Origin of the sequence: Lysobacter sp., assembly GCA_013141175.1 — a bacterium.
In the GTDB taxonomy this organism is placed as follows: Bacteria; Pseudomonadota; Gammaproteobacteria; order Xanthomonadales; family Xanthomonadaceae; genus Lysobacter_I.
Genome location: JABFRN010000001.1, coordinates 1,369,174 through 1,599,859 on the forward strand (window position 1 = coordinate 1,369,174; position 230,686 = coordinate 1,599,859).

Consider the following 230,686-nt stretch of genomic DNA (forward strand, 5'->3'; position numbering starts at 1 on the left):
CCAGCAGCACGCTGCCGCTAAACAGCGCGGCATTGGCCTTGAACCGGGCCGTACGGCCGATCGCGACCAAACCAATCGCATAAGCGGTAGCGTCGGAGAGCATGTCCAAGGCGTCGGCCAGCAGACCTGTAGACTGGGCGATCCAACCGGCAACGCCACCAATCACCGCCATGGCCGCATTAAGTGCCAGCGCAATCCTGAGTATGCGACGCTCGTTCGCGTTCTTGGCTTCGTGATGGCAACCGCATTCGCTCATGGCAATATCCTCATGACTTGGCCGGGATCGAGGCTCGCCCGGATCGGGTGTTGACGACGAATCCAATCAACGCCACGGTCGCCACCACCAACTGCGCCAGCAGCGATTGCCAGGAAGGGTAGACGCCAAGCCATTCAATCCTTGGTGCTTGAACGAGCGCTTGGGGTATCCAGCCCGCCTCTTGCAAAGCGGCCACGCCTTTGCCCACCAGGACCACCGCCAGAATCGCAATCAGGATCGAACTGATCGAGAAGAACTGTCCGATCGGCAAACGTCGGCTCATCCGCAGCATCCAGTACGCTACGACGGCGAGCACCACGCTACCGGCCACAAGGCCGGCGACGATGGCGCCGGAGGCCTGTTCGCTCCACATCGCGATGTAGAACAAAATCGTCTCGAACACTTCGCGGTAAACCGCCACAAAGGCCAGCGTGAACAGAAAAATTGCCGAACGCCGCGTCAGCGCCGCCGACATCTTGGCGTGCAGGTACTGTTGCCAACGGCCGGCCAGGCTCTTCTGATGCATCCAGATGCCTACGCTCAACAGCACGGCCGCGGCGAACAACGCCGAGATGCCTTCAGTCACTTCGCGATTGGCGCCACTGATGTCGACCAGGTAGGTCGCCGCGGCCCATGTCAAAGCGCCCGCCAGCAGCGCACCCGCCCAGCCGGCGTGTACGTAAGGCAGCATGTCCCGACGCTCGGCCTTACGCAGAAAGGCGATCATGCCAATCACGATCAACAGGGCTTCCAAGCCCTCGCGCAGCAAGATGGTGAAGCTACCGAGGAAAGCGGTGGTCGTGTCCGTGTGCTTGTCCAGCAGCACCGTCTCGGCGCGACCGAATAATGCATCGACCTGCGCCGCTTGCGCGGTGAGTTCGGCGAGCGTTGCGCGGCTGCCCAACAGTGTGCGAAACCGTGCCATGGCGGTTTCGATCTCGCGCAGCAGCGCCACGTTACGCGTGGCCAGCGTGGGTTCGACCGGCTCCACGCCATCCAGGTAGGCCGACAGGGCCAGCGACGTGGCTCGCGTGATATCGCCGGCGGCGTAGGCACGTTGGCTGTCGGCCAGTCGCTGCCTCGCCAGCGTGAATGGCCCGCTACTCGACAGAGGCTCGTTCACCGCCTGAGGGCGGGAACGCAGATAGGCAACGATCGCCGCGGCCTGCGCCGGGGATAGCGTGCTTGTGAGATCACTTTCGCGGGTGTGGGTCAGGGCTTCCAGGGTGGGAATGCGCCCGCGCAATTCGGCATTCCCGCGCCACAACGCTTCACCGTCGGCGCGTGTTTGTGGCGAATACGCCAGGCTGCCTACGTAGAATGCCAGCGCCCAGCGGTCGGCATCGGGCAGTGCGGCGAAACTGGCCATTCCGGTTCCGGGTACACCCTGCGAAATCACCTCATACAGTGCGAAGGGTGTGCGCTGGGCGGCGCGGGCGGCATCGCTGAAGGCGATCGGCGGCGGATCCAAGCTGGCAGCGGCCGGGCCATCACCGCGACCGTTCGGGCCGTGGCAGGCGGCGCATTGCTGGGTATAAAGTGCTGCGGCTTGGGCCGGCTCCGGCGGCGATATCGGTACTGCGCCAATAGGGTAGCTGACTAGCAGTTCGTCGGCCAAGCCGCGGGCGAGTGCGGCGACCTGCATGGGCTCAGCCTTGGCTGCCACCGCAGCCACCAGCCGGTCGGCCTGGGCCATCAGCACGGGTTGCTGATCTGTGGCCGACATCGCTGCCAGTTGCGTTTGCACCGCGGCGGCGAACTCCCGCATCTCTTCATATTCGCCGACATCGGCGACCCGGCCAGCCTGTACGGCGCCGGCATAGTCGACCGCGATGTAATCCAGCATTTGCCATGTCTGGCGCGGGTTGACCTGATTCGTTTCGGCCGCGATTGCACAGGCGGGCACCACCGCCATCCACATCATGGCGAGGAGGCTCAGACGGATCAAATGGGCGAACCGGGGCATGGGCGATATGCAATCCAAGGCCAGCTGGCACCGGCGGAAAGGCCAGAGTAAAGTCTGTAGTGACTACAGAGTCAAGAGATGCGAATGAAAATCAGTAACGCCGCAGCCGCCAGCGGCTGCCACTTGGAAACCATCCGCTACTACGAGCGTGTCGGCTTAGTGCGGCCGCCAGCGCGGACGGCCAGCGGCTACCGTGTTTACAGCACCGTCGAGGTCGAGCGCCTGCGTTTCATTATCCGCGGACGCGAATTAGGTTTCAGCCTGGAAGAGATCCGCAGCTTACTTAGGCTGAACGACGACCCCCTCATGTCGTGCGGGAATGTCGATACCCTCGCTCGGGGGCACTTGGCGGCTATCCAGCACCGAGTGGAGCAACTGCAGCGCATGGCCGCCGAATTGGAGCAGGTCATCATTCAATGCTCGGGTGGTGAACGCGGTGCGTGTACGATCTTGGGCGCTCTTAAGCAAACTGGGGGTGCTACTGAATGCATGAATCCTCAGTGCCGCACATGATGGCCGAGCGCACTTCGGGATTGTTTCTCTACCGACGGAATGCGAATGCTCAGATGTTGCGCGGAGCGAATGCGATGACCGCCATGCCGGCGAGCGCCAGAGCACCGCCAAGGAGGTCCCAACGGTCGGGACGGATTCCATCGACGGCCCACAGCCACAGTAGGGCCGTAGCAACATAGATGCAGCCGTAGGCGGCATAGGTCCGGCCGGCGGCGGATGGGTGCAGGCTCAACAGCCAGACAAAGGCCACCAGCGATAGCGCTGCCGGGAATAGCACCCACATGCCAGCGCGTCCATTCAGCCAAAGATAAGGCAGGTAGCAGCCGACGATCTCGGCCACAGCGGTGGCGCCGAACAGTAAGACGGTTCTCATCACGGTCTCCATGTTGTCGCCATTCTGTAAGAGCGGAATCAACACCATATCGCAACGAGGCGATGCGGACGGTTTACTCCGAATGTGATCGGACCTCGCCTTGAGGCGCTCTGTAAGCCAGCAGCCTCAACGCATTAGCGACCACCAGCAGCGTCGAACCCTCATGGAACAACACCGCGATGCCCATCTTGAGGCCGAACATCGTTGCCGGGATGAGGATGACGACCATGCCCAGGCTCGCCCACAGATTCTGGCGAATGATCCGACGGGTCTGCCGACTCAAACCGATCACGAATGGCAGTTTCGACAGGTCGTCACCCATCAGCGCGACATCGGCGGTTTCAAGGGCGACGTCAGAACCTGCGGCCCCCATCGCGATGCCCACCGATGCCACAGCCAAGGCCGGTGCGTCGTTGACGCCGTCGCCGATCATCGCGACATCGCCGGCTGCCTGCAGTTCGCGGATGGTCGTCACTTTGTCCTCGGGCATGAGATTGCCGAGGGCGCGGTCGATGCCGACGCTCTTCGCCACAGCATCCGCGACCTGCTGGTTGTCGCCCGACAGCATGACCATCTCGCGAATGCCCAGCTCTCGTAGTTGCGCGATCACGGCCGTCGCGGCAGCACGCGGCGTATCCATCAATCCGATCGCACCGAGGTAGCGCTCGCCGTGTTTGACGGCGAAGGTGGTGCGTCCTTCGGACTCGAGGCGGAGCATGCGCGCATCGAGATCCGGCGGCAGGCCAGCGGTGTCGATCTCGGCGAACAGCGCTCGCTTGCCGATATACACAACTTGACCATCGACCTCCGCGCGCAACCCTTTGCCGGTCAGGCTTTGCAGATTGGTGGCGACCGGTAGTGCCACACCGGCGAGGCGTTCACTGCCATCACGGACGACGGCCGCAGCCAAAGGATGATCGCTCAGACGTTCGACCGCGACCGCGACGCTGAGCAGTGTTTCCTCATTGATATTTTCAGCAGTCAGCACATCGGTTACGCGCGGCTGGCCTTCGGTCAAGGTGCCGGTTTTGTCGAACGCCAACGCATGCAACACCCCGAGCCGTTCCAGCGGTGCGCCACCTTTGATCAGTACCCCTGACCTCGCCGCCCTCGCCACGCCGCTGAGCACCGCGCTGGGCGTCGAGATCGCCAGCGCGCACGGGCTGGCGGCTACCAGCACGGCCATTGCTCGATAGAACGACGCGCTGAATGGCTCGTCGATCACTACCCAGGCGAACAGCAGCACGAAGGCCAGGGCCAGCACCGCCGGGACGAAGTAACGTTGGAACCGGTCGGTGAACAGTTGGGTGGGCGATTTCTGGTTCTCGGCCGATCTCACCATCTCGACGACGCGCGACAGCGTACTCTGATCAGCACGGCGGCTGACTTCGATTTCAACGAGTTGCGCACGGTTGAGGGTACCGGCGAATACGCGATGCTCGGCACTCACCGCATCCGGGTTTTCGCGCGCTGTCGCGGTATCGGCGACCGGCCGTTTGTCGACCGGCACGCTTTCGCCGGTGATCGCGGATTGGTCAATGCTGGTCTCACCGACAACGACGAAGCCGTCCGCTGCGATCCGCTCGTCCGGTTTGACCACTACGATGTCGCCCACCTGCAGCGCTTCGACCTTGGTTTCGACCAGTTCCTGGCCGCGCCGCACCAATGCGGTCTCAGGTCGCAACTGCGCCAAGGCTTCGATCGCACGACGGGCACGGCCCATTGCATAGTTTTCGAGCGAATGTCCCAGACTGAACAGGAACAGCAGCAAACCCGCTTCCCCCCAGTGTCCCAGCGCGATCGCGCCGGCCGCGGCGACGAGCATCAGCGTGTCGATCTGCAAACGCCGTTTGCGGAGATTTTCGATAGCCTCCCGCACAGTGAACCAGGCACCTGCCAAGCAGGCTGCGGCGTACAGTCCACGCACGATGATCACGTCCTCGCCCATCGTGCGGCTGACAATCCAACCGATGAGCAACAGCACGCCGCTGAGTAGCGCGAAGCCCAGCTCCAAGTTTCCGCTACCGTGTTCGTGACTGCCGTGACTGCCGTGGCTGTCATCTTCATGGGTGTCGTGTGGCGACTCTTCGTGCGATGCATGCTTGTTTATGGACATGGCGCTTTTCCTCATGGTCGGTTGAGCTGCAGCAGTTTGTGCATATTTGCGATCAGCACCTCGCTGACCTGACGGCAAAGCACCGCGTGCAGGGTCTAGATCTGATATGCGCCGTAACGCCGGATCTGTCCTGCCTTCTGTTGCATCCAGTGAGCTGTATTCACTGATCAGGAGGGCAAGGCCTTACGAATGGTCCATGCCTGATCGACAGGATGAACGAACACCACACCGGAAGGAAGGTTGCCGACATGTCCAGTTTCGCGAATCAGTGCCACCACAGACTCGGCGCGATCATCCTCACAGTAGGCCTCGATTCTGGTTTCCGGGCTGCCGACAGATCCCATGTCCGGCCGTACGATCGGTTCATCCGGATGCACCACACCATGCACTCGCGTCAGCGAGAGCTGATAGAGACCTGCACGCTCGAGCGCATGCACAATGCGGTCGGCATGCGAGGGGTGTACGTAAGCGAGGATCAATTTCACGGCTGTCTTCTCCAGATTGATCATTACGACACATCGTTGATAGGAATCGACTGTTCTACTGAACTGACGTAGATCCACCCTGAGTCGGCATGCCCGGTTCGCCCCACACGGCGAAAGACTTCGATGGCCCGAGCAACCTCGATGTCCTCACAGAAGACCTCGATCTGGACTTCGCTGATCACCTTCTCGCCCAACTCGACCGAATACTCCTGCTCACGCGCACTGAGTGCGCGCAGCAGTCCCTTGACATCGAACAGGCTGACCCGCTGGAAACCCGCTGCATCCAAAGCGTGGATCAGATCTCCTACACGATTGCGGTGTACGAATGCCTTGATCTGTTTCATGGTAAGGCCTCTCTCGTTTTACGTTCGGCACGTAGTTCCAGCCATTCATAGAGCACGGGCAACAACACAAGAGTCAGTAGCGTCGAGCTGATCAAGCCGCCCACCACCACAGTCGCCAGTGGCCGTTGGGTTTCCGCGCCTACACCACTGGAAATCAGCATCGGAACCAAGCCAAGCACCGCGACGCTGGCAGTCATCAGCACTGGTCGGAGGCGCAAGGCCGTGCCTTGGATCACCGCTTCGCGGACTGATAGCCCCTTGTCGCGTAGTTCATTGAGAAAACTGACCAATACGATGCCGTTGAGCATCGCTACACCGAACACGGCGATAAAGCCGATAGCGGATGGAACGGACAGATACTGCCCGGTGACGAACAATGCGAGCAGACCGCCGATGGTGGCGAATGGCACGTTGGCGAGGATGAGCGCTGCATACTTGATGGAGTTGAACGCGGTGTACAGCAGAACGAAAATGAAGAAGATCGTAATCGGTACGATCAGAGCCAGCTTCGCCAAAGCGCGCTGCTGGTTCTCGAATGCCCCACCCCATTCGATCCAATAACCTGCAGGCAACTTCACCTGTTGTTTGATCGCCGCCTCGGCTTCTTTCACGAAACTATCCACATCGCGACCGCGCACGTCCATCTGGATGACCGCGTAACGCTGCAACTGTTCGCGGCGGACGAAGGAATATCCCTCTGCGACGCTAACATCAGCGACTTCGGACAATGGCACCACAGCACCATTGGCGGTACGCAACGGAATCTGGCGCAACGACTCCACTGACGCCCGCGTCGCCTCGCTCAACCGCACGGCAATATCAAAGCGCTTCACGCCATCCAGCAATACGCTGACCGGCTCGCCACCAAGCCCATTACGGACGATCGTCAGCACTTCCTCGGCGTTCATGCCGTGACGGGCCAACTCGTCGCGATCGACTTCGATGCGGATCTGCGGCTTGCCGACATTCGCTTCCAGCGACAGATCGGCCACGCCTCGAACTTTGCCGAGTGCCGTCTTGAGTTGCGCACTGATACGATCAAGCTCTTCCAAGTCCTCGCCATAAAGTTTCAATGCGAGTGTCGCGCGTACGCCGGAGATCAGCTCTTCCACGCGCATCTGGATCGGTTGCGTGTAGCCGGGCACGACATTGGGCACTACCTTTTCCAAGGTCTCTTGCATGGCTTCTTCGAGCTGTTTGATATTACGCCCGGTTTTCCACTCGTCCTCCGGCTTGAGGGCAGTGTAGATTTCCATATAGTTGACATCTGCGGTCTCACCTTTTTCGGCGCGCCCAATCATGGCCAAGGTGGTATCTACCTCGGGAAACTGCTCGAAGGCCTTTGCGATTGTGTTGCTGGTCTTGATCGATTCGTTGAGCGACGTGGACGGGATACCTGTGACACGCCACATGATCGAACCTTCCTGCAACTGTGGCATGAACTCCTTGCCCAGAAACGGAAACAGCGCCAGGCTCGCGACCAGAGCAACCACTGCGCTGATCACTACCACTTTCTTGCGCTCCAGCGCTTTCGCCAGCAGCGGTCGATAGACCCGTTTAATCCGCGCGACCAGCCACGTATCACGCTCGGGCTTGGGCTTCAGGATCATCGAAGCCAATACCGGGATCAGGGTCAAGCTCAACACCATAGACCCAGCCATCGCGAAGGCAATATTGAACGCCATCGGCTTGAACATCTTGCCTTCGAGGCCTTCCAGTGAGAACAACGGCAGGAACACGACGATGATGATGGTGATGGCGAACGCAATCGGATTGGCGACTTCTTTCGCTGCGGTCAGAACTGCAGACGTTCTATCGACTTTTTCACCATGTTCGAGGCGTTCGGCCATGATCCGAAAGGCATTTTCGACCATCACCACAGCGCCATCGACCATCATGCCGATACCGATCGCCAAACCTGCAAGCGACATCAGATTTGCCGAAAGCCCCGCCTGTCCCATGCCGATGAATGCGATCAACATCGCTAATGGCAAAGTCACGATCACCACCAATGCCGAGCGTAATTCACCGAGAAAGAGGAACAAAATGATCGCAACCAGAAGTGAACCCTCGATCAACGCCCGCACAGCCGTGCCGACCGCCTTGTTGACCAAATCAGTGCGCTCATAGACGGGCTTAAGAACGATGCCCTCCGGTAACGCATCGCGCACGACATCGAGCTTACCCTTGACCGCTTCGACCACGTCCTTGGCATTCTCTCCGATGCGTGCCAAGGCCATGCCGAGCACGACTTCCTCGCCATCGCGTGTCACCGCACCAAATCGCGGTGCAGGGGCTTCAACCACACGCGCGACATCACGCAGATACACCGGCACGCCGTCTTCGGCCTTGAGCACGATCTCGCCGATATCCTCGGTTGACTTCAGCAAGCCCAAGCCGCGCACCAGAAACTGCTCGCGGCCGACATCCATGACGTTGCCGCCGACCTGGCCATTGTTGGCCGGCAACGCAGCAATCACGTCACCGAATCCCAAGCCACGAGCGTACAGACGCTGAGGGTCAATCTGTACCTGGAACTCGCGCTCGCCGCCGCCCCAAGAGGTAACGTCGTCGACACCAGGCGCGGTGCGCAGGACCAGGCGCACCGTCCATTCCTGCCAAGTGCGCAGGTCCATATCGGTAACTTGTTCCTTGCTGACACCCGGTGCGCGTTCGACGGTGTACCAGAACACTTGCCCCAGACCAGAGGTGTTCGGTCCCATGCTGGGTTTGCCGTAGCCCTCCGGCAACCGGTCGCCGATTTCCTGCAGGCGCTCGTTAACGAGTTGGCGAGCGAAGTAGATGTCCATGTCGTCTTCAAAATAGACCGCGACATACGACAGGCCGAATAAACTCACCGAACGGATTTCCTGCACTTTCGGTAGGCCGGCCAATGCAGATTCCACAGGTGTGGTAAGCAGCAGTTCGATATCTTCGGCCGCCAGCCCCGGAGATTCGGTATAGATGTTGACTTGAGCGGGCGTCACGTCGGGAAACGCATCGATAGGCACGTTGCGTACCGCATTCATGCCAAGGAACGCCACGACCGCGAAGATGATGATCACGAGGAATTTGTAACGCAGGGAGAGTTCGACGAGGCGATTCAGCACGTCGCACCTCCATCCGGTTTCAGGGCGAGGTCAATGCGCATGACCTTCTCCCAGTTGCGCCTTGAGCATCTGCGACTTCACCGCAAAGGCACCGGCCACGACGACCGTATCGCCCGCTTTCAAGCCCTCGCGAATCACGGTGCGGTCTCCAACGACCTCGCCGGCACGTACAGCAACGGGTTCGAGCGCACCGTCCGCGCTACGGCGGAAGACCACCGTGTCGCCTTCGAGCTGTACAAGGGCATCGGTCGGCACCGAGAGTTGGGTTGCGGACTTGTCGACGGCGTTGGCGGCAGCTGTTGCCTCGAAATACACTTCGACGAAATCGCCGCCATGCAAACTATCTTCCTTGTTCGCGACCTCCAGTCTTATCGTCGCACTGCGAGTCGCATCCGAGGTCCGGTGCGCACTGCGCAACACTTTTGCCGCGATGCGCTCGCCACCAATCACCACGGTGGCAGCGCTTCCCGCCTCGATCCGCGAAACGGTACCGGGCGGCAATTTCGCATCGACCCATACGATCGATTCATCGACCAGACGGAATAGAGCCTTGCCTGGCTCGATCCGCTCGCCAACAACGAAATCATCCTCGGTGATGCGGCCAGCATGCGGTGCAGTCAGAGTGAACTGGCCGTTGACTGTGCCGCTGGAGGCGCCGGGGAGACCGTAAGCCTGGGCTTTGGCACGAGCACGATCGACGGCGACTTTGGCTTCGGTGATGCGACGCCCTGCGACCGCTTCCCGGCCGAGTGCGGACACACGGCGCCATTCCTGTTCGGCAATACGCAGTTCTGCCTGGGCATCGGAAACCTCGACGCTCGCCAGTGTCGCCAGCGGCACTCCCGCGCGGACCTCATCGCCGAGCTTGACATGCCGCCTCACTACCAATGCCGCGACGCGCGGCGTGATCAGCGTCGTTCCATAGGCGCTGTCGACCACTTCGCCCGGAGCTCTCAACTCCTCGCTAAGTGAGGACGGCTGCAATGTCTGCAGCGTGATACCGGCGGCTTTGAGCGCGGCCTCATTCATTTTCACCGGGGCAGTAGCTTCGCTTTCCTCGGCGTGCTCGCCTTCCTCGGCATGCCCGCTCTCTTCGTCGTGCTCAGCCTCGCCCTCCGCGTGGGCTTCTTCCGTCTTGTCAGCCGATGTGGCTTCCACAGATGCTGCGGCTTTGGGGTTTTCGGAACAGGCACTTAGCGCGAACAACAGTGCTGCGGCCAGCGGTAGCAGGGTCAGTCGGTGATTCAGCATATTGGTGGCTCTCATGGGGTGCGCTCCAGATCGGCCCAGTCTTCAAGACGGCCGGTGGCAGCGAGGTAGTCGGTGTAGGTGCGCCACAGGCGCGCTTGCAGTTCGGCGCCGGCCAGTTGTGTGTCCAGCGTCTGCTTGAGCTGCAGCAGATAGTCCGCGGTCGACAATTCGCCCTCGCGCCACAGGCGTTCGAGCAGATCTGCACGGCGTTCGACGTCGGTCCCACGGCTGCGCTTCCAGCCATTCCAAGCCGCGTATGTCGCGGCGTAGCTGTCGGTGACGCGACGGCGGTCGGCGTCCAGCGCCAACCTCACGCGCTCCAACTCAGCTTGGGCGGCATGGACATCAGCTTGGGCTGCTACCACTTCGGCTCGGTAGCTGTTGCGGACGAACAGCGGGACGGTGACCGTAACTCCGAAAACGTTGTCTCGGGGACCGCCAACGTCGTATTCCTTGCGTCCACCGTATGCACCGATGGTCGGATCGGCGACACGGCTGCGTCGGGCCACCATGACATCCCGTTCTGCGGCCTTGGCGGCGGCATCAGCCACCAGCCATTCCGGTAAGGCCTGCAGATCGTTAGTCATCGGTTCTGGCGCCGGCAAATCGTCGGTCGATAGTGGCGCTGCCAAAATCGCCTCGACGTTGCCGCCGACACTGCGGAACCGCGCCTCCGCATCGGCTTGATCAGCTAACAGCTGCGATTGCTCCGCCTGGGCCTCATCGCGGGCCAACTGTGCCAGATCGCGCTCCAGCCCTGAAATATCATCGGCTGCGAACTGCTTTGCGGCCAACTCGGCAAAGCGTGTCACCAGTGCCAGCCGGCGCTCCCCGGTACGAACGCGCTGCTGCGAGGCGTGTAGATCCGCCAAACCGGTTAGCCATTGTCGAGCGAAATCGCGTCGGCGTATTCGTGCTTCGGCAGTGGCCAGATCGACGCGGGCGCTGGCGGCATCGCTTCGGGCGCGGCGTTTGCCGCTCACATCCAGCGTGAGATTTATCCCTGCACTAGTAGTGCGCTCGCCTCCCTCATCGTCGCCGGAGAACTCCAGCTCAGGGTTATACAGCGGCTGTCCCGCAGCATCGAGACGAGCGCGAGCCGCCGCCAGTTGGGCTTCGGTGGCGCGATAACTGGGATGTTGCTGCCATGCAGCTCGCAGCGCCTGACGAACAGGCGCGGTGGTGATGCCGGGTTCTGTGGCATTTGCCACGCTCAGACAAACGCTGCCGGCCAATACGGCCATGGCAGCGCGCGCGACAACACGTCGCGCCAAGTAAGAAAAGGGCATAGAAAGATCCTCTGAGTCGACAATGACCTTCAGTGACACGGCACTGAAAGCGTTTGTATTCGACTCAGATGATCGGAGGACGGAGCTGGGCTTGCAGAGGAGGTTCTGGCGGCCGAGAACCAGCACCGGACGCGGGCATATGCCCTGTCATGAAAACAAAACAAGCAGGCACTACAGCGACATCCGCCACCTGATGGCAGGCACCGTGAGAACAACTGCTGGCGTGTGCCGATGGTGTTGGAACCGGATCGTCACCCGTACCCGTTGACGGTGGTGCCTTCAGATTGGCGGCATACTCACCGGCCTCCTGACCAAAGCCCAGGTCAGCCATGTCATGACCGACGCAAGCCGCAGCTGCACCAATCTTCAACCCGAATAGAAGCAACACAAAGACTGCCAAGCGCGTCGAAGTGCGCAGCCGGTTGAGAAGTCGGGCGTTGGCTGGGGGGGCAAACATCCTAGATAGGCTACAGGCAGATCCGTGCGTTACACAATACACAATTTCGTCGGAAGTAAGGCGTGTCCCGTCCGCAGACGGGTCGCAAGGCCGGGACCGCCCTTTCCAAGCAGCGCACTGTTACGCTACGCTGCGATCCGGCGTGAGAGAGCGTTTGGATTTCACGTGCTCTGGCTGCGCCAATTTCTTTCGTCGAATCTCTCTCGGACGGTATTTCCGCTGTCGCAGATCAACGCACAGGCTCGGGTGCCGCAGAGGTTTCTTCCGGCACGTTGCCCGCCAACGCGCGCACCAGTTGGTCTGCGCGGATGTACTTCCGCCAGGCGGCGTTGACGTCCTCGAGACTCAACTCGGTGATCCGTTGTTCGAGGGGCGCGTTGATTGCCCGCGCGCCGGTCCGCAGCGTCTGTAGCTGGCGGCCCAGCAGCAGGCCCGGCTGGGCGGCGAGGCGTCGTTGCTCCTGCAGATATCCGGTCTTGGCCAGCGCCAGTTCGTCAGCGCCAAACCCGTTGCGCTCGACCATCTCCAACTCATCGGCCAACGCGCTCTCTACGCGCTGGCGATCGCTCACCGCGAAGCTCGCGGAGGCGCGCCACGACGAGCTGGGCGCGGTGGCGTTCCAGTCGAGCTGGGACCACGCCCCGTAGCTCAGGCCTTCGCGCTCGCGCAGCCGGCGCCAGAGCCGGCCGCTGCCCTGCTGACCGAACATGCGATTCGCCAGCGCGAGCGCCAGCGCATCCCGCTCCCCCTCGCGCAGCGGCAGGAAGGCGGCCCAGCTCAGGAACGCATTGTCGGTGCCCGAACTCCGCCAGATCAGCGTTTTGGGCGCAGGCGCCTGCCGCTGTTCGTCGTCGACGAGTGCCGGCGCCCCAGCGCGATCGGCGGCCAACAACGGCTTCAGGTGGCGCTCCATCGCTTTCGCCACTGCCGCCGCGTCCATGTCACCGACAACGGCCATCCGCACTTCCCGCAGCGGCAGCAGCGCTGCCCTGGCCTGTTCGATGTCGGCCAGCCCGACGCGCTGCAGCGAGGCCATTTCCTCCTCGATCGTCGGTGCGTAGCGCACGTCGTTTTCCGCGTACGGTTTGCCGTGCCGCGACAGGAGTTCGTCGAGGCGTGCCGAGGGGTCCTGCGAGGCACGATCGAGCCTGCCCCGCCATTTCCGCTTCTCGCCCTCAAGCGCCGCCTCTTCGAAGCGGCCGGCCTCGAGCAGCGCACGCACCCGGGCCATCGCAGCATCGAACTGGCCGGTGCTGGTCTGGATGTCGATCAGCAGCTCCTGGCGGAAAAAGCCCACCGTCAATCCGGTCTCGATGCGGTCGAGTTCGAACTGGAACGCGGGTGCGCCGCCGGGCGTCGCGCGGTACGTACCGAGCATCGCGGCCATCAGGCCTGCGGCGCGCGTCTGCTCCTGCGATGACGTGGCCGCCAGCATCGGGATCGCCAGCCGGGCGAGCACCGCACCGCCGCGCTGCGGACGTCGCGTGACGGACAGCGCCAGGCGCCGGTCCGCGAGCATCCTGGTCTGGGGCCGGACTTCGGCCGCGGCATCGAAGGGCGCCGCCAACGTCTTGGCCGGGCGGGTCGCCCCGTTCGCTCCCGCTGGTTGCTCCGGCAATGCCACCGCACCGGTCGATGCCCGTGCCACCGGTGCGGCCGGGGCGCCGGTGGGAAGCAATGTCACCACCAGCGGCGTGCGGAGCCAGTCCGCTGCGACCCGACCCAAGTCCTCACGGGCGAGCGCCCGCATGCGCGCATAGTCGGCCAGATGCAGACGCCAGTCGCCGCGACCGGCCGCCTCGGACAGGTCTTCGGCCAGCCGCTCGGGGTCGTTGAATCGCCGCCGCCATTCCGCCATCCAGCCGTAGCGTGCCTGTTCGACCTGCTCCGGCGTCAGCGCAGCGGCATCGGCCAACGCCACGCGCAAGGCCTCGGCCACCGCTGCGGGCGCTTGCCCGGCCGCCGGCTGGGCGGCGAACAGCAGGGTGCCGCCGTCGGCCTGCTCACGTGCCTGTCCCAGCACCCTGGCGGCGATGCCGGCATCGACCAACCGCCGGTTCAGCAGCCCCGACGGCTCGCGCGTCAGGGCGTAAGCCAGCAGCCGCGCGGCGGCGGCGTCTCCGTCGCGCGCTCCTGGCCCCGGCGTTGCCGCCATGACGATGGGCCCCACGCCCGGCCGCGCCAGCGACAGCGACTGGGCGGTCGCGACCTCGTGCGACGGCCCCGGGCGGGTCTCTCCAGCGGGCTGCCCGGGTCCCTGCGGCAGGGCGCCGAAGTCCCGCGCGATGGTCCGCAAGGTCTCTTCGGTCTCGAACGCGCCTGTAACGACCAGCGTCGCCTTGTCCGGCCGATAGTGCTGGGCCCGCAACGCTGCCAGGCGAGGCGCGTCGAGCGATTCGATTTCGATCAGGCGTCCGATCGGCGCCCTTCCATACCCCTGGCCGGCATAGAGGGTCCACATCGATGCCTCGATCGCCACGCCCAGCGCCGAGCCCTGCGCACCTTGCATCTCGTTGCGGATCGCCCCGAGTTCGCCCGCCACCTGCCCGGGCTCGATCGCGCCGTCCGCGAGCGCTCCCGCCAGCCATTCGAGGTACCAGCGCTGCACTGCCGCATCCGCGGCGAAGCTGGCCATGAAGGTGGTCCGGTCATGCGACGTCGTCGCATTGGCGCGGATCCCGCGCTGCGCGATGGCGGCGGATGCACGCCCCTGGCCCAGGCGCGGCCTGAACATCAGGTGCTCGAGCACATGCATGGCCCCGCTCGCGCCCGCCGGGTCTTGCAGCGCGCCGGCCCGCACGGTGAGTTGCACCGCGACGACCGGCTTCGACGCATCGGGCACCAGCAGTACCTGCAGCCCGTTGGGCAGCCGGTATTCGCTGATACCTTCGAGCGTCCGCACCGGAACCGGCTGCACGACAGCCGCTCCATCCCCTGCGGGAGCGGATGGGGTGACGGCCGACACCGGCAGCGAGGCCAACAGGCCGGCGGCGAGCAGGGCGGCAGCGCCCAGTCCAACCGTCCACCCGTGGGATCGGGCGCGCGCCCATGGGCGCGACGGCACGGCAAGGTTCAGGCGCATGTGAGCTCCGGGTCGGTCAGGTGAATATGGGTTTCTTCCGCAACGCCTTCATCGATGAAGGCGGCGATCGCTTCGCGCAGCGCCGGCAGATCCGCAGCGCTGGGATACCGGCCATCCAGGCGCACGTAGCACTCGTCCTTGAGCCGTTCGCGGTCGAGCCGTATCCGTGGCCTGGTCCAGCGCGCCCGGATCGCCCGGCGTGCCGCGACCGACGCATCCGATGCGTCCGGCATCACGGCCCCTGCCTCGCTGGCAATGCGCATCAGGTCGGCCTCCAGCCTGTCCAGCGCCGTCGCGCCGGGCATTGCGTGTGCCTGCCACGGCGTGCCCTCGAAGATCGACCACGCCTTGTGCCGCAATGGACGCAGCCAGAGGTCGAGTTCGCGCGCGAGGGGCGGGCCGGCCGGGCCCTTCAGCAAGGCTTGCGCATCGACGTCCGCGAATCCCAACAAGCGCAGCAAGGTCGCGTACATGCCTTCGCCGTAGGCCCGGAGCACCTGGTCGCACGTGCGCGCCCGCCATATCCGGGCGGGTTCGCCATGGCCTGCGGTGAAGCGGAACCCGCATGCGACGCCATTGACGGTGTCGACGATGTCGCGAAACTCCTCGCCGCTGGGATGGTGTCCGGATGCCACCCAATAGCGCGCCAGTGACGGCACCGCGGCGGTCGCGCCGAAGTCCAGCAGCCGGCCGTCGAGGGCGACATTGGAGGAGCTGACGCCCCCGTGCGGCAGACACAGCAGGTAGGTCGCTGCCAACTGCCGCGACCAACGCGCGAAGCCCGCCGTCAGTTGGTCCTGCAGCGGATCGGTTCCGCCGGCATGCCGTTCGAGCGCGGCGATCGTGCAACGCACGCGATGCGCATCCGCCAGTCCCGGCAACGCTTCGGTGCCTCGATAGAACGGTGCGCGCTCGAGATGCGCCGGCCGCAGGAACGCGCGACGCACCAGCAGACAGCAGCGTTCCGGCTTGGGTCCCTGATCGGTCTGCCACACCTGGACCGTGCCGGTCGCAATGATCGCCAGCGTGCGCACCGCGCCGTATGGCAATTCGCGATGCAGGATCTCGGCCAGCAACGATTCGCGGACGCACTCCTCGAGATACGCGCCGCCCGACGCATGCCCCACATCGACGTCGCGGCCGATCAAGGGCGTCCGCCCCACGCCCTTCACGCAGTACGGGCCGATGATCGCAGCGCGACCGCTGCCGCCGTTGGTGCCGATGCCGCCGCCGCCATAGCGGTCGGCAGTGCCGGTCCGGTCGGGCGTCTCGCCATCCGCGCTGACCTTGTACGCGCAGGCCGCGAGCAGGTATGCGGTGTAGGCGGCGCGGTCGCCGTTCAACCGCGTCCAGGCCGGATCGGCTTCGGCTTCCTCGGTGTTCAACCAGAGCAGCGTTGCGCCCTGCAGCCTCGTCAGCGGCACCGGCACATGACCATTCACCGGATCGAGCACATCCACCGCGACTTCGGCGTGTTGGCCAGCATCGAACAGGTTCATCGGGCGCGTCGACTCCAGGAGTTTCAGGGGCTCGGGGATTTCAGGGGAGATGCGTAAAGGGATAGCCACGGATCAAAGGGCGTCCAGCGCCGCCACGCCGGTCCCCGTCAGCACCCGACGCAGTCCGGTATGCAGCGCAGCGGCTTGCGCCGCGAGCGCCGACTGCGCGCCAGGAGCGGACGCCGCGCCTGCACAGGTCGCCGCCAGCACGTCGCCTTCGGAGTAGCAGGCCGGGCACAGCGCGGCGGCGCCGTGCTGCTGGAGCCGTGCCAGACCGTCGTCGGTGAGCAAGCCGTACGTCAGGAACGCCTCGGCGGCGCCATCGGGCGCGCGCACTTCCACGTATTGGCCCAGCCGCAGCGGCGTCACGAGCGCGTCGAGCAGTTCGGCGGGCTTCCGGTCCGCATGGACCGGATTGGCGCTCGCGAGCAGCAGCCAGTCGCCAAGCCGCCGGGCCTGGTCGAGCATTTCCAGGGCCTCGCCGCGCAGCTGCCCTCCACCGCCGTGCGCCAGGAAACCGCTGGCGGATGCCGAAGGCACTGGCGCAGCGCTCAGGCGGAACGGCACCCGCAGCCGCTTGGCGGACCGCCAGCCCCGGTGCATCCGCGCATAGGCGATTTCGGCGACTGGCGACAGCGGCCCGCCGACAGCGGCACGCCGCAGCAACGCCCGCAGACCGACTTTGTGCAGGGCGAAATGCGCAATCCATGGCTCACCGCTCGCCGCGCCCGCCAGCTCGGCGGCATCGGCGCCGGCCAGCAGCGCTGCTTCGCCGGCCTCATCCAGTCGCTTCCACAGCAACGCGCCGGCCGGCCGGCCGTAGGTGTCGAAGTAGACCTCCACGCGCCCCTCGGCAAACGCATCGCAGAGTTGCCCGACATGCCAGCCGACACCGTGCGCGCCGGGCGGATTCTGCCCGGCCAGGCGCGGCAGCATCAGCCCGAGCAGCTGGCGCAGGCAGGCCGCCTTGTCCGAGGGGGCATCCAACGCGCGGCAGAGTTCCTCGAGTGTGTAGATGGTCATGCAGTCCTCGGCGCATCGAGACGGCCCGCGATCGCTGGAGGTGGCGCAGCCGGACCGACGGCCGACACCGGGCATCGTCCGCGCGGGCTGCCGGATGCATGGCGGGCATGGTCGGTGGACATTGGCGAAGTCTTCATTCGCGCGACAGGGCCTCCACCGGGCTCAGCGCCGCTGCGCGTTTGGCCGGCCAGGTTCCGGACAGGATTCCGACCAGCGCGGAGACGGTGAATGCGGCCACGAGGGCCGCCAGATCGACTTCCAGCCGCATCCGCGATTGGGCTGCGTTGGCGATCAGTGCGGCAACCGCGCACAGGACCAGGCTGATGACGCCACCGGCGCCGCACAGCAATACCGACTCGACCAGGAATTGGCTCCGGATGTCGGACTGCCTCGCGCCAATGGCCATGCGGATTCCGATCTCGCGGGTGCGCTCGGTGACCGACACCAGCATGATGTTCATGATCCCGATGCCGCCCACCAGCAGCGCGATCGCCGCCACCAGGCCGAGCACCAGCGCCAGCACCCCCATCACTTCGCGCAGCGCATTGATGTCGCTGGCGGCGTTCCAGGTCTCGAAATCCTCCGCGCCGTGCAGTGACTTGAGCCGTTCGGTGATGCGCCGCCGGAGGTTCTCCGCCTGTTCGGGATCGGTGATGACAACGGTGAACTCGCGGGTCTCGAAGCGCGTGTCGAGCTTGGCCGCAAAGGCGGAGTGCGGAATCAGGAGTTCGCCGGTCGACTCGCGCCCGAAATTGCTGCCCGAGGCCGGCTCGAACAGCCCGATCACGGTGAACGGCAGCAGGGCGGGCGAGGGTGGCGCCGGGTCGCTTGCGATACCGGACATGCCGGCTTCCGCCGTGGGCGAAGACTCCACGGTCTCCGCCGACAGGAAAATGGTGCGACCGATCACCCGCTCGCCTGGCCGGAACAGCGCTTCGCGGATCTTGTGGTCGATCACCACCACCTGCGCACCGTTGTCGAGTTCCACCGGCACGAACGTCCTGCCCTGCACGATGCTCAACCGGTTCACCTGCAGCGTCGACGACTGCGCGCCATGGACTTTGACGCGCGCGTCCTTCGCGCCCTGGCGCGCAGCCATGTCGCTTTTCATCTGGATCTGGACCGTCTTCACGCCATCCAGGCCGCGTACCGCATCGAGGTCCGAAGCGCTGAATGGCTGCGGCTGGCTACCGGGCGGCAGACGCGGGTTTCCGGTCCAGACCTTGATGCTGCTGTCGAAGAGCGCGCCCACTTCGTTGTCGATCGAGTGCTGCACCGCACCGCTGAGGGTCACCACGACCACCACGGCCGTGATCCCGATGCAAACCCCGATCAGCGACAGCACCGAGCGCAGCCTGTGCCCGAAGATCGCCTGAATCGCGGAGCGCAGCGCCTCGCGCGCGCGGCCGACCGCCTGTCGCCAGGCCGGGAGCAACCGCGTGACCCTCGCGGCGGAGGCGGCATCGTCCCAGGCGAACAAGGGTTCCGCGTCGGCGGCGGACACCGGCGCGATGGCGGCGTCCGGCGAACTCGATACCGCCTCATTGCGGCGATCGGCGACGATGCGGCCGTCGGAGATCTCGACGATGCGTTGCGCGCTCGCGGCAAGCCCTCGCGCATCGTGGGTGACGACGATGACGGTATGTCCCTGCCGGTTCAGCGCTTGCAGGATCCGCAGCATCTCCGCGCCCGACTGCGAGTCGAGCGCACCCGTCGGCTCGTCGGCGAGCAGCACCTGGCCACCATTCATCAGCGCGCGGGCGATGGACACCCGCTGTTGCTGGCCGCCGGACAGCTCGGTCGGCTTGTGCCGCAGGCGGTCCCCGAGTCCGAGCCGCTCCAGAAGCGTTCCCGCCCGCCTCGCGCGCTCGTCGGCCGGGACGCCCGCATAGATGGCGGGCAGCGCCACGTTCTCGATGGCGTCCTGGTGCGGCAGCAGGTTGTAGCGCTGGAAAATGAAGCCGAACGTCTCGCGCCGGATCCGGGCGAGCTCATCGGCATCGAGGCCGGCGGTGTCGTTGCCATCCAGCAGGTAGTGGCCGGCGCTGGGGCGGTCCAGGCAGCCCAGCAGGTTCATCAGCGTGCTCTTGCCGGAGCCCGAGGCACCGACGATGGCGACGAACTCCCCGCGTTCGATCGTCAGGTCCACGTCGACGAGCGCGCGCACTCTCTGCGTGCCGACGGCGTATTCGCGCGACACGCCGCGCAGCGCGATCAGCGGCGTGCTCATCCCGCCTCCGGTACCGCCTCGTCGCCCGGCGCCGCAGGTGTGTCGCGCGTCTGCTGGGCGCCGTCCGCAGGCGAAAGCAGCACCCGCTCGCCGGCCCGCAGTCCTTCCAGCACCTGGGTGCGGGTCGCATCCTGCAGACCGATGCGCACCGAGCGGCGCTTGGTGCCGCCCTCGGCGGTCCAGGTGAACACCTCGTAGCGGCCATCGTCGCGGCGGTCGCCCAACGCGATCGACGGGATCGTCGGCGTGGCATCGATGGCGCCGCTCTCGATGAGCACACGCACCGTCATCTGCGGCAACAGGACCCGGCCCGGGTTCTCGACCTCGAACAGCACGTTGTAGAACGACGCGTTGCCGCTCTTCTCCGGCACCGGCTGGATCACACGCACGTGGCCCCGCAGCGGCTGGCCCAGGCCGGACAGCGTGGTGAAGGAGGCCGCTTGGCCGACCTTGACCTTGAGCACGTCGGCCTCGGCCACCTTGGTGCGCACGGTCATGCGATCGATGTCGGCCAGCGTCAGCAGCACCGGGGTGGTCTGGCTGGCGTTGACGGTCTGTCCCTGCGCCACCACGATGTTGACGACAACGCCATCCATGGGCGCGGTGATCGCCGTACGCGACAACGCCAACCGGCGCTTGGCCAGCTCGGCATTGAGTCGGTCGAGCGTGGCGAACCGCCCCTTGTAGTCGGCGCTCAGGCTGCGCAGCTCGGCTTCCGCGTCATCCAGCGCAGCCTGCGACACCAGGCGGCCCTCGAACAGCTGGCGGTAGCGGCGGGCGTTGGCCTCGGCACGCTGGCGCAGTGCGTTGGTGGATTCCATGGCGCTGCGCTGCTCGGCGACGGCGGCTTCGGCCACCTGTACATCGCTCTGGGCGGTATCGGGATCGATGCTGACCAGCAGCTGGCCCGCGCGCACGGTCTGGCCGAGCTCGATGTGGATCGCCCTCACCTGGCCGCTGACCTGGGCGCCGACATCGACCTCGGTGCTTGGCGTCAGCACGCCGGCGGCCTGCACCATCTGCCGCACGCCGGCGGTGGTGACCTCCGCGGTCTCTGGCGGCTCCGCGGAATCCGAATCGAGCAGCGACATCGCAGCCGCGATGGCCGCGGTCGCAGCGACAGCGACCCAGAAGAGTCGGCGCGGCCGGAGCCAGGCGCGCCAGCGGGAGGGGCGTGGGTCGGAGGTCATCATGCGGTCGAAAGCTCGGCGAGTGCGGCGGTGCCGCCTTCAAGGGGGGACAGGGTGCCACCATCCAGCCGCAGCACGCGATGGGCATCGCGGATGGTCGCGGGGCGGTGGGCGACGACGATCCTCGTCAGCGCCATGGCGCTGAGTTCGCGGCTGACGATCTGCTCGGCGACCAGGTCGAGGTGGCTGGTGGCCTCATCGAGCACCAGCACACGCGGCTGGCGATAGATCGCGCGGGCCAGGATGATCCGCTGCCGCTGGCCACCGGACAGGCTGCTGCCGAGGTCGCCGACCTCGGTGTCGAAGCCCAGCGGCAGCTGTATCACGTCATTGAGGATGCAGGCCTTGCGCGCGGCGTCCTCCATGCGGGCGGTGTCCGGTTCGGCCTCGAAGAAGCAGATGTTCTGCGCGACCGAGCCCGACAGCAGCAGATCGTCCTGCATCACCGCCGCCACCGCCCTGCGGTACGCAGCGATCCCCGAGGCCTCGATGGGCTTGCCTTGGTACAGCACTGCGCCGCGCGTGGGCGGCATCAGCCCGAGCAGCACTTTGAGCAGTGTCGACTTGCCGGAGCCGCTCGGACCGACGATCGCCAGCATTTCGCCCGCGTCGACGCGCAGCTGCACGCCGCGGAGAATCCACGGTTCGGTGTCGGCGTAGCGGAACCAGACATCGCGCAGCTCCAAGGTCGGCGAACCGCCAGCATCGCAGTCGCCCGACGCATGCGCAGGCACCGTTCCGGGCGTCGACGCGGCCTCGTCCGGCACCTCGGCATCGACGCACTCGGGCGTTTCATCGGCGATATCGGCCAGACGCTCGAAGTGAAGCGTGAGCATGCGGAAGTCGCTGGCGTGATCGATGAAACGGCTCATCCTGGCGGTGAACTGGGCCTTGTAGGCCACGAAGGCGACCAGCATGCCGACCGTCATCCCCGCGCCCGGCGCGATCACCATCGCGGCGCCGAAGTAGAACACGGCGACAGTCTCGAGGCCGAAGATCAACGTGCTCAGGGCACCGAGCGTGCTGGTGAGCGTCGCGACGCGCGTGCGCCGCTCGCGCACCTCGCCGGCCAGCACCGCCCAGCGCGCGCCGCGTTCGCGCTCGACACCGAACAGCTTTAGCGGGGTGATCGCGCGCAGCGTCTCGACCAGGTGCGCTTGCTCCTTGCCGCTGAAGGCGAAGCCCTCCTCCGACGCCTGCAGCATCGGTTGCCAGGTCACCCAGCGCACTGCGGCGTAAGCGCCCACCGCCAGCACCACGATACCCGCGAGCAGCGGCGAGTAATGCAGCATGATGGCCAGCGCCGCCAGGCCGAACAGTGCGTCCAGCACCGCCTCCAGCGCAGTGGACGTGAGCGTGCGGCGGATATCCTCGGTGGCGTTGAACCGGCTGATCACGTCGCCCAGGTGGCGATGCGCGAAAAAACGCACCGGCAGCCGGATCAGATGATCGAAGATGCGGCGCTTCCATTCGAACGAAAGCGTTTCGCCGAAGCGCACGGCGAGACGGCCGCGAGCCCAGCCGAGCATGGACTGGAGCGCGAAGAACGCAGCGAACGTCAGCGCAAGCACGTTCAACAGCTCCACCTGCTTCTGCCCGATGACGCGGTCCACCACCCATTGGCCGAGCAACGGCGCCGTGAGCGCCGCCACCTCCAGCCCGAGCGAGATCAGCAGCAACAGCCCGACCGAGCGGCCGAAGCCCGGAGTCGCCGCAACGTAGCGCCGCAGGGTCAGGCTGGGCGGTATGCGGGTCAGCGTCGGCTCGCCATCGGGCCACAGCTCCATGGCATAGCCGGTGAAACCGCGCGCAAGCTGCGCCGGGGTCAGCACCCGGCGACCCACGGCGGGATCGAGCACGACCACATCGCCCCGACGGCCGACCGACTGCAGCACGACGAAGTGGCGGTGCTCCCAGTGCAGGATGGCCGGCAAGCGCAGCTCGCCGAGGTCGGCCGGTGCCACCTCCACCGCTTGCGCGGCGAGCCCCAACGCGCCCGCGTCCTGCAACAGTCGCGCGAACGAGGTGCCCCGACTCGCCGATGGCAGCTGCCGGCGCAGGTCTCGAAGCGTGAATCGACGGCCATGGGCGGACGCCACCATGGCCAGTGCGGCCAAGCCGCATTCGCCGGACTCGGCCTGCCTGACAAGCCGTACGCGCGTCACCGCGATGGTTCCTGCCCGGCAAGCGCACTCGGCGACGGGGCTTCGGCCGGCAGCAGTTCATCGAGGCTGAAGTGGAACGCCTCGCGGCCATGCAGCAGACGATCCAGCAACAGGGCGACGCCCGCAGTGCCATCGATGTAGGTCGCGGAGACGGTACCGCCCAGCCGGGCGGGCATTGCCGCGCCGCCGTGGGCGGCGACGCGGAAGTGACGCAGCGCCCCGGCGGTGCGCCAGGCCAGATCGGCATAGTCGGGACGCGCAAGGAAGGTCGCCGCGTCGAGCAGGCAGTGGGTCAGGCCCGCCAGCCCGGGGCCCAGTCCGGCACAGACGGTGTAACGCTGCGCCACGGTCGGCAGCGCTTCATGGATGAACTGCTCGAGCGCGGCGTCGCCGGTGAGACGGTGCAGCCGCAGCGCGACGCTGACGATGCCGGCCGTGCCCACTTCCAGATAGGGGTAGATGATGCTTGCATCGCCGCCCGTGGCCTGCTTCGGGAATCCGATCGAAACGCCGACCTTTCGGGAAAAGCCCAGATCGTGGCGCAGCCCGGCGAGCGCGGTGTCGAGCAGAACGGGGTCGCCCAGCGCGCAGTACGCGTAGGCCAGGAACAAGGCGATCCCGGTCGCGCCGTCGTGCAGACCGATCCGCAACGGCTCGCCGCTCGATTCCGTGGCCCCGGGCCAAGCCACGGTGGCGCCCTTCCATCGGGCGTCCTCGACCAGCACCGCGCAGATCTCGCGAACGCGGCGCAATGCGAGCTCGTCGCCGGTGCGCCGCCAGAGGCGCAACGACACCAGCCCGATCCCCGCCAATCCGTAGCCGAGCGAGCAGTCCGCGTACAGCAGCGGATGGTCGTCGCAGGCGGCCAGCAGCGTGGTGGCGGCCAGGTCGTCGCCCGCCTCCATGCAGGTCCAGGCACCGCCCACCAGCCCGTTCAACAAGCCGGGGGTCTCGGCTCCGGCCAGCAATCGTCGGTACACATGTCGGGCAAGGTCCCGGCCTGTGGGCATCCCCAACCTGCACTGCACGAAGGCGATACCGGCGAGGCCGTGGTCGAAGGCGAGCAGTTTGTCCTCGTGGCCGGGATCCATCCCGAACAGCGGCTCCGCACGCGACAGGTCGACGTGCTCGCGCAGGAAGCCCGAGAGGTCGGCGAACAACGCCTGCAATTCCGCGCGCTCCGAATGTCGCGGCGCATCTTCCATCGCATGCGCGCGCGTCGCGTCGCTTCCGCGCAACAGCGCAAGCGCGTCCTGCAGGCTTTCGGCATCACCGGAAAGCAACCGCTTCGACGCGGCACCGTACGCGGGATCCAGACCGTAGTCCCGCTCGAGCGATCCGAACACCAGGTCGGCAAAGCCGTCCACAAGCGGCAGGTTGCAGGCGCTGGGGCAGAGCATCGCCAGCAGCACCGCGCCGATGCCGATCACGTCGTCGCGCAGTTCCGCGACGGGACGGTTGAGGCGTTCGTTGAATGCGTAGCCGGGAGTGAACGCGTTGTGGCCCCGGTCGATGGCCGGGCGGAACGCGGTCTCGAAGTCGATCAGCACGAAGCGGCCGGTCGACTCGTGTTCGATGATGTTGTTCGTTGAAACGTCGCCATACACGACGCCGCGCGCGTGCATCGCCTGGACCTTGCCGATCAGATCGATGGCGACGCGATGCGCCAGTCCGAACCATGCGCCCAGGTCGGCTGCGGTCGACTGCGAATGCAGCGTCGCGCATTTGCCGACGATGATCTGGCGCAGGCTGCGCCCCGGCACATGGCTGATGACCAGGAACGAATGGCGCCATTCCTCGAAGAAATCGATGGCGCGCGGCGCAAGGTCCAGCCCGTCGAGCGTGCGAAGGACTTCGTATTCGCGCCGCCGCCGTACGACGGCATCCTGGCCATGGAGGTCGGGATCGGTGAACGGACGCGCCTCGCGCAGCACGAGCTGCTCGCCGCTCTCGCGGTCCCGCGCCAGATACACACCGCCGATGTTGCTCTGCTTCAGCACGCCGAGCACTTCGTAGCGACCGTTCAGCAGGACCGGACCTGCGACATCTTCCGACGGATCTTCCGTCCCGCTTGCCGGCGGGCCGTCGGCCGTCTCCGTGGACGCGTCCGCATCGAGGACGCAGGACGGCGTGCGCGCGAACGGCGGCACGACGAAGTTGGGCAGCCGCTGATCCTCGACGAAGCGGTAGTTGCCGTCCAGGACCAGGCTCTTGCGCTCGTGGAAGACGTTGACTTCGGAGAAGTTGTGGAAGCCCCCGTAACGGTAGGACAGCACCGACGAGTCCTTGTACGGGCTGTCCGAAAGGACGTAGGGGCCGCGCAGATCGCCGCAGGCGGCGTGCAGCGTCTCCAGCAGTTCGCCGAACAACTCGTCCGACGAAGGATAGATGGTGATGAACTTCCCGCCGGTTTGACGCGGGACGTTCTTGGACAGCAGGCGCAGATGGCGCGCAGGGTCCGCGGCGAACTTGAATTCCGTCTGTCGCGCAGGCGCGATGGCGGTGACGATCTCGAGCGCGCGGACGGCATCCTCGAGCGTTGCGGAGAGATGGATCTTCCAGCCCTGGGTGAGACGACTGGGGATCGGGCTGACCACCTGGGTCCACATGTGGCCGGTCAGGAGACGCCAACGCCGCGGCAGGCGCGGCAGCACTACCGATCGGTAGTCTGCTTCCGGTTGATAGGCGGTATCGGGTTGATGGAAGAGCTGAACGGGGTGCGACATGCGGTACGACTCGGCGGCACAGTCATCGATAGGCCACGACATGAATGTCGTGGACGCGGCATATCCGGTCGGTGGACGTCAGGAAAGCCATTGGCGGCGCCGCCAATGGCCCTCTTTTGAATCAGCGGCAGCTCTGGCTGGAGGTGCTCCATTCGCTGCTGCCGACGCCACCGCAACCGCTGCTCCAGGTGCTCCAATCCATCGGCGATGCATCCATGCCGAAGGCTTCACCACCGCGGATGTCATTCAGTTTCTGCAGGGCGAGAACCTTCACCTTCTGGGCCTGTTGCGAGACTTCATTCTTCATGGAATTGCTCCTTGGTATATGAGGCGTTGAGAAAACGAATGGAGCGAAAGCTCCATCGGTTGGCATGGACGCGCCAACGCGGGGCAGCAGATCGACGGTGTCGGTCCGCTGGCATCAGGTCAGGAGAGAATCAACTCGGGAGGACTTCAATTCGTTGCGACAGTCGACCTTCGCAAGCCAGCGTGCTTGGCGGTGAAACGGGTCGACTCAAGACGGTAATTCATCGCATTCATCCCTAAATGTTCTAGAGCAACGCAGCTCTTGGGCAGTAGCACCCATCCTTCTTCGGAGGACCGGCCCGATCATGCTCGGAGCCGGCCCTGCGGAATTCTTGCAGCCCGAGCATAGGAAATTTGAACAGCCGCTACAAGGGCTGTGGGCCGAAAGCTTGACGGGGCCCGTCCGGGGCGATCCGCCCGGGGCGAATCGCCCGCACGCATCAGCGGGATCTTCGGGCCGTACATCACGGCAACCACGGGTGCATGCGAACGCCGACAGACCGGGTCCGCAGACTGCGTCCGTGCCCTGGCGCCAGACGGATATCTTCCTCGCGATGGAGGCCCGATCGTCCAACCAGCGCCTCGCCGGCCTGATCGGATCCGATCGCATCCACACCACACCGTCCTTGCGGCGTTCGAGCACGACGCGAGCCATGGGGCGACTGCACTCGTCTCCCGCAAGCGGGACGCGACGGTACCGGCTCCTCCCCGCGACTTGAAACCGCCCGAATCGCGCCCATCCTTGCGCCATCGCCAGACACGCATTCACACGCAAGGACACCCTACGGATGAGCACCGACACCCCCGCCGCGACCCCCACGGTCGAAACCCATGCCTTCCAGGCCGATGTGCAGCAGGTGCTGCAACTGGTCATCCATTCGCTGTACTCGAACAAGGACATCTTCCTGCGCGAGCTGGTATCCAACGCTTCCGACGCCTGCGAGAAGCTGCGCTTCGAGGCCATCGCAGCGCCTGAGCTGCTGGGTGACGGTGGCGATCTGGCGATCGACCTGGCGGTCGACGCCGACGCGCAGACGCTGATCCTGCGCGACAACGGCATCGGCATGTCGCACGACGAGCTGGTGCAGAACCTCGGCACGGTCGCGCATTCCGGCACGCGCCGGTTCCTCGACAGCATCGCTGCCGGGCAGAAGGTGGACGCGCAGCTGATCGGCCAGTTCGGCGTCGGCTTCTACTCGGCCTTCATCGTCGCCGACAGCATCGCCGTCACCAGCCGCCGCGCCGGCCACGACGACGCCTGGACCTGGCGTTCGACCGGCGACGGCCAGTTCAGCATCGAGCCCGCACCCGCCGACACCCCGCGCGGCACCACCCTGCAACTGCATATCCGCGAAGACGCCGGCGATTACCTGCAGCCGTGGAAGCTGCGCTCGCTGGTGCGCACGTATTCCGATCACGTCGGTTTCCCGATCCGCATGGCGAAGCCGGCGGCGAACGAAGACGGCGAGGCTGAAGCCGCGACCGAGCTTGAAGTCGTCAATCAGGCCTCGGCGCTGTGGACCCGGCCGAAGAACGAATTGTCGGACGACGATTACAAGGCTTTCTACAAACACGTGTCGCACGATTTCGCCGACCCGCTGGCGTGGACCCACAACCGGGTCGAAGGCAACCAGAACTTCACCTCGCTGCTGTTCCTGCCCGAGCACGCGCCGTTCGATTTCCAGTACAGCCGCGACGAGCGCAAGGGCCTGAAGCTCTACATCAAGCGGATCTTCATCATGGACGCCGCCGAGCAGATGCTGCCGGCGTATCTGCGCTTCGCGAGCGGCGTGATCGATTCCGACGATCTGCCGCTGAACGTCAGCCGCGAGCTGCTGCAGGAAAGCAAGCAGGTCGAACGCATCAAGGGCGCGCTGACCAAGCGCGTGCTGGACATGATCGAGAAGATCGCGCGCGACGAGCCCGAAAAGTACATCGGCTTCTGGAACGCCTTCGGCGCGACGCTGAAGGAAGGCGTGGCCGAGGACGCGACCAATCGCGAGCGCGTGCTCAAACTGCTGCGCTTCCCGACCACGCGCAGCGAGGCCGCCGACCAGCGCGTGTCGCTGGACGACTACATCGGGCGCATGGCCGGGCTGCAGGAAGACATCTACTACATCACCGCCGAGAGCTGGAACGCGGCGCGCAACCATCCGAAGCTCGAAGCGCTGAAGGCGCGCGGCATCGAAGTGCTGCTGATGCACGAACGCATCGACGACTGGATGTCCGGCTACCTGCACGAATACGCCGGCAAGAAACTGCGCAACGTCGCCAAGGGCGAGATCGATCTGGACCAGCTCGGCGACGCGCAGGACAAGGCCAGGCAGGAGGAAACCGCCAAGGCCGCCGCGCCACTGGTCGAACGCATCAAGGCCGCGTTGGGCGACAAGGTGAAGGATGTGCGCGTGTCCAACCGCCTGGTCGATTCCGCCGCGTGTCTGGTCGTGGACGAATACGACATGTCGCTGCAGATGCAGCGGCTGTTCCAGGCCGCCGGTCAGGCCGCGCCGCCGTCGCAACCGATCCTGGAGATCAACCCGGAACACGCCCTGCTGCAGCGTCTGCATGCCGCGCCGGACGACGATGCGCGCACCGCCGATTACGCCACGCTGCTGTTCGAACAGGCGATGCTCGCCGAAGGCGGCCATCTGGACGACCCGGCCGCGTTCATCGCGCGGATGAACCGGTTGCTGGTGGGCTGAGCGAACGGATCAATCCTCGCCGTCTCGCTCTGCGGCGGCGAGGTCGGCCTCCGGGATGGCATACCATTCCGGAGGCGCGCGCAGTATCTGATGCGCTTTACTGCGCGCGTGCCGTCGTTGCGACCATCGGCTGGAGGTTGTTGTTCGGCGAAATCAGCGCTTGCTGGCGCTGCTCTTCCAAAGCCGCGTCCGCTTTCTTGGTCGATTCCTCGACCGACGTGGTCACCGCCACCTCGAGCGGCACGCTCACACGTTTGCTCGACGGATCTGTCGGGTTGCCTTCGATCGCGATCAGCGTATCGTTCCGATTGTTCAGCACCACCGTGTTGATGTTGTTGAGCGGGGGAGGCCCCTCCATGGCGGCGGCGGTCACGGCGGCGGCGGCGCGACTGCGGTCGTTCTCGCTCATGCTGCCCCATGGAATATTCGTTCTCGCCGGGTCCGCCATGGCATTCCACACTTCGCTGTAGGTCGGAAAAGCAGGATGTGTGGATGCGGACATCGGCAATGTGCCCACCACACGGTCGTTAGGCACCAACTCAGGCGGATACATGCCAATCGGCGTACCGTAGGCATCCGCAGCAAGCACTTTCTCGGTTTGCAGCGGCGGTTGGGGCTCGGTCTTCTCCACCGGGGGAAACGAACCGGATTCGCACGTCACTTGGCGTACCGTGGAGATTCCTTGGTGCATGCTTCCGCTAGGGACGCTTTCCGGCGACGAGACTTCGACCGGTGAGAGATTGAACGTGCACCCTTTTTCCTGCTCTTGCTTCGGATCGTACAGGTTGCCGGCGATCGCCCACGAATCGGCAACCGGAGCCGGTTCGGGGCTCGCCGTGCGATAGCGGGTGTTTTCGGCAAGGTCCTCGTCCTTCGGCCGGTAGTAGCCCAGTGACGGCGGATCTGAAAAGCGATCGCCGCGCTCCCTGAATTCATCGTTGTCGTACAGATACGGTCCCGGGAAGTGCATATGCGAATCGTGGATGACATTGGTGCTGCCCAGGCCAAGATTCGTGTCCTCCGGCTTCAAGGACAGCAGCGGTTTCTCGAAGTCCACCAGATCATTGATGTAGTTCTTCGCCATGTTGGTGTAACGGACACCCAGACCGTTCGCGTAATACGCGTCTCCGAGATCGCCGTGCGCACCGGGAACCTCGAGATTCGCTCGCGTTTTGTCGGCGCTGAGACCTTCCTCGATATGTTCCGTGCCCTCGAACGCCCGCCTGGTCTCATCCCGGGCCGAGAGCTGTAAACCCCCGACCACGGTAGGCGCCAAGCCATAGGGTTGACCTCCGCCGATCCACCCGCCGTCTTTGAGGTCGCCTTCGGACACAGGGTCGATGCCGATGTACGCTTGCTTCACGTCATCGCCCTTGGCGATGCCTGGTTCTTCTTTGTTGAACTTGATGCTCCCAGCTTTTACAAGGCCATCGTCCAGGGTCTCATAAGTAAAGTCGTCAGGATCATGAATCCCGCGCTCATGCACGAGATGGCCGAGCAGTGCCGCTTCTTCCGCGCCGCGGCTGAAGCCCATGGAGGCAAGACTGATTTCCGCTTCCGGGTACTTATCCTTCCATGCGGCGGCTTGTTTGCAGAACTCCACGTACATGGTTTCGGCCCGATCATCGGCCGAATAGCCTTCCGCGCCATCAGCCATGTTGTCGTAAGTTCTGGTCTGGGTGCCCGTGACGTACGCGGCGGCGATATGGGGGTCGCCGTAACCGGCTTTGATTTGGCGGTCGAGCTCTTCGTAGATCTGCGCTACGCCCGTGGGCGCGAAATTCTGGTCGTGCCTGTCGTTGCCCGTTCCGTCGAGGAAAGCGAAGAACACGAAGGCGTTGGGGTCGTCCTTGCCGGCCAGGACCGGGACTTGCATCTCGGCTTGCAGGCGCTTTCTGTCTTCGATCAGCGCAACATCGTTCGCTTTGATCCCTGCGTAAGGGCTGCCGTCCAAGGTCGCCTTGGCCCCCGTTTCGGGGTCGATCACATACGGATGCCCATGGACGAGGTCCGCCTCCGGTACCTTCCCGAGTTTCTCTTCTTCCGTCGCCATCCGATAATCCTCTCGCCAGCCGTTCAGCCATCAAAACGCGCGTCCAGAATCTACCCGAATCCATCTCGTTTCGCACATGTGCTCTTGAGCGCTTGCTTTGCCGCAGCGAACCCTCGCCGCTGTTCGAACAGGCGATGCTCGCCGAAGGCGGGCATCTGGACGACCCGGCCGCGTTCATCGCGCGGATGAACCGGTTGTTGGTGGGGTGAGTTGAGGGCTGCGGTATCCGCTTTTTTCCAGCATTTCAAGAAAACGTCGTCATCCCCGCGAACGCGGGGATCCAGTGACTTCCAGCTTCCGCGCAGCGCAAAGACACTGGGTTCCGCGTTCGCGGGAACGACGGGTAAAAGTACGATTCGCGCCAATCACAACGCTCCGGTTGATTGTCTAGGGGAATAAAGTGGGGATACCTCGGGCCGGGGGTCATGCCGCCTCGCGGCGGATGACCAACGACACGGGAACCCCGGCCGCGATGCGCGCAGACTGCAGCGCATATCTCCCATCCGGGTTCCCGCCGTCGCCACGATGAAGATCTTCCGCAAGGGCATGTTCTACGGCGACGTCGCGCGGCGGCGGCGCGTCGGTGCGATCGAACTCGCCGAAATGCAGCCGACCGTGCCCGAGCACGAGATGGAAGCGCACAGTCACGACGATGCGCATTTCGTGCTGGTGCTGGCCGGAAAGTACGTCAGCAGCGCGCACGGCATGCCGGCGGTCTGCGCGTCGCCGGCGCTGGTCTACAACCCGCCGGGCACGACGCATCGCGACTGTTTCCGTGGACTGCAAGGTCGCTTCTTCACCGTCTCGATACCGGCCGCCGCCATCGCCGGCCGCGCATTGCCCACGCGCGCGCTCCGTTCCGACGCCTTCTCCGTACGCCACGCCCATGCGCTGCGCGATGCGCTGCATATCGACGACGACGCGTCCGCGCTGCAGATCGAGACCGGACTCGAAACCCTGCTCGACAGTCTGCAGCAGCGTCAGCGGATCGAACGCAACGATGGCCCCGCGTGGCTGGCGCGCGCCCGCGACCGGCTGCGCGACGACTGTACGCAATCGCCGCGCATCGACGAACTGGCACGGTTGGCCGGCGTGCATCCGGTGGCGTTCGCACGCACGTTCCGCCGCCGCTACGGCCGTTCTCCGGGCGAATACCTGCGCGAATGCCGGCTGGAACGCGCCGCCGCGCTGCTGCACGACCGCAAGCGCCCGCTGCTCGATATCGCCGCGACGGCCGGCTTCAGCGACCAGAGCCACTTCAGCCGCGCGTTCCGGCAACGCTTCGGCTGCACGCCTACGGACTACCGGCGCCTGCGTTGAAATCCAGTCGCAATGGTTCGATCCGTACAAATCGCGCACGCGCTTTGCTGCTAGTGTGGTGTCTCGAAAAAATTGAACTTGCGTGCGACTTGCGTGAAGCGGCTTCCGAGAACTTCCGAAACAACACCGAAGACGTTGGCGATGGTGCGCCTACTCTGTCGCGCAAATCCCTGTGCCTTTGTGGGAGGGGCTTCAGCCCCGACAGATCTTCAGCAGCAGAAGCGTCGGGCCTGAAGGCCCTCCCACAGTGACGCTATCCGTTGTATCCAAGTCACTATTTTTGAAACACCACATCAGCGTATCGACATGTTTCAAGCAGCATGTTTCGAACAACGCGTTTCCCGCCATACGGAGTTCACCGATGCACCGCTTTCTGATCGCACTGTCCTGTGTCCTCGCCGCCGCGCCCGCGTTCGCACAAAGCTCCGCCTTTGATGAGGTCACCCGCTCCGTCTCCGCAGGCGATTTCAAGCAGATCACCAGCGTGATCGTCGCCCGCGACGGCAAGCTGCTGTACGAACATTATTTCGACGACGGCGGCGCCGAAGCGCGGCGCAACACCCGCTCCGCGACCAAGACCGTCGCCGGCATGCTGCTGGGCATCGCGATCGCCGAAGGCAGGATCCCGAACGCGCAGGCGCCGATGCTGCCCTACCTGCACTATCGCGGCGTCATCGAGAACCAGGACAAGCGCAAGGCCAGGATCAGCTTCGAGGATCTGGCGACGATGTCGTCGCTGCTGGAATGCCACGACGAGAACCAGTATTCGCGCGGCAACGAAGAACGCATGTATCTGGTCGAGGACTGGGTGAAGTTCTACGTCGATCTGCCGATCCAGGGTTTCCCGGCATGGATGCCGAAGCCGGCGGACTCGCCCTACGGCCGCAACTTCCGCTACTGCACCGCAGGCGTGACCACGCTCGGCGCCGCGATCCAGGGCGCGGTCGGCGAACGCCTCGACACCTACGCGCAGCGCACGCTGTTCGCGCCGTTGGGCATCGACAAACCCGAGTGGCAATTCTCGCCGCTGGGCTTGCCGCAGGCCGGCGGCGGTCTCGGCCTGCGCAGCCGCGACCTGCTCGCGCTGGGCCAGCTGTATCTCGACGGCGGTCGCCACGCCGGCCAACAGATCGTGCCGGCCGATTGGGTGAAGACCTCGGTCGCGCCGCACGCGCGCGTCGACGACGGCGTCGAATACGGCTACCTGTGGTGGCGCATGCAGTTCCCGGTCGCGGGCAAGGTATGGTCGTCGTACGCGATGAACGGCAGCGGCGGCAACAGCGTGCAGGTGTTTCCCGAACAGCGCGTCGTGGTGGTGATCACCACCACCAACTACGACGTGCAGCAGCCGCACCGGATCACCGCGAAATTGCTGATGGAGAAAATCCTGCCGGCGCTGTAAGCCCACGCGCACGATCCGCGCTCCGCAAATCATTCTCACTCCGCACGATCGATATCGAGGATGGCCGGATTACGGACCCGATGTCGTTGTTGGACTTTGGTGAACATAGCCGTTCATCAAAACAAGGCGTCAAGTCTCGTGGCCCTTCCGACATGCCCGTTGGTCGGGATTCGATGACAAGTTGCATTGCGGGTGGGATGCGAGCCGCTGGGGTGCGGGGCTTTGGGGTGAAGTCGTTCGATGGCGGCCATGGGTCTGCATGGCGATATGGCGTTCAAAGATCGCGGCCGGGTCCGATCCCGGCGCGCGACGGTGATCAGAATATGAGCGATACCGACTCAATCGCCTCGCTGATGGACACGCTCCAGGAAGACACCCGGGCGTATACGGGCACCATCGTTCCGGTCAACGACCGGAACTTCGATGGCGCAGGCATCGAGGATGCCGAGGCAGGCATGTCGCGGATGGCCACGCCCATGGACCTGCAAAGCGTGGCGGGAATCGCTCCGCCCTCTTCCTGGGAACAATTCGGCACCATCCTCATCCAGGATCTTCTGCCGCGCATCACTGCGGAAGATGTGCTCAAGCGTGTTGCCGGCTCGCTGATACCGGGCGGACCGCTGCTGTTCGAACCGATCTATGCGCGTGCGGGAACGACCATCGTCGGCAACCTTTCCGTGTTCGGGACGAGCGCCGGTCTGGCTTATTCCGACTACATCGAAGAGTCGGCCACGGGGATCATCGATCTCGTGAAGAATGTCGCCAAATTCGCGCTCGACCAACAGGCGTTCACGGTGTCTCTCGGGATGCTGACGCTGACGCTGCCGGCGCGCGCACTCCTGCAGACTGTTTTCGATCCACAGGCAAGTCTTGCGCAAGCCGTGATGAACGCGGATGCCGAAGCGCTGCTGGCGGAGATCGCGATGGCGATCTCCGCACTGCCCGGAGCCGACGCCAACCTTTCGATACTGCTCGCGATCGTGGACACCCTGCGCGGACTGCGCACCGCTTTTTTCGAATTCGTCAGCAAACCGCCTGGGGAACTTTTCGATCTGCTCGGTGAGCTCCCCCTTTTCGTCGCCGAGATGATGCGCGATCGCGTGCTGCAGAAACAGCTGGAAGCGGTGGCGGACGATGCGGCGAAATTGGGTGAAGTGTTCGGCACGCTCGTCGGCTTCGTGATCTGGGAGGTCATCGAGGAAGTCGCGACACTGGGCATGGGCAAGCCGCTCAAGCTACTCAAGATCGCGACTTGAGGGACGGACCGAAGCATGCCCAGAGCGCTCACCGCCGCCGAATACCGCGCTTTCGTGAGTGCGATGAGAACCTACATCCGCAAAGTGAAGATACGTCGGGCGCTGCTCTATCCGAAAATGGTCGCGAAGCAGATGTCGCCGGCGTTGGCGCGCGTGGCAAGGCAGGTGTCGACCTTCCACATCACGATCGCACAGGCGATGATCGGCCGGTACAGGAAGCTGCACATGCAGATGGGTACGCATGGCGGCATGACGGCGCTGGCGAAAGCCGAGAAGCTCGAACTCACCAAACTCTTCAAGCTTTCGCGCACGATGGGCGGAGAGGACGAATTGATGCGGGCGCTCGAGCTGCTGGCGCTCGACAGTCACCATATCGTTCCCGCTGCATCGTTCAGCCGTTTTCGCGCGATGCGCAAATTGTTCACCGATACCGATGCGATGCCGGCCGTGCTCATCACCGTGCTTGAACATCGGGCCGGCATCAAACGACTGGAGGAGCTCGTGCCGGCCGGTGGGCTCGGGGTGATCATTTCGCAGAAATCGATCACCTCCGAACTCACCGACGTCGTGTTGGCGCGCGAGCAGAAATTGATCACTGCGCTTGCCGGTGCAACCGGCACCGCTGCAGTCGCGATCGAAAAAACGCATGCGGAGGGCCTGATCGACGATCTGATCGGTTTCTACACCACCAAAACGCCGGACCTTCTGGGCAGCGGTGCCGGCAGCGTGCATGCCGAGCTGCTGAGCGTGCGCGCCCGGATCACCGCGTTGGCGAACCTGACGCCATGAGGCCTGCATGAGCGGATCCCGTTTCGAAGCGGTGCTGCTGGACGAGCTGCAGGCGCTGATCGCTCCGATCGCGGTGGACGATCTTTCCAAAGTCACGGACGCGTTCGCTTTCGTGGGTTGGGATGTCAACGAGCTGGCGGGTCTGGACGTCCCGGCGCTGATCGAAGTGTGTCGGACGATCGCCGAAGTGATCGAAGGCGCCGCCTCCGACACCGTGTCCTTGCCCGACATCGCGATCCGGTTGCTGGATCTGCGCGGGTCGCTGGAATCGCTCGGACGATCGCTGTCGCAATGGTCGCCGCCCACGGGGCTTCCGGCGGACGCGGCGCTGCTGTTGGCCGAGGACGTGGTGCATGCGCTGATCGACGCCTATCTGGCAACGCGGTTGCCGGCGCTGCGTGCGGGTCTGGTGCTGGCGGGCGTGTTGATCGTGGAAGAAGACGGCCGGGCGCTGTACGTGGGGACCGGGACGTCGCGGATCGTGCGTCAGGCACGCCGTCGGCCGCGCCTGAAGCCCGAGCGTCTGGGCAGCTTCGTGCAGGACCCGATCGGTACGTTGACGGGGCCGAGCTCCACAGGCCTTGCGGCTTCGGATGCGCTGGCGGACCTGTTGCTGCCGATGCTGGCGGAACTGTTGCGCGAACTCGGGCTGGCGGCCGATTACGGCAGTCTGGTGGCGAAGGCGGGAGTGCCGGCGGACGAGGCGGAACGCGCACGGCATTTATTGCAGATCTCGTTCTGGGCGCCGGGAGAAGACGCAGCCCCAGACGACGCGCTGCTGCTGCAGCGCTTGCTGGTGGGCATCGCACCGGATACCCAGGACGGCGGCCGGCCGATGCTGATGCTGGCCAGCGCCGGTGCCTTCTCGGTGGAAGCCTCACGCCCGGGATTCATCGCAGGCGGTTCGTTGCAGGGACTGCCGAAAACCGTGCGCCTGGGGCGGTCGGGCATCGTCAGCAGCGATCCGAACGCACAACCGTCGTTCCGCGCCTACGTCTCGCGGCCCGGCACGTCCGGAGACCCGGCGCTGCGCATCGGCGAGGACGGCGGTCTGAACTTCACCATGGGTGGCATCAGGCTGGAGGCGGAATTCGCGCCCGGCCCGCCGCCGGATCTATCGATGCGTCTGACCCTGCGCGATCTCGCCTTCGGGCTGGCCGCCGACGGCAGGGACTCGTTTTCGTCGGAACTGTTGCCCGGCGCGTCGGACAGCATGTTGAGCGGCGACCTCTCGCTGGGGCTCTCGCTGCGCAACGGTGTGTCGCTGACGGGTCGAGTCGAACTGGCGCGTTCGTGGAACAGCGTGCTGTCGACGCCGGTCTTCAGCATCGGGCCGGTGCGCGCAGGCGTGCGTTTCGATCAGGACGGCTTCGGGATCCGGGTCGAAGGCACGCTGGACACGACGCTGGGCCCGCTGTCGATCACGGTGCAGGATATCGGCTTGCGCTTCGATCTCGGCGGCAAAGCGCAAAGCGCGCCCGGGTCCGGTCTGATGCCCACCCTGCGCCTGTCCGGGCCCAAGGGCGTGGCCCTCTCCTTCGACCAGGGGCCGGTCAAAGGCGGCGGCTATCTGTTCTTCGATCCCGACCAGGCGATGTACGCCGGTGCGGTGCAGCTGTCGATCAAGGCGCTGTCGCTGAGCGCGGTGGGCGTGGTCACCACGCGGATGCCCGACGGCAGCGACGGTTTCAGCATGCTGGTGCTGATCACTGCCGAATTCCCGCCGATCCAGCTGGGCTTCGGCTTCAGCCTGATCGGCATCGGCGGTCTGCTCGGCATCCATCGCGGCATGGAGCAGGACGTGCTGGCCGACCGGCTGCGCGAAGGCCGGCTGGGCTCGATCCTGTTCCCGCGCGATGTGGTCGCCAACGTGCGCACCATCATCGACGACATCCGCGCGGTGTTCCCGGCGCAGCGCGACCGGTACGTGTTCGGTCCGATGGTGAAGATCGGCTGGGGCGCGAACTCGCTGCTGGAAATCGACGTGGCGGTGCTGCTGTCGGTGCCCGCGCCGATCACGATCGCGATCCTGGGACGGGTGCGCGCGGCGCTGCCGACCAAGGACGATCCGGTGATCGATCTGCGCCTCGAAGTGCTGGGCCTGATCGATCTGGGACGCGGCCGGCTCACGGTGGAAGCGCGGCTGGTCGATTCGCGGATCGCCATGTTCGCCGTCAGCGGCGGCATGGCGCTGCTGATTTCCTGGGGCGCGACCAAGGCGTTCGTGCTGTCGGTGGGCGGGTTCAACCGCCGATTCCTGCCGCCGCCGGATTTCCGCGCGCCGCCGCGACTGGCGATCGCGCTGTCGACCGGGGAAAACCCGACCTTCACGCTGTCGTCGTATTTCGCGATCACCTCCAACGCGATCCAGTTCGGCGCCGCTGCCGATCTGCACGCGCAGGCCGATACCGCGCTGGGCCTGTTCAGCGTGGACGCCTATGCGCAGTTCGATGTGCTGCTGATCTTCGATCCGCCGTTCTTCGCGGCGGATCTGGCCGCCGGTGTCGAGATCAAACGCAATGGCGCGACCCTGTTCCTGGCGCGGCTGGAAGCCTCGCTGACCGGGCCGGAGCCGTGGCGGGTGGCCGGTGTGGTCGAGTTCCAGTGCATCGTGCCGCTGCGGATTCCGTTCGAGGCGATCATCGGCGAGCCCGCACAGCAGGCGCCGGCTGCCGGCCGCGAGTTCGCGCAGCTGGCGGAGCAGCTGGCGGCGGAGGTGGTGCGCGCCGACAACTGGACCGCGCTGCCGAAGGCCGAGGCCGAATCGGTGGTGACCCTGCGCAAGGTGGAGTCGGTGCCGGGAACGGTGCTGGTGCATCCGCTGGGCGGTCTGGGTTTCCGCCAGCGGCTGCTGCCGTTCGAGAAAGTCATCCGCAAATTCGGCACTTCCACGGTGATCGACCCGGCGAAGTTCGTGATCGAGCAGCTGGACGTCGGCGGCGCTGCGGTCGCGAAGCGCGAGGTCGGCGAGGATTTCGCGCCGGGCGAATTCGACGTGCTCACCGACGACGAGAAACTGTCGCGGCCGGCGTTCGAGACCATGACCGCCGGCGTCGAAGCGTCGCCTGCGGGGCTGTGGCTGCCGAACAGCCTGCTGGATCCGGCACCCGCGCGGTTCGACGAGACCGTCATCAACCCGACCGGCCCACTGCCCGGCCCGCGCCCGCAATCGACGCAGCCGGGACTGGGCTTCACCCAGGTCAAGCCCGGCTTGCAAGGCAATGCTGTCGTCCTGCCCGGCGCGATCGCGGTCAAGCCCGAGACCTATGTCTTCGCCGAGCGCGACACGCTGACCACCCACCCGGGCGGCGAAGCCGGGCACGCGGTGCTGGACGACCGTCGGCGCCAGAACGACGGCGGGGGCGCAAATACCGTGCTGGTCCCGGCACATGAAGCCGTGGTGGTGGTGGAAGCATGAGCGTTCGATTCATCCGCTACGCGCGCCCGGCGATCGCCGCCGCCATCGCCCAGCAGCCCGGCCAGACCTCCGCGCGGATCCGCGCGAGCGTGTCCACCCGCCTGCACCTGCGCAACGAGCCGGACAGCGGCAGCGCTTCGACCTGGACGACGCCCGGCGCCGCGCTGTCGGTGCTCGGGCCGGCGGACGTGGTCGGGCTGGCGCAGGACCAGATCCTCGCGCGCAGCCCGGCGCCGGGCGTGGCTGCGGCGGCGCCAGAACTGTTCGCATTCGTGGAGTTCGCGCGCCCGGACCTGCCCTGGCTGTTCACCCCGTACGCACCTTCGCCGGCACCCGCCGACACGCTGACGCCCTGGCTGTGCCTGATCGCCGTGCCGGCGACGCTCGCCAGCGTGGGTGCGGGTCCGCACGGATCGGTGCTGACGCTGACGCCGGCGGCGCTGGCGCACCTGCCGGATCTCGCGCACGCCGCCGAATGGGCGCATGTGCAGGAAGGCGGCGCGCAGGCAGGCACCGATCCCGACCCGGTCCGCGCCGGGGCACAGGCCGAGCCGGCGCGGTTCCGCTCGCGCCTGCTCTGCCCGATGGTGCTGCAGCCATCCACCGATTACCTGGTCTGCCTGGTGCCGACCTTCAAGGGTGGCGTGCTGGCCGGCCTCGGCCTGCCGGTGACCTTGAGCGACCCGGCGCTGCTCGGTCCCGCCTGGACTTCCACGCAGACGACAGCATTGGAATTGCCGGTCTACGACCACTGGACGTTCACCACCGGCGTGCCGGGCAGCTTCGCCGCGCTGGTCGAACGCCTGCAACACTACGAACCGGACGGCGGCGCCAGTCGCCGCCTCGATGCCTCGATGCCGGCAGGCCCGGACGGTCCGGTCTTCGCCGATGCCGTCCTCGGCATCGACGCGGCGATGATGCCGGAACACCACGACCCGCTCGACGATGCGCCGGTCGCGTTGGTGAAACATCTGGCCGCGCGCCTCGCCGACGACACGCCATTGGCGCCGCCGCTCTACGGCCGCTGGCATGCGCGCAGCGCGCCGGACCTGCCGCCGCAAACGCCCGACTGGTTGCGCACTCTGAATCTGCATCCGTCGCGGCGGGTCGCCGCCGGGCTGGGCGCGGAGGTGGTGCGTCGCCATCAGGAAGAGATGATGGCGGCGATATGGGAACAGGCCGGCGAGATCGAACGCGCCAATCAGCTGCTGCGCATCGCGCAGACCGCGAAGGCCGCCGCCGAAGCCCTGTTCGTCCGCCGGGTCGCCCCGGATCTGGGCCGCGCGCGCGACGGCCGGGATCTGGGCGCGCTGCTGTGGCTGGCGCCGATGCTGGACCATCTGCTGCTGCCATCCGGCCGCACCGCGCGCGCCGAGCTCGGGCCGGCGTGCCTGCCGGCGCTGGCGACCAGCGGCGCGTTCCGCAAAGCGGTGCGCGCGAACGGACCGCTGATGCGCCGGCTGCGCCGCGCGCGCGACGGACAGCCCGGCGGGCCGACGCTGCTGCTGCGGCTGGCCGACGGCGGTGGGCGACGGCCAGCCACGCCCGCGCCGGTACAGGCGGCGGTGCTGACGGCGGCCGAACTCACATCATTGGGACACCCACCGGCCCGGCTGTCGCGTTTCGATCCCCTGCGCCCGCTCGACCCCTGCGCCCGTTCCCGGTCCGCGCCTGCCGCCGCAACCCGCTGCGGTGTCAGTCCCGCCGATGCTGGAGGCCGCGCGTGCGCTGGCCGGCCGGCTCGCGAAGCCGCGCCCGCCCGCCGGCTGCCAGCCCTTTGGCCCGGCCGGCAGCGCGCCCCGGGAGACGTTTTTCGAGGGTGTCCTCGCCGCTGCCGATCCCGGCGTCACCATCCCGCGACGGGTGCGTGCGCGGATCGCGGTGACACCCACTGCACCGATGCAGGCCTCGGCAACGGACGACACCCTCGGCCCGATCCTGCTGGCGCCGAAACTGCCGTGGCCGATGATGCGGCCACTGCTGGGTTTCGGCCGGGACTGGCTGGCGCCCGCACTGGAAGCCAAAGATGCGCCGGAGGAGTTCATCGCGGTGATGGTCTCCAATCCGGCCTTCATCGAAGCCTACATGGCCGGGCTCAACGACGAGATCGGCCGCGAAATGCGCTGGAGGGGCTTTCCCACCGACCAGCGTGGCACCGTCTTCGACCGCTTCTGGTCGGATCAGGGCGCGGAGTTTCCCGAACTGCATACCTGGCAGGGCACGCTGGGCAGCCATGCGCTCGGCGGCGGCGCCGCGCGGCTGGTGATCGTGATCCGTGGCGAGCTGTTGCTGCGGTTCGGCACCGCCGGTGTCTTTCTGCAGAAAGCCGCCGCCACCGCGCCGCTGTCGCCGCTGCCCGATCTGGGCGACCCGCAATCGACGCTTTATCCGCTGTTCTCCGGCCATCTGTCCGGCGGCATCGGCTATTTCGGCTTCGATCTGACCGCGGACCAAGCCACCGGCGCCGTCGGCGGTGGGCCCGGCTGGTATGTGGTGTTCCAGGAACCGCCGGTCGATCTGCGATTCGGTGCGCCACGGCAGGGCGCGAGCACCGGCACGTCCGACCTTTTCGCACTCGCCGCGCTGCGCCTGCAGCAGCGCGTGTTCATCCACGCCGCCGCATTGCTTGGGCCGTAGGACAGGATCCCGCCCATGCCGACCCCCACCCAACAAACCCTGCAGGCGCTCGCCGTCCAGACCCGGGCGCGTCTGCGCAGCGCCGAAGCGAAACTCGGCGAACTGCGCGCCGCATATGCGCGCGGCGACCTCGACGCCAAGGCGATGCGCACCCAGGAAACCAAGCTGGTCGCGATCCGCGACGCGGCGGCGACCGCGCTGGACAAGGCCAAGGCCGATCTGCTCCGCGAAAGCGCGCGGCAGAACGACCCGATCGCGGCGACCGCGCTGGCGCGCGGCTGGCCGCTCGGCCTGCTGCCGGTGCGTCTGGAAACCCGCTACCAGCGCGACACGCTGCTGGTGCGGATCTTCCCCGACGAGATCCACGTCGACAGCCACGACCCGGCGGTGACCGACGCCGAACGCAGCGCCTGGGAGCAGTTCCGCAAAGCGCTGGAAACCACCAGCGACACGCCGAAGATGCTCGACCTGTGGCTGCGGTTGGCACGCGATGTCGGCACCTCGCGAGCGCTGTATCTCGCCAGCCAGCGCTCGCTGCAGGGCGTGCCGGCGCGTCCGCCCGGCTATGCGCGCCCGCCGCGCGCGAGCCTGCTGCCGGAGCGTTTCGTCGCCCATGCCTGGGTCGATTCCCTGCAGACATCGCCGATCCGCGCGGAGGCGGCCCATCCGGTCCGCGAGCCGCTGGCGCTGGCCCCCGACCCGGCCAAACCGGGGGTGTCCGGCAGCACGTCGATGGATGCCGACACCGTCTGGATGACCTCGTTCCTGGAAGCCGAGCGCGCCGGCATGGCCCTGCGCATCGCCCTGCCCAATGCCGCGTCGCGGGTGGTGCAGCTGGTCGTGCTGGGGGTGCGCGCCAGCGCCGACCCGGCCACCACCGCCGACGACTGGGACCGCCATCTCGGCGGGCAGGCGGTCGACGCCGGGCTGTCGCTGCCGCCGCCCGGCAGCGCCACCAATGCGCTGCCCGGCCAGCGCCCGCTGTTCTCGACCCGGCCCGATACGACCGCGCTTTACCACCGCGCGCTGGCGTTCAGGGTCCTGACCCCGACCGATCCCCGCGACGACCCGCGCCCGCGCCGCGAGCCGCCAAACGACCTCCGGGCGCCGGCCATGCGGGCCGCCGAAGCGCTGGGGCTCACACCCACGCTGTTCGGCCATCTCGAAGGCGCCGAAGACGACACCCTGCAGGCCGAAGCCGCGATGCGTGGCCTGCTGCGCGGCGCGTTCGAGACCGAACTGCGGGCCGCATTCGGCGACAGCGGCGCGGTGGCGACAGCGCTCGACCTGCTGTCCACGGAAGGCAGCGCGCTGGGTCCGTACCCGACGCTGATGGTGCGCAGCCAGCCCTACGGCGTGGTGCCGCTGGCGCTGGGCAACGATATCTTCGGCAATCCCGACCTGGACCGCATGTGGTCGGTCGCCGATGCGCTGCGCGCCACCGCGTTCGCGCCCGCGAGCGGGCAGGTGCCGCGCATTGCCGGCGAAGTCCCCGCCGACCCGATCGAACGCATGATCACGGTACTGCAGAGCGAGGGCATCGCGGTCGGCGCGGAGCTGCGGCTGGTCCTCGGCGCGTCGATGGCCTCGACCACGCTGGCCGGCGCGACCGCCGCGCTGCGCGACCGGATCGAACAGCAGCACATCGCCGCCCGCGACCTGCACGCCCAACTGGGCGGCGACCCGGGCAACCCGATTCCGATGACCGGACGCGTGCTGCTGGCGGAGGCCGGGCAGGCGCTGCCGCTGGTGATGCCCGCCGACCCCGGCCCGGCCGAAATCCCCGCGCAGTACCTGGGCATGCTGGCGAACACCGCCTCGCTCTGGTACCTGCTCGACTCCGCCCTGAGCGACTTCACCCCGCGCGCGCTGCTGTTCCACCTCGCCCGGGTCGCCCTGCTCGAAGCCGCCGATATCGACTCCCGCGCCGTCCTGCTGGCCGAAGGCCTGGCCGTGGAAGCGGACTTCGAGGTCAAGGGCCAATATCGCGACCTCCGGACCCGGCTGCAGCTGCCCGCCCCGGCGCGTTACATCGCGCCCGGCCAGATCGCCTCCTTCGACGACATCCTCAGCGACCGCAGCAACACCTTCGGCGTTGTGCGCCAGCGCTTCGACGAGCTGCGCCAGCTTGCGGCGCTCGACCCCGCGCGTCTGGAGCTGCTGTTCGGCGCGGTGCTCGGCCTGTTCGCCAACCGCCTGGATGCGCTGTACACCGCGCGCGCGACGAGCCGCCTCCATGCGCTGCGCGACGACAGTCGGTTGGGCCCGAGACCGGACGGCTTCGTGCGCGGCATCCAGCTCGGCGCCTTCGGCTGGCTCGGCGCGATTCCGCGCGCGGCCGGCCTGCGCAATGCCGGCTATGTGCTCGCCCCCAGCGTGCAGCATGCGATCGCCGCCGGCGTGCTGCTGTCGGCCGACCACGCCCGCCGCATCGACAACCCGTCCGGCCCGCGCGCCGACGACTACGCCGTGGAGCTGTCCTCGCAGCGCACCCGCGAGGCGCAGGCGGTGCTCGACGGCCTGCGCGAAAACCAGTCGCTGCCGGCGCTGCTCGGGTATCGCCTGGAGCGGGCGCTGACCCGGGCCGGCGGCACCGTGCCGGCGCTGGTGGCGCGGCTGCGCAAGCTCGCATCGACCGCCGCCGTGCCGGTCGAGACCGGCACGGCGGCGCGACCCCGACCGAAAGCGCCGCCGAAGCGGTCTGCGATGGCCTGGCGCTGGTCAGACTGGCCACGGCGGAGCTGACCGCAGCCGTGGACATCAACCGGCTCGGCAGCGACCTGCAGCAGCCGACACCGCTCGACAGCACGCAGAAATCCACGCTGATCGACGCGCTGGCCGCCCTGCGCGATCTGGTGGACGCAGTCTCCGACCTGCTGCTGGCCGAAAGCGTCTACCACCTCGCCAACGGCAACCCCAGCCGCGCCTCGGGCGCGACCGACATCCTCAGCGGCGCGGTGCCGCCACCGGACCGGCTGGAGATGCTGCAGCCGCCGGAGCGCGGCATCGCGGTGAATCACCGGGTACTGCTCGCCCTCGATCACGCCCGCACGCTGCGCGAAGGCTGGCCGTCGGGGTCGCCGCGCGGCCTGGCCGATCCCGATCTCGACAGCTGGTTGAACCGGCTGCTGCCCGCGCCGGAGAACATTCTGGTCCGGCTGCTGGGATCCGACGGCAGCACCAACAAGGTCGCCTCGCTGCGCGATCTGTTCGATATCTGGCCCGAGCGCGATCCGCCGCTCGGCGCGCTGGATCTGGCCTTCGATGTGATCGAGCCCGGCGCGGTGGCGCGCAGCGCGCTCGAAGCGCGACTGGCCGCCGCCTGCGAAGCGCTGACCGGCGCCACCGGCCTGCCCTTCGCCTGGGATCGCGAGCGTGATTGGCCGGCGACCGCCTATTCGATCGCGGAAGTCAGCGCGATCGCGGGTGCGGCGCGCGCGGTGCTGGGCAATGCCCGGCCGCTGCAGCCGGACGATGTGCCGGGTGCGGTCGCGATCGATACCAACGACCTCGCCGCACGTCTGCAGGCCGTGTCGGACGCCGCGACCAGCGCAGGCAAGCGGCTGGACAAGGCCATCGGCAGCGCAGAGGAACGCCTGTCCGCGCGACGCTGGGCCGCCGCCTTCGGCCTGCCGGCACTGGCCGACACCGCCACCGCCGGGCTTGCCGCGCTGCGCGCGACGAACTCGACCGGCGCGTCACCGCCGCTGCCGACACCGCGCTGCCGCTGCGCGAGCGGATCGCGGCGCTGTTCGACGGCCAGCCGGTGGTGCCGCGCCTGACCGGCGTCGACACCGCGCTGATCAAGGGCTTCGCGGGCGACCTGAAAGTCGCACCGGTCGAGCTGCGCGGTTTCATCGCGAAAGCCTCGCGGGTCCGCCCCGCGCTGGCGGCGATGACTGCACTGGATGCGCTGGTGCTGCGCGCCGACGACCCCGGCACGATGCATCGCCTCGTGGTCTCGCAGACCCCGCGCGACCCGGGCGAGGCCTGGGTCGGCGGCCCCAAGACACCGCGCCGTGGGCGCACATCGTTCGTCGCCTGGCGGCTGGCGAAAGGCGGCGCGCTGGACGATCCGGCGCAGAGCGTCAGCGCGCTGGTCCTCGACCGCTGGAGCGAACTGGTGCCGGCCGCCGAGGCCGATGCCGCCATCGCGTTCCACACCGATGCGCCGTCCACCACCGCGCCCAACGCGATCCTGCTGTGCGTGCCGGCGGTCAATCTGGAGTACTGGTCGGAAGCGCTGGTGCTGGAACACATCCTCGAAGCGCTGGCGCTGGCGAAAATGCGCACGGTCACGCCCGCGAATCTCGACGCCATCGCCCAGTTCGCGCCGCTGTCGCTGATCGACAACCGCCGCTACCAGACCAGTTTCGGCCACGTCGCGACCGAGGAATCCCCGACATGAGCGACCCCACGACCGACCTCATCGCCCGCATCGAACCGATCCAGCGCGCCAGCGATCTGCGCCCCGGGCTTGCGGCGCGGCTGCTCGATCCGCTGTGGCTGCTCGGCCGGCAGTGGATGCTCGGCGAATTCGACGGCGAGGACGCCGGCACGCCGGTGTCGGTCGACTACACGCTGGGGCACTATCCGATCAGCCGGGTCCGCGCCGGCAACGTCGACATCAAGGTCGATAACCTCGGGACGCCGCTCGAACGCGCGATCGAATCGCTGCCCTCGGGCCGCAAGCACTGGACGCTGCAGCGGCGCGTCGAGACCGGTGCGCTGCTGGCGCAGCTGCTGTGCGACGCGGGTTACGCCGATGCCGCGCAAACACTGCTCGATGCATATTCGCTGGGCAAGGACACCGATCCGAACGATCAGGACGACACTCCCGCCGCACGGCTGGCCGCACTGGCGCGCGGCCGGGTAGCGGATGGCGAAGCTGTGCGCGAGGCGCTGCTCGCAGGCGCATTGCCCGGCGCGCTGCGCGCGCCTGCGATCGAAGCGGAAATCGCCGCCTGGAATGCACTCGTCACCGGCATGATCGAACCGCCTGCCGTCGAGGCCTGGCAGTCCGAGCGTCTGGAATACGCCGCCGAAATCGACTGCAGTGGGCTGAGTTCGCCGCTGCGGGTGTCGGAGCATCACGGCGATGGCCTGCGCTGGGCGTCGGTCGACATGACCAAGGCGCCCACCGCGCCGCCGCCGAAGAGCGTGACGATGCAGCGCACGCCGACCGCGCTGCGCTTCCGCGGCATGCCGCAGGCGCGCTATTGGGAATGCGAAGACGCCACGATTGATCTTGGCGCGGTGGACGCGCCCGCCGCCGAGCTGGGCCGCACCGCGATGCTGCAGATGGCGATGGTCTACGGCAACGATGTCTTCCTCGCGCCCGCGAACGTACCGCTGGGCACGCTGGCCGGCGTCACCGCCTTCAGCGTGTCCGACACCTTCGGCGATGTGCTCGGCCCGACCGCACTCACCGCCGCCACCCGCACCGGCACGGAGCCGGGTCGCGGCTGGGCGCTGTGGGCACCGCAGTGCGCGGGCGCACCGATGCCGTGGCTGTTCTTCCCGCCCGCACTGGCCGCGCCGCTGATCGGCGAGGCGGTCGACGACGCCCTGCTCGCCCGCGACGAAATGGCCAACCGGGTCTGGGCGATCGCGCGTCTGCTCGAAGGCGAAGACGGCCGCAGCCGCGCGCCGACCGTGAACGCCTCGCCCGACACCACGACGGCGACAAGCGCCGAAGACGATGCCGATTACCGCTACCGAATGGCCAACGATGCGCCATCCGGCTGGGTACCGCTGTCGCTGCAGGTCACAGCCGACGGCCGCCGCCTGCTGCGAGAACGCAACGCCGCCACCGACACCCTCCTGACCCGGCTGCTGCCGGAAGGCGCAGCGGTGTGCGACGAAGAAGTGGGCCGCGATGGCGTGAGCCTGCGCATCGAAAATGTCTACGCGCGTGGGAGCGATGGTGTCACGGTGGTCTGGACCCGCGTCCGTCGTTCGTCTGGTCGTGGTGGGGCTGCCAGTGGGTTGCGGTTTGATCAGGCGTTGCCGATCAAGAAGCCCTGAGCGGGAGTTCGTGTGCGCCCGGTGCGTATCGGGCGTCGGCTCATTTTTTCCTTGCACCGATCAACGAGCGCCTTCGCGCTTTGCGCGACCGATCACCCATCGTCAGGCATCGACCCACGCATTCGACTCAGACAGCGTCGATACGTTCGATCAATCGAAACCCGGAAATTCATCGTCGCAGTGCACAGCCATCGCCGCGCTTTTCGTAGGAGCGGCGGGAGCCGCGACGGGGGGTGAAATTGAGGTTGGGCTGGGGTGTGGGGGATGGGTTTAGTTTTGACGATTGCTTTTGACTCGCAACGACGTTGGCGAAATGAACCTGACCCGAATGGCACTTACTTAAGCCCTTGTCGCCGGATTTTCTGATTTCTGCGAAAGCTCCAACCCAGCGATTTCAGTCGTTTACGGCCAACAAGGACCGTTGATCCCCGTCTTTTCTGGAGTGGCGAGGCTTAAGTAAGTGCCATTCGAACCTGACCCTTTTACCCTCGGGTGGCCTTGCTCATTAACGTAAGTCACTTATCGAAATGGGGCAAAAAAGGCGCCCAGTCTTAAAGCTTGACCGGCCCGCACCGCGACCTTCCGCTGTGAGCAAGCCATCTTCGCCTAACTTGTACAACTCGTTGTAGATGTTGACCTGCTGTTTCGCGAGACTAGGCCCCCGATGGACGCCAAGCATCGGAATTGCACCTCCAGCTCGACCATGTGATCTCCACGTCTCGGTATCAGATTCGTAGCGCACTTCAAACAAATTATCGATCGCGCTTGTGGCGCGCGGCGCCCCTTCGTATGCACCTGGTTTGTTCGACCAATCATGGTCGCCCAAACGCACAACACAAACCTTCCCTTCATCTAGGGCTTTTATCAATAAGTCCTTTAGTGTGATTTTCCTGGGTTGCTGAACATCCGGAATGTGCAACTTCGCCGGAGAAATCTCGAGTGTCTTACGTTGCGAAAATCCGCTAGCTGTTGATGCGGTAACAACAAAGGCCGAGCCTGTCACGAGAGGAAACGTTAGAGGTCTTGAGTGCCCTGCACCCAAGGTTATAGGGGGCAATTTCGACATTTCTGGCGTAGTTCCCGAAGCCTCGACATTCACAGTTGTAGGACCCAAAGACCCAGATTCATTCGGCGGCGGTGTCCACCTGACTGTTACAAAAGCTTCTTTGTCGCTGTAATCATCGATGATGATGTGAATGCCCGGCGCATTCGATCCACGCGCTAGACACTCCTTGTATACGGAATATGCAACTTCTGGGATTTCGCGGCGCACCAACAAGAATGCCTCGTCATATGAGAGGTCGAACCTGTTCACTTGAAGATATTCGCGTCGCTTCGCATCCCATTCTTGATAATTGCCGCTTGCTTCGATAGGGACGCCTTTGATTGGAAATTTTGCCGACGCCGATCCTCCTCTTTTGAACTCCTGAAACGTTTTCTCATCAATTACCTTGAGGACCGCCATGTCCAACTGCTGAGAACTCGTTGAAATGGTGACGTTTGGAAGCAGTCCAGCGACGCACTCGTTGGGCTCGGCATAGACCAAATTTGGCGAGAAAACGGATAGTAAGAGCACGAACAGTATTGGCTTCATGAGCTTTACCCTGCGATGGGACAGTAAATCGTAAACGTACTCGCTAGCGACTTCCGGCCATCCCTAGGTCTGATCTGACTGGCTTGACTTGGGGAGTCTAGCCCCCATGCTAAGTAGGTCTAAACGCTTTAGGGGACCTAATGATCGATCGGTTTCAAGGGGATGAAGGTCGGCGGCGCTTGGTCGCCGCCCTAACAGAACATAGACTGATAGCGAATCGACCGGAGCTGGCGGAACGGCTTGTCGCCGCAGGCGAGCTGATGGAGGTACCCGCGGGGACGGCCTTCATCAATCAAGGTGACCAAGCCTCGGACGTTTTCTTCATCGTCGTCGGCAAGGTCGAAGTTCGGGTCAACGGCAAGCTTGTCGCGAACCGCTTCCCGGGCGACCACATCGGAGAAATGGCCGCAATCGAGCCTTCGCAACCGCGGGCGGCGACGGTTGTCCCCGTCGAAACAACCGTCTTGCTCAAAGTCAGCGAGGCTGAATTCTCGGCAGCCGCGGAGCAGTTCCCCGACGTGTGGAGGCGGATTGCGGCAACCCTCGCCCGCAGGCTCGCGGAGCGGAATCATTTGGTAACGGCCCAGCGGGAGCGGGTTCGCGTCTTCATCGTGTCGTCGGCGGAGGCGCTTCCAATCGTGGACTTGCTCATCAAGCAATTCGAGCATGACCCCTTCTTGGCGGTTGCGTGGAAAAACGGCGTATTCCGGGCATCGAACTACACGTTGAACGAGCTAGAGGCGCAGTTGGATGACTCGGATTTTGCGATTGCCGTTGCCCAGCCGGATGACGTAGTTATCACGCGCGACACGAAATGGCCGGCAGTGCGCGACAACGTGATCTTTGAGCTTGGCTTGTTCATGGGCCGACTTGGGCGGCGTAGAGCTTTCCTGATGGAGCCGCGGAATGCAGATATTCAGTTGCCCAGCGACTTGGCTGGAATGACGACGATCCCCTATCGCTATGAGAAGGGGAAAGATGCCGAGCACTACATCGCGCCCGCGTGCGCAAGGCTCCGCGAATTGATTCTGGCGGCCGGAGCAAAGGACTGATCCATGGGACTGAAAAGTGATCTTGAAGAGTGGTGCTATGACGTTTTCAGGTCGCAATGGTCGAGGCGTGATGGAACCAAGGTTCCCGATGAAGACTCAAAGCTTGGCCTAAAAAACGAGGCAATAGAGATTGAAGGCACTGTCTTGTACGCCGACATGGCTGATTCAACGACGCTTGTAGATACCAAGACCGCTTCTCGGTCCGCTGAGATTTACAAAACCTTCCTCTATTGCGCTGCCAAGATCATTCGAGAACACAATGGGGTCATCACGGCGTATGACGGTGACCGGGTAATGGCCGTCTTCATCGGTGACTACAAAAATACCAATGCTGCGAAAGCAGCTTTGAAGATCAAATGGGCTGTCAATAACATTGTTATTCCCCAGATGAAGCGTGTCTATACGAGCGACGACTATGCGATTAAGCACGTTACCGGAATCGACACCAGCAAGTTGTTCGTAGCAAAGACGGGGGTTCGAGGCGCAAATGACTTGGTATGGGTTGGACGAGCCGCGAACCACGCCGCAAAGTTATCCGCACTCCCAGCTACGTACACCTACATAACGAAGTCCGTCTACGACAAGCTCAATGATGAGGCGAAACTGAGTGACGGGAAGAATATGTGGGAAGCCGTCACATGGAATACGTTTAACAATGCCACGATTTACAGGTCACATTGGGGCTGGGTTTTCAACTGAACCCATAAGGCGTATTGAAATCTCTCGTAGGGCGGGTCTTGACCCGCCTATTGAAATGAATCGGCTGCTTCGTACCCGCAAGGCGGACGAACTTTCCGATGTCGCTGCATGCGAAGCGATTGTTGGCCAATTAGCGGTTCAAGACCCGCCCAACGGATCTCGGGGCCGGCCAGCTTTTTTAGATCAAGGCCGTAAGGCGTATACGTGTAGGGTGCATAAGCGAAGTGTCATGCACCATTCCGGGGGATTCGGCGGTTGCTACCAAAAAATGGGGTCAGGTTGATTTACCCCAGCACCCGACATCACGCCAAAGCAAATGATGCGCCAAGGCAGCACCCTATGTAGCAAGGCCGTAGGTCATATACGCGCAGGGTGCATAAGCGAAGCGTCATGCCACCAATGCCGGGGATTCGGTGGTTGCGATGCACGCTTCCCGGCTCGATAAAGCATGCAGCAAGTAGCCCGGGTAAGCGAAGCGCACCCGGGGATCTTCGTCGTTCATCCCGGGTGCGCTTCGCTTACCCGGGCTACGGCAAATCAACACCGTGTGCATACTCTGGCCCAAAGCCGCCATCGCTGCATCGCTCCCGTCCACTCACCGCAAACGGTGCGCCGAGGCAGCACCCAATGGAATGGACAATGCGGTGAACGTCCGATCGAGGGTCGCGTTGTCGGCACAACTTTACGGCATCCTCATCAAGTGTCGTGACGGCGAGGAGCGCAGGCTCATCCTGCTCTGTAACGACCAGGACAACGGCCCCGGCGGCTTCGATCTGATCGACGGCACCCCGGTGAAATTTTGGTCAATACATTAGCGGCCCATCAATCCTGCTGTTTGAGCGATGTTCTGATGATATGAATGCGTACAGGCGCATGGAGCATCGCTTCTGCCTTCTCACGTTTGGCAAGCACGCGAGCATCTTCTGCGGGCTCAGCATACACAGTCAGGACTGCGGCGTTCTCTGCCCGGTCAACATGTGTTCCCTGCAAGTTAGGGAACATAGCTTGTAGTTCGGGCAGCTTCTGGTCCAGCGCATGGCGGATCTCATCAGCCGTCGGCTGCGCGGGGCCGGCTGCAGTCACAGGCAATTTATCTTCATGTGGCAAGTGCTCAGACGCGCAAGCCGCAGTGCCAAACGCAAAAAAAACAATCGAAAAAAGCCATTTAAATGTTGGCATTTGAATCAGCCTCATGAGATCGAAACGGCGATAAGATTCGAGAAGACGTTTCAACAGGCCCCATATCTAAGGACCGTACATCAGTTGCAAGCCAAGAGCAGAAATTCGATCTGTACTCGTGTACACGGCAAGAAGGCACTGGCCAATGCCTGGCCCAGAGGAAGCGCCAGAGGAGTGTATCCCCGCTGCAACGGAACCGATAAACCATGGGCCACCGCTATCGCCACCCGCACATGCGAGTCCAGTGCCTGAAGCTGGGGAGATGACAGCAATATAGGTGGCCGTGCAGGTTGCACCATTACAGGTGTAAGAGGTCGGCTGATAGTCCGTTGCGAACACATCGCCACAACTGTAGCCGCTAGCCACTCCATAGTGACAAATATTGTTGCCTACCGCCGTGCTCGCTTGTGTTCTACGCCCCGTTAGTGTCCTAAGGTTGGTGGCGCTGGCATAGAACTTCGGTTCATTAGTCGCATTGGTCGTATACCACTGCGCATCGTTGCTGGCATTGTATGCCTGTGCCTGATACGTCAGGCTGGCTGTGGCGCTATCCAAGCCGGTGTAAGAGACATTGCCGTTTGCGCAATGCCCCGCCGTCAGGACGCCGGTCGTAGTGCCAGTAGTCTTTTTTACGACGAATGTCGTCGTGCAGGTTCCGCCATTGATTAACCCGCTACCTCGTACTGCATGCTGTACAAGTGGCGCTGGAATTAGGCGCACGCGAAAAGGGATGTCGAGTAAATGGCCGACAGCTTGCTGCACTCTTTGTGTTTCATACTCCGTTCCGAATACATCTAGCACAACTTCGCCAGTCTTCACATCCGTGTAAGTTCCCTGCAACGTGGGAACGGCGGATTTGATCTTTTCTAAATTTTTATCGAGTGCAGCTCGAAGTTCTGCTTGCGTATATTTCGAGTTAGGGATGAATTCGACCATCACCTTTTGAGTCCCAGCATCGAACAAGCGTGAAGACTCAATCTGATCACTCTTCAGGCGCATCACAATCCGAAAGACAGGATCGTGCTCGATATACAAGCCAGCAAGCCGGTCTTTGTAAGCATCCCGCAACTGTGCAATCAAACCAGCGATTTCCGATTCTTTTTTCAGTCTATTCAATGATGACTCCAAAGAAAGACCGCGATTAGCAGCATGAAATGCCGCGTCTTTAATGAGTGGGGCTTCAGGCTCGCCTGCCAATGATGGCGTCAATGTTGCAGCACAAGTTGCGAGTACTACAGCTACAGCGGGCAAGCAGAAAAAAGAGTTGTAGCGCATCGATATAGTCCTTTATTTTTTGTCGTCTAACTGAACAGACGCGACGTCATGACGGCAACAATCACGTGTGCACATATTTGATAGCACAACTCCAAGTCAAAAACTACCGCTGCCACGCGATGTCAAGGTCTTCTCGATTTTTCGTTCAGACGCCACGCCTTCACCTACCAATACAGCCTGCTCGCCGCTCCAAGTCTGCCAACGACGCACGATCACATCAAAAATGGGGTCAGGTTGATTTACCCCAGCACCCGACACCACGCTAAAGCAAACGGTGCGCCAAGGCAGCACCCTATGGAGCAAGGCCGTAGGACACATACGCGCACGGTGCATAAGCGAAGCGTCATGCACCATTCCCGGGGATTCGGCGGTTGCGATGCACGCTTCCCGGCTCGGTAAAGCATGCAGGATGCAGTGTTGTATCGTGCATCCGAAATGTCGGCAGCAAGTAGCAAGTAGCCCGGGTAAGCGAAGCGCACCCGGGGATCTTCGTCGTTCATCCCGGGTGCGCTTCGCTTACCCGGGCTACGGCAAATCAACACCGTGTGCATGCTCTGGCCCAAAGCCGCCATCGAAAATTGGGGTCAGGTTGATTTACCCCCGCACCCGACATCACACCAAAGCAAACGGTGCGCCAAGGCAGCACCCTACGGCGTGGACGATGCGGTGAACGTGCGATCGCGTCCAATACGCGCGCCAGCGCCCCGTGTCGGGCCTTCTCTGACATTGGCGCCCGCATCGCCGTTGTGCTGGCGCACGAGCGGTGATGCCAAGTGCGCCGCTACGAGCCCCGAACCCTCCACCGCGACTGCCGGCAATCGGCAATTGGCGATGCGCGGGCGGGGGGCGCATCCTTGGCCGTACAACAGCACGGGCGACTGACTCAACCGGGCGATCACCAGATCGCCGCACCCGTCATGGTTGAGGTCGCCTGCCGCAAAGTAGTTGAGCCGACCCTGGAACTGATAAGCCTCAACGACGTTCTCGGGTGTGAAGCCAGTTCCCGTCTGAAGGTAGTAGCCGATGTAGCCCCACCCGCTGTGCGCCATCGCCAAGTCGGCCCGGCCATCGCGGTTGAGGTCGGTGGTGATGAGTAACCCGGAACCTCTTTGCCTCGCGATCTCGAGGCTCGGCGCGAGGTTGCCAAGCGAATCCTGCAGGTACAGGCGCAGGTTTGCGCCATCCCTCGCTTCATCCAACGCCAGGTCGCCGCGACCGTCCCCGTTGAAATCGCCGACTGCGAGTGATGACGTATGGTTGGAACCCAGTGGCAGGGAGAGCACCACCGGCGCGGCATACCCCCCTGATGCCAATGCCGGGTAGATCTGGAATTCCTCGAACGGCCTGCTGAAGATCGTGGCGAGAATGAGATCATCCAGGCCGTCGCCGGTGACGTCGCCCGTCGTGCGAACCGCAGATGAGGGCAGCGGCAGCATCGATACACGCTCGATGAGACCACGACTGTTGCCATGGATGACCGTGGCCGATGTATCGCTCGAGTCGACGAGAACGTCGAGGTAACCGTCGCGATCGACGTCGGTCACGACCAAGTCTTGGGGAAAGCCGGCCACAGTCGTGCTCGACGTGAACGTGCCATCCGCGTTCGAGCGGAGCAGCATGACGCCATTGCCGGTGGAGGTAACGATGTCGCCTACACCATTGCGGTCCAGGTCGGCGATCAAGAGCTGGTATGCGAGATTGTTGCCCGAGTCCCCGATCTTGACGGCCGCATCGAGGTGGCCATCGCCGCGCTGGTAGGCGGCGTAGATCTCCGTGCGGGTATCGATCGGGTTGGGTGTGAAGCGCCGGGACAGGAATACTAGGTCGTCCCGTCCATCGCCGGAGACGTCGCCCACGGCGATGGAATACGCCTGACTGGCCGCCGGATCCGAGAGGAATTCCGGCGCAGTCATCGAGTACGTCGGCTGCTCAAGGGACACCGTCAGCATCGACGGAGGTGTGACGCCTGCCCGACCGCGTGGGCGTGCACTGAACGTCGCGCCTACATGCGGGCGGGCGTGAGGCTCCGCGCTTGCCGGAACGCTGGCCCGTGAAATGGAGGGCCGGCGGACGAGGTCGGCCAAACCCTGCGAAGCCCAGACCAGACCAGCGCATAGACCGCTGGCTACGAGCACCAAAACCGCAGCCGATCGCCTGTTCACTTCCACCTCCATTTTGTCATCCGAGCGAAGTATATCGGCTGGTGTTGGGGGCGCCTGAACCTACCAGCGAAAGCGCTATTCGCAGCGTAGACGGTGCGGGGAAATGGGGTTAGGTCGATTTACCCCATCACCCGACACCACACCAAACGGTGCGCCAACCGTGGACAATGCGGTGAACGTCCGATCGAGGGTCGCGTTGCCGGCACAGGTCGATCGTCGCAGCGTTATTTGCGCATCGCGAAGAGCGCCCCTCATCCGGCGCTTCGCGCCACCCCGGATCGAGTCCGGGGCAGGCTCTTCTCCCCGCAAGGCGGGGAGAAGGGAGACCTCGTGGAAAGCCGATTGGGGAAACCGATTGCGGTCCGTGTGGTCTTGATTGGCGATGTTGGAAATATCGACTCTGGCGCGAAAGCACTCAAGAACATCCCCTCGACACTACGTGGCCCGGGCACGCCTCATTCCGGGAACACATCGATCCCGTTCATGCGGATCGGCAGCTTCGACAGATTCCAGTTGTTTCCTGCGATCTGTTCCTTCCAGGCTTTGGTCCGGTAATTGCTCTTGCGCACGATCGGGCGGTGGTGATTCGATAGCCAGGCGTGCCGCACGCGGACGTACGCTTCGATCCATTTTTTTTCGTTCCCGCCCAACAACGGCGGATTTTCGGCGAAGCGCTGGCGCAGGAGCCAGAGGATACCGCCGCTGTGGATGAAGGAATCGTAGATCACCAGGGCCGAGAGCGGCAGGACGAAGCCGTGATCGTCGGCCCAACGCATCGCCGGCGTGAAATACACCTGTTCGAAGAAGCGGTCCTGGATCTCGCGCATGATCGGGTCTTGCCGGCCCGCATCACGAAGCAACGATTTGAAGCGGCTGTCGTCGATCAGCGGGACGCTTCCCACCTTGTCCGCATAGGCCGCCAGTGCCGCACTGAACAGGCCGCCTGCGGCAACGTACATCTTCACCAGCGTGCGCAGGTTGCCGTACTCGGTGGTCTGGGCGCGGCCGTAGGTGATCTGCCGGATATCGTGCGGCCCATCCGCATAGATCACGAGCGCGCCGTAGTCGCCGCCCGGCTTGCCGGTTTCGATGGTGTTGATCACTCGTTCGATCAGACTTCTCTGCTGCTGCGTCAGATGCATGACGTCTCTCCTTGCGTCGGGCTGCGCGAAATGCTTTTGGCCGAGCGGCCATGTCTATCGACAACGGAAACGCGGCGCTGAACAGGCCATCCTCAGCAGAGGCCGTGACTGTCTAGCGTTCCTTCCGCCAATTCACCGAGCCGCGGCTCTCCACCGTGCTCGATTCGATTTCGATATCGAAGCCTTTGCGCAACAGATACTTCAACGTGATCACCTGGCCGGTGCCGAGCAGCGATACGCCGTAGCTCACGTACAGGCGCGGCGACAGGTATTTGCCGATGCCGACCACGGAACCGCCGAGCGCGCGCGATTCGCTGACGCCGGCATCGTCCAGGCCGATCTTCGCGCCGAGCTGCGAGGCCAATAGATTGCCGGCCGACAGCGCGGCGGTCGCGGCGCTGAGCTGGCGGTTCTCGTCGGCGCTGGCGCTGGACAGCGGACGGCCGAGGGTGAGATACGCCAGCGCTTCGGATTCGCTGGTCGCCGGGTCGCTCCACACTCCGGCGATCGGCGAGGAGGCGCGACCGCGCACATCGATGCCGGCGGTGACGCTGCCCACTTCGCGTTCGGCGCGGATATCGATCACCGGATCGCCGAACGCGGTGTTCGACCACAGCAGTCGGCCTCGGGTGATCTGCAGGTTCTGTCCGTAGGCGCGATAACGACCGTCGACATCGAGCGAACCGGTCGCCACGGTTTCGCGGCCCGGGCGCGCGCGCATGCGCACGCTGCCGCCGAGCGTGCCGTCGAGGCCGAAACCGTGCAGACGCACGTCGTCGCCCATCGTGAGCGCGAGATCCAGATCCAGCGGCGTGCTGCCGGTGCGTTCGGGATTCGCCGGATCCAGCACCACCACGTCTTCCGACGCCGACACGCCCGAATCCAGTCCTTCCAGATCGATCTTCGCGCTGGCGACGCGAACGCTGCCGGCGACCGCGATCGGCTGGCCTGCGGCGTAACGCACCACCACGTTCGGATCGATCACCGCGCGCAGTTCGCGGGTGTCGGAGATCAGCACGTTCTCGCCGACCAGCGCGAGCCGCAGCGGCGTGTCGTCGCTTTGCCAGCCCAGCGTGCCGTCGATCCGCAGCCTGCCCTCGCCGCTGCTGACGCTGCCGGAGATGCGCGCGGTGCCGTCGGCCTGCGCGTCCAGACGCGCTTCGCCGTCGCGCAGGCTCAAGGCGAGCGCCGGCATTTCGGCGCGGAACGCCGTGAGCTGCGCCTGCCCGCCCAGCGTCGGCTGCGCGCGCGTGCCGCCCAGCGCGATGCGTCCGTTCAAGCGGCCCTGCGGATCGACGATGTCCGGCGAGAACAGTTCGAGCCAGGTCAGTTCGGTCGTATCGATCTCGATCTCGCCGCGCAGCGGCGCGTAGTCGTCCCAGCCGGTGGCGATCGTGCCGGCGACGCGACCGTCCGGTTTCAGCGCGCTGCGGACATCGGCTTCGATCCGCTGCGGGTCGAAGCGCGCATCGATCTCCAGATTCGCGTAGCCGAGGATTTCGCGACGGCTGCGCGCATCCAATGCGAGCCCGCCATCGGCGGAGCGCACGCGCGCGGTGCCCTGCCAGCTGTCGCCGCGCGGACGCACCTGCGCATCCACATCGACCGTACCGCGCAGCAGCCACGCACGACGGTCGTCGCGCTCCGGCAGATAAGGTGCGAGCAGCGCCAGCGGCAGCGATTGTCCGCGCACGTCGGCGCGCGTCGGCCAATCGATATCGGCGCACAGCGAACCGGCGCGGTCGGCGGTCGCGAAGCAACTGGATGCGATCTGCAGGCGCATCCCGCGCGGCGACGGCGTCGCACTGAACCGCGCGGGCGACTGCAGCGCCCATGCCGGGCCGGTGGTCGGCGCGAAGCGCAGTGCATTCAGCGCGCCCGCCCACTGCGTGCCGCGTTTCGCCACGTTGCCGGCAAGCACCAGCGCGCCGAATCCGGTGTCGGCATCGCCGTCGATGCGCAGTGCTTCGACCGCGCCGCGCGCGTCCAGATGCAGACGCGCGAACGCGAGCCCGGCGTCGACATTCTCACCGTCGATGCTCAACGCACCCTCGGCGCCGCTGCGCCACGGCAAACGCCCGCGTGCGCGCAGCGATCCCGCGCGCCAATCGTCCCAGCGCAGCGACTGGCCGGAGAGATCGACATCGATGTTCGGCTGCATGCGCGCGCCGGTGAGTTTGAGCGTACCGCGCAGCACGCCTTCGCCGGTCGGCAGCAGATCGTTCAACTGCAGCGGCGAGAATTTGGCTGCAACGTCCAGCGTATCGGCGACGCGACCCTTGGCATCGATGCGACTGCCACCGAGTCCCAGCGCGATCTCGCCCTCGAAGTCGGTACTTTTCGCGCCGACGGCATCGCCTCCATTCGCGGGCAGATGCGCGAGCACGTTCGCGCGTCCGCTCAGGGCGCGTCCGCGCAGGCGACCGCCGAGTTCGTCCGCTTCCACGCGCACATCGAGTCCGCCGTCGCGGCGCGTCTCGCCGTTCGTACGCAGGCGGCCGTTCACGGCGCCGCGCCAGTCGGGCAGGAAATAACCCGGATCGAAACCCGCCAGCCGCGCATCGGCCTGCCAGCGCAGCGTCGGTTGCCACCAGAGCTGGCCGCTGCCGTCGAGACGCCCGGTCGGCATCGTTGCGCGCAGCGTGTCGACATGCGCGGTCTTGTCGTCGCCGCGCGCTTTCAGCGCGACCACCGCGCGTTCCTTGCCGCGCAGGAGGGTCGCGTCGCCCTGTGCGGTCCAGTCGCGCAAACGGCCGGCCAGCTTGAAATCGCCGTCGCCGACCACTGCGACCGCGTCCTTGGTATCGCCCTGCCAGCGCAGTTTGCGCGCCTGCACGGTGCCGTCGAAGCGCGCATCGGCGGGATGGTTGAAATCGGCGCGACCGTTCGCCGCGACCGTGCCGCCGAGCAACTCCAGCGACAGCGGCGACAGCAACAACACCTGGCCGTCGACCGAAATTTTCGATGGCAGCACGGTCGCCGCGAATTCTTCCTTCGATGCGTCGCCCTGCGCGACGCGGCCCTGCACGTTCGCATGGCCGCCGACGCCGTCGGCGCGCAGATCGAACGCGTACGACGCGGAATCGTCGTCGTTGCCGAGCAGCGCGGCGAGCGTCACCGCCGTGCTGTCCGCCTCGAAACGCCAGCGCGGCTGCGCTTCGCCTTCCAGCAGCAATCTTGCCTTCACCGGCGCGGGCGCGTTGCCGGCGAGCGCGATATCGAGTTTGCGCAGATCGCCGCGCGCGGCCAGACCCAGGCGGGCCGGTGTGCGTCCCGCCGCAGCCGGCAGCACCGCGCTCGCGGTGAGATGCATGCGATAGCGGTCGCGCGGTGCGTAGTCGCCGTGCGCGGTGAAACGGCCGCGATCGCTGTCGGCGACGATGCGTTCGAGATGCAGGCTGCCCTCTTCGGCGACCAGTCCGCCGCGCACCTTGTGCAGATGGATGATCGATGTCGGCTGCGGTTCGGTCGCGCGCAGTACGCGCAGATCGTCGATCTCGATCGCGTCGGCTTCCAGCGCCAGCGGCGGCGCGATCGCGGGCAGCGATTCCGGCCAGCGCGGCAGCTCGAACGGCTCATCGCTCTCGGGCAGCACCAGCGTCGCGCCGGACACGTTCATGGCTTCGAGTCGCAGACGGCGACCCAGCAGCGGCTGCAGCATCGGATCGAGCACGACGCGTTTCGCGGTGAAGATGGTCAGCAGCGCGGTCTTGCAGCCGGGCCACGCGACCGGCTCGCCGTCTCGGTCCGGACAGCCGCGATGCACGTAGCGCAGATCGTGCAGGGTCATCGGTCCCGAGGCCGGACCTTCGGCGCGCGACCAGGTCAGCTCGTCGCCCTCCGGCAGACGTTCGACGATCTGGTTCAACAGCACATCGCGTCCGCGCAAGGTGTTGAACAGGAAATACAGCAGCAGCGCCGCGAGCACGCTCATGACCACGATCGACAGCAGGCTGCGCGTCGCCAGCCAGCGCGCGCGTGCGCGACGACGCGTACGCAGCTCGACGATGCGCGCTTCGCGTTCTTCCGGCGTGGACGGGCGTTCGCTCATGCGCAAACACTCGCGCAACCACCACCCGTCGTTCCCGCGAACGCGGGAACCCAGCGACTTTTTCGTCCTTCAACAAAGACACTGGGTTCCCGCGTTCGCGGGAACGACCTGCTGTTTTGACCGGGCGGATTCGCCTTCATGGATTCACAGATCCGCGCCGAGATTGATGTGCAGCGTGAACGACGAATCCGGATCGTCGAGACCGCGCCCGACATCCACGCGCAGCGGCCCGACCGGCGATTTCCAGCGCAGGCCCAGACCGACACCCTTGCGCCAGCGGTCGAGCTGGCCATCGAAGGCATTGCCGCCGTCGACGAACGCGGCGAAGCCCCAGCTGTCGTTGAGGTATTGCTCGTACTCGACATTCGCGGCGACCACGTTCTTCGCACCCAGCGCATACGCTTTGCGTCCGGGGCTTGCCGCAATGCGCGGACCGATTTCGCGGTACTCGTAGCCGCGCACGCTGCGGTCGCCGCCGGCATGGAAACGCAGCGTCGGCGGAATCTCCACGAGTGCATTGGTATAGGTCGCGCCGACTTCACCGCGCACGATCAGGCGGCTGCGTGCGCCCAATCCCTTGAACCAGCTGCCGCGCACGTGCAGCTGCAGGAAGTTCGCATCGGAGCCCGCGCCCTGCAGGCCGCCGCGCAGGGTCGCGGTGGCGCCGAAGCCGTCGCGCGGCTGGATGCGGTCGTCGGCCTTCACGTATTCGGCGACGAGTGAGGGATACAGATAGGTCGACTGCCGGTACAGCGTGACCGGCCGCAGCAGGCTGTCGTAGTCGTAGGCCCAGCGCTCGCGCAGCGCATGTACGGAAGCGACCAGATTCAGTTCGCGGTTGTACTGCCCGCTGCGGCTGAATACCGCTTCGTAGCGGCGGGTATCGATGTACTCGGTCTGCTCGTCGTAGGCCTGCAGGCTGGTGGTGTACCAGCCGTCGCGCCACGCGAACGCGGGAATGCGGTGCTGCAGGGTCAGGGTCTTGCGCTTTTCGGCGTAGTCGAGCTGCGCCAGCGCCTTGTGTCCGCGCGAATTCAGATAGCGCCGCTCCAATCCCAGCGACACGCCGGCGCCGCTGTCGGTACCGTAACTCAAGCCGGCGCTGTAGATGCTGCGCTTGGCCGGGGTCAGATGCACTTTCACCGGCACGCGGCCGTCGATGGCGTTCTCCGGCTGCGGTTCGATATCGATGCGGCTGAAATAATCCAGACCGCCCAGCGATTTGCGCAGCCGGTCGAGGCGCCCCTGATGGTAGTAATCGCCATCTTTCCAGTACACGAATTCGCGCAGCAGCGCATCGCGGCGATGACCGGCTGCGGCGTCTGCTCGAACGTGATCTCGCCCATCTCGTAGCGGTCGCCGCTGTTCCAGCGCAGATCGATATCGGCCGCCTGCTCCGCGCGCGTCACCTCGACCCTGCGCGCGGCGAAATCGGCGTCGAAATAACCGCGCTCGGCGAGACGGCGGGTGATGAAGGCCTTGCTCTGTTCGTAGCGGGCGTGCTCGAAGACATCGCCGACCCTGGGCGAGAACGCGTCGAGTTCTTCCTTCAGATAGCGGTCGCCGTCGCCGCCGCCTTCGATCGCGACCCTGGCGCTGCGCACCCGCACCGGTTCGCCGGCACGCACGGTAATCGTGACGCTGACCGGCGCTTCGTCGGCGAGCGCGGCACCGCCGCCGCTTTCGCCGATCGCGATCTCCGGCGAGTAGTAGCCGAACGGCTCCAGCGCTTCGCGGGTTTCGTCCTCGGCCACGCGCAGCAGGTAGTCGAGCCGCGCATCCGACACCTGCTTTCCCCTGGCGTCCTCCAGCGACAGCGCGGCGCGCACGTTGGCGGTCATGGCGTCGTCGAGACCATCGATACGGACATCGGCGATCTTCGCCGCATGCGCGACGCCGCAGAAGGTCAACAACACTGCGGCGATGGCGGGGCGGGGGGCGGGGGGCATCGAGACAGGATACCTGCAGCCGCCGGACCCTCGGTGAATGTCGGCGGACTCGATGCGCATCGGTCGCGCCCGTCGTGCAGAACGCCATGCGTCGAAGAGCATGCATCGAAGAGAGGGCGGAAGCGCCGGCACGGGGGTACCGGTGCTTCCGGGTGCGAGGCGGCGGAGGCCGCTTCGACGTTGCTACGGCAGAAGGATGTCCTGCTGCGTACACACGGCAGTCACCCATTCGGTGGTGGCCAGCACGTTGAAACTGGCGTCGTACACCAGCAGTCGTGCGGGCATCGTCCCGGGATAGCGCAGGCAATAGAAGGTGCAGATGTTCTGGTTGGTGCAGTCGGCCGGGAAGATCGCGTCCACGCCGTTGGAGTCGAACTGGTACATGAAGGTGACCGGGCCCGAATCGCTGGCGGCATCGCCGAAACAGGCGTTGCTCTGCAGCGAACAGTCGATGTAGGCGTCGGTGGCGGCGGAGGCGATGCCGGGCGCGGCCAGCGCCAACAGCAGGGCCGATAGTTTGACGACGACGGCAGTCCGAAGAATGCGCTTCATGGGTATCTCTCCTTGAAAAGTCGAGTCTGTCTCCGCGGCCATCTCCGTGGCGTTGGCTTCCCCGCAACGGGGCGCGCGAAGCGCCGCATCAACGACGCGGCGACGTCGATCCTAACAAGCGCCGTTGCGCGCGGAATGGGTGTGCGTCACATCCGACGCGATCAGGGCGCAGCGTCCGCCGTGATCAGGGCATCCCCGCCATATTTCTTGACGCAGGCCTTGATCGGACTCTCGCCCTTCACCTCCACCGACCAGGGGCGGACCGCATCCGGCGCCGCATAGTTCGCGATCAGTGCGTAGCGGACGCAAGGCTTCATCTCGAGCGTGAACGGCAGGGTCGCCAATTCGCCGTACTTGCCGCGCTTCAGACTTGCGACCTTCAGGCGTTGCGCGCCCGGCGGCAGCTTGTACAGCGTGGCGGTGTCGATATCGATGGCGCCGTTGATCGAGACCAGCATGACGTCGTACTCGCCGAGATCGTCATCGGCGACACCCGCGACGCGGATTTCCGCCCAGGGTTGGTCTTTGCCGGCCATGGCAGATGGCGCAGTTCCCAAGCCGACAAGCGCGGTCGCCAGCAACAGCCAGAAAGAACGGTTCAACATGATGGCAACGTCGTGGTTCGGAGGCCGTCACGTTATCGGGTCGAGATGACAGAACGCGGGACACGGGATGTCATCCGCGCGACGGATTTCCGGGATGTCGTCGGCAACGCAAGCGCGAAGAGCCGCCCCTCATCCGCCCTTCGGGCACCTTCTCCCCGCACGATGCACGGGGAGAAGGAAAAAACGCAGCGCCTACTGCTCTCCTTCTCCCCGCACCGCGGGGGTGAAGAGGCGTGCTTGCGAGCCATTGGCTCGCGCGCCGATGAACGCCCGAGCGCTATGCGCGAGGGCCGGACGAAGGTGGCGCGAAGCGCCGGATGAGGGGACGATCAGACCGAAAGGTGCTCGATCGCAGCGACGCTGCCCAGACGATCCGCAAGACGCTGCAGCAGGGCGAGGCGGTTGCTGCGTACGGCTGCGTCGTCGGCGTTGACCATGACCTTTTCGAAGAAGGTGTCGACCTGCGGGCGCAGGCGCGCGAGTCGGCCGAGGACGGCGACATAGTCGCGGGTCTTCAGCACGTCGTCGGTGTCGGCGATGGCCTGCTCCACCGCCGCGTGCAGATCGCGCTCGGCGTCTTCGGCGAACAGCGCGGTGTCGACCGTGGCCGGAATCGCGATGTCGGCTTTCTTCAGGATGTTGCGGATGCGTTTGTTGGCGGCGGCGAGGGCTTCGGCTTCCGGCAGTTTGGCGAATTCGCCGATGGCTTTGAGGCGGCGGTCGAAGTCGAGGAGGGAACCCGCATGATTGGCTCCGGCAGTCGTGGCTGAAGCCCCTCCCACAAGTGCCGCACCGCTTTCTGTGGGAGCGGCTTCAGCCGCGACCGGACGCATCAGCGCCGCCACGGCTTCGAACTGCTGCGGGGTGACGCCTTGATCGGCGTAGTAGGCGCGGAGGCGGTCGAGGATGAAGTCGAATACCTCTTGGGGGCGAACATTCGGAGTGAGTTTGCCTCTCGCATGAACAACCATAGCCCCGTTTGCCGTCTCAATTTTTTTCTTGAATTCGATTTCGTCAACTGATGTGTCGAGAATTTCGTACGTCTTGAACAGAACGAGGGACAGCCCAATGTCGATGTTGTTTTCAATTATCGTTCTGGCTAACCCCAATGCATTGCGCCGCAGCGAAAACGGATCTTTATTGCCAGTGGGTTTGAGATCTGCCTTGAACCCACCCGCCAATGTATCCAACCTCTCCGCAATCGCCAGCACCTGTCCCAACTTGCTCGGCGCAATCGCATCGCCCGCGAATCGCGGCATATACGCTTCATCGATGGCTGCAGCCACTTCCGCCGACTCACCCGCAGCAGCGGCGTAGTAACGCCCCGCAATCCCCTGCAATTCCGGAAACTCGTTGACCATACGCGACTGCAAATCGGCCTTCTCCAATTCCGCAGCGCGACGCGCCAACTGCGGATCGACACCCACTTCTGCGGCAATACTTTCCGCCAGCGCCGCGACGCGCTGCACCTTGTCCCACACGCTGCCGAGCTTGGCCTGATACGTCACCGTCTTCAGCCCCTCGTTCATCGAGGCAAGCCCTTGCTTCAGATCCTCGACGAAGAAGAACTTGGCATCGGCGAAGCGCGGACGGATCACGCGTTCGTAGCCTTTGCGGACTTCGCTTTCGTCCTTCGATTCGATATTGGCGATGCCGATGAAGTGCTCGGTGAGCTTGCCTTCTGAATCCAGCACCGGAAAGAATTTCTGGTTTGCTTCCATCGTGGCGATCAGCGCTTCCTGCGGCACCGCGAGGAATTCGCGCTCGAATGCGCACAGCACCGCTTTCGGCCATTCGACCAGGCACTGCACCTGTTCGAGGTTGTCGTCGGTGATGCGCGGCGTGCCGCCGACTTTCAGCGCGGCGCTTTCCACTTCGGCGACGACGCGGGCGCGGCGTTCTTCGGGATCGACCAGCACTTTCGCGGCGCGCAGGGCATCGATGTAATCGTTCGGGGTGCCGATCCACACGGTTTTTTCGTGATGGAAACGATGGCCGCGGCTCATGCGATCCGCTTTGATGCCGAAGACGTCGGCATCGACGACCGTATCGCCCAGCAGCAGCACCAGCCAGTGCGCGGGGCGGGCGAAACCGTAGTCGTGATCGCCCCAGCGCATCGGCTTGGGAATGGGCATGGCGGCCAGCGCTTCTTTCAGGATGTCGGGAAACAACGCTGCAGTGCGCGCGCCGGGCGTGACCGCGCGATGCACGAAGCGCTCGCCCTTCTGGTCGGTGGTCTTCTGCAGCGTGGTCCAGTCGATGCCGGCCTTCGCGGCGAAGCCTTCCAGCGCGCGGGTCGGCTTGCCTTCGGCATCCAGCGCGATGTTGAGATACGGGCCCAGCACTTCGCTGCGCTGTTCGGGCTGCTCCACGGCGACGCCGGGCAGCAGCACCGCGAGCCGGCGCGGCGTGTACAGCGGTTTGGCGCCTGTGCGGTCGAAGGCGATGCCGCGTTTCTGCAGCGCGTCGATGATGCCGTCGAAGAATGCTTGCGCCAGACCCGGCAGGGCTTTGACCGGCAGTTCTTCGGTGCCGAGTTCGATCAGGAGGGGTTTCATATCGCTCATGTTGCAGCTCTTTTATGCTTTTCCTTCTCCCTGCGGGAGAAGGTGCCCGAAGGGCGGATGAGGGTACGGGGGTGCGGGTGCGGCGCCGCTTGCGCCGTACCCTCACCCCAACCCCTCTCCCGGGGGAAGTGGGGATTCCATTTCTGGGCCGTAGAACAGCACCCAGGTGACGAAGTCGTCGCTGAAATCGAGAAAACGGTGTTCGACGCCGGCCGGAACGAACAGCAGTTCGCCGCTGGCGAAATCGCGGGTCTCGCCATCGCAGAAAAACCTGCCGTGACCAGCGACGACCACATAGACCTCGTCGCGGGTGTGCGGCGTCTGCGGGTCGTGACCGCGCGGCGCGTAGATCTCCACTTCCAGACTGCCGTGCGCGAACACCTGCGCGAACCGCGGCGATTCGCCGAGACGCTGCGCGAGTTCCGGCGTCAGGCGCGCGGGCAGCGGATTCATGCGCTTGCCGCTCCGGTCGCATTGGGCTGGAAGAACGGCGCGTAATAGCGGCGGAACACGGGCAGCGCTTCGTAGCGCGCGACGCGTGCGCGCAGCGCCGGATACGCGTCGAGCGGTTCGGGCACGGCTTCGTGCGCGTAGGTGACGAAGCACGCGAGGGTGATGTCGGCCTGGGTCATTCGGCCGTTGCCGGACGCGCCACCGATCAGCCAGTCGCGATCCGCAGCGGCGGCGCAGACCTTGTCGAGTTCGCCGAGCGCACCGCGCATCTGGGTGCGGCAGCGTTCGAGATAGGGCGCATGCCATTTCTCTTCCGGGCGGAACACGCGCTCGCCGACGATCTGCAGCGCTTTTTCCACCGCGCCGGTGGCGAAAGCGAGGATGCGCAGCGCTTCGCGACGCTGCGCGCCCGGCGGCGGCATCAGCGCGCGTTCGGGGCCGACGAGATCGTCGAGGTGTTCCAGGATCATCGCCGACTCGGTCAGCGCTTCGCCGCCAGCGGGCACCAGCACCGGCACGCGGCCGAGCGGGCTGTATTCGCGGATACGGTCGAAATCCTTGCCGACCGACCAGTCGCGGTGCTCGAACGGCTGATCGAGCAGGCTCATGCTGATCGCGACGCGACGCACGAACGGCGAGTCGAACATGCCGATGAGCAGGGTCGGGGGCGGGGTCGAGGTCGCGCTCATGCGGCGGCCTTGTCCTGCTTACAGCCGGGAAACCCGAGTTTTTCGCGCTGCGCGAAATAACTTTCGGCCACGGCCTGCGCCAGCTTGCGCACGCGCAGGATGTAGCGCTGGCGTTCGGTCACCGAAATCGCGCGGCGCGCATCGAGCAGGTTGAACGAATGCGAGGCCTTGCAGACCTGGTCGTAGGCCGGCAGCGGCAGGCCGAGTTCGACCAGCTTCAGCGCTTCGGCTTCGCAGGCGTCGAAGCGATGGAACAGTTCTTCAACGTTCGCGTGCTCGAAGTTGTAGGCGCTCTGTTCGCGCTCGTTCTGCAGGAACACGTCGCCGTAGGTCACCGGGCCCTGCGGGCCGACGGTCCAGATCAGGTCGTAGACGTTGTCGCAGTTCTGCAGGTACATGCACAGGCGTTCGAGACCGTAGGTGATCTCGCCCAGCACCGGTTTGCACTCGATGCCGCCGGCCTGCTGGAAATAGGTGAACTGGGTGACTTCCATGCCGTTCAACCACACTTCCCAGCCGAGACCCCAGGCGCCGAGGGTCGGCGATTCCCAGTTGTCCTCGACCAGACGCAGATCGTGCACCAGCGGATCGACGCCCAGCGCCTTGAGCGAATCGAAGTACAGCTCGACGATGTTGTCGGGATTGGGCTTCATCACCACCTGGTACTGGTAGTAATGCTGCAGGCGGTTGGGGTTCTCGCCGTAGCGGCCGTCGGTGGGGCGGCGGCTGGGCTGCACGTAGGCCGCGTTCCACGGCTCCGGGCCGAGGGCGCGCAGGAACGTGGCCGGATGGAAGGTGCCGGCGCCGACTTCGAGGTCGAGGGGCTGGATCAGCACGCAGCCCTGGGCCGCCCAATAGGCGTTCAGACGCTGGATGAGCTCTTGGAAGGTCGGTCCCTGCATGGAAAGGCGCTGGCGGTATGGGGACTGGGTAGTATAAGCGGCACTCCCCACCGACCTGCGGCGCACCGCAGCGTTGCCCAGCCCAGAATCCGCTGCCATGACCCGCCACCCCAACCGTCGTTTCCTGATCATCGAAACCGGGCAGCCGATCGATACGCTGCGCCGCCACGGCCGTTTCCCGCACTGGATCCGGGTGGCCGCAGGGCTGTCGGCGGACCAGGCCGATACGGTGAACGTCCAGGCGGGCGAGACGCTGCCGGCCGGGGGCCACACCTCGAAGGGCGAAGCGCTGACCGGGGTGATCGTGACCGGCTCCAGTTCGATGGTCACCGACCGCCATCCCTGGAGCGAGCGCACCGCCGACTGGCTGCGCGACCGGCTGGACGCGGGCATGCCGATACTGGGCATCTGCTATGGCCACCAGCTGCTGGCGCACACGCTGGGCGGCGAGGTCGACTACAACCCGCAGGGACGCGAAATGGGCACGGTCGCGGTGGATCTGCATCCGCACGCCGGCGAGGACCCGCTGTTCGGCCCGCTGCCGATGCGTTTCCCGGTCCAGGTCAGCCACCTGCAGAGCGTGCTGCGACCGCCGACCGGCGCCACGGTGCTGGCCCGGTCCGACCAGGACGCCTGCCAGGCGTTCCGCTGGCGCGATCACGCCTGGGGTCTGCAGTTCCACCCCGAATTCAGCGTCGATCACATGCGCGGCTACGTGCACGCGCGCCGCGAGGCGCTGCAGCGCGAAGGCCAGTGCCACCGGCGCATGGCGAAGGACGTGAAGCCGACGCCGCAGGCGCGCGGCGTGCTGCGACGCTTCGTGCGCCACGCCGCTACACTGCGCGGCCACTGATCCACACCCACCACGAGGACGACGATGGAAATTCGCAAGGTACCGGCTGCCGCCGGTGCGGAATGGCTGCTCGGCGCGTTCCGGCTGCTGCGCAAATCGCCGATGGGTTTCGGGCTGCTGGCGCTGGTCTATGCGGGCCTGTCGTTCGTGCTCATTCTGAGCATGCAGTCCGCGCCCGCCGTGGGCGGCGCGCTGCAGCTGATCTTTTTCATCATCGGCCCGCTGCTGATCGCCGGGATGATTTTCGCGGCGCATGAGGTCGACGAAGGCCGCGAAGCCTCCCCGGCGCATCTGCTCGCGGCGATCCGCACCGGCCGGGCCGGGCGCGTGATCAGCACGCTATTGCCGCAGGTCGCCGTGTTGCTGGTCTGCCTGGCGCTGCTGTACGTGATCGTCGGCGAGGCGAACGTCGAAAAGTTGCTGGAACTCTCGGTGAAGCTTCAGACCGAGGCGCAGACCAAGGGCGCGATCGACCCCAACCTCATGACCGCCATGATCGAGGAGCTGCCGCTGGGGCGTCTGTTCCTGTGGATCGTCGCGGTGTTCGCGATCGGCATCGGCGCCATTTTCTTCACGCTCACCATCGTCCCGGACATGATGTTCACCGAGGTACGTCTTGTGGAAGCGATGAAGCGGAGCTATCGCGCCTGCACGCAGAATGTGCTGGCGTTGCTGCTGTTCCTGATCATGGGCTTCGTGGTGATGATCGCGTTCAGCGTCGGCCTCGGCATTTTCGGCGCGCTTGCCGGGATGGTCGGCGGCGACAAGGCGATGCTGTTCGTGAATTCGCTTGGCAACGGGGTGTTCGTCGCGTTTCTTGCGGGTGCGATGTATTTCGCGTGGAAGCAGATGTTGGGGGATGGTCCGACGGCGACGCTGGTCGAGGAGACTTCTGGCGTCGCGATGTGAGGGGTTTGCTTCGGATATCGGTAGTCATGGTGTGCAGGTAAAGCCTGGCACCTTTTTCGCGCTGGGGCGCGAGTTACTTTCTTTGGCGCAAAGAAAGTAACCAAAGAAAGCACTTCAAATCCAATTCAAACCTGCGGTCTGAGGCGAAGCCGGGATTTTTCGATGAGACATCCCTGTCTCATCGAAAAACGGCGCACGTCCTGTGCGCCGCCCTCCGGGTCTGCAACCTAATCAGACGACACCGTAGTCTGGACGTTGGTGGGACGATGTGGATTGCTGGAGTTTCGGCAACGAGCGGATGGCTTCATCACATGGCGAAACTGTATTCCATGAGAGATTAGGCTAGCGACAGAGCTATTGCTTGAATGCCAATAGAGGGCAACGTCCCAATGATCTTGCAGACGCGGCACGCTATCCCTCGATCGGAGACCCGGAGGGCGATGCACAGGATGTGCATCGTTTTTCGATGAGACAGGGATGTCTCATCGAAAAATCCCGGCTTCGCCCCAGATCGCAGGTTTGAATTGGATTTGAAGTGCTTTCTTTGGTTACTTTCTTTGCGCCAAAGAAAGTAACTCGCGCCCCAGCGCGAAAAAGGTGCCAGGCTTTACCTGTACACCATGGCTCGCCGACATACAAAGTCGTTTCGCCAGAACGAACCCTGCGCAGAGACACCACCCGCACGAACCAAGAAACCCCGCTTATTTCCCCTGCGGCGGCGCCGCAAGTTCCTTCGCGTCAAGCACATCGTCGCGATTGCGATCCTGACGTTTGAACATCTCCGCAACCCGCGTGCGATGCGCCTCCCGGGTCAGCGGCTTGCCGCGACCGCCGGGCTGTTCCTCCGGCGCCAGCAGACCATCGCGGTTGCGGTCCATATTGTCGAAGGCATAACTCAGCCAATCCTGATACTCGATCAACGACACCTTGCCGTTGGCATCCGTATCCATGCGCTGCAGATAGTCGCCGGTCCCCTGGACCTGCGCATGCGACACGTCGACAACGCCGCAGAGGGCGGCAAGCGACAGGGTGGACACGATCGACGACAGGGGCGACATCCGCGCAGACTGCCCGGATCGCCGCCTCGATGCAATCCGGCGGCGTGTTGGCATCGCATGCCGTGTCTGTGGAATCATGGCCCCGCCATGTCGATCTACGCCCTCAAACCCAGATTCCAGGCGCTGCTGCGCCCCGTCGTCCGCCGTCTGCACGGGTTCGGCGTCACCGCCAATCAGGTCACGCTGGCGGCCTGTGCGATCTCGATCGCGCTCGGCGTATGGCTGTATGCCGCCGCGCCCGGCACCCGGGCCTTCCTGCTGGTGCCGCTGTGGATGTTCCTGCGGATGGCGTTCAATGCGATCGACGGCATGCTGGCGCGCGAGTTCGGCCAACAGTCGAAACTCGGCGCCTATCTCAACGAACTCACCGATGTGATCGCCGATGCCGCGCTGGCGCTGCCGTTCGCGGCGGTTGCGCCCTTCGCGCCGGTGTGGGTGGCGACGTTCGTGGTGCTGGCGGGACTCGGCGAATTCGCGGGCGCGCTCGGGCCCACCCTCGGTGCGAGCCGACGTTACGACGGCCCGATGGGCAAGAGCGACCGTGCCTTCGTGCTCGGCGCCATCGCCTTGTGGATCGGGGTCGCGGGCCTGCTGCCGGTGTGGGCGGCGTGGCTGTTTCCGGCGCTGTGCGCGCTGACCGCATGGACCATCGTGCGTCGCGTGCGCAATGGCCTGCGCGAGGCGCATTGACCACCGCCCTGTCCACCGATCTCCACCCAACGTGCTTGAGCCGGCGGTATCGAACTTCGATACTCCACGGATATCGCGCAACCGCGCGTCCGCCGCGCTCCCGACACTGCGTGCTGCGTTGTCGGAATCCCCACTTTTCCCGCGAGGAACGCTGAACCCCCATGTCGGCCCCCAGACACTGTACTGAACACACGTTCGCCACCCACGACGATGTCGCGCTCTTCTACCGGCACTGGCCCGCGCAGGGCGACGCGCGCGGCGCCATCGTGCTGATCCATCGCGGCCACGAGCACTCGGGACGGATGGCGCATCTCGCCGACGAACTCGACCTGCCGGATTTCGATGTCTTCGCCTACGACATGCGCGGCCACGGGCGTTCGCCCGGCGTGCGCGGCGACAGCCCGAGTTTCGCGACCTCGGTGCGCGACCTGCAGACCTTGGTCGATCACATCGCCACGATCCACGGCGTCGAGATCGCCGATCTGATCGTGATCGCGCAGAGCGTCGGCGCGGTGCTCGCCAGCACCTGGGCGTACGATTACGCGCCGAAGATCCGCGGGCTGGTGCTGGCGTCGCCGGCGTTCAAGGTCAAACTCTATGTGCCGTTCGCGCGCCCGGGCCTGGCGCTGATGCGCAAGCTGCGCGGCAATTTCTTCGTCAACAGCTACGTGAAGGCGAAGCTCCTCACCCACGATCCCGAACGCATCGCCAGCTACGGCACCGACCCGCTGATCTCGCGACCGATCTCGGTGAACATCCTGCTGGGCCTGTACGAAGCCGCCGACCGCGTGGTCGCCGATGCCGCCGCGATCACCTTGCCGGTGCAGCTGTTGATCTCGGGCAGCGACTGGGTGGTGCACCACGCGCCGCAGCATCGTTTCTTCGAACGCCTGAGCAGCGCGCGCAAGGAAAAACACGAGCTGCCGGGATTCTTCCACGACACCCTCGGCGAGCGCGACCGCAAGCAGGCGACCGACCGGATCCGCAGCTTCGTGCTCGGGCTGTTCGACGACCCGCCGGCAGCGGTTTCGCTGCGCGACGCGCATCGCACCGGCTGCACCGCCGACGAATCGCGCGCACTGGGCAAGACGCTGCCGTGGTACACGCCGCGCGGCGCGTACTGGGCGCTCACGCGCGCATCCCTGAAACTCGGCGGCCGGCTGTCGCGCGGCATCGCCCTGGGCCACGCCACCGGTTTCGATTCGGGCAGCACGCTCGACTACGTCTATCGCAACCAGGCGCAGGGCGTTCCGCTGGTCGGTGTCGCCATCGATCGCACCTATCTGGATTCGATCGGCTGGCGCGGTATCCGCATCCGCAAGACCCATGTCGAGGAACTGCTGCGCAAGGCCTTCGCGCGGGTCCATGCTCGCGGGCTGCCGCTGCGGGTGATGGACGTGGCCGCAGGGCACGGCCGCTATGTGCTGGACGCGATCACGACGAGCGACATCAAGCCGGATTCGATCCTGCTGCGCGATTACAGCCCCATCAACGTGCGCGACGGTCGCGCGCTGATCGCCGAACGCGGCCTCTACAGCATCGCGCAGTTCGTGCAGGGCGATGCGTTCGATCGCGACGATCTGGCGCAGGTGTCGCCAGCACCGACGGTGGCGGTGGTGTCGGGGCTGTACGAACTGTTTCCCGACAACGATCAGGTCGCCGCGTCGCTGGCGGGCATCGCCGCGGCGGTGCCGCCGGGCGGCTGTCTGGTCTACACCGGCCAACCGTGGCACCCGCAGCTGGAATTGATCGCGCGCGCGTTGACCAGCCACCGTCAGGGCCAGGCGTGGGTGATGCGCCGACGCACGCAGGCGGAGATGGATCAACTCGTCGAAGCCGCCGGCTTCCGCAAGCTCGAACAGCGTATCGACGGGTTCGGCATCTTCACCGTGTCGCTGGCGGTGCGCGAAGCGTGAACGCTTCGACGACCGCACGCTCGTGGAAGCAGGGTCCCTGGAAGCAGGCCGCACTGTGGCTGGCCTTCCTCGCGCCGTTCTTCTACCTGAGCTATGGCTTCGCGAACCATCTCGCGGCGCAGCGCAGCGATGTCGGCGCGGTGGTGTACGACTGGGAGCGCGGGGTGCCGTTCCTCGCGTGGACGATCGTTCCGTACTGGTCGATCAATCTGTTCTACGGCCTGTCGCTGTTCCTGTGCCCCACGCGCGACGAAGTGCATGCGCACGGCCGTCGACTGCTGACCGCGCAGGTGGTCGCGGTGGGCTGCTTCCTGCTGTTTCCGCTCGGCTTCACCTTCGTGCGCCCCGACAGCGACGGCATTCCGGGGATGTTCTTCGCGGCGCTGACCAGTTTCGACAAGCCGTTCAATCAGGCGCCGTCGCTGCATATCGCGCTGCTGGTGATCCTGTGGGATCTGTACCGGCGTCTGCTGCCTGCATCGTGGCACTGGCTGCTTCACGGCTGGTCGCTGCTCATCGCGATGTCGGTGCTGACGACCTACCAGCATCATTTCATCGACATCCCGACCGGCGCGCTGCTCGGCCTGCTCTGCCTGTGGCTGTGGCCGCTGGACGCACCAAGCCCATTGCGCGGCGCGCGCTTCACCGACGACTCGACGCGGCGGCGCCTGGCCTTGTTCTACGCCATCGGTGCCGCAGCGTGTTTCGGCATGGCGACGTTCGGTGGCATCGCGCTGTGGCTGTGCTGGCCCGGCGTCGCGCTGCTGCTGGTCGCGCTGAACTACGCCGTGTTCGGTGTCGGCGGTTTCCAGAAGCATGCGGACGGACGCATCGCGCACGGCGCGCGCTGGCTGCTGGCGCCGTACCGGCTGGGCGCATGGATCAATTCGCGGTTGTGGACGATGCGCGAAGCGCCGGCGGTCAGGATCGCGCAGCGGGTCTGGCTCGGGCGCATGCCCACGGCGACGCAGGCGCGTGCGCTCGGCATCGCGCGGATCGTCGATGTCAGCGCCGAGCTGTCCGCGCCGACGGGAATTCCGGTGCGCTGCGTGCCGATGCTCGATCTGGTCGCACCGACCGCCGCGCAGCTTTCGGCGGCGGCCGAAGCCATCGAAGCGCAGCTGGGCGACGATGGCGATGTGCTGGTGTGCTGCGCGCTGGGCTATTCGCGCAGCGCGGCGGCGGTCGCGGCCTGGCTGCTGTGGACCGGCCGCGCGGAGCACGCCGACGAAGCGGTCGAGCGTATCCGCCGGCACCGTCCGCAGCTCGTGCTGCACGCGGCGCATCGGCACGCGCTGTCGCAACTGGCGCTGCACGCATGAGTCCGACCGGCGGCTTGGGTTCAACCGGACTGGACGCCGAAGACCGCGCGCGCTGCGCAGCGATGGCGCGTTGGCTCGGCACGTCGTCGGTGCTCGGCACGATGGCGCTGGGCTGTGCCGTCGTTGTCGCGCTCGGCTGTCTGGTGCAGGTCTGGCGCGGCGAAGCGATCGTCATCGTCGTGCTCGTACTCGCATCGACGCCGTTCGAGCGTTATCTCGCGCTGCGCCTGCGCTTCGATGCGGGGCTGTTCGCGGATCTCGCCGACGGACGCATCGCCGATCTCGCCGCGCTCGACGCCGGGCTGGCCGCGCTCGGCGTACGCAAGACGCCACCGCGCCCGCGCAGCCTCGACGACCGGCTCGCAGGCAGTCGGCGTTTGTGGCGCGTCCACGCCGTCGTCGCCGCGCTGATGGCGGTCGGCACGGGCGTCGCGGTTGTGTTTGCCTGATTCGCGGCTAACATCCTTGCTCGAACCGTACACGGGAACCACCGGGCCGATGCTGGAAAGACTGGTCGCCGCACTGATCATCGGCTTCGTGCGTCTGCTGACCGGCGCACAGGCGTTCTGGCGCGGCGGTCGCCCCAACGCCGCGCAGCGCATCTTCTTCGCGAACCACGCCAGCCACGGCGACTTCGTGCTGCTGTGGGCCTCGCTGCCGCCATGGCTGCGCCGGCATACGCGACCGGTGGCAGGCGCCGATTACTGGAACAAGAGCGCGCTGCGCCGCTTCATCGGCGGCCGGGTGTTCCGCGCGGTGCTGATCGATCGCGAACGGAAGGTTTCCCCAAGTGAAGCGAGCGGTCCCGATCCGATCGAACAGATGGTCGCCGCGCTCGCCAACGGCGACTCGCTGATCATTTTCCCCGAGGGCACGCGCAACACCACCGATGCGGTGCTGCTGCCGTTCAAGAGCGGCCTGTTCCATCTGGCGGCGCAGTATCCGCGTGCGGAACTGGTGCCGGTGTGGATCAACAATCTCGCCCGGGTGATGCCCAAGGGCCAGCTGGTGCCGATCCCGCTGCTGTGCACCGTCACCTTCGGCGCGTCGCTGCCGCGGATCGATGGCGAAGACAAGGCCGCATTCCTCGATCGCGCATGCGCGGCGATGCTCGCGCTGCGTCCCGACACCCACGACGACGACGCACCACCCGATCTCCCGGAGCCCGCCTGATGCACAACCCGTTCCCCACGCTGTACGCGCTGCCGATCTTCGCCGGCGCGGTCGCGGTGCTGGTCGTCGCCTCGGTGATCGGCTGGATCCTGAAACTGCGCTTCGCGCCGGAAGAGCCGCATGCGGTGATCGACAATCTCAACAGCCGCATCCGCGCGTGGTGGTGGATGGTCGGCATCCTCGCGGCAGCGTTCTGGCTGGGCAAGGGCGGGGTGATCGTGCTGTTCGCGCTGCTGTCGTTCTTCGCGCTGCGCGAATACATCACCCTGTGCTACACGCGTCGCGGCGATCATCTGGTGCTGCTGCTGGCGTTCTTCATCGCGCTGCCGGTGCAGTACGCGCTGATCTGGATCGACTGGTACGGGCTGTATTCGATCTTCATCCCGGTCTACGCCTTCCTGCTGCTGCCGATCTTCGCCGCGCTGGGCGCCGACACCACGCGCTTCCTCGAACGCGCCTCGAAAGTGCAGTGGGGGCTGATGATCTGCGTGTTCTGCCTGTCGCACGTGCCGGCGCTGATGACGCTGAGCATCCCCGGTTACGAAGGCCGCAACCTGCTGCTGATCGCCTTCCTGGTGCTGGTGGTGCAGGGCAGCGATGTGCTGCAGTACATCTGGGGCAAATTGCTGGGCAAGCACAAGGTCGCGCCCGAACTGTCGCCGTCGAAAACCTGGGAAGGCCTGATCGGCGGCGTCACCAGCGCCACCGTCCTCGGCGCAGCGCTGCACGGCATCACACCGTTCACCGCGCTGGAAGCCGCGCTCGTCGCGCTGGTCATCTGCCTGATGGGTTTCTTCGGCGGTCTGGTGATGTCCGCGATCAAACGGGACAGAGGCGTGAAGGACTGGGGCCACATGATCGAAGGCCACGGCGGCATCCTCGACCGCGTCGACTCCGTCGTGTTCGCCGCGCCGATCTTCTTCCACCTTGTGCGGTATGGGTGGATTTGAGCAACGTTCTGCGGCACGCAATCAAAACGCATTGTGCTTTTTTGCAGTCGCCCCGACGAAAGCCTGGGTCCAGCAGTAGGGTGGAGTAAGCGCAGCGCAACTCCACCATTCAATCAAGGCATTCGCATCCGAAGGCTTGCGCGGAACCACAGGCTCCGCTCGTCGCACAACTCAGTTATCGCCTCGCGATGGTGGAGTTGCGCTGCGCTTACTCCACCCTACTCGCTGACTCCCAGACACGGATATGAACGGCGGCTCCTTGTCTGCGCGACGACCATATCACCAGCGGAGGCAAGTCGCCTGGATGCTACGCGGACAGATGTCGTAGCCCGGGTAAGGCCAAAGGCCGCACCCGGGGCTCTTCGGCGAGGCATTCCTCTACTCATCCCGGGTGCGCGCGTTGCGCTTACCCGGGCTACTTGCTGATGACGCTGAGCATCCCCGGCTACGAAGGCCGCAACCTGCTGCTGATCGCCTTCCTGGTGCTGGTGGTGCAGGGCAGCGATGCGCTGCAGTACATCTGGGGCAAATTGCTGGGCAAGCACAAGGTCGCGCCCGAACTGTCGCCGTCGAAAACCTGGGAAGGCCTGATCGGCGGCGTCACCAGCGCCACCGTCCTCGGCGCAGCGCTGCACGGCATCACACCGTTCACCGCGCTGGAAGCCGCGCTCGTCGCGCTGGTCATCTGCCTGATGGGTTTCTTCGGCGGTCTGGTGATGTCCGCGATCAAACGGGACAGAGGCGTGAAGGACTGGGGCCACATGATCGAAGGCCACGGCGGCATCCTCGACCGCGTCGACTCCGTCGTGTTCGCCGCGCCGATCTTCTTCCACCTTGTGCGGTATGGGTGGATTTGAGCAACGTTCTGCGGCACGCAATCAAAACGCATTGTGCTTTTTTGCAGTCGCCCCGACGAAAGCCTGGGTCCAGCAGTAGGGTGGAGTAAGCGCAGCGCAACTCCACCATTCAATCAGGGGATTCGCATCCGAAGGCTTGCGCGGAACCGCAGGCTCCACTCGCCGCATACCTCAATTGTCGCCTCGCGATGGTGGAGTTGCGCTGCGCTTACTCCACCCTACTCGCTGACTCCCAGACACGGATATGAACGGCGGCTCCTTGTCTGCGCGACGACCATATCACCAGCGGAGGCAAGTCGCCTGGATGCTACGCGGACAGATGTCGTAGCCCGGGTAAGGCCAAAGGCCGCACCCGGGGCTCTTCGGCGAGGCATTCCTCTACTCATCCCGGGTGCGCGCGTTGCGCTTACCCGGGCTACTTGCTACTTGCTATTCGCTAGCTCACGCCCTTTTCGGTGCAATTATTACTCTTAGCTTTAACGATGTAGCCATTTTTTCCAAATCTTTTTCTATGGCCACTGGATTCGCGATTCTTTCTTCTGGGTCATACACGAAGCAAATCAATGCACGGCACTCTGGGTGGCTTGCATACTTAACAATATCTACAATCAACTCTTCGCCAAGAATTTTAGGCGTCAAACCTTTCCGGGTTTTTTTGAGTTCAATGAATATTTTCTCTTCTTCTAGTCGCAGATCAGCACGCGCCGCGCCGCCTGCATAACTTGGTGTCCACTCTTCTTCTCTTACGTCATCAAAGTGAATTTTCAACAACGCATGGAACAAGTCTTGCGCATCGTATTCATCTTTTATATCTAACGTAGGCCTGGAATCATGCCTCAATTTCAACTGTCTTGCGACAGAATGAAACCTTAGGCATAGCAGCTCTACCAAAGAAAATGCATCCGGTCTGATTTCGGAATCAAGCTCTTGGCTCTCAAGTCCAAAATCATTCACTTCATCAATAATCGATTGCAGAATAGCGCTTGCTTTTTCTAATCCAAGTGCATAAGCAACATCGGGGTCGTGACGTCCGATGAATCCGCCGCCGCTTTTCATGTATCTAATTCTGGTGAAATCCGTCAGATGTCGGCTCTTTACGCCAAATATCTTTTCTAGTGCAACTTCAGTATCTCTCCTCCATTTTATAAAATCTGGCGCAGTAATATTTTTCAACCTGATGTCAGAAATATCAGCCAACTGAGATTTCAATACGCTTATTGCACGTTCCTTCTCCATAAATCCATGCTCAGACGCGATAACCCGTATGTATCGCCACAATCCCCGCCGATAGATTCTTGTACGAACACCGCGAGAAACCCGCTGCATCCATCATCCCCTTCAGCTGCTCCTGCGGCGGATGCTTGCGAATCGATTCGGCGAGGTACTGGTAGCTGTCGCTGTCCTTGGCGAACAGTTTGCCGAGCTGCGGCAGGATCTTGAACGAGTGGAAGTCGTAGATCGGTTTGAACCATTCGGCGGTGACTTCGGAAAATTCCAATACGCGGGCCTGGCCGCCGACGCGCAGGACGCGGTACATCTCGCGCAGGGCGGCGTCCTTGTCGGTGACGTTGCGCAGGCCGAAGGCAATCGTGACCAGATCGAAGCTGGCGTCGGGGAACGGGAGTTTTTCCGCGTTGCACTGCACGTACTCGAAACCACGGACGTTGCCGCGATCGGTCATGCGGTCGCGGCCGACGCGCAGCATCGCGCCGTTGATGTCGCCCAATACCAGTTCGCCGTCGTCGCCGACCCGATCCTTCAGCAGCGCGGCGATATCGCCGGTGCCGCCGGCCAGGTCGAGCACGCGGTCGCCGGGGCGCACCTGCGCGGTGGCGACGAAGTAGCGCTTCCAGACCCGATGGATGCCGAGGCTCATCAGGTCGTTCATCAGGTCGTAGTTGCCGGCGACCGAGGAGAACACTTCGCCGACGAGTTTCTGCTTCTCGGCGACGGGCACGTCGCGGAAACCGAAATGGGTGGTGTCGGCGGGTTTGCTGTCGGCGGAAACGTTGTCGACAGGCGTGGCGGCGTCGGAATCGTTGGGCGTGTTCATGCCGCCAGTTTAACGCGCCGCCCTGCCCCGACGGCTCAGTTCGCGATCACCCGCAGCACGCAGACGTGGGTGATTTTCGCGGCCGGTTCGTCGGCTTCGCCCCGGGTGTGGACGGTCAGCGACAGTCCGTCGCGCTCGAAGCTTTCGTGGACGATGCGGCCGTGTTCGCCGTAGCAGGTCTCGTGCTCGAAGCCCATCGCGACGAGTTCGGCCGCGAAACGGGGGTAGTCGAAGCCGCAGATGGCGGACGCGGACGGATAGGTGCCGCTGCGGTCCGGCCGGAATGCCAGTTCGAAGCTCGGGCCATAGGCGCCATCCGGGTCCAGTTCGATCGACGACCACCATTCGCGGTTGAGGCGTTCGCCGAAGCCGAGCCGGCCCTCGTCGGACACGAACTCCACCTCGAAGGCGCGACGTATCCGCGATGCGCTGAAGTCCTGGATGTCGCGGCTGTCGCGGATCAGCGTCAGCAGCCGTTCGAGCAGCGCCTCCGCAGTGTGGGTGGGTGGCGAGATGGGCTCGGCGCTCATCGGGGGGGGCATGACGGCTTCCTGTGGTCGGCTGCGGGCGGCGTTCGGCGGTCGTCCGCACAGGGTCCCGGCTCGACGAGGCCGGCGATGGCGCGGGCCGACGATCGGTCACGGGCGTCCCTGTGCAATGACCTGCGCGGAATATACGCGGATCGCGGGCGCGCTGACGACCACGCTTGCGTAGAACATGACCCGGGTCCCAACCCGTCTCCGGCTGCGCTTCGCCGGGACGACGACGGCGCTGCGGCCGTCGTCGTTCAATCCTGCCGCAGCGCGATCAGCGTGACGGTCCGGACGCTTCCTGCACCGGCTTGTCCTGCTGGGCGGACAGGTTGCGCGCCAGTTGTTCGTTCTGCGCCGGCTGCAGCGTGTCGAGTTTCTGCTGTGCGGCGCCCAGATCGGTCTTCGCGGCCTCGGCGACCGGCAGCGGCGTCGACATGCGTGCGCCGGGATCGGTGAGTGCGCCCTGCACCGCGATCAGGTCGGTGCGGCGATCATTGAGCACGACATGGTCGGGCGTGATCTGCTGGGCGGCTGCATGCAGCGCGACGCCGGTGGCGACCCGCTGGCGATCCGGACCGAAGGCATCGGCGGGGATGTTGGGCGAACGGTCGATCGCGTCCATCGCCTGACGCACCGCAGGATGGGTCTGCTGTTCGACCGGCGCCTGCACGGTCGGCAATGCGTTGGGCATCGTGACCGGCACATGCGCGTGGGTGGTGATGGTGTGATCGAGATTGCCGGCGGTCGGCGGGGTGGTGGAGCTGTCGAAGTAGGGTTGCCGACCGGCGGCGGCGCCAAGATTCAGGCCATTGCGCTCCAGCTGCGCTTCGGTCACGCCGAGCGCGGTCATGTTGAGCGTCAGCTGCGGCGTGAGGCCGGCGGCGGTATGCGTCGGGGCATTCGCGCGTTCGACCTGGGCGACGAAGCTCACCAGGTTGGTGGCGTAGTAGTTCTGATAGTTGGAATCGCCGTTGTGACCGAGCCGGGCGGAGGCGGCGGACTGATCGAAGTAATGCGTGCCCATCGCAGCCGTATTCGTCGCATTCGGGGTCATGCTCATGTCGGCGTTGAGCGTCAGTCCGGCACGCAGCGCATAGGTGTCCGGCGTGGCCGCCGTGGCGGGCACGGCCGGCGTGGTGCCGGTGGCGGGCGTGCCGGGGGTCGCGGGCGTACCCGGCGTCACGGTGATGAAATCGCCCATCCGTCCCGGGCTGGCGCGATAGATGTCTTCCAGACTCGGCGTGGGATTGGTGCTGCGCACCATGCCCACCGTGGCGTTGAAGCCGCCGATATGCGCGGTGGCCTCGTCGTTGCGGTTGACCGCGAGCATCGTGCTCAGCGGCGCGGTGTAATCGTGGACGGCCGTGGCGCTCTGGCCGATGCGATTGACGTCGGTCGACAACGTGGCGAGCGCGGCGGCGGTGGTCGGGCGGTTGATCGCATGCTGGGTTTCGTGGCCCAGCACGAAGGTCAACTCGGCGGGGTTGAAGCGCGCCCCGGGCGGTGAAGCAGGCGTGGTCATGCTGGTCGCGGGCAATTCCATCGTGCCGCTGGTGGGATTGAACTGGCCGCCCGCATTGGTTCCGACCGGCAACAGCGCGAATGCGCGCAGTTCGCCTGCGGCGACCGCGGTGTTGATCTGGTTGATGAGCGCCGGCGAATTCTGCAGCGCGTTGGAGAAATTGGTCTGCTGGTCAGCAGTGAGCGAAGCGTTGAACGTGGTGACCAGCGCCTGCGCCTGCGTACTGAGCGTGGGCGGGGTGGCGGCGGCGGCGGGAACGGGTGTGGCCATCGGGAAAATCCTCCATGCGCCCGGCGGGTTCGACCGCGCGGGCGGAACTTACGACACGATCAGTTGATCAGGACCATCTGCACGCAGGCATGGGTGATCTTCTCGGGCGGGGTATCGGCTTCGCCGCGCGTGTACACGGTGACGGTCAGGCCTTCGCGCTGGAACAGATCGTGGATGACGCGGTTGTGCTCGGCGCGATAGGTCTCGCGGCTGAACCCCATCTTCTGCAGTTCGGCGGCGAAACGGTCGAAATCGACCTTGCAGATGTCGGTGAACGGCGGATAGGAGCCGGCCTGGTCGGGACGGAAGCTGAATTCGACGCGCGCGCCGTAGGGATGGTTCGGATCGAGTTCGATCGACGACCACCAGTCGCGGGTCAGGCGTTCGCCGAAACCGGAACGGCCGGAGGCGACGGCGAATTCCACGCCGAAGGTGTGCTGCAGGCGCTCGGTGGTGATGTCCTGGACGGTCTTGCTGCCGTGGATCAGTTCGAGCAGCCGCAGCAGCGACTGTTCGGCATCGAGTCGGGGCGAAAATGCCTGCGATGCGGTGGCGGTGGATGTCATGGCGGGGGTCTCCTTGATGGAACCGGGCGAAGCGGAGCTGTCGGGGGATGGGGCATGCGCACAGGCGGCAAGGCCGAGCGCGGCGAACAGAGCGGAAAGCCGGTGGGCCGACATCGGGGGATGTCCTTGGTTGGGGCGGCGGATTGAACTATACGCCTGGGCGAAACGGGGGCCACTGCCGTGTGGGTCGGGTGCGGTCCCTGCTGCGTTTCTGACGTGTCTCCGGTATCAACGCGAACGAGGGCTCGCAGGGGTCACGCCCCGGGCGCGGACCTGGACAGGCATGAAGCGCCGCACCGACAGCGGACGTGATCTCGGTCAAAGCGGCGCCCCGGCGACCGGGCCATCATCGTTGCACAGGGGGCTGTATGACACTCGAACCATCCGCACCGGCAGCGCCACTGCTGATCGATACCGACGCCGCGCTCGACCGCTATCTGCAGACCTATCCGCAGGTCGCGTTCGCTGCCGACGCGGCCGTTGCCGGCATCGACCTCGCCACCTGGCAGGCGCAGGGCGACGACGCCGTCGAACGCAGCTACGCCGTGGCCCGCAGCCTCGGCCTGCCGCTGGCGCGGTTGTCGCAGCTGCGCCCCGATCCGCAGGCGATCGGCCTGATCACGCCGGAAGTCGCGCGCCAGCTGCGTGCGGTGCCGCTGCGCGCGCACGGCGGCATGATCGCGGTGGCGATGGAAGACCCCGGCACCCAGCACGTGCAGGGCATGCTCGATTTCATCAGCCGCGACCGCGTGATCCCGATGGTGTCCACGCCGCGCGACATCCGCGAAGGCATCGCGCACTACTACGACCGCGTCGAGGATCGCAACGTTGCGCTGCAGTTGGGCATCGATCCGGAATCGACCGCGACCGAAGCCAGCGCGCTCGAAGCGCAGCGGCTGGCGAAGGAGCGGCCGGTGGTGCGGATCGTGAACGCGCTGATCGCCGATGCGGTGACGCGGCGCGCGTCCGACATCCATCTGCGCCCCGGCGAGGACGGCACCGACGTGCTGTACCGCATCGACGACGAACTGGTGCCGGTGCGGCAAGTGCTGCGCGCGCTGCATCCGGCGGTGGTCGGACGGATCAAGGTGCTCGGCGGCATGAATCTGGCCGAACACCGCAGGCCGCAGGACGGCCGCGCCACGTTCGCGCTGGACGACGGCCGCAAGGTCGATCTGCGCATCTCGGTGCTGCCGGCGGTGTTCGGCGAAAGCGTGGTGGTGCGCCTGCTGGACACCGACGAAAGCCTGTGGAGTCTCGACCAGCTCGGATTGACGGCGCAGGACCGCCAGCGGCTGGACGACGTGATGGATTCCAGCCACGGCATGTTCCTGACCACCGGACCGACCGGCTGCGGAAAATCGACCACGCTGTACGCGATGCTGCTGGAGATGCGCGAACGCCGGATCAACATCCTCACCATCGAGGACCCGGTGGAATTCCACATCGAGGACATCCAGCAGATGCAGGTGAACCGCGCGACCGGGTTCACCTTCGCCAGCGCGATGCGCAATTTCCTGCGCCACGATCCGGACGTGGTGATGGTCGGCGAGATCCGCGACCGCGAGACCGCCGACATCGCGGTGGAAAGCGCGCTCACCGGGCATCTGATGCTCAGCACCCTGCACACCAACACCGCCGCGACCACGGTAACGCGGCTGCTGGATCTGGGCGTCGAAGCCTATCTGCTGCGCGCATCGCTGCTGGCGGTGATGTCGCAGCGGCTGGTGCGGCTGACCTGCCCGCACTGTCGCGAGATCGAAACCGTCGCCGCGCATGTCCGCGAGACGCTCGGCGTGGCCGCCGACGAAGTCTTCCACATCGGTCGCGGCTGCAATCACTGCGAAGGTCTCGGCGTCTACAAACGCCAGGCGGTGTACGAACTGATGATGATGACGCCGCGGATCCGCGCGCTGATCGTACCGGGCGCGGAAGCCGACGCCATCCACAACGCCGCGATCGAAGCGGGCATGACCACGATCACCCAGGCTGCGGTGCGGCTGGCGCGCAGTGGCGCGATCTCGCTGAGCGAAGCGTGGCGGGTGCGGGCGGATTGAAAGAATCAAGTCTGACTCTAGCGCAGCCACGTCTCTCTAGATGGCTTGTACTCTACGCACCATGCGAAAGCGGATCTCGGCAACGGTACGCGCGCATTAGCGTTGTATACGATTAAAAAATCGTTGCCGAGTGGTACGGGGTCGTCCTGAACCCTCATCATCGAGTGGATGACTGCCGAAATGCGATCCGCGCCGGGCGCGGAAAAGAAATCCGTTTCGATAGGACTATTGTTGTGATTGCACAACGTGTCTCGATAGAAATTAATCGTACGACCCGGAGGTTCTCTTGGCGTGCTCACCGGCACTGCGGCTCTTCCAATAGGAAGCACTGCCTTCGCGAAAAGCGGGACGGCATTCACGTCCTGTAGTCGGGGCATCCAGTTGTTGAATGCTTCGCCGGAATTGAGCAGGATAACGACCGCATCTTTATCGTCTATTCCTATAGAATCCTTTTCACTTATCTTCTTGAGCTTACTGTTCAGAGCAGTCGTGATTCTCGTGAGAAATCGGTCTTCGTCAAATCGTTGACATTCGCCAGCTTCAATTCTCTTGAAATATCCAGCTTTTCCCTCGTCCCCCGCTGTCGCGCAGACCGCTTCAAACCATACCCCAACGCCTCCTACCTTGGAAAAGAACTCCAGTCCTTTATCGCTGATCTTTTCAATCTCAAAGTCATGCTTCGACAACGCTACGCAGGAAAGCATTTCCCAATAACGCTCCGGAAGGTGCTTTCTCGCATCGCGTGTGAAATTCTTATCGGCATGTTTGTGGTAATCCTGATAGAGCTCCTCCAGCCTGTCCTTGATGTGCGCAAGTTCCGGCTCGCGTCTGATTCGCGAATAAAATTCGCAACTATCCCCATCCATGAAGAAACTGGGCATGCCGGCCTCCAGCATCACAAGATGTAGCGCGACAGATCCGGATCCTTCACCAGTTCGCCGAGATGCGCATCGACGTAGGCGCGGTCGATCTCGACCTGCGCACCGCCGCGATCCGGGGCTTCGAAGCTGAGCGTGTCGAGCAGGCGTTCGAGGATAGTGTGCAGTCGCCGCGCACCGATGTTCTCCTGGCGCTCGTTGACGATCGTCGCGATCTCGGCGAGACGGTCGATGGCATCGGGCGCGAAGCGCAATTCGACGCCCTCGGTCTTCAGCAGTTCGACGTATTGCAGCGTGAGCGAGGCCTTCGGTTCGGTGAGGATACGGACGAAGTCGTCCTTGCCGAGCGCGCTCAGTTCGACCCGGATCGGAAAGCGGCCCTGCAGTTCGGGAATCAGATCGCTGGGTTTGGCCAGATGGAACGCGCCGCTGGCGATGAACAGGATGTGGTCGGTCTTCACCGAGCCGTATTTGGTGCTGACGGTGGAGCCTTCGACCAGCGGCAGCAGATCGCGCTGCACGCCTTCGCGGCTGACATCGGCGCCGTGGCTGTCGGAGCGCTTGGCGACCTTGTCGATCTCGTCGATGAACACGATGCCGTGCTGTTCGCAGGCGTCGATGGCCGCTTCGCGCACATCGTCCTCGTTGACGAGTTTTCCGGCTTCCTCCTCGATCAGCTGCACGCGCGCGGCGCGCACCGTGAGTTTGCGGGTGTGGGTCTTGCTGCCGGCGAGATTGGAGAACATCTGCCGCAGCTGCTGACCCATGTCCTCCATGCCCGGCGGCGCCATGATGTCGACGCCGACGTTGACCTCGGTTTCGATCTCGATCCCGCGGTCGTCCAGCGCGCCTTCGCGCAACTGCTTGCGGAGCTTCTGGCGGGTGTCGTTGGCTTTGTCCTGTGTCTCGCCGCTGCCGACATCGAGCGTGCCGGTCGCGGCGCCCGACTCCGCGCCGAAGCCGAAACCACCGCTGGGCTGGCGTCGCGGCAACAGCGCATCGAGGATGCGCTCTTCGGCGCTCGCCTCGGCCTGCGCGCGCACGCGCGCCTTGGCCTGTTCGCGATACATCTTCACGGCGGTGTCGACCAGATCGCGCACGATCTGCTCGACATCCTTGCCGACGTAACCCACTTCGGTGAAGCGCGTGGCCTCGACCTTCACGAACGGCGCGTTGGCCAGCGTCGCCAGCCGGCGCGCAATCTCGGTCTTGCCGACGCCGGTCGGACCGATCATCAGGATGTTCTTCGGCATCACTTCATCGCGCAGCGCATCGTCGAGCTGCATCCGCCGCCAGCGGTTGCGCAGCGCGATCGCGACCGCGCGCTTCGCGGCGCCCTGGCCGATGATGTGGCGGTCGAGTTCCTGCACGATTTCGCGCGGAGTCATCGTGCTGTTGGCGTATTCGGGTTTGCTGGGCATGGTTTGGATTCTGTAGGAGCGATGTAGGTCGGGCCCTGGCCCGACATTGCGATCTTTCAATTCGCCTCGCAACTGTGGCGGAGCGGTTTCGATGATTGCGATTTGGTCTGATCTGCCGTGATGGCGGGCCGGGGCCCGCCCTACAACTCTTCTACGACGATATTGCGGTTGGTGTAGATGCACACGTCGCCGGCGATCTTGAGCGATTCGACCGCGATGTCGTGCGCGTTCAGCTCGGTATGCGCCAGCAGCGCGCGCGCGGCGGACAGCGCATACATGCCGCCGGAGCCGATCGCGACCAGACCGTCTTCGGGTTCGATCACATCGCCGGTGCCGCTGATGATCAGCGAGGCGTCCTTGTCTGCCACCACCAGCAGCGCTTCGAGCTTGCCGAAGCGGCGTTCGGTGCGCCAATCCTTCGCCAGCTCGACCGCGGCGCGGGTCAGCTGGCCGTGTTTCTCCAGCTTCGATTCGAACAGCTCGAACAGCGTGAACGCATCGGCGGCGGCACCGGCGAAACCGGCCAGCACCTGACCGTCGCGGCCGAGCCGGCGCACTTTGCGCGCGTTCGATTTCATCACCGTGTGGCCCAGCGTGACCTGGCCGTCTCCGGCGACGACGACGCGGCCGTTGCGGCGCACCGACACGATGGTGGTGGCGTAGAAGACGTTGGCTTTGTGCGGGTCCATGGAACTTCCTGCGGTGCGAAGCGGGCGTTCAACGGTTGTGGGGGCCGGGCTTGGCCGGCGCAAGGGGTGACGAACGGCCCATCCAGCGCTCTGGTATCCGGCGTGGGGATGCCGGGAGCGCCCCTCATCCGCCCTTCGGGCACCTTCTCCCCGCATGGCGGGGAGAAGGCAGGCATCGTGTCCGCCGTGAGCCAAGGAAAGAAGCAACGGAATGAATGAAGCGCGCTTGCTTCTGTTGCTCCACACATCGCGGGGAGTGCTGTTCGATGTCCTTCTCCCCGCCATGCGGGGAGAAGGTGGCCGAAGGCCGGATGAGGGGAACGGCCAAACAGATTCTCAACCGACTGGCATTCGCTCCACGGCTCAGGTTTTGCGCTTCGCGCGAGGATGCGCGCCGTCGTAGACCTTGGCCAGATGCTGGTAATCCAGATGCGTGTAGATCTGGGTGGTGGCGATGTCGGCGTGGCCGAGCAGCTCCTGCACGCCGCGCAGATCGCCGGAGGACTCCAGCACATGGCTGGCGAAGGAATGCCGCAACAGATGCGGATGCACGCGTTTGAACAGTCCCTGGCGCTGCGCGAGCTGGCGCAGGCGGATCTGCACCGCGCGCGGGGTGATCGTCGCGCCGCCGCGACCGGGAAACACCGGCGTATCGGGCTGCCCCCGCGACTCGCCGCGCCAGTCGCCGAGCGCTTTGCGCGCGTGCGAACCGACCGGCACGCTGCGCTGTTTGCTGCCTTTGCCCAGGACCGTCACCAGGCCGTCGGCGAGGTCCAGATCGCGCCAGCGCAATGCGCACAATTCGCTCAGGCGCAGACCGGAGCTGTAGAACAGTTCGAGGATCGCGCGGTCGCGTATGCCCAGCGGTACGTCGGTCGGCAACTCGACCAGTTGCACCGCTTCGTCGACATCCAGCACCTGCGGCAGTTTGCGCGGCGCCTTCGGCGCGCGGATGCCGGCGGCGGGACTGGCGACGACACGGCCGTGCTTCAACAGCCATTGATAGAAACTGCGGCAGGCCGACAAGCGACGCTGCAGGCTCTTCGGCGACAGGCCGCGACGGTGCTCGGCGGCGATGAACGCGCGCAGCTGTTCGGTGTGCACGGTCGCGAGATCGTCGACGCCCTGTTCCGCTGTCCACGCCACCAGCGCATCGAGATCGCGACGATAGGCGTCGAGCGTGTGCGCGGACATGCGCCGCTCGACCTGCAGATGCGAGAGGAAATCCTCGACGTGCAGCGAGACGGTCACAGCCGCGACCACGCCTGCATCAGACCGGCGACATGCACGATGCCGAAGACCAGGCAGATCGCGGAACTCCACCACCAGAACGCCGCGTCGGCGCGCGCGCCGATTGCCGCATACAGCAATCCGGCCAGGCCGCGCAGCGAATACACGGCAGCGATGGCGCACAGGCCGATCCGCAGCAGCGGCAGTTCCGGAATCGCACCGGCGCCGGACAGCGCATACAGCGCCCAGACCGACAGCACCGCGACGATCGCGGAAGTGATCGCCGTCGAACGCCAATCGCCGGCTTCGGCGAGCCTCACCATGCGCTCGCCCGCGCCGAAGAAGCGATACCACGATGCGCCGAACACGATGCAGCCGACATGCAGCAGCGCGGCGATCGCACTCAGCGCGGCGCCAAGCATCAGCAGCGGATTGATGGCGGCTGCCATTCGGCGCGCCCTGCGGCGTCAGCCCTCGAACCGCCGCATCGCGGTGTCGAAGGCCTCGCCCATCATCCGCAGGAACAGCGTGCCCATGCCGGGGAAGAAGCGGTTCGCGTCGCGGCTGCCGACCGCGATCAGGCCGCGACCCGGCAACGGCAACAGTGCGCTGCTGGCCACGTCTTCGGCGCGCACGCCGTAGAGCAGCGCGTTCTTCTCGGGCTGCAGACGGCCGCAGATCGGCTCACCGTCCTTCAGGCAGTCGCGGAACGGTGCGAGGCGCGCGTCGTCTTCGGCAAGTGTCTGCAGCCAATCGGCGGCGTCCAGGCCTTCGACCGGCGCGAACAGCACCATCCGCACCAGATCGCCGTTGAAATCTTCTTCCAGACTCGCGGCCATCGCGCGGGCGGTATCGTCGGCGCGGTTCTGCTTCATCAACGCCAGCGTCAACTGGTGCGTGCGCACCGCCAGCCGTTCGTTTTCCTGCGCGTTGGCGAACAGTTCCTGCAGCCGTCGCGACAGTTCGCGATTCTTGTCACGGAGGATTTCCAGCTGGTAGCCGGCCAGCGACGCCGCCGAGCCCTGCTCGCGCGGCACCACCAGCGTCAACGCCAGATCGGGAAACTGCTGCAGGAAATTCGGATGCCGGCGCAGCCATGCGGCGATCTCGTGCGCGCCGAGTTTTTCCTGGGCCTTGTCGAATTTGTCGAACGTGTCGGTCATTGCCACCATTCCCCTTCGAATACGAATGCGGCCGGGCCGGACATCGCGATCTGCGCGGTGTCGTCCGGCCAAGCGATGTGGAGCGTGCCGCCGGGCAGTTCGACCGCGACCTCGCGATCGATACGGCCACGCCGCATCAGCACCGCCGCCGCCGCGCAGGCGCCGCTGCCGCAGGCCAGGGTTTCGCCGACGCCGCGCTCGAACACGCGCAGTCGGATGCGGTCGCGCGACACCACCTGCGCGAAACCGACATTGACCGATTCCGGAAACGCGTCATGCCGCTGCACGGCCGGGCCGAAGGTTGCGACCGGCGCGAGGTCGACATCGTCGACCTCGATCAATGCATGCGGATTGCCCATCGATACCGCGCCGATGTCCAGCCGTTCGCCGCCGAAGGTCAGCGCGTATGCGTCCTGCACCGTGTCGAAGCCGTGCAGCGGAATGCGCGCAGGCTCGAATTCCGGACGGCCCATGGCGATGCGGTAGTGATGGATGCCGAGCACGTCCACCGCATGCGTGCCGGTGGGGCTGTCGAGTTCGAAACGATCGGCGAGGCAGCGTTCGGGGTCGCGGGCGACGCTGTCGCGCAGCACCCACGCGGCGATGCAGCGCGCACCGTTGCCGCACTGCTGCGAAGGCGAGCCGTCGGCGTTCCAGATCCGATACGACGCGGCGGCCTGCGCGGTGCGCGGTGGTTCGATGGTCAGGATCTGGTCGCAGCCGATACCGGTGTGGCGGTCGGCGAGCGCGCGGCAGAGCCCGGGGCCGGGCGGCGGGACATGACCGCGCAGGTCGATCACCACGAAATCGTTGCCCGCGCCGTGCATCTTGGTGAACGGCAAGGGCATGTGCCGCACTGCGTTCATGTTCAGCGCGCAGGCGTGCCGCTGGCGGGAGGTGGCGGCGGCGTGGCGGCGGGTGCAGGCGTGGCCTCGGGCGCAGGCTCCGGTACGGATGCCTCCGCCGGCACGGCGGTTTCGGCAGGCGCGTCGGGCAGCACCAGTGGGCCCTTGTTGCCGCAGCCGGACAGGGCCAGCGGCAATACGATCGCGAAAGCGGCGGTGGCGAGAGCGAGGCGTCGATTCATGCGCGCAGTGTAGCCGCCATGCCGCTTCGACGGAATGCAGGTGCGTTCAGCCGCGACGGAGGGCGGCACCGTCGCGTCTGCGCTGTCCGCGCGGCGTCGATGCCGATCCCTGCTCCTGTAGGAGCGACGGAAGTCGCGACAGCCTGCCGAGAGACCTTCTTCCGTCTGTCGCGACTTCCGTCGCTCCTACAAAAGCGTGCACACGGCGGCCAGGGCCTTATCTGTTGACGGGCACCACCGCCAGCTGGTCAAGCAGGAAGGCGAACATCTCGGCCTGTTCGCGATAGCGGCGGAAGCGGCCCGATTTGCCGCCGTGGCCGGCGTCCATATTGGTGCGGAACACCACCGGCTGGTTCGACGTGTTGAGATCGCGCAGCCGGGCGACGTACTTCGCCGGCTCCCAGTACTGCACCTGCGAATCCCACAGCCCGGTACCGACGAACATCGCCGGATAGGCCTGCTTCGACAGATTGTCGTAGGGCGAATACGACAGCATGTAGTCGTAGTACTTCTTCTTCTCCGGGTTGCCCCATTCGTCGTATTCGTTGGTGGTCAGCGGAATGGTGGGATCGAGCATGGTGGTGACCACGTCCACGAACGGCACCTGCGACAGGATCACCCGGTATTTGTCCGGTGCCATGTTCGAGATCGCGCCCATCAACAGGCCGCCGGCGCTGCCGCCGTAGGCACCGACGCGGTCTTTCGCGGCGTAGCCCCTGGCGACCAGATCGTCGGTGACGTCGATGAAATCGGTGAAGGTGTTCTTCTTGCGGAACAGCTTGCCGTCGTCGTACCACTTTCGGCCCATTTCCTGGCCGCCGCGGATGTGGGCGATGGCGTAGACCATGCCGCGATCGAGCAGGCTGACATTGGTCACGCTGAACACCGGGTCCGAGGAGCTGCCGTAGCTGCCGTAGGCGTATTGCAGCATCGCTGCGGTGCCGTTGCGCTCGAAGCCCTTTTTGTAGACCAGCGACACCGGCACTTTCACGCCGTCGCGGGCGGTGGACCAGACGCGTTCGGTGACGTATTTCGATGCGTCGTAGCCGATCACCGGCTGCTGTTTCAGCATCCGGCGCTCGCCGGTGACGGTGTTGAGCTCGTAAGTGGTGGCCGGCGTGGTCAGCGAGGTGTAGCTGTAGCGCAGCCACGGCGTATCGGCTTCGGAATTGGTCGAAAAGCCCATCGAATACGCGGGCTCGTCGGCCTTCACGAATTCCTCGCCATCCGCTTTCAGCAGGCGGATGCGTTCGAGTCCTTCCGAACGCTCGGAAATCGCGGTGAAGCCGTCGAACAGCTCGAAGGTATCGATGAACACATCGTCGCGATGCGGCACCCACGCTTTCCACTCGCTGCGCGAAGTCGCGTCGCTGGCGGCGGTCATCAGTTTGTAGTTGGCGGCCGGCTTGCCATCGGCGCCCGGTGCGTTGGTGTGGATCACCCAGCGGCCGTCGAGATGGTCTGCGTTGTATTCCACGTCGCGCTCGCGCGGCGCGAACACCGTGAAGGTCTTCGGATCGGCGGCGGGCGCGCAGCGCATTTCGGTCGAGACCGTGCTTTCGACGCCGATGCAGATGAACCCGTCGTCGCGGGTGCGGCTGATGCCCATGTAGAAGCTGTCGTCTTTTTCCTCATAGACCAGGACGTCGGCGCTGGCCGGCGTGCCGAGCACGTGCTTCTTCACCCGCACGGTGAGCAGCGTTTCCGGATCGTTCTCGATGTAGAACAGGGTCCGGTTGTCGTCGGCCCAGACCAGGTTGGGCGATACGCCCTTGATCTCGTCGGGATACAGCGCACCGGTGTCGAGGTTCTTGATGCGGATGGTGTACTGGCGACGGCCGTTGTCGTCTTCGGCGTAGGCGAGTGTGGCGTTGTCCTGGGTCACCGCCATGTCGCCGACGCTGTAATAGTTCTTGTCCTTGGCCAGCACATTCACGTCGAGCAGCACCTGGTCGTCCTTGCCCTGGCTGCCGTCGGCGGCGGCCTTGGCGCGCAGATAGACCGGGTAATCGTTGCCCGCGCGGAACCGGCTGAAATACCACCAGCCGCGCTCGCGGTACGGCACCGAATCGTCGTCCTGTTTGATCCGGCCGACGATCTCGTTGTACAGCGTCTCCTGCAGCGGCTTGAGCGGCGCCATCACCGCGTCGGTGTACGCGTTCTCGGCGTCGAGATAGGCCAGCATCGCCTTGTCTTCGCGCTTGTCGTCGCGCAGCCAGTAGTACTCGTCGTTGCGCACCGCGCCATGCGGGGCCTTGACCTGATGCGGTTTCTGGGCGGCATCGGGCGGCGGTGGCAGCGTGGCGGCGAGCGAGGACAGTGGAAGGGTCATGAGCAGCGCAATGGGAAGCAATCGGGAGGACATGATGAGGGACTCGGACCGGAGCGGTAAGACGCGGACGCGGTGCGGGCACGAATGCCTGCTGCGGATCGTGCCCGAAGCATAGCCCGACACCGACATCAGCCCCCATGCCATCGGTCACTGCGGGTCTCGCAGTCCCGGGGTCGCAAGGCCTCCGGGCCCGACCCGGATGCCCCCGAGCATCGCGGTATCCTGCTCCGCCGCGGTCGCGAACAGCGCCAAGGACATGGACCGCATCGGTGAGGTCGCGCTGAGCCACGACAGCCGGTCGTTGATCGTCAAGGATATGCACGACACGCATGAGCTGATCGTCCGGATCGCGGCGGCCCGGTGCATCGGGTCGCCCGCCAGGCCAGTCGACGCCCGTATCAGGCGGTTCTGGCACCGATGCTCATCGCCGGGCCGCCCTGCGTCTGCGACTGCTGTTGCGATGACTGTTCCTGCGCCTGCGCCAATGCGCGGGTTTCGGCGATCGCCTGTGCGCGCCCCAGATGTTCCTCGGCCGGCTGCTGCTGCGCCTGTGCGATGTCGGTGTGGGCCGTGAACATCGGCTCACGCCCCAGACCGTGCGGCGCGTAGGCGGCGATAGCGTTGCCGTTGTGGATGCCGACGTAGTCGACTTGCTTCATTTGCGGATTCGCGGCCATTTCCCGGTATGTCGAGGCGGCGACGCTGTCCAGCGACCGCGGGTCCTGGACGCTGCCGGCCAGGCCTTCGCGGATCCGCGTGTAGTCGGTATGGCCCGGGTGCGAGGGCGAGCGCGCATCGTATTGCGCACCGGCATCGTTCTGCGCCTGGCTGTTCTGCCCTTGGCCGTCCCGCGCGCGGCTCTCGTCGGATGCGGCGGCGAGGCGGGTACCGGGGTTGGCTTCCAGCGAAGCGCCTTCCAACGGTTTGTATTCGCCGTTGCTTTTGACCGAAGGCGTATCGAGCGTCGGATAGCCGTGCGTGCGCAGCCGGTCGATCTCTTTCTGATCGACCATCCGGTTGTCGAGGCCCGGTTCGAGCTTCCACGGAAAATCATAAGCCGGCACACCCATGATTTCGCTCAGCGTGCGATAGGCAGCATTGCTGTTGACGGTGTCACTCAGGATATTGAATCCATAATTTGGATAATCAAGATCCAGTGCATTGAGCTGCCCTTTCGCAGCCACTGCAGCGTTCCATCTGGCCATGACCTCTTCTTTGTCTGCCTTGAGCACTGTCACATGATCCTGCCCATCCTGCAGCAATCCGGATTTGCTCGGCCGTACACCCATGTGATCGGCGTATTCGGCGTCACGTGCGAAATGCCAAACCCGCAGCGAATGTTTGCTTTCATCATCGCCTACTGGAATCGCCTTGCCGGTTTCACGATCAGTGGCGAGACCATGCAACTCGGCGATAGCGCGTCCTTTTTCGTCGCGCAGCACTAGAAAATCATGGCTTGCCCTGCCCGAGGTCCAAGGGATATCGAAGGAGCGGGCTTCGATTGAATATTCGGTCATCCTTGCGGACCTCGCTTTGGCAAATGGCGTTCATGGAACTTGGTGCAGAGCACTGTCGTCATATCGCACGAAACAGGGCATGGCCTGCATGAGCTAACCCAATGGTGTCCCCGCAGATCGCGGTAGGCATTCGCGCATCGCCGCGCTGAACGCATCGATGGCGCTGTCCACCCCGAGATCGACGAAGTAGGCGCCCGCGCCCTTGAGCACGATGTCGATCCGATGGGTGTCGGGATCGAAGGTCACCTTCACGCGAAAGCCCGACTCGTTTTCTTCGGCGAAGTTTCCGGTCTCAAGGATGCCGGACCGGATGTCCTTGCGGGTGACGCGCAAGTCCCATTGCTCGTCGGTTTTCTCAAGCCTCACGACGGCCCTTTCCGCGCATGACAGCACGGCATCTGCGGAAACTTCCGGCGGCGCTTCGATGGAACTCGAAGCCGATGGGGCCTTCATCGGTAGACCATTCATGGAACACCCCGTGGGTGCGATAGAGAGAAACAGGACCACGATGCAGAGCTTGCCGGAATGGAAACGCATGCGAGAGCACCTCTCTGGATGGCGGGTCTACACAGCCTCGGGCGACGTGGAGCACGGCCTGTTGCGACGGATTCGCAACCACGCTAGCCCGCGCGCCAGCATACATGGCGCGATGTGCGCTCAGGCGGCGACCAGCCTGACCCGCGCGAAATTGCGCTTGCCCACCTGCAGCACACCTTCGAAGCCCGGAGCGAACGTGGTTTGCGGGTCTTCAACCACTTCGCCATCGACCTTCACCGCGCGCTCCTTGAGCTTCCTGTTCGCTTCCGAATTACTCGGCGTGATCCCGGCTACCGTCAGCAATGCGGCGATGCGGATGCCTTCGGCCGGAACGTTCACGTCCTGCAGCGCCAGCAAGGTCATGTCGCCTTCGCCGCTGACCGCCGCCTGCCAGCCGGCGATGGCGGTGTCGGCGGCGGCGGCATCGTGGAAGCGCGCGGCGAGTTCGCGCGCGAGGCGCAGCTTCACGTCGCGCGGATTCGACTGGCCGCCGTCGATCCCGGCCTTGAGCCGTTTCGCTTCATCGATGCCGATCTCGAAACTCAGCAGATCGATCCAGCGCCACATCAGCGCGTCGCCGATCTTCATGGTCTTGTTGACGATGTCGATCGCGGGCTCGGCGATGCCGATGTAGTTGCCCAGCGACTTCGACATCTTGTTGACGCCGTCCAGCCCTTCCAGCAGCGGCATGGTCAGCACGATCTGCGGCGGCTGGCCGTGGTGCTCCTGCAGGCCGCGGCCCATCAGCAGATTGAATTTCTGGTCGGTGCCGCCCAGCTCCACGTCGGCCTTGAGCGCCACCGAATCGTAGCCCTGCACCAGCGGGTAGAGGAATTCGTGGATCGCGATCGACTGCTGCGCGGCGTAGCGCTTGGCGAAGTCGTCGCGTTCCAGCATGCGCGCGACCGTGTGCTGGCCGGCGAGCTTGATCATGTCGGCCGCGTTCATCCTGCCGAACCATTCGCTGTTGAAACGCACCTCGGTGCGTTCCCGGTCCAGCACCTTGAACACCTGTTCGGCGTAGGTCTCGGCATTGGCCAGCACGTCCTCGCGGGTCAGCGGTTTGCGGGTGACGTTCTTGCCGGTGGGGTCGCCGATCATTCCGGTGAAATCGCCGATCAGGAAAATCACCTGGTGCCCCAGGTCCTGGAACTGCCGCATCTTGTTGAGCAGCACGGTGTGGCCGATGTGCAGGTCGGGTGCGGTGGGGTCGAAACCGGCCTTGATCCGCAGCGGTCGGCCGCCGGGTTTCATGGACGCGGTGAGGCGGGCTTCCAGCTCCTCGCGCTTGAGGATTTCGTCGGCGCCTCGCGCAATGAGGTCGATGGCCGAGGCGGTGGCGTCAATGGACATGGGAAATCAAACCGTGAACCTGTGGGGAAGATGGGGCCGGGAAGGAGACCCCGTCGACAGAACGGGGCCGCCAGCATGAACAAGGTGTTAAAGGACAGTTAACCCGAAATGTTAAAAAAAACCAAGCCTGTCAAGGATTTGACGCAATCTTTTCGTCTGAATTATGGTGTCGGTTCTGGTCATCCCTGACAGGGGGGAATCCGTCCGATGTCCACATCGTCAAGCCGCACCGTCCACAACCGTCTCGTGCGGCTGCAGAACCTGCGTCAGGCCACGGAGCAGGAAGCCCGTCAGATCACGCCCGAAACCTCCGTCCAACCGGGCTTCAACGGCCGCTGGACGCGCCGCCAGTGGGCGCAGGCCAGTCTGGTCGCCACCATGGTCGCGCTGCTCGGGACCATCGTGCCCGGCTTCGCGACCGTGCTGCAACCCGCCGCCGCCACGCCGATCCAGACCATGTCGCTGAAGCTGCCGCCGCTGTCGCTGGCGCGCCAGCGCGGGCAACTCGGCGACAGCTGGCAAACGGTCGCGGTCAAGCGCGGCGCGTCGCTGAAACACATGTTCGGCAGCCTGGGCATTCCGGATTCGGAGCTCAAGCGCGTCCTCGCGCATCCTGGCGTGAAGGCCGAAATCGGCCAGATCACCCCCGACACCCACCTCTCCCTCGATCTGCCGGTCAACGGCAAATTGCGCGCGATCCGCTACGTGCGCCGCGACGGCCAGCGGATCCAGCTCGACCTCACCGGCGACGAGATCCGCGAAACCCAGTTGAAGCGCGATGTCGACGTGCGCACCGTGGTGCTCAGCGGCAAGGTCGGCGGCTCGCTGTTCCGTTCGGCGCGCAAGCTCGGGCTGAGCGGCGGGCATCTGGATCAGCTGACCGACGAGATGTTCAAGTACGACATCGATTTCGATTCCGATCTCGACGCCGACGACCGTTTCAGCGTGGTCGTCGATCAGATGTGGGTCGACGGCGAGCTGGAAAAAACCGGCGCCGTGCTGGCCGCTGCGTTCACGGTCGACGGCAAGCTGCACACCGCGTTCCGCCACGTGCGCAACGGCAAACCGGAATACTTCACCTCCGACGGCCGGCCGCTGAAGAAAAGCTTCATCCGCATGCCGATTCCCTATGCCCGGCTGAGTTCCAGCTTCGGCACGCGTCGGCACCCGGTGCTCGGGCGCACCCGCATGCACAAGGGCGTGGACTACGCCGCAGCCACCGGCACGCCGATCCAGGCCGCCGGCGATGCGCGCGTGCAGGTGGTCGGCTGGCAGGGCGGCTACGGTCGCGCGGTCATCCTCGACCACGGCAACGGTTACACCACGCTGTACGGCCACATGTCGCGCTTCGGCAACATCCGTCCGGGCCAGCGCATCGCCCAGGGCACGACCATCGGTTATGTCGGCAGCACCGGCATGTCCACCGGCCCGCATCTGCACTACGAATTCCGCATCAACGGCGTGCACCGCAATCCGCTGTCGGTGACCATGCCGCCGCCGCAGCCGCTGCAGGGCACCGAACTGGCCAGCTTCCGCACCGAAACCTATCGCGCGATGACCCGCATCCGCACGGTCGAGAACATCGTGTTCCCCGCCGCGATCGAAGGCCCGCAGGAAGCGGCGCTGGCGATCGCGCTGGAAGCGCGACCGGGGCGCAAACAAAAGAAGGGCTGAGCGCTGTCCAAGGCACGAACGGATCGAATGGATCCGCGTTGCCCCTGCGCACGGACGTGGATGCGCTCGGCGCTGCCGCCGCGGCGGGCCCGACCCGCGGCGACCATGATCGTGTGGCGTCGCGCACGACCATCGGCGATGATGGCACGATGAGCGACGACACCTCCGATTTCCCCATGTTTCTCGGCCTGATCTCGGGCACCAGCACCGACGGCATCGATGCGGCGATCGTGCGTTTCGGCGACGACGGCCGCAGCGTCGAACTGCTGTTCGGACGCACGTATGCCTGGCCCTCGGACCTGCGCGCGCGGCTGGTCGAACTGGGGCAACGCGGCGTCGAGCTGAGCCTGGACGCGATCGGCGAACTCGATCACCGCATCGGTCGCATCTTCGCCGAGGCCGCAAACCATGCCATGCACGACAGCGGCATTCCGCGCGAGCGGATCAGCGCGATCGGGTCGCACGGACAGACCTTGCGCCACCGGCCGCAAGGCGAATATCCGTTCACGATGCAATTGGGCGATCCCCATCTGATCGCCGAGCACTGCGGGGTGCGGGTGGTCGCCGATTTCCGTCGTCGCGACGTGGCGGCGGGCGGGCACGGCGCGCCGCTGTTGCCGGCGCTGCACGCGGCCTTGCTGACGTCGCCCCGGGAAGATCGTGCCGTGGTCAATCTCGGCGGCATCGCCAACATCACCCTGCTGCCGACGGGCAATGAAGGGTACGGCGAGGTGCGCGGGTTCGACACCGGCCCCGCGAACGGTCTGATGGACGCGTGGTGCCTGCGGCATACCGGCGCCGGCTACGACCGCGATGGCGCATTCGCGCTGAGCGGACGGGTCGATACCGCGCTGCTGTCGACCCTGCTGCAGGAACCCTGGTTCTCGGTCCCTGCGCCGAAATCGACCGGACGCGATCAATTCCATCTCGGCTGGCTGGAACACCACCTCAGCGGACAGGAAACCCCCGCCGATGTGCAGGCCACTTTGCTGGCGCTGACCGCGCGCACCGTGGCCGATGCGTTGAATGCGGCGCAACCGGGCACGTCGCGGCTGATCGCCTGCGGCGGCGGCGTGCACAACCCGGCACTGATGCGCGCGCTCGCAGCCACGTTGCCGCGCGTCACGGTGGAGTCGAGCGCCGCGCACGGGCTCGACCCCGATCTGGTCGAAGCGATGGGCTTCGCATGGCTGGCGCGGCAGACGCTGCTGGGACTGCCCGGCAACCTGCCCGGCGTCACCGGCGCGAAAGGGCTGCGGGTGCTGGGTGCGATCTATTCCGGCTGACGATTCCGGCTGACTGGATCAGGGCGTTGTGTGGGGCGCCTCGGCAAAAGCATCGGGCCTGAAGGCCCTCCTACACGCGCCGCCGACGGGAGTCGATTGCGGTCATTCGCGTCCACCGAGCTTGGAGCCCACCGGCACGCTGTCGATGTAGCGCGCCAGCTCGTTCGGGTCGAAACCGGTCGGCGATTCTTGTGCCGGGGCCGGGGCCGGCGGCGGATCGCCGATCCGACCGATCAGCGCAAATCCCGGGTCGTTCGGTACGGTTTCCAGCGCTGCGATCGCCGACTGCATCACGTCCGACTCGGAGCCGTCGAAGCGCAACGCGCCACCCTCGCTGGCGTACAGTCCACGCTCGATCAGATGCAGGATGGTCTGATGCACCGCCCAACCGTTGGTCTGCGCGACCTTGCGGATGCGTTCGGCCAGCACGGGGTCGATATCGCGGAGGACGAGATCGGTCATGACGTCATGAGGGTGCGGATGCGGGCGGCGCCACGGTGCGCGCGTGGCGCACCAGCCAGAGACACAGCAACAACGCCGGTATGCCGGCCAGCGCGGTGCCGGTGAAGAACAGCGCATAGGCGTCGAGCAACGTCCGCCCGACCTCCAGCTTCTCCACGACCAGGCCGGAGAACCCCTTCAGCACCTTGCCCAGCAGCGCATAGAACGAACTGAGCAGCGCGTACTGCGTGGCCGTGTAACCGGCGCTGGTGAGGCTGGACATGTACGCCACCAGCGCAGTGCCGGCGAACCCCGTGGAGATGTTGTCGATCACCATCGCGATCGCGAAGTTGGTCATCGTGGGGTCCTGATGCGCCAACCATGCGAATGCGGCGTTGGAGCCCGGCCCGAGGATGGCGCCCGCAAGCAGCGTGGGAACCAGCCCGAACCGGACCGCCGACAGGCCGCCCATGGCGATCCCGCACAACGATGCGATCAATCCGATCGAGGCGCGCACCTCGCCGACCATTTCCTTGGTCAGGCCGAGATCCTTGTAGAACGGATTCGCCATCGGCCCGAGCACGAAATCGGGCATGCGATAGAGGCTGATCGCCAACAGCATCAGCAGCGCGAATTTGCCGTGCACCCGGAAGAAGGCGATGAACGGTCCGACGATCGCATCGGACACGCCGCGCGCCGTCCACAGGATCTGTGCGGACGGCGACGCTCCCAGCGCGGGTTTGCGGACAGGCTCGCGCGCAAGGAACACCGCGATCATGCCGACGCCCATCAGCAGCGCCATCACCCAGTAGGACGGCGCCCAGCCGATATTCGCTGCAAGAATCAGGATCAGCGCATCGGTGACGAGCAGTGCGGTGCGGTACCCCAACTGCGAACTCGCGCTGAGCAGGCCGAGTTCATCGCCGTTGTCCGAAATCTCGATGCGCCAGGCATCGATCACGATGTCCTGCGTGGCCGATGCGAATGCCGCGATCAGCGCCATCACACCGAAGACCATCAGGCCACCTTCCGGCCGGATCGCCGCCATGCCGATCAGGCCCGCGGCCACCACCAGTTGCGCCAGCAGGATCCATCCGCGCAGGTGACCAAGCCGCCCCAGCAGGAGCACATGCGTCTTGTCGATGAGCGGCGCCCACACGAACTTGAGCGTGTAAGCCAAGCCCACCCACGACAGGAAACCGATCGCGGACAGATCGCTGCCGCCATCGCGCATCCAGTAGCCCATCGTGTTGCCCACCAGATACAGCGGCAGGCCCGAGGCGAACCCCAGCAGCAACATCACCGCGACCTTGCGCTGGCGCAGGCTGCGCAGCACATCGCGCCAGCCGGGGCGCTGCGCCGGTGCTGCAGTCACTGGTACCGCAGTCGCCGGTGCTGCCGTATTCGTGTCCGCACCGCCCGTCATTTGCGGCCCTTCGCTGCGCCGCCTTCCAGTGCGTAGTCGACAACATAGGGCGCGTGATCGGAAAAGCGCGGATCCTTGTGGATCGCGCAAGTCTTCACCGCATCGCGCAGCGACGGCGTGATGAACTGGTAATCGATGCGCCAGCCGACATCGTTGGCGCGCGCGGCGCCGCGCTGCGACCACCACGTGTAATCCGCCGCATCCGGCCGGAGCACGCGGAAGCTGTCCAGCCAACCGCGCTCGGGCGCGGCGGTGCCGTCGCCGCAGGCATCTGCGATCTGGCCGTTGAGCCAGGCGCGTTCTTCGGGCAGGCAACCGGAGTTCTTCTGGTTCGAAGTCCAGTTCTTGATGTCGTTGCGGGCGCGGACGATGTTCCAGTCGCCGCACAGCACGTAATCGCGACCGCTGCGCAGCCACTCGTCGAGAATGGGCCTGAGCCAGCGCATCACCTCGAACTTGAACTGCTGGCGCACGTCGCCGGAAGACCCCGACGGGATGTAGAACGAGACCACGCTGAGATTGCCGAAGCGGGCCTCGATGTAGCGGCCTTCGTCGTCGAACGGCGCCCAGCCCAGCGAGGTGCGCACCTCGTCCGGCGGCCGGCGGCTGTAGATGCCCACGCCGCTGTAGCCCTTCTTGGTGATCGCGTCCTTGAAGAACGCGCGATAGCCTTCCGGCAGCAGTTCGGGGGCGGACAGCTGATGTTCCTGGGCCTTGGTTTCCTGCACGCAGAGCACGTCGGCGTCCTGGGCGCGGAACCAGTCGAAGAACCCTTTGGTGGCCGCCGAACGCAGGCCGTTGGCGTTGAAGCTGATGATGCGCATGAAGGGCCGGTAGCGGGGCCGAAAAGCCGGACGGGGTGAAGAGTAACGGATTCGCACCGGCTTGCATGGGCGCCGCCGGTCCCGCCGGAGCGATCGCTGGCCCGGGATTCAAGGTCGCCGGGTTTATCATCCGCACTTCTTTCCCGCAGCCGCGCCCGTGACCGACCACCGCACCCGTTTCCTGCAGCTGGCCCTGCGCGTCGAAGCGCTGCGCTTCGGCGAATTCACGCTCAAATCGGGGCGGATCAGCCCGTACTTCTTCAATGCCGGACGCTTCGACTCCGGTGCCGCGCTGGCCGGACTGGCCGGCTGCTATGCCGACGCAGTGGACCGCGCCGGAATCGGCTTCGATCTCCTGTTCGGCCCGGCCTACAAAGGCATTCCGCTGGCGACCGCGCTGGCCTGCGAATACGCGCGGCGCGGTCGCGATCTACCGCTGGCGTTCAATCGCAAGGAAGCCAAGGCCCACGGCGAGGGCGGCATGCTGATCGGTGCGCCATTGGCCGGCAAGCGGGTGTTGATCGTCGACGACGTGATCACCGCCGGCACCGCGATCCGCGAAGCGCTGGGCACGATCCGCGAGGGCGGCGGCATTCCCGCCGGCATCGTGATCGCCCTCGACCGCCAGGAGTTCGCGGGTGGGCGCGATGCGTCCAGCCAGGACGAAACGCTGTCGGCAGCGCAGGCGGTCACGGCGGACGCCGGGATTCCCGTGATCGCGGTCGCAGGTCTGGACGATCTGCTTGCATTCGCTGGCGAAAGCGCCGACCTTCTCGATCAACGCGAACGTCTGCTGGCCTACCGGGCCCGTTACGGCTGCCGCACCTCCAACCACGACGCGCCGACCGGGGGGTAGGCCTTGATGCAACCGTGCACTCCGCCGAATCGCTGGACGCTGGCGCTGCTCGCAGCGGCGCTCGCCGTGGGCGCGGCATCGCTCGCGAACGCGCAGCCGAAGCCGAAGGAAAAGAAACTCTACTGCTGGGACGAAGGCGGGCACCGGATCTGCAGCGATGCCCTGCCGGCGTCGGCGGTCGGCCGCCAGCGCACCGAGTTCGACCAGAACACCGGCACGGCGGTGAAGCACGTCGCGCGCGCACTGACCGCCGAAGAAAGCGCCCGCGCGGCGATCGAGGATGAAGCGCAGAAGATCGAAGCCCAGCGCAAGCGTCGCGAAATGGCGATGGTGGCGTCCTACGAAACCGAAGAAGACCTGAAACGCGCCTTCCGCGACCGTTTCGAGCTGGTCGAGGAATCGCTGAAGGGCTCGGCGCTGGCATTGACCAACCTGCACGACAGCCTGATCAGCCTGTTGCGCCAGGCCAACGAATTGGAGCTGCAGTCCAAGCCGGTCGGCAAGCTCGTCCGTGAAAAGATCCTCAGCCAGCACGCCGAACTGCAGGCGCTGCGCGCGCTGAAACAGCGCCAGGAAACGGAACGCGAAACGCTGAATACGGATTTCCAGGACGCGATGTCGCGCTATCGCACCCTCAAGCAGGCGCAGAACAGCGGCACGACGCGGACACCGCTCCCGGCACCGATCGGCGGCTGACCTCGGCGTTCTTCGGAGGCGATGCCGCGAGTCCGTTCGCTGCCGGCACTCAGAACGGCAGCGCCAGATCCGGTTTCAAGCGTCGCAGACGTTCGCCGAATGCGGTCTGGATCCGCACCATCGCCTCGACGTTGTCGGCGTCGAAGCGCAACACCAGCACCGGCGTGGTGTTGGAGGCGCGCACCAGGCCCCAGCCGTCCGGCCAGTCCACGCGCAGACCGTCGATGGTCGACATCCGCCCGCCTTCGAAGAACGCGCCCTCGCGGAACCGCTCCACGAACGCATGCGGATCGCCATCCGGGGCATCGATCTTGATTTCCGGCGTGGAGATGCCCTTGGGCAGCGCGTGCAGCACTTCGTCCGGCAGTTCGGGCGCGGATGCGAGGATTTCGAGCAGTCGCGCCGCGGCGTAGATGCCATCGTCGAAGCCGTACCAGCGCTCGGCGAAGAAGAAATGCCCGCTCATCTCGCCGGCCAGCTCGGCGCCGGTTTCGCGCATCTTGGCCTTGATCAGCGAATGCCCGGTCTTCCACATCAGCGGGCTGCCGCCGTTGCGCAGGATGTGCGAAGCCAGGCGCCCGGTGCACTTCACGTCGTAGACGATCATCGCGCCCGGATTGCGCTCCAGCACATCGGCGGCGAACAGCATCAGCAGGCGATCGGCATAGATGTTCTCGCCATCGCGGGTGACCACGCCGAGGCGGTCGCCGTCGCCGTCGAAGGCGATGCCCAGATCGGCGTCGAGACGCTTCACCATGCTGATCAGATCGGTCAGGTTGTGCGGCTCGCTCGGATCGGGATGGTGGTTGGGGAAGGTGCCGTCGATCTCGCAATAGAGTTCTTCGACTTCGGCGCCGATGGCTTCGAGCACGCGCGGGCCGATCTCGCCGGCGACGCCGTTGCCGGCATCCACGACCACCTTCAAGCGCCGGCCCAGCTGCACGTCCGAAGCGATGCGCTGGACGTAGTCGGCGCTGATATCGCGCTCGCTGTGGCCACCGGGCGTCGAAGATTCGAACAATCGACGTTCCACCACCCGCGCATGCAGGTCGGTGATCGCGTCGCCGTACAGGGTTTCGCCGCCGACCACGATCTTGAAGCCGTTGTAATCCGGCGGGTTGTGGCTGCCGGTGACCGAAATGCAGCATCCGGTCCGCAGATGGTAAGCACCGAAATAGACGACCGGCGTCGGCACCATGCCGATATCGATGACATTGATGCCGGCCTTGCGCAGACCGGCGATCAGTCCCTCGACCATCTCCGGGCCCGACAGCCGCCCGTCGCGGCCGATGACGATGTCGTGCAGATCCTGTTCGTGCATCAGCGAACCGACCGAGTGGCCGATGGCCTCTGCCACGTTGCGATCGAGCGTCTTGCCGACCACGCCGCGGATGTCGTACGCGCGGAAAATGCTGCCGTCGATCATCAGCGGCCTCGGCTTCACCGGCTCCCGGATCTCCAGCGCCACCGGTCCGGCGGCCTGGCTGGGGGCGCTGGCCACCGCTTCCTGCAGGGTCGGCGAGGGGACGCCGCTTTCGTCGGCCACCACCTGTGACAGCCGCGACAACCGCCACGTCAGGTACACCAGCAGGGCGAAGACCACCGAGGCGATCAACGCCGGCACCGCGCCCAGCCCGAGCGCCTGCGCGGGCGGCGGAGAGGTCCCCGCGACCAGCCGCATGCCGGAATCCGACACCGGCACCGCCATGCGCTCGGCGCTGTCGGAATAGGTCTGATCGCCCCGCTCCCAGAGCGTCACGCCGCCCTGGCGCAGGCCCAGATAGGTGTTGTCGATCATGCCGATGGTGTCCAGACCCGAGGTCAACTCGGTGGACGGCAGCTGCACATAGACCACGCCGACGACGCGGTCCCCGACTTTGGCGGGGGCGGCGATCGCCAACCGCGCCTGGCCGACATCGCGGATGATCCAGGTCCGCAGCTTGTTCTCGGCCAGCGCCGTTTCGACCACCGCGAGCCGGCCGTAACCGCCCTTGCCCAGGTTCGCGTAGACCGCCTCGAGGTCCGGCGGCAACACCTGCACCAGCGACACGTTCGGCCAACCGGCGCTGATCACCTTCGCCGCGCTGACCAGATCGCCGGCCGCCAGCACGGTCTGCACCTCCTGCAGCGCCAGCGCTTCGGTCAGCCGTTTCTGACCCTGCAACATCGCCTGGTGCACCAACTGCACGCCGCTGTCGCGGGTGGTTTCCAGATCGCTGCGGCGCTCGTTGTCGCGGAACTGGGCGATACCGCTCCAGCCCAACCACAGCGCGAGCAGCGCGCAGAGCACGGCCAGCGGTTTCATCGCAGGGCGGAGTTGGACCAGTTGCTGGCGGATGCTGTCTTTCATTCGGTGGGTTCTCTTGCCCTGTGTCGTGCGGCGCAATGCGCAACCGCGGTCCCTCAACGCACGCCGGTATGGCCGAAACCGCCCGCGCCGCGAGCGCTGTCGACGAAAGTATCCACGACCTCGAAGCGCGCACGCACGATCGGAAGCATGACCAGTTGCGCGATCCGGTCCCCGGGGGCGATGGTGAACGTTTCCCTGCCCCGATTCCAGACGCTGATCATCAGCGGTCCCTGGTAATCGGCGTCGATCAATCCGGTGCCGTTGCCCAGCACGATGCCCTTGTGGCCCAGCCCGGAGCGCGGCAGCACCACCGCGCACAAGCCCGGGTCGCCGATGTGGATGGCCAACCCCGACGGCACCAGCGACGCATCGCCGGGCGACAACACCAAAGGAACGTCGAGCGCGGCGCGCAGATCCAACCCGGCGCTGGCCTCGGTGGCATAGGCCGGCAAAGGCCATTCGCCGCCGAAACGGGGGTCGAGCAGTTTGACTTGCAGGGTGTGGTGCATCGATCCCTTCCACAGGCGCGCGCTGGAGACGGACCAGTATCGCGGCATCGGGTCCGCATCGCCAAACGACCGGTTCGGCGCGGGTCGCGGCCGGCGCAGGGTCACATCGGCAAGGTCCGGCATCCCAGCGCCGACAGCACGCCGTGCAGCGCCGGGACCTGCATCAGCCACGGCGCCGCCAGGGTGACGAGACCCGCGCACAGGACCAGCGCACCGGCGGCGACGCGCACGCCGCCGCGCTGCAGGCGCTGGCCGAGACGGGCGCCGCTCCAGGTCAGCGGCAGCATGATCGGCAGGGTGCCGAGTCCGAAGGCGGCCATGGTCAGCGCGCCGTGCAGTGCGCTGGCCTGCAGCCACGCGGTGGCGAGCAGGGTCGCGCTGAGCCCGCACGGCAGCCAGCCCCAGAGCATGCCGATGCCGATGCGCTTGAATGCGGTGTCGGCGGGCAGCAGCGCGCGCTGCAGCGGCTGCAGGCGCTGCCAGAGCGCGCGCCCGGGACGTGCCAGCGGATTGAACTTGCCGGTGGGGTCGAGCAGACGGATCGCCACGACAACCATCATCGCGCCCACCGCCATGCGCATCGCGAGCGCGAGCGTCGGCGTCTGCACCAACGCGACCAGTCCATGACCGAAGCCGCCGGCGATGGCGCCGGCCAGCGTGTAGCCGAGCACGCGACCGAGATTCGGCTGCAATGCCTGCAGCCATTGCGCGCCGGCGCTGGCGGGGCGCTGCCCGAACGAGAGCCCGGTGGCGATCCCGCCGCACATCGCGGCGCAGTGCACGCCGCCGAGCAGGCCGCTCATCAGCGCGGCGCCGATGACGAGCCAGTCGGGCATCCACAACGCGGGCACCAGCCAATCGGGCATCGGTCGATCAAGTTCCGTCTTGCGCGTCGCCCGGCGACGGCGCCGTCTGCCTGGGGTTCTCGTCGTCGACCAGGATATCCAGCGGCGGCGTGTCCAGATCGTCGTATTGCCCGCCCTTCACCGCCCACACGAATGCCCAGATCGCCGCAGCGAGCAGCAGCAGGCTGATCGGAATCAGCACGAGAAGAATATTCATGCGGTCAGTGTTGCAGAAGCGGGCAGGCGCGTCAGCCGCAGCGCGTTCAGCGTGACCAGGAGCGACGACAGCGCCATGCCGATCGCGGCCATCCACGGCGTGACGTGGCCGCTCGCGGCCAGCGGCAGCGCCAGCAGGTTGTAGCCGATCGCCCAACCGAGGTTCTGGCGCACGATCCGCCGGCTGCGTCGGGCCAGCGCGATCGCCTGCGGAATGCGCCGCAGCGCACCGCCGCCGATCACGAAATCCGCCGCGCGCTGCGCCAGCGCCGCGCCATCGGCCAACGCCAGCGAGACATCGGCGCCAGCGAGCACCGGCGCATCGTTGATGCCGTCGCCGACCATCGCGACGATTTCGCCCGCCGCCTGGCGTTCGCGCACGTGGGCGAGTTTGTCCTCGGGCGTTTGCCGTGCGCGCCGACTTTCAATCGCCGTGCTGTCGATGCCCACCGCGTCGCCCATGCGCGCGACCGCCGCTTCGGCATCGCCGCTGCACAGGTCGATGCGCAGGCCCTGCGCACGCAGCTCGCGCAAGGCCTGCGCGGCATCGGCACGCGGGGTTTCGCGCAGCACGAACCGCGCGAACGCGCGTTGCCCATCGCCGAGCCAGATCGCATCGTCGTCGCCGCGCTGCGTGGCCCACTGCGCGCGCCCGAGCCGCCAGTCGCGTCCGTCGATGCGCCCGGACACGCCGCTCCCGCTTTCGCCGTGCACTTCGCTGGCGGACAGCGTCCGACCGGCCACCGCGAACGCCACCGCGAGCGGATGGCCGCTGTCGCGCTCCAGCGCGGCGGCGATCGCGAGTGCGTCGTCGCGCGCGAAACCGTCGAACGTCTCGACTTCGGCGAGCTGCGGTTCGCGGTCGCTGAGCGTGCCGGTCTTGTCGAACACGATGCGGTCGGCGCGCGCCAGCGTGTCCAGCGCTTCGCCGCGCAGCGCGAGCACGCCGAGTTTCGACAGCGCGCCGTGCGCCGCCGCGAGCGCCGCAGGCACCGCCAGCGACAGCGCGCAAGGGCAGCTCACCACCAGCACCGCGAGCGCGACTTCGAACGCGCGCGCGGGATCGTGCATGCGCCACCATGCATACACCGCGATCGCAGCGACGATGAGCGCAGTCACGAACCAGCCGGCGATGCGGTCGGCGGCGCGCGCCAGCGGCGGTCGCTGTTCCTGCGCGCGTTCGACCAGCCGCGTGAGCTGCGACAACCGCGTATCGGCGCCGGTGCGCGCCACCCGCAAACGCGCAGGGCGCTCGCGGCAGATGCTGCCGGCGAAGGCCATCGCACCCACGGGCTTGGCGACCGGCAGCGATTCGCCGGTGAGCAGGGATTCGTCGAATGCGGTCTCGGCATCCAGTACGTCGCCATCGGCGGGCACGCCCTCGCCCACCGCGACGCGCACGATGTCGCCGACCGCGAGCGCGCTCAGCGGCACCTGCTCTGCAATGACGCCTGCGAGAGCGCCCGCGCTGTCATCGACGCGCTCGCGCGTGGCCAGCGCGGGCCGCGCGCGGGCCAGCGCATCCACCTGCGCACTGGCGATGCCGCGCGCGCGTTGCTCCAGCATGCGTGCGGCCAGCAGCAGGAACACGAACATCACCGCCGCGTCGAACCACACGTGCACGCCGCCGCGCATGGTTTCGAGCAGGCTGGCGAAATATGCGAGCAGGGTCGAGCCCGCGATCAGCGTGTCCATGCCGGGGCGACGGCCGCGCAGTTCCCGCCACATGCCTTCGAGGAACGGCCAGCCGGAATAGAACACCACCGGCGTCGAGACGAGAAAAGTGATCCAGCGGAAGAAATCGCGGGTCGGCATCGACATCTCGCCGGCCGTGTCGAGATACAGCGCTTCGGCATACATCATCGCCTGCATCGCACCGAGCCCGGCGACACCCAGGCGCAGCAGCCAACGGTTGCGATCGCGGCGACGCTCGCGCTCGCGGGTTTCGCCGGTGGCGAGCGACGGCCGGTAGCCCAGCGACGCCAATCGCGACAACAGCAGCGACAGCGGCGTGCGCGCGGCGTCCCAGACGATGCGGATGCGGCCGGTGACCGCATTCGCGGCGACTTCGCGCACGCCCGGTTCGCGGGTCAGCGCACGGTCGATCAGCCATGCGCAGGCGGCGCAGCGCATGCCGTCGGTGAGCAGGGTGATCTCGCGCCCGCCGTCCACGACGACGCTGTGTTCGGCGAGCAGATCCTCGCGGTCCCAGTTCGCATAGTCGACGGTCTCGGTGCCGACGCGCGCGGCGTCGCTCTGGCGCAGCCGGTAGTAATCGCCAAGCGAAGCATCGCCGATCCAGCGCGCCGCTGCGGCGCAGCCGGTGCAGCAGAACGGCTGCGGCGCATCGGCGATGGTTTCGATCACCGGCTGCGACGGCAGCGGTTCGCCGCAGTGGAAGCAGGCGGCGCGTTTCATGCCCGGCTTCAGATCCATCGCCGCACCCGCGCGCGGTAAGCCTCGTATTCGGCGCCGAAATGCGCAGCGAGCGAGCGTTCTTCCGGCACGATCTGGAAGCGCGTGATGTACAGCGCGAACAGCGGCGCCAACAGCGCCGACACCGGGTGGGCGAGGATCACCGCCCAGGCGAACAGCAGCAGCAGTTGCCCCAGATACATCGGGTTGCGGCTGTAGCGGTTCAGCCCTTCGACCACGAGTCGCGAGCTGTTCTGCGGTCGCAGCGGATTGACCGTGGTGCCGGCACGGCCGAAACGCAGGCCGGGCAACACTTCGCACAGCAGTCCGGCGACGGCCAATGCGGTCGCCAGCGGCCACTGCAGGAGGAAATGGACCGCGAATTGCGGTGCGAGCCGCGCCAGCAGCCACATCGCGACGCCAATCGACAGCATCACCACCGGCGGCGGGATCCTGTTGTCGAGCGATGTGGGCCCGGCGGACATCGGTGTCGCCAGGCGCCTACTTTGCCGGTGCCGGCGCGGGTTCCGCGGAAGGCGTTGCGGCTGCGGTCGGCGCAGGTTCGATCTCGCCGACCGCAGGCGCCAACAGCACGCCGCGCCGGCCCGCAGGCAGCCGTGCGCGCAGGCGCCAGGCTCCACCTTCGGGCATCACCTGCAGCCGCCAATCGTGGCGGATGTCCAGCGCGTGCTCGACGCGCCAGCCGGTCGCGGTCGGCAGCAGCCGCAGTTCGCGGTCTTCCTCGGCGCGCGTCGGATGTTGCAGCAACAGGCGCAGCGGCTGCGCGCGGATCCTGCTGGTCTCATCGGACGCACCGACGAATGCACCGGTGGCCGGCAGCAGTTCCAGCGCGGCCTCGCCTTCGGTGTTGTGCACGCTGAACACGGCCGATAGTTTCAGCGCGGCGGCGCGTTCGTCCGGGCCCAGTTCGGTGGTCTGGATCTGCGCGGTACGGCGGACATCGTCGGTGCTGGCGTCGTTGCCGCCCGCGCGGATCGCGATGACCAGCGTCGCGGTTCCGGCCACCACGGCAGCCAGCGGAAAGCCGACCATCAGCCACACCATCGGATTGCGCCAGGGCGAAGCGCTGCGCTCGGGCGTGGTCATGATGCCGGCCCGAAGAAGCTGGTGGGAACCTCTTCGCGGGCGCTGCCATCGACGGCTTCGACCACGAATTTGACCGCATGCCGCCCTTCCATGTCGTCTTCCGGCGCGCGCAAGGTCATCGGCAGCGACAGCACTTCTTCGGCATGCGCGGTCACGACGGTATGCTCGGCGCGTAGCGTGATATCGCGCGGACCATCGACGCGGATGCGGTATTCCTTCGGCGCGACGGTTTTGTTGATGAGCTTCAGGGTGTAGTGGTTCTCGACGAAGTCTTCCTGCTCTTCTTCGCCATCGTCGTTTTCGACGCGCTCGTGGACTTCGCTGTACAGCGCATTGCGATCGCGCAGCACTTCGACGATGAGTTCGCTGCGGTGGGTCACGCTCCACGCCCACGCGACCAGCAGCGCCGACAGCAGCAGGCCATAGACGATGATGCGCGGGCGCAGCACTTTCGACGGTTTGCCGTCGATCTCGTTCTGGGTCGCGTAACGGATCAGGCCGTGCGGATAGCCGACCTTGTCCATCACTTCGTTGCAGGCGTCGATGCAGGCGCCGCAGGCGATGCACTCGTACTGCAGGCCGTTGCGGATGTCGATGCCGGTGGGGCAGACCTGCACGCAGATGGTGCAGTCGATGCAGTCGCCCAGTTCGTCGGGCGCGAATTTCGGCAGCGGCTCGGCCTTCAGGCCCGGATCGGCGATGGCGGTGTTGCCGCGCGCGGCGACGAGGTTGTCGGCAGCGGTGTGGTGATGCGCGGCGCGGAACACGTAATCGTAGGCGCTTGCCTTGTCGATCAGCCCGCGCGCGCGGTTTGACATGGTGTCCAGCACGCTGGTCAGGCTGCCTTTCTTGCGCGGACCGCGCGGCTCGCCGCGCATCGGGTCGTAGGCGATGATCAGGGTGTTGCGGTCGAACATCGCGCTCTGGAAGCGCGCGTAGGGGCACATGTATTTGCAGACCTGCTCGCGCAGGAAGCCGGCGTTGCCCCAGGTGGCCAGCGCGTAGAACAGCACCCAGAAGGTTTCCCACCCGCTCCACGCGAACGGCACGAGGCGGTCGGCGAGTTCGCGGATCGGGGTGAAGAAGCCGACGAAGGTGAAGCCGGTCCACAGCGCGAACAGCAGCCACGCCACGTGCTTGCTGCCGCGACGGCGGATCTTCTCGGCGGTCCACGGCGAGTTGTCGAATTTCATCCGCTTGCCGCGGTCGCCTTCCAGCTTGAGTTCGATCCAGATGAAGACCTCGGTCCACACCGTCTGCGGGCAGGCATAACCGCACCACAGGCGCCCGGCCAGCGCGGTGAAGAAGAACAGCGCGAGACCCGCGATGATCAGCAGCATCGCCAGGAACACGAAATCCTGCGGCCAGAAATTCAGCCAGAACACATAGAACTTGCGCGCCGGCAGATCGAACAGCACCGACTGGCGGCCGTCCCAGTTCAGCCACGGAAATACGTAGTACATGCCCAGCAGCACCCACACCGCGATCGCGCGCAGGCGCTGGAAACGGCCGTCGACGTCGCGCGGATGGATCTTGCGCTCGCTCACGTACATGGACGCGGCTGCGTCGTCGGCGACTTCGATGGGAATCTGTTTTTTCATGGCGGCTAAGGCAAGGGGTGGCGGGGCCGAGCGCAGCTGCACCGCGGCCGGAAGATTATATTAGAAATAACTAAATTAATCTTCGGACTTCAACGCGTGGTTGAAGCGGCTCGCCGGCCGCAGCAGGATCCAGGTGAACAGGCTGGAGGCGGCGGTGGCCGCCCAGAATGCGAAGAATCCGATCGCGTAGCCGGTTTCGCGGCTGATGTGGAGATCGGGGAAGGTGATGTCGCGCAGGGTCAACGGGTCGATCAGCGCGAAACAGACCATCGTCGATACCGCAGCGGCGAAGAAGCTCGGCCAAAGGATCGCGCCGAGCCGTTGCGCCATCGAACGTGGCGGATGGTCGAACGGCTGCGGCGCGGTTTCATGGCTCATTGTTTTACTGTAGCGCTTTCGGCCTGGGCGGTCTTGCCGTGCGACAGCGACCAGACGTAGGCCGCCGCGAGGCGGACGCGGGTTTCGCCGATCAGCGGCTGATGCGCCGGCATCTGTCCGTTGCGGCCCTGGCCGATGCTGGCTTCGACGATGTGCGAATCCTCGCCGTAGAGCCAGTAGTCGTCGGTCAGATCGGGCGCGCCCAGCGCCTGCATGCCCTTGCCTTCCGGCCCATGGCAGCTCACGCAGATCGTCTCGTACTTGCCCTTGCCGGCATTGGCCAGGCTGGTGTCGACCTTCTCGCCGCGCAGCGACTGCAGGTAGACCGCAACCTCGGTTACGCCCTGCTTGCCGCCCAGCGCGCTTTCCCAGGCCGGCATCGCCGCCTGACGGCCGTTCAGCACCGTTTCGAGGATCTGGTCGGGCTCGCCGCCCCAATGCCAGATGTTGTCGGTCAGGTTCGGATAACCCACCGCGCCCTGCGCCGAGGAACCGTGGCAGGTGGCGCAGTTGTTGGAGAAGATCGACTTGCCCAGCTTCAGCGCCTTGTCGTCTTTCGCGATCTCGTCGATCGCCTTGCCCTCGTACGGCGCGAACGCGATCGCGAGCTTCTTGTCCTGATCGGCCTTGTCGGCGTCGTGCTCTTTGGCCGAACTCCAGCCGCTGTAGCCGGCGAAGGCGCCCAGACCCGGGAACCACGCCAGATAACCGACGGTGAAGATGATCGTCAGGTAGAAGAGGTTGTTCCACCACTTCGGCAACGGCTTGTTGTATTCGGTGATGTTCTCGTCCCAGACGTGGCTGGTGTCGGTGGGGCCCGGATCGCCGGGGCGGCGCTTGGCCGTCCACCAGATCAGCCACAGGCAGCCGACGACGTTCAACACCACTACGGCGATGATGTACCACGACCAGCCTGCACTCATCGAACCCGCATTCATCGTGTCGGCGTTCATCGGCCTGTCTCCTCTTCGTTCGTTCTGTTCGTTGGCGCGCCGTCGGGCGCGTCGTCGCCGAAGGGCAACTGCGCGGCGGCTTCGAATTCCTGTTTGCGTCTGGGGCTGAAGGCCCAGAGGCTGCCGACCAGGAAGAGCATCAGCAGGATGGCGGTGACGATACCGGAGAGCATGGCTCAGCCTCCCCGCGGCGCGTGCTTGCCGAGGCCCTGCAGATAGGCGACCACGGCGTCGAGTTCGCTCTTGCCCTGCACCGCTTCGGCCGCACCATCGATCTCGGCCTGCGTGTAGGGATCGCCCAGGGTATGCAGCGCCTGCATCTTCTTCTTCACCAGCGCACCGTCGACCTGCGCTTTGGACAGCCACGGGAAGCCCGGCATGTTCGATTCCGGCACCAGATCGCGCGGGTTGTTCATGTGCACACGATGCCAGTCGTCGGAATAACGGCCGCCGACGCGGGCCAGATCCGGCCCGGTGCGCTTGCTGCCCCACTGGAACGGGCGGTCGTAGACCGATTCACCGGCCAGCGAGTAGTGGCCGTAACGCTCGGTCTCGAAGCGCAGCGTGCGCACCATCTGCGAATGGCAGTTGTAGCAGCCTTCGCGGATGTAGACCTCGCGACCGGCCAGCTCCAGCGGCGGATAGGGCTTCACGCCCGGCAGCGGTTTGATCGCTTCGGCCTGGTACATCAGCGGGATGATTTCCACCAACCCGCCGAAGGAAATCGCGACCGCGATCAGGATGGCCATCAGGCCGATGTTCTTTTCTACTTTCTCGTGAGCGTGGCTCATGGTCTGTGCCTCGGATGTAATGGGGTCGTGGCGGCGTGGCGTCGGCCCGGGGAACTCAGGCGCGCGCCTCGCTGGCGTCCGGCGTCAGCACCGGGTACTGCACCGGGCCCTTCGCGGCCTGCCAGGTCCGCACCACGTTCACGGCCATGATCAGCATGCCGGTCAGCACCAGCCCACCGCCGGCAAGACGGCCGAGATAGTAGGGGTAGGTCGCGTTCAACGATTCGACGAAGCTGTAGGTCAGCGTGCCGTCGGCGTTGGTGGCGCGCCACATCAGGCCCTGCATCACGCCCGCGATCCACATCGAGGCGATGTAGAACACCACGCCGATGGTATGGATCCAGAAGTGCGTGTCGATCAGCTTGACCGACCACATTTCCTTCTGGCCCAGCAAGCGCGGCAGCAGCGCGTAGATCGAGCCGATCGAGATCATCGCCACCCAGCCCAAGGCACCGGAATGCACGTGGCCGATGGTCCAGTCGGTGTAATGCGACAGCGAGTTGACGGTCTTGATCGACATCATCGGACCTTCGAAGGTCGACATGCCGTAGAAGCTCAGCGAGACGATCAGGAACTTGAGGATCGGATCGGTACGCAGCTTATGCCACGCGCCCGAGAGGGTCATCATGCCGTTGATCATGCCGCCCCACGATGGCGCCAGCAGGATCAGCGAGAACACCATGCCCAGGCTCTGCGCCCAGTCCGGCAGCGCGGTGTACTGCAGATGGTGCGGGCCGGCCCACATGTAGATGGCGATCAGCGCCCAGAAATGCACGATCGACAGGCGATACGAGTACACCGGGCGGCCGGTCTGCTTCGGGATGAAGTAGTACATCATTCCCAGGAAGCCGGCGGTCAGGAAGAAGCCCACCGCATTGTGGCCGTACCACCATTGCACCATCGCATCGACGGCGCCGCTGTAGATCGGGAAGGAGCTGGTGAGCGTGACCGGGATCGCGAGGCTGTTGACGATATGCAGCAGGGCCACGGCGATGATGAAGGCGCCGAAGAACCAGTTCGCCACATAGATGTGCTTGACCTTGCGCTTGACGATGGTGCCGAAGAACAGCACCCCGTAGGCCACCCAGATCACTGCGATCAGGATGTCGATCGGCCAGATCAGCTCGGCGTATTCCTTGCCTTCGGTCAGCCCCAACGGGAGGGTGATCGCGGCCAGCAGGATCACCAGTTGCCAGCCCCAGAACACGAAGGACGCCAACTTGTCCGACAGCAGCCGGACGTGGCTGGTGCGCTGGACCACGTACAGGCTGGTCGCGAACAGGGCGCATCCGCCGAAGGCGAAGATCACCGCATTCGTGTGCAATGGCCGCAACCGGCCGTAGGACAGCCATGGCAGGTCGAAATTGAGTGCGGGCCAGTAAAGCTGGGCAGCAATGATCACGCCTACCAGCATCCCAACGATGCCCCAGACCACGGTCATTACCGAGAATTGCAAAACTACTTTGTCGTTGTATGTGTCCGCGGCCATGGATGCCTCCTTCGGTTGACGCGAATAGTATGAATCAACGCCGACTGCCGTTTTGATCCGGATCAAGCGGCAGGAAGACCGGGCGCCTTCGTGGGCGCACGCGGCTCGCCAAGGCGATGCAAGCGGCCGGCTATACTCCGCCCAGTCACTACCCACGATCGCGACATGACCGTTTTTTCCCTGAAATCCATTTCGTTGGCGGGACTGGTCCTGGCGGGCGGGATATCCCTGTCCTATCGTGCCGCCCAAGACGATCATGCGACTCGATCCGCAGCGAGTCCGGTGGATGTCGCCGCCGCACCACGTGCGACGACGCGCCGCCACGGCATCGGTAGGCAGACGGTTCAGGTCCCGGCCGAGGCGGCCTTCGTGCCCCATGGGATTGGAAGCGCGAGCGGAGGCAGCGGCCCGCACAAAGTCACCGGCATTTCGAGCGGCTTCGGCTACGCGCCCTATCAGATCTATCCGGTCGACGAGTGGCTGGCTGAATCCGTCGCCATCGGAGATTTCGACGCCGACGGTCGCAAGGACATCGCACTCACCACCGTGAGTTCGGGGTTCAGTAGCGACGGGATGAAGGTGTTCATTTATCTGCAGGCAGACGATGGCGGACTCCTGGCACCGATCAAGGTGCCTTACCTCGGATTCGCCGCCCAGGCCACCGGTCTGACCGTCGGCAACATCGACAACGACGATACGACGGACATCATCGTCGGCCACGATCGTGGGATCACCGCGATCCGCGGGAACCGCGACCGCGACTTCCAGCCCACCCCGCTTCCTGGTTGGCTGCGCAGCACCGATGTCGGGTTGATCGATTTCAATGTCGATGGCCGGCTTGATGTGCTGGCACAGAGCTGGAGCGACGGAGCCGCGATCCACCTCGGCGACGGGCGCGGGGGCTTCGCGGAACCGGTGCCGTTCAACACCTCCGCATTCGGCTACAACCATCTGAGCGTCGGCGATGTGACCGGCGATGGCCTGCCCGACATGGTGCTCACCCAAGGGCAGGGATTCGCGTATTTCTGGGTCTATCCCAACCGCTGGTCCGGCGGCATCGGTCCCGCCATCCGCTACGACCTGGATACGAGCAGATCACGGCCTTGGGGCAATGCGATCGGGGATTTCGACAATGACGGTCGCAACGACATCGCGCTTTCAATTCCCGAAAACAGGCCATACAGCACGGTCAATCTCTTCATGCAGGGCGCGGATGGGCGCTTGCAAGCGGGGCGGATCCTGCCGAGTTACGACATCGTCGAACCGCTGGTCGCCGCAGATCTCGACAGCAACGGTCTGGCCGATCTGGCGACCGCGCATGGCGGCTGGAACAAATTCGGCGTTTACCTGCAGGACGCATCCGGTCTTCGTCCAGAAGTCCTGTTCGACATGCCGCCGACCTATACCAGTCATTACGAAAGCAACGGCATGGCCGTCGGCGATATCAACGGCGATGGCTGTCCTGATATCGTCGTCGCCGATTACGCCAACGGACTGGTGGTGCTGCGGGGGAAAAACTGCCACCCGCGTGTGAGGATCGACAGCGGGTCGTGCCGGCTCGAAAACGCACTGTCGCCCAACTTCGCCGCGAACTCGGCGCCCGCAGCCGACACGACAGCGGTCACGCCCAGCCTATCGGCGGGCATCACGAGCATTCGCCGCACCGCACGCTGAAGCGCGCATCGTCCTCAGACATCTCCCTCGTCCGGCCAACCCTCGCCGGTGCCGCGATGGAACACCGTATCGGTATCGAGCACCGTGCCGGCGGGCATCGAGTCCTGCGCGCCGACGCGGGCATAGATCGGGGTGAAGTCCGGACGGGTGGCATCCATCAACTGTTGGTAGCTGTCGATGACGAAGTACGTTTTCTGGTAGCTGTCGATGCGGTAGCGGGTGCACATGATCCGCTCCAGATCGAAACCGATCCGGTTGGGCGCGGCGCTGTCGAGGCAGTACAGGCTCTCGCCCTTGGAGCTGAGGATGCCCGCGCCGTAGATGCGCAGGCCGCCGGCCTCGCGGATCAGGCCGAATTCGACCGTGTACCAGTACAGGCGGGTCAGGTTGGCCAGTGCCTGCGGGCCGATGCCGTGCGCCTTGACCCCGCCGCGCCCGTACGCGGCGATGTAGTCGGCGAACATCGGGTTCATCAGCAGCGGCACATGCCCGAACAGGTCGTGGAAGAGGTCGGGTTCGGCCAGATAGTCGAGTTGCTCGGGCTTGCGGATCCACCAGGTGACCGGAAAGCGGCGGTTGGCGAGGTGCTCGAAAAAGTCCAACTCCGGCAGCAGGCCCTCGACGCCGATGATTTCCCAGCCGGTCGCGGCGCGCAGCATGCGGTTGAGGTCGTCGAACTTCGGGATCCGGTCCGCCGACATGCCCATCGTCAGCTGGTTGCGCAGGAACTCTTCGCTGGCACGACCGACCAGCAGCTGCTGCTGGCGCGCGAACAGGATCGACCAGACCTCGTGATCGGTGGCCGTGTAATCGGCCCACGGCTGCTCGACCACCGCCGTGGTGTAGACCGGCACGTAACCCTTGTCGGTCATCAGGTGTTCGACACGTTCTGGGGTAGGCGTCATGGCGCTTCCGGTGCGGGCTAGAGGTCTGGACACTGTAGGCGGATTTTGGCGCAACAGGCTTGCCTTGTTGCAAGCACTACCGCTCGATCTGCAATAAAATTGCGCATAATCTGAAATCGGAGCAATTCCATGCCTGCCGTGGATCTCGACCGCATCGACCTGCTGCTGTTGGCCGAACTGCAGCGCGGCGGACGCCAGACCAATACCGAACTGGCCGACCGCGTGCATCTGTCGCCCTCGGCCTGCCTGCGTCGGGTGCAGCGGCTGGAACGGGAAGGCGTGATCTCCGGCTACCGCGCCGAAGTCGACCCGGAACGCCTGGGTCTCGGCCTGCAGGCGTTCGTGCGGGTCCAGCTGACGCGCCACGACGCCGAGGCGGTGGCCGCCTTCGCCGGCTTCGTCAACGAGTGGGACGAGGTGGTGGCGTGCCATGCGCTGGCGGGCGATATGGATTATCTGTTGCAGGTGGTGGTCCGCGACCTGGAGCACTTCTCGCGCTTCCTGCTGGACCGGTTGTTGAATCAGGCGGGAGTGGCGGATGTGAATTCGAGTTTCGTGCTGCGCACGGTGAAGGCGTTCAGGGGGTTGCCGCTGGGGCGGTGAGGGTTTTGGTTTTGTTGCATGTCTCACTGAGTCGTCGCCCCCGCGAACGCGGGGGTCCAGCGTCTTTGCGCTTTGCTGGTTTGAAGATGACGACTGATGGTTCGCGGGGAGAGCCTGGAACCTTTTTCGCGCTGGTGCGCGAAAAAGGTTCCAGGCTTTCCCGGTAATCGCTCAGCTACAGGCTTTGAACCTGCAGTGGAAAAACGCAAAGACGCTGGACCCCCGCGTTCGCGGGGGTGACGACACTTTGGATAGCGCCAGCGGCGCAAAAATCAACCCTCGCGATTCTTCAAGAACCGCGCCATCGACACATTGCCCGACTGCGGCACGAACTCCGCCGCCACATCCACGAAACCGCGCATCACCGCGACCTCGCGCGGCGTGCGGTTCAGCACATCGCGACTTTCCGGCTCCGCGCCATCGTGCAACAACTGCTGCGTCACCCGCAGCAAACCGTGCAATGCCGCCAGATGCAGCGGACCGAAACCGCGCGGGTCGCGCACCTGCAGACTGGCGTTTTCGTCGAGCAAACGCGCCATGCCCGCCAGCACCACTTCCTCGTCGCAAGCCGTGCCGGGTTCGGCACGCGCGCCCAGCAGCAACAACAGCGGCGTCACCCCGCCCGCCGCCTGGACGTCGGGATCGGCGCCGGCCAGCAGCAGCGCGTCGAGCAGTGCGATCAAGCGGCGCCGGTCGCGGGTGGTGAAACCGAACAGCGTCGCGCAGTGCAGCGGCGTGATGCCCTGCGAATCGGTGGCGTTGATGTTGGCGCCGGCCGCAAGCAATCGCGTGCAGACATCCGGCAGGCCGAGCGCGGCGGCCAGCATCAGCACGGTGACATCACCGGGCAGGCGCTGTTCCAGCGTGGCGCCGGCCGCGAGCAGGCGATCGACGATCTCGACCTGACGCATGCTCACCGCCGCCGACAGCGGCGTGGCGCCGGTCCGCGCGGCCAGCTTCGGGTCGGCGCCGCGCGCCAGCAGCAGTTCGACCACGGCGCGATGGCCGCCGCCGGCCGCGCGCAAGAGGGCGGAGCACCCCTGGGCGTCGGTGGTGTTGATCGGCATGCCGAGGTCGAGCAGGCGGCGCACGGCATCGGCGTCGCCGACGACCGCAGCCTGCGGCAGATCGGACGGGCGCAGCGCGCGACCCGGCAGCGGCCATTGCCGCCAGTCGAGCCAGTCGGCGAGATCGCGACGGCCGCTCGACAGCGCGACGCCCAACGGCGTCTGGCCGTCGGCGGCACGCACATTCGGCGAGGCGCCGTGCAGGATCAGTTGTTTGACGATGGGTTCGCGGCGCAGCGCGGCGGCCAGATGCAGCGCGGTCATGCCGTGCTGGTCGCGCACGTCGAGTGCGATACCGGTCTCGATGAGCCGTGCGATGACCTGGGTCCAGCCCAGGCGCACCGCAAGCGTGAGCGGTGGGTCGCCGGCCGGTGTGGGCGCGAACGGGTCGGCGCCGCGATCGAGCAATTCCAGCGCGAGCTTTTCCAACCCGCGATCGGCGCGGTCCGCCGCGACGCAGGCGGCGAGGAAGCGCGCAACGCCACCGGCGCCTGCGGGCGACACGCCGCGACGCAGCAGGGCGTGGATCGAAGGCGCGGCGGCCGGGCCCTGCGCCAACCACGCGAACATCGGCGTATCGCCGTGTTCGTCGCGGACCTCGGGGTCGGCGCCGTGGCGCAGCAGCCATTCGATCTGCGCCGGTTCGGCCGGCGAGCCGCCGTCGCGCAGCAGAGCGCCGAGTTCCTGCGGCGAGACCAGCGGCAGCAAACGTTGCAGCTGATCCTGCTGGTCGAGCGCGTCGCGTCCTTCGTACAGCGCATCGCGCAGCAGTGAGATCGGCGGGCGATCCGGCAATGGCGCATCGGCGTCGGCGCCGACGCTCGCGGGCAACAGGTAATGCGGATCGATCGCCGACACCAGCGCCCAGCGTCCCGCGGCGGCGGCATGGTCGATCGCGCGCTTGCCGTCATGATCGGTGTGCGCGGTATCGATGCCCAGATCGAGCAGCGCGCGGATCAGCGTCGGCGATGGCGCATCGGCCAGGCACGCCAGGATCAGCGCATGGCGACCATGCGCATCGATCGCATGCACGTCGGGACGCGCATCGTTGAGCGCCAACAGCGCCGGCATGCGACCGCCGCGCGCGGCTTCGAGGAATGGGGTTCGTTGATCGCCATCGCGGGCATGGACGTCGGCGCCTGCGCCGAGCAGGATGCCGATGATCTCGGGATGCCCCGCGTAGGCGGCTTCATGCAGCGCACTGCGCCCGCGCGCATCGCGCGCATCGGCCTTGGCGCGATGTTTCAGCAGCAGTTGCACGCCGGCCGGATCGTCTTCATCGCCACCCGCCGCCGCATGCAGCGCCGGCAGCGCGCCGGGCAATTCGGGCTTCGCGCCGCGTTCCAACAGGAAACGCGCGAGCCGCCAGTTGCCGGCGGTGCAGGCCAGTGCCAGCGGGCTGGCGTGGTCGCGATTGAGCGGATCGATTTCGGCGCCGGCATCGCGCAGCAGCGCGGCCACGCCGGGGTCGGAACTGCGCGCGGCGTAATGCAGCGGCGTATTGCCTTCGCCGTCGGCGGTGCGCGGGTCCGCGCCGTTGGTGAGCAGCGTCATCACCGCTTCCGGACGACCGTGCCAGCTGTCGCGGGTCGCGGCGATCAGCGGGGTCATGCCGGCATGCGTGTTGTTCAGATCGATGCCGTGCGCGATCAGCGTGCGCAGCAGGCGCAGATCGGGCAGCACCGCCGCCAGCATCGGCAGCGTGCGCTGGTCGCGGGCATCGATCGGCGGCAGCGCATGCGGATTCGCGCCCGCATCGAGCAGCGCCAGCGCGCGTTCGGCGCGGCCGTGGCGCGCGGCGTCGTAGAGCGCGGCGTCGAGATCGGCGCCATCGAGCGTGGCGACCACGTCCGACGTGGACGCGTCCGCCTCTTCGTCGTCGATCGCCTCCTGCAGCAACGCATCGGCGGTGACCGCCGATGGCGACGGCATCCGCAGCAATGCGCGATGCGCGAGCGGCCAGGCCAGCGCGCACACGCCTGCGACGACCCAGCGGATCGAAGACGACATCAGGTCCGGCCACGCCAGCAGCAAAGTCCCGGCCAGCGGCAGCGCCAGCAGCAGCGCAGCGCCGAGTCCGCGCCACGCGCGGGTGTCGATCTCGCCGAGCGCACGCCAGTGCGCCTGCAGCGCGCCGCCCTCGCCTTCCTGCCAGCGCCACAGCGGCCAGGTCCGCCACAGGCCGATCAGCGCGCCGCCGACGACAGCGCTCACCGCCACCGCAGCGCCGAGCGTCCGCCCCTGCAGCAGCGCCGACAGCGGCCATGCGATCAATGCGAACAGCGCCAGCAGCGCCAGCGCCCACAGCACGAGGATCGGCCACGCATCGCGGCCGGCCGCGCGCGGAACGAAACGGCCGCCGCGTGCGGCCAATGCGAATGCGGGCTGGGCGAGCAGACCGGACACGACGGCGAGCGTGACGCCCGCCATGCCGCCGACCACCGCACCGCCGACACCGGCCAGTGCGGTCGACAGCCAACCGATCGACAGCGGCACCGGCCCGAAACGGACCGGCGGCGGTGCGGTGTTGATGCTGTCGACCTCAACCATCCGTCCCCCAATCCTCGGTCATCGGATCGGCCATCGTCGGCGGGAACTGCACGTGGAAGCGCTGCGCGCCCAGGTTGGCGCGAACCACGGCGGGATCGACCCGGGCCAGTTTGCGTTCCGGCGTCAGCGCGACCTCGAGCACGAACTGCAGCGGCCCGAGCTGGGTGCGCAGGGGGGCGGGCAGGCACGCGAAATCGTCGCGCGCGGCCAGATAAAGATAGGTATCGGCCTTCCGTTGGCTCTTGTAGACGTAGGCATGCATGGCCGGAACGGAAGGTGCCTCGGATGACAGGATGAAAAGACCCGGCGCAGCCGCCACGAGGCGGATGCGGGGAACTTGGCGCCACGGACCCTTGCGGGCCCGCCCCTGTCAAATCAAACACTTGCGTGCGTGACTTGCGGCGGATGTATCCAAGTATCGCCCAACCGCCGGATATCGTGGGGATTCCCGGCGAATTGTGCGGCAAAGCACGGTTTGCGGCTAGAGCTTCCCTCTCCCTCGCTCGGTGCGCCCGCTCTTCCCTCTCCCCATACGCGGGGAGAGGGTGCCCGAAGGGCGGGTGAGGGGCGGGGCAACGGGCGCGCTCAGTGATACCCCGCGTCCGCCGCCACTTTCCCCTTGAACACCGAATACGACCACCATGTGTAGCCGAGGATCGCCGGCAGCAGCACCACCAATCCCGCCAGCGCGAAGCCCTGGGTGGCCGGCGGCGCGGCGGCGTCCCAGATCGTCAATACGGGCGGCACGATGTACGGCCACATGCCCAACAGCAGTCCTGCGAAGCCGAGCAGGAACAGCGACAGACTCAGCACGAACGGGCGCGCGTCGCGATCGTCGCGCGGAATCGCCCGCCACAGCGCGAAGGTCGCCAGCAGTACCAGCAGCGGCACCGGCGAGAGCCACAGGAAACGGTTGCCCTCGAACCAGCGCGCCATCACATGGCTGTCCAGGAACGGCAGCCACGCGCTGACCAGACCGATGAAGGCGAACACATTCAACGTGAGCGGTCGCGCAAGCGTGCGCGCCATCGTCTGCAGCCTGCCATCGGTCTTGAGGATCAGCCACGTCGCGCCGAGCAACGCATAGCCGGACATCACCGCAACGCCGGTCAGCATCGAGAACGGGCTGAACCAGCCGAACGCGCCACCGATGTATTTGCCCGCCTGCAGCGGCATGCCCTCGACGATCGCGCCAAGGATCACGCCCTGCGCGAACGCGGCGAACACCGAGCCCAGCCAGAATGCGGTGCCCCACGCGCGCCGCAGCGTGTGTGCCTTGAACCGGAACTCGAAGGCCACGCCGCGGAACACCAGCGCGATCAGCATCAGCAGCACCGGCAGATACAACGCCGACAGCACCAGCGCATAGACCTTCGGAAACGCCGCGAGCAGACCGGCGCCACCGAGCACCAGCCAGGTTTCGTTGCCGTCCCAGATCGGCGCGGCGGTGTTCATCATGTGATCGAGCTGGTCGTCGTCTTCCGCGAACGGCGCGAGGATGCCGAGCCCCAGCACGAAGCCGTCGAGCAGCACGTACATCATCACGCCGAACGCGATCACCGCGAACCATGCGACGGGAAGCCAGGTTTCCATGAAATCAACCTCCGTCGCCCCCGCGAACGCGGGGGCCCAGTGTCTTCAAGCGTGATCCAGAATGGACGGCCACAGGTCGTTCCAATAGGGGTTTTCTTTTTCGATCAGTTCGAGTTTCCATTGCCGATTCCATTTCTTGAGCCGCTTTTCGCGTGTGATCGCCGAGTCCATGGTGTGATGCAGCTCGTACCACACCAACCGATCGACGCTGTGTTTTTTCGTGAAGCCATCGGCGAGATGCTCGCGATGCTGCCAAGTCCGAGCGACGAGATCGCTGGTGACGCCGATGTACCAAGGTGCCATTGCGCTTGCTGGCCATGATGTAGACGGCAGGCTGCTTCATAGGCGCTCTTGCATTGGGGACTGCGCTGAAGACACTGGGTCCCCGCGTTCGCGGGGACGACGATGCGTTCTCATACCGCACCTCCCGCAGTCGGGGTTTCAAGCGCCTCATCCGGCAGCGACAGCGGTCGCGCAGGCGTTTTCTCGCCGTCGTCGGTGTCGGGCGCGGGTTCGTGCGGCTGCGGGCCCTTGCGCACGAGCTTCAGCAGATACCAGATGCCCGCGCCGAACACGCACACGTACACCAGCGCGAATACCGCGAGCGAGAACGCGACTTCCGCGCCGGAGACCGCGCTGTTCGATTCCGCCGTGCGCAGCAGGCCGTAGACCGTGTACGGCTGGCGGCCGATCTCGGTGACGTACCAGCCTGCGAGGATCGCGACGAAGCCCGAGAGCGTCATCGCCTGCCAGCCGCGCAGCAGCCAGCGTCCGACCCGGTGCCGGACATCGAACAGCCAGCCGCGCCGCCACGCGAACGCCGACAGCAGCACCAGCGCCAGCATCGCGCTGCCGATGCCCACCATCACCCGGAACGCGAAGAACACCGGCGCCACCGGCGGACGCTGATCGGCCGGCACCGAGGTCAGCGGCGCAATGGTGCCATCGGCGCTGTGGGTCAGGATCAGGCTGCCCAGACGCGGGATCTCGATCGCGTAATCGTTGCGTTCCTCCGCCGCGTTCGGCACCGCGAACACCACCAGCGGCACGCCTTCTCCGGGTTCGCCGTCGCGCCAGTGGCCTTCCATCGCCGCGACCTTCATCGGCTGGTACTGCAGGGTGTTCAAACCGTGCATGTCGCCCGCGAGGATCTGCAGCGGAACCACGATCGCCGCGAAGGCGACCGACAGTTTCAGCATCCGCGTCGCGGCGTCGCGATGCTGGCCGCGCAGCAGATACGCCGCACCGACGCCGCCGATCACGAAACAGGTGGTGAGGAACGCGGCCAGCACCATGTGCACGAGCCGGTACGGGAACGAGGGGTTGAAGATCACCGCCCACCAGTCCTTGGCATGGAAGACGCCATCGACGATCTCGTAGCCGGCCGGCGTCTGCATCCAGCTGTTGGCCGAAGTGATCCAGAACGTCGAGATCAGCGTGCCCAGCGCGACCATGCACGTCGCGAAGAAATGCAGTTTCTCCGAGACGCGCTTCATGCCGAACAGCATCACCCCGAGGAAAGTGGCTTCCATGAAGAACGCGGTCAGCACTTCGTAACTGAGCAGCGGGCCGATGACGTTGCCGGCCTTCTCGCTGAGCACCGACCAGTTGGTGCCGAACTGGAAACTCATGACGATGCCCGACACCACGCCCATGCCGAAGCTGACCGCGAAGATCTTCAGCCAGAACACGTAGAGATCGCGCCATGCCGCATCGCGGGTGCGCAGCCAGCGCCATTCCAGGAATGCCAGCCAACTGGCGACGCCGATGGTGAAGGCGGGAAAGAGGATATGGAACGAAATGACGAATCCGAACTGGATCCGCGACAACAGCAGGGGGTCGAGCGACATCATCGATGTCTCCGCGAATGGTGACGCCCTCCCGACCGCGGATTGTACGCCTGTCGCTGCGTCCGCGCGGGTGCCGAAGTGGACGCTGTCATCCGCGCGACGGGCCGGTAAGCTGCGCGTATCTCCGTCCGCTTGCGACCGCACCATGACCGACGCCACCCGCCGCCTTCCGCTCGTTCTGCAGGCCGCCATCGCGGCTGCGCTGCCCGCGTTGTTCGCTTCGCCGTTCGCTTCGGCGCAAACGCTGACGCTGGACCGGATCATGGCCGACCCCGACTGGATCGGCAGCGGCGTGGATCAGGCGTGGTGGTCCTGGGACGGCACCCAGGCGCTTTATCAACGCAAGCGCGAGGGCGCGACGATCCGCGATGTCTGGCAGGTCGCCGTGAGTGGCGGCGCATCCGCGCGCGTCGGTGATGCCGCGCGCGCCGGTCTGGACGCCGCGCAACCGGTGTACGACACCACGCGCACGCGGATGGCCTACGCGCGCAACGGCGACATCTTCGTGCGCGATCTGCGCAACGGTGCGCTGACCCAACTCACGCGCAGCGAAGCCCAGGAATCGCTGCCGCAGTGGAGCCGCGACGGCGGTCTGGTCTGGCGCGCGGACAACGACTGGTTCCGCTGGACCGCTGCGAACGGCGTCGTGCAGGCGGCGAACGTGCAGACCGCCGACGACCCGGGCAAGCCGCCCGCCGCCGACGACCTGCGCGACCGCCAGCTGCGCCTGATCGACACATTGAAGAACGATCGCGAGCGCCGCGAGGCCGCGCGCAAGCAGGAACAGGCGTGGCGCGTCGTCGACCCGACCCGCGCGCCCGCGCCGGTGTACCTCGGCAAGAACATCGAGATCGCCGACAGCGCACTGTCGCCCGATGGCCGCTGGCTGCTGGTCGTGACCACGGCGAAGGGCGCCGATGGCGGCACCGCCGGCAAGATGCCGAAGTACGTGACCGAGTCGGGCTACGAGGAATTCGAGGAAGTGCGCACCCGCGTCGGCCGCAATCAGCCGATCGCGCACAGCCTGTGGCTGGTCGATATCGCCGGCGCGAAAGCGAGCGAACTCAAGTTCGACTCCTTGCCGGGCATCGGCGACGACCCGCTCGCCGCGCTGCGCAAGGCGGCGAAACAGGATGCGCTGAAAGGCAACCGCGCTGCGCGCATCGAAACCGACGGCGACGGCAACGGCCCGGCGATCCACTGGAGCGACGACAGCCACAACGTCGCGCTGCTGGTCCGCGCCGTCGACAACAAGGATCGCTGGCTGGCCACCGTCGACCTGCAGGGCGCCAGGCTGCAGTCGCGGCACCGCCTCACCGACGACGCATGGATCAACTGGAACTACAACGATTTCGGCTGGCTGCGCGACGGCAGGACGCTGTGGTATCTGTCCGAGGAAAGCGGCTACTCGCATCTTTACGTCAACGACGGCGGCAAGCCGCGCGCGCTCACCTCCGGCCAGTGGGAAGCGTCGTCGCCGAAGCTCTCCGCCGACGGCGACCGCTTCCGGTTCCTCTGCAACCGCGCCTGGCCGGGCGACTACGAAGTCTGCGATGTGCCGGTGGCCGGCGGCGCGGTGCGCGAACTCACCGCGCTGGACGGCGTCGAGGATTTCGTCGCCTCGCCCGACGGCGGCAAACTGCTGGTCCGCCATTCCGACAGCTATCTGCCGCCACAGCTCGCGGTGGTCGACGCCGCTGGTGGCGACGCGCGCGAACTCACCGACACGCGCAGCGCCGCATTCAAGGCGCAGGACTGGATCGCGCCCGAGTACGTGAAGGTGCCGTCGAAGCACGGTGCGGGCGAAATCCGGGGCAAATATTACGGCCCGAAGCAGCCTGAAGCAGGCAGGACATATCCGGTGGTGCTGTTCGTGCACGGTGCCGGCTACCTGCAGAACGTCAGCGACAAGTATCCGAACTACTTCCGCGAACAGATGTTCCACAACCTGCTGGTGCAGCAGGGCTACATCGTGCTGGATCTGGATTACCGCGCCTCCGAAGGCTACGGTCGCGACTGGCGCACCGCGATCTACCGGCGCATGGGCGAACCCGAACTGCAGGATTACCTCGACGGCATCGACTGGCTCGTGGCCAACAAACAGGCCGACCGCGACCGCGTCGGCATCTACGGCGGCAGCTACGGCGGCTTCATGACGTTCATGGCGCTGTTCAAGCAGCCCGGCGTGTTCAAGGCCGGCGCCGCGCTGCGCCCGGTCGCCGACTGGTCGCAGTACAACCACGAATACACCAGCAACATCCTCAACACGCCCGAACTCGACCCCGAAGCCTATCTGCGCTCGTCGCCGATCGAACTGGCGTCCGGCCTGCGCGACCATCTGCTGATCTGCCACGGCATGATCGACGACAACGTCTTCTACCGGGATTCGGTGCTGCTGACGCAGAAGCTGATCGAACTGCGCAAGGGCCGATGGGAGCTGGCGAGCTATCCGCTGGAGCGCCACAGCTTCACCCATCCCGATGCCTGGTACGACGAATACCGACGCATCCACGAACTGTTCGAGCGCGTGCTGAAGTGATCCACCGGCGCGGCGGCGGCCTGCATGGTCGCTGCCGTTAGCGCAAAAGTAACGAAAATATCGCGAAATCTTGCGATCCCCATAATGTTGCGCTAAGCCGCGCCCCGGATGCTGACACGATGAAGAAGACATCGAAGCTCGTTCGCCCCACCCTGCGCGCCAATGCCCTGCTGTTGCTGGTCGTCGGTTTCATGGTGGTGGCGCTGAACGTCCGCTTCTGGGGCATCGTGTTCGACGCGACGGATCTGGGCGGCCTTCGCGGCGTCGGGGTGATCGCCTCGATCGGCGCCGCGCTGTTCGGGCTCACGCTGCTGATGCTGCTGCCGCTGAGCCTGCGCTGGACGTTCAAGCCGGGCCTGGCCCTCGCGCTGATCCTCGCCGCCGGCGCCGCGTACTTCATCGGCGACTTCGGCGCGGTGATCGACCGCCATGCCCTGGCCAGCGTCTACGAAACCGACGCCCGCGAAGCCGGCGAATGGATCAATCTGCGGATGCTGCTCAGCATCGGCGCGCTGGGCATCCTGCCGGCGGCGGTGCTGTGGTGGATCAAGATCGACTGGCAGGGCCCGGTCCGCGAAATCCTGTCGCGGCTGAAGCTGGCGGTGATCGCCTTCGTGCTGCTCGGCGCGGCGGCGGCCGGCTTCGGCAAGGACATCGCCTCGCTGCTGCGCAACCACATGGAGCTGCGCCATATCGCGAATCCCTTCGCGCTGCTCGCGGCGAACCTGTCCTATCTCGATCACGCCCGCAACGACAACCGGCCGCTGGAGAAGATCGGCGAGGACGCGCGTCGCGGCAGCGCATTGCCGACCGGCGAACGCCCGGTGGTGCTGCTGCTGGCGATCGGCGAATCCGCGCGCGCATCCAGTTATTCAAGCAACGGCTACGACCGCGCCACCGACCCGCGGATGCGTGCGCTTGGCGTGGTCAATTTCAGCAACGTCAGCAGCTGCGGCACCAACACCGCGACCTCGTTGCCGTGCATGTTCACCGACATGGGCCGGCGCGACTACAAGGACGGCGTCGCGAAGTACCGCGAAAACCTGCTCGACGTGCTGATGCGCGGCGGCTACGACGCGGTCTGGCTGGACAACAACACCGGCAGCAAGAAGTTGGCGAAGCGCGCGAAGGAAGTTTTTCTCGGCAATACCGAAGACCCGGAGCTGTGCAACGCCGAGGGCTGTTTCGACGAAGTGCTGCTCGGCCAGCTGCGCAGGGAACTGCCCGCGGTGCGCCGCGATACCGTCTTCGTGATCCACCTGCTGGGCAGCCATGGCCCCGCCTATTACGCGCGCTATCCGAAGGAATTCGCGAAGTTCGCGCCGGAATGCCGCACCAACGAACTGCAGAAGTGCAGCGACCAGCAGCTGCGCAACACCTACGACAACACCATCCTGTATGCGGACCATATCCTCGCCAGCGCGGCTGAACTGCTGCGCGACGACCCGCGCATCGATCCGGCGCTGCTGTACGTCTCCGACCACGGCGAATCGCTCGGCGAGCATGGCCTGTATCTCCACGGCGCGCCGTATGCGATCGCGCCGGACCAGCAGACCCGCGTGCCGATGATGCTCTGGGCGGCGGACCGTTTCAGCGCGCGTCGCGGCCTGGATCCGGATTGCCTGCGCAGCCACGCCGAAGCGCCGCTGTCGCACGACAATTTCTTCCACAGCGTGCTCGGCCTCGCCGACGTGAAGACCGGCGTCCGCAAGCCGGCGCTGGATATCTTCGGAACCTGCGCCGCGCAGGGCGCGAACACCGGCGCCACGTCGACGCCCGCCCAGGCCCCGGCGCGATAGGGCATCTCGCCGCCACCGATCGCTGACGGCCCGCTGCGACGCGTCGGGCTTCCACAAGACATGGGGCAGGCCAGCACGGCCCGGTGCCCATGACCCGGCGGCATTCATGGCCGGCGCTCGAATCGCAGGATCATCGCTCCGGCCAGGTGCTTCGCCATTCACGAAGCACTTGGCCGGAGCCGTGGCTGTTTCTGCGTTCTGATGATGCGGAAGGGGACAAGGGCGCCGATCCGGGATGCGGTCGGCGTGTGGTTGCACTGGAGGAAGGGTTCCCCATGAACGAAGCCACCATCGCATACGCATCCACGGCACGGGGCCGGGCGATGACGATGATCGGCCAGTCCGAGGCGTTCCTGCGCGCCCATCGCCTGTTGCAGCGCTATGCGGCCTGCAATGCGCCCGTGCTGATCGAAGGCGAAACCGGGACCGGCAAGGAACTGGCCGCGCGCGAAATCCACTATGCCAGTGCGCGCAGCCTGGGCCCGTTCGTACCGGTGAATTGCGGGGCGTTGCAGGACAATCTGATCGAATCGGCGCTGTTCGGGCACCGTCGCGGCGCGTTCACCGACGCCAAGAGCAACGAACCCGGGCTGGTCGAGTACGCGCGCGGCGGCACCTTGTTCCTGGATGAGGTCGATTCGCTCTCCCTGCATGCGCAGACCACGCTGCTGCGCTTTCTGCAGAACGGGGAATTCCGTGCGGTGGGCGAGCGTCCGCTGCGCATCGCCGATGTGCGCGTCGTCGCCGCGACCAACCTGTCGCTGGGCGCGGCGGTCGATGCCGGTCATTTCCGCCGCGATCTGTTCTATCGCCTGAATCCGCTGTATGTCGCGCTGCCGCCGCTGCGCGACCGCGACGAAGACGTCATCCTGTTGGCGGAGCAATTGCTGCATGACGCCGTCGGACGGCTGGATATCGGCCCGCGCGAATGGACCGCCGAAGCGCTGCAGGCGCTCATGCGCCACCGATGGCCCGGGAACGTGCGCGAACTGGAGAACGTGATCCTGCGCGCATGCATGCGCTCGGATTCCGGAATCGTCGGTCCGGCCGAACTGGCGCTGGCCGAGCCCGCGATCTGGGGCTGCCATGCCGGTCCCGGCGGCGATGCGACGTCGCCGGAGGAAACCGGGCATGGGTTCGCGGCTGCGAAACACCATGCGATCCAGTCGTTCGAGCGCCGATACCTGACTGCGCTGATGCAACGCGCCGATGGCAACGTCAGTCGCGCCGCGCGGCTGTCGGGAACCGAGCGCCGCCAGCTCGGAAAGATGCTCAAGCGCCACGGCATCGAACATCATGGCGCTTCGCCGGGCTGAACGGCGCCGGCCTGCATTGCGGGCCATTCCATACCTGTTGTGCAGCACGAGGCGCGCTTTTCCCGCGCGTCGCTGGAAAGACGCGCCAAGCGCGTGAACCGCGCACTGGATCGATTCGATCATGCCGGGTCTTTCCGCACCCGGTTCGTTCGCTGCCGGGTATGAAAGTACCCGGGCAGAACGCGCTTCCGCGCCGAGAATCAACCGTTTGCCGCTGTTTTCCGCGCTCGAGCGACTGGCATGAAGATTGCTGTAGTCAAGCAATGCGGACACAAGAAATGCAGAAATGCACAAGTGCAGAAGCGACTTGCATGCAAACGCGGAATCGCGGAGATGAATACAGATGATCGCAGAAGGGATTGCGCGGAACTCGAGATCGAAGAAGCGGTGCTGTCCTATCTGGGCAGGCATCCACAGGCGGCCGACACGCTCGAGGGCATCGCCAACTGGTGGTTGCCGCGGCAGCGTTACGTGACCGCGCAAGCGCGCATCGAAGCGGTATTGCTGCAGTTGGTGCTGCAGGGCGAATTGCAGGTGCGGCGGCTGCCGAACGGCGACGCACTGTACACACGGAACGACGAACCGCGCTGACGACGATCGAACCCGATCGGGATCCTGCCCGATCAAGATCGCATTCGGCAGGATCTCGCCCAGGAAGATCGGACGCCGGAAAACGTTCGGACAAACACTCCACACGAATCACTGCAAGGAGAATGGTTATGCCTGCTGCGCTCACCTACCCGGGCGTCTACGTCGAAGAGATTTCCAGCGGCGTACGCACGATCACCGGGGTCGCGACCTCGATCACGGCCTTCATCGGCCGCGCCCTGCGCGGGCCGGTCAACAAAGCCGTCATCGTCAACAGTTTCGGCGATTTCGAGGCGCGCTTCGGCAGCCTCTGGAACGACGCCGCGCTCGGTTTCGCGGTCCGCGATTTCTTCGTCAACGGCGGTGCGCAGGCGGTGATCGTGCGTCTGTACCACGCCGATGGCGCGAACGTTCCGGACTCGAACCCGCCCGCGCCGCCAGCGGCGATACGCGCGATCGCGGTCGGCGATTTCGACTTCCTCGCCGCCAGCGAGGGCCGTTGGGGCAATGGGCTGCGGGTGGCCATCGATCTGGACAACGTCTCCGACGCCGCCGCCGCGATGCTCGGCGTCACCAAGGCGCAGTTGTTCAACCTGAGCGTGCGCGATGTCGCCACCGGTCGCAGCGAGCGTTACCTCAATCTGACCGCGGTCGAAAGCCCGCGACGGATCGACCGCGTCCTCGCCGCCGAGTCGGCGCTGATCGCCAGTGCAGCGGCGCCGGACGGCAGCGAAGCGATCGCTGCGGGCAAGGACAGCCTGAGCGTGAAGGAAGCGACCTACGCCGCCGCCAACAAAGCGTTGGCCGACAAGCGCAACGCCGATCCTGCGGCCGATGTCGCCGCCGAACTGGCCGCCATCGCCGCCGCGAAGGCCGCGCTGGATGCCGCGCTGGCCGATGCCGCCAAAACAGTGTCGGACGGCTTGGCGCTGGCGGTCGCGGATTTCCTGCCCGCCAACGGCGAAACCGAAAAGAAGGGCATGTACGCGCTGGAACAGACCGACCTGTTCAACCTGCTGTGCATTCCGCCGTATCGCGCCGCAGCCGACACGATCGACATCGATGCGGGCCTGGTGGCGTCGGCGGCCAGCTACTGCGAGAAACGCCGCGCGATGCTGTTGCTGGATGCGCCGAAACCCTGGAACACCAAGGACAAGGCGCGCGATGGTTTCAACGACCTCGACAACGACGCGGTCGGCACGCGCAGCCGCAATGCGGCGCTGTTCTTCCCGCGCCTGCGCCAGCCCAATCCGCTGCGCGACGGTCAGGTCGAAACCTTCGCCGCCTGCGGCGCGGTGGCCGGCGTGTTCGCGCGCACCGACGCCAGTCGCGGCGTGTGGAAGGCACCGGCGGGCTTCGATGCGACCCTCGTCGGCGTACCGCAGCTGTCGGTGCCGTTGACCGACCCGGAGAACGGCGAACTCAATCCGCTCGGCATCAACTGCCTGCGTTCGCTGCCGGGAACCGGCCGCGTGGTCTGGGGCGCGCGCACGCTGCGCGGCGCGGATCAACTGTCCGACGAATACAAATACGTGCCGGTGCGGCGCACCGCGCTGTTCATCGAGGAAAGCCTGTTCCGTGGGCTGAAGTGGGCGGTGTTCGAGCCCAACGACGAACCGCTGTGGGCGCAGATCCGGCTCAACGTCGGCGCGTTCATGCACAACATGTTCCGCCAGGGCGCATTCCAGGGCAGTTCGCCGCGCGATGCGTATTTCGTCCGCTGCGACAAGGACACCACCACGCAGAACGACATCAACCTCGGCATCGTCAATGTCGTGGTCGGGTTCGCGCCGCTGAAACCGGCCGAATTCGTGGTCCTGAAGCTGCAGCAGATCGCCGGACAGATCGACGTCTGACCGGCTCGCAGGATTCCGCACACATTCGCAGTTCAAGCTTCGTGGAGAACCGTTCATGGCCCAGTTCACAATCAATGCGCAGCGCTTCGATCCGTACAAGAACTTCAAGTTCCAGATCAAATGGGACGGCAAGCCGGTGGCCGGCATCAGCAAGATCAGCGCGCTCAAACGCACCACCGAGGTGGTCAAGCATCGCGAAGGCGGCGACCCCAGCACCAGCCGGAAATCGCCGGGACGCACCGAGTTCGAGGCGATCACGCTCGAACGCGGCGTCACCCACGACAAGGAATTCGAGCAGTGGGCGAACAAGATCTGGAATTTCGGCGCCGGGCTGGGCTCGGAAGTGTCGCTGGCGGATTTCCGCAAGAATCTGACCATCGAGGTGTACAACGAAGCCGGGCAGCTGGCGATCGCGTACAACGTGTTCCGCTGCTGGGTGTCGGAGTTCCAGTCGCTGCCCGATCTCGACGCCAACGCCAACGCCGTCGCGATCCAGCACATCAAGCTCGAGAACGAGGGCTGGGAGCGCGACATCGCCGTGATCGAGCCGGGTGAACCCACCTTCACCGAGCCGGCCTGAGCCGGCGCCGCGCCCTGGCATCCCCGCCGATGACCGCCGTCGCCGCCATGACCGAAACGCTGTTGCAGGCGTGGGAAACCCTGCACGGCGCGACGTCGACCGAGCGCTCGCTCGGTTTGCTGGGCGCGGTCTGGCCCGAGTTGGACCCGGCGCAGTGGCGCCAGGTCAGCATCGGCGATCGCGATGCGTGTCTGTTCCTGCTGCAGGAGTCGCTGTTCGGACCCGGCCTGCAGACGATCGGATCGTGCCCGCAGTGCGGCGAGCGCCTGGAATCGCGCTTCCTGGTGCGCGACGTGTGCACGCCACCGGCGCAACTGCCGCAGCCGCGCGAACCGGTGCAGTGGGCGCACGACGATTATCGCGTGCGCTTCCGCCTGCCCTGCAGCGACGATCTGCTCGATCTTCCCGCCGACACCGGCATCGACACGGCGGCGGCCTCGCTGCTGCAGCGCTGCGTGATCGAGGCGTATCGCGATGATGCGCCGATCGCTTCGCCGGCATTACCAATCCACGTCCAGCGGCAGCTGAGCGCAGCGATGGCCGAACAGGACCCGATGGCCGATCTGCAGATGGGCGTGAACTGCCCGGCCTGCGGTCACGTGTGGTCGGCGACCCTGGACATCGCGAACTATCTGTGGGGCGAGCTCGACGACTGGGCGCAGGATCTGCTCGCCGAAGTGCATGCGCTCGCCCGGCACTACGCGTGGAGCGAGCGCGACATCCTGACGATGTCGCCGATCCGTCGCCGCTTCTACCTCGATCTGGTGCAGGCATGAGCGCGAATGCGCACCACGATGCGACCGGCCTGGGATTTCTCGGCCATCTGGTCGGGCGGACCCAGCTGCGTGCGACGCAGTCGCCGCTGCCGATCCTGGAACGTCGCCGTCCCGGCATCTTCGAGCCGCGCACGCAGGTTCCGGCCACGACGCTCGATCTCGTCGAAACGGCGAACGTCGTGGACGCGTCGGGTGCGTCTTCGTCCCGCCGGGCCGCAGTACCGCCTGCGCAACCCGCCGCGCCAGCGACCGGCATCGCAACACCGGCAACATCGTTGCCATCGATGACAACCGCACCCGACCGCATCCGGGCCGCAACGCCGGCGCCCGTCGCGGCGATCGCGACCGAACCGCGCATCGATGCAGCGCCGGTCGCGACGCGCGGCGCCCGCAGCAAGGCCGCGCGCGAAGCAGCGGCAGGCCGCGCTGCCGCCGCCGCGCCGCCGCCTTCCACCGCTGCGGTATCGACGACATCGCCGTCGCCGAAGATCGCCGCGCCACCGCCGATGTCCGTGCGCGGCACCCAGATCGTGCGCGTCGAATCGTCGCGGCTGGAATCGCGGACCACGGTGATCGAACGCGACATCGACCGGCATCGCGATGCGTCCGCACCGGCGCCCGCAACACCGGCGTCGACGCTGAAACCCCCACCCCGGCTGGCGCACAGCGAAGCATCGAAAGCGCCGGTCGCCCATCCCGTACGCAGCGCCGCGCTGCAGGCGATGCCCGTGCCGGCCGCACCCGCGGCGGTGCAGGTCAGCATCGGCCGGGTCGAGATTCGCGGCTTCGCGGGCGCGGCTGCGCCGGCACCGGCACGCAGCGCCGCGGCCAAACCGCAGCTCGGGCTGGACGAATACCTGCAACAGCGTCACGGCAACGGCCGATGAGCCTATCGATGAGCGACCTCCGATGAGCAATGCCCTTGCGATCGCCGCAGTCACCGCCGCGCTGAAGGATCTGATCGGCAACGGTCTGCTCGGCCTCGACCTGTCCTCGATCGGCAGCGTCACCGTCAGCGCGCTGCCGCCGGACCGCATCGCCACCGGCCAGACCGAGCCGAACCAGCTCAATCTGTTCCTCTATCAGGTCACCCCCAACACCGGCTGGCGCAATCACGCCCTGCCCGCGCGCGATGCCAGCGGTGCGCGCATCGGCAATCCGCCGTTGGCGCTGGACCTGCACTACATGCTCACCGCCTACGGCGCGCAGGACCTCAGCGCCGAAGCGCTGCTCGGCTTCGCGATGCAGTTCCTGCACGAAACGCCGATGCTGAGCCGCGCGCAGCTGCGCACGGTGCTCGGCCCGCCGTCGCCGCCGTTCGGCAACCTGTCCGCGCTGAGTCTCGCCGAGCAGATCGAATGGCTGAAGATCACGCCGCAGTTCCTCGGCGCCGAAGAACTGTCGAAGCTGTGGACCGCGATGCAGGCGCGCTATCGGCCCTCGATGGCGTACCAGGTGTCGGTGGTGCTGATCGAATCCGACGTCGCGACCCGCGCCGCGCTGCCGGTGCTCAAACGCGGCAGCGGCGATCGCGGGCCGGTCGCGCTGGCCGGTGCCGGCCCCAGCCTGACCGGCGTGCGCCCCGCGCTGTCGGATCTATTGCCGGCCGCGCGCCTGGGCGACGCACTGCTGCTGACCGGCAGCCGGCTGCACGCCGATGGCGTCAGCGCGATCTTCGAGAACGCCCGCACCGACAGCAGCCGGACCCTGTCGACGATCGCCGGCAACAGCGATCGCGAATTGCGCGTACAGCTGCCGAACGCCGCCGATGCGGGCGCGATGGCGGGCTGGGGCATCGGTCTGTATTCGCTGCGCCTGCGCAGCGATGCGCCGGGCGTGCCGGCGATGTACAGCAATGCGGTGCCGCTGGCGCTGTCGCCGCAGATCGCGGTCGCGCCGTTGGCGGCGCCCGCCGGCGATATCGCGCTGACCGTGACCTGCAGCCCGCGTCTGCACCCCGCGCAGCATGCCGGCGTGCGCCTGCTGTTCGGCAGCATCGAAATTCCCGCCGATGCCATCGACACGCCGGTCGACGAAACCCTGCCGACGACGCTGGACTTCACCGTCCGCAACGTCGTCGCCGGCAGTCATCCGGTCCGCCTGCGCGTGGACGGCATCGACAGCCTGCCGGTGCAGCCCGCGCCGAACGCGGGCGGCTTCGATTTCGATCCGCAGCAAACCGTGGTCGTCGCTTGAACGCGGGGCCGGACATGCGCGACGTCGCCCACACCGACCTGGACCGCTGGACCGAGGACAACAACCGTTACCTCGCGACATCGCTGCATTGGCTGCGGCTGCGGCTGCGGCAGATGGCGCCGAAAGCGCACGCACCGGCGTCCACGGACGCCACGACCGCCACCACCACCGCCACCGATTCGACATCGACGCGCGGCTGGTTCGGGCGCAGGTCCCCGGCAGGGACGGATGCGACAACGCCGCTGCAGCTGACCCACGACGCGCCCGCGCTTGCCGATCTGCTCGACACCGCCGCCGCCGAGCGCGCCAGCGCCGCGCAGACCGAACCCGCGCCCGCACTGCTGCTGCTGGCCGAGCGCCTGGGCCTGGGGCCGTTCGAAACCGACATCCTGCTGCTGTGCGCGGCGATGGAATTGGATCCTTCGATTCCGGCGCTGATCGCGGCTGCGCAGGGCGGCGGTAGCGGCCATCCGAGTTTCGCGCTGGCGCTGCAGTTGTTCGACGATCCCGCCTGGGATGCGTTGGCGCCGCAGCGGCCGTTGCGTTATCTGCGCCTGCTCGAAGTCAACCAGCCCGGCGCGACGCCGTTGACCGCCGCCGCCTTGCGCGCCGACGAACGCATCGTCAATGCGGTCAAGGGCCTGAACCTGCTCGATGAGCGCCTCACCGCACTGGTCGTGCCGTGCGAAGCGCCGCCGACCCTCGCCGCGTCGCAACACCGGCAGATCGACGAACTGCTCGGCGTGCTGCGCGCAGCCCACGACGGCGCAACCTCGCTGCCGATCCTGCAACTGCTCGGCCGCGATCGCGGCAGCCGGTTCGCGGTCGCGGCGCAGACCTGCGATGCGCTGGGGCGGCGCCTGTACCGGTTGCCGCTGGAATCGTTGCCCACCCAGCGCAGCGAGATCGAAACCTTCGCGCGGCTGTGGCACCGCGAAAGCCTGCTGCTGCCGGTCGCCCTGTACATCGAGGCCGATGGCCTGGACGCGGTCGGCAATGATGTCGTCGCCGCGCTGCACACGCTGCTGGGCCATCCGTTCGGGCTGGTCTTCATCGGTCTGCGCGATGCGCCGCTGCCGCTGGGCACGGCGCAGTGGACCACCGAAGTGCCGATGCCGACGTCCGAGGAACAGCATGCGGCCTGGCGCGAAGCGCTGCCTTCGGCGCTGACCGCAGAAGAACGCGAACGCGAAGCCGCCGAGCTCTCCGGTCACTTCCAGCTGAATCTCGAACAGATCCACGGCGCAGCGGCGACCGCACAGTCGCGCGCGACCGATGCCTGGACCGTGTGCCGCGATCTGTCGCTGTCGCGACTCGACGCGCTGGCGCAGCGGCTGGAGCCCAAAGCGCGCTGGGACGATCTGGTGCTGGGCGAAGAAGCGACCGCGCTGCTGCGGCAGATCGCCGGCCAGGTACATGAGCGCCATCGCGTCTACCAGCAGTGGGGCTATGCCAAGCGCATGAATCGCGGACTCGGGATCAGCGCGCTGTTCGCGGGCGAAAGCGGCACCGGCAAGACCATGGCCGCCGAAGTCATCGCCAATGAACTGCGGCTGCACCTGTTCCGCATCGACCTGTCGTCGGTGGTCAGCAAGTACATCGGTGAGACCGAGAAGAACCTGCGCCGGCTGTTCGATGCCGCCGAACAGGGCGGCGCGATCCTCTTTTTCGACGAAGCCGACGCTTTGTTCGGCAAGCGCAGCGAAGTCAAGGACAGCCACGACCGCTACGCCAACATCGAAATCAACTATCTGCTGCAGCGCATGGAAGCCTTCTCCGGGCTGGCGATCCTCGCCACCAACATGAAATCCGCGCTGGACACCGCGTTCATGCGCCGGCTGCGCTTCGTGGTCAATTTCCAGTTTCCCGGCCCGGTGGAGCGCGCACGCATGTGGCGCCACGCGCTGGCGCCCGGCGTGCCCTGCGACGATCTGGATTACGACCGCCTGGCGCGCTTCGGCCTGTCCGGCGGCAACATCCACAGCATCGCCCTGAATGCCGCGTTCGCCGCCGCCGGCAACGGCGGCCGGGTATCGATGCCGCTGCTGATGAACGCCGTACGCACCGAGCTGCGCAAGCTGGACAAACCGGTGAACGAGGCGGAGTTCCGATGAGTCGCCGCGATGCCCGCGATGAACGCGAAGGTCCGCGCGCCGGTTCGCAGGCGCCGGTGTCGCTCGCGATCGATCGGATCGTGATCGACGGTCCAGCGTTGAATCCGCTGCAGACGCATCACCTGCATCGCTCGATCGAACGCGAACTCACGCGGCTGTTGCAGAGCGAGCGCACGGTGACGCCGTCGGGCGCGATCGAACGGCTGCGCGCGCCGCCGCTGCGCAGCAACGCGCAGACCGACCCGGTCCGGTTCGGGGTCGACATTGCCCGCAGCCTGCACGCCGCACTGGGGCCGCGCGAATGAGCCAGCGCAGTGCGACGACCAGGCCCGCAGCCGCGACGCCACCGGCGTCCACGCTCGTGCGCGCGGGCGTGAGCACCCAGGACAACAGCCCCGTCGCGAACGACACCGGCAAAGAAGCCCCGCGACCGGCCGCGAAACCGCTGCTCGTGCCGATCCGCAACGGCCGGCCCGACGAACCGCCTCCGCCGCTGGATTTCAGCAGGATCGCGGTCAACGGAAGCGCGATCGTCCATATTCGCGGAGCGCAGATTCCAGACAAGCACGCTACCGAAAAGCACGCTCCCGACAAGCGGATCCTGGACACCGACAGCGCCCGCGCGCAGCTCACCCGCCGACTCCTCGCGGAACTGGCGCCCGCGCTGGGCCTGGATCTGAGTCGCCTGCGGATCACGGTGACGGCCGCAGGCGGCGCGCGCATCGAAGCGCGCGGCGCATCGGCATTGCAGGAGGATCAGAACATCCTGCTGCATCCGCAGCGTTACCGGCCGGAGACGGACGCCGGGCGCTATCTGTTGGCGCACGAAGCGGCGCACGCCGCGCAGCGGAGACTGGCGGGCACGCCGGATGTCCGTGCGGCGGAGACGGAAGCCGATGTCATCGGCCGGGCATTCGCCGCGCGCGAACGCCTGCAGCGGCCTTCGGTCGCATTGCCGACGCACGTGCTGGCCGCCGACACCGACGCGACCAAGGAGCTTCCGTTCGAACTGGTCGCGATGCAGAACCACGAGCCGGAAATGGCGCGGATCCGCCAATTGCTCGGCGGACTGTGGATCTCCGATGGCGACGTCGACCAGGTCCTGCTGATCCTCAAGACCCTGCCGCCGCCGACGGCCGAAGCCTTGATCGGTGCGTTGAGCTCCAGCGAACGCGTCGACCTCGTCGACAACATGCACAGCGTGCATCGCAAGCATTTCAGGCCGGAAGTGCTGATCTGCTACAGCGCACTGACCGACAGCGAAATCAACGCGGAATTCGACGAAGATCTGTTCGAAGACATGGATCTGTCCGGCCTGACCGTACTGGAGGTCTTCACCTGCGACAGGGTGGTGAAGCACCTCAAGCAGAAGAATCGGATCGCGCTGCTCAAGAGCGACAACGGTGCGGTCATCCGGCTCATCGAACAGTTCGCGCCCGATCCGGACAACCGCGCGCGCTGGGAAGCCGAAGCCAGCGACCAACTGCAGAAGGCGCGTGCCGAAGAGCAGGCGCTGGCGAAAACCATCCAGGAAACGAAGGCCGTCTGGCTCAAGGACCAATCCAGCGGCGGCGCCCTGTCGGCGCTGGTGGAATCGATCCGTGCGCGGCTGGATGCATGGGTGGTCACCGACAAGGACGCGATGGGCATTCTCGGCGACCTGGTGCCCTATGTTCACGACATGCCGACGCTGCGCGCCATCGCCGACGGACTGGTCACCCATTCCTACGTCAAACAGGACGATGGCGCCTACTGGTATCACGAAGACAAGGATTACCTGCAGGCGTTGATCGACCAGGTGCCGGTCAAGGCGCTGTACGCGCAGAACGCACCGGAACGCAAGGTCTTCCTGCAGCTGCTGCTGGCGCGCACCGGCTACAAGAGCATCGAATCGGTGCTCCGGCTGACCGATGAGATCAACGTCAAGATCCCGATCATCGGCATGCTCATCAACAGCATCAGCGGATTCTTCTCTCACGTCGACAGTGAAGAAGCCTATCTGGCCTATCAACTGGTGCGTTCGATGCCCGCGCGGGCGCGGCGCGCGATCATGGAGTACGAAGAAGGCGGGCCGTGGGGCCGGGTCACCGCGAATCTTTCGACCTCGCAGCGCGAAGCCGAGACGACCCATTTCTATCAGGGCGGGAAGAACGGCGAAGACCGCGATTCGATCCTCACCCAGCTGATGTTCGATGAAACCTGGACGCAGGCCGGACGGCTGCGCGGCATCGCCGGACAGGCCATGGCCGCCGGCCATTACGATTTCGTGTTCGCCGAGTCCAAACGGCGCTACGACGCAGGCGGCGCCAAATACGCCAACGACGACATCCTCGCGGAAGTCGAAACGCTCAAGCTCTACAACCCCGATGCGGTCGATCACGAAGGCAACGCCGCGCCGCGACTGTCGCCGGACAGCAAGATCATGGCCGGCAATCCGTTCTGGAACGAAGGCAACCTCGGCTGGATCAACCAGAAGGTCGTCGGCGGGCTCGATTTCATCTTCAGCAGCAAGGATGTCGAAACCGCGACCACCGCACTGGGCGGCACCGGGCTGAATCTGGTCGAATTCCAGGACATCACCGGCGGCAGCTTCCTGGGTGCGCGTTTCGAGAGCCTGGACAAACTCGGTGTCGCCGGAGAGCAGGCCAAACGCGACAAGCGCGGGGTCAATTTCGCCGATGTGAAATGGGACCGCAATCTGGGCGTGCTGGAACTGCAGGCCGAACATCTGGCCATCGCCGCGATCAACTATCCGCTGTCGGACATGACGATCCGCACCGGGCGGATCGATCTGCGCAACGTCGCGATCACGCTGCGCTATCCCACCGCGTCCACGAAGAATCAGCTCAACGTCATCGACATCTACATCGGCGAAGCCGAAGTGGACAACCTGATGCTGATCACGCCCGACAGCATGAAATCGGTCAACGAGACCGAACTCGAACAGTTCCGGCTGCTGATCCATCCGTCGGGGAAAGACCTCGGGCAGATGGACAAGCCCCGCGACGGCCTGCTGGTGGATGGCGTCGGCGGCGTGTTCGCCGACATCTTCCTGTTTCCGGTGGGCGGTGCGTCGGGCGTCGGCGCCATGGCCAACGTGGTCAATTCCGCCGATTCCGGCAAAGAACTCGGCGCGAATTTCTTCAAGCCGTCCAGTGGAATGAATCTGGAGATCTCGCTGGGTTCGCTGAAGCTCAAGGGCGTCACCACCAGCGGCGGCAGCTATATCGAATCGATCGTGGTCGAGAATCTCGATATCGCCGGCGGCGGCACGGTCGAAGCCTATCTCGACGCGCTGAAGTATTCGGCGGTTCGACTGGAAACGCGCATGAAGCGCGAACGCAAGGCGCTGGACGCCAGCAGCGACGAGACCCAGCGCGGCGTGCACGAAAAAGCCATCGGCCAGCTGCAGAAGCAGATCGAGCATGCCCAGGCGGAAATCGCGCAGGTCAAGGCCAACCAGGCCAGGATCGCCGGTATCGAGGAACGCCAGAAAGCCCTGTCCGCCGAAAAGCCGCCGCGCGAACTGCCCAAGGACGAACGCGACGAACTGAAAAAACTGAAAGCCTCGCTGCTCGGCACGGTGATGGACGTGGGCCGCGTGAAGATCAGCGGAATCGCCGACTCGCCGGTCAAGAATCTCGACCTGGGCAATCTGCACGGCCAGGGCAATTCGACGACGGCGATGCTGGGCATGCTCAGCGACTCGGACACATTGAGCCGCTTCATCGAGGGCGGAAACCCGGTGGTCAAGAAAGCGCCCGGGCCGCAGGACAACTTCACGCTCGATATCGGTCACGTCGAACTGCCGGATCTCAAACTGACCGGCTCGATCCCCAAGCCGGAAGACGCGCAGCACGATCTCGATGCCTTCCTCAAGAAAATGGACCCGTCCCGTCCGGAGCACATCGCGCGCAAGCAGCAGCTGGAGCAGCGCATCGCGAATGCCCAGCGCTACGACAGCTATCTGAAACTCGACCCGGAACAGTTGACGGACAAGCAGCGCGGCGAATTCCTCGATGCGCGCCGGCAATTGCTCAGCTACGAAGAAGAAAACGCGTTCCGGATCCGCGCGGTCACCATGGAAGGCGCCTCCCTGCGTTTCGGCGCCGAAGGCAGCGTCGGCATCGGCGCCGACGAGCTCACGGCCGTGGGCCTGGTCGATCCCAAGACCGGGCTCAAGATCGATTCGGCCTACGCACGCCGGTTCTCTCTGGATGCGCGGGTCAAGGACGGCGTGCTCGGGCTCAAGGATTGGCGCAAGAACCTGCAGAGCGGAAGACTCAGCGCCGCCTATCTGCAGATCAAGGGGCTGGACGACCCGGATTCGGGCATCGGCGCCGATGAAATCGCATTCGAGAGCAGCGACGAACGCGCCGCGCTGGATGTCTCGCTCGACATCAACGGCGGCAACGCCAGCGCGCGCATCGCGTCGCCGAAGATATCGATCAAGGGCGCCACCGTGGCCTTCAGCGAACGCCTGATGCGGGCCGCGAAAGCCCGCCTGGAGCTGCGCGACGAAACCACGCTGACGCCGGCGCAGAAGGAGAAGCGCAAGGTCCTGCTGAAGAAACTCGATCGCTTCCTCGAAAATCTGGATGCGATCCACGCGACCATCGCCCAGGATCAGCTGGCGCTCGCGCAGGCGACGGAAGCGAAGGATCAGGCCAGGGCGGATGCGGCGTCCAAGGCCTTGGCCATCGACCGGGAAAGCCTCAAATACTGGCTGCAGCAGGTCAGTCTGGCGGAACTGACGGCAACCGATCTCGATCTGTCCCTGAGCGGGCTTGGCGATGTCCTCGACAAGGACTGGTCGTTGGACAAGGCCATCGATGGCGGCATCACCATCGAGGCCGGCAAGCCGGACGGCGCGATGGTCGGTGGCGTGGTGCTCAAGACATTGAGCTCGCGACAGCTCGGGCCCGACACGATCAATGCCGAAGAAATCGCATTGGGGCCGATCAAGGGCAGCATCGTCTACAGCTCGACGTATATCCGGATCCGGAACCTGGAGATACCGACCGTCGCCGTCGAAGGCCTGTCCTACATCAGCCCCGAGTCGCTGATCTGGAGCGATGGCCGCAGCACGATCAGCAATCTCACCGTGTCGGCGATCATCCATTATTCGCCCAAGCCCGATGCCGAGCGGCCGAACCAGACCTACATGTCGAAAGTCGATGTCGACGAGTTCCACATCGACCGCATCGACGCCAAGGACATCGGCTACGAGCACTACGAAAAAGGCATGCGCGTCGATGTCGCATCCGGCGCGTTGCGCGATATCACCATGCGCGCCCTGTCGTTCGAGCTGTCGCCGGACGAACTGGACGACATGAAGATCCACGAGGACAAGAGCCGCGCCACCAAGGACAAGTCGACCGGGATCCACGTCGCGGCGTTCGACGATGTCAAGGTCGCGGTGGCGATGACCAACGGCCTGACTGCGAAAGGAAAGCTCAACGCCTCGTCGCTCGACGTGCATTTCGCCGAGAGCGGCGGCAAGGAGATCGATCTGGCATCGCTGACCGTCGCCGAGGGCAAGGTCAAGAAAGGCGATCTGGATCTCGATGTCGATGCGGACGTCAAGGGGATCCACGTCTCGCTGTTGCCCGGCGGGCTGGCCAAGGGGCGCGCGAAGGATGTCTCGATCGGCGTGAAGGGCTCCAAGGGCAAGCACAGTTTCGACGCGAAGATCGATCACGCGGATACCGGCGAAATCAGCTACGACGGCACGTTCCTCGACATGCCGGCGCTGGATCTGCCGTCGATCAAGCTCAACAGCCTGTCCGTGAACAGTCCCGACTTCGGCCTGCAGATCCCGGGCGGCAGCCCCGCGGAACTGATCGGGCTCAAGGCCAGCGTCTCGATCGAGATGAACCACGATGCCAAGGCCGGCGACCCGCCGGTGAAGCGCATCTACATCTACAGCCTGGCCGCCACCAGCCTGACCACCAAGGGATTCACCGCCACCCTGCCTTCGAAAGGATTGACGATCGTCCTGCCGTCCACCAGCAGCGGCCTGATCAGCGATATTTCGATGACGCCCGGCGAGGAGTACCCCGAAGCGTTCGTGATCGACGCGGAGCACGACTGGAATCTTTACGGATCCCTCGGGTTCAAGTCCGGCACCATGAAGAAGCTCGGCGCCGACCTGCCGAAACTGTGGGTGCAACACGCCGACCTCACCCTCGGCGCGTTCTCGATGGGATTCCTCGGCAACAAGGGCAACACCATCGAACTGGCCAAGGCGACGCTCGAGAACATCGACGGCAAGATCGCCGGGTCCGACTTCACCGTGATCAAGGGCGACGTGAAGCAGGGCGGAACCGCGCACAAGGATGCCACGCCGGGATTGACCATCACCGGCTTCAAGAAGAATGCCGACGGCGACATCAGCATCGAAGGCATCGACCTGCAGGGATTCCGCTATCACAACAAGGAGATCGGGCTGAGCATCGATCTCAAGCAGGCGCAGTTGGCGAAGCGCAAGGACGGCAAGCCCGCGTTCGAGATGCGCAAGGACGGCAGCATCCTGATTCCGGAACTCGACATTTCCGAGGCCGATTTCCACATCGACGACGTCCTGAACATGGGCGGATCCTCGGGCGGCGGATCGAAAGGCCTGGATTACGGTCCGGACTGGAACTTCATGGACAAATTGAACGGCAAGATCGACTTCGACGTCCATGCGCACGGGCATTGGGCGATCAATGTCTTCGATTCCGAATACCAGGTCCGCATTCCGATCAAGAACGGCCAGTTCGATTACTCCGAGGTCGAGGACAATGCCCTGGGGCTCGGCGACGCCGCGGTCGATTTCTTCTACACCGCGCCGCAGTACGGTGGCGCCATTCCCGCGCGCTTCAATATCTCGATCGCGGGCTCCCGGATCTGGTGGGACCTGAACAGCGACGAGGCCACGCTCGCCGCGGGCAACCAGATCAAGATCTCGACCTTCTTCAAGCACAAACCGCAAACACCGCCGACCATGCCCTGGCACAGTCCGCCGACGCGGTCTCTGGATCAATTGAGCTTCTACAACGTCGATATCGATCTGAAGCTGCCCGGCAAGACCCGGATCGAACTGGGCAACGCGGGCTACATCCAGTTGGCCGACAGCAAGTCCAACCTGCCGTTCCGCTTCCAGGCGTCCGACAGCACCGGCAACCACGTCAAATCGCTGTTGCTCAATCTTTCGGCGCACGTCTCCGAGATGCAGCTCAAGACCGATACGCTCGGCAGCCGCCTGAGCACCGGCGCAATCGACATCTCGAGCGTCGGCCTCACCCGACTCGATTTCGCAGCCGCCGATGTCGGTCCGGACCGCATGGACATGCCCAAGGCGATGAACGGCCGCATCGAATCCGCGAAAGCGCGCGACATCCAATGGACGCCCGCAGCGAAGAAGGCAACGAAATGAAACGTCCCGGCAGAACCGACACACAGCGCCTACCGTCATCGATGCCGGCGAAGCGCGCGACCTCCGGCGCCGTGCCTGACACCACGGCCCAGACCGCACCGCTGCCACCGCAGCAGCGCGCCTTCTTCGAGCGCGGCTTCGGCCAGGATTTTTCGCAGGTGCGCGTGCACACCGGGCCCGATGCGGGCGCGTTCGCGCGCTCGATGGGCGCCAAGGCGGTCACCAGCGGCGACGACATCGCGTTCGCGCAGGGACGCTTCGCGCCGGATTCGACAGCAGGCCGCACCTTGCTCGCGCACGAACTCGCGCACGTCGCGCAGCAGCGCCAGGGCGGCGGATCCGACGCCAGCGAAAGCCGCGCGCGCAGCGCGGCGCAGACCGTCGCCGATGGCGGCCACGCACCGGCGCAGTCGCTGGGCGGCGCCGAACCCGGCGGCCTGCACTGCGACCCCGACGACGACGCGAAGAAATCCGAAGAAGCGCCGCTGCCCCCGCCCTTGCTGCCTTACCGCCTGCCGAACTGGCGGCAACCATCGCTGATGCCACCGCTGAATTTCACGCCGACCCCGAACATCGACTGGCTGAGCATGCGCTCCAGCTTCGGCGACCGCGGCATGCCGTTCACCATGCGCGATGGCGATTCGATCAACAGCGAATGGATGCGCAGCAAGGCGCTGCTCGAGAATCTCGGCATCGACGAGCGTTTCAAATTCTGGTTCATCAACCAGAACTGGATCCTCAACAAGGGCATCAAGTACCAGCTCGACACCAACAACGCGCGCGACAACCCGAACGCGATGGATCGGGGGGAGCGGGAGTTCAAGAACGCCTATCCGGATGCGAAAGGCATTCCGCCTCTTCCCTTCTTCACCCAGGAATTCTGAGATGACCGGGCGGTGCACATCATGAGCGGATATTCGAGATCACCGAAACTGCTGCGCGGCGGGCTGGTGCTGCTCGATCCGGTCAGCGGCAATCTGCTGCGCATCATCGGTCTGCAGTACAACCCGGACACGATGACCCGCAGCCTGCAGATCCGCGGCGCGGGCAGCGAAAGCGGCGACCACATCGAAGCGCTGCGGCTGAAAGGGCCGCCGGTGGAGACGATCAAGCTCGAGGCCGAAATCGACGCCACCGATGCGCAGGGCACCGCCCCGTTGCCGGAACCGAGCCTGGGCCTGCATCCGCAGCTCGCCGCGATCGAGGCGCTGGTGCATCCGGCCAGCAGCGATCTGTTCGCGAACAACACCACCGCATCCGCCGGCTGGCTGGAGATCGCGCCGGCATCCGCGCCGTTGACGGTGTTCGTGTTCGGGCCGAACCGGATCGTGCCGGTGCGGATCACCGAGCTGAGCATCACCGAAGAAGCGTTCGACACGTCGCTCAATCCGATCCGCGCCAAGATCAGTCTGGGCCTGCGCGTGCTGAGCGTCGACGACCTGGGTTTCGACAGCAAGGGCGGCGGACTGTTCATGGGCTATCTGCAGGCGAAGGAACGTCTTGCGGCGCAGGCGGCCGGCAGCGATTTCCGCACGCTCGGCATTTCCGGCGTTTTCTGATCGCGACTTACGACAACGACCCAGGAGCCCACTGCAATGGCGAACTACGATTTTCCACCGACCAGTCGCTACTACGCGATCGAGATCGCGACGCTGACCGCAGAGGACGGCAGCGTCACGCCCTATCTGCGTCGTCGTTTCCTGCCGCCGGCCGAAGGCTTCGTGCTGCTGCACGAATACCGGGTCAGCGAAGGCGAGCGTCCCGATCACGTCGCCGCTCGCGAACTCGGCGATCCGGAAGGCTTCTGGCGACTGTGCGACGCCAACGGCGTGATGCATCCCGATGAGCTGACCGACACCGTCGGCGAAACCGTGCGCATCACCTTGCCGGCCGGCATGCCGGCGCCGGCGAGGGAATAAGCCATGGTCAAGGGCATCCATCTGTCGCTGATGATCGGACCGGCGGTGCCGGTGCCGGCGCCGCGCGTGGTGGTGGATGCGCTGCAGAGCGTGCAGATCACCAGCGGCAAGGACAAGAGCGGGTTCCAGCTGTCGTTCGCGGTGAGCAAGGACTCGGTGCTGCTCAACACGATGTTGCCGGCCGGTTATTTCGACCCGATCGCGACGCGGGTGATCGTGGTCGTCACCCTCGGCGGATTTCCGCACGTGCTGATGGACGGCATCGTCACCCGCCAGGAATTGGCGCCGAGCAGCGAACCCGGGCAATCGATGCTGACCATCATCGGCGAGGATTTGAGCGTGTTGATGGATATCATCGAACTGAAGATGCCGCACATGGCGCTTGATGACACCCTGCAGGCTTACAGGATCCTTGCCCCGTACGCAGCGTTCGGCGTGGTTCCGATCGTCATACCGTCGTTCATCGTCGATGTGAAAATCCCCACCAAGGGTTGGGACACGCAGACCGGCACCGATCTCAAGCATCTCAAGCTGCTCGCCGGCAAGAACGGATTCGTTTTTTACGTCGAGCCGGGACCGCTGCCCGGCCAGAGCATCGCCTATTTGGGTCCGAACATCCGCATCCCGGTGCCGCAGCCGGCGCTGAATATCAACATGGACGCACATACCAACGTCGACGCCATGAGCTTCGCGCTGGATGGTTTGGCCAAAGAGATGATGATCGTGACGGTCAACGACCCGATCACCGGAAAAATCCCGATCCCGATTCCGATTCCGAGCATCAGCATTTTCCAACCGCCGCTCGGCGCGCGCCCGACACTGCCGGCAAAGATTACTTTCAGCACCGAGGAAGGTGGTGAAACGGTCACGCATACGCTCAAAACCATCGTGGGCCGCCTGCTCAAGGGGTCGGCGAATGCGATCACCGTCACCGGCTCGCTCGATGTGTTGCGCTACGGCCATGTGCTGCGCTCGAAAATGATGGTCGGCGTGCGCGGTGCGGGCCTGGCTTACGACGGCCTGTACTACGTCGACAGCGTCACCCACAGAATCAAGCGCGGCGAGTTCAAGCAGAGCTTCCAGCTCAGCCGCGATGGCCTGATCTCGCTGACACCGAAGGTGCCGACATGAAGACGTATCCCGGGCTGTACCGCGGCACGGTCACGCCCGTTCCAGATCCTGAATTCCGCGGGCGTCTGCTGTTGACGATTCCCGACGTGCTCGCATTCATACCATCGACGTGGGCCGAGCCGTGCGCGCCGCTGTCCGGCCCACCGGGGCCGATGGGCGTGTACATGGTGCCGCCGCCCGGCGCGGGCGTATGGGTGATGTTCGAGCACGGCAATGTCAACAAACCGGTGTGGATCGGCTGTCGCTTCGACACCATGGCGGATCCGCCGATCGACGCGAAGCTGAGCAATCCGCTCGATCCGAGCATCGTGATCCAGACGCTGCTGAAGAACACCCTGGTGGTCAGCGACCTGCCGCCGACGCCGATCACCGGCGGCATCATGCTGCGCAGCACGACCGGCGCGATGATCGTGGTCAACGACAGCGGGATTTATCTCAACAACGGCAAGGGCGCGATGATTTCGATGATCGGAAAAGTCATCGATTTCAACGTCGGCGCGATGACCATCATCTGAGGACCGACCGATGCCCGGCTTCCTGCTACACGTCAACGCGGTGATGACCTGCATCCATGGCGCCGGTCAGGCCAAGATCGCGCCGACCCAGCCGCGCGTGCTGGTCAGCGGCCAGGCGGTGGCGACGATCCCGCCGGGACTGCCGACGACGGTGGTCGCCGGTTGCCCGTTTACTTTGCCCAACGGCAAGCCGCAGCCCTGCGTGACCGTGCGCTGGTCGATGCCGACCGCGCGGGTGATGGTGATGGGCTTGCCGGCGATGGTGGCGCCCGCGCCGGGGCCGGGGCCGGGCATCTGCCAAAGCGTCGAACAGATTGCGCAGGGCACGCCGATCGTCGGCGCGATGCAGGCGCGCGTGTTCGCGATGTAGATGCAAGCGTGGCGATGCAAGGCGACCGGACGTAAATCGAAACGAAAGCATGCAGTACCGCAACAGGAGAACCGCAATGGACATCGACTTCCCGTTTCATCCCGACGGTCGCGGACGCAGCGCCGACGCCGCGTACGCGCATCACGTGCGCGACATGATCGAGCAGCTGGTGTTCACCAATCCGGGCGAACGCGTGAACCGCCCGGATTTCGGCAGCGGCCTGCTGCAGCTGTTGTTCGCCGGGAACAGTCCGGAGCTGGCCGCAACCGTGCAGTTCACCCTGCAGGCGGCGCTGCAGCGCTGGCTGCAGGACGTGATCGAAGTGCGTTCGCTGCAGGTGGCGGCGGACGATGCCGCCGTCACCGTGCAGGTCGGCTATCTGCTGCTGCGTACGCGCGAAGAGCTCGACGCCACATTCACCCGCGCGATCTGAGCAACGCACGGCGCACGCGCTGTTCAAAACACTAGTGGAGGAGCCGACGATGAGCATCAGTTGCTGCAACGACCCCAGACGCGACGCCGTCCGCCGCTTCCAGGGGCGCACGGGTCTGGATTTCGTTGAAGTCTCCGCCGACCAGCGCACGCTGTTCGTGTATTTCCTCGGCAAGCTGCCGCCGGAGTTCGCGCAGGACGGCCCGGCGCTCGACGACCATCTGCGCATCGAGGGCGGCAGCCGGGTCACCGACATCCGCATTCTGGATGTCGATCCGCATCCCAGCGACGACCCTGAGGTGGACGATTGGCTGGTGGTGCGTCTGGATCGCTATGGGGATTTCTCGCGCTACACGCTGCATTTGCGCGACGTCGACGGACTGGATCCGATGTACGCGAGTGCGACGTTCTCGTTCAAGGTCGGCTGCCCTTCGGATCTGGATTGCGCACCGGTCGACGCCTGCATCGAAACGCCGCCGCCGGAGCCGGCGATCCCGTATCTCGCCAAGGACTACGCGAGTTTCCGCCGCCTGATCCAGGACCGCCTGGCGCTGATCGCGCCCGACTGGAACGAACACCATGTGCCCGATCTCGGCGTCGCGCTGACCGAACTGCTCGCCTACACCGGCGATTACCTGAGCTATTACCAGGATGCGGTCGCGACCGAAGCCTATCTCGACACCGCGCGCCAGCGCATTTCGGTGCGCCGTCATGCGCGCCTGGTCGATTACCACCTGCACGAAGGCTGCAACGCGCGCGCCTGGGTGGTGGTGGAAACCGATGCAGACACCGATCCGCTGCCTGCGCGATCGGTGGCGTTTCTCGGCGGCATCGCTGCGGATGCGCCGCTGCCGACCGTGCTTGGCCCCGACGCCATGGCCGGTCTCGGCGCGCTGCGCTACGAGCAGTTCGAGCCCTTGCGCAACGACGCGACGCTGACCTGGCGCGTCGCCCACAACCGGATCCGGTTCCACGATTGGGGTCGCGACGATTGCTGTCTGTCGCGCGGTTCGACTTCGGCGACGCTGATCGATGCCTGGCAGGGCGAAGGCCGCGCGCTCGCACTGCAGCCGGGCGATGTGCTGGTGTTGAAGGAAGTGCGCGGCGCGCGCAGCGGCATCGAAGGCGACGCCGATCCGACCCGCTGTTGCGCGGTGCGCTTGACCGCCGTGACCCCGATCGAAGACCCGCTGCTGCTGGTCGCGGCCGGCGACGATGCCCAAGCGCGGCCCACGCCGCTGCTGCAGGTGGAATGGGACGCCGCCGATGCGCTGCCGTTCGCGCTGTGCCTGTCGGCGCTGGGACCCGCGCCCGAGTGCGCGCGGATGCGCGACCTGTCGCTGGCGTTCGGCAACGTGGTGCTGGTCGACCACGGCCGCAGCCGCGATCCGCAGCCGCTGGGCACGGTGCCCGATGCGTTCGGCGACGCCGAATGCCTGTGCGAAGGCCAGCCTTCGGAGATCGCGATCCTGCCCGGCAAGTTCCACTGGTCGCTGTCGGAGGCGCCGCTGACCCATCGCGAACCGCCATCGACACCGCGCGCCGCGCGCCTGAGCCTCGACCAGGATCCGCGCGCGGCACTGCCGCAGCTCGCGCTGCACGACAGCAGCGAACAGCGCTGGACGGCGGTCTTCGATCTGCTGACCAGCGGCCCCGGCGATCGCCACGTCGTCGCCGAAATCGACAATGCCGGTATCGCCCAACTGCGTTTCGGCGATGGCGAACTTGGCATGCGTCCACCGGCAGGGATCGCGTTCGATGCGCACTACCGGATCGGCAACGGCGTTGCCGGCAATCTCGGTCGCGGTGCGATCAACCGCATGCGTCTGCTCGATCGCGAACTCGACGGTCTCGGCCTGCGCATCGACAATCCGATGCCCGCGAGCGGCGGTCGCGAACCGGAACTGCTGGCCGAGGCACGCATGTATGCGCCGTCGGCGTTCCGCAAGACCCTGCTGCGCGCGATCACCGCCGACGACTATGCGCGGATCGCCGAACAGGATCCGCGGATCCAGCGCGCCAGCTGCGAACTGGTGTGGACCGGCAGTTGGTACGAAGCCGATGTCGCGCTCGATCCGCTCGGCCAAGTGCCGGCGACCGATCCACTGATCAGCCAGACCGGAACCCGGCTGCATGCCTACCGGCGGATGGGTCACGACCTGCACATCGAACCGGCGGTCTACGTCCCGATCGATCTTGCACTGGAGGTCTGCGCGCTGCCCGGCTACGAGCGCGGCGCGATCAAGGCCGCGCTGCTCGAACGTTTCGGCGCGGGACGCATGCGCGACGGCCGGCCGGCGTGGTTCCATCCGGACCGGCTCAGCTTCGGCCAGAGCCTGCGCATGAGCGAAATCATCGCCGAATCGATGTCGGTGACCGGCGTGGAGTGCGTACGCGTCTCGCGCATGCAGCGCCTGTTCCTGCCGGCCAATCATGAAATCGACAACGGCCTGCTGCCGCTGGCGGCGCACGAAATCGCGCGTCTGGACAACGATCCGAATCGTCCCGAGCACGGCAAGCTGTCGATCGATGTCCGGGGTGGCCGATGAACGCCACGCCGTCACGTTGCCACAACACAGGGTCCGCATCGCCGCCGTGCATTGTCGGCAATGCAGGGCGCCCAGGGAGAGCATCGCCATGAGCTGTCACACCTGCGGTTGCGACGCGGCCCGCTGCGATTGCTGCACGGGCATCGTCACGATGACACCGGCCAGTATCGAGAACCGGCCCGGACTGCCGGCGCTGCATTATCGGGTCGGCACCCACGGACGTTTCCTCGCCAGCATGAAGGCGCGGCTGCCGATGATCGAAGTGGTCGCGCCGGGAAAAGACAACCAGACCCTGGAAAGTTTTCGCCCGCTGCAAGCCTTGACCACGCGCGACCCGGCCGATCCGGCGATCGCGATCCTCGATGCCTGGGCTACGGTGGCCGATGCGCTGACGTTCTACCAGGAGCGGATCGCCAACGAAGGCTATGTGCGCACCGCGACCGAGCGCCGTTCGCTGGTGGAACTGTCGCGCCTGGTCGGCTATGCCCCGCGCGCCGGCGTGTCGTCGAGCGTGTTCCTGTCCTACACGCTCGACGACAACCAGGCGGATGCGGTCGAGATCGCGATCGGCACCCGCTCGCAGAGCATCCCCGGCCCAGGTCAACTGCCGCAGTCGTTCGAGACCTCGGAAGTGCTGCTCGCGCGCCGCGAATGGAACGATCTGCAGGTGCGGCGCAAGCGTCCGCAGCGCATCGACAGCAGCACCATCGCGAACATGCCGATGTTCTACGCCGCCGGCACCGACACCGGCGTGCAGCCCGGCGATCTGCTGTTGTTCCGCTTCGGCACGACCGCGGCGAATACCGTGTCCTGGGCGCGCAAAGCCACCAAGATCGCCGCCGATTTCAGCGCCGACCGCACCGCCATTTCCCTGCAGCCGCTGCCGTGGCTGGTCCTGGCGGCGCTGCCGCTGCTGCAGGCGCTGACGGTCGATCTGATCCCCGCTGCCGCACGCGATACCGGCGCCGCACGGGCGCTGGCCACGGCCCGCAGTCTGCTCGACTCGGTGCGGCTCGGCCTGTATCCGCCTGCGATGACCTGGGCGACGATCATCGACGACAGCGCCGGTGTCGAAGACCCCGAAGCGATGACTCTGATCCAGGACTTCGGTGCGGCGATCGAAACGATGTCGAACGGCCCGGCCGCGCCGGCGCCGGTCTCCTCGACCCCCGACATTTTTGCTTCCGCGCTGCTGAAACCGCCGCTGCTGCAGGCGGCGAATACCCAGCAGCTGCGCCGCGATCTGGGCACCGCGTTCTCGGCCGGCGCCGACCTGCAGCCGCAGTTGCTGCTGGGTTTCGCGCCGCGCCTCAAGGACAGCTACTACACCGCCTGGCGCGGTGCGACGCCGCCCGCATTGCCGTCGCCGCTGGAAGGCGTGTACGCCTTGCGCGATGGCGAACTGCTGTTCGGCGCGACCGCCGGCCCCGAGCCCGCGTTCGACGACGGCGAACTGCTGCCGCCGGCCGAGTGGGGCGAATGGCGTTACGCCAACGACGAGACCGAAACCAATGCGTTCCTGGCGAAGGCCGATGCGCTGCTCGCTGCAGGCGATCTGGTGCTGGTGCAGCAACCGATCGAGCGTTCGTCCAATCGGCCGCAGTACGGCCGGCAGGTCCTGCGGGTGGACGAAGTCTTCACCGGCCCGCGCGGCGCCTACGGCATTTCGGCCGATGCGACCCGCATCGAATTCGCCGGCGCGCCGTGGCGCGAAGTCGAAGGTTCCCAGGTCCGCTACAGCATCGACGGCCTGCGCAAGACCCGGGTGTATCCGCAGAAACAGCGGCTGCAGCTGGTCGAGATGCCGATGGAAGACATGGTGTTCGGCCAGGAGATCGAACTCGGCCCGCTGCATGCCTCGCTGACATCCGGGCGCTGGGTGATCTTCGAAGGCGAGCGCAGCGATATCGACGGCGTCGCCGGCGTGCGCGTCAGCGAACTGCTGATGGTGTCGGGACTGGTCCACGGCTACGACGACACCCTGCCCGGCGACCGGCCGCACACGACGCTGCGATTGGCGACCGCTACCGCCTACCGCTACAAACGCGACACCCTGCGCATCCACGGCAATGTGGTGCCGGCCAGTCACGGCGAAACCCGCCAGGAAGTGATGGGCAACGGCGATGGCGCGCAGGCGCTGCAGCATTTCGCGCTGCGCCAGCCGCCGCTGACATGGCGACCGGCACCGACCGCCGCAGGCGCGACCAGCACGCTGAAAGTGCTGGTCAACGATGTCGAGTGGCGCGAAGCCGACAGCCTCGCCGGTCTCGGCGCGGATGCGCGCGCCTTCGTCACCCGCACCGGCGACGACGGCATCACCACGGTCACCTTCGGCAACGGCATCGACGGCCGGCGGCTGCCGACCGGCTTCGAGAACGTGCGCGCCGAATACCGCAGCGGCATCGGCAAGGGCGGCAACGTCGACGCCAGGCAGATCAGCCTGCTGGTGACCCGTCCGCTGGGCGTGAAGGACGTGATCAATCCGCTGCGCGCGTCCGGCGGCGCCGACCGCGAAACCATCGGTTTGATCCGCGAGAACGCGCCGCGCTCGCTGATCGCGCTGGATCGCCTGGTCTCGACGTCCGATTACGCCGATTTCACCCGGATGTACGCCGGAATCGCCAAGGCCGAAGCGATCCGGCTCAGCGACGGCATGCGCGAACTGGTGCACATCACCATCGCGGGCGTCGAGGACATGCCGATCGATCCGGAATCCGACCTGCTCCGCAATCTGCTGGCGTCGCTGCGCACGCTCGGCGACCCCGGCCTGGTCGTGCAGGTGGCGATGCGCGAATTGGTGACGCTGGTGCTGCAGGCGAAGATCAAACTGGCCGACGGCTATCGCTGGGAACCGGTCGCCACCGCGGTCCGCGCGCGCCTGCTCGATCGTTTCGGTTTCGACCAGCGTCCGTTGGCGCGACCGGCGCTGCTGTGCGACATCGTCGCCGCGATCCAGTCGGTGCGCGGCGTGGCCTGGGTCGACGTCGACAACTTCGGCGGCGTCCCCGAAACCTTCCTCGACAAGAACCAGAACGGCAAGCGCGTACTCGCCACCCAGGATTTCATCACCGCCACGGTCGCGCAGATCACCGGCTCGCAATACGGCGATTCCGGATTCAAGCCCGTCCGGGGCCCTGCGCAGCGCGTGGAAGCCGGTGGCGCGGAACTTGAAGGCAACGGCCTCGAAGGCGGCACGATCCGCCCGGCGCGGCTGGCGATGTTCTCGCCAGCGGTGGCGGACACCCTGATCCTCAATCAAATCGTCTGACGCACCCCACGCCAGCGAACCCATCGAGCGCAGCCATGACCGCCCTGTCGACGACACCACCCGACGCACGCATCGACCGCCTGTATCGCAATCTGCCCGCGATCTATCGCATCCGCGACGCCGAGCACGGCTATCCGCTGCAGGCGCTGCTGCGCACCATCTCCGAGCAGGTCAACCTGGTCGAAGACGATATCGCGCATCTCTACGACAACTGGTTCATCGAAACCGCCGACGATTGGGCCGTGCCCTATCTCGCCGACCTGCTCGGATTCCGCCCGGTGCCGTCCGCCGGCACGCCGGCGCAGACGCTGGATGCCGAAGGCCGCGCGTTGAACCGGGTGCTGGTGCCGCGTCGCGAGATCGCGAATCTGATCCGCAACCGTCGTCGCAAGGGCACGCTCGCGCTGCTCGAAGACCTGGCCCGCGATGTCGCCGGCTGGCCGACGCGGGCGGTCGAGTTCTTCAAACTGCTCGATCGCGCGCAGCAGTCGAATCATCCGCACTACGACCGCCTGGGCACCGCATCCCTGCGCGACATGCAGGCGATGGATGTCGTCGATACGCCGTTCGATTCCCTCGCGCACAGCGTCGATGTCCGCCGCGCCAATTCGCGCTACGTCCGCGGCGACAGCCGCAACCGCTACAACATTCCGAACGTCGGCGTCTTCGTGTGGCGCATGCGCAGCTATCCGGTCACGCGCACGCCGGCCTATTGCGTCGAGGATGTCGGTGCGCACTGCTACACCTTCAGCGTGCTCGGCCAGGATGCGCCGCTGTATCGCCGCCCGCAGCCGGAACCCGGCCCGGACCATATCGCCGAAGAAGCGAACCTGCCGGTGCCGATCCGCCGTCGCGCGATGGAAGCGGCGCTGGACGATATCTACGGCGAAGACCGCAGCGTCGCGATCTGGGCGGAACAATGGGCCGGTCACGACCCCGCTCAGCCGCTGCCGGCGTCGGCGCTGATCGTCGCCGACCTGTCCGGCTGGCGCTACAAACCGGCGCGCGGCAAGGTCGCGATCGATCCGGTGCTCGGGCGCTTGATGTTCCCGCCGACGCAGCTGCCGAAGAAGGGCGTGCGCGTCGGTTACCGCTATGGCTTTTCGGCCGACCTCGGCGGCGGCGAGTATCTGCGACCGATGCACCAGCCGGCCGGAGAGTTCACCCTGTACCGGGTCGGCGAAGACACGCCGATGCCGCGCATCGCCGACGCGCTGCGCCAATGGCGCGAGGACGCGCCCGCGCACGCGGTGATCGAACTGGTCAACAGCGGCGTGTGGGTGGAGCCGCTGCACATCCGGTTGCGCCCGGGACAGACGCTGACGCTGCGCGCCGCGAACGGCGTGCGTCCGGTGATCCGCCTGATCGACTGGCAGACCGATCTACCCGATGCGCTGACCGTCGAGCTCGATGTCGGCAGCCGGTTCGCGCTCGACGGCGTGATCGTCACCGGACGGCCGCTGCATGCGTCCGCGCCGCGCGATCCGGCGCTCTACGCCGATGCCGCCGCGAACGCGCCGAACTGCGCCGCTGAGCTGCTGATCCGCCACTGCACGCTGGTGCCGGGATGGGGCATCGACTGCGACTGCGAACCGGAGCGGCCTGCAGAACCCAGCCTGGAGCTGCATCAGCTCAAGGCGCGGGTGCGCATCGAGCACAGCATCGTCGGCTCGATCCAGGTGCAGCAGGATGAAGTCGGCAGCGATCCGGTGCCGCTGTCGATCGAAGACAGCATCGTCGATGCCGCCGATGGCGGGCACGAAGCGATCGGCGGCGCCGGCAGCGCGGTCGCGCACGCGGTGCTGACGATCAAGCGCAGCACGATCTTCGGCATCGTCGAAGCGCATGCATTGGATCTGGCCGAGAACAGTCTGTTCAACGATTGCCTGAACGTCGCCCGGCGACAGATCGGCTGCATGCGCTTCTGCCATGTGCCGCGACACTGCCGCACGCCGCGCCGCTATCGCTGCCAACCCGACCAGGTCGTGGCCGCGGTGCGCGCACTGCAGTTGTCGGCGTCGGGCGATGCCGAAGCGGAAGCCGAGCGGATCGCCAGCGAAGTGCTGCGCGTGCGTCCCCGCTACGACGCGCGCCGCTACGGGCATCCCGGATACGCGCGGTTGAGCATGCAATGCGCCGAGGAGATCCGGCGCGGTGCCGACGACGAATCCGAAATGGGCGTCTATCACGATCTGTACGAACCCCAACGCGAGGCGAACCTGCGCGCGCGCCTCGACGAATACACGCCGGCCGGCATGACGGTCGGTCTCCTCTTTGCCGACTGACTCGGATAGGGATGCAACCATGAAAGGCGATTTCTCACGGGTGACCTTCGATCCCCGCAATCACTTCAGCCAGGTGCTGCTGCAACAAGGCCGCGTCACCCTGGATGCCGATCCCAACGAGCAGGGCGCGATCCTGCTCCACTACCTGCGCACGATGGCGCGCGACCTGTTCGGGCCCTACGGCGGCCCGGTGGACGATCTGGGCTTCGCGCTCACCCTCGATACCACCGACGCCACGCCGACGCTGATCGTCGGCGCAGGACGCTATTACGTCGATGGCATTCTCTGCGAATCCGACGGCTGCGATTACATCGATCAGCCGCACTACGTCCCGGCCGCCGCCGAAGGCAATGACGCGGGCGATCCGCTGCGCGCCTGGCTCGACGACCGCGCCGAGGGCGATCGCCGGTTCTGGGTCTATCTCGATGTCTGGGAGCGTCACGTCACCGCGATCGAACATCCGTCGATCCGCGAAGTCGCGCTCGGCGGCCCCGACACCTGCAGCCGCACGCAGGTGGTCTGGCAGGTCAGGGCGCTGGAAGGCGACGCGGTCGAATCCGGACTGGAACGTCGCCTCGAACTCGTCGAGGACCGTCTGCAGCAGACCCAGGACCCGGTCGAACGCGCGCGCCTGGAAGCGTTGCGCCAACGCATCATCGACGGCATGGCGCTGCTGGAGGAAGACGCATCGCAGGCCTGCGCGGTCCCGCTGCTGGTGCTCGAACGCGACGACCTGCCGGCGCTGGCCGCACGGATCGACCCCGGCCAGCGCCTCGACGACCCCTGCATCACCAGCCCCGAGTCCGGCTATCGCGGCGCGGAGAACCATCTCTACCGCGTCGAAATCCACCAGGGCAACGCCAACGGCGCGCGTCCCACGTTCAAGTGGTCGCGCGACAACGGCAGCGTGGCGACCCGCTGGCTCGCCGTCGCCGGCGACCGCCTGACCGTGGCCAACAGTCGCGGCTTCAGCGCCGGGCAATGGGTGGAGCTGAGCAACGACGAGGACGATCTGCTCGGGCGCGCGGGACCGCTGTTCCGGATCGCGAGCGTGGATGCCGATCAACTGACGGTCGAAATCCGCAACGGTTCGCCGACATGGGTCGTCGACGCGTCCAATCCGAAAGTGAGGCGCTGGGACCAGAGCGACTACGGCGATGTCCGGCTCGTGTCCGGCGCGGTGCCGGTGACCGAAAGCAGCGGCACCGACCCCGGCTGGATCGATCTCGAGGACGGCGTGCAGATCCGCTTCGCGGCGGGCCGCGAATACCGCAGCGGCGACTACTGGCTGATCCCCGCGCGCGTCGCCACCGGCCGGCTCGAATGGCCCGAGGATACGGGCGGCAGCGCGCGGCTGCAGTGGCCGCGCGGCACCGAACATCACTACGCGCCGCTGGGCTTCGTCGGCAACATGGACAACGGCGAAATCGAGACCCGCTCCTGTCTCTGCACGGTCTATCCCATGAGCAGTTGCGGCGTGTTGGGCAATCGGATCCGCGGCATCCAAATGCTCGGCAACGGCACCAGGCCGGCACCGGCACCGGCCGCTCCGGCGCGGCCCGTCACGAAGACCGGGACGAAAAAACCGAAGCCGCCGAAAGTTCCGAAACCGGACGAATGATGTTTCCTGCAGATCGAAAAGACGACATGCGTTAGCGACGACAGACCGAGAGCCTGTTCGAAATCTTTGCGCGTTGAAAATTTCGCTCGTCATTCCCGCGAAAGCGGGAATCCAGTGTCGTTGTATTTCAGCGGGTTAAAGACGCTGGATTCCCGCTTTCGCGGGAATGACGAGCGAAAGCGATGCTTGTGGTGATGTTTTGAACAGGCTCTGAAGCGCCATTGCCCGCCTGCATGGCGCGGATCCCGCGCGCGTTGGCAGATGGCTGCCGGATCGATTCAGGCGGCTCGTTTCAGACCGGATGGATTCAGGCCGGTCGCGACGCGTGCCGCTGTGGAATCCGCAGATGCACGCCGAGCCCGGCCCCGTCGAGGCCGTCGGACAGCGACAGCTGCGCGCCGATCGCATCGGCGATGCGTTCCACGATCGCAAGGCCCAGGCCGGCGCCGCCGGCCGCATGCGTCTCCAGCCGGTCGAAGCGCTGCAGCGCGCGGGTGCGATCTTCCGCCGCGATCCCGGGGCCGTCGTCGCACACGCTGAGCGACACCACGTTGTCCAGGCGCGAAGCCGCAAGCTGGATGCGGACGCCTTCGCCGCCGTACTGCAACGCATTGCCGACCAGATTGCGCAGCACGATCTGCAGCAGCAGCGGATCGCTGTCCACGCGCAGATCGTCCGCGATCTGAAGCGAGATCCGTGCCTGCTGCCGACGCGCGAGCGGTGCGAATTCGGCGAGCGTGTCCTGGACGATATCGCGCATCGACGCATTCGCGGTCGCCGTACTGAGAACGCCCGCTTCCAGTCGCGACAAGGTGAGCAATTGCCCGGTGAGCGCGGTCATCCGGTCGCAGCCGGCGATCACTCCGACCAGCGCGCGCTGGCGTTCGGCGTCGTCGCGCGCGCCCTGCGCAACCTGCGCCTGCGCGCGGATCGCCGCGACCGGCGTGCGCAGCTCGTGCGAGGCGTCGCCGATGAAACGGTGCTCGCGCGCGATGCTCGCGCCGGTGCGTACGAACAGGGCGTTGAGCCGATCCAGCAGCGGACGGATCTCGCGCGGCGCGTCGTCGGCCACGATCGGCGTGGTATCCAGCGGCGCGCGCATGCCCACCGTCTGTGCCATGCGCTGCAGCGGCGACAGGCCGCGCCCGAGCACGAACCAGATCCCCACGCCCAGCAGCGGCAGCGCCAGCAGCATCGGCCACGCCTGCCGCGCCAGCGCTTCGCGCAGGATGTCGGTGCGCGCGGACACCGGCTCGCCGACCTGCACCCAGTCGCCCTCGCGGCTGCGGGTGCTGTAGACGCGCCATGCGGTTCCGGCGGCGGTCACGTCCGCGAAGCCATGCCGGAACGGCGCCAACGGCGTGTTCGGCGCGTTGGCGCTGTGCACGCCGAGGCGACCTTCGTTCCACACCTGCAGCGCAAGCCGCTGATGGGCGTCGCCGAGATCCGGCAGGTGCTCCAGCTCGATCTCCTCCAACTCCTCCGATGCCTGCGCGACCAGCAGCGCCGCCGAGGTCGCGAGGTGCGCGTCGAGCAGTTCGCCCAGTTCGCGACGCGCCTGCGCGTAACTGGCGAATGCCGACAGCAGCCAGACCACCGCGACGATCGACAGCATCGCCACCAGCAGGCGCGTGCGCAGCGAAAAATCCCGGTCGTGCCCGGATGCGTTCGCGGCGGCTTTCATCAGGCTTCCGATGTCCGCAGCATGTAGCCGACGCCGCGCTGGGTCACGATCAGCGTCGGGTCGAGCTTGCGGCGCAGATGATGGATATGGACTTCGAGTGCATTGGATTCGACCTCGTCGTTCCAACCGTACAGCCGTTCGGTGAGCTGTTCCTTGCTCAGGAAACGATTCGGCGAGCGCGCGAATTCCAGCAGCAGATCGAACTCGCGCGGCGACAGCTCGACCGGCGCTTCGTGCCAATCGACATGTCGCGCGGCGGGATCGATCCGCAGCGCACCCACCTGCAGCAGCGGTTGCGCATCGCCGCCACTGCGACGCACCAGCGCGCGCAGCCGCGCGGCCAGTTCGTCGAGATCCACCGGCTTCACCACGTAATCGTCGGCGCCAGCATCCAGTCCGTGCACGCGTTCCTCCACCGCATCGCGCGCGGTGAGGATCAGCACCGGCGTACGGTCGTGCGCCTCGCGCCGTTGCCGAAGCAACTGCATGCCGGACAGACGCGGCAGACCAAGATCGAGGATCACCGCCGCGAACGTCTCGGTTTTCAGCGCGGTGTCCGCAGCGATCCCGTCGCGCACCCAATCGGCCGCGAAGCCGCGCTGGCGCATGCCGATGCAGAGCGCATCGCCGAGCAGCGGATCGTCTTCAACCACCAGCACGCGCATCGTCGGCTCCCGTCGTTGCGGCATTATCGGACGGCATGCCGGTACGCGCCATCAATCCTCGTCGTGTTCTTCGTGCCCGGCCGCTGCACCGGCCGTCGTGGGATCGCCGCTGCCGGCCAGACCGAACGGCAACTGCCTGGTCGCAAGGCCGTAGCTCCAGAACGCGGCCAGCGCCGCGAACAGCAGCAGCGCGACGATCCCTGATTTCCGGGCGATGCCATCTTCAGGGCGCAGCCCGGACTTGCGGCCGGTGACCATCGCACGCGGCAGATTCTCGCGATGCAGAACGCTGGAGACGATCACGCCGACGATGTGCAGACCGACGACCACCAGCATCGCGATGGCCAGCGCCTCGTGGACCTCTTCCAGCGACTCGCCCGCACTTCCGACCACCATCTGCCAACCGGTGATGGCGATCGCCAGGCCGAGCCCGAGCAGCAGCCAGACCGCGACCGCGCCGGCGGGGTTGTGGCCGACGTGGTGCTCCGGTTGGCGTTTCGCCATCGAACCGAGATAGCGCAGGGTCGCGCCCGGTCCCTTGAAGAAACTGCCGAAGCGCGCGTAGCGGCTGCCGATGAAGCCCCAGACGATGCGGAAGCCGATCAGGCCGAACAGGCTGTAGCCGAACAGCAGATGCAGCAGTTGCTGACGCTCGCTGTCGGAGGTCAGCCAGGCGCCCGCGAAACAGATCGCGAGACTCCAATGGAAGAGCCGCGTCGGCAGGTCCCAGATCAGGACCTTCGTCGCGCTGGCCGAAGGGACAGTGGTTGAAGTGGCGGGGGCAGTGTTCATCGTGTCGGTCCTGCAGCAGGGCGAGGGGGCGATGCGCGCGGGATGCGCACATCGTGCTCTGAAAATGCGCCGCGTTCTGCGCCACGGTGGCAGGCTGCGCAGTTGGCGGCCGATTTCACCGCGGGCGAACGCCAGGTGGCGACTGGAATCTCGTCGTGTTCACGCACGAACCATGCGGCACGGGTGATGCGCAGCGGTTCGGCGCGATTCGCGGTACCGCGTCCGGCGTTCGTACGCAGCCAGCGACGGATCGTCCCCGCGTCCTGCGGCGCAAGACTCGCATCGCTGCCGAAATGGCGATCGAGTCCCGCCATCAGCGCGTCCCACGACACGGCCGGCAAACCCGACGCGGGATAGGGCACGTGGCAGCCGCCGCATTCCTCGATGTAGATGGCCGGCATCGGCGCTCGACGCGGCGAACGTTCGTTGTCGTCATCGTCGCCTGCGGCGAATGCGCCGAACGGCAGCATCATTGCGCACGACAGCGCGGCGGCGATCCACTCGCGGTTCATCGCACACCTCCCGCGCGCAGACTGCCGAGCCATGCGAGCACATCGCCCTTCTCCTGCGCGCTGCATTCGCGGTCGACCACATCGCGACAATTGCGACGGAACCATTTCTCGGTTTTCGCCGCGTCGGCGAAGCGTTTCGGATTGACCGTCGGCGCCATCGGCAGGATCGCGCGCCCGGTCACGTCATGCTTGCCGCTGCGGGTCGGATCCGACGTATGGCAGCTCGCGCAGCTCCACTCGTTGCCGTGCTTCGACAGGAAGAAACGTTGTCCCCGCGCAGCGGAAAACGCCTTGAACGACGGATCTTCGCGAGCCGCCTGTTTCGCATATCCGGCCTGCAGTTGAACGATGGATTGTGCCTGCGCGGCGAACGGCAGGCACAGCGCGATGGACCACCAGAGGATTCGCATCGAAAACACCTGTTTCCGTGGAAGATGCCGCCACGATGCGCGTCGATGCTTAAGCGCGCCTTACGGTGCTGTAATCCCGCAGGCGCGTCCTGCGCCAAAGACGCGAACGCCCGCGATGCGCCATGGCATCGCGGGCGTTCCTGTCGGCCGTCGCGCTCAGCCTGCCGGCAGTGGCGTCGTATCGCTGCGCTCGGGCAATTCCGGATAGGACACCTTCGGAATCGGCGCGGTCAAGGAATGCAGGAACAGATGGATTTTTTCCGCTTCGTCCGGCGTCAACGTGGCGCCGAGCTGCGCATCGCCCATGATGGTCACCGCTTCCTGCAGCTTCCACACTTTTCCGGAGTGGAAATACGGTGCGGTCGCCGCGACATTGCGCAGCGGCGCAGCGCGGAACGCGTATTCATCGGCTTTCGATTTCGTCACCGTCAAGCGGCCGACATCGCCGGCCGGGCGCACCTCGTCGGATGGTTTGTGGACCACGCCGAACGGAAAATACGCCTGGCCGCCGAGGTTGATGCCGTTGTGGCAGCTGGCGCAGCCTTTTTCCATGAACAGCTTCAGGCCCGTCTGCTGGTCCGCGGTGAGTGCGCGCGCATCGCCTTCGAGAAATGCATCGAACGGCGCGCCGGGCGTGATCAGCGTGGTTTCGAACGCTTCGATCGCCTTGGCCATGTTGTCGAAATTCACGACTTTCGCCTCGCCGGGAAATGCGAGCTCGAATGCCTTCACGTAACCCGGCATCGAATTGAGCGTCGCTTCGACCGCCGCCGGCGTGTTGTTCATTTCAACGCCGGCCTGCACCGGCCCCTTGGCCTGCGCCTTCAGGTCTTCCGCGCGGCCGTCCCAGAACTGGGCGATGTTGAACACCGCGTTGTAGACCGTCGGTGCATTGCGCGGGCCCTTCTGGAAGCCGTGGCCGATCGAGGTCGGCACGCCGTCGATTCCGCCCATCCCGAGGTTGTGGCAGGAGTTGCAGCTGATCACGCCGCTGGCCGACAGGCGGCCGTCGAAAAACAGCATCTTGCCGAGCGCGATCTTGTCCGGCGTGACCGGATTGCCGGACAGCGCCGGGGCCTGGTCGGGAATCGGCTTGAACAGCGCCTGCGCCTGCGTCAGCAGTGCAGGATCGGCGGCCGGTCCCGCCGCTGCGGGCGCAGGCTCACCCGCTGGCGCGGTCGCGGCGGTTGCAACGGCCGGCGACGGCGTTCCTTCGCGCTGGCAACCCGCCGTTGCCACGGCCATCGCCAGCAGACTCCAGGTCAAAGCGTGCATTTTCATCGCGATGTTTCCTTGTGAACGAAGCCATCACCGTCTGCCCGCAACCTTAAGTGCGCCTTAAATCGGGCAGTGCAGACGAAAACCGGCTTGCGCTCATTTCTGCGCAGCACGGTCGACATCCTGCAGCGGCACCCGCCCATCGAAACCAGTGCGTCGAATCGCGCGAGGGGACAACCCCGCTGAAGCCATTCATATAGCCGACTTGGTGAATCCGCTCGGTGGCGCTTTTTTGCTGCACCGCATCAACAATCAAGCGATTTCTTGCCGGTGAGAGCTCGCGGAAGCTGGCCTGCCGCGTGCTGTGGTGTGCCGATTTTGGCGAGACTTGTCTCGAGCGGGAAAGGTGTGCTATTGATCGGTAAAGCGAATGATAATTATCTTGTTTGCTGAATGATTCAGTTTCAAGAACACGGCTCGCACCCACTCATGGGATGAGGTCAAATGAACAGGAACGTTCTCGCAAGGTCGCCTCTCGACAGTATTCCGATCACCATCGTCGACGACGTCGCCGCGTCCGGGCCGCCGCTCGATGGCATGCACAGCTGGAAGCCGTCGCGCTTCAATGTGCAGACGACCACGAACGAAGGCTGGCTGCTGCTCTGGAACACCTACACCGGTGCGATGAACGGGTTCCGGCCTGCGCAGCGCGAGGCGATGGTGGCGCTGCTCAGCCAGAAGGGCACGACCGCGCCCGAGGGCGGCATCGCCAGTTACCTCGCCCAACGCGGCTATCTCGTCTCCAAGGACGCCGACGAACTGCGGCGCGTGCAGTACGCCTTCGGCCAGGAGAACCACCGCAGCGACCGGCTGGAACTGATCCTGCTGGCGTCGGAGGATTGCAACTTCCGATGCACCTATTGCTATGAGGATTTCAAGCGCGGCACGATGCGGCCGGAAGTGCGCGAAGGGGTCAAGAAACTCGTCGAAAACCGCATGAAGACGCTTCGCGAAATGACCGTTTCGTGGTTCGGCGGCGAACCGCTCTACGGCCTGGAGGCGATCGAGGACCTGGCGCCGTTCCTGGCGGAAACCGCGCAGCGGGAAGGCATCGAATACTTCAGCCACATGACCACCAACGCTTACCTCATGACCGAGGACGTGGTGGACAAACTGCTCTCCTGGCGCATCACCGATTTCCAGATCACGCTGGACGGCCTGCCGGAGGATCACGATCGCCATCGTCCCGGACGGGATGGAAGCAGCACCTTCCAGACGATCTACGACAATCTGGTGAAGATGGCCGCCCGGACGGACGATTTCTCGGTCGGCATCCGCGTCAATTTCGCGCAGGGCAACGTGCCGGGCCTGGAACGATTCCTGGAGCTGCTGCAAGAGAAGTTCCGCGACGACGAGCGCTTCACCCTGTCTTTCCACGCCGTCGGCAAATGGGGCGGCGCCAACGACGCCAACCTCGACGTCTGCGGCACCGGAGAGTCGCACGCCGTGCGCATGAAGCTGAAGGCCGCGGCGAAGGCGTTGGGACTGCAGGTCACCAGCGGCTGGCGCCCGGGCGCCGGGGTGGGGACCGAGGTCTGTTACGCGGCCCGTCCGTACAACTTCATCGTCGGCGCCCACGGCGATCTGATGAAGTGCACGATCGATCTCGACAGCAAGGACCGCAACATCGTCGGCAAACTGCTCCCGGACGGGACCCTGGATCTGGATACCGACAAGATGGCGCTGTGGACGGAGCCTGCGTTCGAACGCGACACCGGTTGCCAGAGCTGCCACATGCTGCCGGCCTGCCAAGGCATCCACTGTCCGAAGATCCGGTTCGATCACAACCGCAGCCCTTGCCCGGACATCCGGCGCACCGCCAAGGAACAGATGGCGGTTTATTTCGAGACCAAGCAAACCGAAGCGCGCGAGGGTACCTCCGCGCCGCGTACAGCGGTCGCGCGCGGTCGCGTGGGCACAGCGGAAGGCTAGGCGCGGGAAGGCGACACAGCGACGGAGACAGGCGCACATGCAACGGATGCAAGCCATCGAAGACCCTCACGCCGGTCACGTCGACGTGCAGCCCGGTATCGCGCGCCTCGAACATCTTCTCGCACGCGGCGAACACGCCGACAAGGATGCGGTGCGCGACGCATATCTGGCGTTGACCGATGCCGAACTGACATCTTCCGGCCTCAACGCCTACCGGATGAACCTGCTCTCGCTGTTCGGCGAACACTGGACGCGCGACAGGATCGACGCTGTGGCGCGCGGCGCGGCGATCAGCAAACTCTGGCTCGGGTGGGAATACCACCACCACTACTTGCCGGGCCTGGGCAAAAGCCCCGGCGAGGCGCAGTTGAAGAATGTTCCCGTCGACCTGGTGAAGGCGCAGCTCGGGCGCGGCCGTGGCCTGGTCGCGGCGACGTTCCACCAGGGACATTTCCGCTACATCCCGTCCGACCTGGCGCACGCGGGTGTGTCGCTGTGCATTCCGCTGGCCGCCGATTCGTTCGGCAACTACAAGACGGCGCGCGACGCCAATCCCGATGCGGCGCTGTGGAATCACCTGGATTTCACCAACGTGGAGGACCGTCGCGGCGCGCTGACCCTCGCCCGGCTGATGGCCAAGGGCGGCTGTGTTTTCGCTGCGATCGACGGCAATACCGGCATCGATGGTCCGCGCGGTGAACACCGGCGGGGATCCATTCACGTCCTGGGTACCGAGGTGCGGGTCAAGGACGGGCTGGTGCGCATGGCGGCGCGTTTCGGCGCACCGATCCTCCCCGTATTCGCCCACACCATCGACGGCGAGCGGGTTTGCCATACGGCGCCGTTGATCGATCCGGGCGAGCCGTTGCATGGCGATGAAGCCGAGGCCTTCGTGGAATCGGCCATGCGCGAGATCTATGCGCGTTTCGGCGAGAACCTGCTGGCGCACGCGGGCGAATGGAGCGGCGGCGATCTCTTCCACCAGTGGCGGGTCCCCGGCGCAGCCGCCAGCCGCGGGATCGAGGACGTCCAACGCGAGCTGTCGCAGCGCCTCGCCTCCGACGGCGGCAGGGCGGTGCTCAATCCCCGCCGCATGGTCGAACTGTCCCGCGCGAACGACAACGACCAGGTCTGGACCGACGCGGTCACCCTGCGCTGCTACCGCTTCCCCGAGGAAATGCGCGCGCTGGTCGAACGGCTGCGCAGCGACTGCGGCGTGGATATCGATTGGCTGGACCGCCACGAGGCGCAGACCCGCTCGCGCTTCTGGCGTTTTCTGTGCGAGCTGGCATCGCGCGACGCGGTGCTCGCCCACGGCGGAGAACGATGAGCGAATCATCGTGCGGGCGTCCCTCCCCGATGCCCGCGACGACGACCGAACCGATCCTCCGATGCACGAGGAACCGGGGCTTCACCGCAAGGCCGTGCATCAAACCGCAAACGGAATCGCGAGATCCGTTTTCTCAACGAAGTCAATGGAGAGCACTACGATGTCCAACATCATCAAAGACAACGCCAGCAATCTCGACAATTCGCTGCTGATCGACGAATTCGAAATCGTCGAACTCGAGGATCGTCTCGAATTGGCCGACCGCTGCAACGGCCGCTGCGACAAGCCGGATACGCCGACGCAATAACCGCGCACGCGATCTTCCGATGAAAACAGCCGCAGTGGGATCGTGGACTTCCGCCACGGTCCTGCTGCGGCTGCGCCCCACCCTTCCTCGCGTCTTGCTGTTCCCGCGACGAACGCGTTCCCGCCCGCCCCCAGGATCTGACGTCGCCAAACGCACATGACTGATTTTTCACGTCCATTCGCCAACCCGTTGCTGGAAGTGTCCGAGTTCGATTCGGACGCCACCCGGTCGATGGCGCTGTGCGCGGTGCCGACCGGGGAAGGTCATGTGCGCTTCGCGATCCCGTCCGAATACCTGGATCTGGTCCGCGAGTTCGATGGGCAGCGCGACGCCGACGAGGCCATCGACGCCTATATCGCGCGCACGCCCGGCGCACGCCCCAAGGAGTGGCTGCAGCGGCTGGTCGAAGAGTCGCTGATCCCCAAGGGCATCCTGATCCATGCGCACCAGGATCCCGGCAACGCCGGCGTCAGCAAGCAACCGAAACTGGCGTTCCTCTACATCAAGTTGCCGATCATCGGCCCGCGCATCGTCGACCCGATCGCGCGGCGGCTGGGCTTCCTGTTCCAGCACAAGGTGCTGCTGGCCGGACTGCTGCTGTTCGTGGCGATGCATGTGTACGTCTACGCCTTCCTGGTCGGCGACCAGCGCCTGGACTTCAACCGGCTCGATGCCGGCGACGTGCTGGTGTTGATGCTGTTCTCGACCTTGGCCACGGTGGTGCACGAGTTCGGGCATGCCAGCGCGGCGGCCTATTACGGTTGCCGCCGCATGACCATCGGCTGGGGCCTGTACCTGATCTACACCGTGCTGTGGACCAACGTGTCCGAAGCCTGGCGGCTGCCGCGTCGCCAGCGCGCGCTCGTGGATATCGGCGGCGTCTACTTCGAGAGTTTCTTCCTGCTGGCGATGCTGGCGGCGTATCTGTATTCGGGCGAAGCGATCTATCTGTTCGCCTTCATCTTCATCGACCTGTCCATCGCGACGACGTTCAACCCGTTCCTGCGGATGGACGGTTACTGGTTGATGAGCGATGTGTTCGGGATCGTCAATCTGCGCAAGCAGCAGCTGATCTGGACCCAGGAACTCGCGGCGCGGCTGTTCGGCAAGGAAGCGCCGCCGGTGCGCAGCGACCTGAGCCGGCGCGCGAAGTGGGCGCTCGGGATCTACACCGTGTTCGGTGTGGCGTTCCTGGCCTACATCCTCACGGTGATCTACAAGTTCATGGTGCTCAATGTCCTGAGCGAATATCCGGCGATGGTCGTCAAGTACTGGAACGACCTGCAGGCGGGCATGACCCTGCTGCAGGCAGGCAAGGATTTCCTGGAAATCTTCTGGCGCAGCCTGATGCTGTTCGGCGCCACCGTGACGCTGTTGAGCCTGGGCAGGGCGGTCATCCGGCTGGTGGGGTCGATCGCCCGGATAAGGACAGCGGCGCCGCAGGGCGCCTGAGCCGACGCCCGGTCCATGCCGATGACCTCCCCAGACTACCGCACGTCGCACGCCGCCCCGTCGCGCCCTGCGGCCGACGGGCATGCCACCGTTGTCGCGGTACCGGACGCGTCCATCGCGACGCGTTTCGTGCTGTGCGACGACGTCGCGCTGGAAAGCCAGGACGACACCCATGTCACGCTGGTCAACCGCGCCTCTTCCGCGCGCTCGCGGCTGTCGCGCGCGGCGTACCGTTTCCTGCGCGGCTTCGATGCGCCGCGAACGCTGCAGCAGGCGGCGGCGGGTGGCGATGGCGCAGCGCTGCTTGCGCAGGTCCGGCAATTGATCGCGCGCGGCCTGCTGGTCGACGCCGACGCGCCGGCCACTGTCGCCGCACCGCGCCTGCGCACTGCGGTGGCCTACCGGTTCTGCAATGCGCCGTCGCCCTTGGTGGCGGCGGATTTCGTCGTCCTTGGCGTGCCCTACGATCTCGGCGGCGATGGCGATTGTCGCGACGCGCCCGCAGCGATCCGCCGGAAATCCTTCGATTACGCCTACCAGTTGCGGGTCGATGACGGCCGGCCGCGCGGCTGGTTCGACGCCAATCGCGGCACGCGCATCCTGGAGGGCGCCACGATCGCCGACGCGGGCGATGTGTTCGTGGAATACGGCGAGGACCAGCGCACGTTGTTCGCGCGCATCGGCGCCGCGCTGGCGGGCGTCGGCATCGCGTCGCGCGGCCACGCCGGAGGCAGCGTGCCCGTCGTCCTCGGCGGCGACCGCTCGATCACCGCTGCGGTGGCGGCGCACCTGGGTGCCGGGCGACCGCTGACGGTCGTGCAGTTCGCGGCCACTCCGGCGTTGGGCGAAGTGCAGGATCCGCGCAGCGTCGCGGCCGACGCCGTCGGAACGCACGTGTCGCGCCTGCCGGGCATCCGGGCGTTCCATGCCTTCTGCTGCCGCTTCGACGGCGCGACCGACAATGCCGACACCCCGGCGAATGCGCGCGGGAGCGGAGTCGTCCACCCTGCGGCGCGGCTGCGCCGGGACCCGCCTGACGCCATCGCGCGCGCGCTCGGGACCGCACTGGACCTGCACCTGTCGATCGACCTGGGGCTGGCGCGCATGGCGCCGCTGGCCAGCGATGGCGCCAGCGTCCGGGACTTGGCGCTGCACGAGATCGATGCGCTGATCCGCGCGCTCGGCGCGGCGCATCGCATCGTGGGCATCGACCTGGTCGGGCTGGACCTGCGTGCGGACGCACCGACGGTGTCGACCGCCATCGCCTGCCACCTCGCGATGACCGCGATGGATGCCGCATACGCGCCACACCGGAGCGACCCGTGATGGCGTCGACGGCACCGACCCTGTTCGGCTGGCCTGCCGAGGCGCGCTTCGACGCACCGGCAACGGGCGCGTTGTGCGTGCTGGGCGTCCCGAGCGACCGCGGCAACGCGATCGCGCGCGGCGCGGCCGGCGGACCGGGCGCGATCCGGCGTGCCAGCATCGCGCCACATGCTCCGTGCGGCGCCGTCGCCTGCGACGACGCGCGCGACTGCGGCGATCTGGACGTGCACGCCGCCGCCGATGCGAGCGCAGTCCTCGCCGCGCTGGAAGCAGCCGTCGCACGGATCGTCGGTCGCGGTGGCTGTCCGCTGCTGCTGGGCGGCGATCATTCGCTCACGTTCGCGCCGGTTTCGGTGCTGGCGCGCGCGCGGGACCTGTGCCTGGTGTGGTTCGACGCGCACACCGATTTCAGCCCGTGGCCGGGCCGTGGCGCCCACGACCACAAGCAGGTATTGCGGCGGATCTCGGGATTGCCCGGCGTACGCCGGGTCGTGCAGATCGGTTATCGCGGGATCACGATCGGCGACGAGCGCAACCTCGGCGACGATGCCGTGGTGGTGACCACCGCGCGCGCGCGCGGGCTCGATGCGGACGGCCTGCTCGCGCTGTTGCCGGCCGACCTGCCTTGCTACCTGTCCATCGACATCGATTCGATCGACCCGCTGTGGGCGCCCGGAACCGCAGCGCCCGTGCCCGACGGTCTGTTGCCGGACACCGTCGCCGCGATGCTGCGCACCATCGTCCGCCACCGCCGTGTGATCGGCACAGATGTGGTCGAGGTGAATCCCGCGCTGGATGTCCGCGACCGGACCAGCCGCATCGCGGCAGACCTGGCCGGCGAGATCGCCGCGCACTGGCACCACCAGCGCGCACTGCGCACCGATGACACCGCTGCGGCGCCCGGCCTGTACCAGGACCGCGTGTCCGCGCATCCGCCCGACGGTGCCATCCCGTTCTCCGCGCCCTGATCGATACGCCTGGCCCGCCTTTGACCTTTCCGACAGTTCCATTCCCGACCATGACCCCGACGCCTATCCCCGCTTACGACATCGACGCCTTCAATGCGCTGCTGGAGGCCGACCCGAACGTGTTGCTGTCCCATCCGTGCGTGGTGCGGGGATTCACGGCGCAGTGGGCCGCCAGCCGCGAATGGACCAGCCTGGCGCGGCTCGCCGAGAAGTTCGGGCAACTGCCGGTGACTGCGGGCGCGCCGCAGTTCATCACCCACAAGCACGCGCGGATGTGCCAGGTGAAAACCGACTTCGGCACCTACCTCAGGTATGTCGAGAATCCGGACAGCGTGGACGATCTGTTCGGCGGGAAGTGGTCCAAGGGCGACGCCGGCGTGCTGCGCGAGCTGGATCTGCCGCTCTATTGCGGCAACCTGCGGCTCGTGCGCCACGCGCGCGAGCCGGTGTTCGCGGACATCGATCCGATCGTGCCGGCGCTGCTGGAAACGCTCAACGACGACATTCCCTACTACTACCAGTCGGGCAATCACGTCTGGCTGTACGTCAGCCTGGCCGGCGCGCTCACTCCGCTGCACCAGGACAACAATGCGGTCATCGCCTACCTCGCCCAGCTCGAAGGCCGCAAGCAGGCGATCCTGTACAGCCCCGAGGACAAGCCGCATTTCCACAATCCGGCGGTGGGCTATCTCGATCCTCTGGCGCCGAACGAGGACGAATTCCCGACCTGGCGCCAGGCGCGGCCGTGGACGGCTTCGCTGGAACCGGGCGAACTGTTGATCTGGGGTCCGAACTGGGCCCATCACGTCGTCACGGTGTCGCAGTCGATCACGGTCAGTTTCGACATCGTCAACTCGATCAACCTCGGCGCATACGCACGATCGATGGACTGGCGCCACGAACTGGGGCTGTTCGCGAAGAAGAACGCCGAACTGATCCGCGCGCGCATCGCCGACGACAGCGTCCACGCCGCGCTCGACCGTGGCGACGAAGAGGCGATCGGGCGCGAAGTGATGATCAGCGTCCTGCGTTCGGCGCTGGCCAGCGCGGTGCCGGAACGTTCGCGCCGGGTGAAGGAAACGATGCTGCGGGCGCTGGAAGACGCCGCGTGAGCGCGCAGGCCGACACCGCGAAGACCGCCGACGAAGGCATCGCTTCCGACGTCGCCGTACCGCTGGTGATGTCGCGCTGGCTGCAGGTGGAACAGGTCGACGCTACCGTGGCGACTTTGTATCTGCAGTCCACCGGCAAGCGGCTGCGCGTGCCGCGTCCGCTGTACGACCTGCTGCGGCGGTTCCAGGCGCCCGCCACGCTGAGGGAAGTGGCAGGCGCCGACGCCGACATCGCACGCATGGTCGGCGCGATCCGCACCTTGCGCGCGAAAGGGTTTCTCCTGGCCGAGGGAGAAGCGGAGGCGCCGCCGACGCGACGTCTGCTGACCGATCCGCCGATCCGCCTCTTCGACTGCCCGGCGCAGACGCTGGTTCCGGCCTTGGCCAACGTGGTCGCGATCGGCGTGCCCTGCGATACGGGCGACCGCGCATCGGCCGGCGCGCGCGCGGGCCCGGCCGCGTTGCGTGAGGCGTCGATGCAGACGCTGTACGGCATCGACCGCGCGACCGGCCAGTCCCAGGGCTGGTTCGACGTCGACCGTGGCCGCGCGATCCTGCGCGGCGTGTCGGTGTGCGACGGCGGCGATGTGTTCGTGGACCACGGCGAACGGCAGGCGGCGGTGTTCGACCGGCTGAGCGAAGCGCTGGAGATTCTCACCGCTGCCGGCGCGCTGCCGGTGCTGCTGGGCGGCGACGCGTCGATCTGCTGGCCGGCGCTGCGGTTGCTGCAGTCGCGCGCGCCGCTGGCGGTGGTTCGCATCGGCGTGCTGGGCCGCCGGGATGCGGTCGAGACGGCACCCTCCGCCTTCGTCGGCGCGCACGCGCTGCCCCGGTCTGCGCTTGGCCTGCCCGGCGTATCGCGATACGTGCACGTCGGGCCATGCGCGGCTGGCGCGGGCGCATCGCTGGCCGGCTTCGCGCATGTGCCGGTCGAAGCGGCGGCTCGCGACGGCGCGGCGGCGTTGGCGCCGCATCTGCTGCCCGGGCAGCGCATCTACCTTGGCGTGGACATGGCCGCGCTGGCGACCCCGGCGTCGGACGCCGACGGCGTGGCCTTGTTCGATTACGCCCGCTTGCACGCACTGGTGTGCGGGATCGGCGCGGCGCATCCGATCGCCGGTCTGGATCTGGTGGGGCTCAATCCGTCCGCGCCCTGCTGGCGGACCACCGCCATGACCGCGCTGCACCTGCTGCTGACCGCGTTGAGCGCGGCGAAGGACCCACATGCACCGCAGGCCTGACGCGCACATGCTCGAACGCGATACGCCGCCCGGCGCGACGCTGTTCGGCTGGCCCGCCGCTGCGGCCCCGCATGCGGGCGCTGCGGGCATCGAAGTGCTGGGTGTCCCCAGCGATGCGGGCAACGGCATCGCCTCCGGCGCGCGCTTCGGCCCGGCCGCGATCCGTCGCGCCAGCCTCGGTTTGCCGGCGCGGGATGTCGAGGGGATCGGCATCGACGGGGGCGCCATCGACCGGATCGAACATGCCGGAATCGACCACGGCGACGTGGATTTCATCCACGACTGCGATTGGGCCGATGCGCTGCTGCGGATCCAGGCGCTGGTCGAAGGGATCGCGGCGCGCGGCGCGGTGCCGGTCGTGCTGGGCGGCGACCACGCGATTTCCTACGCCGCGGTGGCCGCGCTGCACGGCGCCGGCCCGCTGAGCGTGGTCTGGTTCGACGCGCATACCGATTTCTGCGCGTGGCCGGGCGGCGACTGGCACAGCCACAAGCAGGTGCTGCGGCGCATCGCGGGGCTGCCGCACGTGGAGCGGATCGTGCAGATCGGCCACCGCGGCATCACCTACGACGACGAATCCGCGCGTTCGAGCAAGATGCGCGTGTCCACCGCCGCCGAAGCGAACGCGATGCGCGCCGATGCGCTGCTGGACCGCCTGCCTTCGCGGCAGCCGGTGTACATCTCGGTGGACATCGATGCCGTGGACCCGCGCTGGGCGCCGGGGACCGGCCATCCGGTGCCCGGCGGGTTGGATGTCGCGACGCTCGGGGCGTTGGCGCGGGCCATCGCCGCCGGGCGCGACGTCCTCGGCGTGGACGCGATGGAAGTCAATCCGCTGCTCGATCACCGCGACATGACCAGCACCGCTGCGGCGTCGATCCTGGCGCAGATCGTGTCGGGCCTGTCCGAACGCGCGAACGCCGGGCGACCGGCGTTGCCGCCCCTTCCAACCGCATGAGGCCGCAAGTCCATGGCATCCAGATCCATCCCGGTGGTGTCGCGCGAGGAATTCGAGCGCCTCGCCACGCGCGACCCCGACCTGCTCCACGCGCATCCGTGGGTCGTGTCCGGCTATATCGAACACTGGCCCGAGTATCGCCAATGGCAGGACCTCGAACACCTGCGCGCGCGCTTCGGCCATCTCGGCGCGTTCGCCAAGGCGCCGAACTTCGTGACCAACCGCAAGGCCAGCCTGGTGAGCGTGGAGACAACCTTCGCGCAATATCTGGATTACATCGAGGCACCGGGCCGGGTCCGCGAGATCTACGACGGTTGCTGGATGGACGGCGACTACGAACAGTTCGCCGCGCAGGACCTGCCGCTGTACTGCGGCACGTTGCGCTTCGCCCACCATGCCGAGGACCCGGTCTTCGCCGCGCTGGACCCGCTGGTGCCCGCGCCGCTGCAGCCGTGGAACCACGCGCTGCCGTACTACTACTCGCTGTTCAACCACCTGTGGCTGCTGGTCAGCCTGCCGGGCGCGCTGACCCCGCTGCACACCGACAACAACGGCACCATCGCGCTGATCGCCCAGTTGCGCGGTCGCAAGCGCGCAATCCTGTATTCGCCGGAGGATCTGCGCCACGTCCACAACCCCGAGGTGGGTTATCTCGATCCGTTGGCGCCGGACGATGCGGACTTTCCCAGCTGGCGCTCGGCGCTGGAATGGCGGGCCGACCTGGAGGTCGGACAGGTGCTGTTCGTCGGCACCAACTGGGCGCACCACGTGCAGACCCTGGAAACCTCGATCTCGGTGAGTTTCGATTTCGTGGACCGGACCAACATCGCCGCGTACGCCGTGTCGACCGCGTGGGCGCAAGTGCTCGGCGACCGCGCCAAGCGCAAGCCGGAACTGATCCTCGCCAAGATGGCGGATGCATTGTCATCCGCCCAGATCGAACACCTGCCGCCGGTCGAAGTCGGTCGACGGGTCATGGTGCATGTCCTGCGCGCCTCCCTGGCGGATCCCAACGCTGCAGACAAGGCGCCGATCCGGAGGCTCTATCTCGCCCACCTCGAGCAATGCCTGGCGCCGCACGACCCGATCGTGGCCTAGTCGGCGGCGAATCCGGGCAAGCAGCGGACTTGCGACTCGAATCAACGCGCAAGCACTGCGCGTTTCAACGACCCGCTGATCGCACGCGCCGCGATCGCGTGGCGCGCCGGCCGGTATCCGCTTTCGGACGACGACTGTCCGTTTGCGGACATGCGCGATGCCGCAGCGGCGCTTTGCGGGCGCGAAAACCCCGATGTTTCAGGCATCCGCAGGATGTCGGTCGCTGGCACGTCACTTGCATTGAAGTCTGCATGGATATCGTCAAGACAAGGCCCAGTCCGCTCTGGAAACGCCCGAGAACGCGCTGGTTCGCCGGTGGCGCACTGCTGCTGCTTGCGCTCATCGGCATCTCGCTGGCGTTGGGCAAGGCTGCGCCGCGCGTGGACCGCGGCGATCTGTGGATCGACACCGCGCGTGCCGGCGACATGACGCGGGAGATCCGCGCCAACGGCAGTCTGGTGCCCAAGCAGATCCGCTGGATCACGGCCGGCGCCACGGCGACGGTGCAGGACGTGGTGGTGGATGCCGGGGCCAAGGTGCAGGCCGATACCGTGATCCTGCGCCTGGCCAACCCCGAGGTGGCGTCCAATCTGGAAAAGGCGCGCGCGATGCTGATCGCCGCCGAGGCCGACGTGGCCGCGGTCCGCGCGTCGCTGGCCTCGCAGTTGCTGGACCACCAGACGGCGCGGACCCAGGCGCAGTCGGACTGGCGCGTGGCCGAGATCAAGCGCGAGGCCTACGAGCGCGCCCACGCCGCCGGCGTGATCTCCGCCATCGAACTGAAGCAGACCCAGATCACCGAAGGCCAGAGCCGCGTGCGCGCCGATATCGAGCAGCAGCGGGTCGCGCTGTTCCGCCGCAACGTGGACGCGCAGCTGCGCGCCGCGCTGGCGCGTCGCGATGAAGTCGCCAGCGCCCTGGATGTGGTGCGCCGACAAGCCGATTCGCTGCAGGTGCGCGCCGGCATCGACGGCATCCTGCAACAGGTCGAGGTGGAGCCGGGGCAGCAGATCGAGGCGGGCGCCAAGCTGGCCCGCGTCGCGCGCCCGGACGAGCTGATCGCGCGCCTGCAGGTGCCGGAACTGTTGGCCAAGGACCTGCGGTTGGGCCTGACGGTGTCGGTGGACACCCGTGGCGGCATCGTGCCGGGGCGGCTCATCCGCATCGATCCGGCGGTCCGCGACGGCAGCGTCGTCGTCGATGTCGCCTTCGACCGGCCGCTGCCGGCCGGCGCGCGCCCGGACCTCTCGGTCGACGGCAACATCCTGCTCGGCACCCTGCACGACGTCGTCAGCATCGGCCGCCCCGCTGCGGCCGTGCCCGAAGGCGTATCCACGCTGTTCGTGACCCGGCCCGGCGAGGATGTCGCCCGGCGCGTGCAGGTGCGTTTCGGCGCGGTGTCCAGCGATCGCATCGAGGTGCGCGCCGGACTGCGCGCCGGCGATCAGGCCGTGCTTTCCGACACCAGCCAGTGGAATGGCTACGACACGCTGCGCTTGCGCTGAACCCACATGGAGTCCCCGATGACCGAGCACGCCAATACCATCGACGCCGTTTCGCCGCTGATCCGCCTGCAGGGCCTGGGCAAGGTCTTCCACACCGACGAAGTCGAGACGCTGGCGCTGTCGGGCATCGACCTGGACATCGCCCAGGGCGACTTCGTCGCCATCACCGGACCATCCGGTTGCGGCAAGTCCACGCTGCTGTCGATCCTCGGCCTGCTGGACGTGCCGAACAGCGGTCGCTATCTGCTCGGCGACGAGGACGTGACCGCACTGGACAACCGCAGCCGCGCGCGCCTGCGCAACGCGCGGATCGGCTTCATCTTCCAGGCCTTCAACCTGATCGCCGACCTGACCGTGGAGGAGAATGTGGCGCTGCCGCTGACCTTCCGCGAAGGCTACGACCGCAAGCGCGCGCGCGAACGCGTGCTGGAAGTCCTCGGCAAGGTCGGCATGCACCACCGCATGCGCCACTATCCCGGACAACTGTCCGGTGGCCAGCAGCAGCGCGTGGCGGTGGCCCGGGCACTGGTCGGCGAGCCCTCGCTGCTGTTGGCCGATGAGCCCTCCGGCAACCTCGACAGCCGCAACGGCGAGGCGGTCATGCAGTTGCTGGAGCAGTTGAACGGCTCCGGCGCGACCTTGTGCATGGTGACCCACGACCCGGCGTTCGCGCGGCGCGCCAAGCGCGTCGTGCACATGCTGGACGGGCGCATCGTCGACGAGGACACGTTCGAACGCCTTCGCCACGAAACGGACATCCTCGTCCCGGCCGGCCTGGCCGGTGCGGCCACCCTGGACGCGACCCCGTGAGCGCGCTGTTGTGGGAAGTGCGGCAGTCCTGGCGCGGGCTGCTGCGCCGTCCGGGCTACCTCATCCTTGCGACGCTGACGCTGGCATTGGGCGTGGCCACGATCACGGCGGTGTTCGCGTTGCTGCACCAGGCGCTGCTCAAGCCGTTGCCGTTTCCGCAGCCGGACCGGCTGGTGACGTTGGGCATCCAGATCGAGCCGAGTCGGACCATCGCCGCGCCGCGCTATTACGCGCCGCTCCAGCGCATGCCGGGCGTGGAATCCGCCGGAATGATCATGGGCTGGGTCACCAACGCCAACATCGCGTTCGGCGACCAGGCCGAGGTGGCGCAGGCGCTGCGCGCGGACGCCGGTTTCATCCGCACCTTCAGTTTGCCGATGGCGGCGGGCCGCAATTTCGACGCCGACGAGAACCGCCCGAACGGGCCGGCGGCGGTGATCCTGGGCCACGAATTCTGGCGCACGCGCTTCGGCGCGGACCCGGCTGCGGTCGGGCGCAATCTGCAGGTCGAAGGGCGCTCGGTCCGCATCGTCGGCGTGCTGCCGGAGGCGTTCCGCTGGCCGGACCGCTTCGACCTGGTGCTGTCGTTGCAGCCCGACCCGCTCGACACCGACCTGTCGACCAATCAGATCATCGTGGCGCGGATCCGGCCGGACGCCACCGTCGCGTCCGTCGCCCAGCAGACCAGGGCCGCGTTGGAAACGATGATGGCCGCGGATGCCGGCCTCTCGCAGGACCAGCGCGAATACATGCGCCAGAACCCGCCGATGGCGCTGCCGCTGATGGAAAGCGTGTTCGCCTACCGCACCGGCAACACCTTGTGGCTGTTCCTGTGCGCCGCCGCCTGCGTGCTGCTGATCGCGGCGATCAACCTCGCCAGCCTGATGCTGCTGCGCACGCTGGCGCGCAGCCACGACAGCGCGGTGCGCGCCGCGCTCGGCGCTCCGGCCGCGCGGCAGAGCGTGCCGCTGCTGGCCGAGGGCGCGCTGGTCGGCCTGCTGGGCGCGGCGATGGGCGTGCTGCTGGCATGGGTCGGCCTGCGTCTGCTGGGGGGTCTGGTACCGCCGCAATGGCTGCGCGGGGAGGCCGTTGGCCTGAGTGGCGCCAGCCTGGCGTTCGCTTTCGGCGCCGGCCTGCTGACCGCGCTGCTGGCCGCGGTGCTGGGGGTGGCGCGCTCGCGCCGTGCCGACTGGGTGCATGAACTGGTCGGCGGCGGGCGTTCGGGCTGGAGTCGACATGCCGGCCGTCTGGGACGGGCACTGGTCGTCGCCCAGGTCGCGGTCGCGGTCGTGCTGCTGGTCAGCGCCGCACTGTTCGCGCGCAGCCTGCAGACGCTCGAATCGGTTCCGATGGGCTTCCGCAGCCATGCGGTGACCACCTTCACCCTGGCGCCGATCAAGGAACGCTACGTCGAATCCGCCGACGCGATGGACCTGACCCGGCGGATCCTCGAACGCCTGCGGCGCCTGCCCGGCGTCGAGCACGCCGGCGCGTCCACCAATCTGCCGGCGGGCTCGCAGCTCAACTACAGCATGCTGCTGCCGGACAAGCGCGAGGTCACGGTGCAGTACCGCTTGAGCACGCCCGGCTTCCTCGAATCCTTCCGGATCCCGCTGCTGGCCGGACGTGGTTTCGAAGACCGCGACGCCGCCGGTGGCGAGCCGGTATGCCTGGTCAGCGCGAAGTTCGCGAAGGACTACCTCGGCGGCGAACCTCTGGGCAAGATCGTGTCGCTGCCGATGGACGACGGCCCGGACATCGGCATGCGCGTGGTCGGCGTGGTCGGCGACGTGCGCCAGTTCGGGCCGGGCGAGCCGGCGCCCGCCACGCTGTACGCACCGCTGGCGCAGATTCCGCCGCCGTTGTGGACCTTGTTGCGCGAGTTCGGGCCATTGAGCTACGCGGTGGGTCTGCGTACCGGTGCGCTGGGCGCGGGGGAAGCCGACCTGCGGCAGGCGATCCGGGAAGTGGCACCGCAGCAGCCGATCTCCAACCTCCAGCCGATGGAGGCGATCGTGGCCGGCACCACCGGCCAGCAACGCCTCAACCTGCTGCTGGTCACGCTGTCGGCGGGTTTGGCGCTGTTGCTGGCGTCGGTGGGGCTTTATGCGGTGATGGCGGTCGCGGTCGGCGCGCGGCTGCACGAGTTCGGCGTGCGCGCCGCGCTCGGCGCATCGCGCGCGCGCCTGCTGCGCCAGGTGCTGGGCGAAGCCGGCCGGCAGATCGGCCTGGGTCTGGTCATCGGCCTGGCGATCGCCATGGCGTCGTCGCGGCTGCTGCAGAGTTTCCTGTTCGGAATCGGCGTGGCCGATCCGCTGGCGATCTCGGTCGTGGTGCTGTCGCTGGCGGCGGCGGGCGTACTGGCGAGCCTGCTGCCGGCGATCCGCGCCTCGCGCGTGCAGCCGATGCAGGCGCTGCGGGTCGAATAGGGAACCACTGGAAAGCCCATCCCCGGATCAGGTCCGGGGCGGGCTGCGGACGTGTTCAGCCGGAACGAATCAGCACGAACGAATCAGCAGGAGCGAATCCGGTGCGTGATCCATTCGCGGGCCACGTCTCCCTGTCCCGCGACAACGCCGACTCGATCCGCGTCGCCATGCGCGTGCCGTGGCCGGGGTTGCGCCATGTGGCTTAGACTTCGGCATGCCCGATCAGCAACGCAACGCGTCCGCCCGCATCCTCGTCGTCGACGATCAGTCCGACGTGCGCGAAGCGCTGCAGATGCTGCTGAAGTTCGCCGACTACACCATGACCGGCGCGTCGTCGCCCGAGGAAGCGCTGGCCCTGTTGGAGCGCGAACATTACGCGGCGGCGCTGGTCGACATGAACTACAGCCGCGACACCACTTCCGGCGCGGAAGGTCTTGCGCTGATCGCGCGCATCAACGCGTTGCGTCCGACGCTGCCGGTGATCGCGATGACCGCGTGGGCCAATATCGAACTGGCGGTCGAGGCCATGCGCGTCGGCGCCACCGATTTCATCGAGAAGCCATGGCAGAACGCACGCGTGCTCGGCGTGCTGGAGATGCGCATCCCCGCCGAGCGCCGCCGTAGCGGCGAACGCCACAGCCTGGCGCAGGATCTGCTGGACGGTACCGATGCCGGCTTCATCGCCGAATCGGCGGCCATGCGGCGACTGATGGACGACCTGGCGCGGGTCACCGACAGCGACGCCAGCGTGCTGCTGCTCGGCGAGAACGGCACCGGCAAGAGCCTGATCGCGCAGCGCCTGCACCGGGGATCCTCGCGTCGCGACAAAGCGTTCGTTCGGGTCGATATCGGCGGCTTGACGCCGACGCTGTTCGAGGCCGAACTGTTCGGCCATGTGCGCGGCGCCTACACCGATGCGCGACAGGATCGCGCGGGACGCTTCGAGCTGGCCGATGGCGGCACGCTGTTCCTCGACGAGATCGGCAACCTGCCGTCTGAGCAGCAACCCAAGCTGCTGCGCGCGATCGAGGACGGCGAGTTCGAGCGTCTGGGCAGTTCGCGCACCCGGCGCGTGGATGTCCGCATCATCGCCGCGACCAACGCCGACCTGGACGCGGAAGTCGCGGCCGGGAGGTTCCGTCGCGACCTGCTGTACCGGCTCAACACCTTCCAGGCTCGGGTGCCGCCGTTGGTGGAGCGCCGCGACGACATCCTGCCGCTGGCCCACCACTATCTGGCGCTGGCGTGCCGCCGTTACCGGAGGCCGCTGCCGACGCTCGGCAATGAGGTCGAACAGGCCCTGTTGGGCTACGCCTGGCCCGGCAACGTGCGCGAACTGGCGCACGCCATGGAACGGGCCGCACTGCTGGGCGGCGAGGGGCGGCTGAGCGCTGCAGACCTGCGCCTGCACGCTGCAGCGCCGATGCCGGCCCACGAGCGACCGCAACTGGAGCGGATGCGCCTGGATGAAGCCGAGGCCATGCTGCTGCGCGCCGCTCTGGAGCAGCATCAGGGCAATCTGCAGCGCGCTGCGGACCAGCTCGGCATCACCCGCCAGAGCCTCTATCGGCGTCTGGAAAAACACGGTCTGCGCGGCGATGACGCCGACTGAGCGGGACCCGCGCGTGCTCTGGGTCGCAGTGCCGTCCCTGGTCGCACTGGCGCTAGTGTTGCTGATGGGCATCCCCGGCCCGTTCGAGGGCGCGCTGTTGCTCGCGCTGGTACTGGTGCTGACCGGAATGGCCTGGCGCATCCTCACCGGGCGGCCGAGCCATCTCCGCAGCATCGGCAGTCTGCTGGACGCGCTGCGCGAAGGCGATTACGGCGTGCGCGGCACGCTGCCGGAGCGCCGCGACGACTTCCACGAGATCGTGCGCAGCTTCAACGAACTGGCCGCGCGCGTCCAGGACGAACGGCGCGACCTGCATGAAAGCCTGCAGCTCCTGAGCAAGACCCTGGCCGCGCTGGACGGAGCGGTGTTCGCGTTCGACGAAGGGCAACGGCTGCGCCTGGTGAATCCGGCGGGCGAGCGCCTGCTCGGACGCTCCGGACAGGACGTGCTGGGCCGCGACGCCGCCGAGCTGGATTTGATGCCGCTGTTCCAGCTGGCCTCGGGCACCATCCATGCCTGCACCTTCTGCGCCCAACCGGGGCGCTGGCAGATCACCCATGCGGTGCTGCGCAGCCGGGGCCAGGCCGGCCGCCTGCTGCTGGTACAGCCGATGGAGCGCGCACTCCGCGACGAGGAAGCGCAGGCGTTCCGGCGCCTGCTGCGCGTGCTCAGCCACGAAATCAACAACTCGATGGCACCGATCGCCTCGATGGCCGATACGCTGCAGCGCATGCTGTCGGCCCGGGACGCCCGTCCTGGCACCGAGCTGGATGCGGACCTGCGCCACGGCCTGGGCCTGATCGAACAGCGCAGCGCGGCGCTGCAGCGTTTCATCGGCGGCTACGCGCAGTTGGCGAAGCTGCCACCGCCGCAACTGCACCCGACCGCTTTGGCGCCGCTGTGCGAACGCGTCGGCCTGCTGCTCAACGACCCGCGGATTGTCATCGTGCCGGGCGAGGATCTGGACCTGCTCGCCGACGTCGACCAGTTGGAGCATGTCCTGATCAACCTGCTGCGCAATGCACTGGAAGCCGGCGGCGATGGACCGGTGCTGCTGCAATGGACGCGTTCGGACCATCAGGCCACGATCGAAATCGTCGATGGCGGGCATGGCCTGCCGGCGAGCGAGAACCTGTTCGTGCCGTTCTTCACCACCAAGCCCGGCGGCGCCGGGATCGGCTTGGCGCTGTGCCGGCAGATCGTGGAAGCCCAGAACGGCAGCCTTGCGCTGCACCCGCGCGCCGATGCGCCGGGCACCGTCGCGGTGATCGGCCTGCCTCTTTCCAACTGAGCGGTTCGGCTTGAGCGGCGCACGCGCACCTGATCAGGGTCAGCGGCGCATGCCGTAGCGGGTGCTGTAGGAACACAGGATCAGCAGATCACGCTCCGGATCCTTCGTCGGCCTGCGGCCGTGCAGTACGCGGTTGTTGTCGACCATCGCGAAATCGCCGGCCCGCCACTTGATGCCCCGGGTCACCGAAAAGGCCACGGTCCTGAGCGCGTCCTTGGTCTGCGGGTCGATCTCGGTCCCGTCCTCCCAGGTCACCAGTGTGCTGAAGGAACTCTCCGCGTCCTTGTCCGACGGCCGCTTGTAGGCATCGCTGAGGATGTTCTGGCAGATGTGCATCTGGCCGTCGTCGTTGCGGCGCACAGCGGGCGCGGTCAATTCGAAGACGACCCGTTCGTCGGTCATCTCCGTGATGTCCAGATCGGAATCCGCGCGCAGCGCGGCCAGCACGTCTTCGCCCACCACCGCTTTGGCGGCCTTGTTGTCGGTGAAGATCGCCTCGAACGCATCGCGAGGCACGAAGTTGGTGTACTTGATGCGCCGCTCAAGCAGGCTGCGCTGTATCGGCGCATCGAGCTTTTCGAAAGCGGCTGCGCCATCGGACAGCAGCGTCTCGCCGCCCATCCCCTCGGCCGCCGGCTTACGGCAAAACAGCCACAGCAGATCGGGTCGCAGCGGACTGTTGCCGAATTCGAAGTGCAGGCTCAGGCCCGCCTGTCCCAGCGTGACGGTCTGCAGTTCGTTGCGGTCGCTCGCGTTCTTGCGATCGCCGAACGGAGAGGTCAGGAACGCGCGATTGAAGCGCGACGCGAACCGGTAGAAACCTTCGGCGCCCGGATCGAAGCCGTGGAACAGAACGGCGCCATGCGCATCGAGCGCGGCCCAGACCGAATCGTCGTCGAGGGCTGTTTCGCCCCGACCATCGTTGGCGATCACCAACGGCATGCTGTGAGCAGGATTCATACCTGAGGCGCCTCCTCCATGAGCCTTCCGCACGTTAACCCATGCAACAATCCAATCGTGTTAAAAAATCATTGGCGCTGCTGCGCTTTCAGGTGTTGGCCTGCCGTCGTCGAAGGGTTCGCAAGGCGCTCTGCCGATGACACGGCCTCGGAATCTTTCCGTGACCTTCCGAGCACTGCTCAAGGCCCGGGACTGGCGGATCTGGCCTTGCGAGACTGCCGAACCGGCCGCTGAACGGCCCACGGGATTTCGTGACCTTCGGAACTCCCCCGGCAGCGGGTTTTGCCCCAGCCTTACAAAGGCAACGTCATCCGACACAAACCCCGCTGTTCGTTCCATGAACAGAACACTGGGAACCTTTTCCGGGTTTAGCACTCCAACCGACCGACTGCTAAGATCGAATCCTATGAACCAGACCACTGCCAGCACAGCCCTGATTCCGAACAGCCTCCCGATTCCCAGCGCATTGGGTTCGCTCGAAGCCTATGTCGGTGCGGTCCACCAGATTCCGGTGCTCTCCGCCGAGGACGAGCAGGCGCTCGCCCGCCGCTTCCACGGCCAGGACGACCTCGACGCCGCGCGCGAACTGGTGCTGTCGCACCTGCGTTTCGTCGTCCATGTCGCCCGTGGCTACAACGGCTACGGCCTGCAGCTGGCCGACCTGATCCAGGAAGGCAACATCGGCCTGATGAAGGCCGTGAAGCGCTTCGACCCCGACGTCGGTGTGCGCCTGGTGTCGTTCGCGGTGCATTGGATCCGCGCCGAGATGCACGAGTTCATCATCAAGAACTGGCGCATCGTGAAGGTCGCGACCACCAAGGCCCAGCGCAAGCTGTTCTTCAACCTGCGTCGCAGCAAGACCCGTCTGGGCTGGCTCAACGCCGAGGAAGTGCGCGCGGTCGCCAAGGACCTCAACGTCTCCGAACGCGAAGTGCTGGAGATGGAATCGCGTCTCTCCGGCCGCGACATCGGCTTCGATGCGCCGGACGATGCCGACGAGGACCATGGTCCGCCGGCACCCGTGGCCTATCTGATGGCCGAAGGCCAGGACCCGGCAAACACCTACGAAAGCGCCGACAGCGAATCGGACCAGCTCGGTCTGCTGCGCGCCGGCCTGGCCAAGCTCGATGCCCGCTCGCGCGATATCGTCAAGCGCCGCTGGCTGGACGACGACAGCAAGATCACGCTGCAGGAGCTGGCCGACGAATACGGTGTTTCCGCCGAGCGCATCCGCCAGATCGAAGCCAATGCGCTGAAGAAGATGAAGGCGTTGTTCGCGGCCTGATTCAGGTCCCCGGGGACGCAGGTACGAACGGCCCGGGCAACCGGGCCGTTTTCGTTTGTGCAGGAAGTCTCAATCCGCTCGCGCACGGAAGCGCATAGTGCGGATGCCCACCATCGAAGGCGGGCTTGTGTATCCCACGACTACAACGGAGGTAGCCCATGAGCCACAAGACATCGTTATCGACATCGCTGTTCTCCACGTCCGCCGCCGCCCTGCTCGCACTCGCGTCGCTGGGAACCGCCGCTCCCGCACATGCCGGCGATGTCTCCAACGTGCAGCTGAGCTGTTACGTCGACACCAATGCCTGGGATTACGCCAGCATCGACGAGTGCGTCAGCTACTGGACGCCGTGGACCGCGAGCAATCCCAGCCAGGCGGTTTTCGAAGTCGTCGGACTGGCGGCGGGCAGTTACACGTTCTATTGGACCGATCTGACTACAGGCCAGGTCGGCGTCTGCGCCACCGGGGACAGCGCGTGCCTGCGTTCGATCCGGGTCGGCCGCAGCAAGACCATGCGTGTCACGGTGATCGACAACCAGAGCGGCGCCAGCAAGACCGTCGTTGCGACCGCGTATTTCGAAGACGGTTGGAATTGATCTCACCCTGAGGATTGGCGATGTCGGACGGCCCGGTCATCCGGGCCGTTTTCGCGATGGACACGACGATGCCGGCAGGTCTAGGCTTGTCCGATTGCAACGAGGAAAAGCGCGATGGACGACCGGATGCGGATCGCACTGTTGATCGACGCCGACAATGCGCCGGCCGCGAAGATCGATGTCGTGCTGGCCGAACTCGCCCGCCACGGTATCGCCAACGTGCGCCGCGCGTACGGCAACTGGAAGAGCCAGACACTGCAGAAATGGGAGCAGGCGCTGCATCCCAACGCGATCCAGCCGATCCAGCAGTTCGCCTACAGCACCGGCAAGAATGCTTCGGACATGGCGATGGTGGTCGATGCCATGGACCTACTGCACAGCGACCGTTTCGATGCCTTCGCGATCGTTTCGAGCGATGCGGATTTCACGCCGCTGGTGATGCGGATGCGTGCGCAGAACATGCGGGTCTTCGGCTTCGGCGAGAAAAAGACCCCGGAACCATTCGTCAACGCCTGCTCGACGTTCCTGTATATCGATGCAAGCGCACAGGCAGAGCCCTCGTCGTCCGACGCCATGCCGACCGCGCCGCCGAAGCGGAAAAACGCGACCGAACTGCGCAACGACACCACTCTGGTCAATCTGCTGCGCGGCGCGGTGGAAGGAACCAAGGACGACGACGATGGCTGGTCGAACCTCGCAGCGGTCGGGCATTTCATCGCCAATCGCGCGTCCTTCGATGCGCGCAATTACGGCTACGCCAAGCTCAAGGGCCTGATCAAGGAAATCGGCCTGTTCGAAATGCGCGAGGAAGGGAAGCACGTCTCGATCCGCGCGCTGCAGAAAAAAGACGAGAAAGCAAAAGCCGAGAAAGCAAAGCCCGCTCCGAAGGCAAGCTGACCGCTCGTTTTCGACTTGACCGGCATTGCGCAAGATCCGGATATCGTGATCGAGCGCGTCGCGCCACGATGCGCACTCCCGACCATGGAGTGCCTGCATGAATTTCCAGATCCACGCGCTGCCGCGCGCCGCCTTCGATGCGCTTTTCGCACTCTCCGACGACGCACTGCGCGCCCGCGATATCCGTCGCGTCGTTGCCGACGCCAGCGGCGGCTTTCCCTGCCGCGTCAGTCTGCAGGATGCGGTCGAAGGCGAACGCCTGCTGTTGCTGCCTTACGAACATCATCGCGTGAACACGCCCTACCGCGCATCCGGGCCGATCTATGTGCGCGAAGACGCGGCGCAGGCGCTGCCTGATGCCGACGGGATTCCGGAACTGTTGCGACGGCGCATGCTGTCGCTGCGCGGCTACGATGCCAAAGGCATGATGCGCTCGGCGGAAGTGGTGCCGGGCGTGGAACTCGAGGCTGCGATCGCGCGACTCTTCGCGATCGAGCGCATCGCCTACCTCCATGCGCACTATGCGCTGCCCGGCTGCTATGCCTGCCGCATCGAGCGTGCCGATCCATGACGGGCGCCGGCTACTGCGCGCGGTCCTTGCCGAGAATGATCCGCGCGCTGCGCTGATAGCTCCAGTAGGCTTGCGCCCAGTCGATCAGCACGACCATGCGGTTGCGGAAACCGATCAGGAAGAACACGTGCGCCGCCAGCCAGAACCACCAGGCGAGCAGCCCGGACAGGCGCAGGCCATGCACATCGACCACCGCCGCCATGCGACCGATGGTGGCAAGGTTGCCGAAATCGCGATAGCGGAACGACGGTGTCGCGCGACCCTGCAGGCGTGCGTGGATCGCGTGCGCGACGTGACGTCCCATCTGCTTCGCGGCGGGCGCGACGCCGGGCACCGGTTTGCCTTCGTGCTGTATCGATGCGAGATCGCCGGCAACGAAAATGTCGGGATGTCCCGGCACGCTGAGATCGGGCATGACGATCACCCGACCGGCGCGATCCAGCGGCACGCCGAGATCGCGCGCCAGCGGCGATGCGGCGACGCCCGCAGCCCACAACACGGTGCGCGCGGCGATACGCTCGTCGCCGAGTTGCACGCCATCGCTGTCGATCCGCGCAACCGGCACGCCGGTGCGGATCTCCACGCCCAGATGTTCCAGTTGGCTGCGCGCTTTCGCCGACAGCGATTCCGGAAAACTCGACAGCACGCGTGGACCGGCTTCGAGCAGCAGCACGCGCGCACGACGCGGGTCGGCGCGACGGAATTCGCCGTGCAGCGTGTGGCGCGCGATTTCCGCGAGCGTGCCCGCGAGTTCGACGCCGGTCGGCCCGCCGCCGACGATCGCGAACGTCAGCCACGCCGCACGCTTGGCGTCGTCGTCTTCGGCTTCGGCGCGCTCGAACGCGGTGAGGATGCGGCGACGGATTTCCAGCGCATCGTCAAGCGTCTTCAATCCCGGCGCGTGCGGCGCCCAGTCGTCGTGGCCGAAATAGGCATGCGTCGCGCCGCTGGCGAGCAGCAGATGATCGTAGTCGAGCATGCGGCCGTCGCCGAGTCGCACGCGTTTTTCGCCCGGCGAGATGTTCGAGACTTCGCCGAGCAGCACCGTGACGTTCTTCTGTCTGCGCAGGATGTGTCGCAGCGGTGCGGCGATGTTCGGCGCCGACAGGCCGGCGGTCGCGACCTGATACAGCAGCGGCTGGAACAGATGATGATTGCCACGATCGAGCAGCGTGATGCGGACAGGCGCCCTGGCCAGCGCGCGCGCCGCCCACAGGCCGGCGAATCCACCGCCGACGATGACGATGTGCGGTCTTTCGGTCATGGCCAAGGCCTCAATGCTGTCGTCGCAACGACAGGCAGCGGCGGCGGCATGATCGGTGACGCACCCACCACGCGCGGCGCGCGTCCGAGCAGAAACGGCAGGCGGTTGTCGCGCGGGCAGTTGTCGCGCTGCAACAGTTCCCAGTGTCCGTACGAGAACGGCGTGACGTGGAACAGATCGCAAACGTGGGCGGCGATGCGCGCGAGCGTGTCGGGAATCGCGAAGCGCAGCGCAGGACGCGACGTATGCATCGCGCGCATCGCCGCGAGATGTTCGGCGAGGGTAAGCGCCTGCAGGCCGCCGAGATCGTGCTCACGGACGAGCGCTTCATGCGGCGATGACGTGTCGTCCAGCGCAAGATGCGCGATGGCTTCACCCAGATCGCGCACATCCAGCACCGCGATCCGTCCGCTGGCGGCACGTGGCAACGGGTGCACCGGCCAGCGCGCCACGCGGCGGATCCAGCGCGCGCCGAAACCGCCTTCGCCATCGAGCAGCGATGGCCGCACGAGATGCCAATCGGCATCGCTGTTTCGCAATGCGGCTTCGCCATCGCGCTTGGAGCGCAGGAAACCGCTGCGGACATCGGCATCGAGACCGAGCGCGGACACATGGATCAAGCGCACACCACGCGCTGCGCAGGCCTGAGCGAGCGCGGCGGGCGCCTGGTGATGCACGCGGCGATAGGTTTCGTGCCCGCGTTCGCGCAGGATGCCGACACAGTTCACCACGGCGGAGCAGTCGCCCAGCGCGTCGGCCCAAGCGGCGGCGTCGAGCAGGCGGTCGAGATGGACTTCGCGATGGACCCAGGCGGGATGCTCGTGCGAACGCCGCCGCGGATGGCGGGTGCCGACGATGACGGACCGGCCGCGGGCAACGAGCGCCGCGACCACATGCCGGCCGATGAAGCCAGCGCCCCCAAGCACCAGAACGGATGCCGCCGCCGGCCTCCGGGGATCGCCATCGAGAGCGCCCATGCGCTTCTCCTCAGTTGTTTGACTGTCGTGTCTGTGATTTCTGTCTTGACAGAAATATATGACGAAACCAGACTGCCCGCAAGCCCGAAACGATGGCCTCGACCATGTCCGCACAATCCGCTTCCGATCCGCTGTCGCCGTTGAGCCGCCGTTTCGTCCTGCACTGGGGCGAAATGGGTTCGCGCTGGGGCGTGAACCGCACCGTGGCGCAGATCCATGCGCTGCTGTTCTACACGGGGCGGCCGATGCACGCCGAGGAGATCACCGAGATCCTGGCGGTCGCGCGTTCCAATGTCAGCACCAGCCTGCGCGAGCTGATCAATTTCAATCTGGTGCGCATCGTGCATCTGCACGCCGACCGCCGCGATCATTTCGAGACCTCCAAGGATGTGTGGACGCTGTTCCGCACCGTGGTTCGCGAACGCAAGGCGCGCGAGTTCGATCCGACTGTCGCGATGCTGAAGGAGCTGGCTGCCGAAGACGCGTTCGCGAACGAACCCGCCGAAGCGCGCGCACGGATGAAGGAAACGCTGGCGTTGATGAATGCGCTGTCGGGCTGGGGCGACGAAATGCTGCGGCTGGAACCGACGACCTTGATGAAGCTGATGACGCTCGGCGGAAAGATCAAGGCGCTGTTGCGCGAGGGCTGATCGGGCGAAGCACGCTCCATTCAAGCACGATCAATTCAGATCGATCGGATCCACGTCCAGCGACCATCGGACTTTGCGGGCCTCCGGCAAAGCGAACAGCAGCGACTGCGCATCGTCGAGCGCTGCATGCAATTCACGACGCGTCGGCGACGACAACAGCAGCTGCGCGCGGTGCATGCCGGCGCGGCGCGGCATCGGTGCGGGCACGGGACCATCGAGCGTGAGGCCTGCCGGGGCCGCACCGCGCACGGGTTTCGACGCGCACCATGGCATCAGCATCGTTTTCGCGGCCTGCAGGAACTGTATCGGCGCGTCGGCGTGCTGGGCTTCGGCGCGCAGCAGCGCGATGTGCGCGAACGGCGGAAAGCACGCGGCTTCGCGCTGCACGAGCTCGGTTTCGGCGAAAGCGGCATAGCCGCCGTGGATCAGCGTCTGCAGCAGCGGATGTTCGGGATGATGCGTCTGCAGCAGCACCTCGCCGCGCTTGTCGGCGCGACCGGCGCGACCGGCGACCTGGATCAGCAACTGCGCGAGTTTTTCGCCGGCGCGGAAATCGGCCGAGAACAGGCCTTCGTCGATGCCGACCACCGCGACCAGGGTGAGATTCGGCAGATCGTGGCCTTTCGCCAGCATCTGCGTACCGACGAGGATCCCGGGCTGCGCGCCGAATTCGACGAAGAGTTTTTCCAGCGCGTCCTTGCGCCGGGTGCTGGCGCTGTCGATGCGCAGCACGGGGACATCGGCGAATTTTTCCGCGAGCAGTTCCTCCAGCCGCTCCGTACCCACGCCCTGCGGCTGCAGCGCGAGGCTGGCGCAGTCGGGGCAGGCCGGTGGCGGTGTCTGTCGCGCGCCGCAGTGGTGGCACTGCAGGCGCCGGCCGCCGCCATGCACGGTCATCGGCGATGCGCGCAGCGGCGTACTGCAGCGCTTGCACTGCGCGCTCCAGCCGCAGTCGTGGCAGAGCAGCACCGGCGCGTAGCCGCGGCGGTTCTTGAACACCAGCACCTGACCGCCGGCATCCAGCGCGGCGCGCATCGCCTTGAGCAGGTCCGAGGACAAGCCGGCATCGAGCGGGCGTTTGCGCACGTCGATCACCCGCACTGCGGGCGGCTGCGCGTCGCCCGCGCGCTTGCGCAGGCGCAGATGCGCATAGCGACCGGCCTGCGCGTTGTGCAGCGTCTCCAGCGACGGCGTGGCGCTGCCGAGGATCACCGGCACGTCCAGCGCCTTGCCGCGCACCAGCGCGAAATCGCGGGCGTGATAGCGGATACCGTCCTGCTGCTTGTAGCTGCCGTCGTGTTCCTCGTCGATCACGATCAGCCCGGCCTCGGGCAGCGGTGTGAACACCGCCGAGCGGGTGCCGACGATCACCCGCGCCTCGCCGCGCCAGGCAGCGGCCCAGACCCGGGCGCGCTCGCTGTCGGTCAGCCCGGAGTGCAGCGCATGGATCGGCACGCCGAGCCGCTTCCGGAACCTCGCCAGCGCCTGCGGCGTCAGGCCGATCTCCGGCACCAGCACCAGCGCCTGCCGGCCATGCGCGAGGCAGTCGGCGATCGCCTGCAGATAGACCTCGGTCTTGCCGCTGCCGGTGACGCCATCGAGCAGCGCGGCGGCGAAACCCGGACGCGCGCGCAGCGCGGCCAATGCCTCGGTCTGTTCGGCGTTGAGCGCCGGCCCCGGCTGCGGGGTCGGCGCCCACTGCGAGGCGGGCACGGCCACGCGTTCGGCCAGTTCGCGCCTGGACAGGGCGCGGGCAGCCGTCCGCCAGTCGTCGACTTCGGCATCGAGCAGATCTTCGTCCAGCGCTGCCGCCTGCAGCCGGTCCGCCAACTGCCTCGGCCGGCCGCGCAGACGGGCAAGCGCGGTCGCGCCGGCCTCGGTGAGGCGCCAAGCCCACGCATGGGTCTCGGGGAGCGGTTCGCCGCGACGCAGGGCACTGGGCAGCGCGGTGGCCAGTACCTCGCCCAGCGGCGCGTGGGTGTAGCGCGCCAGCCAGCGCAGCGACGCCAGCAGCTCGCCCTGCAGCAGCGGTTGCGGGTCGAGCATCGCTTCGGCTTCGCGCAACTCGGCCAGACCGGGATCGGGCGGGCCGATCTCCACGACCACCCCGACCAGACTGCGCGATCCGAACGGCACCCGCACCCGGCAGCCGACCCCGCCCGGGCCGTCGGCCGGCGGGCGGTAGTCGAACAGGCGCGGCAGCGGCACCGGCAGGGCGACGCGGAGCACGGAATCGGACGCGGACATGCACCCAGTCTAGCGATTACGGTGGCGTCGGCCCCGGAACTGCCAGACGGCAGCCGAGCCTCGACTTGCGCCGCATAGCTGACGAGCGAAACATGAATGACCTGCAAGTGACGGATCGCAAAGGGAATTCAGGATTATCCACACAAGCTGTGGATAAGTTTGTGCATGAATCCGTGCGCGAGGGATTTTGTACGGTAAATGAAGGGGTTCGGCGAGTTCTGGCGAAAAAAGCGCCACCTCATTAAATACCATGCGGATCAATCGTTTATCCGTGAAACATAAGAAAACCCGGTGTCCGCTGCTGCGCCCGGGAGGATAAATGACATCCCGATGACCGCTGTGCACAACCGGATCGGGTCGGACGCTCGGCTGCAGGCCTTGGCACGCCTCGGGGAGCCGGTTTCGTGATGGTTGTCAAGTGGAAATTCGGCGACACAAGGCATCATGCCAGCCCGTCGTCAAGCTGCTCTAATCGCCCCATGGCTTACCTGAATACGCTCGACACCGCCGCCGCCACCACCACGGCCGTCGCCAGCTTCCTGCGCGGGGTGGAACGTCGTGCGGCGCTGCTGGCCGAACTGCAGTGCGGCGATCCCGGGCACGGCGACCAGGCGTTGACCGGCGCCATCGAATCCTTCGCGGCCAGTGCACCGGCAACCCCCCAGGACGAATGGCCGCTGCTGTTCTGGACCACCCTCCTGCAGAGCCCGTCGCTCAATGCCGAAGCCCTGGCGCCGTTCTGGCACGGCGATTTCGCTCCACTGGCACGGCTGGACTTCGGCACCCGTGCGGTGATCCTGCTGCGGGTGGTGGTCGGGCTCAACGATACCCAGGCGGCGACAGTGTTCGGGGTGGAACCGGCCGAATACAAACAGGCCCTGCAGCGCGCGCTGCCGCAGCGCGCCGACGGCACGCTGGACGGCGAGGCCTGGCTGGCGATGAACGACGAAGCCCGCTCCGTGATGCAGCACCTGCCGCCGGAGCGCGTCGCATTCATCGCCCGGTTGCGCGACGCCGCGATCGCGGCCAAGCCCGTCGAGGCGCCGCCGCGCACCACGCGCGGCACGATCCCGATCGCGATCGGCAAGCCGCGCTGGCTGGACAAGCTCTGGTCGAGCGTGGGTCTGACCTGATGTCTCGGGCCTGATACCCCGGCCTGACGTCATCAACACGTTGTTGGCCTGAACCCGCGCGTGGCGGCGCCCGTCAGCGGGTACCGCGCAGCACCCGTCGTGTCGCCTGGAAGCGGTCGCCGAAGCGGGCGACGCCGTCGGCGCGCAGGCGCGGGGCATGATCGCGCAGGTAGTCATCCAGCGCCGCACGGTCTTTCAGTACGTATTGCATGCACAGCCCCACCCGGCCCGCGCTCGGCGGCGGCTCCAGCACCTCGAAGAGCTTGGCGCCGACGAACCCCGGCAGGGCCAGCATCTCCGCGATGTGATCGCGCAGCCACACGCGGTATTCGTCGTGCGCGGCGGCGTCGACTTCGATATTGACCTCGTAGATCACCCGTTTGACGCTCATGGATACCTCAGCTGCTGAGTCCCGCAAGGACGGCATACATGATCGCCATGCCCAGCAGGAAGGAATAGATCAGGCCCAGCGTGGCGTATTTGGTTAGAGTCTTGAGCCAGTTTTGCGCGTATACCCGCTTCTGCATCCACAGCAGGTACAGCGGCACGAGCAGGAACAGGGTGAACGATGCGGTCAGGGCCGAAAAACCCGCCACCCCTGCCGGCTGACCGGGAATCGCCCGCACCCCGATCAGCAGGAATGCGAACAGCAGTCCGACCAACATGAAGGCATGGCTGTAGAGCGCGACCACAAGATGCTCGAGATAGCTGCGCCCCGAGCCGATGTACAGCAGCTTCAGGCACAGCGCGAACAGCGGCATCAGCACGAACAACGCGCCCGGCACCGCGCCAAGGAAGCGCTTGAGCAGTTCGTCCGGGTTTTTCTTCACGAGATCGGCGTTTTCCTGGATCTTTTCGATCCGGCGCACGAACCAGCGCTCCACGACGCCGAGATCCTGGCTACCGCTCGTCGCGACGGTTGCAGCGGGGGCGGACGACGGCTCAGGCGGCGCTGCTGCGGCCGTTCCGGAAGTCGGTGCCAAGCCCGCGTCGAACGGCGTATCGAGCCTGCGCAGCTGCTCAGGCGTCGCGCCCAGCTCGAGCATGCGCGCGCGCGACTTGTCGTCGATCTTCCGCTTCGCGAAATCGTACAGCGCCGACAACACCGGGCCGGGCCCTGACTTCCTGTTTTCCGCAGCGACCTCGCCCATGAACTTCGTGCGCAGCGCGATCACCTCATCGACGGTTTTCGCGTTCCTGAAATTGCTTTCGTCGATCCGGACGTCGCCGACGACGATGCCGCTCTTGGCCGGCCGCGTATCGATCTGGAATGCGTCTTCGGAATCGATGTGCAGGGTCAGTTTGCCGACGAAGAAGGTGATCAGGCTCAAAATGATGAACAGGCGCAGCGGCGCGACATAGCGCACCCGATGCCCGGCCAGGTAACCGGTGGCGACACGGCCGGGTACGAACAGGTCGCGCAGCGTGCGGAAAATCCGCCCATCGAGATGCCAGAACGACTCGAAGACTTCTTCGATCGCATGGCCGAAATGATGCAGCGGGCTGTGCGCGCGCTGGCCGCAGACATGGCAATAACCGCCGATCAATGCAGTCGCGCAGTTCTCGCAGGCAGCGGGCGGGGCGGTGGCGGCGTGATCGGTCATGCACTCCCCGGGGCGCGGCGGCTGACGCGGTTAAGATAACAGCCCGTGCGCCGGCTCCCGCGCCGGTTTTTTCCACGGCAGGCGCATGACTTCCTCCCATTCCCCGCCACAGCGTTTCAGCGACGAGCTTCGCGCCAGTGCGCGATTGGCCGCGCCGCTGATCGCCGGACATGTCTCGACCGGGCTGATCGGGCTGGTCGATGCGCTCATTGCCGGCCGCCACGGCACCACCACGCTCGCGGCCGTGTCGGTGGGCACGGCCCTGTTCTGGCTGCCTTTGCTGGTGCCGATGGGCACGTTGATCGCCGTACCGGCGTCGGTTTCGCAGCTCGATGGCGCCGGCCGCCGCGACGAGATCGGGCCGCTGTTCCGGCAGGCGCTCTGGCTGGCGCTGCTGCTGGGTTTGGGGATGTTCGCGTTCCTCAGCGCCATCCCCCTGGCGCTGGAGGCCTTCGGCATCGCGCCGGAGATCCGTCCCGGCGCGACCGCGTTCGTCCACGGCATCCGCTGGGGCGTGCCGGCGTTGGCACTGTTCCTGTGCATGCGCTATCTCTGCGATGGCCTGCACTACACCATTCCGACCATGCTGCTGGGCTTCGGCGGTCTGCTGCTGTTGATCCCCACCGGTTACGGCCTGACCTTCGGCCTCGGCGGTCTGCCGGCGCTGGGCGCGGGCGGACTCGGCTTGGCCTCGGCGCTGGTGATGTGGCTGCAGGCCTTGGGGCTGATCGCCTATCTGGCGCGGGCTCGGCGTTTCCGCGACCTGCATCTGCTGGATCGCTACGACCCGCCGCACTGGCCGCCGATCCGTGGCCTGCTGGCACTGGGGCTGCCGATCGGCTTCACCTGGCTGATGGAAGGCGGGCTGTTCGTCGCCACCGCGCTGGTGATCGGGCGCCTGGGCGCGGTACCGGCCGCCGCGCACCAGATCGCGATCAATGTATCGAGCCTCTGCTTCATGGTGCCGATGGCGCTCGCCGAGGCCACCACGGTACGGGTCGGCTACGCGGTGGGAGGCGGCGACCGCGACGGCCTGCGTCGCGCCGCCTTCGCAGGCTATGTGCTGGTCCTGCTCACCCAGCTGATCACCGGCACGACCCTGCTGCTCGGCAACGAGACCATCGCCGCGTTCTACACCGGCGACGCGGCGGTGATCGCGCTGGCCTCGTCGCTGCTGCTGATGGCGGCGGCCTTCCAGTTTCCGGACGGGGTGCAGGTGCTGTCGATCGGTGCCCTGCGCGGGCTGAAGGACACCCGGATGCCGATGCTGATCGCCGCCCTCGCTTACTGGGGCGTGGGCATGCCGCTGGGCGCGGTGCTGGGGCTCGGTCTGGGCGAATGGGTGCCGGCGCAGGGGCCGAAGGGCATGTGGATCGGCCTGATCGCCGGGCTGACGGTCGCCGCCGTGCTGCTGGGTCTGCGCTTCTTGCGCATTTCCCGGCGCGTCCCCATTGTGACGGCCTGAGCGGTCTGTCCCGGATCTGCGGACCATGTGCGGTTGCGGGCCATTGCGTGATCGTCCCGGTCGGTCGTCCTTGTGCAGTCGGCCTTGTGCAATCGGTGGGAGTGACCGATGGGGCATGCCGATGCCATCACCAGGCCGCAGACTGAACTCCGAGACCAGACTTCAACACACCCGGCCTCAAGACATCCGGCTTCAAGACCCCCAGGAGATTCTCCCCCATGAATGAACCGCAGCGTCGCGGCCCCGTCGCAAGCATCCTGATCGGTATCTGGGATGCGATGAATTTCACCCGGCGGTTGGTCTTCAACCTGCTGTTCTTCGGCTTCCTGCTGGTCGTCCTGGCCGCGTTGGGCACCAGCGGCAAGCGGGTCATGCCGGTGCAGGATCACAGCACCCTGGTGATCGCACCCGAAGGCGTGCTGGTCGAACAGTATTCGGTCGACGCCACCAGCCGCGCGCTCGCCAAAGCGCTCGGCGACCCGCGCGCGTCGGAAGTGCAACTCCGCGACCTGCTGCGGGTGCTGGAAGCCGCGAAGACCGACAAACGCATCGAACGCGTGCTGCTGCGCGTGGACCGCATGAGCTTCAGCGGCTATGCCTCGATCCGCGAAGTCGCCGAAGCGCTCGCCGACCTGCGCGCTTCCGGCAAACAGATCGTCGCGTTCGGCGAAAGCTACGACCAGGGCCAATACCTGCTCGCGGCCCAGGCCAACGAGGTCTACCTCGACCCGATGGGCGGCATGATCCTGGAAGGCCTGAGCCGCTACCGGCAGTATTTCCGCGAAGGCCTGCAGGACAAGCTCGGCGTGGATGTGCACCTGTTCAAAGTGGGCGAATACAAATCCGCCGCCGAACCCTACGTGCTGGACGCCGCATCGCCGGCATCCAAGGAAGCCGATCTGTTCTGGATGAACGATATCTGGCAGCGCTATCTGGCCGATATCGCCAAGGCCCGCAAGCTCGATCCGAAACAGCTCGCGGCGAGTTTCGACACCTTGCCGGCGGACATCGCCGGCGCGCAGGGCGACCTCGCGAAGTTCGCGCTGCAGAAGAAATGGATCGATGGCCTGAAGACGCAGGAACAGGTCGAGGACCTGCTGATCGAGCGCGGCACCGCCGACGAACAGGCCGAGGGCGGATTCCGCCAGGTCTCGCTCGACGGCTATCTCGCGCATCTCGACGGCACGCTGCCGGCGCTGGGCAACGACGACCATGTCGCCGTGGTGGTGGCCGAAGGCGAAATCACCGGTGGCGACCAGCCTCCGGGCAGCGTCGGCGGTGAATCGACCGCCGCGCTGCTGCGCGAGGCCCGCGACGACGACAGCGTGAAGGCGCTGGTGCTGCGCGTGGATTCGCCCGGTGGCGAAGTGTTCGCTTCCGAGCAGATCCGTCGCGAAATCGTCGCGCTGAAGAAAGCCGGCAAACCGGTGGTGGTCTCGATGGGCGACCTCGCCGCATCGGGGGGCTACTGGATCAGCATGGACGCCGACCGCATCTACGCCGACCCGTCCACGGTCACCGGTTCGATCGGCATCTTCGGCATGATCCCGAGCTTCTCGCGCGCGCTCGAGAAGATCGGCGTGCGCACCGATGGCGTTTCCACCACCGCGTTCGCCGGCGGGTTCGATGTCACCCGCCCGCTGTCGCCGGAAGTCGGCCAGGTGATGCAGAGCGTGATCGAGAAGGGTTATCGCGATTTCACCGGCAAGGTGGCGCAAGCCCGCAAGAAACCGGTCGCCGATGTCGACGCCATCGCCCGCGGCCGGGTCTGGAGTGGCATGCAGGCGAAGGAGCGCGGTCTGGTCGACGCCTTCGGCGGGCTGCGCACGGCGATCGCCGATGCGGCCAAACGCGCCAAGCTCGGCGACAAGCCCGGCGACTATCGCGTGCGCTACATCGAACTGCAGCTCACCCCGTTCGAGCAGATTTTCGGCAAGTTCGCCGGTTCGGCGATGGGTCGCTCGATGCTCGGCCACTCCGACATCGCCCGCAGCCTGCTGGCGAAGGTCGTACCGCAGGCCGATCGCGATCTGCGCATGCTCGAGCGGGCGATGGAGCCACGCACCGGCGGCTCGCCGGCGAAGACCATCGCCTACTGTTTCTGCGGGTTCTGAATCGACGACCCGACCGCTTCAAGGATCGACAACGACGCCCGGCACCGCCGGGCGTCGTCGTTTGCGGGCGAATAGGCGCTCGGCTAGTTGCCGGTCGCGGCATCGATGGCATTGCGCTGCGCTTCGGCAGCGGCATCGACCGAGGCCTGCGCCGCTTCGGCCTTGTCGATCGGCTTCTGCATCGCTTCACGCAATTGCGTGGGCGGAGCCACCTCGGCCGCCGACGTCTGCGGGTCGGGAGGGTTGTCGTGATCGGGCAGCTTCGGCTCGGAGCATCCCGCAAGTCCGACCAGACCGGCCAGCAGCGGGAGCATGAACAACACGGTACGGCGCATGGTCGTCCTCCTCGACGGGATCGCGGCTTATCCTACGCCCTACCCCGGATCGAACGGCTACCGCCATGTTTTCCCAACGCTGGCGCCTGGATGGACAACTCGCACTGGTGACCGGCGGCAGCGCCGGGATCGGTCGCGCCGTCGCGCGCGAACTGCTCGGTTTCGGCGCGCGCGTGCTGATCGCCGCACGCGACGGCAACAGCCTGGACGCGGTGCGGGTCGAACTGGAGGAAGAGTTTCCCGATGGCGAAGTGCGCACCTGCATCGCCGACGTCGCCGACGACGAACAGCGTCGCGAATTGCTCGATTGGGTCGAGGACATCGGCGATGGCCTCAACATCCTGGTCAACAATGCCGGCGGCAACCTCACCAGGCCGGCCATCGATTACAGCGAAGACGAATGGCGCGGCATTTTCGAAGTCAATCTGTTCAGCGCCTTCGAACTCGCGCGCAATACCTATCCGCTGCTCACCAAGCATGCCGCGTCCTGCATCGTGAACGTCGGAAGCGTTTCCGGCATCGCGCATGTGCGCAGCGGCGCGCCCTACGGCATGAGCAAGGCGGCGATGCACCAGATGACCCGCAATCTCGCCGTGGAATGGGCCGAAGACGGCGTGCGCGTGAATTCGGTGGCGCCGTGGTACATCCGCACCCGCCGCACCTCGACCAAACTCGCCGATCCCGATTATCTCGACGAAGTGCTGCTGCGCACGCCGATGGGCCGCATCGGCGAACCCGAGGAAGTCGCCGCCGCCGTCGCTTTCCTGTGCCTGCCCGCATCGAGCTATATCACCGGCGAATGCATCGCCGTCGACGGCGGCTTCCTGCGCTACGGGTTCTGAATCGACCCGTATCGCGCCTGATGCCGCACTGCGGCGAGTCGCGACGCAGCGGGCGATACCCGGCGTTCGCGTAACCAAAGCGCCACCGCAATCGCAGTTTCTGCGACGCCCCTTCTGCATGCTTGGCGTTCGATGCGCGCACCGGTCGGCCGCCACCCTCCCGATGGCCATGCGCACTATCGAAACACCCGCCGGGGAGCGGGTTGCAAACACCGGTTGCCCCCGCAACCGGTTTCGATCGCAATCCAAGGAGAGATCCGTGCGCAATCATGCAATACGGGTTTTTGGCAGGTAGGCGTGTGTCAACCTCATTGGCTTGCATACGTTAGCGAAGGGCGGTCATTCGGCCGCAATCGTTTCGAGACATCTCAAGGAGAGACACCCATGCATCGACTTCAGCGCTTCAACCTGCTCGCCGTCGCGACCGCCACCATTCTGGTCGCAGGTGGCGCATCCGCCGCAGTCCGCACCGATCTGCAACAGGACGATCTGGCCCGGGTCAAACAAAGCAACACCGTCATCGCCGCCTCCGGCGCAGCGGACATGGTCCATTCCCGCCACGAACAAGCGCTCGGCCTGGACGCCGATTCGCGCCTGTTCCTGATCGATCGCAAGACCAGCCAGGGCGTGCGCAACCATCGTTACCAGCAGACCTTCCGTGGCCTGCCGATCTTCGGCGAACACGTCATCGTCAACGAAGACGAAAGCGGCAATATCAGCACCCTGTTCGGGCGCAAGGTCGATGGTCTGGCGCGCGAGATTCCAGCCGGCAAGCCGCGCCTGAGCAGCAACAGCGCGCTGGCCATCGGCAAGGCCGCGGGTCTGGGCAACCGCCTGGGCTTCATGCGCACCTCCGCCGAAAAGTCGGATCTGATGATCCATATCGACGACTCCGGCGTGGCCCGCAAAGCGTATGTCGTGTCGTACTTCGCCGACACCCGCAACGGTGGTGCACCGACGCGGCCGACCGTGATCATCGACGCCTACACCGGCCGCGTCCTGCAGCAGTTCGAGAACCTGCAGCATGCCCTCGTCGGCACCGGCCCCGGCGGCAACGCCAAGACCGGCCAGTACGAATACGGCACCAACTACGGCTATCTGGACGTGACCCAGTCGGGCACCACGTGCACGATGAACAACGCCAACGTGAAAACCGTGAACCTCAACCATGGCACCAGCGGCACGACCGCGTTCTCGTACACCTGCCCGCGCAACACGGTGAAGGTCATCAACGGCGCGTACTCGCCGCTGAACGATGCGCATTACTTCGGCAAGGTCATCTTCAACATGTACCAGGCGTACATGGGCCAGGCACCGCTGACCTTCCAGCTGACGATGAAGGTGCATTACAGCAACAGCTACCAGAATGCGTTCTGGGACGGCTCGTCGATGACCTTCGGCGACGGTGGCACGACGTTCTATCCGCTGGTGAGCCTGGACGTGGCCTCGCACGAAGTCTCGCACGGCTACACCTCGCAGAACTCGAACCTGACCTACTCGGGCCAGTCGGGTGGCATCAATGAAGCGTATTCCGACATCGCCGGCGAAGCCGCCGAGTACTACATGAAGGGCACGAACGACTTCCTGGTCGGCGCGCAGATCTTCAAGGCCGCCGGTGCGCTGCGTTACATGGCCAACCCGCCGCAGGATGGCGTGTCGATCGGACACACCTCGAACTACTACGCGGGTCTGGACGTGCATTACTCGTCGGGCATCTACAACAAGGCGTTCTACACACTGGCGACCAAGCCGGGCTGGAACACGCAGAAGGCGTTCCAGGTGTTCGCCCGCGCGAACGATTTGTACTGGACCGCCAGCACCGACTTCAACCAGGGCGTGTGCGGCGTGCAGACCGCAGCCAGCAACCTCGGCTACACCGTGGCGGATGTGACTGCGGCATTCTCGGTGGTCGGCGCGACCTGCGGTGGTGGCGGTGGCGGCACTCCACCGACGATCACCAGCTTCATCTGCCCGGATTCTTCCAACAGCGGCGGCGGTATGTACTGGTGCGAAGTGACGTACGCCTCGTCGACACCTGCGACAGTGACATGGCCGAACGGCAGTCACGCCACGACATATCGTGGCCGTTGCTCGGCCGGTTCGCGGCCGTCCGTCACCGTGAGCGTGGCCAACGCCAGCGGCTCGGTGTCGAGCACCCGGACCTTCCTCTGCCCAAGCAATCCGATTCCGTGATCCACTGAAACCGGCCCGCCGGAGAGCACCTTCTCTCCGGCGGAGCCGACGATCGCTGCAGATGCTGTGTTCTCGCGTCCGCACTCGTCGCGCTGTGCGGTGCTGTGCCGGAAAGGAATGCGCTTTCTCGGCGGCACGGCACTATTGTGATCCCGCGATGATTCTCCCGAGTCCTCCGCTGTCTGCTATTGATTGCAGTCACGGTTTCGTTCTTGGACAGGGAGGATGTATGCGCAACAATCTAGCTGCTGCGACAGCGCTTTTGCTGATCGCGGTTTCGGTCGGGGGCTGTGCGTCGATCCGTTCGACGAAACTGCCGCAAAGCAACAACAGCAACCCGCAGGGTGGCATGGTCTATTACCTGCCCACCCAACAGCTCGAACTGACGATGACCGTCGATGACAAGGGCGCCAGACTGTCGCTTGCGGCATCCAGGGCGATGGCGGATGTGGGGCACAAATACGTCGCCCAGTTCCGGCGCAACCATGTCGGTACCAACAAGTTCGTGGTCAAGGCGAATGCGGAAGGATTGCTTGCCGGCGAACTCAGCGGCAGCACCGTCGGCAATCTGGGCGAAGCCATCCAGGCGCTGGCGGCATCGTCCGCTGGAACCCGGACGCTCGACCACCCACGCAGCGAGAACAAATGCAAGGAGAATGGTACCTATAAATGGGTGCTCGGCCCGGATATCGACGCTGCCACCACGATGGCCTTGGGCAACTGCGGACTGGTCGTCGGTCTGCAGCCGCCGAACAGCACACCCGCTGCGGCTCCTACCGGCGACCACCTGAGTCAAGGGCCGGGGTTTTTCTATCGCCAGAAACAGCCGGTCGTGGTCAAGGTGACGCACACTTCGACAGATGCCGCCAAAAAAACAACCTCTCAGGATTTCGTTTTCTACGAATCCATCGCCGGTGCGCACTCACCGGTCGAATTCATGCCCGTCCCGCGTACGCTGTTCGCCACGACACAGTGGAAACTGAGCTTCGACAACGGTATTCCCACCGTGTACGACATCGACGCAGGCGGCGATCTGATCGGATTGTTCAAACTGCCGGCGGAAGTGGTGGCGGCATACTCCGATGCGGTTGCGGCCGGGTTCACCAGGGAAAAGACCAGCCTCGGCAACGAAACCGCCTATCTCGAACAACTGAACAAGCTGGCCTTGCAGCAGGCGAAGAACGAAGCCTGTCGCTTGGCCGTGCAGGGCGGCGACAACGACAAGATCAAGGCTGCCTGCCAATAAGCAGCATGCGCGTGGACGAGCGCCGGAGAGACCCGGCGCTCGTTCCGTTCTGGCGGCTTCGGGGAAAGCCCGGCTGCGGTGACGGTCCGCAAGGGCCGGCGGTATGCTGTGGCATCCTCAGTCCACCACCGAAAACGCGCAGGGAGACAGCGTATGGCGACGACATCGTCAAGGACATCGGCTTCAAAGCCGGCCGCCTCCAAACATGCATCAGGGACGCAAGTCGCGTCCACGAAATACGATGTCCACGGCATCATCCTCGATCTCGGCGAATCGCTGCCGGCGCCCGAGCGCAGGAAGATCCTGGCGCAATTGCGCGCCGAGGTGCCGGCGTTCGCAGCGCTGACCACGGCGAAGTCGGCGGCGCGACCGCTCGGCAAGGGCGCGAGCGATGCATTGGTCGCTTTCCATGACGGAAAGCGCATCACCATCGCGCAGACATGGAATGCGGTCCATGCGTTGCAACAGCATCCGCTGGTCGCCGACTGCGAACCGGCGGTGGGCTACACGCGTCCGCCCGAGCCAGCGCGTCCTGCGACGCGTTCCAGCAGCGGCGGCAACGAGGTCCATCTGCCCGCCTCGATGCCACGCGACTGGTCGATCAACGCCGTCAAGGCGGATCTCGCGCAAACGCGGTTCGGTGTGACGGGAGCCGGCGTGCGCATCGGACATCCCGATACCGGCTACACCGCGCATCCGCAGATCGCGGGGCCTCGCCTGCGTATCGCGGACGGCTACGATTTCGTCGACGACGACGCCGATGCGCGAGACTCGATGTCGGGCATGCATCCGGGCCACGGCACCGCCACCGGCAGCGTGATCTTCAGCGCCAGCGCACCCGAACTGTTCGGCATCGCACCGGGCGCCGAACTGGTGCCGCTGCGCGTTTCGACTGCGGTGATCCATTTCGATTTCAGCAATGTCGTGCAGGCGCTGTATCGCGCACGCGACCGCGGTTGCCACGTGGTGTCGATGAGCCTGGGCGGCGCATGGGCCGGGCGTTCGCTGTCGCGCGCGACCGATCAGCTCGTCTCCGAAGGCATGATCCTGATCGCCGCCGCCGGCAACCATACGAAGATGGTGATCTTCCCGGCACTGCTCGACAGCGTGATCGCAGTCGCCGCGAGCAACGCGGACAACAAACCCTGGAGCGGTTCGGCGTCGGGCGCGGCGGTAGACATCACCGCGCCGGGCGAATCGGTGTGGCGCGCGTATGCGTTCAAGAAAAGCGGCACGTTGCATTTCGATACCCAGCGCAGCTCGGGCACCTCGTACGCAACCGCCACCACTGCAGGTGTCTGCGCGCTGTGGCTGCAGCGCCATGGTGTGGCGACATTGCGCGCGCGCTACGGCGCGCGTCTCGCATCGGTCTTCACGACGCTGCTCAAGGCGCACTGTCGGCCGGTGCCGGGTTGGAGCACGAATCGCTATGGCCCCGGCATTCTCGATGCGGTCGGTCTGCTCGGCGCGGAGCTGCCGGCATTCGGAGGTGCCGTGAAGCGCAGCGCGCAGCACGCACCGACGCGCACTTCGGCGGCATCCGACTGGACGCGCTTGCAGCCGTATCTGCCGGAACTGTCGCCGAAGCAGTTGGCTGCAGCGGTAACGCACATGTACGGTGCGGGCGCGAAGCGCAGCGCGCGCTCATCGCAGACACCACTGCCGCCGCCAAGCGTGATCGACGAAATCGTGTTCTACGTCGCCACCGATGAAACCGTGCGCGAAGCGTTCCTCGCCGCTGGCGGCGGCGCGAAGCCGGCGGCACGCGGCAAGAATGATGCAGCGAAACGGGCAGGCTCGGCTTTGATCGATCCACGCGCAGTGCTGCGCGCGAAAGCATCTGCTGCACTGCGCAGCGCGCTTGCGTGCGAATAAGCAGCGGGTCGCAGTCGCAAGAACTGCGATCCATCGTTTCGCATGCCGTCACGAAGCGTTCATCAAAGTGTCTTGTCGTGTCTGTCGTATGCGGCTACTTTGTGCTTGCGGATCGAGCGGATCGCGCCACGCGATCTTTTTTTGCCAAGGACAGGTTTGACATGAACTTCCCTTTGGCATCGTGCCCGCCGCTACGGCAAAGGGGGCATGGCTTGCCATGTGCGCCGTATGGATGCCTCTCATTCATACAACGAAAAGGAATCGATATGAAACGAATCAACCGACTGTCCGCCGCCATCGGCGTGTCGTTACTTTGCGCGATGGCCACTCCGGTCATGGCGGGCGAGTTCCGTACCGCGAAGAATCCGGTCGACGGCCAGTACATCGTCGTACTCAAGGATGCGGCGGCGACCCTTGCCGGCGAATCGAATCGCGCGGCACGCGTTGCTGCCGTGGCCAGCGATATCGCCACGACCCATCGCGCCAATCTGATCCACAGCTACGATCGCGTGCTCCGCGGCTTCACGGTCAAGGCCGACGATGCCGCGCTCGCGCGCCTGCTGGCCGATCCGCGCGTCGCCTACGTCGAAGAAGACGGCTACGTGTCGATCAATGCGACCCAGACCGGCGCGACGTGGGGACTCGATCGCGTCGACCAGCGCAATCTGCCGCTCAGCACCACCTACACCTACAACACCACCGCCGCTGGTGTACATGCCTACATCATCGATACCGGCATGCTCGCCACCCACAACGAGTTCACCGGCCGCGTCGGCAATGGCTTCGACGCCGTCGGCGGCGGCACCAACGACTGCAACGGCCACGGCACCCACGTCGCCGGCACCGTCGGCGGCACCACCTACGGCGTCGCCAAGGGCGTGACCCTGCATCCGGTGCGCGTGCTCGACTGCGGCGGCTCCGGCACCTGGGCCGGCGTGATCGCTGGTATCGACTGGGTTGCGGCCAACCGCGTGCTGCCGGCCGTGGCCAACATGAGCCTGGGTGGTGGCGCCAACGCTGCCGTCGATACCGCTGTGGCCAATTTGTCCAATGCCAACGTGACGGTCGTGGTCGCCGCCGGTAACGGCGGCGTTGACGCCTGCGGCACCTCGCCAGCCCGTGCGCCTGCGGCGATCACGGTCGGGGCAACCGATGCCAATGATGCACGCTCGATCTGGACCGGTGGGCAATCGTCGAGTTGGGGTGCTTGCCTGGACATCTTCGCTCCGGGCACTGCGATCACTTCGGCATGGTTGACGGGCACAGCTGCAACCAACACGCTCAATGGCACTTCGATGGCATCGCCGCATGTCGCTGGCGCCGCCGCGCTGCATCTGGCGAGCAATCCCAGCGCCACGCCGGCACAGGTGACGACCGCATTGATCAATGCTTCGACGCCGAATGTCGTCACCAATCCGGGAACCGGCTCGCCGAACCGCCTGCTCTACACATTGGGCGGCGGTGGCGGTGGCGGCACGCCGCCGACCATCACCAGCTTCATCTGTCCCGATTACGCGAACAGTGGCGGCGGCATGTATTGGTGCGAAGTGACCTACAGTTCGGCAACCCCGGCGACGATCCGTTGGCCGAACGGCTCCGGCGGCTTTTCTTACATGGGTCGCTGTACCCGCGGCTCGCGCCCGACGGTGGTCGTGACGGTCACCAACCCCTATGGTTCGGTGTCGAGCAGCAGAACCTTCAATTGCCCGACCAATCCGATTCCGTAATCGGTTCAGCGACAGCGGTTCGACCCGCATCGGGGGCGCTTCGTCGCCCCCGATGTCTTTTTGCGTGCCGCTCAGCGCAGGCAGGTGCTCTCGCGATAGACCTTCGACAGACGATCGAACTCCGCCTTGCGATCGTCGTTGCGGCCACCGCCGACCTTCCAGCGGAATTCGGCTTCGTCGACGCGCTTCTTCCAGGACGCGCACAGTTGTTCGGCGGGTACCGCGACGCAGGTGTCCTGACGCATTTCGCAGGTGGTGCCGGCGGCGAGTTCGCTGCTGCCGTCGATGCCGATCGACTGCACCGGCGCGCAGGTCGCGGGCGGTTCGGCGGTATCGCCCAGATAGTCGCGTTCGTCCCAGGTGCGGCACTGGAACAACGCCGGTGGCGCGGTGCGCGCCAGGGGTTCGGGAGTGGGTGTCGCTGGCGCAGGTGGCGATGCGGGAACCGCTGCCTGCGGTTTGACGACCGCTGCCGGCGGCGCGGGCAATGTCGGCAGGACGCCGATTTTTCGCAGCGTCTGCTGGCTGCCTTTCGGGCAGGGTACGTCGTTCTGCAGCGTGACCGCGCCGCTGGCGTCGACGCAGCGGTAGATCGTGATGTTGCTTTGGGCGCGCGCGTGCGAGCACAGCGCCGATACGATCAGTGCGCTGGCGAGCGCTGCGATCCGGGTCGATATCGTCATCAGCGGCAATCCTGTCCAAGGCGGGCATTGATACTGCGCTCTTCCTGGCCGAGCACCGCGCGCTCGGACGGTTGGGCGATGCTGTAGCGGCGCCTCAGAACGTCGCGACGGTCGACCAGACGTGCGCAGACCTCGGCCTGCGGCAGCGCATGGCAGGGGTCGCGCACCCACGTGCCGCCGCCGAATTCGGAATAGGTCGGCGTCAGCACTCTGGTGCTGCCGCTGTCGTATCCACCGCTGACGCGGCCATTGTCGACACGGACATTCAGCCGGCCCGGTTCGTGGATCACCTGCCCCGGAATCGGATAGCCATTCGGCCACAGCGGCACCCAGTGCGCATTGCCTTCCGGCGTCTCGCTCAGATAGCGGCTGTTGTCCGGGGCGACGCACTCGTACAGCGGGCGCGGGGTGTTGACGATGATGATCTGCGGCGGTGGCGCCATCGCGACGCTCGGCGGTGCCGGTGCAGGCTGTGGCGGCCGTGGCGGCGCGTCCTTGGGTCGGAGCATGCTGCGGGCTTCCTGGCGCTCGCCTTTGTTGCAGGGCGAGTCGCGCAGGGTCAGCCGGCCGTTGGCGTCGGTGCAACGATAGATCGTGACCGGATCGGCGGGCTGCGCTTTCGGTGCGGACACGGGCAGGGCCATCGCGAACGCGAGCAGGAGCAACGGGAAGGAGGGTGTCTGGCGCATCCGCGCATATTGCGTCGCGCGGCGCCTGTCGGGAAGTCGCTCAAGACCCGATGTTCGCCGGGGTTCAGTCCTGCGCGTGGTCAGCCGCGCAGCGAAACCCCACTGCGGGCATCGCGGATCGGCGTGGGCCGTTCCAGGCCGCCGGTTTCGCCGTCCAGTACGCCATCGAGGCGCACCAGCAGCATCGGGTCGAGAGCGCCCCGTACGCGCGCTGTAGGCGCACCCGCGAAGTTGGCGCTGGTCGACACCAGCGGGCCGCCGAACGCGGCGCACAGCGCGACCACGGGCGGATGCGCGCTGACCCGCACCGCGACGCTGTCGTGGCTACCGGTGATCCAGGGCGGCACCTGCGGCAATGCCGGCATCACCCAGGTGTGCGCGCCGGGCCAGGTCGCACGCACGGCGGCGGCCCGTTCCGGCGGCAATCCTGTCCAGTCGACGATCGCGTCGAGCTGGGCGTCGTCGCCCGCGATCAGGATCATGCCTTTTTCGACCGGACGCTGTTTGATGGCGAGCAGGCGATGGACTGCGGCCTCGTCGAACGGGTCGCAGCCCAGCCCCCAGACGCCTTCGGTCGGGTAGGCGATCACCGCACCGGCACGCAGGCGACCGACGGCCGCGGCGAGATCCAGCGCGTCGGTCACGGCGGCATCACCGGCACGCACGATCAGAACGGCGCGTCGCTGCTGCTTTTCTTGATCACGCGTTTCACGCCGACCGTGCTGCTGGTGTTCGTGGTCAGCAGCGATTTCGCCGGCGCCGGATGGTCGTAGAGCGGAACGCGCTTCGCCGGTGCCTTCGCAGTCGTTTTCTTCGCGGCTTTTTTCGCGGTTTTCTTGGCGGCTGCTTTCTTGGCGGGCGCTTTCTTCGCGGCTGCAGGCTTGTCGGCCTTCGGCTTGGCCTCGGCGGCCTTTCGCGGCGCAGCCTTTTTCGTCGCCGCTTTTTTAGCGGCGGCCTTCTTCGCGCCGAAACCCTTGCGCATCGGCTTGCCGGTGGTTTCCATCAGCTCGGTGGCTTCCTCCAGGGTCAGCGACGCGGGCTCGCGGTCCTTGGGAATCTTGCCGTTGAGCTTGCCGTCGCTGAGATACGGGCCGTAACGACCGTTGAGCACTTCGATGTCGCTGCCCGGGAACGCTTTGATGATCCGGTTGCGGGCGATCTCTTCCTTCTCTTCGATCAGGAACAGCGCGCGCGCCAGATCGATGGTGTAGGGGTCGTCTTCCTTCTTCAGCGACGCGTACACGCTGCCGCGCTTGGCGAACGGCCCGAAACGGCCGATGCCGACGCTGACCTCCTCGTCGTTGTGTTCGCCGAGCTTGCGCGGCAGCCGGAACAATTCCAGCGCATTCTCCAAGGTGATCGTGTGCATGCTCTGGCCGGGACGCAGACTGGCGAAGGTCGGCTTGTCCTCGTCGTCGGCGGTACCGATCTGCGCATATGGGCCGTAGCGGCCCAGGCGCACGCTGACCGGCTTGCCGGACTTCGGATCGACGCCGAGCTCGCGCGCGCCGGTGGCTTCGCTGCGATCGACCGATTCGGTCTTGGCGTCGACCAGTTCCTTGAACGGGCCCCAGAAGCGCTCCATCAGCGGGATCCAGTCTTTTTCGCCGCGACTCACCTCGTCCAGTTCGTCTTCGAGCTTGGCGGTGAAGTCGTAATCGACGTACTGGGTGAAATGTCCGCTGAGGAAATTGCTGACCGCACGACCGACGTCGCTCGGGCGGAAGCTGCGGCCTTCCATTTCCACGTATTTGCGGAACAGCAGGGTCTGGATGATCGACGAATACGTCGACGGCCGGCCGATGCCGTATTCCTCGAGCGTCTTCACCAGCGCCGCTTCGGTGAAGCGCGGCGGCGGCTGGGTGAAGTGCTGGTCGGTGTGGATGCGGTCCAGCGGAATGCGGTCGCCGGTCTTCATCGCCGGCAGCTTGCGGCCTTCGTCGTCGTCGTCGTTCTTCTGGTCCTTGCCTTCCTCGTAGACGGCGAGGAAGCCCGGATCGACCACCGTGGTGCCGCTGGCGCGGAAACTGTGTTCGCCGCCTGCGGCGAGATCGACCGACACGGTATTGAGCGTGGCCGGCACCATCTGCGAGGCGACCGCCCGCTTCCAGATCAGTTCGTACAGACGGCGCTCGTCGTCGCTGAGGAAACGGTTGACCTGCGCGGGCGTGCGCAGCGCGGACGTCGGACGCACCGCTTCGTGGGCTTCCTGCGCGTTCTTGGACTTGGTCTGGTAGAAATTCGGCTTGTCGGGCAGCGCTTTGGTGCCGAAATCGCGCGCGATCACGTCGCGCAGTTCGCTCAGCGCTTCGGCCGACAGGCTCACCGAGTCGGTACGCATGTAGCTGATCAGGCCGACCGTGCCTTCCTCGCCGATGGTCACGCCTTCGTAGAGTTTCTGCGCGACCTGCATCGTGCGCTTGGTGGTGAAGCCGAGCTTGCGCGAGGCTTCCTGCTGCAGCGTCGAAGTGGTGAACGGTGGCGAAGGCCGGCGCTTGCGTTCCTTGCTGACGACGTCGGTGACCTGCAGCACGCCCTGCGCGGCAGCGACGATGCGTTTGCGCGCGGCTTCGGCGGTATCGCCGTCGGTGACCGTGAACTGCTCGAACTTCTTGCCGTCGAGTTTGTTGAGCTTGGCGGTGAACAACTGCGACGGATGCGCGCACTCGGCTTCGACCGTCCAGTATTCGCGGGCGATGAAGGCTTCGATCTCTTCTTCGCGCTCCACGATCATGCGCAGCGCCGGCGACTGCACGCGGCCGGCGGACAGGCCGCGCTGCACCTTGCGCCACAGCACCGGCGAGAGATTGAAGCCGACCAGGTAATCGAGCGCGCGACGCGCCTGCTGGGCATCGACCAGATCGGTGGCGATGGCGCGCGGTTTGGCCATCGCTTCCTTGATCGCGCGCGGGGTGATTTCGGTGAACACCACGCGTTCGAGGGTGCGGTCCTTGAGCAGGCCGCGTTCCTTCAGGATCTCGGCGATATGCCAGCTGATCGCTTCGCCCTCGCGGTCCGGGTCGGTCGCGAGGTAGAGGTGGTCGGCGGCCTTGGCGGCCTTGGCGATGGCTTCGACATGCTTCTCGTTCTTCTCGATGAGTTCATAGCGCATCGCGAAGTTCTGGGTCGGGTCAACGGCGCCTTCCTTGGGCACCAGGTCGCGGACGTGACCGTAGGAGGCGAGGACGTGGAAGTCCTTGCCGAGGTATTTGTTGATCGTCTTGGCCTTGGCGGGCGACTCGACGATGAGGAGGTTCTTGGCCATCGGGGGGAAGGTCATCCAAAAGGGGCGCACCGGCATGGGCCGGTACCGCTGGACGGGCGTTTTCAGGCGTCCGACCAGAAGGCGACGCCCGGGGGAAGCCCGGGCGTTCGGTCAGTTCTCTTTTTTAGTGGTGTCACGTCCGGGCCGCCCGTGTCAAGCGGCGGCCACCCGGCCGGGGTCGATCAGGCAACCCGCATGACTTCCGCCGGACACCTGCGACCCCACGTCGCTGGACCTGGCCGGACACTGACCGCACTCCCCGGGCAGGCGCGGCGTAACCAGACGCAGCGGAGCGGACTCAGCGGAGCGGACTCAGCGGATACCGCTGCCGGCCAAGGCCGCGATCATCACTCCGACCAGGGCCATCATGCCGATCAACGCCAGCGCAGCCAACGCCAGGATGACGATGGTGACCGTGCCCAGCTCCTCGCGCTGCCATTCCGGATGGTCGGTATACGCCCATTTGTCAACGACCAGGGTGTCGCAGATCATGTCGTGCATGGCCTGCTTGCGCTCGGTGAACGCGGCCATGACGTAACCGATGCCGAGGGTGAAGCCGCCGAGCATGTAGGCGAAGTACCGGCCGAAGGCGCGCCAGAAGGTGATCCGCTGGCCATCGGTACGCGCCACCTTGATCCCTACCGCCATCTTGCCGAGGCTGGCCTGGTTGGCCGAGGAGTGCATCCAGCTGAAATACAGCAGCGGAATGCCGATCGCGATCACATAGATCAACCCGATCATGGCGATGCCCGCGCCGCTTGAAAAGGGATCGCTGCCGCTGCCGAATCCGGCCATGCCGACACCCATCACCAACATCAACGGAATCTGCACCATGTAGCTCAGCGCCGTGGCGATGAACGAGTCGATGAAGCTGGCGGCGACGCGTTTCCAGAAACCCGCGTACACCACGCGACCGCCGCTGACGACCGACTGGGTCGCGTCCACCCGCGCCTGCGGCGGCGCGTACGGCGAAGGCTCGGCAATGGCGTAGGGGCGATAGGCGCCGTCGTCGGGCGCGGCCTCGGCGGCCTTGACCAGCGCTTCGGCGCGGGCATCGCCCGGCGCGTCGCCGGCGATCACTTCACGGATCATCTCGCGCCACGGTTTCCATTCCGACATGCCTTCGCGCCACACCAGCGTTTCCGCCGGCAATTGCCCTTTGGTGTGCAGGGCGGCGAGATCGGCGGCGCTCACGGGGCCGTGCTGGGTGCGCTGTGCGTCGCTGTAGTACCACTCGGTCATGGGATCGGGTCCGTCAGGGTGTTGAGTTGAAGTCGAGGCATGAACCCGTGCGGTACTTGGCATCCAACGTACCGCCACTGCAGGTCCAGCCGTTTTCGGTCGATTCGAGCAGCAGGGTCTTGCCGTCGACCACCGCGTTGACGTTCGCGAACTGAAGTTCGATGGCGCAATGCCCGCCCTCGATCTCGCCGACCAGCACCGACGCCTGCGCCGGCTTGGCGGGATTGTCGCCGCCCAGCGAGAACACTTCATCGTCCACCAGACCGATCGCGGCGTTGTCCGGGCAGGCACCGGCCTGTTCGCGGTGCGTCTCGATGTCGTCCTGCAGCGCCTGCGCCATCTGCCAGGCCTGCACCACGCGCGATTTGATGACGTAATCCTGATACGCGGGAATCGCGATCGCCGCGAGTAGCGCGATCACGAACACGCCCATCACCGCAACGACCGCGCCGATGATGCCGGCGATGGCGCAACCGGACAGCCCGCGCTTCGGCGGCGGCGCCAGTGGCGGTTGCGCGTGGACGGACGGCGGCAGCGGCGGCGGTGCGGACATGGACAGGGTTCCGGAGTGCGGGCGTGATCAGACGACGTGGCAGTGCGGCGGCAGGTGGCCGGACGGCAGCGTCTGGTTGCGACAGACGATCGCGACCTCTTCGCCGCTGATGTTCACTTCGTAACGCAGCGTTTTGTCGAGGACTTCCGGACCCAGGCCGAAGAACCGCACCGCGTAGGCGCATTGGCTGCCGCCGGGCGCTGCAGGTTCGATGCCGAACCAGCCCTCTTCGTTGCCCTGGTAGCGCGAATGGCGCACCTGGATGGTTTCGAATTCGAAGGTGTCCGGACAGGTGTTGCCGTTGGCGGCATAGAACTCGCGCATCGTCACCGTCACCAGCTCGCGGGCCAGCGTGTCGGTTTCGGCCATGCGTTCGGCGTCGAAGGTATGGACCTTCTGCTGCACGGCCGGCAACGGCGTTTGCCCGGGCGGTGCGGCCTGTCCCGTGCGCGCCGCTTTGGAACGTTCGACGTACTGCTGGTACGCCGGCAATGCGATGGCGGCGAGGATGCCCAGCAGGAACAGGCCGACCACGCCGAGCACGATGGCGATGATGACGCAGCCGGTGCGGTTCGACGGCGGCGGCGCGGCGGCCCGCATCGGTCCTGCGTGCGACGCGGTCGCAGCGGCGGGACGCGAAGGGACCGGGGGCGGCAGCGAGGCATCGGGCTTTACGCCGCTGAGGCCGAGTTCTTCGATCAAGCGCTCGACCGGCTGCCACTCGCGCAGGCCTTCGTGCCACGCGAGCGTGTCGCGCGCGATCTGGCGCTTGCGGTAACGCTCGCGCATCTCGTCCGCGCTGAGCGGGCCGACACGGCCCTGCCCGGGTTCGTGGTAGTACCAATCGGTCATGCTGTCCCCATCGTGTTCGTTCCGGCGGTGATGTCCGCGCCGGTGGCGGCGTGCTCTCCCGAACGCAGCCTAACGTGTGTCGCGTATCGTGGGCGCGACGCCCATCACTGGCGCGTCAATGCACCAGTTCGCCATCATCATCGAACATCTGCGTTTCCATCCACGCATACGCCGCTTCGGAGCCGGGCTGGTTGAACAACACCATCAGCACGACCCACTTGAGATCGTCGAGGTCCAGTTCGTCCTGGTCGAGCGCCATCGCGCGGTCCAGCACCAGCTCGCGCTGGTCGGCATCGAGGATGCCCTGCTGTTCGAGGAACATCAGGAAGCCGCGGCACTCCACGTCGAGCTTGTCCAGTTCCGGGCCGAAATAGACGCGGGTGGGACCGTCGGCACGCGGCACGGACGGGCCCGGGCGACGCTCCGCCAGACCGTCCAGCCACTCGAACGCCTTGTGGATCTCGGCGGGACTGAAACCGGCCTGCAGCAGGTTGTTCTGCAGGGAGTCGCGGTCCCGTGCCAGATCCGGGTCGTTGGCGATGTAGTGCTCGAAGAGGTAGAGCAACACATCGAGGATGCTTTCTTTCATGTCCCCTGACTTGCGCCCGTCGGCGCACTGGAAAGGATGGAATCGCAAGCCCTTCGACGGACGCTGTTGCGCTAACGACGGCTGTAACGACCGTGTTCGACCGCGACCCGCCCCTGCAATTCCATATGCAGCAGCATGGAGGACAGGTCTGCAGCCGTCAATCCGGTGCGCACGACCAGCTGATCCATATCGCTTGGGTCGTGACCGAGCGCCTGCCACAACCGGTGGTAGGCGGGGTTGTCGAAGGTGGTCTGTTCCGGCGGCGTGCCCGGTGGTCTCTCCGGAGCCGCATCCGGCCCCGGGCGGACCTCGGAGATGGGGCCACCGAGACGACGCTGCAAGTCGCCCCGCAGCGCGCCGGCCCAGGATCCGAGCGCGGCGACCACGTCGTCCGCGGATTCGACCAGCGAGGCGCCGTCACGGATCAACCGGTGACAGCCCCGGGCCATCGGGTTGTGGATCGAGCCCGGCACCGCGAACACCTCGCGCCCGGCGTCGGCGGCCAGCCGGGCGGTGATCAGCGCCCCGGAGCGGCTGGCGGCTTCGATCACCAGCGTGCCCAGGCTCAGGCCGGCGATGATGCGGTTGCGGCTGGGGAAGTGCTCGCGGCGGGCGTCGGTGCCCGGCGGATGCTCGCTGACCACCGCCCCGGCCCCCGCGATGCGCGCCAGCAGCACGGCATGGCTCTGCGGATAGGCCACGTCCGGACCGGTGCCGAGCACCGCGACCGTGACTCCGCCGAGCCCCAGCGCCGCCTCGTGCGCGACACGATCGACGCCCGCCGCCAGCCCGCTGGTGATTCCGAACCCGGCGGTGGCCAGCGCACCGCTGAAACTGCGGGCGTTGTCGCGGCCTCCGGCGGTCGGGCTGCGGCTGCCCACCACCGCCACCGCCGGATGCCACAGTAGCCCGGCATCGCCGGCCACGAACAGGGCGAGCGGCGGGCTGCCGATGCGGCGCAACAGCGGCGGGTAGTCCACATCCTGCCAGCCGATCAGGCGGTGCCCGGGCGCCTGCAGCCAGTCGCGGCAGCGCACGAGCACGGCTGGCGCCAGAGCGCCAGGATCGCCTTCCAACGCGCGGATCTGTCCCGTCTCCAGGCCGGCGTCGCGCCAGCGCTGGCGTGGCAAAGCGCGTACCGCTGCGGCGGAGCGGTGGGTTTCCAGCAGGGCCCGGCGCGGCGCGGCGGGCCCACCGGCGAGGGTCAACGCGAGCAGTGCGTCGGTGTCGGCATCGATGCGGCTTGTGTCGGAAGCGTCCATGCCGTCACCGTAGCCCGCAAACGACGACGGCGCCCTCGGGCGCCGTCGCATCGTTCGGTAGGAAAACTCCTACGTCTGCGTCGCATCAACTCACATCGCATCCGGACCTTTCAGGCGGTAGCCGACGCGGCTGGGTTTCGTGCCTTCCATCACCAGACCGTAGCTGACCTTGTCGAAGGTACGGAAGATCATCACGTGGCCGGCGTATTCGTCCGGCAGCTGCACGCGCGCACCCTTGGTCACGGTTTCGTCGCCGCGCCAGTAACCGGTCTCGACGCGATCCACCGTATTGCTGCCCTGACGCCAGATCGACAGCACGGTGCCGTTGTCGACGCCGTCCTGCGCGCCGACCGACAGCGCGACCACGTCGCGCGGGCCGCCGCTGGTCAGCTGGTTGGCGACCGCGAGCACGCGTGCCTTGTTCTCGTCCAGCGCCTGCTTCGGCGGGTGCGGGAAGAATTGCAGGTCGTAGGGCTGGGCATCCACCGGAATCAGGCGGTCGCCGACGCGCACTTCCAGACTCGGATCGTCCAGCTTGAGGGTCGTGACTTCGACATCGCCTTCCATCAGCTTGACGACGCTGCCGGCATTGACCCGATAGAGCTCCTGGCCGAGTTCTTCGCCGTCGATCTCGTTGCCGGCGGTATCGCTCCAGGAGGTGCCGAAGCCGGGAATCCGGTTGCCGCGGAAATCGTTGTCGTTGCGGCTGAGCATGTCGCAGCATTCGCGCTGGCCGATGCGCACGTAGCGGACCGTCGGCCGGACCACGGCGTAGCGCTGGCCGAGCTGCGCGCCTTCCAGGCCGCGAACGTAGGCCTGGTGGCCACGCACGGCGCGGGTGATGTCTTCTTCCAGGCCGACGACGTACGGCAGCTCCTTGAAGGTGTCGACCACGCGCAGATCGCGGAGGTAGGTCTCGATCTCGGACAGCGAGATCGCATTGACCGGCGCGTCGGTGCGCGGACCGGGGGTGACCCCGACGCGGTCGAGATAGGCGAGGCTGATGACGTCGCCCGGATAGATCAGATGCGGATTGGCGATCTGCGGGTTGGCCTGCCAGATTTCGGGCCACAGCCACGGGCGCTTGAGGAAGCGTCCGGCGATGTCCCACAAAGTGTCGCCACGCTTCACCGTGTAGGTGTCGGGGTGGTCGCCACGGAACTCCTGGGCGACCGCGAAGGTCCCCACGGTCAGTAATGCGACGGTGCCCATCACCTTCAGACGGTGAGAAAGGCGCTTAAGGATGATGGCCATCTACTTGCTCCCCTTGGGATTTTCCCCAAAACATCGACCGCACTATAGCCCACAAATCCCGGCTCTTGGCAAGTCTGGAGACGCTACAATGGCCCTTGTCCGCGCCTAAACGCCGCCCCATCTTCACAAACATGACGCTCCTCTCAATTCTCGAATTCCCCGACCCCCGTCTGCGGACCAGGGCACAGGCCGTCGATCCGGCCCAAATCGCCGATCCGGCCTTCCAGACCCTGCTCGACGACATGCTGCACACCATGTACGAAGCCCCGGGCATCGGTCTGGCCGCCAGCCAGGTCGACGTGCACCAGCGTTTCATGGTCATCGACATCAGCGAGGAGAAGGACCAGCCGCAGGTGTTCATCAACCCGGAGATCACTCTGGCCGACGGCCATCAGGTCTACCAGGAAGGCTGCCTGTCGGTGCCGGGGATCTTCGCCGACGTCACCCGCGCCGACCAGATCACCGTGAAGGCCCTGGGCCGCGACGGCCAACCGTTCGAGCTGAGCACCGACGGCCTGCTGGCGATCTGCATCCAGCACGAGATGGACCACCTCGAAGGCAAGCTTTTCGTCGATTACCTATCGCCGCTGAAGCGCGACATGGTGCGCAAGAAGCTGGAGAAGGCGCGGCGCAGCAGCGCGGCGTAAGCACCCCAGAATGGGATAGAGCGGGCTTCAGCCCGCTGCTCTTGTCATCCCGAGGCGAAGCCGAGGGACCTGCTGTCCGGAATCCCGATAGACTTCCGATCGGCCGTCATTCCCGCGAACGCGGGAACCCAGCGACTTTGATGCGGACATCAAGCAAAGACACTGGATCCCCGCGTTCGCGGGGATGACGAGAATTTGGAGTTCGGCGATTCCCGGAGGGCACGATGAGTCGCAAGCTTTCGATCTTGGGTATTGTTTTGACGGCAGCTTATGCTTGGCTGCTGTATTTTATTTTCGACGGCCGCATTGTCGAAAGCTTGACGATGGATCCAAACGAAATTGGCGATCTGCTTGCCGGTATGTTTGGCCCGCTGGCGATTCTTTGGTTAATTCTTGGTTTTTTTCAGCAAGGAATCGAATTGCGCCAGAACACAAGAGCGTTAGAGTTGCAGGCCGAAGAATTGAAGAACTCAGTTGAACAGCAGCGAGAACTTGCCAATGCTGCAAATGTTCAAATCAAGTATGCAAAAGAGTCCCAAAAGCCAAAATTTGTTCTGCAGCCTTCTTCTTTTGCAGGGACATCGATGAAGCTGCAGATAAAGAATGTTGGCGCACCGGCGACCAATCTCTCAATCATCGGCTCCTCAGGCTTTGGAAACATATCAAACCGCCAATGCTCTCTTCTCGAGAGGAACAGCGAGTTTTCCATCAATATAGAGCCCGTAATTCCTCCAGGAATGAATCGAGCAATGGGAATTGAGGATCACTATTGGATATCTCTGGAATATGAATTTGGAAATGGTTATTCAGAACAAACTGTTTTTGATTACGATGATGATCCCGGAGCAGGGATTGGTCGATTTATCGCCAGAAAATCTCATGCTTAAACAAGGTTAGATCAAGTGACCCTCCGCATCATCTTCGCCGGCACCCCCGCCTTCGCCGTCCCCTGTCTGCGCGCCGCCGCGCGGCACAACGAAGTCGTGGCGGTGTACACGCAGCCGGATCGCCCTGCCGGACGCGGGCGGACATTGACGGCATCGCCGGTGAAGCTGGAAGCGCTGCAGCGCGGGATCGAAGTGCTGCAGCCGGAAACGCTGAAGAAGCAGGTGTCGCGCGATGCGCTGCGCGCGCTGGAACCGGACATCATGATCGTGGTCGCCTACGGCCTGATCCTGCCGCAGAGCATCCTCGATATTCCGAAATACGGCTGCTGGAACGTGCACGCCTCGATGCTGCCGCGCTGGCGCGGTGCTGCGCCGATCCAGCGCGCGATCGAAGCGGGCGACACCGAAACCGGCGTGTGCCTGATGCAGATGGAAAAAGGCCTCGACACCGGCCCGGTGCTGCTGTCGCAGTCGCTGGCGATCGGCGAACACGAAACCGGCGGGCAGCTGCACGATCGGCTTTCGGAACTCGGCGCGCAGGTGCTGGCCGATGGCCTGGGTCTGCTGCGCGCCGGCATCGTGCCGGTAGCGCGTCCGCAGCCGGATGAAGGCGTGACCTACGCGCACAAGCTCGACAAGCACGAAGCGAAACTCGACTGGTCGCAGCCCGCCGCGACCTTGGCGAACAAGGTGCGCGCGTTCAATCCATGGCCGGTGGCCGAAGCAGAACTGGCCGGCGACCGCGTGCGTATCCACGGCGCGGTGGCATTGCAGGTCGCGCACGACAAGGCGCCGGGGACCGTACTGGCGGCCGGTCGCGACGGCATCGATATCGCCTGCGGCGACGGCGCGCTGCGCATCCGTACGCTGCAGCGCGAAGGCGGCAAAGCCATCACCGCCGCCGACTATCTGAATGCGCGGCGCGATCTTGTGTCGTAAGCACTGATTTCTGTGGGGGCGGCGGCTTCCACACTATTGATTCCACAACATCATCGCGATGTCGGAGCTCGATCAGTCATTCGACTGCAGAACACCGTCCTCCAACATCAGCCTGAGGCAGCCCGCATGACCGATACGACTCCCGGCACCGCCTCCCGCCTCGCCGCCGCGCGCGTGCTCGACGCGGTATTGCATCGCGGCCGTTCCTTGAAAGGCGAATTCGGCGCCGCGCTGCCGAAGATCGCCGATCCGCGCGATCGCGCGCTGGTCGAAGCGATCTGCTTCGCCGCGCTGCGCAATCGCGCGCGCTACGCCGCCGCGCTCGCGGCGTGGATCCCGAAGCCGCTGGGCAGGAGCGACGAGCCGCTGCGCGCGCTGCTGTACGTCGGCTTCGCCCAGCTCGATGCCTTGAAACTGCCGGCGCACGCCGCCGTCGATGCGACCGTCGAAACCGCGCGCGCGCTCGATCGCGGCCATCAGGCCGGCATGGTCAATGCGCTGCTGCGGCGCGCGCAGCGCGAGGGGTTTCCGCCCGCCGATCCGGCGCAGGTCTGGCCGGAGTGGCTGCTGGCGGAAGTGCGTCGCGACTGGCCCGGGCACGTCGACGCGATCCTCGCCGCCAGCGCCGCCGCCGCGCCGCTGTGGCTGCGGGTCAATCGTCTGAACACCACGCGCGACGCGTATCGACAGCAGCTGCAGGACGCCGGCATCGCCGGATCCGCGCACGACGCGCTGCCCGATGCGCTGCGGATCGGGGATTCGCTGGCGGTGGCGGATTTGCCCGGCTTCGAGGACGGCGTGGCCTCGGTGCAGGACGGCTCCGCGCAGGCGGTGGCCGATGCCTTGTCGCCACCGGTCGGCGCCCGCGTGCTGGATGCCTGCGTCGCCCCCGGCGGCAAGGCCGCGCATCTGCTGGAACGCGACCCGACCCTGCGCATCACCGCGCTGGATATCGACTCGCGCCGGCTGCGGCGCACCGCCGAGACGTTGCGCCGGGTCGGCGTGGCGGCGGCGGTCGAACTGAAAGCCGCCGACGCCGCCGATCCCGCCGCATGGTGGGACGGCACGCCGTTCGACGCAGTGCTGATCGATGCGCCCTGCTCCGCGACCGGCATCGTCCGCCGCCAGCCCGACATCCTGTTGCACCGCCGCCCCGGCGACATCGATGCGCTGGTCGCCACCCAGGCACGGCTGCTGGATGCGGCGTGGACCACGCTCGCGCCCGGCGGCGTGCTGGTCTACGCGACCTGCTCGATCCTGCGGCGCGAGAACGCCGCACAGATCGAGGCGTTTCTGGCGCGCACGCCGGAAGCCAGCGCCGAACCGCTGGCGGAAACCTTCGGCCATGCCGCTGGCGCGGGCCGCCAGCGGCTGCCGGGCGAAGACGGCATGGACGGGTTTTTCTATGCGAGGCTGCGGAAGGCCTGAGATTCTGTAGGAGCGGCGCGAGCCGCGATGGGTGATAGGGAACATTCCGCAGCCCATCGCGGCTCGCGCCGCTCCTACAAAAGCGTGATGCCGATTAAGATGCGGGAATGCTGAAAACCCGCGCATCGAAAGAATTCTGGCTGCTCGCCATCGTCGCCCTGCTGATCCTGGGGGCCGGTCTGGGTCTGCGCGACCCGTGGCCGTCGGACGAGCCGCGCTTCACCCTCGTCGCCAAGCAGATGATCGAAAGCGGCGACTGGCTGTTCCCGCATCGCGGCACCGAGCTGTATTCGGACAAGCCGCCGATGCTGATGTGGCTGGAAGCCGCGTTCTACACCGTGTTCCGCGACTGGCGCATCGCCTTCCTGCTGCCGTCGCTGCTCGCGGCGCTGGGCACGCTGTGGTGCGTGTACGACCTCGGCCGCCGGCTGTGGACGCGCAGGGTCGGGCTTTATGCGGCGTGGGCGCTGCTGTTCGCGCTGCAGTTCACGTACCAGTCGAAGAAGGCGCAGATCGATCCGCTGGTGACGTTCTTCATCACCCTCGCCAACTACGGCCTGTTGCGCCATCTGCTGCTGGGACCGAACTGGAAACTGTGGACGCTGGGCTGGTTCGCGGCCGGGCTGGGCACCATCACCAAGGGCGTCGGCGGGCTGGCGCTGTTGATGATCCTGCCCGCTGCGATCGCTTCGCTGATGCACTGGTCGCGGGTGCGTCTGCACGTGCGCGACCTTCGCTTTTGGATCGGACCGCTGGCCTTCGTCTTCGCTGCGGCGCTGTGGCTGGTGCCGATGGTCACCGCTGCGCTGAGCCAGGACAATCCCGAATACAGGGCGTATCTCAACGACATCCTGTTCCGGCAGACCGCCGGGCGTTACGCGAAATCCTGGGACCACGCGCAGCCGCCGTGGTACCACTTCGAAGTGATGCTAACCGCGTGGCTGCCGACCGTGTTCGCGCTGATCTGGGCGCTGCCGGCATGGCGCACGCGCCTGCGTCGGCGCGATGCGCGCTATCTGCTGCCCTTGGCGTGGTGGGCACTGATCGTGGTGTTCTTCTCGATTCCCGGCGGCAAGCGCGATGTCTACATCCTGCCGGCGCTGCCGATGATGTGCCTCGCGCTGGGGCCGCTGCTGCCGGGCATCGTGCGCAGGCTGTGGGCGAAGCGGATCGCGTCCGGGTTCGTCACGGTGCTGGGCGCGGTGTTGCTGGGTGCGGGTCTGGCGATGTGGTTCGGCGATCCGAAGTTCGAAACCAAACTGATGTCGGACCGCGGTTTCACCGACGGCGGACACGCGCTGTTCGGGCTGTTGATCGCGATGGGCGCGTGGTCGCTGGCATGCGTGTCGTGGCATCGGGTGAGCAACGGCGTGGTCGGGCTGCTGTGGGCGATCGGTGGCATCTGGGTGCTGTACGGTCTGGTCGCGCATCCGCTGCTGAATCCGTCCAGTTCCGCGCGCGGATTGATGGAATCCGTCGGCGAGCGCATCGGGCCGGATGCCGAACTCGGACTGGTCGGCTGGAAGGAACAGAATCTGCTGATGGCCGACCGCCCCGCAGCGACTTTCGGCTTCAAGGCGACATGGCCGGACCAACTGTCCAAAGCCATGGCATGGCAGGCCGATGCGCCGACCCGGCGCTGGCTGCTGGTGCAGGAACCCGCGCTGTCGCAGTGCGTCGACAGGACCCAGGCGCAGTTCGCGGGCGTGTCGAACCGGCGCCGCTGGTGGCTGGTGCCCGCCGCTGCCGCCGACACGGCCTGCGTGCCGCAAGGCGTGCAGACCCAGAACCAGGCGGACGGGCAGGAAGACTGATGCAACTGCGCTATGCGCGCATGGCGCAGGGCAATTTCGGCGACGATCTCAACGTCGATCTGTGGCCGGAACTGTTTCCGGATCTCGCCGCGCACCATCCCGAGGCGCATCTGTACGGCGTCGGCACCCTGCTCGGCGGCTCGCGTCCGGATGGGCCGAAGGTCGTGCTCGGTTCCGGCAGCGGCTATCGCGGCGCGCCCGCGCTCGACGACGACTGGCGCGTGTACTGGGTGCGCGGGCCGCGCACCGCACAGCGCTGCGGGCTCGATCCCGCGCTGGGGCTGGGCGACGGCGCGGTGCTGTGGTCGGGTCTGCGCCGCGCGCATGCGCCGGTGCCCGGCCGCATCGGTCTGGTGCCGCATCACAAGAGTTACGACGGCGCCGATTGGGACGCGATCGCGCGCAATGCCGGGTTGTTTCCGATCGATCCGCGTCAATCGCCCGAAGCGGTCACCGCCGCGCTCGCCGGCTGCGAGCGCGTGCTCACCGAATCCCTGCACGGCGCGATCTTCGCGGACACGCTGGGCATTCCCTGGCGCGCGGTGGTGTTGGCGCGGCGCTTCAACGATTTCAAATGGGGCGACTGGCTCGACACGCTCGGCATGACCCTCGATGCCGCAGAAGTGGACGTCGAACTCTTGCGCGCGTTGCCGTTCGCGAAAGTCATCGGCAACCGGCTCGCGCGCTGGACGGATCGCGGCGGTGCCGACGCGCGCAATCATCTGCGCCCGGTACGGGCGGCGACTGTGGACGATATCGCCCGGGTCGTCGATGCATTGCGCGGCTTCGCGGCGGACAGTGCGAAATTCGTCGTCAGCGATCTTTCGCGCAGGGCTGCGCAGCAGGCGGCGATGCACGAACGATGCGTGCAGTTCGCGAAGGACTACGGACTGATGTTCGCGGGGTGAATCCAACGATATTCACGAATAGGGTGCGCCTTGGTCTGAGGTCTGCCTACTTTTCGAGCATTTCAAAAAACGTCGTCATCCCCGCGAACGCGGGGATCCAGCGACTTTCAAGCTTCTGCACAGCGCAAAGACGCTGGGTTCCCGCGTTCGCGGGAACGACGGGTAAAAAGAACGGCGACTGCCGATCAATCGATACGTTTTATTTTCCTGAGGAAAAAGCGGGGATACCTCAGGCCGAGGCGCACCCTATCGAAGATTATTCCGATTCCAACGCTTCCCACTGCGCGTAGGCCTGTTCCAGTGCGGTCTGCGTCGCCGCGAGTTCGGCGTTGTGCGCGGCGACCGATGCATGGTCGCGCTGGAAGAATGCCGGATCGTGCATGGCGGCGGTCATCGCGGCGATCTTCGTCTCCAGGGTTTCGATGCGCGCCGGCAGCAGTTCGAGTTCGCGCTGGTCCTTGTAGCTGAGCTTGCGCTTGGCTGCTGCAGGCACGGGCACTTCGACCACTTTTTCTTTCGGCGCCGCCGCAGCCGTGGCGCGCGCCGATTCGCCCCGGGTCGGACGCTGGCGCAGCCAGTCGCTGTAGCCGCCCACGTAATCGCCGACGCGGCTATCGCCTTCCATCACCAGGGTCGAGGTCACGACGCTGTCGAGGAAGTCGCGGTCGTGGCTCACCAGCAGCAGCGTGCCGGGATATTCGCCGAGCAGTTCTTCCAGCAGTTCCAGTGTCTCCACGTCGAGGTCGTTGGTCGGTTCGTCCATCACCAGCAGGTTCGACGGCTGCGCGAACAGTTTGGCCAGCAGCAGCCGGTTGCGTTCGCCGCCGGAAAGACGGGTGATCGGCGCGCGCGCGCGTTCCGGCGTGAACAGAAAGTCTTGTAAATAGCCGATGGCGTGCTTCTGCTTGCCGTTGATCTCGACGAAATCCTTGCCTTCGGAGACGTTCTCCAGCGCACTCCAGTCTTCGCGCAGCGTGGCGCGGTACTGGTCGAAATACGCGACCTGCAGTTGGGTGCCGATTTTGATCTCGCCCGATTGCGGCTGCAGATCGCCCAGCAGCAGTTTGAGCAGGGTGGTCTTGCCGCTGCCGTTGGCGCCGATCAGGCCAATTCGATCGCCGCGCAAGATCGTTGTGGAGAAATGCTTGAGCAGCACGCGCTCGCCGTACGCGAACGACACGTCCTTCGCTTCGATGACCTTCTTGCCCGATGCACCGGCCTGCGCGGTCTCCATGCGCACGTTGCCGGACAGATCGCGCCGCTGCACGCGCTCGTCGCGCATCGCCTTGAGCCTGCGCACGCGGCCCTCGTCGCGGGTGCGGCGGGCCTTGATGCCCTGTCGGATCCAGATTTCCTCCTGCGCCAGCATCTTGTCGAAGCGCGCGTTCTCCTGCGCCTCGGCGTTCAGGCGCTCTTCGCGGCGGCGGACGTAGTTGTCCCAGTCGCCGGGCCAGCTGCTCAGCTGGCCGCGATCGATCTCGACGATGCGGGTGGCCAGCGAACGCAGGAAGCGCCGGTCGTGGGTGACGAAGATCAGCGCGCCCTGCCAGGCTTTCAGAAAGCCTTCGAGCCAGTCGATGGCCGCGATGTCGAGATGGTTGGTGGGTTCGTCCAGCAGCAGCAGATCCGGCGCCGAGACCAGCGCGCGCGCCAGCAGCACGCGGCGCTTCATGCCGCCGGACAGGCGCGTGAAGTCGGCGTCGCCGTCCAGATCGAGTTTTGTGAGGGTTTCGGTCACGCGCTGGTCCAGCGACCAGCCGTTGCCGTCCTCGATCCTGGTCTGCACCACCGCCAGGGCGTCGGTGTCGAGCTCGTC

General features: G+C 66.0%; 180 protein-coding genes and 4 pseudogenes (2 of these 184 running past the window's edge). 89 read left to right on the forward strand and 95 right to left on the reverse strand.

What is annotated here, in order from left to right:
- Positions 1 to 256, reverse strand: partial view of a cation transporter gene (locus tag HOP03_06220; GenBank protein ID NOT87759.1) — the 5' portion only. It extends 356 nt beyond the left edge of the window; the window shows 256 of its 612 coding nt (coding positions 1-256); its start codon is at positions 254 to 256; its stop codon lies beyond the left edge, outside the window.
- 10 nt (positions 257 to 266) lie between these two features.
- Positions 267 to 2,222, reverse strand: a complete 1,956-nt coding sequence (locus tag HOP03_06225; GenBank protein ID NOT87760.1) for a c-type cytochrome — start codon at positions 2,220 to 2,222, stop codon at positions 267 to 269.
- An 84-nt stretch (positions 2,223 to 2,306) separates the two neighbouring features.
- Here HOP03_06225 and HOP03_06230 point away from each other — a divergent pair, with 84 nt between their 5' ends.
- A complete protein-coding gene (locus tag HOP03_06230) occupies positions 2,307 to 2,735 on the forward strand; it encodes a helix-turn-helix domain-containing protein (GenBank protein NOT87761.1) in 429 nt (142 codons plus the stop codon).
- A 49-nt stretch (positions 2,736 to 2,784) separates the two neighbouring features.
- Here HOP03_06230 and HOP03_06235 read toward each other — a convergent pair whose 3' ends face one another.
- The 15 genes from HOP03_06235 to HOP03_06305 form a co-directional block, all read right to left on the reverse strand.
- Positions 2,785 to 3,108 (reverse strand): YnfA family protein, encoded by a 324-nt coding sequence (locus HOP03_06235; protein ID NOT87762.1) that lies wholly within the window; start codon positions 3,106 to 3,108, stop codon positions 2,785 to 2,787.
- A 73-nt stretch (positions 3,109 to 3,181) separates the two neighbouring features.
- Positions 3,182 to 5,239, reverse strand: a complete 2,058-nt coding sequence (locus tag HOP03_06240; protein NOT87763.1) for a heavy metal translocating P-type ATPase — start codon at positions 5,237 to 5,239, stop codon at positions 3,182 to 3,184.
- A gap of 152 nt (positions 5,240 to 5,391) precedes the next feature.
- Positions 5,392 to 5,733, reverse strand: coding sequence for a P-II family nitrogen regulator (locus HOP03_06245; GenBank protein ID NOT87764.1), 342 nt, complete (start codon positions 5,731 to 5,733; stop codon positions 5,392 to 5,394).
- Positions 5,733 to 6,053: a P-II family nitrogen regulator gene (locus HOP03_06250; GenBank protein NOT87765.1), complete on the reverse strand. Its 321-nt coding sequence runs from the start codon at positions 6,051 to 6,053 to the stop codon at positions 5,733 to 5,735. Before HOP03_06250 ends, HOP03_06245 begins: the two co-directional genes overlap by 1 nt.
- Positions 6,050 to 9,163, reverse strand: a complete 3,114-nt coding sequence (locus HOP03_06255) for an efflux RND transporter permease subunit (protein ID NOT87766.1) — start codon at positions 9,161 to 9,163, stop codon at positions 6,050 to 6,052. Before HOP03_06255 ends, HOP03_06250 begins: the two co-directional genes overlap by 4 nt.
- 30 nt (positions 9,164 to 9,193) lie before the next feature.
- Complete coding sequence (locus HOP03_06260) at positions 9,194 to 10,429, reverse strand: efflux RND transporter periplasmic adaptor subunit (GenBank protein ID NOT87767.1); 1,236 nt, start codon at positions 10,427 to 10,429, stop codon at positions 9,194 to 9,196.
- Positions 10,426 to 11,658 carry a TolC family protein gene (locus HOP03_06265; GenBank protein ID NOT87768.1) on the reverse strand — a complete coding sequence of 411 codons (1,233 nt, stop codon included), beginning with the start codon at positions 11,656 to 11,658 and terminating at the stop codon, positions 10,426 to 10,428. The genes HOP03_06260 and HOP03_06265 overlap by 4 nt, the downstream gene beginning before the upstream one ends.
- A gap of 731 nt (positions 11,659 to 12,389) precedes the next feature.
- Positions 12,390 to 15,242, reverse strand: coding sequence for an insulinase family protein (locus tag HOP03_06270; protein ID NOT87769.1), 2,853 nt, complete (start codon positions 15,240 to 15,242; stop codon positions 12,390 to 12,392).
- Positions 15,233 to 16,741 (reverse strand): hypothetical protein, encoded by a 1,509-nt coding sequence (locus HOP03_06275; GenBank protein NOT87770.1) that lies wholly within the window; start codon positions 16,739 to 16,741, stop codon positions 15,233 to 15,235. Before HOP03_06275 ends, HOP03_06270 begins: the two co-directional genes overlap by 10 nt.
- Positions 16,742 to 16,813: 72 nt before the next feature.
- Entirely contained in the window at positions 16,814 to 17,764 is a 951-nt protein-coding gene (locus HOP03_06280) for a hypothetical protein (protein ID NOT87771.1), read from the reverse strand.
- Positions 17,765 to 17,897: 133 nt separating this feature from the next.
- The gene (locus tag HOP03_06285) at positions 17,898 to 19,994 is read right to left on the reverse strand and encodes an ATP-binding cassette domain-containing protein (GenBank protein NOT87772.1); all 2,097 of its coding nucleotides are present in this window, start codon (positions 19,992 to 19,994) and stop codon (positions 17,898 to 17,900) included.
- Positions 19,991 to 21,184, reverse strand: a complete 1,194-nt coding sequence (locus HOP03_06290) for an efflux RND transporter periplasmic adaptor subunit (protein NOT87773.1) — start codon at positions 21,182 to 21,184, stop codon at positions 19,991 to 19,993. The genes HOP03_06285 and HOP03_06290 overlap by 4 nt, the downstream gene beginning before the upstream one ends.
- Positions 21,184 to 23,349: a peptidase domain-containing ABC transporter gene (locus tag HOP03_06295; GenBank protein ID NOT87774.1), complete on the reverse strand. Its 2,166-nt coding sequence runs from the start codon at positions 23,347 to 23,349 to the stop codon at positions 21,184 to 21,186. The genes HOP03_06290 and HOP03_06295 overlap by 1 nt, the downstream gene beginning before the upstream one ends.
- The gene (locus tag HOP03_06300; GenBank protein ID NOT87775.1) at positions 23,346 to 26,075 is read right to left on the reverse strand and encodes a protein kinase/lanthionine synthetase C family protein; all 2,730 of its coding nucleotides are present in this window, start codon (positions 26,073 to 26,075) and stop codon (positions 23,346 to 23,348) included. The genes HOP03_06295 and HOP03_06300 overlap by 4 nt, the downstream gene beginning before the upstream one ends.
- Before the next feature lie 121 nt (positions 26,076 to 26,196).
- Positions 26,197 to 26,382 carry a hypothetical protein gene (locus HOP03_06305; GenBank protein ID NOT87776.1) on the reverse strand — a complete coding sequence of 62 codons (186 nt, stop codon included), beginning with the start codon at positions 26,380 to 26,382 and terminating at the stop codon, positions 26,197 to 26,199.
- 787 nt (positions 26,383 to 27,169) lie between these two features.
- Between HOP03_06305 and htpG the strand changes: the two genes are divergently transcribed.
- Entirely contained in the window at positions 27,170 to 29,083 is a 1,914-nt protein-coding gene (htpG, locus tag HOP03_06310; GenBank protein ID NOT87777.1) for a molecular chaperone HtpG, read from the forward strand.
- Between the two features lie 97 nt (positions 29,084 to 29,180).
- Here htpG and HOP03_06315 read toward each other — a convergent pair whose 3' ends face one another.
- The gene (locus HOP03_06315) at positions 29,181 to 31,136 is read right to left on the reverse strand and encodes a hypothetical protein (GenBank protein NOT87778.1); all 1,956 of its coding nucleotides are present in this window, start codon (positions 31,134 to 31,136) and stop codon (positions 29,181 to 29,183) included.
- Positions 31,137 to 31,661: 525 nt separating this feature from the next.
- Between HOP03_06315 and HOP03_06320 the strand changes: the two genes are divergently transcribed.
- The 10 genes from HOP03_06320 to HOP03_06365 all read left to right on the forward strand — a co-directional run bounded on the left by HOP03_06320 (position 31,662) and on the right by HOP03_06365 (position 47,985).
- Positions 31,662 to 32,456 carry a helix-turn-helix transcriptional regulator gene (locus HOP03_06320; GenBank protein NOT87779.1) on the forward strand — a complete coding sequence of 265 codons (795 nt, stop codon included), beginning with the start codon at positions 31,662 to 31,664 and terminating at the stop codon, positions 32,454 to 32,456.
- Positions 32,457 to 32,817: 361 nt separating this feature from the next.
- On the forward strand, positions 32,818 to 33,858 hold the full coding sequence (locus HOP03_06325) for a serine hydrolase (protein NOT87780.1): 1,041 nt from the start codon (positions 32,818 to 32,820) through the stop codon (positions 33,856 to 33,858).
- Positions 33,859 to 34,181: 323 nt separating this feature from the next.
- Complete coding sequence (locus HOP03_06330; GenBank protein ID NOT87781.1) at positions 34,182 to 35,114, forward strand: hypothetical protein; 933 nt, start codon at positions 34,182 to 34,184, stop codon at positions 35,112 to 35,114.
- A gap of 15 nt (positions 35,115 to 35,129) precedes the next feature.
- A complete protein-coding gene (locus tag HOP03_06335) occupies positions 35,130 to 35,903 on the forward strand; it encodes a hypothetical protein (protein NOT87782.1) in 774 nt (257 codons plus the stop codon).
- 7 nt (positions 35,904 to 35,910) lie between these two features.
- A complete protein-coding gene (locus HOP03_06340; GenBank protein NOT87783.1) occupies positions 35,911 to 39,321 on the forward strand; it encodes a hypothetical protein in 3,411 nt (1,136 codons plus the stop codon).
- A 1,692-nt stretch (positions 39,322 to 41,013) separates the two neighbouring features.
- A complete protein-coding gene (locus HOP03_06345; protein NOT87784.1) occupies positions 41,014 to 41,958 on the forward strand; it encodes a hypothetical protein in 945 nt (314 codons plus the stop codon).
- Positions 41,959 to 41,973: 15 nt separating this feature from the next.
- Complete coding sequence (locus HOP03_06350) at positions 41,974 to 44,703, forward strand: hypothetical protein (GenBank protein NOT87785.1); 2,730 nt, start codon at positions 41,974 to 41,976, stop codon at positions 44,701 to 44,703.
- An 8-nt stretch (positions 44,704 to 44,711) separates the two neighbouring features.
- A complete protein-coding gene (locus tag HOP03_06355) occupies positions 44,712 to 45,740 on the forward strand; it encodes a hypothetical protein (protein ID NOT87786.1) in 1,029 nt (342 codons plus the stop codon).
- Positions 45,725 to 46,366 carry a hypothetical protein gene (locus HOP03_06360; protein NOT87787.1) on the forward strand — a complete coding sequence of 214 codons (642 nt, stop codon included), beginning with the start codon at positions 45,725 to 45,727 and terminating at the stop codon, positions 46,364 to 46,366. The genes HOP03_06355 and HOP03_06360 overlap by 16 nt, the downstream gene beginning before the upstream one ends.
- Positions 46,363 to 47,985, forward strand: coding sequence for a hypothetical protein (locus tag HOP03_06365; protein ID NOT87788.1), 1,623 nt, complete (start codon positions 46,363 to 46,365; stop codon positions 47,983 to 47,985). The genes HOP03_06360 and HOP03_06365 overlap by 4 nt, the downstream gene beginning before the upstream one ends.
- A gap of 505 nt (positions 47,986 to 48,490) precedes the next feature.
- Here the strand turns inward: HOP03_06365 and HOP03_06370 are convergent.
- Positions 48,491 to 49,579, reverse strand: coding sequence for a hypothetical protein (locus HOP03_06370; protein ID NOT87789.1), 1,089 nt, complete (start codon positions 49,577 to 49,579; stop codon positions 48,491 to 48,493).
- Positions 49,580 to 49,719: 140 nt separating this feature from the next.
- Between HOP03_06370 and HOP03_06375 the strand changes: the two genes are divergently transcribed.
- The 3 genes from HOP03_06375 (at position 49,720) to HOP03_06385 (ending at position 52,145) form a co-directional block, all read left to right on the forward strand.
- Complete coding sequence (locus tag HOP03_06375; GenBank protein NOT87790.1) at positions 49,720 to 50,631, forward strand: cyclic nucleotide-binding domain-containing protein; 912 nt, start codon at positions 49,720 to 49,722, stop codon at positions 50,629 to 50,631.
- 3 nt (positions 50,632 to 50,634) lie between these two features.
- Positions 50,635 to 51,330 carry an adenylate/guanylate cyclase domain-containing protein gene (locus tag HOP03_06380; protein ID NOT87791.1) on the forward strand — a complete coding sequence of 232 codons (696 nt, stop codon included), beginning with the start codon at positions 50,635 to 50,637 and terminating at the stop codon, positions 51,328 to 51,330.
- 632 nt (positions 51,331 to 51,962) lie between these two features.
- Positions 51,963 to 52,145 carry a hypothetical protein gene (locus HOP03_06385; GenBank protein ID NOT87792.1) on the forward strand — a complete coding sequence of 61 codons (183 nt, stop codon included), beginning with the start codon at positions 51,963 to 51,965 and terminating at the stop codon, positions 52,143 to 52,145.
- Positions 52,146 to 52,152: 7 nt separating this feature from the next.
- On the opposite strand, the gene HOP03_06390 is transcribed toward HOP03_06385, so the two are convergent.
- The 12 genes and pseudogenes from HOP03_06390 to glyQ all read right to left on the reverse strand — a co-directional run bounded on the left by HOP03_06390 (position 52,153) and on the right by glyQ (position 68,856).
- Positions 52,153 to 52,563 (reverse strand): hypothetical protein, encoded by a 411-nt coding sequence (locus HOP03_06390; protein ID NOT87793.1) that lies wholly within the window; start codon positions 52,561 to 52,563, stop codon positions 52,153 to 52,155.
- A 12-nt stretch (positions 52,564 to 52,575) separates the two neighbouring features.
- Positions 52,576 to 53,784: a hypothetical protein gene (locus HOP03_06395; GenBank protein ID NOT87794.1), complete on the reverse strand. Its 1,209-nt coding sequence runs from the start codon at positions 53,782 to 53,784 to the stop codon at positions 52,576 to 52,578.
- Between the two features lie 647 nt (positions 53,785 to 54,431).
- Entirely contained in the window at positions 54,432 to 55,733 is a 1,302-nt protein-coding gene (locus HOP03_06400) for a VCBS repeat-containing protein (GenBank protein ID NOT87795.1), read from the reverse strand.
- Between the two features lie 668 nt (positions 55,734 to 56,401).
- Positions 56,402 to 57,088 (reverse strand): peptidoglycan-binding protein, encoded by a 687-nt coding sequence (locus tag HOP03_06405; protein ID NOT87796.1) that lies wholly within the window; start codon positions 57,086 to 57,088, stop codon positions 56,402 to 56,404.
- 112 nt (positions 57,089 to 57,200) lie between these two features.
- Positions 57,201 to 61,139 (reverse strand): translocation/assembly module TamB, encoded by a 3,939-nt coding sequence (locus HOP03_06410; GenBank protein NOT87797.1) that lies wholly within the window; start codon positions 61,137 to 61,139, stop codon positions 57,201 to 57,203.
- 144 nt (positions 61,140 to 61,283) lie between these two features.
- Positions 61,284 to 63,088, reverse strand: a pseudogene (locus HOP03_06415) (outer membrane protein assembly factor).
- Positions 63,089 to 63,271: 183 nt separating this feature from the next.
- A complete protein-coding gene (locus HOP03_06420) occupies positions 63,272 to 63,640 on the reverse strand; it encodes a hypothetical protein (protein NOT87798.1) in 369 nt (122 codons plus the stop codon).
- Positions 63,641 to 63,801: 161 nt separating this feature from the next.
- On the reverse strand, positions 63,802 to 64,245 hold the full coding sequence (locus tag HOP03_06425; GenBank protein NOT87799.1) for a hypothetical protein: 444 nt from the start codon (positions 64,243 to 64,245) through the stop codon (positions 63,802 to 63,804).
- A gap of 329 nt (positions 64,246 to 64,574) precedes the next feature.
- Positions 64,575 to 66,812 carry a glycine--tRNA ligase subunit beta gene (locus HOP03_06430; GenBank protein ID NOT87800.1) on the reverse strand — a complete coding sequence of 746 codons (2,238 nt, stop codon included), beginning with the start codon at positions 66,810 to 66,812 and terminating at the stop codon, positions 64,575 to 64,577.
- A 102-nt stretch (positions 66,813 to 66,914) separates the two neighbouring features.
- Complete coding sequence (locus HOP03_06435; protein ID NOT87801.1) at positions 66,915 to 67,265, reverse strand: cupin domain-containing protein; 351 nt, start codon at positions 67,263 to 67,265, stop codon at positions 66,915 to 66,917.
- Entirely contained in the window at positions 67,262 to 67,954 is a 693-nt protein-coding gene (locus HOP03_06440; protein ID NOT87802.1) for a glutathione S-transferase family protein, read from the reverse strand. Before HOP03_06440 ends, HOP03_06435 begins: the two co-directional genes overlap by 4 nt.
- A complete protein-coding gene (gene glyQ / locus HOP03_06445; protein ID NOT87803.1) occupies positions 67,951 to 68,856 on the reverse strand; it encodes a glycine--tRNA ligase subunit alpha in 906 nt (301 codons plus the stop codon). The genes HOP03_06440 and glyQ overlap by 4 nt, the downstream gene beginning before the upstream one ends.
- Before the next feature lie 97 nt (positions 68,857 to 68,953).
- Here glyQ and HOP03_06450 point away from each other — a divergent pair, with 97 nt between their 5' ends.
- Both HOP03_06450 and HOP03_06455 read left to right on the forward strand, forming a co-directional pair.
- Positions 68,954 to 69,709, forward strand: a complete 756-nt coding sequence (locus HOP03_06450; GenBank protein NOT87804.1) for a glutamine amidotransferase — start codon at positions 68,954 to 68,956, stop codon at positions 69,707 to 69,709.
- Between the two features lie 24 nt (positions 69,710 to 69,733).
- Positions 69,734 to 70,618 (forward strand): hypothetical protein, encoded by an 885-nt coding sequence (locus tag HOP03_06455; protein ID NOT87805.1) that lies wholly within the window; start codon positions 69,734 to 69,736, stop codon positions 70,616 to 70,618.
- A gap of 701 nt (positions 70,619 to 71,319) precedes the next feature.
- On the opposite strand, the gene HOP03_06460 is transcribed toward HOP03_06455, so the two are convergent.
- Positions 71,320 to 71,676 (reverse strand): calcium-dependent protein kinase 21, encoded by a 357-nt coding sequence (locus tag HOP03_06460; GenBank protein ID NOT87806.1) that lies wholly within the window; start codon positions 71,674 to 71,676, stop codon positions 71,320 to 71,322.
- Positions 71,677 to 71,763: 87 nt separating this feature from the next.
- Between HOP03_06460 and HOP03_06465 the strand changes: the two genes are divergently transcribed.
- From HOP03_06465 to HOP03_06495, 7 genes are all read left to right on the forward strand, one after another.
- On the forward strand, positions 71,764 to 72,366 hold the full coding sequence (locus HOP03_06465) for a CDP-alcohol phosphatidyltransferase family protein (protein NOT87807.1): 603 nt from the start codon (positions 71,764 to 71,766) through the stop codon (positions 72,364 to 72,366).
- Between the two features lie 161 nt (positions 72,367 to 72,527).
- Positions 72,528 to 74,282: an alpha/beta fold hydrolase gene (locus HOP03_06470; protein NOT87808.1), complete on the forward strand. Its 1,755-nt coding sequence runs from the start codon at positions 72,528 to 72,530 to the stop codon at positions 74,280 to 74,282.
- Positions 74,279 to 75,604: a phosphatase PAP2/dual specificity phosphatase family protein gene (locus HOP03_06475; GenBank protein NOT87809.1), complete on the forward strand. Its 1,326-nt coding sequence runs from the start codon at positions 74,279 to 74,281 to the stop codon at positions 75,602 to 75,604. Before HOP03_06470 ends, HOP03_06475 begins: the two co-directional genes overlap by 4 nt.
- Positions 75,601 to 76,053 carry a hypothetical protein gene (locus HOP03_06480; GenBank protein ID NOT87810.1) on the forward strand — a complete coding sequence of 151 codons (453 nt, stop codon included), beginning with the start codon at positions 75,601 to 75,603 and terminating at the stop codon, positions 76,051 to 76,053. Before HOP03_06475 ends, HOP03_06480 begins: the two co-directional genes overlap by 4 nt.
- A 49-nt stretch (positions 76,054 to 76,102) precedes the next feature.
- Positions 76,103 to 76,777, forward strand: coding sequence for a 1-acyl-sn-glycerol-3-phosphate acyltransferase (locus tag HOP03_06485; protein ID NOT87811.1), 675 nt, complete (start codon positions 76,103 to 76,105; stop codon positions 76,775 to 76,777).
- Positions 76,777 to 77,727 (forward strand): phosphatidate cytidylyltransferase, encoded by a 951-nt coding sequence (locus HOP03_06490; GenBank protein NOT87812.1) that lies wholly within the window; start codon positions 76,777 to 76,779, stop codon positions 77,725 to 77,727. The genes HOP03_06485 and HOP03_06490 overlap by 1 nt, the downstream gene beginning before the upstream one ends.
- Before the next feature lie 425 nt (positions 77,728 to 78,152).
- Positions 78,153 to 78,584 (forward strand): phosphatidate cytidylyltransferase, encoded by a 432-nt coding sequence (locus HOP03_06495; GenBank protein ID NOT87813.1) that lies wholly within the window; start codon positions 78,153 to 78,155, stop codon positions 78,582 to 78,584.
- 441 nt (positions 78,585 to 79,025) lie between these two features.
- Here the strand turns inward: HOP03_06495 and HOP03_06500 are convergent, their stop codons facing one another.
- The 5 genes from HOP03_06500 to HOP03_06520 form a co-directional block, all read right to left on the reverse strand.
- On the reverse strand, positions 79,026 to 79,820 hold the full coding sequence (locus HOP03_06500; GenBank protein NOT87814.1) for a hypothetical protein: 795 nt from the start codon (positions 79,818 to 79,820) through the stop codon (positions 79,026 to 79,028).
- 10 nt (positions 79,821 to 79,830) lie between these two features.
- On the reverse strand, positions 79,831 to 80,637 hold the full coding sequence (ubiE, locus tag HOP03_06505; GenBank protein ID NOT87815.1) for a bifunctional demethylmenaquinone methyltransferase/2-methoxy-6-polyprenyl-1,4-benzoquinol methylase UbiE: 807 nt from the start codon (positions 80,635 to 80,637) through the stop codon (positions 79,831 to 79,833).
- A 35-nt stretch (positions 80,638 to 80,672) separates the two neighbouring features.
- On the reverse strand, positions 80,673 to 81,179 hold the full coding sequence (locus HOP03_06510; GenBank protein ID NOT87816.1) for a hypothetical protein: 507 nt from the start codon (positions 81,177 to 81,179) through the stop codon (positions 80,673 to 80,675).
- A 265-nt stretch (positions 81,180 to 81,444) separates the two neighbouring features.
- Complete coding sequence (locus HOP03_06515; GenBank protein NOT87817.1) at positions 81,445 to 82,962, reverse strand: hypothetical protein; 1,518 nt, start codon at positions 82,960 to 82,962, stop codon at positions 81,445 to 81,447.
- Positions 82,963 to 83,021: 59 nt separating this feature from the next.
- Positions 83,022 to 83,528, reverse strand: coding sequence for a hypothetical protein (locus HOP03_06520; protein ID NOT87818.1), 507 nt, complete (start codon positions 83,526 to 83,528; stop codon positions 83,022 to 83,024).
- 368 nt (positions 83,529 to 83,896) lie between these two features.
- Between HOP03_06520 and HOP03_06525 the strand changes: the two genes are divergently transcribed.
- Positions 83,897 to 85,585 (forward strand): type II/IV secretion system protein, encoded by a 1,689-nt coding sequence (locus HOP03_06525; GenBank protein ID NOT87819.1) that lies wholly within the window; start codon positions 83,897 to 83,899, stop codon positions 85,583 to 85,585.
- Positions 85,586 to 85,602: 17 nt separating this feature from the next.
- Here HOP03_06525 and HOP03_06530 read toward each other — a convergent pair whose 3' ends face one another.
- The 12 genes and pseudogenes from HOP03_06530 to HOP03_06585 form a co-directional block, all read right to left on the reverse strand.
- The gene (locus HOP03_06530) at positions 85,603 to 86,466 is read right to left on the reverse strand and encodes a hypothetical protein (GenBank protein ID NOT87820.1); all 864 of its coding nucleotides are present in this window, start codon (positions 86,464 to 86,466) and stop codon (positions 85,603 to 85,605) included.
- Positions 86,467 to 86,480: 14 nt separating this feature from the next.
- The gene (hslU, locus tag HOP03_06535) at positions 86,481 to 87,884 is read right to left on the reverse strand and encodes an ATP-dependent protease ATPase subunit HslU (protein ID NOT87821.1); all 1,404 of its coding nucleotides are present in this window, start codon (positions 87,882 to 87,884) and stop codon (positions 86,481 to 86,483) included.
- Positions 87,885 to 88,024: 140 nt separating this feature from the next.
- Positions 88,025 to 88,573 carry an ATP-dependent protease subunit HslV gene (gene hslV / locus HOP03_06540; GenBank protein NOT87822.1) on the reverse strand — a complete coding sequence of 183 codons (549 nt, stop codon included), beginning with the start codon at positions 88,571 to 88,573 and terminating at the stop codon, positions 88,025 to 88,027.
- Positions 88,574 to 88,936: 363 nt separating this feature from the next.
- Positions 88,937 to 89,881, reverse strand: coding sequence for a tyrosine recombinase XerC (gene xerC, locus HOP03_06545; GenBank protein NOT87823.1), 945 nt, complete (start codon positions 89,879 to 89,881; stop codon positions 88,937 to 88,939).
- Entirely contained in the window at positions 89,821 to 90,225 is a 405-nt protein-coding gene (locus HOP03_06550; protein NOT87824.1) for a hypothetical protein, read from the reverse strand. The genes xerC and HOP03_06550 overlap by 61 nt, the downstream gene beginning before the upstream one ends.
- A gap of 45 nt (positions 90,226 to 90,270) precedes the next feature.
- Entirely contained in the window at positions 90,271 to 90,966 is a 696-nt protein-coding gene (locus HOP03_06555) for a DUF484 family protein (protein ID NOT87825.1), read from the reverse strand.
- Positions 90,963 to 91,832, reverse strand: a complete 870-nt coding sequence (locus tag HOP03_06560) for a diaminopimelate epimerase (protein NOT87826.1) — start codon at positions 91,830 to 91,832, stop codon at positions 90,963 to 90,965. Before HOP03_06560 ends, HOP03_06555 begins: the two co-directional genes overlap by 4 nt.
- Positions 91,833 to 91,834: 2 nt before the next feature.
- Positions 91,835 to 92,053: a sugar transporter gene (locus tag HOP03_06565; GenBank protein ID NOT87827.1), complete on the reverse strand. Its 219-nt coding sequence runs from the start codon at positions 92,051 to 92,053 to the stop codon at positions 91,835 to 91,837.
- Positions 92,054 to 92,270: 217 nt separating this feature from the next.
- Complete coding sequence (locus tag HOP03_06570; protein ID NOT87828.1) at positions 92,271 to 94,385, reverse strand: S9 family peptidase; 2,115 nt, start codon at positions 94,383 to 94,385, stop codon at positions 92,271 to 92,273.
- A 992-nt stretch (positions 94,386 to 95,377) separates the two neighbouring features.
- Positions 95,378 to 95,902: pseudogene (locus HOP03_06575) on the reverse strand (hypothetical protein).
- Between the two features lie 93 nt (positions 95,903 to 95,995).
- Complete coding sequence (locus HOP03_06580) at positions 95,996 to 96,439, reverse strand: hypothetical protein (protein ID NOT87829.1); 444 nt, start codon at positions 96,437 to 96,439, stop codon at positions 95,996 to 95,998.
- A 120-nt stretch (positions 96,440 to 96,559) separates the two neighbouring features.
- Complete coding sequence (locus HOP03_06585) at positions 96,560 to 97,792, reverse strand: tyrosine--tRNA ligase (protein NOT87830.1); 1,233 nt, start codon at positions 97,790 to 97,792, stop codon at positions 96,560 to 96,562.
- Positions 97,793 to 97,999: 207 nt separating this feature from the next.
- On the opposite strand from HOP03_06585, the gene HOP03_06590 reads away from it, so the two are divergent.
- Together HOP03_06590 and HOP03_06595 are read left to right on the forward strand one after the other, a co-directional pair.
- Positions 98,000 to 99,466, forward strand: a complete 1,467-nt coding sequence (locus HOP03_06590; GenBank protein ID NOT87831.1) for a M23 family metallopeptidase — start codon at positions 98,000 to 98,002, stop codon at positions 99,464 to 99,466.
- A gap of 149 nt (positions 99,467 to 99,615) precedes the next feature.
- Positions 99,616 to 100,752, forward strand: a complete 1,137-nt coding sequence (locus tag HOP03_06595) for an anhydro-N-acetylmuramic acid kinase (protein ID NOT87832.1) — start codon at positions 99,616 to 99,618, stop codon at positions 100,750 to 100,752.
- 246 nt (positions 100,753 to 100,998) lie between these two features.
- Here HOP03_06595 and HOP03_06600 read toward each other — a convergent pair.
- The 3 genes and pseudogenes from HOP03_06600 to xth form a co-directional block, all read right to left on the reverse strand.
- Positions 100,999 to 101,214 (reverse strand): annotated as a pseudogene (locus HOP03_06600) (hypothetical protein).
- Between the two features lie 4 nt (positions 101,215 to 101,218).
- Positions 101,219 to 102,619: an MFS transporter gene (locus tag HOP03_06605; protein NOT87833.1), complete on the reverse strand. Its 1,401-nt coding sequence runs from the start codon at positions 102,617 to 102,619 to the stop codon at positions 101,219 to 101,221.
- The gene (xth, locus tag HOP03_06610) at positions 102,616 to 103,443 is read right to left on the reverse strand and encodes an exodeoxyribonuclease III (GenBank protein NOT87834.1); all 828 of its coding nucleotides are present in this window, start codon (positions 103,441 to 103,443) and stop codon (positions 102,616 to 102,618) included. Before xth ends, HOP03_06605 begins: the two co-directional genes overlap by 4 nt.
- 157 nt (positions 103,444 to 103,600) lie before the next feature.
- On the opposite strand from xth, the gene pyrE reads away from it, so the two are divergent.
- On the forward strand, positions 103,601 to 104,299 hold the full coding sequence (pyrE, locus tag HOP03_06615) for an orotate phosphoribosyltransferase (GenBank protein NOT87835.1): 699 nt from the start codon (positions 103,601 to 103,603) through the stop codon (positions 104,297 to 104,299).
- Positions 104,300 to 104,305: 6 nt separating this feature from the next.
- Complete coding sequence (locus HOP03_06620; protein ID NOT87836.1) at positions 104,306 to 104,995, forward strand: hypothetical protein; 690 nt, start codon at positions 104,306 to 104,308, stop codon at positions 104,993 to 104,995.
- 49 nt (positions 104,996 to 105,044) lie between these two features.
- Here the strand turns inward: HOP03_06620 and HOP03_06625 are convergent, their stop codons facing one another.
- The 13 genes from HOP03_06625 to ccoN all read right to left on the reverse strand — a co-directional run bounded on the left by HOP03_06625 (position 105,045) and on the right by ccoN (position 117,649).
- Positions 105,045 to 107,300, reverse strand: a complete 2,256-nt coding sequence (locus tag HOP03_06625; GenBank protein NOT87837.1) for a phosphomannomutase/phosphoglucomutase — start codon at positions 107,298 to 107,300, stop codon at positions 105,045 to 105,047.
- Between the two features lie 98 nt (positions 107,301 to 107,398).
- Positions 107,399 to 107,854: a dUTP diphosphatase gene (dut, locus tag HOP03_06630; protein ID NOT87838.1), complete on the reverse strand. Its 456-nt coding sequence runs from the start codon at positions 107,852 to 107,854 to the stop codon at positions 107,399 to 107,401.
- 101 nt (positions 107,855 to 107,955) lie between these two features.
- Complete coding sequence (locus HOP03_06635; protein ID NOT87839.1) at positions 107,956 to 108,690, reverse strand: sulfite exporter TauE/SafE family protein; 735 nt, start codon at positions 108,688 to 108,690, stop codon at positions 107,956 to 107,958.
- A gap of 37 nt (positions 108,691 to 108,727) precedes the next feature.
- Entirely contained in the window at positions 108,728 to 108,916 is a 189-nt protein-coding gene (ccoS, locus tag HOP03_06640; protein ID NOT87840.1) for a cbb3-type cytochrome oxidase assembly protein CcoS, read from the reverse strand.
- Positions 108,913 to 111,351 (reverse strand): cadmium-translocating P-type ATPase, encoded by a 2,439-nt coding sequence (gene cadA / locus HOP03_06645; GenBank protein NOT87841.1) that lies wholly within the window; start codon positions 111,349 to 111,351, stop codon positions 108,913 to 108,915. Before cadA ends, ccoS begins: the two co-directional genes overlap by 4 nt.
- On the reverse strand, positions 111,342 to 111,815 hold the full coding sequence (locus HOP03_06650; protein ID NOT87842.1) for an isoprenylcysteine carboxylmethyltransferase family protein: 474 nt from the start codon (positions 111,813 to 111,815) through the stop codon (positions 111,342 to 111,344). Before HOP03_06650 ends, cadA begins: the two co-directional genes overlap by 10 nt.
- Positions 111,816 to 111,831: 16 nt before the next feature.
- Positions 111,832 to 112,437, reverse strand: coding sequence for a nitrogen fixation protein FixH (locus tag HOP03_06655; protein NOT87843.1), 606 nt, complete (start codon positions 112,435 to 112,437; stop codon positions 111,832 to 111,834).
- Positions 112,434 to 114,038: a 4Fe-4S binding protein gene (locus HOP03_06660; protein ID NOT87844.1), complete on the reverse strand. Its 1,605-nt coding sequence runs from the start codon at positions 114,036 to 114,038 to the stop codon at positions 112,434 to 112,436. Before HOP03_06660 ends, HOP03_06655 begins: the two co-directional genes overlap by 4 nt.
- A gap of 75 nt (positions 114,039 to 114,113) precedes the next feature.
- Complete coding sequence (locus HOP03_06665) at positions 114,114 to 114,416, reverse strand: hypothetical protein (protein NOT87845.1); 303 nt, start codon at positions 114,414 to 114,416, stop codon at positions 114,114 to 114,116.
- The gene (gene ccoP, locus HOP03_06670; protein NOT87846.1) at positions 114,413 to 115,339 is read right to left on the reverse strand and encodes a cytochrome-c oxidase, cbb3-type subunit III; all 927 of its coding nucleotides are present in this window, start codon (positions 115,337 to 115,339) and stop codon (positions 114,413 to 114,415) included. The genes HOP03_06665 and ccoP overlap by 4 nt, the downstream gene beginning before the upstream one ends.
- Positions 115,340 to 115,365: 26 nt before the next feature.
- The gene (locus HOP03_06675) at positions 115,366 to 115,542 is read right to left on the reverse strand and encodes a cbb3-type cytochrome c oxidase subunit 3 (protein ID NOT87847.1); all 177 of its coding nucleotides are present in this window, start codon (positions 115,540 to 115,542) and stop codon (positions 115,366 to 115,368) included.
- Between the two features lie 3 nt (positions 115,543 to 115,545).
- Positions 115,546 to 116,160, reverse strand: coding sequence for a cytochrome-c oxidase, cbb3-type subunit II (gene ccoO / locus HOP03_06680; protein NOT87848.1), 615 nt, complete (start codon positions 116,158 to 116,160; stop codon positions 115,546 to 115,548).
- Positions 116,161 to 116,215: 55 nt separating this feature from the next.
- Positions 116,216 to 117,649 carry a cytochrome-c oxidase, cbb3-type subunit I gene (gene ccoN, locus HOP03_06685; GenBank protein ID NOT87849.1) on the reverse strand — a complete coding sequence of 478 codons (1,434 nt, stop codon included), beginning with the start codon at positions 117,647 to 117,649 and terminating at the stop codon, positions 116,216 to 116,218.
- Between the two features lie 165 nt (positions 117,650 to 117,814).
- Between ccoN and HOP03_06690 the strand changes: the two genes are divergently transcribed.
- Positions 117,815 to 119,323, forward strand: coding sequence for a VCBS repeat-containing protein (locus HOP03_06690; protein NOT87850.1), 1,509 nt, complete (start codon positions 117,815 to 117,817; stop codon positions 119,321 to 119,323).
- 14 nt (positions 119,324 to 119,337) lie between these two features.
- Here HOP03_06690 and HOP03_06695 read toward each other — a convergent pair whose 3' ends face one another.
- Entirely contained in the window at positions 119,338 to 120,228 is an 891-nt protein-coding gene (locus HOP03_06695; GenBank protein ID NOT87851.1) for a phenylalanine 4-monooxygenase, read from the reverse strand.
- Positions 120,229 to 120,357: 129 nt separating this feature from the next.
- Here HOP03_06695 and HOP03_06700 point away from each other — a divergent pair, with 129 nt between their 5' ends.
- Positions 120,358 to 120,831 carry an Lrp/AsnC family transcriptional regulator gene (locus HOP03_06700; GenBank protein ID NOT87852.1) on the forward strand — a complete coding sequence of 158 codons (474 nt, stop codon included), beginning with the start codon at positions 120,358 to 120,360 and terminating at the stop codon, positions 120,829 to 120,831.
- Positions 120,832 to 121,103: 272 nt separating this feature from the next.
- On the opposite strand, the gene HOP03_06705 is transcribed toward HOP03_06700, so the two are convergent.
- From HOP03_06705 to HOP03_06725, 5 genes and pseudogenes are all read right to left on the reverse strand, one after another.
- Positions 121,104 to 124,448 carry a hypothetical protein gene (locus HOP03_06705; protein ID NOT87853.1) on the reverse strand — a complete coding sequence of 1,115 codons (3,345 nt, stop codon included), beginning with the start codon at positions 124,446 to 124,448 and terminating at the stop codon, positions 121,104 to 121,106.
- Entirely contained in the window at positions 124,441 to 124,710 is a 270-nt protein-coding gene (locus HOP03_06710; protein ID NOT87854.1) for a YcgL domain-containing protein, read from the reverse strand. The genes HOP03_06705 and HOP03_06710 overlap by 8 nt, the downstream gene beginning before the upstream one ends.
- Before the next feature lie 323 nt (positions 124,711 to 125,033).
- Entirely contained in the window at positions 125,034 to 126,041 is a 1,008-nt protein-coding gene (gene cydB / locus HOP03_06715; protein ID NOT87855.1) for a cytochrome d ubiquinol oxidase subunit II, read from the reverse strand.
- A gap of 45 nt (positions 126,042 to 126,086) precedes the next feature.
- Positions 126,087 to 126,384, reverse strand: a pseudogene (locus tag HOP03_06720) (GIY-YIG nuclease family protein).
- Between the two features lie 70 nt (positions 126,385 to 126,454).
- Positions 126,455 to 127,891: a cytochrome ubiquinol oxidase subunit I gene (locus HOP03_06725; GenBank protein ID NOT87856.1), complete on the reverse strand. Its 1,437-nt coding sequence runs from the start codon at positions 127,889 to 127,891 to the stop codon at positions 126,455 to 126,457.
- A gap of 145 nt (positions 127,892 to 128,036) precedes the next feature.
- Here HOP03_06725 and HOP03_06730 point away from each other — a divergent pair, with 145 nt between their 5' ends.
- The 23 genes from HOP03_06730 to HOP03_06840 all read left to right on the forward strand — a co-directional run bounded on the left by HOP03_06730 (position 128,037) and on the right by HOP03_06840 (position 163,165).
- Positions 128,037 to 130,430 (forward strand): prolyl oligopeptidase family serine peptidase, encoded by a 2,394-nt coding sequence (locus HOP03_06730; GenBank protein NOT87857.1) that lies wholly within the window; start codon positions 128,037 to 128,039, stop codon positions 130,428 to 130,430.
- Between the two features lie 119 nt (positions 130,431 to 130,549).
- Positions 130,550 to 132,229 carry a phosphoethanolamine--lipid A transferase gene (locus HOP03_06735; protein ID NOT87858.1) on the forward strand — a complete coding sequence of 560 codons (1,680 nt, stop codon included), beginning with the start codon at positions 130,550 to 130,552 and terminating at the stop codon, positions 132,227 to 132,229.
- Between the two features lie 329 nt (positions 132,230 to 132,558).
- Positions 132,559 to 133,545, forward strand: a complete 987-nt coding sequence (locus HOP03_06740; GenBank protein ID NOT87859.1) for a sigma-54-dependent Fis family transcriptional regulator — start codon at positions 132,559 to 132,561, stop codon at positions 133,543 to 133,545.
- Between the two features lie 333 nt (positions 133,546 to 133,878).
- Entirely contained in the window at positions 133,879 to 134,136 is a 258-nt protein-coding gene (locus HOP03_06745) for a hypothetical protein (protein NOT87860.1), read from the forward strand.
- A gap of 128 nt (positions 134,137 to 134,264) precedes the next feature.
- Positions 134,265 to 135,989, forward strand: coding sequence for a phage tail sheath family protein (locus tag HOP03_06750; GenBank protein ID NOT87861.1), 1,725 nt, complete (start codon positions 134,265 to 134,267; stop codon positions 135,987 to 135,989).
- 55 nt (positions 135,990 to 136,044) lie between these two features.
- On the forward strand, positions 136,045 to 136,569 hold the full coding sequence (locus HOP03_06755) for a phage tail protein (GenBank protein ID NOT87862.1): 525 nt from the start codon (positions 136,045 to 136,047) through the stop codon (positions 136,567 to 136,569).
- A 29-nt stretch (positions 136,570 to 136,598) separates the two neighbouring features.
- Positions 136,599 to 137,345, forward strand: coding sequence for a phage baseplate protein (locus HOP03_06760; GenBank protein ID NOT87863.1), 747 nt, complete (start codon positions 136,599 to 136,601; stop codon positions 137,343 to 137,345).
- Positions 137,342 to 138,232 carry a hypothetical protein gene (locus HOP03_06765; protein ID NOT87864.1) on the forward strand — a complete coding sequence of 297 codons (891 nt, stop codon included), beginning with the start codon at positions 137,342 to 137,344 and terminating at the stop codon, positions 138,230 to 138,232. The genes HOP03_06760 and HOP03_06765 overlap by 4 nt, the downstream gene beginning before the upstream one ends.
- 22 nt (positions 138,233 to 138,254) lie before the next feature.
- On the forward strand, positions 138,255 to 139,541 hold the full coding sequence (locus HOP03_06770; GenBank protein ID NOT87865.1) for a DUF4255 domain-containing protein: 1,287 nt from the start codon (positions 138,255 to 138,257) through the stop codon (positions 139,539 to 139,541).
- A gap of 14 nt (positions 139,542 to 139,555) precedes the next feature.
- A complete protein-coding gene (locus HOP03_06775; protein NOT87866.1) occupies positions 139,556 to 141,655 on the forward strand; it encodes an ATP-binding protein in 2,100 nt (699 codons plus the stop codon).
- Positions 141,652 to 141,960 (forward strand): hypothetical protein, encoded by a 309-nt coding sequence (locus HOP03_06780; protein ID NOT87867.1) that lies wholly within the window; start codon positions 141,652 to 141,654, stop codon positions 141,958 to 141,960. Before HOP03_06775 ends, HOP03_06780 begins: the two co-directional genes overlap by 4 nt.
- Positions 141,957 to 149,075, forward strand: a complete 7,119-nt coding sequence (locus tag HOP03_06785) for a DUF4157 domain-containing protein (protein ID NOT87868.1) — start codon at positions 141,957 to 141,959, stop codon at positions 149,073 to 149,075. Before HOP03_06780 ends, HOP03_06785 begins: the two co-directional genes overlap by 4 nt.
- A gap of 71 nt (positions 149,076 to 149,146) precedes the next feature.
- Complete coding sequence (locus HOP03_06790) at positions 149,147 to 149,959, forward strand: DUF4157 domain-containing protein (GenBank protein NOT87869.1); 813 nt, start codon at positions 149,147 to 149,149, stop codon at positions 149,957 to 149,959.
- 21 nt (positions 149,960 to 149,980) lie between these two features.
- The gene (locus tag HOP03_06795) at positions 149,981 to 150,634 is read left to right on the forward strand and encodes a hypothetical protein (protein ID NOT87870.1); all 654 of its coding nucleotides are present in this window, start codon (positions 149,981 to 149,983) and stop codon (positions 150,632 to 150,634) included.
- Between the two features lie 36 nt (positions 150,635 to 150,670).
- Positions 150,671 to 150,994 carry a LysM domain-containing protein gene (locus tag HOP03_06800; protein NOT87871.1) on the forward strand — a complete coding sequence of 108 codons (324 nt, stop codon included), beginning with the start codon at positions 150,671 to 150,673 and terminating at the stop codon, positions 150,992 to 150,994.
- A gap of 3 nt (positions 150,995 to 150,997) precedes the next feature.
- Positions 150,998 to 152,125 carry a hypothetical protein gene (locus tag HOP03_06805; protein ID NOT87872.1) on the forward strand — a complete coding sequence of 376 codons (1,128 nt, stop codon included), beginning with the start codon at positions 150,998 to 151,000 and terminating at the stop codon, positions 152,123 to 152,125.
- Positions 152,122 to 152,640, forward strand: coding sequence for a baseplate assembly protein (locus HOP03_06810; GenBank protein ID NOT87873.1), 519 nt, complete (start codon positions 152,122 to 152,124; stop codon positions 152,638 to 152,640). Before HOP03_06805 ends, HOP03_06810 begins: the two co-directional genes overlap by 4 nt.
- Positions 152,641 to 152,650: 10 nt before the next feature.
- Positions 152,651 to 153,010 (forward strand): hypothetical protein, encoded by a 360-nt coding sequence (locus HOP03_06815; protein NOT87874.1) that lies wholly within the window; start codon positions 152,651 to 152,653, stop codon positions 153,008 to 153,010.
- 76 nt (positions 153,011 to 153,086) lie between these two features.
- Entirely contained in the window at positions 153,087 to 153,443 is a 357-nt protein-coding gene (locus tag HOP03_06820; protein ID NOT87875.1) for a GPW/gp25 family protein, read from the forward strand.
- Positions 153,444 to 153,492: 49 nt separating this feature from the next.
- Positions 153,493 to 155,991: a putative baseplate assembly protein gene (locus tag HOP03_06825; protein NOT87876.1), complete on the forward strand. Its 2,499-nt coding sequence runs from the start codon at positions 153,493 to 153,495 to the stop codon at positions 155,989 to 155,991.
- Between the two features lie 88 nt (positions 155,992 to 156,079).
- Complete coding sequence (locus HOP03_06830; GenBank protein NOT87877.1) at positions 156,080 to 159,259, forward strand: putative baseplate assembly protein; 3,180 nt, start codon at positions 156,080 to 156,082, stop codon at positions 159,257 to 159,259.
- 35 nt (positions 159,260 to 159,294) lie between these two features.
- Positions 159,295 to 161,544 carry a hypothetical protein gene (locus HOP03_06835; GenBank protein ID NOT87878.1) on the forward strand — a complete coding sequence of 750 codons (2,250 nt, stop codon included), beginning with the start codon at positions 159,295 to 159,297 and terminating at the stop codon, positions 161,542 to 161,544.
- A gap of 19 nt (positions 161,545 to 161,563) precedes the next feature.
- Complete coding sequence (locus HOP03_06840) at positions 161,564 to 163,165, forward strand: hypothetical protein (protein NOT87879.1); 1,602 nt, start codon at positions 161,564 to 161,566, stop codon at positions 163,163 to 163,165.
- Between the two features lie 307 nt (positions 163,166 to 163,472).
- On the opposite strand, the gene HOP03_06845 is transcribed toward HOP03_06840, so the two are convergent.
- The 6 genes from HOP03_06845 to HOP03_06870 form a co-directional block, all read right to left on the reverse strand.
- Positions 163,473 to 164,849 carry a two-component sensor histidine kinase gene (locus tag HOP03_06845; protein NOT87880.1) on the reverse strand — a complete coding sequence of 459 codons (1,377 nt, stop codon included), beginning with the start codon at positions 164,847 to 164,849 and terminating at the stop codon, positions 163,473 to 163,475.
- Positions 164,849 to 165,514, reverse strand: a complete 666-nt coding sequence (locus tag HOP03_06850) for a response regulator transcription factor (protein ID NOT87881.1) — start codon at positions 165,512 to 165,514, stop codon at positions 164,849 to 164,851. The genes HOP03_06845 and HOP03_06850 overlap by 1 nt, the downstream gene beginning before the upstream one ends.
- Positions 165,515 to 165,565: 51 nt before the next feature.
- Positions 165,566 to 166,306 carry a cytochrome B gene (locus HOP03_06855; protein ID NOT87882.1) on the reverse strand — a complete coding sequence of 247 codons (741 nt, stop codon included), beginning with the start codon at positions 166,304 to 166,306 and terminating at the stop codon, positions 165,566 to 165,568.
- The gene (locus HOP03_06860) at positions 166,303 to 166,818 is read right to left on the reverse strand and encodes a cytochrome C (protein ID NOT87883.1); all 516 of its coding nucleotides are present in this window, start codon (positions 166,816 to 166,818) and stop codon (positions 166,303 to 166,305) included. Before HOP03_06860 ends, HOP03_06855 begins: the two co-directional genes overlap by 4 nt.
- A complete protein-coding gene (locus tag HOP03_06865; protein ID NOT87884.1) occupies positions 166,815 to 167,228 on the reverse strand; it encodes a DUF1924 domain-containing protein in 414 nt (137 codons plus the stop codon). The genes HOP03_06860 and HOP03_06865 overlap by 4 nt, the downstream gene beginning before the upstream one ends.
- Before the next feature lie 156 nt (positions 167,229 to 167,384).
- Positions 167,385 to 168,473 (reverse strand): cytochrome-c peroxidase, encoded by a 1,089-nt coding sequence (locus tag HOP03_06870; GenBank protein ID NOT87885.1) that lies wholly within the window; start codon positions 168,471 to 168,473, stop codon positions 167,385 to 167,387.
- A gap of 570 nt (positions 168,474 to 169,043) precedes the next feature.
- On the opposite strand from HOP03_06870, the gene HOP03_06875 reads away from it, so the two are divergent.
- The 15 genes from HOP03_06875 to HOP03_06945 all read left to right on the forward strand — a co-directional run bounded on the left by HOP03_06875 (position 169,044) and on the right by HOP03_06945 (position 187,877).
- On the forward strand, positions 169,044 to 170,438 hold the full coding sequence (locus HOP03_06875; protein ID NOT87886.1) for a radical SAM protein: 1,395 nt from the start codon (positions 169,044 to 169,046) through the stop codon (positions 170,436 to 170,438).
- Between the two features lie 37 nt (positions 170,439 to 170,475).
- Positions 170,476 to 171,768, forward strand: a complete 1,293-nt coding sequence (locus tag HOP03_06880) for a hypothetical protein (protein ID NOT87887.1) — start codon at positions 170,476 to 170,478, stop codon at positions 171,766 to 171,768.
- A gap of 160 nt (positions 171,769 to 171,928) precedes the next feature.
- A complete protein-coding gene (locus HOP03_06885; GenBank protein NOT87888.1) occupies positions 171,929 to 172,075 on the forward strand; it encodes a hypothetical protein in 147 nt (48 codons plus the stop codon).
- 156 nt (positions 172,076 to 172,231) lie between these two features.
- Positions 172,232 to 173,527: a hypothetical protein gene (locus HOP03_06890; protein ID NOT87889.1), complete on the forward strand. Its 1,296-nt coding sequence runs from the start codon at positions 172,232 to 172,234 to the stop codon at positions 173,525 to 173,527.
- A 21-nt stretch (positions 173,528 to 173,548) separates the two neighbouring features.
- The gene (locus HOP03_06895; GenBank protein NOT87890.1) at positions 173,549 to 174,853 is read left to right on the forward strand and encodes a hypothetical protein; all 1,305 of its coding nucleotides are present in this window, start codon (positions 173,549 to 173,551) and stop codon (positions 174,851 to 174,853) included.
- On the forward strand, positions 174,850 to 175,821 hold the full coding sequence (locus HOP03_06900; GenBank protein ID NOT87891.1) for an arginase family protein: 972 nt from the start codon (positions 174,850 to 174,852) through the stop codon (positions 175,819 to 175,821). The genes HOP03_06895 and HOP03_06900 overlap by 4 nt, the downstream gene beginning before the upstream one ends.
- Before the next feature lie 50 nt (positions 175,822 to 175,871).
- The gene (locus tag HOP03_06905; protein NOT87892.1) at positions 175,872 to 176,933 is read left to right on the forward strand and encodes a hypothetical protein; all 1,062 of its coding nucleotides are present in this window, start codon (positions 175,872 to 175,874) and stop codon (positions 176,931 to 176,933) included.
- On the forward strand, positions 176,930 to 178,174 hold the full coding sequence (locus HOP03_06910; protein NOT87893.1) for a hypothetical protein: 1,245 nt from the start codon (positions 176,930 to 176,932) through the stop codon (positions 178,172 to 178,174). The genes HOP03_06905 and HOP03_06910 overlap by 4 nt, the downstream gene beginning before the upstream one ends.
- Positions 178,158 to 179,132 (forward strand): arginase family protein, encoded by a 975-nt coding sequence (locus HOP03_06915; protein NOT87894.1) that lies wholly within the window; start codon positions 178,158 to 178,160, stop codon positions 179,130 to 179,132. Before HOP03_06910 ends, HOP03_06915 begins: the two co-directional genes overlap by 17 nt.
- A 12-nt stretch (positions 179,133 to 179,144) precedes the next feature.
- Positions 179,145 to 180,230, forward strand: coding sequence for a hypothetical protein (locus tag HOP03_06920; GenBank protein ID NOT87895.1), 1,086 nt, complete (start codon positions 179,145 to 179,147; stop codon positions 180,228 to 180,230).
- Between the two features lie 251 nt (positions 180,231 to 180,481).
- The gene (locus tag HOP03_06925; protein NOT87896.1) at positions 180,482 to 181,735 is read left to right on the forward strand and encodes an HlyD family efflux transporter periplasmic adaptor subunit; all 1,254 of its coding nucleotides are present in this window, start codon (positions 180,482 to 180,484) and stop codon (positions 181,733 to 181,735) included.
- Positions 181,736 to 181,741: 6 nt separating this feature from the next.
- Positions 181,742 to 182,545: an ABC transporter ATP-binding protein gene (locus HOP03_06930; protein NOT87897.1), complete on the forward strand. Its 804-nt coding sequence runs from the start codon at positions 181,742 to 181,744 to the stop codon at positions 182,543 to 182,545.
- Entirely contained in the window at positions 182,542 to 184,974 is a 2,433-nt protein-coding gene (locus HOP03_06935; GenBank protein NOT87898.1) for an FtsX-like permease family protein, read from the forward strand. The genes HOP03_06930 and HOP03_06935 overlap by 4 nt, the downstream gene beginning before the upstream one ends.
- Positions 184,975 to 185,188: 214 nt before the next feature.
- On the forward strand, positions 185,189 to 186,586 hold the full coding sequence (locus HOP03_06940) for a sigma-54-dependent Fis family transcriptional regulator (GenBank protein NOT87899.1): 1,398 nt from the start codon (positions 185,189 to 185,191) through the stop codon (positions 186,584 to 186,586).
- Positions 186,573 to 187,877 carry an ATP-binding protein gene (locus tag HOP03_06945; protein ID NOT87900.1) on the forward strand — a complete coding sequence of 435 codons (1,305 nt, stop codon included), beginning with the start codon at positions 186,573 to 186,575 and terminating at the stop codon, positions 187,875 to 187,877. Before HOP03_06940 ends, HOP03_06945 begins: the two co-directional genes overlap by 14 nt.
- Before the next feature lie 39 nt (positions 187,878 to 187,916).
- On the opposite strand, the gene HOP03_06950 is transcribed toward HOP03_06945, so the two are convergent.
- Entirely contained in the window at positions 187,917 to 188,837 is a 921-nt protein-coding gene (locus HOP03_06950) for a hypothetical protein (protein ID NOT87901.1), read from the reverse strand.
- A 406-nt stretch (positions 188,838 to 189,243) separates the two neighbouring features.
- Here HOP03_06950 and rpoH point away from each other — a divergent pair, with 406 nt between their 5' ends.
- The 4 genes from rpoH to HOP03_06970 all read left to right on the forward strand — a co-directional run bounded on the left by rpoH (position 189,244) and on the right by HOP03_06970 (position 192,186).
- Positions 189,244 to 190,122, forward strand: coding sequence for an RNA polymerase sigma factor RpoH (gene rpoH, locus HOP03_06955; protein ID NOT87902.1), 879 nt, complete (start codon positions 189,244 to 189,246; stop codon positions 190,120 to 190,122).
- 158 nt (positions 190,123 to 190,280) lie between these two features.
- Complete coding sequence (locus tag HOP03_06960; protein NOT87903.1) at positions 190,281 to 190,718, forward strand: hypothetical protein; 438 nt, start codon at positions 190,281 to 190,283, stop codon at positions 190,716 to 190,718.
- Between the two features lie 114 nt (positions 190,719 to 190,832).
- The gene (locus HOP03_06965) at positions 190,833 to 191,615 is read left to right on the forward strand and encodes an NYN domain-containing protein (protein ID NOT87904.1); all 783 of its coding nucleotides are present in this window, start codon (positions 190,833 to 190,835) and stop codon (positions 191,613 to 191,615) included.
- A 97-nt stretch (positions 191,616 to 191,712) separates the two neighbouring features.
- Positions 191,713 to 192,186, forward strand: coding sequence for a DUF1203 domain-containing protein (locus tag HOP03_06970; GenBank protein NOT87905.1), 474 nt, complete (start codon positions 191,713 to 191,715; stop codon positions 192,184 to 192,186).
- Positions 192,187 to 192,196: 10 nt separating this feature from the next.
- Here the strand turns inward: HOP03_06970 and HOP03_06975 are convergent, their stop codons facing one another.
- A complete protein-coding gene (locus HOP03_06975) occupies positions 192,197 to 193,450 on the reverse strand; it encodes an NAD(P)/FAD-dependent oxidoreductase (GenBank protein NOT87906.1) in 1,254 nt (417 codons plus the stop codon).
- Positions 193,447 to 194,427: an NAD(P)H-binding protein gene (locus HOP03_06980; GenBank protein ID NOT87907.1), complete on the reverse strand. Its 981-nt coding sequence runs from the start codon at positions 194,425 to 194,427 to the stop codon at positions 193,447 to 193,449. The genes HOP03_06975 and HOP03_06980 overlap by 4 nt, the downstream gene beginning before the upstream one ends.
- A gap of 104 nt (positions 194,428 to 194,531) precedes the next feature.
- Here HOP03_06980 and HOP03_06985 point away from each other — a divergent pair, with 104 nt between their 5' ends.
- A complete protein-coding gene (locus tag HOP03_06985) occupies positions 194,532 to 195,077 on the forward strand; it encodes a MarR family transcriptional regulator (GenBank protein ID NOT87908.1) in 546 nt (181 codons plus the stop codon).
- A gap of 30 nt (positions 195,078 to 195,107) precedes the next feature.
- On the opposite strand, the gene HOP03_06990 is transcribed toward HOP03_06985, so the two are convergent.
- Positions 195,108 to 197,324 (reverse strand): primosomal protein N', encoded by a 2,217-nt coding sequence (locus tag HOP03_06990; GenBank protein NOT87909.1) that lies wholly within the window; start codon positions 197,322 to 197,324, stop codon positions 195,108 to 195,110.
- Between the two features lie 92 nt (positions 197,325 to 197,416).
- Between HOP03_06990 and HOP03_06995 the strand changes: the two genes are divergently transcribed.
- Positions 197,417 to 197,569 (forward strand): hypothetical protein, encoded by a 153-nt coding sequence (locus HOP03_06995; GenBank protein NOT87910.1) that lies wholly within the window; start codon positions 197,417 to 197,419, stop codon positions 197,567 to 197,569.
- A 234-nt stretch (positions 197,570 to 197,803) separates the two neighbouring features.
- Positions 197,804 to 198,457: a hypothetical protein gene (locus tag HOP03_07000; protein ID NOT87911.1), complete on the forward strand. Its 654-nt coding sequence runs from the start codon at positions 197,804 to 197,806 to the stop codon at positions 198,455 to 198,457.
- Between the two features lie 73 nt (positions 198,458 to 198,530).
- Here the strand turns inward: HOP03_07000 and HOP03_07005 are convergent, their stop codons facing one another.
- Positions 198,531 to 198,848 (reverse strand): DUF4286 family protein, encoded by a 318-nt coding sequence (locus HOP03_07005; GenBank protein ID NOT87912.1) that lies wholly within the window; start codon positions 198,846 to 198,848, stop codon positions 198,531 to 198,533.
- Positions 198,849 to 198,855: 7 nt separating this feature from the next.
- Positions 198,856 to 200,061: a DUF3667 domain-containing protein gene (locus HOP03_07010; protein ID NOT87913.1), complete on the reverse strand. Its 1,206-nt coding sequence runs from the start codon at positions 200,059 to 200,061 to the stop codon at positions 198,856 to 198,858.
- A gap of 85 nt (positions 200,062 to 200,146) precedes the next feature.
- Between HOP03_07010 and HOP03_07015 the strand changes: the two genes are divergently transcribed.
- Positions 200,147 to 201,526 (forward strand): MATE family efflux transporter, encoded by a 1,380-nt coding sequence (locus HOP03_07015; GenBank protein ID NOT87914.1) that lies wholly within the window; start codon positions 200,147 to 200,149, stop codon positions 201,524 to 201,526.
- Between the two features lie 218 nt (positions 201,527 to 201,744).
- The gene (gene sppA / locus HOP03_07020) at positions 201,745 to 203,640 is read left to right on the forward strand and encodes a signal peptide peptidase SppA (protein ID NOT87915.1); all 1,896 of its coding nucleotides are present in this window, start codon (positions 201,745 to 201,747) and stop codon (positions 203,638 to 203,640) included.
- An 83-nt stretch (positions 203,641 to 203,723) separates the two neighbouring features.
- On the opposite strand, the gene HOP03_07025 is transcribed toward sppA, so the two are convergent.
- On the reverse strand, positions 203,724 to 203,954 hold the full coding sequence (locus HOP03_07025) for a hypothetical protein (protein ID NOT87916.1): 231 nt from the start codon (positions 203,952 to 203,954) through the stop codon (positions 203,724 to 203,726).
- 86 nt (positions 203,955 to 204,040) lie between these two features.
- On the opposite strand from HOP03_07025, the gene HOP03_07030 reads away from it, so the two are divergent.
- From HOP03_07030 to HOP03_07050, 5 genes are all read left to right on the forward strand, one after another.
- Positions 204,041 to 204,817 carry an SDR family oxidoreductase gene (locus HOP03_07030; GenBank protein NOT87917.1) on the forward strand — a complete coding sequence of 259 codons (777 nt, stop codon included), beginning with the start codon at positions 204,041 to 204,043 and terminating at the stop codon, positions 204,815 to 204,817.
- Positions 204,818 to 205,201: 384 nt separating this feature from the next.
- Positions 205,202 to 207,010 carry a peptidase M4 family protein gene (locus HOP03_07035; GenBank protein ID NOT87918.1) on the forward strand — a complete coding sequence of 603 codons (1,809 nt, stop codon included), beginning with the start codon at positions 205,202 to 205,204 and terminating at the stop codon, positions 207,008 to 207,010.
- Positions 207,011 to 207,239: 229 nt separating this feature from the next.
- Positions 207,240 to 208,256: a hypothetical protein gene (locus tag HOP03_07040; GenBank protein ID NOT87919.1), complete on the forward strand. Its 1,017-nt coding sequence runs from the start codon at positions 207,240 to 207,242 to the stop codon at positions 208,254 to 208,256.
- Between the two features lie 153 nt (positions 208,257 to 208,409).
- On the forward strand, positions 208,410 to 210,131 hold the full coding sequence (locus tag HOP03_07045; protein ID NOT87920.1) for a S8/S53 family peptidase: 1,722 nt from the start codon (positions 208,410 to 208,412) through the stop codon (positions 210,129 to 210,131).
- Between the two features lie 335 nt (positions 210,132 to 210,466).
- Positions 210,467 to 211,858, forward strand: coding sequence for a S8 family peptidase (locus tag HOP03_07050; GenBank protein NOT87921.1), 1,392 nt, complete (start codon positions 210,467 to 210,469; stop codon positions 211,856 to 211,858).
- A gap of 71 nt (positions 211,859 to 211,929) precedes the next feature.
- Here the strand turns inward: HOP03_07050 and HOP03_07055 are convergent, their stop codons facing one another.
- From HOP03_07055 to HOP03_07100, 10 genes are all read right to left on the reverse strand, one after another.
- Positions 211,930 to 212,541 carry a DUF4124 domain-containing protein gene (locus HOP03_07055; protein NOT87922.1) on the reverse strand — a complete coding sequence of 204 codons (612 nt, stop codon included), beginning with the start codon at positions 212,539 to 212,541 and terminating at the stop codon, positions 211,930 to 211,932.
- Entirely contained in the window at positions 212,541 to 213,230 is a 690-nt protein-coding gene (locus HOP03_07060; GenBank protein NOT87923.1) for a DUF4124 domain-containing protein, read from the reverse strand. The genes HOP03_07055 and HOP03_07060 overlap by 1 nt, the downstream gene beginning before the upstream one ends.
- An 80-nt stretch (positions 213,231 to 213,310) precedes the next feature.
- Positions 213,311 to 213,874 (reverse strand): tRNA threonylcarbamoyladenosine biosynthesis protein RimN, encoded by a 564-nt coding sequence (locus tag HOP03_07065; protein NOT87924.1) that lies wholly within the window; start codon positions 213,872 to 213,874, stop codon positions 213,311 to 213,313.
- A gap of 23 nt (positions 213,875 to 213,897) precedes the next feature.
- Entirely contained in the window at positions 213,898 to 216,495 is a 2,598-nt protein-coding gene (locus HOP03_07070; protein ID NOT87925.1) for a DNA topoisomerase I, read from the reverse strand.
- Positions 216,496 to 216,807: 312 nt separating this feature from the next.
- Positions 216,808 to 217,737 carry an RDD family protein gene (locus tag HOP03_07075; GenBank protein ID NOT87926.1) on the reverse strand — a complete coding sequence of 310 codons (930 nt, stop codon included), beginning with the start codon at positions 217,735 to 217,737 and terminating at the stop codon, positions 216,808 to 216,810.
- Positions 217,738 to 217,750: 13 nt separating this feature from the next.
- A complete protein-coding gene (locus HOP03_07080) occupies positions 217,751 to 218,290 on the reverse strand; it encodes a hypothetical protein (protein ID NOT87927.1) in 540 nt (179 codons plus the stop codon).
- Positions 218,291 to 218,317: 27 nt separating this feature from the next.
- Positions 218,318 to 219,142, reverse strand: a complete 825-nt coding sequence (locus tag HOP03_07085) for a DUF4339 domain-containing protein (GenBank protein ID NOT87928.1) — start codon at positions 219,140 to 219,142, stop codon at positions 218,318 to 218,320.
- A gap of 115 nt (positions 219,143 to 219,257) precedes the next feature.
- The gene (locus tag HOP03_07090) at positions 219,258 to 219,731 is read right to left on the reverse strand and encodes a DUF494 family protein (GenBank protein ID NOT87929.1); all 474 of its coding nucleotides are present in this window, start codon (positions 219,729 to 219,731) and stop codon (positions 219,258 to 219,260) included.
- 71 nt (positions 219,732 to 219,802) lie between these two features.
- A complete protein-coding gene (gene dprA, locus HOP03_07095) occupies positions 219,803 to 220,993 on the reverse strand; it encodes a DNA-protecting protein DprA (protein NOT87930.1) in 1,191 nt (396 codons plus the stop codon).
- 90 nt (positions 220,994 to 221,083) lie between these two features.
- Positions 221,084 to 222,247 (reverse strand): LysM peptidoglycan-binding domain-containing protein, encoded by a 1,164-nt coding sequence (locus tag HOP03_07100; protein NOT87931.1) that lies wholly within the window; start codon positions 222,245 to 222,247, stop codon positions 221,084 to 221,086.
- Between the two features lie 131 nt (positions 222,248 to 222,378).
- On the opposite strand from HOP03_07100, the gene def reads away from it, so the two are divergent.
- The 6 genes from def to HOP03_07130 all read left to right on the forward strand — a co-directional run bounded on the left by def (position 222,379) and on the right by HOP03_07130 (position 228,870).
- The gene (gene def / locus HOP03_07105; GenBank protein NOT87932.1) at positions 222,379 to 222,894 is read left to right on the forward strand and encodes a peptide deformylase; all 516 of its coding nucleotides are present in this window, start codon (positions 222,379 to 222,381) and stop codon (positions 222,892 to 222,894) included.
- A 224-nt stretch (positions 222,895 to 223,118) separates the two neighbouring features.
- Positions 223,119 to 223,781 carry a hypothetical protein gene (locus tag HOP03_07110; GenBank protein NOT87933.1) on the forward strand — a complete coding sequence of 221 codons (663 nt, stop codon included), beginning with the start codon at positions 223,119 to 223,121 and terminating at the stop codon, positions 223,779 to 223,781.
- Between the two features lie 15 nt (positions 223,782 to 223,796).
- Positions 223,797 to 224,720 (forward strand): methionyl-tRNA formyltransferase, encoded by a 924-nt coding sequence (locus HOP03_07115; protein NOT87934.1) that lies wholly within the window; start codon positions 223,797 to 223,799, stop codon positions 224,718 to 224,720.
- Positions 224,721 to 224,846: 126 nt separating this feature from the next.
- Positions 224,847 to 226,148: a 16S rRNA (cytosine(967)-C(5))-methyltransferase RsmB gene (gene rsmB / locus HOP03_07120; protein ID NOT87935.1), complete on the forward strand. Its 1,302-nt coding sequence runs from the start codon at positions 224,847 to 224,849 to the stop codon at positions 226,146 to 226,148.
- A gap of 107 nt (positions 226,149 to 226,255) precedes the next feature.
- Complete coding sequence (locus tag HOP03_07125; protein ID NOT87936.1) at positions 226,256 to 227,962, forward strand: glycosyltransferase family 39 protein; 1,707 nt, start codon at positions 226,256 to 226,258, stop codon at positions 227,960 to 227,962.
- Positions 227,962 to 228,870, forward strand: a complete 909-nt coding sequence (locus HOP03_07130; GenBank protein NOT87937.1) for a polysaccharide pyruvyl transferase family protein — start codon at positions 227,962 to 227,964, stop codon at positions 228,868 to 228,870. The genes HOP03_07125 and HOP03_07130 overlap by 1 nt, the downstream gene beginning before the upstream one ends.
- 256 nt (positions 228,871 to 229,126) lie before the next feature.
- On the opposite strand, the gene HOP03_07135 is transcribed toward HOP03_07130, so the two are convergent.
- On the reverse strand, positions 229,127 to 230,686 hold the 3' portion of the coding sequence (locus HOP03_07135; protein NOT87938.1) for an ATP-binding cassette domain-containing protein. The gene runs 321 nt beyond the window's last position; 1,560 of the gene's 1,881 nt are visible here — the last part of the coding sequence; its start codon lies beyond the right edge, outside the window — the gene reads right to left on this strand; its stop codon occupies positions 229,127 to 229,129.

Coding starts and splice junctions, on each gene's coding strand:
- HOP03_06525 (NOT87819.1), top strand. CDS start 83,897: ATGACACTCGAACCATCCGCACCGGCAGCGCCACTGCTGATCGATACC.
- HOP03_07035 (NOT87918.1), top strand. CDS start 205,202: ATGCATCGACTTCAGCGCTTCAACCTGCTCGCCGTCGCGACCGCCACC.
- glyQ (NOT87803.1), bottom strand. CDS start 68,856: ATGCAGGGACCGACCTTCCAAGAGCTCATCCAGCGTCTGAACGCCTAT.
- HOP03_06850 (NOT87881.1), bottom strand. CDS start 165,514: ATGCGCGTGCTGGTGGTTGAAGACGATCCGCTGCTCGGCGATGCGCTC.
- HOP03_06800 (NOT87871.1), top strand. CDS start 150,671: ATGGCGAACTACGATTTTCCACCGACCAGTCGCTACTACGCGATCGAG.
- HOP03_06270 (NOT87769.1), bottom strand. CDS start 15,242: ATGCGCCTGAACCTTGCCGTGCCGTCGCGCCCATGGGCGCGCGCCCGA.
- HOP03_06570 (NOT87828.1), bottom strand. CDS start 94,385: ATGACCCTTCCACTGTCCTCGCTCGCCGCCACGCTGCCACCGCCGCCC.
- HOP03_06930 (NOT87897.1), top strand. CDS start 181,742: ATGGAGTCCCCGATGACCGAGCACGCCAATACCATCGACGCCGTTTCG.
- HOP03_06405 (NOT87796.1), bottom strand. CDS start 57,088: ATGCATCTGACGCAGCAGCAGAGAAGTCTGATCGAACGAGTGATCAAC.
- HOP03_06890 (NOT87889.1), top strand. CDS start 172,232: ATGACTGATTTTTCACGTCCATTCGCCAACCCGTTGCTGGAAGTGTCC.
- HOP03_06940 (NOT87899.1), top strand. CDS start 185,189: ATGCCCGATCAGCAACGCAACGCGTCCGCCCGCATCCTCGTCGTCGAC.
- HOP03_06695 (NOT87851.1), bottom strand. CDS start 120,228: ATGACGCCTACCCCAGAACGTGTCGAACACCTGATGACCGACAAGGGT.
- HOP03_06830 (NOT87877.1), top strand. CDS start 156,080: ATGAGCTGTCACACCTGCGGTTGCGACGCGGCCCGCTGCGATTGCTGC.
- HOP03_06330 (NOT87781.1), top strand. CDS start 34,182: ATGAGCGATACCGACTCAATCGCCTCGCTGATGGACACGCTCCAGGAA.
- HOP03_06590 (NOT87831.1), top strand. CDS start 98,000: ATGTCCACATCGTCAAGCCGCACCGTCCACAACCGTCTCGTGCGGCTG.
- cydB (NOT87855.1), bottom strand. CDS start 126,041: ATGGAAACCTGGCTTCCCGTCGCATGGTTCGCGGTGATCGCGTTCGGC.
- HOP03_06765 (NOT87864.1), top strand. CDS start 137,342: ATGAGCGCGAATGCGCACCACGATGCGACCGGCCTGGGATTTCTCGGC.
- HOP03_06785 (NOT87868.1), top strand. CDS start 141,957: ATGAGCCAGCGCAGTGCGACGACCAGGCCCGCAGCCGCGACGCCACCG.
- hslU (NOT87821.1), bottom strand. CDS start 87,884: ATGCCCAGCAAACCCGAATACGCCAACAGCACGATGACTCCGCGCGAA.
- ccoS (NOT87840.1), bottom strand. CDS start 108,916: ATGAATATTCTTCTCGTGCTGATTCCGATCAGCCTGCTGCTGCTCGCT.
- HOP03_06490 (NOT87812.1), top strand. CDS start 76,777: ATGCACAACCCGTTCCCCACGCTGTACGCGCTGCCGATCTTCGCCGGC.
- HOP03_06500 (NOT87814.1), bottom strand. CDS start 79,820: ATGGAGAAGGAACGTGCAATAAGCGTATTGAAATCTCAGTTGGCTGAT.
- HOP03_07085 (NOT87928.1), bottom strand. CDS start 219,142: ATGACCGATTGGTACTACCACGAACCCGGGCAGGGCCGTGTCGGCCCG.
- HOP03_06860 (NOT87883.1), bottom strand. CDS start 166,818: ATGAACCGCGAGTGGATCGCCGCCGCGCTGTCGTGCGCAATGATGCTG.
- cadA (NOT87841.1), bottom strand. CDS start 111,351: ATGGATCTGAAGCCGGGCATGAAACGCGCCGCCTGCTTCCACTGCGGC.
- HOP03_07010 (NOT87913.1), bottom strand. CDS start 200,061: ATGACCGATCACGCCGCCACCGCCCCGCCCGCTGCCTGCGAGAACTGC.
- HOP03_06920 (NOT87895.1), top strand. CDS start 179,145: ATGGCATCCAGATCCATCCCGGTGGTGTCGCGCGAGGAATTCGAGCGC.
- HOP03_06690 (NOT87850.1), top strand. CDS start 117,815: ATGACCGTTTTTTCCCTGAAATCCATTTCGTTGGCGGGACTGGTCCTG.
- HOP03_06735 (NOT87858.1), top strand. CDS start 130,550: ATGAAGAAGACATCGAAGCTCGTTCGCCCCACCCTGCGCGCCAATGCC.
- rpoH (NOT87902.1), top strand. CDS start 189,244: ATGAACCAGACCACTGCCAGCACAGCCCTGATTCCGAACAGCCTCCCG.
- HOP03_06780 (NOT87867.1), top strand. CDS start 141,652: ATGAGTCGCCGCGATGCCCGCGATGAACGCGAAGGTCCGCGCGCCGGT.
- HOP03_07075 (NOT87926.1), bottom strand. CDS start 217,737: ATGACCGAGTGGTACTACAGCGACGCACAGCGCACCCAGCACGGCCCC.
- htpG (NOT87777.1), top strand. CDS start 27,170: ATGAGCACCGACACCCCCGCCGCGACCCCCACGGTCGAAACCCATGCC.
- HOP03_06235 (NOT87762.1), bottom strand. CDS start 3,108: ATGAGAACCGTCTTACTGTTCGGCGCCACCGCTGTGGCCGAGATCGTC.
- HOP03_06410 (NOT87797.1), bottom strand. CDS start 61,139: ATGAGCGAACGCCCGTCCACGCCGGAAGAACGCGAAGCGCGCATCGTC.
- HOP03_06820 (NOT87875.1), top strand. CDS start 153,087: ATGGACATCGACTTCCCGTTTCATCCCGACGGTCGCGGACGCAGCGCC.
- HOP03_06605 (NOT87833.1), bottom strand. CDS start 102,619: ATGACGGGCGGTGCGGACACGAATACGGCAGCACCGGCGACTGCGGTA.
- HOP03_06975 (NOT87906.1), bottom strand. CDS start 193,450: ATGACCGAAAGACCGCACATCGTCATCGTCGGCGGTGGATTCGCCGGC.
- HOP03_07125 (NOT87936.1), top strand. CDS start 226,256: ATGCTGAAAACCCGCGCATCGAAAGAATTCTGGCTGCTCGCCATCGTC.
- HOP03_06290 (NOT87773.1), bottom strand. CDS start 21,184: ATGACCTCCGACCCACGCCCCTCCCGCTGGCGCGCCTGGCTCCGGCCG.
- HOP03_07040 (NOT87919.1), top strand. CDS start 207,240: ATGCGCAACAATCTAGCTGCTGCGACAGCGCTTTTGCTGATCGCGGTT.
- HOP03_07050 (NOT87921.1), top strand. CDS start 210,467: ATGGCGGGCGAGTTCCGTACCGCGAAGAATCCGGTCGACGGCCAGTAC.
- HOP03_06870 (NOT87885.1), bottom strand. CDS start 168,473: ATGGCCGTGGCAACGGCGGGTTGCCAGCGCGAAGGAACGCCGTCGCCG.
- HOP03_06455 (NOT87805.1), top strand. CDS start 69,734: ATGGAAATTCGCAAGGTACCGGCTGCCGCCGGTGCGGAATGGCTGCTC.
- HOP03_06300 (NOT87775.1), bottom strand. CDS start 26,075: ATGTCGCACCCCGTTCAGCTCTTCCATCAACCCGATACCGCCTATCAA.
- HOP03_06865 (NOT87884.1), bottom strand. CDS start 167,228: ATGCGAATCCTCTGGTGGTCCATCGCGCTGTGCCTGCCGTTCGCCGCG.
- HOP03_06450 (NOT87804.1), top strand. CDS start 68,954: ATGACCCGCCACCCCAACCGTCGTTTCCTGATCATCGAAACCGGGCAG.
- HOP03_06815 (NOT87874.1), top strand. CDS start 152,651: ATGCCCGGCTTCCTGCTACACGTCAACGCGGTGATGACCTGCATCCAT.
- hslV (NOT87822.1), bottom strand. CDS start 88,573: ATGGACCCGCACAAAGCCAACGTCTTCTACGCCACCACCATCGTGTCG.
- HOP03_06515 (NOT87817.1), bottom strand. CDS start 82,962: ATGGCCACACCCGTTCCCGCCGCCGCCGCCACCCCGCCCACGCTCAGT.
- HOP03_06465 (NOT87807.1), top strand. CDS start 71,764: ATGTCGATCTACGCCCTCAAACCCAGATTCCAGGCGCTGCTGCGCCCC.
- HOP03_06700 (NOT87852.1), top strand. CDS start 120,358: ATGCCTGCCGTGGATCTCGACCGCATCGACCTGCTGCTGTTGGCCGAA.
- HOP03_06380 (NOT87791.1), top strand. CDS start 50,635: ATGGGACTGAAAAGTGATCTTGAAGAGTGGTGCTATGACGTTTTCAGG.
- HOP03_06245 (NOT87764.1), bottom strand. CDS start 5,733: ATGATCAATCTGGAGAAGACAGCCGTGAAATTGATCCTCGCTTACGTA.
- HOP03_07025 (NOT87916.1), bottom strand. CDS start 203,954: ATGCTCCCGCTGCTGGCCGGTCTGGTCGGACTTGCGGGATGCTCCGAG.
- HOP03_06990 (NOT87909.1), bottom strand. CDS start 197,324: ATGTCCGCGTCCGATTCCGTGCTCCGCGTCGCCCTGCCGGTGCCGCTG.
- HOP03_06835 (NOT87878.1), top strand. CDS start 159,295: ATGACCGCCCTGTCGACGACACCACCCGACGCACGCATCGACCGCCTG.
- HOP03_06395 (NOT87794.1), bottom strand. CDS start 53,784: ATGCGCTACAACTCTTTTTTCTGCTTGCCCGCTGTAGCTGTAGTACTC.
- ccoO (NOT87848.1), bottom strand. CDS start 116,160: ATGAGCCACGCTCACGAGAAAGTAGAAAAGAACATCGGCCTGATGGCC.
- HOP03_06335 (NOT87782.1), top strand. CDS start 35,130: ATGCCCAGAGCGCTCACCGCCGCCGAATACCGCGCTTTCGTGAGTGCG.
- HOP03_06915 (NOT87894.1), top strand. CDS start 178,158: ATGCACCGCAGGCCTGACGCGCACATGCTCGAACGCGATACGCCGCCC.
- HOP03_06675 (NOT87847.1), bottom strand. CDS start 115,542: ATGCTCTCCGGTATCGTCACCGCCATCCTGCTGATGCTCTTCCTGGTC.
- HOP03_06650 (NOT87842.1), bottom strand. CDS start 111,815: ATGTCCGCCGGGCCCACATCGCTCGACAACAGGATCCCGCCGCCGGTG.
- HOP03_06775 (NOT87866.1), top strand. CDS start 139,556: ATGCGCGACGTCGCCCACACCGACCTGGACCGCTGGACCGAGGACAAC.
- HOP03_06420 (NOT87798.1), bottom strand. CDS start 63,640: ATGAAGCGCATTCTTCGGACTGCCGTCGTCGTCAAACTATCGGCCCTG.
- HOP03_06375 (NOT87790.1), top strand. CDS start 49,720: ATGATCGATCGGTTTCAAGGGGATGAAGGTCGGCGGCGCTTGGTCGCC.
- HOP03_06435 (NOT87801.1), bottom strand. CDS start 67,265: ATGAATCCGCTGCCCGCGCGCCTGACGCCGGAACTCGCGCAGCGTCTC.
- HOP03_07080 (NOT87927.1), bottom strand. CDS start 218,290: ATGTCCGCACCGCCGCCGCTGCCGCCGTCCGTCCACGCGCAACCGCCA.
- HOP03_06370 (NOT87789.1), bottom strand. CDS start 49,579: ATGAAGCCAATACTGTTCGTGCTCTTACTATCCGTTTTCTCGCCAAAT.
- HOP03_07090 (NOT87929.1), bottom strand. CDS start 219,731: ATGAAAGAAAGCATCCTCGATGTGTTGCTCTACCTCTTCGAGCACTAC.
- HOP03_06530 (NOT87820.1), bottom strand. CDS start 86,466: ATGCCCAGTTTCTTCATGGATGGGGATAGTTGCGAATTTTATTCGCGA.
- HOP03_07015 (NOT87914.1), top strand. CDS start 200,147: ATGACTTCCTCCCATTCCCCGCCACAGCGTTTCAGCGACGAGCTTCGC.
- HOP03_06925 (NOT87896.1), top strand. CDS start 180,482: ATGGATATCGTCAAGACAAGGCCCAGTCCGCTCTGGAAACGCCCGAGA.
- HOP03_06985 (NOT87908.1), top strand. CDS start 194,532: ATGTCCGCACAATCCGCTTCCGATCCGCTGTCGCCGTTGAGCCGCCGT.
- HOP03_06750 (NOT87861.1), top strand. CDS start 134,265: ATGCCTGCTGCGCTCACCTACCCGGGCGTCTACGTCGAAGAGATTTCC.
- HOP03_06895 (NOT87890.1), top strand. CDS start 173,549: ATGACCTCCCCAGACTACCGCACGTCGCACGCCGCCCCGTCGCGCCCT.
- rsmB (NOT87935.1), top strand. CDS start 224,847: ATGACCGATACGACTCCCGGCACCGCCTCCCGCCTCGCCGCCGCGCGC.
- HOP03_07005 (NOT87912.1), bottom strand. CDS start 198,848: ATGAGCGTCAAACGGGTGATCTACGAGGTCAATATCGAAGTCGACGCC.
- HOP03_06825 (NOT87876.1), top strand. CDS start 153,493: ATGAGCATCAGTTGCTGCAACGACCCCAGACGCGACGCCGTCCGCCGC.
- ccoN (NOT87849.1), bottom strand. CDS start 117,649: ATGGCCGCGGACACATACAACGACAAAGTAGTTTTGCAATTCTCGGTA.
- HOP03_06880 (NOT87887.1), top strand. CDS start 170,476: ATGCAACGGATGCAAGCCATCGAAGACCCTCACGCCGGTCACGTCGAC.
- HOP03_06495 (NOT87813.1), top strand. CDS start 78,153: ATGACGCTGAGCATCCCCGGCTACGAAGGCCGCAACCTGCTGCTGATC.
- HOP03_06855 (NOT87882.1), bottom strand. CDS start 166,306: ATGAACACTGCCCCCGCCACTTCAACCACTGTCCCTTCGGCCAGCGCG.
- HOP03_06400 (NOT87795.1), bottom strand. CDS start 55,733: ATGCTGACGGTGTCCCTTGAGCAGCCGACGTACTCGATGACTGCGCCG.
- HOP03_06840 (NOT87879.1), top strand. CDS start 161,564: ATGAAAGGCGATTTCTCACGGGTGACCTTCGATCCCCGCAATCACTTC.
- HOP03_06760 (NOT87863.1), top strand. CDS start 136,599: ATGACCGCCGTCGCCGCCATGACCGAAACGCTGTTGCAGGCGTGGGAA.
- HOP03_06965 (NOT87904.1), top strand. CDS start 190,833: ATGGACGACCGGATGCGGATCGCACTGTTGATCGACGCCGACAATGCG.
- HOP03_06260 (NOT87767.1), bottom strand. CDS start 10,429: ATGAGAGCCACCAATATGCTGAATCACCGACTGACCCTGCTACCGCTG.
- HOP03_06980 (NOT87907.1), bottom strand. CDS start 194,427: ATGGGCGCTCTCGATGGCGATCCCCGGAGGCCGGCGGCGGCATCCGTT.
- HOP03_06240 (NOT87763.1), bottom strand. CDS start 5,239: ATGAGGAAAAGCGCCATGTCCATAAACAAGCATGCATCGCACGAAGAG.
- dut (NOT87838.1), bottom strand. CDS start 107,854: ATGCACCACACCCTGCAAGTCAAACTGCTCGACCCCCGTTTCGGCGGC.
- HOP03_06275 (NOT87770.1), bottom strand. CDS start 16,741: ATGAACCTGTTCGATGCTGGCCAACACGCCGAAGTCGCGGTGGATGTG.
- HOP03_06885 (NOT87888.1), top strand. CDS start 171,929: ATGTCCAACATCATCAAAGACAACGCCAGCAATCTCGACAATTCGCTG.
- HOP03_06845 (NOT87880.1), bottom strand. CDS start 164,849: ATGAAAGCCGCCGCGAACGCATCCGGGCACGACCGGGATTTTTCGCTG.
- dprA (NOT87930.1), bottom strand. CDS start 220,993: ATGGACGCTTCCGACACAAGCCGCATCGATGCCGACACCGACGCACTG.
- HOP03_06430 (NOT87800.1), bottom strand. CDS start 66,812: ATGAGCGATATGAAACCCCTCCTGATCGAACTCGGCACCGAAGAACTG.
- HOP03_06520 (NOT87818.1), bottom strand. CDS start 83,528: ATGACATCCACCGCCACCGCATCGCAGGCATTTTCGCCCCGACTCGAT.
- HOP03_06225 (NOT87760.1), bottom strand. CDS start 2,222: ATGCCCCGGTTCGCCCATTTGATCCGTCTGAGCCTCCTCGCCATGATG.
- HOP03_06770 (NOT87865.1), top strand. CDS start 138,255: ATGAGCAATGCCCTTGCGATCGCCGCAGTCACCGCCGCGCTGAAGGAT.
- HOP03_06325 (NOT87780.1), top strand. CDS start 32,818: ATGCACCGCTTTCTGATCGCACTGTCCTGTGTCCTCGCCGCCGCGCCC.
- HOP03_06315 (NOT87778.1), bottom strand. CDS start 31,136: ATGGCGACGGAAGAAGAGAAACTCGGGAAGGTACCGGAGGCGGACCTC.
- HOP03_06945 (NOT87900.1), top strand. CDS start 186,573: ATGACGCCGACTGAGCGGGACCCGCGCGTGCTCTGGGTCGCAGTGCCG.
- HOP03_06970 (NOT87905.1), top strand. CDS start 191,713: ATGAATTTCCAGATCCACGCGCTGCCGCGCGCCGCCTTCGATGCGCTT.
- HOP03_06280 (NOT87771.1), bottom strand. CDS start 17,764: ATGACCATCTACACACTCGAGGAACTCTGCCGCGCGTTGGATGCCCCC.
- HOP03_06560 (NOT87826.1), bottom strand. CDS start 91,832: ATGAACGCAGTGCGGCACATGCCCTTGCCGTTCACCAAGATGCACGGC.
- HOP03_07030 (NOT87917.1), top strand. CDS start 204,041: ATGTTTTCCCAACGCTGGCGCCTGGATGGACAACTCGCACTGGTGACC.
- HOP03_06585 (NOT87830.1), bottom strand. CDS start 97,792: ATGTCCATTGACGCCACCGCCTCGGCCATCGACCTCATTGCGCGAGGC.
- HOP03_06620 (NOT87836.1), top strand. CDS start 104,306: ATGCAACCGTGCACTCCGCCGAATCGCTGGACGCTGGCGCTGCTCGCA.
- HOP03_06740 (NOT87859.1), top strand. CDS start 132,559: ATGATCGGCCAGTCCGAGGCGTTCCTGCGCGCCCATCGCCTGTTGCAG.
- HOP03_06810 (NOT87873.1), top strand. CDS start 152,122: ATGAAGACGTATCCCGGGCTGTACCGCGGCACGGTCACGCCCGTTCCA.
- HOP03_06665 (NOT87845.1), bottom strand. CDS start 114,416: ATGAGCCATGAAACCGCGCCGCAGCCGTTCGACCATCCGCCACGTTCG.
- HOP03_07130 (NOT87937.1), top strand. CDS start 227,962: ATGCAACTGCGCTATGCGCGCATGGCGCAGGGCAATTTCGGCGACGAT.
- HOP03_06660 (NOT87844.1), bottom strand. CDS start 114,038: ATGAAAAAACAGATTCCCATCGAAGTCGCCGACGACGCAGCCGCGTCC.
- HOP03_06805 (NOT87872.1), top strand. CDS start 150,998: ATGGTCAAGGGCATCCATCTGTCGCTGATGATCGGACCGGCGGTGCCG.
- HOP03_06755 (NOT87862.1), top strand. CDS start 136,045: ATGGCCCAGTTCACAATCAATGCGCAGCGCTTCGATCCGTACAAGAAC.
- HOP03_06705 (NOT87853.1), bottom strand. CDS start 124,448: ATGGTTGAGGTCGACAGCATCAACACCGCACCGCCGCCGGTCCGTTTC.
- HOP03_06960 (NOT87903.1), top strand. CDS start 190,281: ATGAGCCACAAGACATCGTTATCGACATCGCTGTTCTCCACGTCCGCC.
- HOP03_06550 (NOT87824.1), bottom strand. CDS start 90,225: ATGCTTGGCGCCGCGCTGAGTGCGATCGCCGCGCTGCTGCATGTCGGC.
- HOP03_06555 (NOT87825.1), bottom strand. CDS start 90,966: ATGACCGACACGTTCGACAAATTCGACAAGGCCCAGGAAAAACTCGGC.
- HOP03_06905 (NOT87892.1), top strand. CDS start 175,872: ATGACCCCGACGCCTATCCCCGCTTACGACATCGACGCCTTCAATGCG.
- HOP03_06595 (NOT87832.1), top strand. CDS start 99,616: ATGAGCGACGACACCTCCGATTTCCCCATGTTTCTCGGCCTGATCTCG.
- ubiE (NOT87815.1), bottom strand. CDS start 80,637: ATGAACACGCCCAACGATTCCGACGCCGCCACGCCTGTCGACAACGTT.
- ccoP (NOT87846.1), bottom strand. CDS start 115,339: ATGAGTGCAGGCTGGTCGTGGTACATCATCGCCGTAGTGGTGTTGAAC.
- def (NOT87932.1), top strand. CDS start 222,379: ATGACGCTCCTCTCAATTCTCGAATTCCCCGACCCCCGTCTGCGGACC.
- HOP03_07100 (NOT87931.1), bottom strand. CDS start 222,247: ATGGCCATCATCCTTAAGCGCCTTTCTCACCGTCTGAAGGTGATGGGC.
- HOP03_06425 (NOT87799.1), bottom strand. CDS start 64,245: ATGTTGAACCGTTCTTTCTGGCTGTTGCTGGCGACCGCGCTTGTCGGC.
- HOP03_06265 (NOT87768.1), bottom strand. CDS start 11,658: ATGGCCGTATTGGCCGGCAGCGTTTGTCTGAGCGTGGCAAATGCCACA.
- HOP03_06460 (NOT87806.1), bottom strand. CDS start 71,676: ATGTCGCCCCTGTCGTCGATCGTGTCCACCCTGTCGCTTGCCGCCCTC.
- HOP03_06565 (NOT87827.1), bottom strand. CDS start 92,053: ATGAATCGACGCCTCGCTCTCGCCACCGCCGCTTTCGCGATCGTATTG.
- HOP03_07045 (NOT87920.1), top strand. CDS start 208,410: ATGGCGACGACATCGTCAAGGACATCGGCTTCAAAGCCGGCCGCCTCC.
- sppA (NOT87915.1), top strand. CDS start 201,745: ATGAATGAACCGCAGCGTCGCGGCCCCGTCGCAAGCATCCTGATCGGT.
- HOP03_06485 (NOT87811.1), top strand. CDS start 76,103: ATGCTGGAAAGACTGGTCGCCGCACTGATCATCGGCTTCGTGCGTCTG.
- HOP03_06320 (NOT87779.1), top strand. CDS start 31,662: ATGAAGATCTTCCGCAAGGGCATGTTCTACGGCGACGTCGCGCGGCGG.
- HOP03_06365 (NOT87788.1), top strand. CDS start 46,363: ATGAGCGACCCCACGACCGACCTCATCGCCCGCATCGAACCGATCCAG.
- HOP03_06710 (NOT87854.1), bottom strand. CDS start 124,710: ATGCATGCCTACGTCTACAAGAGCCAACGGAAGGCCGATACCTATCTT.
- HOP03_07060 (NOT87923.1), bottom strand. CDS start 213,230: ATGCGCCAGACACCCTCCTTCCCGTTGCTCCTGCTCGCGTTCGCGATG.
- HOP03_06995 (NOT87910.1), top strand. CDS start 197,417: ATGAATGACCTGCAAGTGACGGATCGCAAAGGGAATTCAGGATTATCC.
- HOP03_06250 (NOT87765.1), bottom strand. CDS start 6,053: ATGAAACAGATCAAGGCATTCGTACACCGCAATCGTGTAGGAGATCTG.
- HOP03_07070 (NOT87925.1), bottom strand. CDS start 216,495: ATGGCCAAGAACCTCCTCATCGTCGAGTCGCCCGCCAAGGCCAAGACG.
- HOP03_06305 (NOT87776.1), bottom strand. CDS start 26,382: ATGAAGAATGAAGTCTCGCAACAGGCCCAGAAGGTGAAGGTTCTCGCC.
- HOP03_06510 (NOT87816.1), bottom strand. CDS start 81,179: ATGCCCCCCCCGATGAGCGCCGAGCCCATCTCGCCACCCACCCACACT.
- HOP03_06795 (NOT87870.1), top strand. CDS start 149,981: ATGAGCGGATATTCGAGATCACCGAAACTGCTGCGCGGCGGGCTGGTG.
- HOP03_07000 (NOT87911.1), top strand. CDS start 197,804: ATGGCTTACCTGAATACGCTCGACACCGCCGCCGCCACCACCACGGCC.
- HOP03_06440 (NOT87802.1), bottom strand. CDS start 67,954: ATGAGCGCGACCTCGACCCCGCCCCCGACCCTGCTCATCGGCATGTTC.
- HOP03_06385 (NOT87792.1), top strand. CDS start 51,963: ATGGACAATGCGGTGAACGTCCGATCGAGGGTCGCGTTGTCGGCACAA.
- HOP03_06350 (NOT87785.1), top strand. CDS start 41,974: ATGCCGACCCCCACCCAACAAACCCTGCAGGCGCTCGCCGTCCAGACC.
- HOP03_06635 (NOT87839.1), bottom strand. CDS start 108,690: ATGCCCGACTGGCTCGTCATCGGCGCCGCGCTGATGAGCGGCCTGCTC.
- HOP03_06655 (NOT87843.1), bottom strand. CDS start 112,437: ATGACCACGCCCGAGCGCAGCGCTTCGCCCTGGCGCAATCCGATGGTG.
- HOP03_07055 (NOT87922.1), bottom strand. CDS start 212,541: ATGACGATATCGACCCGGATCGCAGCGCTCGCCAGCGCACTGATCGTA.
- HOP03_06875 (NOT87886.1), top strand. CDS start 169,044: ATGCACAGCTGGAAGCCGTCGCGCTTCAATGTGCAGACGACCACGAAC.
- HOP03_06725 (NOT87856.1), bottom strand. CDS start 127,891: ATGTCGCTCGACCCCCTGCTGTTGTCGCGGATCCAGTTCGGATTCGTC.
- HOP03_06745 (NOT87860.1), top strand. CDS start 133,879: ATGAATACAGATGATCGCAGAAGGGATTGCGCGGAACTCGAGATCGAA.
- HOP03_06340 (NOT87783.1), top strand. CDS start 35,911: ATGAGCGGATCCCGTTTCGAAGCGGTGCTGCTGGACGAGCTGCAGGCG.
- HOP03_06730 (NOT87857.1), top strand. CDS start 128,037: ATGACCGACGCCACCCGCCGCCTTCCGCTCGTTCTGCAGGCCGCCATC.
- HOP03_06625 (NOT87837.1), bottom strand. CDS start 107,300: ATGAAACCGCTGGCCGTGCTCTGCGCGCTGCTCGCGCTGTGGTTGGGC.
- HOP03_06230 (NOT87761.1), top strand. CDS start 2,307: ATGAAAATCAGTAACGCCGCAGCCGCCAGCGGCTGCCACTTGGAAACC.
- HOP03_06285 (NOT87772.1), bottom strand. CDS start 19,994: ATGAGCACGCCGCTGATCGCGCTGCGCGGCGTGTCGCGCGAATACGCC.
- HOP03_06480 (NOT87810.1), top strand. CDS start 75,601: ATGAGTCCGACCGGCGGCTTGGGTTCAACCGGACTGGACGCCGAAGAC.
- HOP03_06950 (NOT87901.1), bottom strand. CDS start 188,837: ATGAATCCTGCTCACAGCATGCCGTTGGTGATCGCCAACGATGGTCGG.
- HOP03_06470 (NOT87808.1), top strand. CDS start 72,528: ATGTCGGCCCCCAGACACTGTACTGAACACACGTTCGCCACCCACGAC.
- HOP03_06580 (NOT87829.1), bottom strand. CDS start 96,439: ATGCGTTTCCATTCCGGCAAGCTCTGCATCGTGGTCCTGTTTCTCTCT.
- HOP03_07110 (NOT87933.1), top strand. CDS start 223,119: ATGAGTCGCAAGCTTTCGATCTTGGGTATTGTTTTGACGGCAGCTTAT.
- xth (NOT87834.1), bottom strand. CDS start 103,443: ATGCGCATCATCAGCTTCAACGCCAACGGCCTGCGTTCGGCGGCCACC.